Source organism: Blastococcus sp. SYSU DS0619, assembly GCF_054051035.1.
The window spans coordinates 1-229759 of sequence record NZ_JBJHAM010000003.1 but is presented as its reverse complement, the minus strand read 5'-3'; the positions used below and the strand labels follow the sequence as shown (position 1 = coordinate 229759).

General features: G+C 73.9%; 224 protein-coding genes, 3 tRNA genes and 2 pseudogenes (1 of these 229 cut by a window edge). 166 read left to right on the top strand and 63 right to left on the bottom strand.

What is annotated here, in order from left to right; genetic code table 11:
* From rho to ACI79T_RS05875, 20 genes are all read left to right on the top strand, one after another.
* On the top strand, positions 1-1015 hold the end of the coding sequence (rho, locus tag ACI79T_RS05970; RefSeq protein ID WP_456609128.1) for a transcription termination factor Rho. The gene continues 1286 nt to the left of window position 1, outside the view; only the last 1015 of its 2301 coding nucleotides appear in the window; the start codon falls outside the window, past its left edge; it ends in the stop codon at positions 1013-1015.
* A 152-nt stretch (positions 1016-1167) separates the two neighbouring features.
* Positions 1168-1401, top strand: coding sequence for a 50S ribosomal protein L31 (rpmE, locus tag ACI79T_RS05965; RefSeq protein ID WP_456609127.1), 234 nt, complete (start codon positions 1168-1170; stop codon positions 1399-1401).
* Positions 1402-1494: 93 nt separating this feature from the next.
* Positions 1495-2574 carry a peptide chain release factor 1 gene (gene prfA, locus ACI79T_RS05960; RefSeq protein ID WP_456609126.1) on the top strand — a complete coding sequence of 360 codons (1080 nt, stop codon included), beginning with the start codon at positions 1495-1497 and terminating at the stop codon, positions 2572-2574.
* Positions 2571-3425: a peptide chain release factor N(5)-glutamine methyltransferase gene (gene prmC, locus ACI79T_RS05955; protein WP_456609304.1), complete on the top strand. Its 855-nt coding sequence runs from the start codon at positions 2571-2573 to the stop codon at positions 3423-3425. Before prfA ends, prmC begins: the two co-directional genes overlap by 4 nt.
* Positions 3426-3677: 252 nt before the next feature.
* Positions 3678-5078 (top strand): hypothetical protein, encoded by a 1401-nt coding sequence (locus ACI79T_RS05950; RefSeq protein ID WP_456609125.1) that lies wholly within the window; start codon positions 3678-3680, stop codon positions 5076-5078.
* Positions 5079-5364: 286 nt separating this feature from the next.
* Positions 5365-6006 (top strand): L-threonylcarbamoyladenylate synthase, encoded by a 642-nt coding sequence (locus tag ACI79T_RS05945; protein WP_456609124.1) that lies wholly within the window; start codon positions 5365-5367, stop codon positions 6004-6006.
* A gap of 251 nt (positions 6007-6257) precedes the next feature.
* Entirely contained in the window at positions 6258-7535 is a 1278-nt protein-coding gene (locus ACI79T_RS05940; protein WP_456609123.1) for a serine hydroxymethyltransferase, read from the top strand.
* 3 nt (positions 7536-7538) lie between these two features.
* On the top strand, positions 7539-8771 hold the full coding sequence (locus ACI79T_RS05935) for a glycosyltransferase family 4 protein (RefSeq protein WP_456609122.1): 1233 nt from the start codon (positions 7539-7541) through the stop codon (positions 8769-8771).
* Between the two features lie 62 nt (positions 8772-8833).
* On the top strand, positions 8834-9280 hold the full coding sequence (locus ACI79T_RS05930; RefSeq protein ID WP_456609121.1) for a hypothetical protein: 447 nt from the start codon (positions 8834-8836) through the stop codon (positions 9278-9280).
* Positions 9277-9528, top strand: a complete 252-nt coding sequence (locus ACI79T_RS05925; RefSeq protein ID WP_456609120.1) for a hypothetical protein — start codon at positions 9277-9279, stop codon at positions 9526-9528. The genes ACI79T_RS05930 and ACI79T_RS05925 overlap by 4 nt, the downstream gene beginning before the upstream one ends.
* Positions 9529-9611: 83 nt before the next feature.
* On the top strand, positions 9612-10394 hold the full coding sequence (gene atpB, locus ACI79T_RS05920) for a F0F1 ATP synthase subunit A (protein ID WP_456609119.1): 783 nt from the start codon (positions 9612-9614) through the stop codon (positions 10392-10394).
* An 82-nt stretch (positions 10395-10476) separates the two neighbouring features.
* Positions 10477-10683 (top strand): ATP synthase F0 subunit C, encoded by a 207-nt coding sequence (locus tag ACI79T_RS05915; RefSeq protein ID WP_091928810.1) that lies wholly within the window; start codon positions 10477-10479, stop codon positions 10681-10683.
* A gap of 25 nt (positions 10684-10708) precedes the next feature.
* On the top strand, positions 10709-11323 hold the full coding sequence (locus ACI79T_RS05910) for a F0F1 ATP synthase subunit B (protein ID WP_456609118.1): 615 nt from the start codon (positions 10709-10711) through the stop codon (positions 11321-11323).
* On the top strand, positions 11323-12195 hold the full coding sequence (locus ACI79T_RS05905; RefSeq protein WP_456609117.1) for a F0F1 ATP synthase subunit delta: 873 nt from the start codon (positions 11323-11325) through the stop codon (positions 12193-12195). The genes ACI79T_RS05910 and ACI79T_RS05905 overlap by 1 nt, the downstream gene beginning before the upstream one ends.
* Before the next feature lie 50 nt (positions 12196-12245).
* Positions 12246-13883, top strand: a complete 1638-nt coding sequence (gene atpA / locus ACI79T_RS05900) for a F0F1 ATP synthase subunit alpha (RefSeq protein WP_456609116.1) — start codon at positions 12246-12248, stop codon at positions 13881-13883.
* A gap of 3 nt (positions 13884-13886) precedes the next feature.
* Positions 13887-14858: a F0F1 ATP synthase subunit gamma gene (locus ACI79T_RS05895; RefSeq protein ID WP_456609115.1), complete on the top strand. Its 972-nt coding sequence runs from the start codon at positions 13887-13889 to the stop codon at positions 14856-14858.
* 49 nt (positions 14859-14907) lie between these two features.
* Entirely contained in the window at positions 14908-16353 is a 1446-nt protein-coding gene (gene atpD, locus ACI79T_RS05890; RefSeq protein ID WP_456609114.1) for a F0F1 ATP synthase subunit beta, read from the top strand.
* A gap of 202 nt (positions 16354-16555) precedes the next feature.
* Positions 16556-16726: a hypothetical protein gene (locus ACI79T_RS05885; RefSeq protein ID WP_456609113.1), complete on the top strand. Its 171-nt coding sequence runs from the start codon at positions 16556-16558 to the stop codon at positions 16724-16726.
* 131 nt (positions 16727-16857) lie between these two features.
* Positions 16858-17247, top strand: a complete 390-nt coding sequence (locus tag ACI79T_RS05880) for a F0F1 ATP synthase subunit epsilon (protein ID WP_456609112.1) — start codon at positions 16858-16860, stop codon at positions 17245-17247.
* Positions 17248-17268: 21 nt separating this feature from the next.
* The gene (locus ACI79T_RS05875) at positions 17269-17670 is read left to right on the top strand and encodes a DUF2550 domain-containing protein (RefSeq protein WP_456609111.1); all 402 of its coding nucleotides are present in this window, start codon (positions 17269-17271) and stop codon (positions 17668-17670) included.
* A 15-nt stretch (positions 17671-17685) separates the two neighbouring features.
* On the opposite strand, the gene ACI79T_RS05870 is transcribed toward ACI79T_RS05875, so the two are convergent.
* Complete coding sequence (locus ACI79T_RS05870) at positions 17686-18303, bottom strand: cob(I)yrinic acid a,c-diamide adenosyltransferase (protein WP_456609110.1); 618 nt, start codon at positions 18301-18303, stop codon at positions 17686-17688.
* A gap of 69 nt (positions 18304-18372) precedes the next feature.
* Between ACI79T_RS05870 and murA the strand changes: the two genes are divergently transcribed.
* Positions 18373-19650 carry a UDP-N-acetylglucosamine 1-carboxyvinyltransferase gene (gene murA, locus ACI79T_RS05865; RefSeq protein WP_456609109.1) on the top strand — a complete coding sequence of 426 codons (1278 nt, stop codon included), beginning with the start codon at positions 18373-18375 and terminating at the stop codon, positions 19648-19650.
* A 16-nt stretch (positions 19651-19666) separates the two neighbouring features.
* On the opposite strand, the gene ACI79T_RS05860 is transcribed toward murA, so the two are convergent.
* Entirely contained in the window at positions 19667-19996 is a 330-nt protein-coding gene (locus tag ACI79T_RS05860) for a hypothetical protein (RefSeq protein ID WP_456609108.1), read from the bottom strand.
* A 99-nt stretch (positions 19997-20095) separates the two neighbouring features.
* Here ACI79T_RS05860 and ACI79T_RS05855 point away from each other — a divergent pair, with 99 nt between their 5' ends.
* A complete protein-coding gene (locus tag ACI79T_RS05855) occupies positions 20096-22114 on the top strand; it encodes a protein meaA (RefSeq protein WP_456609107.1) in 2019 nt (672 codons plus the stop codon).
* On the opposite strand, the gene ACI79T_RS05850 is transcribed toward ACI79T_RS05855, so the two are convergent.
* Positions 22044-22838 carry a YqjF family protein gene (locus ACI79T_RS05850; protein ID WP_456609106.1) on the bottom strand — a complete coding sequence of 265 codons (795 nt, stop codon included), beginning with the start codon at positions 22836-22838 and terminating at the stop codon, positions 22044-22046. The two genes, ACI79T_RS05855 and ACI79T_RS05850, sit on opposite strands and share 71 nt — an antisense overlap.
* A gap of 69 nt (positions 22839-22907) precedes the next feature.
* Here ACI79T_RS05850 and ACI79T_RS05845 point away from each other — a divergent pair, with 69 nt between their 5' ends.
* Positions 22908-23681, top strand: coding sequence for an enoyl-CoA hydratase-related protein (locus tag ACI79T_RS05845; protein ID WP_456609105.1), 774 nt, complete (start codon positions 22908-22910; stop codon positions 23679-23681).
* Positions 23682-23873: 192 nt separating this feature from the next.
* Positions 23874-25220: a dicarboxylate/amino acid:cation symporter gene (locus ACI79T_RS05840; RefSeq protein WP_456609104.1), complete on the top strand. Its 1347-nt coding sequence runs from the start codon at positions 23874-23876 to the stop codon at positions 25218-25220.
* A 106-nt stretch (positions 25221-25326) separates the two neighbouring features.
* Here ACI79T_RS05840 and ACI79T_RS05835 read toward each other — a convergent pair whose 3' ends face one another.
* A complete protein-coding gene (locus tag ACI79T_RS05835) occupies positions 25327-26241 on the bottom strand; it encodes a hypothetical protein (protein ID WP_456609103.1) in 915 nt (304 codons plus the stop codon).
* 54 nt (positions 26242-26295) lie between these two features.
* Complete coding sequence (locus ACI79T_RS05830) at positions 26296-27510, bottom strand: sensor domain-containing phosphodiesterase (protein ID WP_456609102.1); 1215 nt, start codon at positions 27508-27510, stop codon at positions 26296-26298.
* A 108-nt stretch (positions 27511-27618) separates the two neighbouring features.
* On the opposite strand from ACI79T_RS05830, the gene nucS reads away from it, so the two are divergent.
* From nucS to ACI79T_RS05815, 3 genes are all read left to right on the top strand, one after another.
* Entirely contained in the window at positions 27619-28290 is a 672-nt protein-coding gene (gene nucS, locus ACI79T_RS05825) for an endonuclease NucS (protein ID WP_456609101.1), read from the top strand.
* Positions 28291-28463: 173 nt separating this feature from the next.
* Complete coding sequence (locus tag ACI79T_RS05820; RefSeq protein WP_456609100.1) at positions 28464-30245, top strand: 3-hydroxyacyl-CoA dehydrogenase family protein; 1782 nt, start codon at positions 28464-28466, stop codon at positions 30243-30245.
* Between the two features lie 72 nt (positions 30246-30317).
* On the top strand, positions 30318-30554 hold the full coding sequence (locus tag ACI79T_RS05815) for a hypothetical protein (RefSeq protein ID WP_456609099.1): 237 nt from the start codon (positions 30318-30320) through the stop codon (positions 30552-30554).
* Between the two features lie 6 nt (positions 30555-30560).
* On the opposite strand, the gene ACI79T_RS05810 is transcribed toward ACI79T_RS05815, so the two are convergent.
* The 4 genes from ACI79T_RS05810 to mce form a co-directional block, all read right to left on the bottom strand.
* A complete protein-coding gene (locus ACI79T_RS05810; RefSeq protein WP_456609303.1) occupies positions 30561-31721 on the bottom strand; it encodes a class F sortase in 1161 nt (386 codons plus the stop codon).
* Between the two features lie 140 nt (positions 31722-31861).
* On the bottom strand, positions 31862-33139 hold the full coding sequence (locus ACI79T_RS05805; protein ID WP_456609098.1) for a hypothetical protein: 1278 nt from the start codon (positions 33137-33139) through the stop codon (positions 31862-31864).
* A gap of 150 nt (positions 33140-33289) precedes the next feature.
* Positions 33290-34621, bottom strand: coding sequence for a crotonyl-CoA carboxylase/reductase (gene ccrA / locus ACI79T_RS05800; protein WP_456609097.1), 1332 nt, complete (start codon positions 34619-34621; stop codon positions 33290-33292).
* A 108-nt stretch (positions 34622-34729) separates the two neighbouring features.
* Entirely contained in the window at positions 34730-35206 is a 477-nt protein-coding gene (gene mce / locus ACI79T_RS05795; RefSeq protein ID WP_456609096.1) for a methylmalonyl-CoA epimerase, read from the bottom strand.
* A 230-nt stretch (positions 35207-35436) separates the two neighbouring features.
* Here mce and ACI79T_RS05790 point away from each other — a divergent pair, with 230 nt between their 5' ends.
* The 3 genes from ACI79T_RS05790 to ACI79T_RS05780 are packed head-to-tail and all read left to right on the top strand — an operon-like array spanning position 35437 to position 39197.
* Positions 35437-36627 carry an acetyl-CoA C-acetyltransferase gene (locus ACI79T_RS05790; protein WP_456609095.1) on the top strand — a complete coding sequence of 397 codons (1191 nt, stop codon included), beginning with the start codon at positions 35437-35439 and terminating at the stop codon, positions 36625-36627.
* A complete protein-coding gene (gene meaB / locus ACI79T_RS05785; protein ID WP_456609094.1) occupies positions 36624-37667 on the top strand; it encodes a methylmalonyl Co-A mutase-associated GTPase MeaB in 1044 nt (347 codons plus the stop codon). The genes ACI79T_RS05790 and meaB overlap by 4 nt, the downstream gene beginning before the upstream one ends.
* A gap of 60 nt (positions 37668-37727) precedes the next feature.
* Positions 37728-39197, top strand: coding sequence for a phytoene desaturase family protein (locus tag ACI79T_RS05780; RefSeq protein ID WP_456609093.1), 1470 nt, complete (start codon positions 37728-37730; stop codon positions 39195-39197).
* Positions 39198-39292: 95 nt separating this feature from the next.
* Here ACI79T_RS05780 and ACI79T_RS05775 read toward each other — a convergent pair whose 3' ends face one another.
* The gene (locus ACI79T_RS05775; protein ID WP_456609092.1) at positions 39293-40180 is read right to left on the bottom strand and encodes a hypothetical protein; all 888 of its coding nucleotides are present in this window, start codon (positions 40178-40180) and stop codon (positions 39293-39295) included.
* Between the two features lie 185 nt (positions 40181-40365).
* Between ACI79T_RS05775 and ACI79T_RS05770 the strand changes: the two genes are divergently transcribed.
* Genes ACI79T_RS05770 through ACI79T_RS05755 form a run of 4 tightly spaced genes read left to right on the top strand, consistent with a single transcriptional unit; the run spans position 40366 to position 44021 of the window.
* Positions 40366-40875, top strand: coding sequence for a MarR family winged helix-turn-helix transcriptional regulator (locus tag ACI79T_RS05770; RefSeq protein ID WP_456609091.1), 510 nt, complete (start codon positions 40366-40368; stop codon positions 40873-40875).
* Positions 40876-40923: 48 nt separating this feature from the next.
* Positions 40924-42603 (top strand): acyl-CoA mutase large subunit family protein, encoded by a 1680-nt coding sequence (locus tag ACI79T_RS05765; protein WP_456609090.1) that lies wholly within the window; start codon positions 40924-40926, stop codon positions 42601-42603.
* A gap of 26 nt (positions 42604-42629) precedes the next feature.
* Positions 42630-42998, top strand: a complete 369-nt coding sequence (locus ACI79T_RS05760; protein WP_456609089.1) for a VOC family protein — start codon at positions 42630-42632, stop codon at positions 42996-42998.
* Positions 42999-43055: 57 nt separating this feature from the next.
* Positions 43056-44021, top strand: coding sequence for a tetratricopeptide repeat protein (locus tag ACI79T_RS05755; RefSeq protein WP_456609088.1), 966 nt, complete (start codon positions 43056-43058; stop codon positions 44019-44021).
* A gap of 16 nt (positions 44022-44037) precedes the next feature.
* On the opposite strand, the gene ACI79T_RS05750 is transcribed toward ACI79T_RS05755, so the two are convergent.
* From ACI79T_RS05750 to ACI79T_RS05725, 6 genes are all read right to left on the bottom strand, one after another.
* Entirely contained in the window at positions 44038-45423 is a 1386-nt protein-coding gene (locus ACI79T_RS05750) for a neutral zinc metallopeptidase (protein ID WP_456609087.1), read from the bottom strand.
* Between the two features lie 45 nt (positions 45424-45468).
* On the bottom strand, positions 45469-46860 hold the full coding sequence (locus ACI79T_RS05745; protein ID WP_456609086.1) for a neutral zinc metallopeptidase: 1392 nt from the start codon (positions 46858-46860) through the stop codon (positions 45469-45471).
* Positions 46861-46991: 131 nt separating this feature from the next.
* A complete protein-coding gene (gene glgB, locus ACI79T_RS05740; RefSeq protein WP_456609085.1) occupies positions 46992-49925 on the bottom strand; it encodes a 1,4-alpha-glucan branching protein GlgB in 2934 nt (977 codons plus the stop codon).
* Positions 49926-49976: 51 nt separating this feature from the next.
* On the bottom strand, positions 49977-51344 hold the full coding sequence (locus ACI79T_RS05735; RefSeq protein ID WP_456609084.1) for a maltokinase N-terminal cap-like domain-containing protein: 1368 nt from the start codon (positions 51342-51344) through the stop codon (positions 49977-49979).
* On the bottom strand, positions 51341-53161 hold the full coding sequence (treS, locus tag ACI79T_RS05730) for a maltose alpha-D-glucosyltransferase (RefSeq protein ID WP_456609083.1): 1821 nt from the start codon (positions 53159-53161) through the stop codon (positions 51341-51343). The genes ACI79T_RS05735 and treS overlap by 4 nt, the downstream gene beginning before the upstream one ends.
* Positions 53162-53210: 49 nt before the next feature.
* Positions 53211-55244 carry an alpha-1,4-glucan--maltose-1-phosphate maltosyltransferase gene (locus ACI79T_RS05725; protein ID WP_456609082.1) on the bottom strand — a complete coding sequence of 678 codons (2034 nt, stop codon included), beginning with the start codon at positions 55242-55244 and terminating at the stop codon, positions 53211-53213.
* Positions 55245-55401: 157 nt separating this feature from the next.
* On the opposite strand from ACI79T_RS05725, the gene glgP reads away from it, so the two are divergent.
* The 3 genes from glgP (at position 55402) to ACI79T_RS05710 (ending at position 59720) form a co-directional block, all read left to right on the top strand.
* Positions 55402-57951, top strand: coding sequence for an alpha-glucan family phosphorylase (gene glgP, locus ACI79T_RS05720; RefSeq protein WP_456609081.1), 2550 nt, complete (start codon positions 55402-55404; stop codon positions 57949-57951).
* A 125-nt stretch (positions 57952-58076) separates the two neighbouring features.
* Complete coding sequence (locus ACI79T_RS05715) at positions 58077-59045, top strand: FHA domain-containing protein (protein ID WP_456609080.1); 969 nt, start codon at positions 58077-58079, stop codon at positions 59043-59045.
* A gap of 159 nt (positions 59046-59204) precedes the next feature.
* Complete coding sequence (locus tag ACI79T_RS05710; RefSeq protein ID WP_456609079.1) at positions 59205-59720, top strand: hypothetical protein; 516 nt, start codon at positions 59205-59207, stop codon at positions 59718-59720.
* Between the two features lies 1 nt (position 59721).
* On the opposite strand, the gene glgX is transcribed toward ACI79T_RS05710, so the two are convergent.
* Entirely contained in the window at positions 59722-61872 is a 2151-nt protein-coding gene (glgX, locus tag ACI79T_RS05705; protein ID WP_456609078.1) for a glycogen debranching protein GlgX, read from the bottom strand.
* A 106-nt stretch (positions 61873-61978) separates the two neighbouring features.
* Here glgX and ACI79T_RS05700 point away from each other — a divergent pair, with 106 nt between their 5' ends.
* The 10 genes from ACI79T_RS05700 to ACI79T_RS05655 all read left to right on the top strand — a co-directional run bounded on the left by ACI79T_RS05700 (position 61979) and on the right by ACI79T_RS05655 (position 71109).
* Positions 61979-62746, top strand: coding sequence for an ABC transporter ATP-binding protein (locus ACI79T_RS05700; protein WP_456609077.1), 768 nt, complete (start codon positions 61979-61981; stop codon positions 62744-62746).
* Positions 62747-62756: 10 nt separating this feature from the next.
* Complete coding sequence (locus ACI79T_RS05695; protein WP_456609076.1) at positions 62757-63545, top strand: enoyl-CoA hydratase/isomerase family protein; 789 nt, start codon at positions 62757-62759, stop codon at positions 63543-63545.
* 144 nt (positions 63546-63689) lie between these two features.
* Entirely contained in the window at positions 63690-64838 is a 1149-nt protein-coding gene (locus ACI79T_RS05690) for an ABC transporter substrate-binding protein (protein ID WP_456609075.1), read from the top strand.
* A 74-nt stretch (positions 64839-64912) separates the two neighbouring features.
* On the top strand, positions 64913-65761 hold the full coding sequence (locus tag ACI79T_RS05685) for an ABC transporter permease (RefSeq protein ID WP_456609074.1): 849 nt from the start codon (positions 64913-64915) through the stop codon (positions 65759-65761).
* Positions 65758-66636, top strand: coding sequence for an ABC transporter permease (locus tag ACI79T_RS05680; RefSeq protein ID WP_456609073.1), 879 nt, complete (start codon positions 65758-65760; stop codon positions 66634-66636). The genes ACI79T_RS05685 and ACI79T_RS05680 overlap by 4 nt, the downstream gene beginning before the upstream one ends.
* Positions 66633-67763, top strand: a complete 1131-nt coding sequence (locus ACI79T_RS05675; protein WP_456609072.1) for an ABC transporter ATP-binding protein — start codon at positions 66633-66635, stop codon at positions 67761-67763. The genes ACI79T_RS05680 and ACI79T_RS05675 overlap by 4 nt, the downstream gene beginning before the upstream one ends.
* A 104-nt stretch (positions 67764-67867) precedes the next feature.
* Entirely contained in the window at positions 67868-68044 is a 177-nt protein-coding gene (locus ACI79T_RS05670; RefSeq protein ID WP_456609071.1) for an RGCVC family protein, read from the top strand.
* A gap of 35 nt (positions 68045-68079) precedes the next feature.
* A complete protein-coding gene (gene cds1 / locus ACI79T_RS05665) occupies positions 68080-69201 on the top strand; it encodes an L-cysteine desulfhydrase Cds1 (RefSeq protein ID WP_456609070.1) in 1122 nt (373 codons plus the stop codon).
* A gap of 117 nt (positions 69202-69318) precedes the next feature.
* The gene (locus tag ACI79T_RS05660) at positions 69319-70098 is read left to right on the top strand and encodes an electron transfer flavoprotein subunit beta/FixA family protein (protein WP_456609069.1); all 780 of its coding nucleotides are present in this window, start codon (positions 69319-69321) and stop codon (positions 70096-70098) included.
* 45 nt (positions 70099-70143) lie between these two features.
* A complete protein-coding gene (locus tag ACI79T_RS05655; protein WP_456609068.1) occupies positions 70144-71109 on the top strand; it encodes an electron transfer flavoprotein subunit alpha/FixB family protein in 966 nt (321 codons plus the stop codon).
* A gap of 99 nt (positions 71110-71208) precedes the next feature.
* Here the strand turns inward: ACI79T_RS05655 and ACI79T_RS05650 are convergent, their stop codons facing one another.
* Positions 71209-71748, bottom strand: coding sequence for a FumA C-terminus/TtdB family hydratase beta subunit (locus tag ACI79T_RS05650; RefSeq protein ID WP_456609067.1), 540 nt, complete (start codon positions 71746-71748; stop codon positions 71209-71211).
* A 29-nt stretch (positions 71749-71777) separates the two neighbouring features.
* Entirely contained in the window at positions 71778-72617 is an 840-nt protein-coding gene (locus ACI79T_RS05645; RefSeq protein ID WP_456609066.1) for a fumarate hydratase, read from the bottom strand.
* A gap of 180 nt (positions 72618-72797) precedes the next feature.
* On the opposite strand from ACI79T_RS05645, the gene ACI79T_RS05640 reads away from it, so the two are divergent.
* A complete protein-coding gene (locus tag ACI79T_RS05640) occupies positions 72798-73961 on the top strand; it encodes a CaiB/BaiF CoA transferase family protein (RefSeq protein WP_456609065.1) in 1164 nt (387 codons plus the stop codon).
* Positions 73958-74626: a GntR family transcriptional regulator gene (locus ACI79T_RS05635; RefSeq protein WP_456609064.1), complete on the top strand. Its 669-nt coding sequence runs from the start codon at positions 73958-73960 to the stop codon at positions 74624-74626. The genes ACI79T_RS05640 and ACI79T_RS05635 overlap by 4 nt, the downstream gene beginning before the upstream one ends.
* A gap of 2 nt (positions 74627-74628) precedes the next feature.
* Here the strand turns inward: ACI79T_RS05635 and ACI79T_RS05630 are convergent, their stop codons facing one another.
* A complete protein-coding gene (locus tag ACI79T_RS05630; protein WP_456609063.1) occupies positions 74629-75900 on the bottom strand; it encodes an MFS transporter in 1272 nt (423 codons plus the stop codon).
* Positions 75901-75966: 66 nt separating this feature from the next.
* On the opposite strand from ACI79T_RS05630, the gene ACI79T_RS05625 reads away from it, so the two are divergent.
* Positions 75967-76884, top strand: a complete 918-nt coding sequence (locus ACI79T_RS05625; protein ID WP_456609062.1) for a LysR family transcriptional regulator — start codon at positions 75967-75969, stop codon at positions 76882-76884.
* An 18-nt stretch (positions 76885-76902) separates the two neighbouring features.
* On the opposite strand, the gene ACI79T_RS05620 is transcribed toward ACI79T_RS05625, so the two are convergent.
* The 3 genes from ACI79T_RS05620 to ACI79T_RS05610 all read right to left on the bottom strand — a co-directional run bounded on the left by ACI79T_RS05620 (position 76903) and on the right by ACI79T_RS05610 (position 79936).
* Positions 76903-78186 (bottom strand): TRAP transporter large permease, encoded by a 1284-nt coding sequence (locus ACI79T_RS05620; protein WP_456609061.1) that lies wholly within the window; start codon positions 78184-78186, stop codon positions 76903-76905.
* Positions 78183-78818, bottom strand: a complete 636-nt coding sequence (locus ACI79T_RS05615) for a TRAP transporter small permease (protein WP_456609060.1) — start codon at positions 78816-78818, stop codon at positions 78183-78185. Before ACI79T_RS05615 ends, ACI79T_RS05620 begins: the two co-directional genes overlap by 4 nt.
* Before the next feature lie 65 nt (positions 78819-78883).
* Complete coding sequence (locus ACI79T_RS05610; RefSeq protein ID WP_456609059.1) at positions 78884-79936, bottom strand: DctP family TRAP transporter solute-binding subunit; 1053 nt, start codon at positions 79934-79936, stop codon at positions 78884-78886.
* A gap of 354 nt (positions 79937-80290) precedes the next feature.
* Between ACI79T_RS05610 and ACI79T_RS05605 the strand changes: the two genes are divergently transcribed.
* From ACI79T_RS05605 to ACI79T_RS05550, 12 genes are all read left to right on the top strand, one after another.
* The gene (locus ACI79T_RS05605; RefSeq protein WP_456609058.1) at positions 80291-81031 is read left to right on the top strand and encodes a GntR family transcriptional regulator; all 741 of its coding nucleotides are present in this window, start codon (positions 80291-80293) and stop codon (positions 81029-81031) included.
* Between the two features lie 104 nt (positions 81032-81135).
* Positions 81136-82338, top strand: coding sequence for an MmgE/PrpD family protein (locus ACI79T_RS05600; RefSeq protein ID WP_456609057.1), 1203 nt, complete (start codon positions 81136-81138; stop codon positions 82336-82338).
* Between the two features lie 40 nt (positions 82339-82378).
* Positions 82379-83536 carry an acyl-CoA dehydrogenase family protein gene (locus ACI79T_RS05595; protein WP_456609056.1) on the top strand — a complete coding sequence of 386 codons (1158 nt, stop codon included), beginning with the start codon at positions 82379-82381 and terminating at the stop codon, positions 83534-83536.
* A 1-nt stretch (position 83537) separates the two neighbouring features.
* Positions 83538-84428, top strand: coding sequence for an HpcH/HpaI aldolase/citrate lyase family protein (locus ACI79T_RS05590; RefSeq protein ID WP_456609055.1), 891 nt, complete (start codon positions 83538-83540; stop codon positions 84426-84428).
* 10 nt (positions 84429-84438) lie between these two features.
* Entirely contained in the window at positions 84439-85605 is a 1167-nt protein-coding gene (locus tag ACI79T_RS05585; RefSeq protein ID WP_456609054.1) for a CaiB/BaiF CoA transferase family protein, read from the top strand.
* Positions 85602-86474 (top strand): hypothetical protein, encoded by an 873-nt coding sequence (locus tag ACI79T_RS05580; RefSeq protein WP_456609053.1) that lies wholly within the window; start codon positions 85602-85604, stop codon positions 86472-86474. The genes ACI79T_RS05585 and ACI79T_RS05580 overlap by 4 nt, the downstream gene beginning before the upstream one ends.
* Positions 86475-86526: 52 nt before the next feature.
* Positions 86527-87465 (top strand): NAD(P)-dependent oxidoreductase, encoded by a 939-nt coding sequence (locus tag ACI79T_RS05575; protein ID WP_456609052.1) that lies wholly within the window; start codon positions 86527-86529, stop codon positions 87463-87465.
* Positions 87462-87878: a carboxymuconolactone decarboxylase family protein gene (locus ACI79T_RS05570; RefSeq protein ID WP_456609051.1), complete on the top strand. Its 417-nt coding sequence runs from the start codon at positions 87462-87464 to the stop codon at positions 87876-87878. The genes ACI79T_RS05575 and ACI79T_RS05570 overlap by 4 nt, the downstream gene beginning before the upstream one ends.
* A gap of 73 nt (positions 87879-87951) precedes the next feature.
* The gene (locus ACI79T_RS05565; RefSeq protein ID WP_456609050.1) at positions 87952-89352 is read left to right on the top strand and encodes an MFS transporter; all 1401 of its coding nucleotides are present in this window, start codon (positions 87952-87954) and stop codon (positions 89350-89352) included.
* Positions 89349-90554 carry a cysteine desulfurase family protein gene (locus tag ACI79T_RS05560; protein WP_456609049.1) on the top strand — a complete coding sequence of 402 codons (1206 nt, stop codon included), beginning with the start codon at positions 89349-89351 and terminating at the stop codon, positions 90552-90554. The genes ACI79T_RS05565 and ACI79T_RS05560 overlap by 4 nt, the downstream gene beginning before the upstream one ends.
* 10 nt (positions 90555-90564) lie before the next feature.
* The gene (mnmA, locus tag ACI79T_RS05555; protein WP_456609048.1) at positions 90565-91656 is read left to right on the top strand and encodes a tRNA 2-thiouridine(34) synthase MnmA; all 1092 of its coding nucleotides are present in this window, start codon (positions 90565-90567) and stop codon (positions 91654-91656) included.
* 47 nt (positions 91657-91703) lie between these two features.
* Positions 91704-92720: a methionine synthase gene (locus ACI79T_RS05550; protein ID WP_456609047.1), complete on the top strand. Its 1017-nt coding sequence runs from the start codon at positions 91704-91706 to the stop codon at positions 92718-92720.
* 4 nt (positions 92721-92724) lie between these two features.
* Here ACI79T_RS05550 and ACI79T_RS05545 read toward each other — a convergent pair whose 3' ends face one another.
* Positions 92725-93105, bottom strand: coding sequence for a hypothetical protein (locus tag ACI79T_RS05545; RefSeq protein ID WP_456609046.1), 381 nt, complete (start codon positions 93103-93105; stop codon positions 92725-92727).
* A 74-nt stretch (positions 93106-93179) separates the two neighbouring features.
* Here ACI79T_RS05545 and ligA point away from each other — a divergent pair, with 74 nt between their 5' ends.
* Entirely contained in the window at positions 93180-95339 is a 2160-nt protein-coding gene (gene ligA / locus ACI79T_RS05540; protein ID WP_456609045.1) for an NAD-dependent DNA ligase LigA, read from the top strand.
* Between the two features lie 193 nt (positions 95340-95532).
* Entirely contained in the window at positions 95533-96225 is a 693-nt protein-coding gene (locus ACI79T_RS05535) for a glyoxalase superfamily protein (protein ID WP_456609044.1), read from the top strand.
* On the opposite strand, the gene ACI79T_RS05530 is transcribed toward ACI79T_RS05535, so the two are convergent.
* Complete coding sequence (locus ACI79T_RS05530; RefSeq protein ID WP_456609043.1) at positions 96203-96883, bottom strand: ACT domain-containing protein; 681 nt, start codon at positions 96881-96883, stop codon at positions 96203-96205. The genes ACI79T_RS05535 and ACI79T_RS05530 overlap by 23 nt on opposite strands.
* A gap of 168 nt (positions 96884-97051) precedes the next feature.
* Between ACI79T_RS05530 and gatC the strand changes: the two genes are divergently transcribed.
* The 3 genes from gatC to gatB are packed head-to-tail and all read left to right on the top strand — an operon-like array spanning position 97052 to position 100379.
* The gene (gene gatC / locus ACI79T_RS05525; RefSeq protein WP_456609042.1) at positions 97052-97369 is read left to right on the top strand and encodes an Asp-tRNA(Asn)/Glu-tRNA(Gln) amidotransferase subunit GatC; all 318 of its coding nucleotides are present in this window, start codon (positions 97052-97054) and stop codon (positions 97367-97369) included.
* Positions 97366-98889: an Asp-tRNA(Asn)/Glu-tRNA(Gln) amidotransferase subunit GatA gene (gene gatA / locus ACI79T_RS05520; protein WP_456609041.1), complete on the top strand. Its 1524-nt coding sequence runs from the start codon at positions 97366-97368 to the stop codon at positions 98887-98889. Before gatC ends, gatA begins: the two co-directional genes overlap by 4 nt.
* Entirely contained in the window at positions 98886-100379 is a 1494-nt protein-coding gene (gene gatB / locus ACI79T_RS05515) for an Asp-tRNA(Asn)/Glu-tRNA(Gln) amidotransferase subunit GatB (RefSeq protein ID WP_456609040.1), read from the top strand. The genes gatA and gatB overlap by 4 nt, the downstream gene beginning before the upstream one ends.
* Positions 100380-100493: 114 nt before the next feature.
* Here the strand turns inward: gatB and ACI79T_RS05510 are convergent, their stop codons facing one another.
* Positions 100494-101624: a PQQ-dependent sugar dehydrogenase gene (locus ACI79T_RS05510; RefSeq protein WP_456609039.1), complete on the bottom strand. Its 1131-nt coding sequence runs from the start codon at positions 101622-101624 to the stop codon at positions 100494-100496.
* A gap of 75 nt (positions 101625-101699) precedes the next feature.
* On the opposite strand from ACI79T_RS05510, the gene ACI79T_RS05505 reads away from it, so the two are divergent.
* Positions 101700-102647: a 2-hydroxyacid dehydrogenase gene (locus tag ACI79T_RS05505; RefSeq protein ID WP_456609038.1), complete on the top strand. Its 948-nt coding sequence runs from the start codon at positions 101700-101702 to the stop codon at positions 102645-102647.
* On the opposite strand, the gene ACI79T_RS05500 is transcribed toward ACI79T_RS05505, so the two are convergent.
* The gene (locus ACI79T_RS05500; protein WP_456609037.1) at positions 102641-103018 is read right to left on the bottom strand and encodes a PH domain-containing protein; all 378 of its coding nucleotides are present in this window, start codon (positions 103016-103018) and stop codon (positions 102641-102643) included. The two genes, ACI79T_RS05505 and ACI79T_RS05500, sit on opposite strands and share 7 nt — an antisense overlap.
* Before the next feature lie 64 nt (positions 103019-103082).
* On the opposite strand from ACI79T_RS05500, the gene ilvD reads away from it, so the two are divergent.
* The 5 genes from ilvD to ilvC all read left to right on the top strand — a co-directional run bounded on the left by ilvD (position 103083) and on the right by ilvC (position 111489).
* Positions 103083-104807, top strand: coding sequence for a dihydroxy-acid dehydratase (gene ilvD, locus ACI79T_RS05495; RefSeq protein ID WP_456609036.1), 1725 nt, complete (start codon positions 103083-103085; stop codon positions 104805-104807).
* 65 nt (positions 104808-104872) lie between these two features.
* Positions 104873-107740 (top strand): EAL domain-containing protein, encoded by a 2868-nt coding sequence (locus ACI79T_RS05490; protein ID WP_456609035.1) that lies wholly within the window; start codon positions 104873-104875, stop codon positions 107738-107740.
* Positions 107741-107975: 235 nt separating this feature from the next.
* Positions 107976-109859: an acetolactate synthase large subunit gene (locus ACI79T_RS05485; protein ID WP_456609034.1), complete on the top strand. Its 1884-nt coding sequence runs from the start codon at positions 107976-107978 to the stop codon at positions 109857-109859.
* 11 nt (positions 109860-109870) lie between these two features.
* On the top strand, positions 109871-110398 hold the full coding sequence (ilvN, locus tag ACI79T_RS05480) for an acetolactate synthase small subunit (RefSeq protein WP_456609033.1): 528 nt from the start codon (positions 109871-109873) through the stop codon (positions 110396-110398).
* Positions 110399-110460: 62 nt separating this feature from the next.
* Positions 110461-111489, top strand: coding sequence for a ketol-acid reductoisomerase (ilvC, locus tag ACI79T_RS05475; RefSeq protein WP_456609032.1), 1029 nt, complete (start codon positions 110461-110463; stop codon positions 111487-111489).
* Positions 111490-111553: 64 nt separating this feature from the next.
* Here ilvC and ACI79T_RS05470 read toward each other — a convergent pair whose 3' ends face one another.
* Positions 111554-112252, bottom strand: coding sequence for a hypothetical protein (locus tag ACI79T_RS05470; protein WP_456609031.1), 699 nt, complete (start codon positions 112250-112252; stop codon positions 111554-111556).
* 122 nt (positions 112253-112374) lie between these two features.
* Positions 112375-113112 carry a hypothetical protein gene (locus ACI79T_RS05465; RefSeq protein WP_456609030.1) on the bottom strand — a complete coding sequence of 246 codons (738 nt, stop codon included), beginning with the start codon at positions 113110-113112 and terminating at the stop codon, positions 112375-112377.
* A gap of 124 nt (positions 113113-113236) precedes the next feature.
* Between ACI79T_RS05465 and serA the strand changes: the two genes are divergently transcribed.
* From serA to ACI79T_RS05450, 3 genes are read left to right on the top strand one after another with little or no spacing between them, the layout of a single operon-like run.
* Entirely contained in the window at positions 113237-114838 is a 1602-nt protein-coding gene (gene serA / locus ACI79T_RS05460; protein ID WP_456609029.1) for a phosphoglycerate dehydrogenase, read from the top strand.
* A gap of 16 nt (positions 114839-114854) precedes the next feature.
* Positions 114855-115877, top strand: coding sequence for a 3-isopropylmalate dehydrogenase (locus ACI79T_RS05455; protein ID WP_456609028.1), 1023 nt, complete (start codon positions 114855-114857; stop codon positions 115875-115877).
* Between the two features lie 27 nt (positions 115878-115904).
* Complete coding sequence (locus ACI79T_RS05450) at positions 115905-116405, top strand: hypothetical protein (protein WP_456609027.1); 501 nt, start codon at positions 115905-115907, stop codon at positions 116403-116405.
* 5 nt (positions 116406-116410) lie between these two features.
* Here the strand turns inward: ACI79T_RS05450 and ACI79T_RS05445 are convergent, their stop codons facing one another.
* A complete protein-coding gene (locus tag ACI79T_RS05445; RefSeq protein ID WP_456609026.1) occupies positions 116411-116815 on the bottom strand; it encodes a hypothetical protein in 405 nt (134 codons plus the stop codon).
* A 216-nt stretch (positions 116816-117031) separates the two neighbouring features.
* Here ACI79T_RS05445 and cimA point away from each other — a divergent pair, with 216 nt between their 5' ends.
* Positions 117032-118618: a citramalate synthase gene (cimA, locus tag ACI79T_RS05440; protein WP_456609025.1), complete on the top strand. Its 1587-nt coding sequence runs from the start codon at positions 117032-117034 to the stop codon at positions 118616-118618.
* Here cimA and ACI79T_RS05435 read toward each other — a convergent pair.
* The 3 genes from ACI79T_RS05435 to ACI79T_RS05425 form a co-directional block, all read right to left on the bottom strand.
* Positions 118609-119337: a glutamine amidotransferase gene (locus ACI79T_RS05435; RefSeq protein ID WP_456609024.1), complete on the bottom strand. Its 729-nt coding sequence runs from the start codon at positions 119335-119337 to the stop codon at positions 118609-118611. The genes cimA and ACI79T_RS05435 overlap by 10 nt on opposite strands.
* A 7-nt stretch (positions 119338-119344) precedes the next feature.
* On the bottom strand, positions 119345-119656 hold the full coding sequence (locus ACI79T_RS05430) for a putative quinol monooxygenase (RefSeq protein ID WP_456609023.1): 312 nt from the start codon (positions 119654-119656) through the stop codon (positions 119345-119347).
* A gap of 232 nt (positions 119657-119888) precedes the next feature.
* On the bottom strand, positions 119889-120269 hold the full coding sequence (locus ACI79T_RS05425; RefSeq protein ID WP_456609022.1) for a VOC family protein: 381 nt from the start codon (positions 120267-120269) through the stop codon (positions 119889-119891).
* Positions 120270-120324: 55 nt separating this feature from the next.
* Here ACI79T_RS05425 and ACI79T_RS05420 point away from each other — a divergent pair, with 55 nt between their 5' ends.
* The 8 genes from ACI79T_RS05420 to galK all read left to right on the top strand — a co-directional run bounded on the left by ACI79T_RS05420 (position 120325) and on the right by galK (position 126737).
* The gene (locus ACI79T_RS05420; protein WP_456609021.1) at positions 120325-121137 is read left to right on the top strand and encodes a fumarylacetoacetate hydrolase family protein; all 813 of its coding nucleotides are present in this window, start codon (positions 120325-120327) and stop codon (positions 121135-121137) included.
* A 5-nt stretch (positions 121138-121142) separates the two neighbouring features.
* A complete protein-coding gene (gene gltX / locus ACI79T_RS05415; protein ID WP_456609020.1) occupies positions 121143-122645 on the top strand; it encodes a glutamate--tRNA ligase in 1503 nt (500 codons plus the stop codon).
* Between the two features lie 302 nt (positions 122646-122947).
* A complete protein-coding gene (locus ACI79T_RS05410; RefSeq protein WP_456609019.1) occupies positions 122948-123916 on the top strand; it encodes a CPBP family intramembrane glutamic endopeptidase in 969 nt (322 codons plus the stop codon).
* 78 nt (positions 123917-123994) lie between these two features.
* Positions 123995-124066 (top strand) — tRNA-Gln (locus ACI79T_RS05405).
* 44 nt (positions 124067-124110) lie between these two features.
* Positions 124111-124183, top strand: a tRNA-Glu gene (locus tag ACI79T_RS05400).
* A gap of 100 nt (positions 124184-124283) precedes the next feature.
* Positions 124284-124356: transfer RNA gene (locus tag ACI79T_RS05395), tRNA-Glu, on the top strand.
* Between the two features lie 126 nt (positions 124357-124482).
* A complete protein-coding gene (gene galT / locus ACI79T_RS05390) occupies positions 124483-125571 on the top strand; it encodes a galactose-1-phosphate uridylyltransferase (RefSeq protein ID WP_456609018.1) in 1089 nt (362 codons plus the stop codon).
* Positions 125568-126737: a galactokinase gene (gene galK / locus ACI79T_RS05385; protein ID WP_456609017.1), complete on the top strand. Its 1170-nt coding sequence runs from the start codon at positions 125568-125570 to the stop codon at positions 126735-126737. The genes galT and galK overlap by 4 nt, the downstream gene beginning before the upstream one ends.
* A 12-nt stretch (positions 126738-126749) precedes the next feature.
* Here galK and ACI79T_RS05380 read toward each other — a convergent pair whose 3' ends face one another.
* Genes ACI79T_RS05380 through ACI79T_RS05365 form a run of 4 tightly spaced genes read right to left on the bottom strand, consistent with a single transcriptional unit; the run spans position 126750 to position 128989 of the window.
* Positions 126750-127556: a M23 family metallopeptidase gene (locus ACI79T_RS05380; protein WP_456609016.1), complete on the bottom strand. Its 807-nt coding sequence runs from the start codon at positions 127554-127556 to the stop codon at positions 126750-126752.
* Positions 127553-128080, bottom strand: coding sequence for an ArsR/SmtB family transcription factor (locus ACI79T_RS05375; RefSeq protein ID WP_456609015.1), 528 nt, complete (start codon positions 128078-128080; stop codon positions 127553-127555). The genes ACI79T_RS05380 and ACI79T_RS05375 overlap by 4 nt, the downstream gene beginning before the upstream one ends.
* Positions 128077-128286 (bottom strand): hypothetical protein, encoded by a 210-nt coding sequence (locus ACI79T_RS05370; RefSeq protein WP_456609014.1) that lies wholly within the window; start codon positions 128284-128286, stop codon positions 128077-128079. Before ACI79T_RS05370 ends, ACI79T_RS05375 begins: the two co-directional genes overlap by 4 nt.
* Before the next feature lie 40 nt (positions 128287-128326).
* Positions 128327-128989 (bottom strand): IclR family transcriptional regulator, encoded by a 663-nt coding sequence (locus ACI79T_RS05365; protein ID WP_456609013.1) that lies wholly within the window; start codon positions 128987-128989, stop codon positions 128327-128329.
* 111 nt (positions 128990-129100) lie between these two features.
* On the opposite strand from ACI79T_RS05365, the gene leuC reads away from it, so the two are divergent.
* Entirely contained in the window at positions 129101-130507 is a 1407-nt protein-coding gene (gene leuC, locus ACI79T_RS05360; protein ID WP_456609012.1) for a 3-isopropylmalate dehydratase large subunit, read from the top strand.
* Positions 130508-130510: 3 nt separating this feature from the next.
* On the top strand, positions 130511-131110 hold the full coding sequence (gene leuD, locus ACI79T_RS05355) for a 3-isopropylmalate dehydratase small subunit (protein WP_456609011.1): 600 nt from the start codon (positions 130511-130513) through the stop codon (positions 131108-131110).
* Here leuD and ACI79T_RS05350 read toward each other — a convergent pair.
* The 3 genes from ACI79T_RS05350 to cofC are packed head-to-tail and all read right to left on the bottom strand — an operon-like array spanning position 131059 to position 134744.
* Positions 131059-132039, bottom strand: coding sequence for an NUDIX hydrolase (locus tag ACI79T_RS05350; RefSeq protein WP_456609010.1), 981 nt, complete (start codon positions 132037-132039; stop codon positions 131059-131061). The genes leuD and ACI79T_RS05350 overlap by 52 nt on opposite strands.
* Positions 132023-134095: an RNA degradosome polyphosphate kinase gene (locus ACI79T_RS05345; RefSeq protein ID WP_456609009.1), complete on the bottom strand. Its 2073-nt coding sequence runs from the start codon at positions 134093-134095 to the stop codon at positions 132023-132025. The genes ACI79T_RS05350 and ACI79T_RS05345 overlap by 17 nt, the downstream gene beginning before the upstream one ends.
* Positions 134096-134099: 4 nt before the next feature.
* Positions 134100-134744, bottom strand: coding sequence for a 2-phospho-L-lactate guanylyltransferase (gene cofC / locus ACI79T_RS05340; protein ID WP_456609008.1), 645 nt, complete (start codon positions 134742-134744; stop codon positions 134100-134102).
* Between the two features lie 111 nt (positions 134745-134855).
* Here cofC and ACI79T_RS05335 point away from each other — a divergent pair, with 111 nt between their 5' ends.
* The 3 genes from ACI79T_RS05335 to ACI79T_RS05325 all read left to right on the top strand — a co-directional run bounded on the left by ACI79T_RS05335 (position 134856) and on the right by ACI79T_RS05325 (position 137976).
* A complete protein-coding gene (locus ACI79T_RS05335) occupies positions 134856-135692 on the top strand; it encodes a lysophospholipid acyltransferase family protein (protein WP_456609007.1) in 837 nt (278 codons plus the stop codon).
* Positions 135689-136684, top strand: coding sequence for an NAD(P)H-dependent glycerol-3-phosphate dehydrogenase (locus tag ACI79T_RS05330; RefSeq protein ID WP_456609006.1), 996 nt, complete (start codon positions 135689-135691; stop codon positions 136682-136684). The genes ACI79T_RS05335 and ACI79T_RS05330 overlap by 4 nt, the downstream gene beginning before the upstream one ends.
* A gap of 149 nt (positions 136685-136833) precedes the next feature.
* Entirely contained in the window at positions 136834-137976 is a 1143-nt protein-coding gene (locus ACI79T_RS05325) for a cystathionine gamma-lyase (RefSeq protein ID WP_456609005.1), read from the top strand.
* Here ACI79T_RS05325 and ACI79T_RS05320 read toward each other — a convergent pair.
* Positions 137947-138750, bottom strand: a complete 804-nt coding sequence (locus ACI79T_RS05320) for a CDP-alcohol phosphatidyltransferase family protein (protein WP_456609004.1) — start codon at positions 138748-138750, stop codon at positions 137947-137949. The genes ACI79T_RS05325 and ACI79T_RS05320 overlap by 30 nt on opposite strands.
* A gap of 98 nt (positions 138751-138848) precedes the next feature.
* Between ACI79T_RS05320 and ACI79T_RS05315 the strand changes: the two genes are divergently transcribed.
* A complete protein-coding gene (locus ACI79T_RS05315; protein WP_456609003.1) occupies positions 138849-139985 on the top strand; it encodes a D-alanine--D-alanine ligase family protein in 1137 nt (378 codons plus the stop codon).
* Entirely contained in the window at positions 139982-140659 is a 678-nt protein-coding gene (locus tag ACI79T_RS05310; RefSeq protein ID WP_456609002.1) for a hypothetical protein, read from the top strand. Before ACI79T_RS05315 ends, ACI79T_RS05310 begins: the two co-directional genes overlap by 4 nt.
* Before the next feature lie 14 nt (positions 140660-140673).
* Here the strand turns inward: ACI79T_RS05310 and ACI79T_RS05305 are convergent, their stop codons facing one another.
* Positions 140674-141246 (bottom strand): DUF3515 domain-containing protein, encoded by a 573-nt coding sequence (locus ACI79T_RS05305; protein ID WP_456609001.1) that lies wholly within the window; start codon positions 141244-141246, stop codon positions 140674-140676.
* 11 nt (positions 141247-141257) lie between these two features.
* On the bottom strand, positions 141258-141491 hold the full coding sequence (locus tag ACI79T_RS05300; protein WP_305999819.1) for an Lrp/AsnC ligand binding domain-containing protein: 234 nt from the start codon (positions 141489-141491) through the stop codon (positions 141258-141260).
* Between the two features lie 92 nt (positions 141492-141583).
* Here ACI79T_RS05300 and ACI79T_RS05295 point away from each other — a divergent pair, with 92 nt between their 5' ends.
* The 4 genes from ACI79T_RS05295 to ACI79T_RS05280 are packed head-to-tail and all read left to right on the top strand — an operon-like array spanning position 141584 to position 144270.
* Entirely contained in the window at positions 141584-142624 is a 1041-nt protein-coding gene (locus ACI79T_RS05295; RefSeq protein ID WP_456609000.1) for a thiamine-phosphate kinase, read from the top strand.
* Positions 142608-143138: a GNAT family N-acetyltransferase gene (locus ACI79T_RS05290; RefSeq protein WP_456608999.1), complete on the top strand. Its 531-nt coding sequence runs from the start codon at positions 142608-142610 to the stop codon at positions 143136-143138. The genes ACI79T_RS05295 and ACI79T_RS05290 overlap by 17 nt, the downstream gene beginning before the upstream one ends.
* On the top strand, positions 143126-143752 hold the full coding sequence (locus tag ACI79T_RS05285; RefSeq protein ID WP_456608998.1) for a cytidylate kinase-like family protein: 627 nt from the start codon (positions 143126-143128) through the stop codon (positions 143750-143752). The genes ACI79T_RS05290 and ACI79T_RS05285 overlap by 13 nt, the downstream gene beginning before the upstream one ends.
* Positions 143753-143757: 5 nt before the next feature.
* Positions 143758-144270: a GNAT family N-acetyltransferase gene (locus ACI79T_RS05280; protein ID WP_456608997.1), complete on the top strand. Its 513-nt coding sequence runs from the start codon at positions 143758-143760 to the stop codon at positions 144268-144270.
* A 120-nt stretch (positions 144271-144390) separates the two neighbouring features.
* On the opposite strand, the gene rpmB is transcribed toward ACI79T_RS05280, so the two are convergent.
* Positions 144391-144582 carry a 50S ribosomal protein L28 gene (gene rpmB, locus ACI79T_RS05275; RefSeq protein WP_104523111.1) on the bottom strand — a complete coding sequence of 64 codons (192 nt, stop codon included), beginning with the start codon at positions 144580-144582 and terminating at the stop codon, positions 144391-144393.
* 186 nt (positions 144583-144768) lie between these two features.
* Here rpmB and ACI79T_RS05270 point away from each other — a divergent pair, with 186 nt between their 5' ends.
* The 11 genes from ACI79T_RS05270 (at position 144769) to smc (ending at position 156955) form a co-directional block, all read left to right on the top strand.
* Positions 144769-146379 (top strand): DAK2 domain-containing protein, encoded by a 1611-nt coding sequence (locus ACI79T_RS05270; protein ID WP_456608996.1) that lies wholly within the window; start codon positions 144769-144771, stop codon positions 146377-146379.
* Between the two features lie 2 nt (positions 146380-146381).
* Positions 146382-148574, top strand: a complete 2193-nt coding sequence (gene recG / locus ACI79T_RS05265; RefSeq protein ID WP_456608995.1) for an ATP-dependent DNA helicase RecG — start codon at positions 146382-146384, stop codon at positions 148572-148574.
* Between the two features lie 19 nt (positions 148575-148593).
* Positions 148594-149148 carry a 16S rRNA (guanine(966)-N(2))-methyltransferase RsmD gene (rsmD, locus tag ACI79T_RS05260; RefSeq protein WP_456608994.1) on the top strand — a complete coding sequence of 185 codons (555 nt, stop codon included), beginning with the start codon at positions 148594-148596 and terminating at the stop codon, positions 149146-149148.
* Entirely contained in the window at positions 149145-149630 is a 486-nt protein-coding gene (gene coaD / locus ACI79T_RS05255) for a pantetheine-phosphate adenylyltransferase (RefSeq protein WP_456608993.1), read from the top strand. Before rsmD ends, coaD begins: the two co-directional genes overlap by 4 nt.
* Positions 149627-150322 carry a hypothetical protein gene (locus tag ACI79T_RS05250; RefSeq protein ID WP_456608992.1) on the top strand — a complete coding sequence of 232 codons (696 nt, stop codon included), beginning with the start codon at positions 149627-149629 and terminating at the stop codon, positions 150320-150322. Before coaD ends, ACI79T_RS05250 begins: the two co-directional genes overlap by 4 nt.
* Positions 150323-150438: 116 nt before the next feature.
* Positions 150439-151074, top strand: coding sequence for a YceD family protein (locus tag ACI79T_RS05245; RefSeq protein ID WP_456608991.1), 636 nt, complete (start codon positions 150439-150441; stop codon positions 151072-151074).
* Between the two features lie 2 nt (positions 151075-151076).
* Positions 151077-151256 (top strand): 50S ribosomal protein L32, encoded by a 180-nt coding sequence (rpmF, locus tag ACI79T_RS05240; protein ID WP_014377519.1) that lies wholly within the window; start codon positions 151077-151079, stop codon positions 151254-151256.
* Between the two features lie 10 nt (positions 151257-151266).
* Positions 151267-152052, top strand: a complete 786-nt coding sequence (gene rnc, locus ACI79T_RS05235) for a ribonuclease III (protein WP_456608990.1) — start codon at positions 151267-151269, stop codon at positions 152050-152052.
* Between the two features lie 4 nt (positions 152053-152056).
* Positions 152057-152935: a bifunctional DNA-formamidopyrimidine glycosylase/DNA-(apurinic or apyrimidinic site) lyase gene (gene mutM, locus ACI79T_RS05230; RefSeq protein WP_456608989.1), complete on the top strand. Its 879-nt coding sequence runs from the start codon at positions 152057-152059 to the stop codon at positions 152933-152935.
* 167 nt (positions 152936-153102) lie between these two features.
* A complete protein-coding gene (locus ACI79T_RS05225) occupies positions 153103-153294 on the top strand; it encodes a hypothetical protein (protein WP_456608988.1) in 192 nt (63 codons plus the stop codon).
* A gap of 94 nt (positions 153295-153388) precedes the next feature.
* The gene (smc, locus tag ACI79T_RS05220; RefSeq protein ID WP_456608987.1) at positions 153389-156955 is read left to right on the top strand and encodes a chromosome segregation protein SMC; all 3567 of its coding nucleotides are present in this window, start codon (positions 153389-153391) and stop codon (positions 156953-156955) included.
* Between the two features lie 68 nt (positions 156956-157023).
* Here smc and ACI79T_RS05215 read toward each other — a convergent pair whose 3' ends face one another.
* Together ACI79T_RS05215 and ACI79T_RS05210 are read right to left on the bottom strand one after the other, a co-directional pair.
* Positions 157024-157839, bottom strand: coding sequence for an endonuclease/exonuclease/phosphatase family protein (locus tag ACI79T_RS05215; RefSeq protein ID WP_456608986.1), 816 nt, complete (start codon positions 157837-157839; stop codon positions 157024-157026).
* Between the two features lie 13 nt (positions 157840-157852).
* The gene (locus ACI79T_RS05210) at positions 157853-159526 is read right to left on the bottom strand and encodes an alkaline phosphatase D family protein (protein ID WP_456608985.1); all 1674 of its coding nucleotides are present in this window, start codon (positions 159524-159526) and stop codon (positions 157853-157855) included.
* Positions 159527-159623: 97 nt separating this feature from the next.
* On the opposite strand from ACI79T_RS05210, the gene ftsY reads away from it, so the two are divergent.
* Positions 159624-160850 (top strand): signal recognition particle-docking protein FtsY, encoded by a 1227-nt coding sequence (gene ftsY, locus ACI79T_RS05205; protein ID WP_456608984.1) that lies wholly within the window; start codon positions 159624-159626, stop codon positions 160848-160850.
* Positions 160851-160859: 9 nt separating this feature from the next.
* Here ftsY and ACI79T_RS05200 read toward each other — a convergent pair whose 3' ends face one another.
* From ACI79T_RS05200 to ACI79T_RS05180, 5 genes are all read right to left on the bottom strand, one after another.
* Positions 160860-161663 carry a hypothetical protein gene (locus ACI79T_RS05200; RefSeq protein ID WP_456608983.1) on the bottom strand — a complete coding sequence of 268 codons (804 nt, stop codon included), beginning with the start codon at positions 161661-161663 and terminating at the stop codon, positions 160860-160862.
* 234 nt (positions 161664-161897) lie between these two features.
* On the bottom strand, positions 161898-162641 hold the full coding sequence (locus ACI79T_RS05195) for an energy-coupling factor ABC transporter ATP-binding protein (protein ID WP_456608982.1): 744 nt from the start codon (positions 162639-162641) through the stop codon (positions 161898-161900).
* The gene (cbiQ, locus tag ACI79T_RS05190; RefSeq protein ID WP_456608981.1) at positions 162638-163420 is read right to left on the bottom strand and encodes a cobalt ECF transporter T component CbiQ; all 783 of its coding nucleotides are present in this window, start codon (positions 163418-163420) and stop codon (positions 162638-162640) included. Before cbiQ ends, ACI79T_RS05195 begins: the two co-directional genes overlap by 4 nt.
* Position 163421: 1 nt before the next feature.
* Positions 163422-163733 carry a PDGLE domain-containing protein gene (locus ACI79T_RS05185; protein ID WP_456608980.1) on the bottom strand — a complete coding sequence of 104 codons (312 nt, stop codon included), beginning with the start codon at positions 163731-163733 and terminating at the stop codon, positions 163422-163424.
* The gene (locus ACI79T_RS05180; protein ID WP_456608979.1) at positions 163730-164434 is read right to left on the bottom strand and encodes an energy-coupling factor ABC transporter permease; all 705 of its coding nucleotides are present in this window, start codon (positions 164432-164434) and stop codon (positions 163730-163732) included. Before ACI79T_RS05180 ends, ACI79T_RS05185 begins: the two co-directional genes overlap by 4 nt.
* Positions 164435-164700: 266 nt before the next feature.
* Between ACI79T_RS05180 and ACI79T_RS05175 the strand changes: the two genes are divergently transcribed.
* The 6 genes from ACI79T_RS05175 (at position 164701) to ACI79T_RS05150 (ending at position 171864) form a co-directional block, all read left to right on the top strand.
* Positions 164701-166023: an ammonium transporter gene (locus ACI79T_RS05175; RefSeq protein WP_456608978.1), complete on the top strand. Its 1323-nt coding sequence runs from the start codon at positions 164701-164703 to the stop codon at positions 166021-166023.
* Entirely contained in the window at positions 166020-166358 is a 339-nt protein-coding gene (locus ACI79T_RS05170) for a P-II family nitrogen regulator (RefSeq protein ID WP_456608977.1), read from the top strand. Before ACI79T_RS05175 ends, ACI79T_RS05170 begins: the two co-directional genes overlap by 4 nt.
* 120 nt (positions 166359-166478) lie before the next feature.
* Positions 166479-168848 (top strand): [protein-PII] uridylyltransferase, encoded by a 2370-nt coding sequence (locus ACI79T_RS05165; protein ID WP_456608976.1) that lies wholly within the window; start codon positions 166479-166481, stop codon positions 168846-168848.
* Between the two features lie 83 nt (positions 168849-168931).
* A complete protein-coding gene (locus ACI79T_RS05160) occupies positions 168932-169123 on the top strand; it encodes a hypothetical protein (protein ID WP_456608975.1) in 192 nt (63 codons plus the stop codon).
* Positions 169124-169201: 78 nt separating this feature from the next.
* Entirely contained in the window at positions 169202-170779 is a 1578-nt protein-coding gene (ffh, locus tag ACI79T_RS05155; RefSeq protein WP_456608974.1) for a signal recognition particle protein, read from the top strand.
* Positions 170776-171864, top strand: coding sequence for an amidohydrolase family protein (locus ACI79T_RS05150; protein ID WP_456608973.1), 1089 nt, complete (start codon positions 170776-170778; stop codon positions 171862-171864). The genes ffh and ACI79T_RS05150 overlap by 4 nt, the downstream gene beginning before the upstream one ends.
* 25 nt (positions 171865-171889) lie before the next feature.
* Here the strand turns inward: ACI79T_RS05150 and ACI79T_RS05145 are convergent, their stop codons facing one another.
* A complete protein-coding gene (locus ACI79T_RS05145) occupies positions 171890-173281 on the bottom strand; it encodes an LCP family protein (RefSeq protein WP_456608972.1) in 1392 nt (463 codons plus the stop codon).
* 338 nt (positions 173282-173619) lie between these two features.
* Here ACI79T_RS05145 and ACI79T_RS05140 point away from each other — a divergent pair, with 338 nt between their 5' ends.
* The 19 genes from ACI79T_RS05140 to ACI79T_RS05050 all read left to right on the top strand — a co-directional run bounded on the left by ACI79T_RS05140 (position 173620) and on the right by ACI79T_RS05050 (position 188623).
* Entirely contained in the window at positions 173620-175368 is a 1749-nt protein-coding gene (locus tag ACI79T_RS05140) for a proline--tRNA ligase (protein WP_456608971.1), read from the top strand.
* Positions 175369-175372: 4 nt separating this feature from the next.
* Entirely contained in the window at positions 175373-175726 is a 354-nt protein-coding gene (locus ACI79T_RS05135) for a ribonuclease E inhibitor RraB (protein ID WP_456608970.1), read from the top strand.
* 504 nt (positions 175727-176230) lie between these two features.
* Positions 176231-176716, top strand: coding sequence for a 30S ribosomal protein S16 (gene rpsP / locus ACI79T_RS05130; RefSeq protein WP_456608969.1), 486 nt, complete (start codon positions 176231-176233; stop codon positions 176714-176716).
* Positions 176717-176719: 3 nt separating this feature from the next.
* On the top strand, positions 176720-176956 hold the full coding sequence (locus tag ACI79T_RS05125; RefSeq protein ID WP_269193227.1) for an RNA-binding protein: 237 nt from the start codon (positions 176720-176722) through the stop codon (positions 176954-176956).
* Between the two features lie 25 nt (positions 176957-176981).
* Positions 176982-177527, top strand: a complete 546-nt coding sequence (rimM, locus tag ACI79T_RS05120; RefSeq protein WP_456608968.1) for a ribosome maturation factor RimM — start codon at positions 176982-176984, stop codon at positions 177525-177527.
* Complete coding sequence (gene trmD, locus ACI79T_RS05115; RefSeq protein ID WP_456608967.1) at positions 177524-178297, top strand: tRNA (guanosine(37)-N1)-methyltransferase TrmD; 774 nt, start codon at positions 177524-177526, stop codon at positions 178295-178297. Before rimM ends, trmD begins: the two co-directional genes overlap by 4 nt.
* Positions 178290-178790, top strand: a complete 501-nt coding sequence (locus ACI79T_RS05110) for an NUDIX hydrolase (protein ID WP_456608966.1) — start codon at positions 178290-178292, stop codon at positions 178788-178790. Before trmD ends, ACI79T_RS05110 begins: the two co-directional genes overlap by 8 nt.
* A gap of 146 nt (positions 178791-178936) precedes the next feature.
* Positions 178937-179293: a 50S ribosomal protein L19 gene (rplS, locus tag ACI79T_RS05105; protein WP_456608965.1), complete on the top strand. Its 357-nt coding sequence runs from the start codon at positions 178937-178939 to the stop codon at positions 179291-179293.
* 78 nt (positions 179294-179371) lie between these two features.
* Positions 179372-180319, top strand: coding sequence for a signal peptidase I (gene lepB, locus ACI79T_RS05100; RefSeq protein WP_456608964.1), 948 nt, complete (start codon positions 179372-179374; stop codon positions 180317-180319).
* A 147-nt stretch (positions 180320-180466) separates the two neighbouring features.
* Positions 180467-181189, top strand: coding sequence for a LuxR C-terminal-related transcriptional regulator (locus tag ACI79T_RS05095; RefSeq protein WP_456608963.1), 723 nt, complete (start codon positions 180467-180469; stop codon positions 181187-181189).
* A gap of 110 nt (positions 181190-181299) precedes the next feature.
* Positions 181300-182088: a ribonuclease HII gene (locus tag ACI79T_RS05090; protein WP_456608962.1), complete on the top strand. Its 789-nt coding sequence runs from the start codon at positions 181300-181302 to the stop codon at positions 182086-182088.
* Positions 182085-182405: a DUF2469 domain-containing protein gene (locus ACI79T_RS05085; protein WP_135146486.1), complete on the top strand. Its 321-nt coding sequence runs from the start codon at positions 182085-182087 to the stop codon at positions 182403-182405. Before ACI79T_RS05090 ends, ACI79T_RS05085 begins: the two co-directional genes overlap by 4 nt.
* Before the next feature lie 86 nt (positions 182406-182491).
* On the top strand, positions 182492-182851 hold the full coding sequence (locus ACI79T_RS05080) for a YraN family protein (RefSeq protein ID WP_456608961.1): 360 nt from the start codon (positions 182492-182494) through the stop codon (positions 182849-182851).
* Positions 182848-184368: a YifB family Mg chelatase-like AAA ATPase gene (locus tag ACI79T_RS05075; RefSeq protein WP_456608960.1), complete on the top strand. Its 1521-nt coding sequence runs from the start codon at positions 182848-182850 to the stop codon at positions 184366-184368. The genes ACI79T_RS05080 and ACI79T_RS05075 overlap by 4 nt, the downstream gene beginning before the upstream one ends.
* Positions 184365-185615, top strand: coding sequence for a DNA-processing protein DprA (dprA, locus tag ACI79T_RS05070; protein ID WP_456608959.1), 1251 nt, complete (start codon positions 184365-184367; stop codon positions 185613-185615). The genes ACI79T_RS05075 and dprA overlap by 4 nt, the downstream gene beginning before the upstream one ends.
* Positions 185616-185646: 31 nt before the next feature.
* Positions 185647-186588 carry a tyrosine recombinase XerC gene (locus ACI79T_RS05065; protein ID WP_456608958.1) on the top strand — a complete coding sequence of 314 codons (942 nt, stop codon included), beginning with the start codon at positions 185647-185649 and terminating at the stop codon, positions 186586-186588.
* Positions 186589-186680: 92 nt separating this feature from the next.
* Complete coding sequence (gene whiG, locus ACI79T_RS05060) at positions 186681-187481, top strand: RNA polymerase sigma factor WhiG (protein ID WP_456608957.1); 801 nt, start codon at positions 186681-186683, stop codon at positions 187479-187481.
* 94 nt (positions 187482-187575) lie between these two features.
* Positions 187576-188004, top strand: coding sequence for a GNAT family N-acetyltransferase (locus ACI79T_RS05055; RefSeq protein WP_456608956.1), 429 nt, complete (start codon positions 187576-187578; stop codon positions 188002-188004).
* A 52-nt stretch (positions 188005-188056) separates the two neighbouring features.
* Positions 188057-188623: a DUF1643 domain-containing protein gene (locus ACI79T_RS05050; RefSeq protein WP_456608955.1), complete on the top strand. Its 567-nt coding sequence runs from the start codon at positions 188057-188059 to the stop codon at positions 188621-188623.
* A gap of 52 nt (positions 188624-188675) precedes the next feature.
* Here the strand turns inward: ACI79T_RS05050 and ACI79T_RS05045 are convergent.
* Positions 188676-189131 (bottom strand): annotated as a pseudogene (locus ACI79T_RS05045) (M23 family metallopeptidase); the annotation flags it as partial.
* A 295-nt stretch (positions 189132-189426) separates the two neighbouring features.
* Between ACI79T_RS05045 and rpsB the strand changes: the two are divergent.
* The 5 genes from rpsB to ACI79T_RS05020 all read left to right on the top strand — a co-directional run bounded on the left by rpsB (position 189427) and on the right by ACI79T_RS05020 (position 193954).
* Positions 189427-190371, top strand: a complete 945-nt coding sequence (gene rpsB, locus ACI79T_RS05040) for a 30S ribosomal protein S2 (protein WP_456608954.1) — start codon at positions 189427-189429, stop codon at positions 190369-190371.
* Between the two features lie 93 nt (positions 190372-190464).
* Positions 190465-191280: a translation elongation factor Ts gene (gene tsf, locus ACI79T_RS05035; protein ID WP_456608953.1), complete on the top strand. Its 816-nt coding sequence runs from the start codon at positions 190465-190467 to the stop codon at positions 191278-191280.
* Positions 191281-191443: 163 nt separating this feature from the next.
* The gene (gene pyrH / locus ACI79T_RS05030) at positions 191444-192214 is read left to right on the top strand and encodes a UMP kinase (RefSeq protein ID WP_456608952.1); all 771 of its coding nucleotides are present in this window, start codon (positions 191444-191446) and stop codon (positions 192212-192214) included.
* 84 nt (positions 192215-192298) lie between these two features.
* Entirely contained in the window at positions 192299-192856 is a 558-nt protein-coding gene (gene frr, locus ACI79T_RS05025; RefSeq protein WP_456608951.1) for a ribosome recycling factor, read from the top strand.
* A gap of 240 nt (positions 192857-193096) precedes the next feature.
* Entirely contained in the window at positions 193097-193954 is an 858-nt protein-coding gene (locus ACI79T_RS05020) for a phosphatidate cytidylyltransferase (protein ID WP_456608950.1), read from the top strand.
* A gap of 1 nt (position 193955) precedes the next feature.
* On the opposite strand, the gene ACI79T_RS05015 is transcribed toward ACI79T_RS05020, so the two are convergent.
* Positions 193956-194513 carry a GNAT family N-acetyltransferase gene (locus tag ACI79T_RS05015; protein WP_456608949.1) on the bottom strand — a complete coding sequence of 186 codons (558 nt, stop codon included), beginning with the start codon at positions 194511-194513 and terminating at the stop codon, positions 193956-193958.
* Positions 194501-195061 (bottom strand): DUF952 domain-containing protein, encoded by a 561-nt coding sequence (locus ACI79T_RS05010; protein ID WP_456608948.1) that lies wholly within the window; start codon positions 195059-195061, stop codon positions 194501-194503. The genes ACI79T_RS05015 and ACI79T_RS05010 overlap by 13 nt, the downstream gene beginning before the upstream one ends.
* A 17-nt stretch (positions 195062-195078) precedes the next feature.
* On the opposite strand from ACI79T_RS05010, the gene ACI79T_RS05005 reads away from it, so the two are divergent.
* Positions 195079-195729 carry a TrmH family RNA methyltransferase gene (locus tag ACI79T_RS05005; protein WP_456608947.1) on the top strand — a complete coding sequence of 217 codons (651 nt, stop codon included), beginning with the start codon at positions 195079-195081 and terminating at the stop codon, positions 195727-195729.
* On the opposite strand, the gene ACI79T_RS05000 is transcribed toward ACI79T_RS05005, so the two are convergent.
* Positions 195726-196496: a polyphosphate kinase 2 family protein gene (locus tag ACI79T_RS05000; RefSeq protein ID WP_456608946.1), complete on the bottom strand. Its 771-nt coding sequence runs from the start codon at positions 196494-196496 to the stop codon at positions 195726-195728. The genes ACI79T_RS05005 and ACI79T_RS05000 overlap by 4 nt on opposite strands.
* 92 nt (positions 196497-196588) lie before the next feature.
* Here ACI79T_RS05000 and rlmN point away from each other — a divergent pair, with 92 nt between their 5' ends.
* Entirely contained in the window at positions 196589-197764 is a 1176-nt protein-coding gene (gene rlmN / locus ACI79T_RS04995) for a 23S rRNA (adenine(2503)-C(2))-methyltransferase RlmN (protein WP_456608945.1), read from the top strand.
* A complete protein-coding gene (locus tag ACI79T_RS04990) occupies positions 197761-198477 on the top strand; it encodes a VIT1/CCC1 transporter family protein (protein ID WP_456608944.1) in 717 nt (238 codons plus the stop codon). Before rlmN ends, ACI79T_RS04990 begins: the two co-directional genes overlap by 4 nt.
* A gap of 72 nt (positions 198478-198549) precedes the next feature.
* Here the strand turns inward: ACI79T_RS04990 and ACI79T_RS04985 are convergent, their stop codons facing one another.
* From ACI79T_RS04985 to ACI79T_RS04975, 3 genes are read right to left on the bottom strand one after another with little or no spacing between them, the layout of a single operon-like run.
* Entirely contained in the window at positions 198550-198852 is a 303-nt protein-coding gene (locus ACI79T_RS04985; protein ID WP_456608943.1) for a DUF2631 domain-containing protein, read from the bottom strand.
* Between the two features lie 56 nt (positions 198853-198908).
* Entirely contained in the window at positions 198909-199898 is a 990-nt protein-coding gene (locus ACI79T_RS04980; RefSeq protein ID WP_456608942.1) for an LCP family protein, read from the bottom strand.
* A gap of 2 nt (positions 199899-199900) precedes the next feature.
* Positions 199901-200866, bottom strand: a complete 966-nt coding sequence (locus ACI79T_RS04975; protein WP_456608941.1) for a hypothetical protein — start codon at positions 200864-200866, stop codon at positions 199901-199903.
* 283 nt (positions 200867-201149) lie between these two features.
* On the opposite strand from ACI79T_RS04975, the gene dxr reads away from it, so the two are divergent.
* Positions 201150-202346 carry a 1-deoxy-D-xylulose-5-phosphate reductoisomerase gene (dxr, locus tag ACI79T_RS04970; RefSeq protein ID WP_456608940.1) on the top strand — a complete coding sequence of 399 codons (1197 nt, stop codon included), beginning with the start codon at positions 201150-201152 and terminating at the stop codon, positions 202344-202346.
* A gap of 1 nt (position 202347) precedes the next feature.
* The gene (locus ACI79T_RS04965) at positions 202348-203718 is read left to right on the top strand and encodes a M50 family metallopeptidase (protein ID WP_456609302.1); all 1371 of its coding nucleotides are present in this window, start codon (positions 202348-202350) and stop codon (positions 203716-203718) included.
* Here ACI79T_RS04965 and ACI79T_RS04960 read toward each other — a convergent pair.
* Positions 203702-204607, bottom strand: coding sequence for an EamA family transporter (locus tag ACI79T_RS04960; RefSeq protein WP_456608939.1), 906 nt, complete (start codon positions 204605-204607; stop codon positions 203702-203704). The genes ACI79T_RS04965 and ACI79T_RS04960 overlap by 17 nt on opposite strands.
* 71 nt (positions 204608-204678) lie before the next feature.
* Between ACI79T_RS04960 and ACI79T_RS04955 the strand changes: the two genes are divergently transcribed.
* From ACI79T_RS04955 to ACI79T_RS04940, 4 genes are all read left to right on the top strand, one after another.
* Positions 204679-205611, top strand: coding sequence for a LysR family transcriptional regulator (locus ACI79T_RS04955; RefSeq protein WP_456608938.1), 933 nt, complete (start codon positions 204679-204681; stop codon positions 205609-205611).
* A 76-nt stretch (positions 205612-205687) separates the two neighbouring features.
* Entirely contained in the window at positions 205688-206848 is a 1161-nt protein-coding gene (gene ispG / locus ACI79T_RS04950) for a flavodoxin-dependent (E)-4-hydroxy-3-methylbut-2-enyl-diphosphate synthase (protein WP_456608937.1), read from the top strand.
* 2 nt (positions 206849-206850) lie between these two features.
* On the top strand, positions 206851-207702 hold the full coding sequence (locus tag ACI79T_RS04945) for a GNAT family N-acetyltransferase (RefSeq protein WP_456608936.1): 852 nt from the start codon (positions 206851-206853) through the stop codon (positions 207700-207702).
* A gap of 30 nt (positions 207703-207732) precedes the next feature.
* Positions 207733-209619 (top strand): penicillin-binding transpeptidase domain-containing protein, encoded by a 1887-nt coding sequence (locus tag ACI79T_RS04940; protein ID WP_456608935.1) that lies wholly within the window; start codon positions 207733-207735, stop codon positions 209617-209619.
* A gap of 12 nt (positions 209620-209631) precedes the next feature.
* Here ACI79T_RS04940 and ACI79T_RS04935 read toward each other — a convergent pair whose 3' ends face one another.
* Together ACI79T_RS04935 and ACI79T_RS04930 are read right to left on the bottom strand one after the other, a co-directional pair.
* The gene (locus ACI79T_RS04935) at positions 209632-210096 is read right to left on the bottom strand and encodes a ferritin-like domain-containing protein (protein ID WP_456608934.1); all 465 of its coding nucleotides are present in this window, start codon (positions 210094-210096) and stop codon (positions 209632-209634) included.
* Between the two features lie 12 nt (positions 210097-210108).
* On the bottom strand, positions 210109-210597 hold the full coding sequence (locus ACI79T_RS04930; protein WP_456608933.1) for a hypothetical protein: 489 nt from the start codon (positions 210595-210597) through the stop codon (positions 210109-210111).
* A gap of 287 nt (positions 210598-210884) precedes the next feature.
* Between ACI79T_RS04930 and rimP the strand changes: the two genes are divergently transcribed.
* The 11 genes and pseudogenes from rimP to truB all read left to right on the top strand — a co-directional run bounded on the left by rimP (position 210885) and on the right by truB (position 220601).
* Positions 210885-211565: a ribosome maturation factor RimP gene (gene rimP, locus ACI79T_RS04925; RefSeq protein ID WP_456608932.1), complete on the top strand. Its 681-nt coding sequence runs from the start codon at positions 210885-210887 to the stop codon at positions 211563-211565.
* Positions 211562-212713 (top strand): transcription termination factor NusA, encoded by a 1152-nt coding sequence (nusA, locus tag ACI79T_RS04920; RefSeq protein ID WP_456608931.1) that lies wholly within the window; start codon positions 211562-211564, stop codon positions 212711-212713. The genes rimP and nusA overlap by 4 nt, the downstream gene beginning before the upstream one ends.
* An 8-nt stretch (positions 212714-212721) precedes the next feature.
* Positions 212722-212988, top strand: coding sequence for a YlxR family protein (locus ACI79T_RS04915; protein WP_456608930.1), 267 nt, complete (start codon positions 212722-212724; stop codon positions 212986-212988).
* Positions 212989-213164: 176 nt separating this feature from the next.
* A pseudogene (locus ACI79T_RS04910) lies at positions 213165-213308 on the top strand (translation initiation factor IF-2 N-terminal domain-containing protein); the annotation flags it as partial.
* A 939-nt stretch (positions 213309-214247) separates the two neighbouring features.
* A complete protein-coding gene (gene infB, locus ACI79T_RS04905) occupies positions 214248-216083 on the top strand; it encodes a translation initiation factor IF-2 (protein ID WP_456609301.1) in 1836 nt (611 codons plus the stop codon).
* 92 nt (positions 216084-216175) lie between these two features.
* The gene (locus tag ACI79T_RS04900; RefSeq protein WP_456608929.1) at positions 216176-216472 is read left to right on the top strand and encodes a DUF503 domain-containing protein; all 297 of its coding nucleotides are present in this window, start codon (positions 216176-216178) and stop codon (positions 216470-216472) included.
* A gap of 95 nt (positions 216473-216567) precedes the next feature.
* The gene (rbfA, locus tag ACI79T_RS04895) at positions 216568-217098 is read left to right on the top strand and encodes a 30S ribosome-binding factor RbfA (RefSeq protein ID WP_456608928.1); all 531 of its coding nucleotides are present in this window, start codon (positions 216568-216570) and stop codon (positions 217096-217098) included.
* Positions 217095-217337: a hypothetical protein gene (locus tag ACI79T_RS04890; RefSeq protein ID WP_456608927.1), complete on the top strand. Its 243-nt coding sequence runs from the start codon at positions 217095-217097 to the stop codon at positions 217335-217337. Before rbfA ends, ACI79T_RS04890 begins: the two co-directional genes overlap by 4 nt.
* Positions 217334-218356 (top strand): DHH family phosphoesterase, encoded by a 1023-nt coding sequence (locus ACI79T_RS04885; RefSeq protein ID WP_456608926.1) that lies wholly within the window; start codon positions 217334-217336, stop codon positions 218354-218356. Before ACI79T_RS04890 ends, ACI79T_RS04885 begins: the two co-directional genes overlap by 4 nt.
* 11 nt (positions 218357-218367) lie before the next feature.
* On the top strand, positions 218368-219687 hold the full coding sequence (locus ACI79T_RS04880) for an MATE family efflux transporter (protein WP_456608925.1): 1320 nt from the start codon (positions 218368-218370) through the stop codon (positions 219685-219687).
* Positions 219684-220601 carry a tRNA pseudouridine(55) synthase TruB gene (gene truB / locus ACI79T_RS04875; protein ID WP_456608924.1) on the top strand — a complete coding sequence of 306 codons (918 nt, stop codon included), beginning with the start codon at positions 219684-219686 and terminating at the stop codon, positions 220599-220601. The genes ACI79T_RS04880 and truB overlap by 4 nt, the downstream gene beginning before the upstream one ends.
* Before the next feature lie 29 nt (positions 220602-220630).
* On the opposite strand, the gene ACI79T_RS04870 is transcribed toward truB, so the two are convergent.
* The gene (locus tag ACI79T_RS04870; RefSeq protein ID WP_456608923.1) at positions 220631-221128 is read right to left on the bottom strand and encodes a GNAT family N-acetyltransferase; all 498 of its coding nucleotides are present in this window, start codon (positions 221126-221128) and stop codon (positions 220631-220633) included.
* Between the two features lie 57 nt (positions 221129-221185).
* On the opposite strand from ACI79T_RS04870, the gene ACI79T_RS04865 reads away from it, so the two are divergent.
* From ACI79T_RS04865 to dapB, 8 genes are all read left to right on the top strand, one after another.
* Positions 221186-221533: an antibiotic biosynthesis monooxygenase family protein gene (locus tag ACI79T_RS04865; RefSeq protein WP_456608922.1), complete on the top strand. Its 348-nt coding sequence runs from the start codon at positions 221186-221188 to the stop codon at positions 221531-221533.
* A gap of 235 nt (positions 221534-221768) precedes the next feature.
* Positions 221769-222908, top strand: a complete 1140-nt coding sequence (locus ACI79T_RS04860) for a branched-chain amino acid aminotransferase (protein ID WP_456608921.1) — start codon at positions 221769-221771, stop codon at positions 222906-222908.
* Between the two features lie 20 nt (positions 222909-222928).
* Complete coding sequence (locus ACI79T_RS04855) at positions 222929-223894, top strand: bifunctional riboflavin kinase/FAD synthetase (RefSeq protein WP_456608920.1); 966 nt, start codon at positions 222929-222931, stop codon at positions 223892-223894.
* Between the two features lie 111 nt (positions 223895-224005).
* Positions 224006-224275, top strand: a complete 270-nt coding sequence (gene rpsO, locus ACI79T_RS04850; RefSeq protein WP_456608919.1) for a 30S ribosomal protein S15 — start codon at positions 224006-224008, stop codon at positions 224273-224275.
* A 262-nt stretch (positions 224276-224537) separates the two neighbouring features.
* Positions 224538-226802 carry a polyribonucleotide nucleotidyltransferase gene (locus ACI79T_RS04845; protein WP_456608918.1) on the top strand — a complete coding sequence of 755 codons (2265 nt, stop codon included), beginning with the start codon at positions 224538-224540 and terminating at the stop codon, positions 226800-226802.
* Positions 226799-228160, top strand: coding sequence for a M16 family metallopeptidase (locus ACI79T_RS04840; protein WP_456608917.1), 1362 nt, complete (start codon positions 226799-226801; stop codon positions 228158-228160). Before ACI79T_RS04845 ends, ACI79T_RS04840 begins: the two co-directional genes overlap by 4 nt.
* 7 nt (positions 228161-228167) lie before the next feature.
* Positions 228168-228515, top strand: coding sequence for a VanZ family protein (locus ACI79T_RS04835; protein ID WP_456608916.1), 348 nt, complete (start codon positions 228168-228170; stop codon positions 228513-228515).
* Between the two features lie 48 nt (positions 228516-228563).
* Positions 228564-229361 (top strand): 4-hydroxy-tetrahydrodipicolinate reductase, encoded by a 798-nt coding sequence (gene dapB, locus ACI79T_RS04830; protein WP_456608915.1) that lies wholly within the window; start codon positions 228564-228566, stop codon positions 229359-229361.
* Positions 229362-229759: the final 398 nt, after the last annotated feature.

Here is a 229759-nt window from a genome sequence, read left to right as displayed (position 1 = left end):
CGGCCTGCGGCGCGGCGACGCCATCACCGGCGCCGTCCGGCAGCCGCGCGAGGGCGAGCGCAAGGACAAGTACAACGCGCTGGTCCGGCTGGACACGGTCAACGGGCTGGATCCCGAGCAGGCCCGCAACCGGCCGGAGTTCACCAAGCTGACCCCGCTCTACCCGCAGGACCGCCTGCGGCTGGAGACCGAGCCGCACCTGCTCACCACCCGGGTCATCGACCTCGTCATGCCGATCGGCAAGGGGCAGCGCGCGCTCATCGTGTCGCCGCCCAAGGCCGGCAAGACGATGGTCCTGCAGTCGCTGGCCAACGCCATCACGACGAACAACCCCGAGTGCCACCTGATGGTCGTCCTCGTCGACGAGCGTCCGGAAGAGGTCACCGACATGCAGCGCTCGGTGAAGGGTGAGGTCATCGCCTCGACCTTCGACCGGCCGCCGGCCGACCACACCACGGTCGCCGAGCTCTCCATCGAGCGGGCCAAGCGCCTGGTCGAGATGGGCCACGACGTCGTCGTGCTGCTGGACTCGATCACCCGCCTGGGCCGCGCCTACAACCTGGCGGCCCCCGCCAGCGGGCGCATCCTCTCCGGTGGTGTCGACTCCACGGCGCTCTACCCGCCCAAGCGCTTCCTCGGCGCGGCCCGCAACATCGAGAACGGCGGGTCGCTGACGATCATCGCCTCGGCGCTGGTCGAGACCGGCTCCACGATGGACACGGTCATCTTCGAGGAGTTCAAGGGCACCGGGAACGCGGAGATCAAGCTCGACCGCCGGCTGGCGGACAAGCGGGTCTTCCCGGCCGTGGACGTCAACGCGTCGGGCACGCGCAAGGAGGAGATCCTCATGTCGCCCGACGAGCTGGCCATCGTGATCAAGCTGCGCCGGGTGCTCGCCGCGCTCGAGCCCCAGCAGGCGCTGGAACTGCTGCTCGACAAGCTGAAGAAGACCCGCAACAACGTCGAGTTCCTCATGCAGATCCAGAAGACGACGCTGGGCCCCGGCCAGGAGTAGCAGAAGGACCCCGTTCCAGCACCTCGCTGTCGGCGGGGCTCGGGCATCAGGGATACTGGTCGACCGAGCCCCCACCGGCGGCGCGGAATACCTCCCGCCGGCCGGCGTTCCACCACGTGAACCGCACAGACTTCTCGGAAGAGGCAACAGGCATGAAGCCCGACATCCACCCCACGTACCACGAGACCACCGTGACCTGTGGTTGCGGGAACACCTTCACCACCCGCAGCACGGCGCCCAGCGGTCAGCTGACCGTCGAGGTCTGCTCGGCGTGCCACCCCTTCTACACCGGCAAGCAGAAGATCCTCGACACCGGTGGTCGCGTGGCCCGCTTCGAGAAGCGCTTCGGCAAGCGCAACGCCGGCGCCACGGCCGACGCCCAGTAGCACCCCCGACGGCGCCCGCTCCCACCTCGCGGTGGGGCGGGCGCCGTCGTCATGTCCGGCCGGATGTGCACACGACGCCCTCAGGAGAGACCGATGAGCAGCACCGAGACGTCGGCACCGGACCGACTGGCCGGGCTGCTGGCGGAGCACGCGCGGCTGGAGCAGGAGCTGGCCGACCCGGCGGTGCACGCCGACCAGTCCCGGGCCCGCCGGATGGGCCGCCGGTACGCGCAACTCGCCCCGCTGGTCGAGACGGCGCGGGCGCTGGAGGAGGTCCGCGGTGACCTCGCGACCGCGCGCGAGCTCGCCGCCGAGGACTCCTCGTTCCGCGCGGAGGCCGCCTCGCTGGAGCAGCGGATCCCCGAGCTGGAGGACCGCCTGCGGGAGCAGCTGCTGCCCAAGGACCCCGACGACGACAAGGACGTCATCCTCGAGATCAAGGCGGGGGAGGGCGGCGCGGAGTCGGCGCTGTTCGCCGGCGACCTGCTCCGCATGTACCTGCGCTACGCCGAGCGCCGCGGCTGGGCGACCGAGGTGCTCGACGCCGTCGACGCCGAGCTGGGCGGCTACAAGGACGTCGCGGTCGCGATCAAGTCGCGCACCGACGAGGGCATCTGGTCCCGGCTGAAGTTCGAGGGCGGGGTGCACCGCGTCCAGCGCGTGCCGGCCACCGAGAGCCAGGGCCGCATCCACACCTCGGCCGCCGGCGTCCTGGTGCTGCCCGAGGCCGAGGAGGTCGACGTCACCGTCGACCCGAACGACCTGCGCATCGACGTCTTCCGCTCCTCCGGCCCCGGCGGGCAGAGCGTGAACACCACCGACTCCGCCGTCCGCATCACCCACCTGCCCAGCGGCATCGTGGTCAGCTCGCAGAACGAGAAGAGCCAGCTGCAGAACCGGGAGTCGGCCCTGCGGGTGCTGCGTTCCCGGCTGCTCGCCGCCGCCCGGGAGGAGGCCGCCGCCACCGCCAGCGACCAGCGGCGCAGCCAGGTGCGCACGGTCGACCGCAGCGAACGGGTGCGCACGTACAACTTCCCGGAGAACCGGATCTCCGACCACCGCGTCGGCTACAAGTCGCACAACCTCGACCAGGTCGTCGACGGCGACCTCGACGGCGTCATCGACGCGCTGGTCAGCGCGCACACCGCCGAGCTGCTGGCGGCCGGCTCCTGAACGCCCGCACGCTGCTCACCGCGGCGGCCCGCCGCCTGACCGAGGCGGGCGTGGCCTCGCCGCGGGTGGACGCCGAGCTGCTGCTCGCCCACGTGCTCGGCGTCGCGCGCACCCGGCTGATCACCCTCGACGGCGTCGAGGACGAGGCGGCCGCCCGGTTCGAGACGCTGGTCGCCCAGCGGGCCGACCGGGTGCCGCTGCAGCACCTCACGGGACAGGCGGCCTTCCGCTACCTGGAGCTCGCGGTCGGTCCGGGCGTCTTCGTGCCGCGGCCGGAGACCGAGCAGCTCGTCGGCTGGGCGCTGGAGCAGCTGGCCGGTACCGCCGAGCCGGTCGTGGTCGACCTGGGGTCGGGCTCGGGCGCCATCGCGCTGTCGATCGCCCACGAGCACCCCGGCGCCCGGGTGACGGCGGTCGAGCGCGACCCCGGCGCGATCGAGTGGACCCGGCACAACGCCCGCGCCCGCGCCGCCGCGGGCGACACCCCCGTGGAGGTCCTCGCCGGGGACATGACCGATCCGCAGCTGCTCCGCGCGCTCGACGGCCGGGTGGACCTGGTGGTGAGCAACCCGCCTTACGTGCCCGACGGCGCGCGGGTGCCGCGCGAGGTCGCCGACCACGACCCGCCGCTCGCGCTGTGGGGAGGCCCCGACGGGCTCGACGTCGTCCGGGGGCTGCTGGGCACCGCCGCCCGCCTGCTCCGGGCCGGTGGGGGGCTGGGCATCGAGCACGCCGACCAGCAGGGCGGTGCGCTGCCGGCGCTGGTGCGCGCGCACGGCGGGTTCGCCGAGGTGGACGACCACCCGGACCTCGCGGGCCGGCCCCGGTACACCACCGCCCGTCGTGATTGACCTGGCTGCCTGTATCGGTGAGCGGACTTTAGTCTCGGTCCGAGATGGGGAAGCGGCGTCGTGGCGCCAAAGTGGCATCATCTCGCGATCGCTCTTCGACCGAGTGGACGGACGTCAGGTAGGACGATGCGACCGCATAGCGATCCACGCGCGAACCCGTGAGCCCGCCGGAAACTCGTCGTACCGACGACCTATCTTCTCTGCGTGACGGGGACCGCGGGAGGGGAAGACCCTGCTCGAGAGCAGGAGCAGATGGCGGCTCTGCTGCCGTTGCTGTGGTCAGATCCGCAACTCTGGCAGCACCGGCTCGTCTACCGGATCGAGTTGTCGACGATTACGCATGCTCGGGTCTCCGCGCATTACCACCTGGTGATCCCACCGGCTCTATTGGACCTTGCTGGCGTGGAAGCGGGCGCCTCAGCTGTGCGTGCGCTTATTCCGTTGACATGGCGACCCAAGGAGCTGTTGCTCAACCTCGCGCTCACGAGTAGTGCCGACAGCCCGGTGCACCTACTTACTCGCGTGGACGTGGCGTGGCTACAGGCTGACATGTTCATCCGCGCGTTGTCCGAGACAGACCTGATGACGGACGTCGACGTTGACGACCTGCTGTCCATGGTTGAGGCGGTGGCCAAGTTCATGCCCCGCCGCGTTCGGGCAGCGGCGGATCTAACGGAAGACAGCACTGCCGACGAGGTTGGGACGCGTCTCCAGGACGCCACTTTTCTGGCGAGGTTCCTGACCGACGCGACCGGCCTCGCGATCGGGGCGCATGAGATTGAGGGCTGGAAGCGCACGCTGCGCTTGCCGCAGGACATCTTGGCCCGCACCCTCGATGCTGCACCATCACCCGAGAGCTCCTCGGAGAACTTCCTGTTGGCCATGAGCGAGTTGGAGCCGAGAAATCTGGCGGAGCTTGACTACTTCGCCTCCGCGTTCCGATCAGTTGTTCTGGGGCTGTCGGCCCGCAGCGAGTTGTCGGTGCTAAGGCACTTGGCGCGCCTTGGTAGGGAGTGGCGGGTCATCATCGACACCGAGGTGCCGACTTACAGGCCGGTCACAATCACCATGTCGGACGACAGGCCCCTAGGGGCAGTGAACGTGCGCCACCAAGTGCTCAAGGTTCCCGTTCCGCTCGCGGACGGCAGCAGCTTGCACGTGGAGACCCAGCTTCTCGATCCGTCAGCGAGGCTGAAAGATGTGAAGGTGGTCGGCATCAGGCGGGCAGAGGTGCAGTTGCCCCTGTCAGACGACGTTCGAGAGACCGACGACCGTCATGCTGTCTACCTGTCGTCGACGGAGCGCCCTGATCATGGGATTGCACGCATCTCCGTGGGGCTGACAAGTGACGTTCGTTGGACGAACGGGGTCGTCCTCGTGCTCGCCTGGACGGCTTTGGCCTTGTCCTGCCTGGTGAGCAACAGTGCAGACATCTTCGCGCTCTTGGTCATCCCAGCGACCTTGGCGGTGTCCGTCGTGCAGGTCCGCGAGCGGACATCGATCGTCCGTGGGCTCACGGCGGGAAGCCGGCGCGTTCTCTTCGGCGTGGCGATCGCTCTCTGGCTAGTCGCCGCCTTGCGTCTTCTCATACAGTCTGAGGGAGCAGACGGCCTCTACGACCTTGTGGGAGACCTGCTTCGTGAGGAGTCTTGATGGCGACGAACTCAGGCCGCGGGAAGGCTCGCGTCGGTGCGGTCAAGGGGCGCAGTCAGATGCTCAACCCCAAGACCGGACGGTGGACGAAGCGTGACACCACCACGGGCCGGATCGTCTCAATGAAGGAGTCTCCGGGGCCGTACAAGGGTGTCCGTAAGGAACGGTGACGCCCGACCAGGTAGGCGCTGGCGTCGTCCGGTGACGACCACCCGGACCTCGCGGGTCGGCCCCGGTACACCACCGCCCGTCGCGCCGGCTGAGGTCTGCGGAAGACTGCTGCCTCGTGGCCGAGTTCTACGACTGCTCCGATCCCGAGACCCGCACGAGCGGCCTGCAGGCCGCCGCGGAGGCGATCACCCGCGGCGAGCTGGTGCTGCTGCCCACCGACACCGTCTACGGCGTCGCCGCCGACGCGTTCACCCCCGCGGCCGTCACCCGCCTGCTCGCCGCCAAGAACCGGGGCCGGGCCATGCCCGTGCCGGTGCTGATCGGCGAGGCGTCGACGCTGGCCGGGCTGGTCGTGCGCACGCCGGACGTCGCGCTCCGGCTCGCCCAGGAGTTCTGGCCGGGTGGGCTGACGCTGGTCCTGGAGCACGCGCCGTCGCTGGCCTGGGACCTCGGCGACGCCGAGGGGACGGTGGCCGTCCGGCTGCCCGGCGACGAGCTCACCCGGGACCTGCTGCGCCGCACCGGGCCGTTGGCGGTGTCCAGCGCGAACCGGTCGGGTCGGCCGGCGGCCACCTCGGCGCAGCAGGCGGACATGCAGCTCGGTGCGCACGCGGCCGTGGTCCTGGACGACGGGCCCCGGACCAGCTCGGCGGCGAGCACGATCGTCGACTGCACCGGTCCCGCCCCGCGGGTGCTGCGCGTCGGCGCGATCCCCGTCGACCGCCTCCAGCAGGTCGTCCCCGAGCTCACCGACTGACACCGGCGAGTGGGCCCCGGAAGGGTCCGCGAGAGGGGTCGACGCAGGCCCGCGGTGCAGGTCGCCGACGAGTCGGGCCCGGAGGGTCCGCCGAGGAGCGTGCGGACGCGCTCGGCGCACCACAGGCACGGCAATCGGCCGCGGTGCGACGCGGAGCGTCGCGATGTCGCAGTGTCATGATTAGGCGACCGCCGCGCCGCCCGAGCCCGGGCATCGCGGGCGCCCGCACCGACTTCTGGAGTGCGCCTGAGATGAGCACCCCCTACTGGGGCCCGGACTTCGACGCCCTGGCCGCCTTCGACCCCGACATCGCCGACGTGGTCACCGGTGAGCTGGACCGGCTGCGCGGAGGGCTGCAGCTGATCGCCAGTGAGAACTTCACCAGCCCCGCCGTCCTGGCCGCCCTGGGCAGCACCCTGTCGAACAAGTACGCCGAGGGCTACCCCGGCCGGCGCTACTACGGCGGCTGCGAGGTCGTCGACCGCGCCGAGGAGATCGGCATCGCGCGTGCCAAGGAACTGTTCGGCGCCGAGCACGCCAACCTCCAGCCGCACTCGGGGGCGAACGCCAACCTGGCCGCGTACGGCGCGTTCCTCCAGCCGGGGGACACCCTGCTGGCCATGGCGCTGCCGCACGGCGGTCACCTGACCCACGGCGCGAAGGTCTCCTTCTCCGGCAAGTGGTTCAACGCCGTGCAGTACGGCGTGAACCCGCAGACCGAGCACATCGACTACGACCAGGTGCGCGACCTGGCCCGCGAGCACCGGCCGAAGATGATCATCTGCGGCGGCTCGGCCATCCCGCGGCTGATCGACTTCCCGCTGTTCCGGGAGATCGCCGACGAGGTCGGCGCGATCCTCATGGTCGACGCGGCGCACTTCATCGGGCTGGTCGCCGGCAAGGCGATCCCGAGCCCGGTGCCCTACGCCGACGTCGTCACCTTCACCACGCACAAGGTGCTGCGCGGCCCCCGGGGCGGCGCCATCGTGTGCAAGGCGGAGCACGCCAAGGCCATCGACAAGGCCGCCTTCCCGATGATGCAGGGCGGGCCGCTGATGCACGCCGTCGCGGCCAAGGCGGTCAACTTCAAGGAGTGCCTGCAGCCCGGGTACGAGGCCTACGCCCGCCAGGTGATCGCCAACGCGCAGGCGCTGACCGAAGGCCTGGCGGCCGAGGGGCTGCGGCCGGTGGCCGGCGGCACCGACACCCACCTGGCGCTGCTGGACCTGCAGGAGACCGGCGTGACCGGTGCCGACGCCGAGGCCCGGTGCGGTGCCGCGGGCATCGTGCTGAACAAGAACGCGATCCCGTTCGACCCGCAGCCGGCCTCGGTCGCCTCCGGCATCCGGGTCGGCAGCCCCGCGGTCACCACCCAGGGCATGACGGAGCCGGAGATGAAGTCGATCGCCTCGCTGATCGGGGCCGCCATCCGCGACGCCGACGGCAGCCGGACGGCCGAGGTCGCCGCGGGTGTCCGCGACCTGGTCGGCGCCCACCCCGCGTACCCCGAGCCGGCGAAGACCGTCTGACCCGTGCGCGAGTACGTCGTCGTCCTGCTCACCGCCGCGCTGGTCACCTTCCTGGCCACGCCGGTGGTGCGGATGATGGCGGTCCGGCTGCGCATGATGGCCGCCCCGCGGGAGCGTGACGTGCACGTCATCCCCACCCCGCGGGGCGGCGGCGTGGCCATGTACCTCGGGGTGGTCGCCGCCGTCCTGGTGGCCTCCCGGCTGCCCGCGCTGCAGCGGACGTTCGACGACACCCAGGTCTACGCGGTGCTCGTCGCCGGTGGGCTCATCTGCCTGCTGGGGGTGCTCGACGACAAGTGGGGCCTGGACGCCCTGACGAAACTCACCGGGCAGATCGCCGCGGCCGGCGTCATGGTGCTGCTGGGTGTGCAGCTGGCGTTCCTGTTCCTGCCGTTCGCCGACATCGGCACGCTGATCCTCGGCCCGGACGTCGGGGTGCCGCTGACCATCCTGCTGACGGTCTTCGCGGTCAACGCGCTCAACTTCATCGACGGGCTCGACGGGCTGGCCGCCGGGGTGTCGGCGATCGCCGCACTGGCGTTCTTCGCCTACAGCTACAACCTCGGGCAGATGCGGTACGAGGAGGCGGCGAGCGCCCCGGCGCTGATCACCGCGGTGCTGGCCGGCGCCTGTCTCGGGTTCCTGCCGCACAACTTCAGCCCGGCCCGGATCTTCATGGGCGACTCGGGTTCGATGCTGGTCGGGCTCATGCTGTCGGCGGCCGCGGTGACGGCCACCGGGGGAGTGGACGCCCAGACCTTCGGCTCGGCGGCCAGCCTGCTCCCGCTGACCCTGCCCATCCTCGTGCCGATCGCGATCCTCTTCATCCCCTTCATCGACCTGCTGCTGGCGGTGGTGCGGCGCACCCGCCAGGGCCGGTCGCCGTTCGCGCCGGACAAGATGCACCTGCACCACCGGCTGCTGTCGATCGGGCACTCGCACACCCGCGCGGTGCTGGTCATGTACTTCTGGGCCGCGCTGCTGTCCTTCGGGGCGGTGGGGCTGTCGATCACCGGTGGGCGGGTGGAGCTGGTCGTGGCCATCGCCGTCCTGCTGGTCGTCGGCGTCGTGGTCGTGCTGAGTCCCCGCGCGCGCCGGGCCGCGCGCGAGGCCCGCGCCGCCGAGCTGGCGGCCCAGCGCCGCCGCAGCCGCGCCAGTCACCCGACCGCGCGCGCCACGCGTCCCGCGGCCGAGCCCGACCCGACGCCGACGGGGGCAGGCCAGCCGGCCCGGTGAGCCCGTGCCGTCGCGCCGATCGCGGCTGGTGGAGGGACGGATCGGTGCAGGTACCCTGAGGCGTGCTCGACAGAAGCGATCCGGCCGCCCGTCCCGACCCGTACGGTGCGATGCTCCGGGGCGGCGCCCTGCCCTCCCTGGGGGTCGCGGTGGTCGCGATCGCGGTCTTCACCGCCGTCCAGGGATCCCTCGGTGCGGCGGGCAGCGCTCTCGCCGCGGCGCTGGTCATCGCCAGCACCGTCTCGACGATGCTCATCCTGCGCAGGATGGCGGGCCTGGATCCGCGCGTGGTCTTCATGGGCGCGATGGTCAGCTACTTCTTCAAGGTCATGCTGCTCGGGGTCTTCCTCGTCCTGTTCCGGAACGCCGACTGGCTGTCGCCGATCGCCTTCGCGGTGACCGCGATCGTGGTCTCCCTCGCCGGCACGATCGGCGAGATCGTCGCGTTCACCCGCGTCAAGACGTACATCTACGACGAACCCGCCGCGTCGTCCGAGGCGCGGTCGTGACCCCTGGCGCGGACGGCGCCGGCGAGGGGCCGTCGTCGGTGCACGGCCAGCTGGTCGCCGGGGCGCACCTGCGCCAGGGCTGGGACGCCCTGGGCACCCTCCTGTCGGGGGTGCTGGTCTTCGGGCTGCCGGCCTGGTGGCTCAGCGAGGCCACCGGCCAGGTGTGGATCCTCCCGGTCGCCCTGGTGCTGGGGATGGCCGCCGCGATCTACGCGGTATGGGTCCGTTACAGTGACCCCGGCCCGTGAGGCGCGCCTCTCCGCTGGAGGTGGGCGACCCTCCGGGCCGTGGCACGAATCCACCCGCAGCAGTTCGTGACGGAGGCTGAGTAGTGACGACCGAGGTCTCGGCCGCCGAGGAATTCGCCCCGCCGAGCGCGCCCGACTTCTGGCAGCCGCTCGTGGGTGAGGGCGCCTTCGCCATCACGCGGAGCATGGTCGTGATGGTGCTGGTCACCATCGGTCTCGCCGTCGTCATGATGCTCGCGACGCGGCGCCTCGCCGTGGTGCCCGGGCGCGGGCAGTACCGGCTCGAGGGCATGTACGGCCTCGTCCGCAACTCGATCGGCCGGGACATCATCGGGTCGGCGCACTTCCGCCCCTACGTCCCGCTGCTGTTCACCCTTTTCACGCTCATCCTGGTGAACAACCTGATGGGCATCATCCCGTTCGTCCAGTTCCCGACGATGAGCCGGATCGGCTTCCCGCTCGCGCTCGCGCTCGGCGTCTACATCGTCTACCTCGTCGCCGGTGTCCGGCGTCGCGGGCTCGGGGGGTTCCTCAAGAACCTGGTGCCCAGCGGGCTGCCCTTCTGGGTCGTGCCGGTCGTCTTCGTCCTGGAGCTGGTGACGTTCCTCGTCACCCGTCCGGTGACCCTCACGCTGCGTCTCTTCGGCAACATGTTCGCCGGCCACATCCTGCTGCTGCTGTTCGCGCTGGGTGGGGAGTTCCTCCTTCTGGAGGGCGGAGGCCTGCTGAAGCTGGTGTCCATCCCGGCCTTCCTGATGTTCTTCCTGTTCAGCGCGTTCGAGATCCTGATCGCGTTCCTGCAGGCCTACGTCTTCATCCTCCTGGCCTCCATCTACATCGCCGAGGTCTACGCGGACGACCACTGACGTCCGCGGAGCCACCCCCGAGTTGCACCACCATGTGCGCCACCCGGCCGCACAGACCGACTGAGAGGAACGGACACACCCAATGGAAGGCAATCTCGCGATCATCGGCTACGGCCTGTCGGCCATCGGGCCGGGCGTCGGCATCGGCCTGATCTTCGCTGCCTACGTGGCCGGCGTGGCGCGTCAGCCCGAGGTCCGCGGTGTGCTGCAGACCATCGCCATCCTGGGCTTCGTGCTCTGTGAGCAGCTGGCCATCTTCGGCATCGCCCTGGCCTTCGTCTTCAGCTGACCGAGGACCGGAAGGAGTACATCTGATGGCGATCGACAACGCGGTCGGCGTCCTGGCCGCTGAGAGCGGTGAGGGCGGCTTCTGGGCGGACATCTACCCGGTCGTCCCGCACCCGGGTGAGCTGATCGTCGGCATCATCTCCTTCGCGATCCTCTACTTCCTGTACAAGAAGTACGTGGTCCCGCGCCTGGAGACCATGCTGGCCGAGCGCCGGCGGGCCATCGAGGGCGGCATCGAGCGGGCCGAGGCCATGCAGGCCGAGGCCAAGGCGTCGCTGGAGCAGTACCGGGCCCAGCTGGCCGAGGCCCGCAACGAGGCCGCGCAGATCCGGGACCAGGCACGCGCCGAGGGGCAGCAGATCCTCGAGGAGCTGCGGGCCCAGGCGCAGGAGGAGTCGGCGCGGATCGTCGCCCGGGGCGAGGAGCAGATCGCTGCTTCCCGCAGCCAGGTGGTCAACGAGCTGCGCGGCCAGATCGGGGCGCTCGCCGTCGATCTCGCCGGCCGGGTCGTCGGCGAGTCCCTCGCCGACGAGGCGCGCCGGCAGGGCACCGTGGACCGGTTCCTCGACCAGCTGGAGGGCATGTCCGCCGCCAGCCCGGACGGCCGGGGTGGCAGCACCGTCGCCGGGGGCACCCGCTGATGGATGCGTCGAGCCGCGCGGCGCTCGTGGTCGCCCGGGAGCGGCTGGAGGAGCTGACCCACGACCCCTCGGGGTTCCTGGGGAAGGCCAAGGACCGGCTCACCGGCCAGGCGCGGGCCACCGAGACCGGTGACCAGCTGACGCTGGCCGAGGAGCTGTTCGCCGTGGCGCGGCTGCTGCAGGCCCAGCCGTCGCTGCGCCGGGCGCTCTCCGACCCCTCGGGCAAGCCCGAGGAGCGGGCCGCCCTCGCGCAGCGGCTGTTCGCCAGCCGGCTCTCGCCGGTCGGTCTCGACCTCGTCGAGGTCAGCGTCCGGCAGCGCTGGTCGCGGCCCCTCGACCTGGTCGAGGCCGCGACCACGCTCGCGACCGAGGCGGCGCTCGACGCCGCTGCCGGCCGCGGTGAGCTGGACAGCGTGGAGGACGAGCTCTTCCGGTTCGGCCGGATCGTCGGTGGTGACCAGGAGCTGTCCCGCATCCTCAGCGACCGGCGGGCCCCGGCCGAGGGCAAGGCGGCCCTGCTGGACCAGCTGCTCTCCGGCCGGGTCAGCCCGGTCACCGAGCTGCTGCTCCGGAACGTGCTCACCACCTCGCACGCCGGCACGGCAGGTGTCGCGGTCGAGCGGCTCTCCGATGCCGCCAGCCGTCGTCGCGGTCAGTCCGTGGCCCGGGTGACGACGGCGGCGCCGCTGACCCCCGCACAGGAACGACGACTGATCGACGTGCTCGGTCGCATGTACGGGCGCACCATCGGGTTGCAGGTGACCGTCGACCCGACGGTGCTCGGCGGACTCCTCGTCCAGGTGGGCGACGAGGTCATCGACGGCAGCGTCGCCCACCGGCTGGAAGCTGCCCGACGGCAGCTCGCCGGCTGACCGCCCACCACTCCAGATCACGACCCCCGCAGGGAAGAGGACTCAGAGCCATGGCCGAGCTGACGATCTCCGCAGACGAGATCCGCAGTGCCATCCAGAACTACGTCACCGAGTACTCGCCTGACGTCTCCCGCGAAGAGGTCGGGATCGTCACCGAGGCCGGCGACGGCATCGCCCGGGTCGAGGGGCTGCCCTCGGTCATGACCAACGAGCTGCTCGAGTTCGAGAGCGGCGTGCGCGGCCTGGCGCTGAACCTCGACGTGCGCGAGGTCGGTGTCGTCGTCCTGGGTGACTACTCCGGCATCGAGGAGGGCCAGCAGGTCCGCCGCACCGGCGAGGTGCTCTCCGTCGCCGTCGGTGATGGCTACCTCGGCCGCGTCGTCGACCCGCTGGGCAACCCCATCGACGGTGCCGGCCCGATCGCCACCACCGGCCGCCGCGCGCTCGAGCTGCAGGCGCCCACCGTGGTCCAGCGGCAGTCGGTGCACGAGCCGATGCAGACCGGGATCAAGGCCATCGACGCCATGACCCCGATCGGCCGCGGCCAGCGCCAGCTGATCATCGGCGACCGGCAGACCGGCAAGTCGGCGATCGCGCTCGACACGATCATCAACCAGAAGCAGGCCTGGGCGACCGGCGACCCGACGCAGCAGGTGCGCTGCATCTACGTCGCCGTCGGCCAGAAGGGCTCCACGATCGCGGCGACGAAGGCCGCGCTCGAGGACGCCGGTGCGATGGAGTACACGACCATCGTCGCCGCCCCCGCGTCCGAGGCCGCCGGCTTCAAGTACATCGCCCCCTACACCGGCTCGGCCATCGGCCAGCACTGGATGTACGAGGGCAAGCACGTCCTCATCGTGTTCGACGACCTGTCCAAGCAGGCCGAGGCCTACCGCGCCGTCTCGCTGCTGCTCCGCCGCCCGCCGGGCCGCGAGGCCTACCCGGGCGACGTCTTCTACCTCCACTCCCGCCTGCTGGAGCGCTGCGCGAAGCTGAACGACGAGCTGGGCGCCGGCTCGATGACCGGCCTGCCGCTCATCGAGACCAAGGGCAACGACGTGTCGGCCTACATCCCGACCAACGTCATCTCCATCACCGACGGGCAGATCTTCCTCGAGACCGGTCTGTTCAACTCCGGTGTCCGTCCCGCGATCAACGTCGGCATCTCGGTGTCCCGCGTGGGTGGCTCGGCGCAGATCAAGGCGATGAAGTCGGTCGCCGGCCGCCTGCGCCTGGACCTCGCCCAGTACCGCGAGCTCGAGGCGTTCGCCTCGTTCTCCTCGGACCTGGACGCCTCCAGCCGGGCCACCCTGGAGCGCGGCCAGCGCCTGGTCGAGCTGCTGAAGCAGGGCCAGTACTCGCCGTACCCGGTCGAGCGCGAGGTCGTCTCGCTGTGGCTGGGGACGACCGGCAAGCTCGACCGCGTGCCGGTCGCCGACGTGCGCCGCTTCGAGTCGGAGTTCCTCGACTACGTCGCCCGCGGGGACAACGCCGTCTACGAGTCGATCCAGCAGAGCAAGAAGCTCGAGGACGACGCGGTGTCCAGCCTGGAGCGGGCGGTGGAGAACTTCTACGGCCAGTTCACCACCACCGACGGCGAGTCGCTGACGGCGAACGAGCCCGAGGCCGAGGCCATGGACGCCTCGGAGCGGGGTCAGGAGCGCGTCCAGGTCAAGCGGGGCAGCTGACCCATGGCCGGTACCCTCCGCGCGCTGCGGCGCCGCATCCGCTCCACGAAGTCGACGAAGAAGATCTTCTCGGCGCAGGAGCTGATCGCCGGTGCCCGCATCGTCCGCGCCCAGGCCCGGGTGGAGGCCTCCAAGCCCTACGCCCGGGAGATCACGCGGGTGCTGTCGGCGCTGGCCTCGTCGGCGTCGCTGGACCACCCGCTGCTCACCGAGCGGGAGAACCCGCGGCGGGCGGCGGTGCTGGTCATCACCTCCGACCGCGGCTTCGCCGGCTCGTACAACGTGAACGTGCTCCGGCGCACCGAGGAGCTGCTCTCCCTGCTGCGGCAGGAGGGCAAGGAGCCGGTGCTCTACGTCGTCGGCCGGAAGGGGGAGACCTACTACTCCTTCCGTGACCGGGCGACGGCGGCCACGTTCACCGGCTTCTCCGAGCAGCCGAACTACCCGGACGCGCAGGAAGTCGGTCGCGCGCTCATCGCCGCCTTCACCGCAGGGGCGGACGACGAGGACGGCGGCGCCGGTGCCGACGGCATCGCCGGCGTGGACGAGCTGCACATCGTCTACACCGAGTTCCGCTCCCTGCTCGCGCAGGTCCCGGTCGCCAAGCGGATGGCTCCGCTGGAGGTCGAGGAGGTCGACGAGTTCGACTACGAGCGCGAGGAGCGGGAGCAGGGGACCGCCGGCGACGACGGCGTCCCCGCCTCCTACGAGTTCGAGCCCTCCGCGGAGGGCCTGCTCGACGCGCTGCTGCCGAAGTACATCACCACGCGGATCTACGCGGCGATGCTCGAGGCGGCCGCCTCGGAGTCGGCGTCGCGCCGCCGCGCGATGAAGTCGGCGTCCGACAACGCCGAGGAGCTGGCGAAGAACCTGTCCCGGCAGGCCAACCAGGCCCGCCAGGCGGAGATCACGCAGGAGATCAGCGAGATCGTCGGCGGCGCCGACGCGCTGGTCTCGTCCGGCTCGAACGACTGACCACCACGAACAGCAGAACACCGAGCCCCAGGGCAGGAGAGCAGTACAGATGACCGTCACCGAGGACCGTCCGACCAGCTCGCAGACCACGGCCGCCGGCCGGGTCGTGCGGGTCACCGGGCCGGTCGTCGACGTCGAGTTCCCGCGCGACGCGATGCCCGACCTGTTCAACGCCCTGAAGGTCGATGTCACGCTGGCCGACCTCAGCAAGAGGCTGACCCTCGAGGTCGCCCAGCACCTCGGCGAGAACGTCGTCCGCACCATCTCGATGGCGCCGACCGACGGCCTCGTCCGGGGCGCCGAGGTCACCGACACCGGTAACCCGATCATGGTCCCGGTCGGTGACGTGGTGACCGGGCACGTGTTCAACGCCCTCGGGGAGTGCCTGGACCAGCCCGGCTACGCCGAGGACGCCCTGCACTGGTCGATCCACCGGCACGCGCCGAAGTTCGACCAGCTCGAGGGGCGCACCGAGCTGCTCGAGACCGGCATCAAGGTCATCGACCTGCTGACCCCCTACGTGGCCGGCGGGAAGATCGGGCTGTTCGGTGGCGCCGGTGTCGGCAAGACCGTGCTGATCCAGGAGATGATCCGCCGCGTCGCCCAGGAGTTCGGTGGCGTCTCGGTGTTCGCCGGGGTCGGCGAGCGCACCCGTGAGGGCAACGACCTCATCACGGAGATGACCGAGTCCGGCGTCATCAACTCGACCGCGCTGGTCTTCGGCCAGATGGACGAGCCGCCGGGCACGCGTCTGCGGGTGGCGCTGTCGGCGCTCACCATGGCGGAGTACTTCCGCGACGAGATGAACCAGGACGTGCTCCTCTTCATCGACAACATCTTCCGGTTCACCCAGGCCGGCTCGGAGGTGTCGACCCTGCTGGGCCGCATGCCCTCCGCCGTGGGTTACCAGCCGACGCTGGCCGACGAGATGGGTGAGCTCCAGGAGCGGATCACCTCGACGCGGGGTCGCTCGATCACCTCGCTGCAGGCGATCTACGTGCCCGCCGACGACATCACCGACCCGGCGCCGCACACCACGTTCGCCCACCTCGACGCGACGACCGTGCTCTCGCGGCCGATCTCGGAGAAGGGCATCTACCCGGCCGTGGACCCGCTGGACTCCACCAGCCGGATCCTCGACCCGCAGTACGTGGGCCAGGAGCACTACCAGATCGCCCAGACGGTGAAGCAGATCCTCCAGCGCTACCAGGAGCTGCAGGACATCATCGCGATCCTCGGCATCGACGAGCTCTCCGAGGAGGACAAGGTCACGGTCAACCGGGCCCGGCGCATCGAGCGCTTCCTCTCGCAGAACATGTTCGTGGCCGAGGCCTTCACCGGTCAGCCCGGCTCCTACGTGCCGCTCTCGGAGACCCTCGAGGCGTTCAAGGCGCTCACCGAGGGCACCTACGACAACGTGCCGGAGCAGGCGTTCTTCATGTGCGGTGGTCTCGAGGACCTCGAGAAGAACGCGAACAAGCTCAAGAAGGCCTGACCGCCTCCCCGGACCACGCGCAGCGGCCGGGTCGCCCTTCGGGGCGGCCCGGCCGTCGTCGTCCGTCGCCCCGGACCCTCGCCCGTCCGGGTGATCTTCGTGCCCAGGCCTACGGGCGGGGCAGCGGTGTGCCGAGCATCTGTCGCAGGCGCGCCCGTCGACGGGCGCCGACGTGGGGGGCGACGTGGACCGGGACAGCGCGGTGCGTGCGACCGGAGGCCGGGCGGCCGCTGACTGGACGTGGCCCCCGTACGCGCCGGTCGACGCCCCGATCACCGCCTTCGACACCGATCGCTGGGCCTCGTCCACCTGCGTCCGCCACCCGTGGGTCCGCGTGGGCCGCTACACGCTGCTCTACCGCCGCGCCGCCTGACGGAGGACCCGCCCCCCGGGGCGCCGCGCGACACGCCGCTAGAGTGGGCCCGTCCGTCGTCGGCTCGCCCGGGCCGGCGTACCCGAACGCACCACACCTCCCCGGCGGGGAGGTGGACCCCGAGGAGTGTCGTGGCGACCCTGCAGGTCGAATTGGTGGCCGTCGAGCGCAAGATCTGGTCCGGCGAGGCCACCAGCGTCATCGCCCGCACCACGGAGGGCGAGCTCGGTGTGCTCCCCGGCCACGCCCCGCTGCTCGGTCAGCTGGCCGACGGCGGCGTCGTGACCATCCACACCGAGTCGGGTGAGGACCTGGTCGTCGCGGCCCACGGCGGGTTCCTGTCCGTCACCGAGCGCGGGGTCTCCATCCTCGCCGAGACGGCGGAGATCTCCTCCGAGATCGATGTGGAGCGCGCTCGCGAGGCGCTGCGCCGGGCGGAGGGCGAGAAGGACAGCCCCGAGGGGCTGGCCGCGGCCCGTCGCGCCGAGTCCCGGCTGAGGGCGGCCGGCCAGAGCGCCTGATCCACCCGGCGAGCGCGCAGGATGACCACGGCCCTGCTGGTCCTGATCGGCGTCCTGCTGCTGCTCGTCGTCGTGGTCTTCCTGCTGCGCCGCCGGTTCCTGCTGTCCGGCCTCGGCGCGGTCACCATGTGGACCCGGGCGGGGAGCTCGCCCCGCTGGTCGGTGGGCGTCGCCTGGTATGGCGACGACGCGCTGCTGTGGTACCGCGCGCTGTCCCTGTCGGTCCGCCCGCAGCTCCGGCTGCACCGGGCGGGGTCTCGCGTCCTGGCCCAGCGGCCGGCCGGCCGCGACGACCTCGCCCTGCCGGGTGACGTCGTCGTCCTCTCCTGCAGCACGTCCGAGGGGCTCCGCGAGCTGGCCATGGAGCCCTCGACGCTGACCGGCTTCCTGTCCTGGATGGAGGCCGCGCCACCCGGGAGCTGAGTGCCGGCCGCGCCCTCAGTCGGATGCCGGCCCGGCCGCCGCCTCGCGCTGGGCGTGCACGCCGCTGTGCGCGCCGGGCTCCCAGAGGATGTCGCCGTCGGGGTTGGCCACCCGGCCCAGGATGAACACCAGGTCCGACAGCCGGTTGAGGTAGCGCGCCGTCTCCGGGTTGGTGCGCTCCGGCTCGGCCTCCAGGAGGGCCCACACGCTGCGCTCGGCGCGCCGCACCACCACCCGCACCTGGTGCAGCAGGGCGGCCAGCGGGGTGCCGCCGGGCAGGATGAAGCTGCTGAGCTTCGGCAGCGTCTCGTTGTGGGCGTCGCAGGCCGACTCGAGCCGCTCGGTGTAGGCGGCGGTCACCCGCAGCGGCGGGTACTGCGGGGCCTCGACGATCGGCGTGCACAGGTCCGCACCGACGTCGAACAGGTCGTTCTGGATGCTGCGCAGCAGGTCGGCCACCGCCGGTGCGGCCGAGCCGAGCGCGAGCGCCACACCGATCGCGCTGTTGGCCTCGTCGACGTCGGCGTAGGCGACCAGGCGCGCGTCGGTCTTCGACACCCGGCTCATGTCGCCCAGGTGCGTCTGACCGGCGTCGCCGGTCTTCGTGTAGATGCGGGTGAGCCGGACCGTCATGCCCGCAGCCTAGGCGGCGCAGGCCCGCGGTGACGCCGGTGCGCGGACCCGGCGCCGTAGGGTGGGCCGGTGGAGTGCTTCGAGGTGGCCGGGGGAGCGAGGCTCGCGGGCCGGGTACGGGTCACCGGTGCCAAGAACAGTGCCCTGAAGCTCATGGCGGCGGCGCTGCTGGCCACGGGGCGTTCGACGATCGACGAGGTCCCGGACATCCTCGACGTGGCGATCATGAGCGAGGTGCTGCGCCGGCTCGGCTGCGACGTCTCCTACGAGCGCGCGCCCGGGACCGGTGGCGGCCGGCTGACCATCGACGTCCCCGAGAAGCCGTCGACGGAGACCGACTACGACCTGGTGCGCCGGATGCGCGCCTCGATCAGCGTGCTGGGCCCGCTCGTGGCCCGCTGCGGGAGCGCCCGGGTGGCCCTCCCCGGCGGGGACGCCATCGGCTCCCGCGGCCTCGACATGCACATCTCGGGCCTCGAGCGGCTCGGCGCGACCATCGTGAGCGAGCACGGGTTCCTGGTGGCCACCGCGCCCCGGCTCGTCGGCACCTCGATCTGGCTGGACTTCCCGTCGGTCGGGGCCACCGAGAACCTGGTCATGGCCGCGGTGCTGGCCGAGGGGACCACGGTCGTGGACAACGCCGCGCGGGAGCCCGAGATCGTCGACCTGTGCCGGATGCTCGGCGAGATGGGCGCGCGGATCGACGGCGCCGGCACCTCCACGATCACCGTCGAGGGCGTCGACGCGCTGCAGCCGGTGGCGTACTCGACGGTGCCCGACCGGATCGTCGCCGGCACCTGGGCCATCGGTGCCGTCATGACCCGTGGCGACGTGGTCGTCGAGCGCGCCGTCGCCGAGCACCTCACCGTGGCGCTGGACAAGCTCGTCGACGCCGGGGCCACCGTGGAGGCGCTGCCCGACGGCATCCGGGTGGCGATGGACGGCCGGCCCCGCTGCGTCGACGTCGTCACGCTGCCGTTCCCCGGCTTCCCGACCGACCTGCAGCCGATGGCCGTGGCCCTCGCCGCGGTGTCCACCGGGACGGCGCTGATCACCGAGAACGTGTTCGAGGGCCGGTTCATGTTCGTCAACGAGCTCGTGCGGCTCGGCGCGGACGTCCGCATCGACGGCCACCACGCCGTCGTCCGCGGCCGGGAGCGCTTCTCCAGCGCACCGGTGCTGGCCACCGACATCCGGGCCGGTGCCGGGCTGGTGCTGGCCGGGTTGTGCTCGGACGGGATCACCGAGGTGCAGGACGTGCACCACGTCGACCGCGGCTACCCCGACTTCGTCGACCAGCTGCGCGGACTGGGCGCCGACGTGACCCGCACCCAGCGGCCCGACTGAGCCGCCGCGGTCCGGGTCAGCCGCCGCCGAAGGAGACGGCCAGCGCGCGGGCCCGGTCGGCGTCCTCCGGGAAGACCAGGATCTCGGCGCGGTGCGCACCGGGGAAGCGGACGGTGGAGCGGATGCCGGCGTCGGACAGCACCGCCCGCAACGCCAGGGCCGACTCCCGGCGGCTCAGCGTGGCGATCCGGGTGAGCAGCCCGTCGTCCCCGGCCGTGCCGCCCCCGCGGGCCAGGCCGCCGGTGTCGCCGCCGCCGAACGCCCAGCGCGCGAACAGCATCAGCAGCACGAGCACGACGACGGTGACCAGCGGCCCCACCAGGTAGCTGAGGCGTCCGACGTCCACCCGTCTGCCCCCTTCCGTCCGACCCGATCGAGTGTGCCACCGCGCGCCCTCCGTGGGCGGGGCTGCTACCGGCCGGTAACCGCCCTACACTCCGCCGGTATGCCGTTCCCGAAGACGCCGAACGAGCGCGACCGCCCCTGGGTCATGCGCACCTACGCCGGGCACTCCTCGCCGGCTGAGTCCAACGCCCTGTACCGCCGCAACCTGGCGAAGGGGCAGACCGGCCTCTCGGTCGCCTTCGACCTGCCCACGCAGACCGGATACGACCCCGACGACGAGCTCGCCGTCGGCGAGGTCGGCAAGGTGGGCGTCCCGGTCACGCACATCGGCGACATGCGCGCCCTGTTCGACGGCATCCCGCTCGACGAGATGAACACGTCGATGACCATCAACGCCACGGCCATGTGGCTGCTCGCGCTCTACCAGGCGGTCGCCGAGGAGCACGGGCACGACGTCGCGAAGCTGGCGGGGACGACGCAGAACGACATCATCAAGGAGTACCTGTCGCGGGGGACCTACGTCTTCCCGCCGGCTCCGTCGATGCGGCTGATCACCGACATGGTCGCCTACACGGTGACGACGATGCCGAAGTGGAACCCGATCAACATCTGCAGCTACCACCTGCAGGAGGCCGGGGCCACGCCGGTGCAGGAGATCGCCTACGCGATGAGCACCGCGATCGCCGTCCTGGACTCGGTCCGCGACTCGGGCCAGGTGCCGGCCGAGCGCTTCGGCGAGGTCGTCGCCCGCATCTCCTTCTTCGTCAACGCGGGGGTCCGCTTCGTCGAGGAGATGTGCAAGATGCGGGCCTTCACCCAGCTCTGGGACGAGCTGACGAAGGAGCGCTACGGCGTCCAGGACGCCAGGCACCGCCGCTTCCGCTACGGCGTGCAGGTCAACTCCCTCGGCCTCACCGAGGCGCAGCCGGAGAACAACGTCCAGCGGATCGTGCTGGAGATGCTCGCGGTCACCCTGTCCAAGGACGCCCGCGCCCGTGCCGTGCAGCTGCCGGCGTGGAACGAGGCCCTCGGCCTGCCCCGGCCCTGGGACCAGCAGTGGTCGCTGCGGCTGCAGCAGGTGCTCGCCTACGAGACCGACCTGCTCGAGTACGAGGACCTGTTCACCGGCTCGGTCGTGGTGGAGAAGAAGGTCGCCGAGCTGGTCGAGGGCGCCCGGGCGGAGATCGCCCGCGTGCAGGAGATGGGCGGGGCCGTCGTGGCCGTCGAGTCCGGCTACATGAAGGGCGAGCTGGTCGGCTCGCTGGCCGAGCGCCGGCGGCGGATGGAGAGCGGCGAGGACGTCGTCGTCGGGGTCAACAAGTTCGACACCACCGAGCCCAACCCGCTGACCGCCGACCTGGACGCGGCGATCATGGTCGTGGACCCGGCCGTCGAGGCCGCCGCCCAGGAGGCGGTGCAGAAGTGGCGCGCCGAGCGCGACCCCGAGGCGGTCGAGCGGGCGCTGCAGCGGCTGCGGGAGGTGGCCGGCACGACCGAGAACCTCATGCTCCCGACCCTCGACTGCGCCCGTGCCGGCGTGACGACGGGGGAGTGGGCCGGGGTGCTGCGCGAGGTGTTCGGCGAGTACCGGGCGCCCACCGGCGTGGCCGCGGCCGCCGGCGGTGGCGAGGCCGACGAGAACCTGACCGCCGTCCGCGAGCGGGTGCGGGCCACCGGTGAGGAGATCGGTGGACGGCTGCGGTTCCTGGTGGGCAAGCCCGGCCTGGACGGGCACTCCAACGGCGCCGAGCAGATCGCCGTGCGGGCCCGCGACGCCGGCTTCGAGGTGATCTACCAGGGCATCCGGCTCACCCCCGAGCAGATCGTCTCGGCGGCGGTCGAGGAGGACGTGCACGTGGTCGGCCTGTCGGTGCTCTCCGGCTCGCACCTGCAGGTGGTGCCCGCCGTGCTGCGGGGGCTGAAGGCGGCCGGGATGGACGACGTCCCGGTCGTGGTCGGCGGGATCATCCCCGACAGCGACGCGCGGCGGCTGCGCGAGCAGGGCGTCGCCCGCGTCTTCACCCCGAAGGACTTCGGGCTGAACGACATCATGGGCCAGGTCGTCGACGTGGTGCGCGAGGCGAACGGTCTCGGGGAGAGGGTGCCCGCCCCGGCCTGAGCACCGGGCCGAAGCGGACGTCGACGCCCGGGGAGAACAGCACGCTGTCGGGCGGGCCGGAGAGGTCGCCGAGGCCGGCCGCGGACAGCAGCGAGTCGTCCAGGTCGACCAGCTCCGCCCGGTGCAGCGGCCACTCCGGGTGCTCGTTGGGCCAGTACGCCGGGCCGGATCGGCCGGGCCGGTGCAGGCCCCACCGGGCGGTCAGGAACTGGTCCAGCGGCTCCGGCCGGGGCAGCCGGCCGCGCACCCGGACCGTGACCCTGCTGTGCGCGCCGGCGGGGCCGGGCCAGCGCCGGCGGCAGCTGTAGGTCCAGTGGTCGCCGGTGTGCTCGATCCGCATGCGCGACCACGCGTACGGCAACCGGGCGGCCCACCGGGCGGTGACCACGGGGACCAGGCGCTCGGCGTCCAGCGACCGGAAGACGACGCCCCGGCGTCCCCGGTCGTCGACCGAGTAGAGCCGGACGTTGGTCTCGGCGAACGAGCCGAGGTAAGGGATGCCCGGTGTCCCGAGCACCCCGATCCGCTGCATGCGGAACGGGATGAGCCCGACGTAGGTGGCACCGTCGAGCACGTCGGGGCGGGTCCCGGCCGGCAGCAGGGGAGCGACGCGTGCCGGGTCGACCGCCCAGTGGAGGAACGCGACGTCGCGCCAGCCCTGGGTGAACACCGTGCGGCCCGCCGGTCCCGGGGCGGTCCGGCTGAGCGGTTCGGGATCGGCCACCGGTCCAGCGTCCCCGCTGCGGGCGCGATCGTCATTGCCGACCGGGGCCCGGCATGGTGTGGTCGGGGCATGACCGACCACGGCGCGCCACGGGTCGAACGCGACGGCGACGTCGTCCGCATCACGATGACCCGCGCGGCGAAGCGCAACGCGCTCTCCCGCGAGCACCTCACCCAGCTGCTGGAGGCCGTGACCGAGGCCGGGCGGAGCGATGCCGCGGGTATCGTGCTCGCCGCCGAGGGGCCGGTGTTCAGCGCCGGCCACGACTTCGCCGACGTGGCGGGCGCCCCGCTGCCCGAGGTGCGCAGCCTGCTGCGGCTCTGCACCGAGCTGATGCAGACGGTGCAGGACGTGCCGCAGGTCGTCCTGGCCCGCGTGCACGCCCTGGCCACGGCCGCCGGCTGCCAGCTGGTGGCCTCGTGCGACCTCGCCGTCGCCGCGGAGTCCGCGGGGTTCGCCGCCCCCGGGGGCAAGGGTGGCTGGTTCTGCCACACGCCGATGGTGGCGATCGCGCGCAACGTGGGCCGCAAGCGGGCGATGGAGCTGGCGCTGACCGGCGACGTCATCGACGCGGCGACGGCCCTGGACTGGGGCCTGGTCAACCGGGTGGTGCCCGACGCCGACCTGGACACCGCCGTCGACGACCTGATGGACCGGGCCACCCGGGGCTCGCGGGCGAGCAAGGGGTGGGGCAAGCAGACGATGTACGCGCAGCTGGACCGGCCGGAGCGGGACGCGTACGCGACCGCGATCGAGGTCATGGCCGCGGCCAGCCAGCTGCCCGGTGCCCGCGAGGGCATGGCCTCCTTCCTGGAGAAGCGCCGTCCGGTCTGGCCGGACTGAGGATGCACTCCACCGGGTGAACCGCGGCACAACCGGAATGCCGCAGGGCTCGGGCGGACTGACCTACCCGTGCAGAACATCTGGGGGCTGACGCGGCGGCGCACCGTCGACTTCGGCCGCGTGACGGTGGACCGCTGTCCGGGCTGACGCCGCCCCGACCGGTCAACCCTCACCCAGAACGGAACCACCCCCGTGCTCGCTCGTCTCCGCCGCGTGCCCTTCGCGGCGCAGGTACTCCTCGCCCTCGTCGTGGGCGTGGCCCTCGGCTTCGTCGCCCGTGAGATGGGCACCGTCGCCGACGGCTCGCCCAACTGGCTCACCAGCACCCTGCAGACCATCGGCAGCACGTTCGTCACGCTGCTGAAGACCCTCGTCCCGCCGCTGATCGTCACCGCGGTGATCGTCAGCATCGCCAACCTCAAGCAGGTCTCGAACGCCGCACGGCTGGCCGCCCAGACCCTGCTGTGGTTCGCCATCACCGCGCTGATCGCCGTCGGCATCGGGATCACCCTCGGCCTGCTCACCCAGCCGGGCCGCAACAGCTCGGTCGACGCCGCGGCGCAGGCGGACCCCACCCGGACCGGCTCCTGGTTCGACTTCCTGAACGGCATCGTGCCCGGCAACATCCTCGGTCTGCAGTCGTCGGCCGAGGGTGACCTGTCGTTCAACGTCCTCCAGCTGATCGTCATCGCCGCGGCGATCGGCATCGCGGTGCTGAAGGTCGGCGAGGCGGCCGAGCCGTTCCTCGGCTTCGTCCGCTCCGCGCTGGCCGTCGTGCAGAAGATGCTGTGGTGGGTCATCCTGCTCGCGCCGCTGGGCACCGTCGGCCTGATCGGCAACGCCGTCGCCAGCTACGGCTGGGAGTCCCTCGGCTCGCTCGGCGTCTTCGCCGGCTCCGTCTACGCAGGGCTCGCGCTGGTGCTGTTCGTCGTCTACCCGGTGCTGCTGCGCCTGCACGGCCTCTCGCCGCTGCGGTGGTTCGCCGGGGCCTGGCCGGCGATCCAGTTGGCCTTCGTCTCGCGCTCGTCGATCGGCACGCTGCCGGTGACCGAGCGGGTGACCGAGCAGAACCTGGGCGTCCCGCGGTCCTACGCCTCGTTCGCCGTCCCGCTGGGTGCGACGACGAAGATGGACGGCTGCGCGGCGATCTACCCCGCGCTGGCGGCGATCTTCGTCGCCCAGTTCTTCGGGGTGGACCTCGGCCTCACCGACTACCTGCTCATCGTCCTGGTGTCGGTCATCGGCTCGGCGGCCACCGCCGGCGTCACCGGCGCGGTGGTCATGCTGACCCTCACGCTGTCCACCCTCGGCCTGCCGCTGGCCGGCGTGGGTCTGCTGCTGGCCGTCGACCCGATCCTCGACATGGGGCGCACCGCGGTGAACGTCGCCGGGCAGGCGCTGGTCCCCACGATCGTGGCCAAGCGCGAGGGCATCCTCGACCTCGAGCGCTACCGCTCGACGAGGACGATCGACCCGCTGGCCCCGGTCGAGGAGCGCGGCGGCGTCGACACCGACCTCCGGGAGCCGGCGACCGCGTAGGGCTTCCGGGAGCCGGCGACCGCGTAGGGCAGGACGCACGGCGCCACGGGCCCGGACCTCTCCGCGAGGTCCGGGCCCGTGGTCGTCGGGGCAGTCGGCGGAGGGGTCACTCCGTCGGCAGGTCGGCGCAGCCGGACTCGTGCGGCAGCAGCGGGCGGAGCACCACCGACCAGCGGGACCCGTCGGGAGTCGTCCACGGGGTGGCCGAGGTGGCCGACGCCGCGGCGTCCAGGACGGCCTGCGCCGCCTCGCCGTCGGCGGTCACGCAGGTGACCCCGGGGCCGACGGGCTCGCCGGGCAGCTCCGGCCCGGGCCACGACTGCTCCGGCTGGGCGGGGTCCACCTCGGTGTACGGCGTGACCAGCGCGGCCACCGCCTCCGCCCGGTACGGCTCCGGCCCGGTCACCCGGTCGGCGCCCAGGACCGCCGCCGGGTCGCGCAGCTCGTCCACGAGGGTCGCGAGCCGTTCGCGGGCGGCGAGCTGCTCCTCGGTGAGGCCGTGCTGCGGGTCCTCGCCGGGCAGCCCGTCCTCGCCGGGCACCTCGCGGGGCGTCGACCCGATCCCGAGGGCGTAGACCTCCCGGCTGATCGTCTCCCCGTCGGTGCGGACGACGAACCGGGTGCTGGTCACGTCGGCGACCGGGGGCTGGCCGAGGTCGCCGGTCTCCGCGACGCCCGCGGCGAGGGCCCGGTCGACCAGCTCCCGTGCCCCGCCGTCGTCGAGCAGGTACTGCTGCAGGTTGGGCAGCGCGGGGCCCGGCCAGATGGCCGGCACCGGGCCGTCGGTGATCACCCGTCCGTCGGAGTAGACCGTGACGGTCGGGACCCGGCCGGCGAGGAGCGCGGGGGTCGTGAAGCCGCCGGTCTCCAGGACCTGCAGGACGACCGTCGTATCGTCCGCCGGCGGCGCGGCGGGGGAGTCCTCCGCACCGGCGCCCTCCCCGCCGGCGCGCTCCGCGCAGGCACCCAGCAGGAGGAGCAGGACCACGGCGACGACGGCGCGGGCGGGAAAAGTCGGCATACGGGTACGACGGCGCATCCGCCGCCGAGGTTCCGTCCCGCAGGGGCGGAGCGGTCAGCCGGCCCCGAGGACGTCGCGGGCGGGGCGCGGCCGGCCGAACAGGTAGCCCTGCCCGTAGTGGACACCGCGGTCGAGGAGGGCGCCCCGCTCCGCCGCCTGCTCCACCCCTTCGGCCACCAGCCGGGCGCCGGTGTCGCCGGCGAACGCCACCATCGCCGACGTCATGGCCTGCCGGGCCGGGTCGGTGTGCAGTCCCATGACCAGCCCGATGTCGAGCTTGATGACGTCGGGGCTCAGCCGCAGGATGTGCCGCAGGCTCGCATACCCGGCGCCGGCGTCGTCGACGCAGACGGTGACGCCGGCGGCGCGCAGCCGGCGGGTCACCGCGGCGACGGACTCGTAGTCGTCGACGCGGCTGTGCTCGGTGATCTCGACCGCCAGCGGGCACCCCGCGTGGTCCAGCAGCAGGTCGACGACGGTGGGGCAGAGCAGTGCGTCGGCGGAGAGGTTCACCGCGAGGGTCAGCCGACCGGGCAGCCGGCCGGCGGCCGCCAGCGCGGCGCGGGCCGCGACCTCCTCGAGCTCGACCCCGATCCCGAGCGCGGCGGCCTCGCTGAACAGCTCCGCCGGCCCGTCCCCGCCCCAGCCGGGGAAGCGGCTGAGGGCCTCGTGCCCGACGACCTGGCCGGTCCGCATGTCGACCACCGGCTGCAGGAGCACCTCCACCGCCCCCTGCTGCAGGAAGGCCCGCAGCCTCGTGCGGCGCTCCGCGAGGTCCTGCCTGGACGCCGGCCGCGGGTGCATGAGGTGGTCGCTGATCAGGTCGGCCAGCAGCTCCACCGTGCGCACCGCATCGCCGTCCAGGTGCGTGCCCGGGTCACGGCTCAGGCAGCACAGCATCCCCACCGGGCGCTGGTCGGCGCCCCGGAGCGGCGCACCGACGTAGGAGCCGATGCCCAGATCGCCGGTCACCGGCAGGTCCCGGGTCCGCGGGTCACGGGCGGCGCCGGTCACCACGGGCGGCAGCTGCCCGCTGAGGACCCGGACGCAGTAGGAGCCCTCCAGCGGGGTGCTCATCCCCTCCTGCACGTTCATGGCGTCCAGCGCGCCGGTGATCGAGGTGATCAGCTGGTTGCCCTCCCGGAACAGGGACACCCAGGCGATCTCCATGCCGAGCCGCGTGCGGGCCGCGTCGAGCAGCCAGTGCACCCAGTCGCCGGCGAGCCCGTCGGTGCTCGCGGGCGTGGTGGTCTCTCGCAAGGCGGGCACGGGGCCATTCTGTCCGCTGCTGTGATGACCGTCACCAGGTTCCGGTCCTTCTGTTTCCGTAAGTCCCGTCGGTGTACCTCCGGCGACCGGCCGGTACCGTCGGCGCCCGTGCGTCTGGTCATCGCCCGTTGCTCCGTCGACTACATCGGTCGGCTCACCGCCCATCTGCCGTCGGCGACCCGTCTGCTGCTGGTCAAGGCCGACGGGTCGGTGTCGGTGCACGCCGACGACCGCGCCTACAAGCCGCTGAACTGGATGAGCCCGCCCTGCCGCCTCGAGGAGGAGCTCGCCGACGGCGCGGGCACGTGGACGGTGACGAACAAGGCCGGCGAGCAGCTGATCATCAGCATCGAGGAGGTCCTGCACGACCACGCGCAGGAGCTCGGCGTGGACCCGGGCCTGCAGAAGGACGGCGTCGAGGCGGAGCTGCAGCGGCTGCTGGCCCTGCACGTGGAGACCTTCGGGCCGGGCTGGTCGCTGGTGCGCCGGGAGTACCCGACGGCGATCGGGCCGGTCGACCTGCTCTGCCGCGACGCCGCCGGCGCGGTGGTGGCGGTGGAGATCAAGCGCCGTGGCGAGATCGACGGCGTGGAGCAGCTGACCCGTTACCTGGAGCTGCTCAACCGCGACCCGCTGCTGGCGCCGGTGCGCGGCGTGTTCGCCGCCCAGGAGATCAAGCCGCAGGCCCGGGTGCTCGCCACCGACCGCGGGATCGACTGCGTCACCGTCGACTACGCCGTCCTCAAGGGCACCGACGACCCGACCCAGCGGCTCTTCTAGCCCGCCTGCCGGAGCGATGTGCGCCGGCGGCGCGCTGCCAGGACGAGAGGGGCGCCGCGGGCGCACATCGCTGCCGGTGAGGCCCCGCCCGGCTACTTGCCGGTAGGCCTCGCGCGTCCGGGATCGGCGGGTGAGAGACTTCCCCGCGATCACCGGCGATGGGAGATGGCAACGTGGCCAGGGAACTGAACGAGGTCGGCGTCGTGGGGCTGGGCACCATGGGTGCCGGCATCGCGGAGGTGCTCGCGCGGGCGGGGCTGTCCGTGACCGCCGTCGAGGTGGGGGACGAGGCGCTGGCCCGGGGCCGCGGCCACGTGGAGCAGTCGACCGACCGGGCGGTGGCCCGCGGGAAGCTCGACCCCGCCGACCGCGACGCGATCTTCGAGCGGATCCGGTTCAGCACCTCGCTGGAGGACCTGGGCACCGCGGAGCTGGTCATCGAGGCCGTGCCGGAGCGGATGGAGCTCAAGGCGGACCTGTTCGCCAAGCTCGACAAGATCTGCCCGCCGGACACCATCCTGGCGACGAACACATCCAGCCTGTCGGTCACCGAGCTCTCGGTCGTCACCGGCCGGCCCAGCAAGGTCATCGGGATGCACTTCTTCAACCCGGCGCCGGTCATGAAGCTGGTCGAGGTGGTCCGCACCGTCGTCACCGAGCCCTCCGTGGTCGAGGACGTCGAGGCGCTGGCCGACCGGCTGGGCAAGGTCGACGTGACGATCGGCGACAAGGCGGGCTTCATCGCCAACGCCCTGCTGTTCGGCTACCTCAACCACGCCGTCTCGATGTTCGAGAACCGGTACGCCAGCCGCGAGGACATCGACGCGGCCATGCGCCTGGGCTGCGGCCTGCCCATGGGCCCGCTGGCGCTCATGGACCTCATCGGCATCGACACCGCCTACGAGATCCTCGACACGATGTACAAGCAGTCGCGCAACCGGCTGCACGCGCCGAGCCCGATCATCAAGCAGATGATGACCGCCGGCCTGCTCGGCCGGAAGGTCGGCCGCGGCTTCTACACCTACGCCGAGGCGGGTTCCGCCGAGGTCGTCGGTGACGACGCCACCCCCACCCCCGGCGGTGCCGCCGAGGGCGCGCGCCCCGTGCGGACCGTGGGCGTCGTGGGCTCCGGGACCATGGCCACCGGGATCATCGAGGTCGTCGCCAAGGGCGGCTTCGACGTCGTCTTCGTGGCCCGGTCCCCCGAGAAGGTCGAGGCCGTCACCAAGGCGCTCGCCAAGTCGCTGGACAAGCAGGTCGTCCGCGGCCGGCTCGACGAGGCCACCAAGGACGAGATCCTCGCCCGGGTCACCGGCACCACGTCGCTGGACGACCTCGCCGACCGCGACCTCGTCATCGAGGCCGTCGTCGAGTCGCTGCCGGTCAAGGAGGCGCTGTTCGCCAACCTTGGCGAGATCACCAGGCCCGGGGCCGTGCTGGCGACCACCACCTCGAGCCTGCCGGTCATCGAGTGCGCCAAGGCCAGCGGCCGCCCGTCCGACGTCGTGGGCATGCACTTCTTCAACCCCGCGCAGGTCATGAAGCTGGTCGAGGTCGTCTCGACGATCTCCACCGCCCCGGACGTCGCGGCGACCATCCACGCGGTGTCGGCCCAGCTGGGCAAGCACGCGGTCTCCTGCACCGACCGGGCCGGCTTCATCGTCAACGCCCTGCTCTTCCCGTACCTGAACGACGCGGTGAAGATGCTGGAGGCCCACTACGCCACCGCCGACGACATCGACGCCGCCATGAAGGTCGGCTGCGGGTACCCGATGGGGCCGTTCGAGCTCCTCGACGTCGTCGGCCTGGACGTCTCCCTGGCGATCGAGCGGGAGCTGTACACCGAGTTCCGCGAGCCTGGCTTCGCCCCGGCTCCGCTGCTCGAGCACCTGGTGACCGCCGGCTACCTCGGCCGGAAGACCGGTCGCGGCTTCCGGGACTACGCCGGCCGCTGACGGGTGCCCCGTCGCCGACCACGAGCCGGCTCGAGGCCTTCGGGTCGCGAGCCGGCTCGTCGCGTCGACCCGGTGGAGGAGGCCGCCGACGGCGACTGGGTCGTCCGGTCGCTCACCGGCGCGGCCACGGGCAAGACCTACCGCTGCCCCGGCTGCGACCAGGAGATCCGCCCCGGGACGCCGCACGTGGTCACCTGGCCGGCCTACGTCCGGGACTCCGACCTCGACCCCTGGGACGTCGACTCGGCCGCCGACCGGCGGCGGCACTGGCACACCGTCTGCTGGCGCTCCCGCGACCGGCGTCGCTGAGCGGGCTCAGTCGATCAGCTCGGCCGACACGACCACGTTGTCGCGGTAGGTGCGCTGGTCGGCGTCGAACGGCCCACCGCAGGTGATCAACCGGAGTTCGGCCGCCGGCGTGGGGGCGTAGACCGCCGACCCCGGGAAACCCGCCTTGGCGTACCGGTCGACGTCGGTCACCCGGAAGCGGGCCGTCGTCCCGTCGGCCCGGTCCACCCGCACCTCGTCCCCGGGGGCGACCTCCGCGAGCCCGCCGAGGGCGCCCGGGCGGCCGGCCCAGTCGACGTGGCCGGTGAGCACCGCCGGGCCGGGCGCGCCGGGCAGCGGGCCGCCGGTGAACCAGCCGGTCAGCGCCGGGTCCGCCGGCGGGAGCAGGGCGCCGTCGCCGTCGAGGCCCGTGCCGACGACGGCGGTGTCGATACCGGCGGCCGGCACCCGCAGCCGGACGGGGTGCGCGATCCCGGCGGGCACGGCGGCCCGTGCCGCCGCGGCGGTCAGCGCGGCGCGGACGTGCGCCAGCCAGCTCCCGGTCGCCCCCGGTCCGCCGCCGGCCTCGACCCCGCCCACGGGCTGCACTCCCGGCCCCGTCGCGTCCACCACCGGGCGCAGCTCGACGCCGCCGCCGGGCCGGTCGAGCAGCAGCACGGTGCGGACGGAGCCGGCCGGCAGGTCCAGCGCGACGGCGACGTCCGCACCGGGCACCCGGACGACGTGTCGCCCGCCGGGCACGACGACGGACGGGCCGGCGCCCGGGAAGCGCAGATCGGTCGCGAGCGGCGGGCCGTCGCCCGGCAGCACGTCGGCCGAGGGGAGCGTGGCCGCCGCCGCGACCACCCGGACCCGCGCGGCGCCCGGGGGCGGAGCGCTCAGGTCGTCGGGGAGCGGCTCCAGGGACAACCGGGCGAACGAGCCGGTGAGCGCCACGGTCCAGGCCTGGCCGGCGGCGACCTCGACGCGGGTGGCGAGCACCGGCGGCGCGGTGGCCGGGGCGCCGGCCGCGCGCACGCTGATCGCGTACGCGCCGGGGGCGAGCTCCGCGTAGCCGCCCACCTCGCCGTAACCCAGCGCGTCGGCCACGAGGGGCCCCGGGTCGGTGAGCACCTGACCGGCGGCTGCGGCCGGCGTCAGGGAGATGTCGACCACCGGGGTGTCGGGGGAGAGGTGCGCGACCCGCAGCAGCCCCGTGCCCGCCTCCTCCGCCAGCGCCCGGACCGGCGCGACCAGAACGCTGCCCAGGGCGACGAGCAGGAGGGCCAGGACGGCCGACAGCCCGCGTCCGAGGCGGACGCGGGCTGTCGGGGCGCAGCGCTGGGGGATCAGGAGCGTCCCTGGCCCACCGGCTGGTCGATCGACTGGGCGGGAGCCGCCTGCGGAGCCGTGGCGGCGCCGGTGGGCGTGGGCCGCGGCGGCATGGGCAGCTGCCGGGTGGTCGGCTCGGCGGAGCGCTGGGCCGCGGGGAACGTGGCGGTCACCGGGTCGGTGCGGGTGGGCTGCCGGGCCGCGGCCGCCTCGCTCTCGCCCCGGCCGGCCTGGATGGCCGGCTGCTGCCCCGTCTGCGGCCCGCCCACCGGGGCCGGGGACTGGGACGGCGCCGTGGCCGGGGCCTCGGCGGCGGGTGCGGCCGCGGGGGCGGTCCGCTCCGCGGGCGCGGGCTGGGCACTCGGGGACGGGGCACCCGGGGAGGGGGCCGCGGCCTGCGGGGTGGCGGCCGGCTGCTCGGGCGAGGTGTCCGCGGCGGCGTGCGCGGCCGGGCGGGAGCGCCGCTCGGTGCCGGCGTCATCGCGGGACTGCTGGGGGCGGTCACCGAGGTCGGGCAGGGTGTCCAGCAGCTTGCGGGCCTGGACGAGCCGGCTGGTCAGCTCGTCGCGGACCTCCCGGATCGCCTCGGCGCGGGCCTCGGCGTCGGCGACCAGCTGGGCCGCGTGCTGCTCGGCGGCGGAGATGCGCTGGCGCGCGGCCTGGACGGAGACGCGCTCGCGGTCCTCCTCGGCCCGGGCGGCCTCGGCGCGGCGGGCGCGCTGGGCGATGTCGAAGTCCTCTTCGACCTTGGCGCGGCGGGCCTGGGACTCGGCGTCGAGCCGGGCCACCCGCTCCTGGGCCTTCGCGACCAGCTCGTCGGCCCGGATCTGGGCCTTCTGCGCGATCTGCTCGGCGCTGTGCCGCGCCTCGGCGATCATGCGCTCGACCTCGGCCTGCCCGGCGGCGTGGCGCTCGAGCAGCGCCCGCTCCTCGGCGGCGGTCTGCTCGCGGACGGCCATGGCGTCGTTCTCGGCGGCGTGCCGGATCTCCGCGGCCTCCTCCTCGGCGAGCTGCAGCATGTGCTGGATGCGCTCGCTGATGTTCTCGAAGGTGGGCGCCGAGGCGGTCGCGGCCTTGCGGCGCAGCGCCTCGACCTCGCCGTGGAGGGCCGACAGCTGGCCGGCCAGGTCGGCCGTGCGGGCGGCGGCGGCGTCCCGGTCGGCCAGCGCGATGCGGAAGTCTTCCTCGAGCCGCTCGATCGTCTCGGCGACCTGGCTGCGGTCGTACCCCCGCAGGACCACGTCGAACGAGTGCTGGGCCTCGTGCATCGGCAGATCGCGCCGGGGGTCGCTCATGCGTCCATCCTCGCAGAAGGGGAGGGGCTCGTCACCGGTCCCTCGGGGGTCGAATCCCAGGCGTCCCGGACGTCCCTGGTGACACGCGGAACGAGGTCCGGTGGGGCCGGCACGCGGCCGGTCCCACCGGACCTCGGGCAGGTGCGGAGCTCAGACGCCGCGGAAGCGGTTGATCGCGTCGAGGTGCTTCGCGCGCTTCTCGGGGTCCTTGACGCCGAGCCCCTCCTCGGGGGCGAGGGTCAGGACGCCGACCTTGCCCTGGTGCGCGTTGCGGTGGACGTCGAGGGCGGCCTGCCCGACCTCGTCCATCGGGTACACCTTCGACAGCGTCGGGTGGATCAGCCCCTTGTCGATGAGCCGGTTGGCCTCCCACGCCTCCTTGTAGTTGGCGAAGTGCGAGCTGAGGATGTTCTTCAGGTTCATCCACAGGTAGCGGTTGTCGTACTGGTGCATGTAGCCGCTGGTGGAGGCGCAGGTGACGATCGTGCCGCCCTTCTTGGCGACGTAGACGCTGGCACCGAAGGTCTCGCGACCGGGGTGCTCGAAGACGATGTCGACGTCCTCGCCGCCGGTGAGCTCACGGATCTTCTTGCCCAGGCGCTGCCACTCCTTGGGGTCCTGGTTGTGCTCGTCCTTCCAGAACCGGTAACCCTCGGCGGAGCGGTCGATGATCAGCTCGGCGCCCATCCGGCGCACGATCTCCGCCTTCTCCGGGCTGCTGACGACGCACACCGGGATGGCGCCGCCGTTGAGCGCCATCTGGGTGGCGTACGAGCCCAGCCCGCCCGAGGCGCCCCAGATCAGGACGGTGTCGCCCTGCTTCATGTTGGCGCCGTTGCGGCTGACCAGCTGCCGGTAGGCGGTGGAGTTGACCAGCCCGGGGGCGGCGGCCTCCTCCCAGCTGAGGTGGGCCGGCTTGGGCATGAGCTGGTTGCTCTTGACCAGCGCCAGGTCGGCCAGGCCACCGAAGTTGGTCTCGAAGCCCCAGATGCGCTGCTGCGGGTCCATCATCGTGTCGTCGTGGCCGGCCGGGTCCTCGAGCTCGACCGAGAGGCAGTGCGCGACGACCTCGTCCCCGGCCTTCCACTTGTTCACGCCGGGGCCCACCCGCAGGACGACGCCGGCGAGGTCGGACCCCACCACGTGGTACGGCAGGTCGTGCTTCTTGGTGAGCTCCGAGACGCGGCCGTAGCGCTCGAGGAACCCGAAGGTCGAGACCGGCTCGAAGATCGACGTCCACACGGTGTTGTAGTTCACCGACGACGCCATGACGGCGACGATCGCCTCGCCCGGCCCGAGCTCGGGGGTCGGGACCTCGTCGACGTGCAGCGACTTGCGGGGGTCCTTGTCCTTGGTGGCGAGCCCCTCGAACATGTCCTGCTCGTCCTTGCGGACCAGCACGGCACGGTAGGACTCCGGCACGGGCAGGCTCCCCAGCGCGTCCAGCTGGTCGGCGAGGATGGCGTCCCTGATCTCGTTCACGCGTACTCCCGGGTCATCGGTGGCCGTCGTTGGCCAGGCTCGGAGGGCGGTGCGGGGCGGTGCGGGTGGCGCGATGTTACCCGTGGGTAACCGGCCGGTCGTCGTCGGTCAGTGGGCGGGGTCGGCAGCGGGCTCGACGAGCTCCACGAGGACGCCCCCGGCGTCCTTCGGGTGGATGAAGTTGACCCGGCTGTCCGACGTCCCGCGCTTGGGGACGTCGTAGAGCAGCCGCAGGCCGCGCTCGCGCAGCGTGGCGCTGACGGCCTCGACGTCGTCGACCCGGAAGGCGAGCTGCTGCAGGCCCGGCCCGGAGCGGCCGATGAACTTGGCGATCGTCGACTCGGGCGTGAGCGGCGCCAGCAGCTGGATGCGGGTGTCGCCGCTGCCCACGGAGAGCATCGCCTCGCGGACGCCCTGCTCCTCGTTGGTCTCCTCGTGCACCGACTGCACCCCGAAGGCCTGGGCGTAGAAGGCGATCGCCTCGTCCAGGTCGGGGACGGCGATGCCCACGTGGTCGATGGTCGTGAACAGGCCGGCGGGCAGCCCGGCGGAGGCGCTGGTGCGCTCGGCGTCGTTGGTGGTCACGCGGGCATGATGCCCACAAGACGTCTGAGACGACAGGTGGGAGTGGTACGCCTCACCCCGACGGCGTGACCGCGACCACAGAAGTGGGCCTGCCGCACCTCCGGGCGCCGTCCTATCCTTCCGGGAAGGCCCGACGCCGCGCCTGGTCGTGACCGTCCCCGGTCGCGGCCGATCGCGGTGCGTCCCGACAACGAGGCCGCCAACGGCGGCGGCCCGCCCCTGGAGGCAGCATGTCCCGCTCGGTCATCGTCAGCGGCGCCCGTACCCCGATGGGGCGGCTCCTCGGCTCGCTCAAGGACTTCTCCGCGGCAGACCTCGGCGGCGTCGCCATCAAGGCCGCTCTCGAGCGCGCCGGCATCTCCGGCGACCAGGTCGACTACGTGATCATGGGCCAGGTCATCCAGGCCGGCGCCGGTCAGAACCCGGCCCGTCCGGCCGCGGTCGCCGGCGGCATCCCGATGTCGGTGCCCTCGCTGACGATCAACAAGGTCTGCCTCTCCGGCCTCAGCGCGATCGCGATGGCCGACCAGCTGATCCGAGCCGGTGAGTACGACATCGTCGTCGCCGGTGGCATGGAGTCGATGACCCAGGCGCCGCACCTCCTGGCGAACTCCCGCACCGGCACCAAGTACGGCGACACGAAGCTCGTCGACTCGATGGCCCACGACGGGCTCTCCGACACCTTCGACCAGGTGGCGATGGGCGAGCTGACCGAGAAGGCCAACTCCCGCTACGACCTCACCCGCGAGGAGCAGGACGAGTTCGCCGCCGCGAGCCACCAGAAGGCCGCGCGCGCCGCCAAGGACGGCATCTTCGCCGAGGCGGTCACCCCGGTGCTGATCCCGCAGCGCAAGGGCGACCCGATCGAGTTCACCGAGGACGAGGGCATCCGGCCCGACACCACCGCGGCGAGCCTCGCCAAGCTCAAGCCGGCGTTCGCCAAGGACGGCACGATCACCGCGGGCACCGCCTCGCAGATCTCCGACGGCGCCTGCGCGGTCGTCGTCATGAGCGCAGAGAAGGCGGCCGAGCTCGGCATCACGCCGATCGCCGAGATCGGCGCGCACGGCGTCGTCGCGGGCCCGGACGCCACCCTGCAGAGCCAGCCGTCCCGGGCGATCCAGAAGGCCTGCGAGCGCGAGGGCATCCAGCCTGCGGACCTCGACGTCGTCGAGCTCAACGAGGCCTTCGCCGCCGTCGGCATCGTCTCCACCCGCGAGCTGGGCATCGACCCCGAGAAGGTCAACCCCAACGGTGGCGCCATCGCGCTGGGCCACCCGGTGGGCATGAGCGGTGCCCGCGTGGTGCTCGACGTCGCGCTGGAGCTGCGCCGCCGGGGCGGCGGCGTCGGTGCCGCCGGGCTCTGCGGCGGCGGTGGCCAGGGCGACGCGCTGATCCTGCACGTCCCCGCGAAGGCGTGACGGGGGCGGGCGGGGAGGACGTCACCGCGACCGCGGTCCAGACGTCCGCCCCCGCCGCCCCGAGCGGGCGGCGGTCCCGCCGCGCCGCCGACGTCCCGGCCCTCGTCGAGCGCGCCCGCGAGGGCGACGCCCGGTCGGTGGCCCGGCTGATCTCCCTGGTGGAGGACGCCAGCCCCGCGCTGCGCGAGGTGGCGGCCGCGCTGGCCCCGCACACCGGGCAGGCCCAGGTGATCGGGCTGACCGGTTCGCCCGGGGTGGGCAAGTCGACGTCGACGACGGCGCTGGTCCGGGCGCTGCGGCAGGCCGGCAAGCGGGTCGGGGTGCTCGCGGTGGACCCGTCGTCCCCGTTCTCCGGCGGTGCGCTGCTCGGCGACCGGGTCCGGATGCAGGACCACGCCGGGGACGGCGGCGTCTTCATCCGCTCCATGGCCTCCCGTGGCCACCTCGGCGGGCTCTCGTGGGCCACCCCGCAGGCGCTGCGGGTGCTGGACGCGGCCGGCTGCGACGTCGTGCTGATCGAGACCGTCGGCGTCGGGCAGTCGGAGCTGGAGATCGCCTCGCTGGCCGACACCACGCTGGTCCTGGTCGCGCCCGGGATGGGCGACGGCATCCAGGCGGCGAAGGCCGGGATCCTCGAGGTCGCCGACGTCTTCGTCGTCAACAAGGCCGACCGGGACGGCGCGGACCAGACCGTGCGCGACCTCCGCTACATGCTCTCCCTCGGCGGGCGGCACTCCGAGGCCGGCCACTGGCGCCCGCCCATCTGCCGCACCGTCGCCGCCCGGGACGTCGACAACGGCGTCGACGAGGTGCTGGTGCGCATCGAGGAGCACCGGCAGTGGCTGGAGTCCTCGGGCGAAGGGCACCGGCGGCGCAGCGAGCGGGCCGCCCGCGAGATCGAGGCGATCGCGCTGGCGACGCTGCGGGAGCGGATGGGCGACGTGCGCGGATCGGCCGCGCTGGGTGCGCTCGCCGACGCGGTGGTCGGCGGCGGGACCGATCCCTACCGCGCGGCCGACGAGCTGCTCGGCCAGTTGTAGCGCTGACCGGGCAGGTCGCGCGCGGTACGGCCAGGATGGACGGGTGAACGGACCACGGCAGTGAACGGCAAGCCGGACGCCGTCGTCGTCGGAGCGGGGCCCAACGGGCTGGCGGCGGCGCTGCGGCTGTCCGCCGCCGGCCTCCGCGTGCAGGTGGTGGAGGCGGCGGAGCGGCCCGGGGGCGGGATGCGCACCGAGGAGCTCATGCGCCCCGGTTACCACCACGACGTCTGCTCGATCGTGCAGCCGATGGCCGCCGCGGCGCCGTTCTTCCGCGAGTTCGACCCGGCGAGCCGCGGGGTGCGCCTCGTGCAGCCGGAGGTCAACTTCGCGCACCCGCTCGACGGCGGGCGCGCGGCGCTCTCGGTCCGGTCGCTGGAGGAGACCGCGGCGGGGCTGGGTAAGGACGCCGACGCCTACCGCCGGCTGTTCGGGCCGCTGGTGGAGCACGGCACCGACGTCGTCGACTTCTTCCTGACCAGCCGGCTGCGGCGGCTGCCCACGCGCAGCGTGCCGCAGATCGCCCAGTTCGGGCTGGCCGGCCTGCCCAACGTGCGGTGGCTGGCGCAGCGGTACTTCGACACCCAGGAGGCCCGCGCGCTGCTCGGGGGCGCGGCCGCGCACGGCATGCTGGACCTCAGCCAGCCGCTCACCTCCGCGCTGGGCATGCTGCTGTCGATGCTGTCCCACCACGCCGGGTGGCCGCTGATCGAGGGCGGGTCGCAGCGGCTGGCCGACGCGATGGTCACCGCGCTGGAGGAGCAGGGCGGCGAGGTGGTCACCGGGCACCGCGTCACCGACCTGCGCGAGTTCGACGGCGTCCCCGCCGTGCTGCTCGACACCACCCCGCGCGACTTCGTCGCCATGGCCGGTGACCGGGTGCACGAGGGCTACCGCCGCTGGGTCTCCAGGTACCGCCACGGCGCGGGCGTGTTCAAGATCGACTGGATCCTGTCGGAGCCGGTGCCGTGGACCAACCCCGACGTCCGGCGGGCGGGCACCATCCACGTCGCCGGCGACCTCGACGAGACGATCGCGGGCGAGCGCGCCCCGAACCGCGGTGAGATCACCGACCGCCCGTACGTGCTCGCGGTGCAGCCGACGGTGCCCGATCCCACCCGCGCGCCGGAGGGCGGCCACATCTTCTGGGCGTACGTGCACGTGCCGCACGGGTCCGAGGTCGACATGACCGACGCGATCGAGCGGCAGATCGAGCGGTTCGCGCCGGGCTTCCGCGACACCGTGCTCGAGCGGTACACGAAGAACGCGGTGGCGATGGAGGCGTGGAACCCCAGCTACCTCGGCGGGGACATCTCCAACGGCCAGGCGACGCTGCGGCAGATGCTGGCCCGCCCGGTGCCGCGGTGGAACACCTACAAGACCCCGGTGACGGGCGTCTACCTCGCCTCGGCCGCGACCCCGCCCGGGCCGGCGGTGCACGGCGCGTGCGGCGACAACGCCGCGCAGGTGGCGCTGCGCGAGGTGTTCGGCGTCCGGCACCTCCCGCCCCTGCGCCCCGCCGTCGCCTGAGCCCCGGGTCGACATGTCGAGGGGGTGACACGTCGCTCTGTCGCTCTGTCGCCGGCATGCGCACGGATGCGGTTCTGGGGCACCTGGAACCGCATTCATGCGTATCGCGGCGCGCGGAGCGCCGTCGCGATACGGGCGACGAGTGCGATCGGGTCGTGGAGGTCCGCTGCGGTCACGAAGATCACCGTCCACCCGGCTGCGGTCAGCCGGTTGAGCCGCCTCCTGTCCTTGCCCACCTGCTGAGGTGCGCCGTGCCAGACGCCGTCGTACTCGAGAGCCACCTTGTGCTCGGGCCAGCCGAAGTCGACCGTCGCGACGAAGCCGCCGGCGTCGCGCACCACGTACTGGGCGACGGGCCGCGGCAGCCGGGACCGGTCCAGCAGGAGTCGCAACCGCGTCTCCTGCGGTGACTGGGCGAGCCCGTCGGCCCGCTGCGCGGCCAGGCGGATCCCGCGACATCCCGGGCCGGTGGTCGCGGCCGCTGCGGCGCGCAGTTCGGTGAGCGCGACCAGGCCCGACTGCAGGAACCGGTCCACGCAGACCACGGCCTCGTCCGGGGGTTCGATGCGTGCGAGGTCCAGCGCCGTCCGCAGCGGGGTGGTGACGAGGACGCCGTCCCGGCGGACGACGTCCTCTGGTGGTAGCCCCCGCCGCGTCACGTGCACCCCGCGCACGGCGCCCGCCCGTCGGCCGGCGTCCAGGGTGCACTCGACCGACTGGTCGGCGTCGGCGAGATCCACGCCCCAGACCACCGCTGCGCTCCGCCCGCTGAGCACGGCGCGCGGGAGCAGCAATCCGGCGACAGCGACGGCCCGGAGCCGATGGGTCACGGGCAAGGACGCGCAGGCGTACACGTCGGGGAAGAGTCGACGCCAGGCCGAGCTGCGCAGCTGCGCCCGGGTCAGCCGACCCCGGGCCACCTGCTCGGAGCCGCGGAAGATCCGGCCACGAAGCTGCGCGGGCCGGGCGGGTGTTCGGGTCACCCCGGCACTGTGTCGCGTCCGGTGGGGGTGCCGGGCGGTCGTCCACAGTCTCGACCGGCCCGGTCGGAGCGGCGCTGTCAGCGCCGGTGTGCGCCTGGCCGTGGCCATCGCTCCCTTACAACCGCGGATACGCGGATACCGGCGAGGAGGCGGGTGTCGGCAGGGGTCCCGGTAGCGTGCCGCGCATGGTCCGACCGCTGGGGCTGCCCTTCGACCCGATCGAGCGGGCGGGGGAGACGTGGGAGCAGCGCTTCGGCCCGGCGTCGGCCATGCGCGCGGCGACGTCGGTCTTCCGGGTGCAGCAGATCCTGCTCGCTCGCTTCGACGACGTGCTCCGACCCCACGGCCTGACCTTCGCCCGGTACGAGGTGCTCGTGCTGCTCACCTTCAGCCGCAGGGGCGAGCTGCCGCTGAAGGTCATCGGCAGCCGGCTGATGGTGCACCCGACCAGCGTGACCAACGCGATCGACCGGCTGGTGGCCGCGGGGTACGTGGACCGGCGGCCCAACCCGGCCGACGGCCGAGGCGTGCTGGCCGCGATCACCGACCGCGGGCGCGCGGTGGTGGAGGCGGCGACGACGGCGCTCACCGCGCTGGACTTCGGGCTGGCCGACCTCTCCGAGCCGGAGCGCGAGCAGCTGTTCACGACGCTGCGCGCGGTGCGCCTGGGAGCCGGTGACGTCGCCGGACGGTGAGCGGCGCGACGGTCGACACAGGATAGTTGGACGTCCTACTATCCGGACATGACCCAGGACGCACGGCAGCGGTGGCAGCAGCGGTACGACGCGGCGCTGGCGGGCGGCAAGGTGCGGGACGCCGACTTCACCACCCTCTCGGGCGTCGAGGTCGACCCGGTCTACGGCCCGGCCGACGAGTCCGCGGTCGAGGGCTTCGAGCGGATCGGCTACCCGGGGGAGTTCCCCTTCACCCGGGGCCTGCACGCCACCGGCTACCGCGGGCGGGCCTGGACGATCCGCCAGTTCGCCGGCTTCGGCAACGCCAAGCAGACCAACGAGCGCTACAAGATGATCCTGGCCGAGGGCGGCGGCGGGCTGTCGGTCGCGTTCGACATGCCCACCCTCATGGGCCGTGACTCCGACGACCCCCGCGCGCTCGGCGAGGTCGGTCACTGCGGCGTCGCCGTCGACACCGCCGTGGACATGGACGAGCTCTTCGACGGCATCGACCTGGCGGCGACGACGACGTCGATGACGATCAGCGGCCCCGCCGTCCCGGTGTTCTGCATGTACCTGGTGGCCGCCGAGCGCCAGGGGGCCGACATCGGGGCGCTCAACGGCACCCTGCAGACCGACATCTTCAAGGAGTACATCGCGCAGAAGGAGTGGCTGTTCCCGCCGGAGCCGCACCTGCGCCTGATCGGCGACCTGATGGAGTACTGCGCCGAGAAGATCCCCGCGTACAAGCCGATCAGCGTGTCGGGCTACCACATCCGCGAGGCCGGCTCGACCGCCGCGCAGGAGCTGGCCTACACGCTGGCCGACGGCTTCGCCTACGTGGAGCTCGGGCTCTCCCGCGGCCTGGACATCGAGCAGTTCGCGCCCGGCCTCTCGTTCTTCTTCGACGCGCACATCGACTTCTTCGAGGAGATCGCCAAGTTCCGCGCCGCCCGCCGCATCTGGGCCCGCTGGCTGCGCGACGTCTACGGGGCGACGACGGAGAAGGCGCAGCAGCTGCGGTTCCACACCCAGACCGCCGGGGTCAGCCTCACCGCGCAGCAGCCGGACAACAACATCACCCGGACGGCGATCGAGGCGCTGGCCGCAGTCCTCGGCGGCACCCAGAGCCTGCACACCAACGCCCTCGACGAGGTGCTCGCGCTGCCCAGCGCGAAGGCGGCGCAGATCGCGCTGCGCACCCAGCAGGTCATCGCCGAGGAGACCGGCGTGGCCAACGTGGCCGACCCGCTCGGCGGCTCCTGGTACGTGGAGGCGCTGACCGACGACATCGAGCGGCAGGCCGAGGAGATCTTCGCCCGCATCAAGGACATGAGCGCCGACGGCACGATGACGTCCGGGATCCTGCGCGGCATCGAGGACGGCTGGTTCACCGGCGAGATCGCCGAGGCGGCGTTCGTCTACCAGCGGGCCCTGGAGAAGGGCGACAAGAAGGTCGTCGGGGTCAACACGCTGGCCGGCTCGGTGGACGCCCACGACAAGCTGGAGATCCTGCGGGTCAGCCACCAGGTCGAGACCGACCAGAACGCCGAGCTCGCGCAGCGCCGGCAGCAGCGCGACGACGGCGCCGCCCGGGCCGCCGTGGCCCGCATGGTCGAGGTCGCCCGGACCGAGGAGAACATGGTCCCCGCGATGCTCGACGCGGTCCGCGCCGAGGCCACGCTCGGCGAGATCTGCGACGCCCTCCGCGCCGAGTGGGGCCAGTACACCGAACCCGCGCGTTTCTGACAGACCCTCAGGTCACGATCGCCGGCATGACCGACACCCCGGAGCACCGGCACCACGCCATCGACTACGTCGAATTCACGGTCCCCGACCTCGCCGAGGCGAAGCGGTTCTACGCCGAGGCCTTCGGCTGGGAGTTCACCGACTACGGGCCGCAGTACGCGGGGATCCGGGGGCCCGAGGGGGCACCGGAGCAGGGTGGGCTCGCCGTGGGTGGGGCGGGCGGCCCCGGCGGGCCCCTCGCGCTGCTCTTCTCCGCCGACCTCGACGGGAGCGTGGCGGCGGTGGAGGCCGCCGGTGGGCGGGTGACCGACGGTCCCTACGCGTTCCCCGGTGGCCGCCGGTTCCACTTCCGGGACCCCGGCGGCAACGAGCTCGGGGTGTGGGCCGAGGCCTGAGGCGGCCGTACCGAGGGGCGGCGCACGTCGTCGTGCCGCAGTGGGATCATGGCACCCATGCAGCCCACCCGTCCCGGACGACCCGACCCGCGCACCCAGGCCCAGCAGGCCCAGATGGCGGCCACGATGGCCGGTGCGGTCGACCTCGCCGCGGTGAAGGCCCGCTCCGAGGCCGCCGCCCGGGCGCAGGCGGCCCCGCCGCCGAGCGCCGCCGCTCCGGCCGGTGCCCCAGGAGGCGCCGTCGTCGACGTCACCGAGGCGACCTTCCAGGCCGAGGTGCTCGACCGGTCGTTCCAGGTGCCAGTGGTGCTCGACCTGTGGGCCGAGTGGTGCGGACCGTGCAAGCAGCTCTCCCCGGTGCTCGAGGCGCTGGCCGTCGAGGGCGGCGGCTCCTGGGTGCTGGCCAAGGTCGACGTGGAGGCCAACCCGGCGCTGGCCCAGGGGCTGCGGGTCCAGGGGATCCCGGCCGTCAAGGCCGTCTGGCAGGGGCAGCTCGTCGCCGAGTTCACCGGCGCGATCCCCGAGGAGCAGGCGCGCCAGTTCGTCACCGAGCTCGTGCAGGCGACCACCGGCGGGGCGGTTCCCGGCGGCGCCGCGCCGGAGGAGGCGGCGGAGGACCCGCGCCTGGACGCCGCGGAGGCCGCGCTCGAGCGCGGGGACCTCGCCGCTGCCGAGGCCGCCTACCAGGCGATCCTCGCCGAGGAGCCCGGGCACCCCGACGCGGCCCTGGCCCTCCGTCAGGTGCAGCTCTTCCGGCGCGCCGAGGAGGCCGGCCCGGACGCGCTGGCCGCCGCCGATGCCGCCCCCGACGACGTGACCGCGCAGACTCGCGCCGCGGACTTCCTGCTCGGCACCGGGAACATCGAGGCGGCCTTCGACCGGCTGCTCGACGTCGTCCGTCGCACCGCGGGAGAGGACCGGGACGCGGCACGCGTGCACCTCGTCGAGCTCTTCGCCGTGGTGGGGGACCAGGACCCGCGGGTGAACCAGGCCCGCCGCCAGCTGACCGCCGCCCTGTTCTGACCGGAGCGGCGCCGGGCTAGACGCCGACGTCGCAGGCGGTGGCCCCTTCCACGAAGCCGCCGCGGAAGACATCGACGAGCTGGAAGCCCGACAGTGCGGCGGCGCCCAGGACCTCCTCCTGGACGCCGTACTCGAGCAGGAAGAGCACGCTCTCGTCCAGATCGCCCGGGGACACGTCGACGCCGGCGACCTGGCCGGCGTACACCGCAGCGCTGAACCAGCCGGCCAGGCAGACCGCCGACCGGATGGCGCCGGGGTCGGCCGGATCCAGGCCGAGCTGGTCCCGCGCGCCCAGCGCGTAGGGGACGGCGATCGCCGTCGCCACCGCGTAGTCGCCCAGGGCGTAGGCCTCGCTGGTGAGGCCCTCGTCGTAGCCGACGACGTTGCCGTCGGCGCAGTACACGAGGTCGCGGTCGGCCGGTGCGCAGCCGGGAGCCCGGCCGGCGAAGCGCTCGATCGGCGGCGGGTCGAAGTCCGCGGCGAAGACGTCGGTGAAGGCCCGGTCCCAGAAGTCGGGCAGGGCCTGGTCGACGAGGGCGACCAGGGAGTCGTAGGGCAGGTTGCCCTGCCGCCGGAAGTCGTCGTCGGACGTGAACCGACCCTGGGTGAAGACCCGCCCCGGCCCGAACCCGTCCCGGCACGCCGTCGGCCCGTCGTCGAAGCCCTCCTGGAAGGCCGACACGCGGTCGAAGTAGGACCCGTGCGCGGAGTCCTGCGCGGTGCTCGTGCCCACCGGGTCGCGGAGCAGGAAGTAGCCGCGCAGCAGGTCGTCGAGCTCGGACTCGCGCAGCTGGGAGTACCGGGCCTCGCCGTCGGCGACCCAGGCGGCCCACGAGCCGGCCAGGCAGTCGGCCTGCGTCTCCGTGGCGATGGACGCCGGGGGTGCCCCCACCCGTCCCTGCACCGCGTGGCCGAACTCGTGGGCCATGACCAGGGCCGGCAGGAAGCGGCCGTAGCCGTCGGCGAGCTCGGCGAGGAAGGCGCGGTCGTAGGTGATGGAGTCCGAGTGCGGCCGCTGGGCCGCCTGGCAGTAGAAGGCGTTGCTCGCCGCCTCGCGGGGGTCGGCGCCGCAGCCGACGCCGTCGGGGTACCGCGCCGGGTCGAGGTCGCCGGGATCGACGCTGAAGAAGCCGCCCTGCAGGGGGGCGAACTCCCGGCCGTACAGCTCGGGGAACTGCCGGGACCAGTAGTCGCCCAGGTCGACCAGAGCGTTGCGCGCCAGCACGTCGACCGGCTCGTCGGTCCCGCCCACGACGGTCACGTCGCCGGGCGGGGCACCCGACGGGGCGGTCGGCGGCGGATCGGACTCGCCGAGCACCACGACGGCGCAGCCGGACAGGACGCCGGTGAGCAGCAGGGCCACCCAGGCCGCGAGCGCGCGCGTCCCGCGCCGGTGTTCCACGCCCTCTGCATCGGCGTCGGCGGACCGGCGCAAACACCCAGCGGGTCAGCCGCCGAGGCCGCAGGCCTCGCCGCCCTCGAGGAAACCGGTCCGGAACGCGCCCACCAGCTCGAAGCCGGAGGTGTCGACGTCGGGGAACACCCGGTCGTCGACGCCGTACTGCAGGAGGAACTGCACGGCCTCGTCGAGGTCGCCGGGGCTGATCTCCGCCGGGAGCAGGTCGCCGAAGGCGTCGTCGTACCACTGGGCCTCGTACCAGCCGGTGAGGCAGACGGCCGATCGCGTCGCGGCGCCGTCGTCGACGGACAACCCGGCCTGGTCCCGCACCGCCAGCGCGTAGGGCAGGGCCAGGGCGGTGGCCAGGGCGAAGTCACCGATCTCGTCGTAGGCCGGCCCGGCCAGATCGGTCTCGTCGATGTAGACGGTCCGGTCGTCCTGGCAGTAGCCGAGGTCCCGGCCGTCGAGGCCCGCGCAGTCCGGGGCGTCGCCCGAGAACCCGGCGATCTCCGGAGGCGTGAACTGGCGCCCGGTCGCGGTGGGGAACACCTCGCCCCAGAAGGCGGGCAGCGTCGTCCCGACCCAGGAGACGATGTCGTCGAACCGGGCGTTGCCCTGGTTGACGTCGGTCGGCAGGAACTCCGCGGCGGTGAACAGCCGGTCCACCCCGAAGTCGTCGCGGCAGGTGCCCACCCCGGCGTCGAAGCCGTCGTAGAACGCCGACACCCGGTCGAAGTAGGAGCCGTGCGCCTCGACGTCGTCGGGATCGCTGCCGACGTCGTCCCGCAGGAGCAGGAAGCCGCGGACGACGTCGTCGAGCTCGGGTTCGCGCAGGGAGAGGTGGCGGGACCGGCCGTCGGCGACCCAGCGCGTCCACGCCCCGGCCAGGCAGTCCGCCTGGGTCTCGTCCTGGATGCTGCGGCCGGATTCGGCGAACCCGAAGCGGCCCTGCATGGCGTGGCCGAACTCGTGCGCCATCACCACGGGCACGAGGAAGCGGCCGTAGTCGTCGGCGAGCTCCTGCAGCAGCGAGCGGTCGTAGGCGATCACGTCGCAGGCGGGGTCGTAGAAGGCGTTGCCCGCCACGTCCTCCGGTGCGGTGAACGAGTCCTCGCAGCCGAGGCCGGTCTCCGGGTAGGCGCCCGCGTCGATGTCCGAGGAGTCGACCGAGAAGTAGCCGCCGGCGAGGGGGGTGTACTCCTCGCCGAAGTACTCCGGGTAGGCCTGGGTCCAGAAGGCCTCCAGGTCGGCCAGCGCGTTGCGGGCGAACTGGTCGATGGGTTCGTCGCTGACCCCGGTGATGGGGAAGTCCTCGGCGGGGACGTCGACCGGCTCACCGGGCCCGGGGGAGGCCTGCCCGCGGACGGTGTCGGTCGCGCAGCCGGAGAGCACCAGCCCGGCGAGCACCACGGGGGCCAACCGGTGCAGCAGCCGTCTCATCCGGCGGTCCTCCACGTGCCCGGTGGGTGCCCGCCCGGGCGGACGTGCGAGCCACAGCATGCCTGCTGGCCGGGGGAGCGCCCACCACCCGGCCGCGCCGGAGCGGCGCGGCCGGGTGCCGGGACGGGCGGTCAGCCCTCGTGCAGGAACCAGACGGTGCCGAGGGGCGGGGCGGAGATGGTCGCCGAGTAGGGCTGGCCGTGCCACGGCTCGGCCACGGCCTCCACGCCGCCGTAGTTGCCGACGCCGGAACCGCCGTAGCCCTCGGCGTCGGAGTTGAGCACCTCCCGCCACAGCCCGGGCCGGGGAAGGCCGATCCGGTACTCGTGGTGGGGCGAGCCGGCGAAGTTGACCACGCAGGCCAGCGCCGAGCCCTCCGCCGCGACCGGCGCCGGGGCGTCGTCCGCACCGGTCACCTCGGTGCCGGCCTCCGAGACGGTCTCGGTGTCGGTCGCCGTCTCGCCGGCGCCGAGCGCGGCCTTCGGCGCCGCGCCGTAGCGGACGAACGAGAGCACGTTCCCCGATGCGTCGTTGGCGTCGATCCACTGGAAGCCCGCCGGGTCGACGTCGAGGGACCAGAGGGCGTCGATCTCCTTGTAGCGGCCGTTGAGGTCGGTGACCAGCTGCAGGATGCCGCGGTGCGCGGGGTCGTCGAGGTGCCACCAGTCCAGCGAGCGGCTCTCCGCCCACTCGGAGTCCTGGGCGAACTCCGAGCCCATGAACAGCAGCTGCTTGCCGGGGTGAGCCCACATGTAGGCCAGATAGGCGCGCAGGTTGGCCAGCTGCTGCCACCGGTCGCCGGGCATCTTCCGCAGCATCGAGCCCTTGCCGTACACGACCTCGTCGTGGCTGATCGGCAGGACGTAGTTCTCGCTGTAGGCGTAGTGCATCGAGAACGTGAGCTGGCCGTGGTGGTAGCTGCGGTAGACCGGCTCCCGCTCGACGTAGGCCAGCGAGTCGTGCATCCAGCCCATGTTCCACTTGAAGCCGAAGCCCAGGCCGCCCAGGTGCGTCGGCCGGGTGACCCCCGGCCAGGCGGTGGACTCCTCCGCGATGGTCATCACGCCGGGGACCTCGCGGTAGACGGTGGCGTTGAACTCCTGCAGGAAGGCCACCGCCTCCAGGTTCTCCCGGCCGCCGAACTTGTTGGGCAGCCACTCGTCGCGGGAGTAGTCCAGGTAGAGCATCGAGGCCACCGCGTCGACGCGGATGCCGTCGATGTGGAACTCCTTGGCCCAGAACAGCGCGTTGGCGACCAGGAAGTTGCGGACCTCGGAGCGGCCGAAGTCGAAGACGTAGGTGCCCCAGTCCAGCTGCTCGCCGCGGCGCGGGTCGCCGTGCTCGTACAGCGGCGTCCCGTCGAAGCGGGCCAGCGCCCACTCGTCCTTGGGGAAGTGGGCGGGCACCCAGTCGACGATGACGCCGATCCCGGCCTGGTGGGCGCGGTCGATCAGGTATCGCAGGTCGTCCGGGCTGCCGAAGCGCGAGGTGGGCGCGTAGTAGGAGGTGACCTGGTAACCCCAGGAGCCGCCGAAGGGGTGCTCGGCCAGCGGCATGAACTCGATGTGGGTGAAGCCGGCGGAGACGACGTAGTCGACCAGCTCGTCGGCCAGCTCCCGGTAGGACAGCCCCTGGCGCCAGGAGCCCGCGTGCACCTCGTAGACGCTCATCGGCCGCTGGTGCCAGCCGGCCTCGGCGCGGGTGGCGAGCCAGGCGTCGTCCTGCCACTCGTAGGTGGACTCGGTGACGACGGAGGCGTTCAGCGGCGGCACCTCGGTGGCGAACGCCAGCGGGTCGGACTTCTCGCGCCAGGTGCCGTCGGCACCGAGCACGTGGAACCGGTAGCGGGTGCCGACCTGCGCGCCGGGGATGAAGATCTCCCAGACGCCGGAGGAGCCGAGCAGCCGCATCGGGTAGGCGCGCGCCTCCCAGTAGTCGAAGTCGCCGGTCACCTTGACGCCGCGGGCGCTCGGCGCCCAGACGGCGAAGGAGACGCCCTCGACGGTGCCGCGGACCGTCTCGTAGCGGCGGACGTGCGCGCCGAGCACCTCCCACAGCCGCTCGTGGCGCCCCTCGCGGATGAGGTGCTCGTCGATCGGGCCGAGCGTCGGCAGCCAGCGGAACGGGTCGTCGACGGTGTGCGTGGTGGTGCCGCCCTGGCCGTCGCCGAACACGACCTCGACGCGGTAGTCGCCGGGCTGCCGGGGGAGGCTCGCCTCGTAGATCCCGCCGTCGTGCAGCTGGGTGGCCTCGTAGCGGCTGCCGTCCTCGTCCAGGACGGCGACCGCGACGGCGTCCGGGCGCAGGGTGCGCACCGCCCAGCCCTCGGCCGTGCGGTGGGCGCCGAGGACGCGGTGCGGGTCGCGGGACCAGCCCTCGACGATCGCCCGGAGGTCATCGTCGGTGTAGGTCTGGATCTTGGCGTCCTCGGCCGCGCCGGCGGTGGTGCCGCCGGACAGGCCCGAGGCCGCGGCGGACGCGGTCTCCGGAGCGTCGCCGGCCGGGAGCACCGGGGCCGCCGGCTCCGCCGAACCGTCGGAGGTCCGGTCCTCGGGGGCCTGCGGGGTGGGGGGCGTGGCCGGGTCGTGGTCCGGCGCGTCCGGCTGCCCGGCCGGCTCACCCGACGGGGAGCCGGGCTGGGCGATCGGCGCGGGGGCCACCGCCGGGTTGGCGGTGGTCTCGGTGTCGTCGCCGCCGGGCTCGGGCGTGGCCTCGGTGGCCGTGGGGGCGGCCGCGACCTTCTTCGCCGTGGACCGCGTCGCGGCGGTCGTCCCGGTGTCCGTGGCCGCCTTCTTCGCCGCAGCCTTCTTGGCCGGGGCCTTCTTGGCCGGGGCCGCCTTCTTCGCGGCCGCCGCCCTCTTGGCCGGCGGCGTGTCCGCGGCGTCGGTGCCGGCGCCGGCGGTCGTCTTCTTCGCGGTGGTGCGCCGGGTCGCCTTCTTCACCGGCTCGGCGTTGACCACCGGGCCTGCGCCGTTGGCCTCGGCCTCGGCCACCTTCTCCTCCACGGCGCGCTGCAGATCGTCCTTGCCGGCCACGGGGCTCTCCCCTCGGTCGTCGGTCGTCATCGTCTCGCCGTCCTCGTCCTTCTCGGTGCTCTGGTCCGTCGGTTCGTGGGCTCAGTCGCGGCCGGCGAGCCGGGCGATCGACTGGAGCGGGATCATCAGCCAGTGCGGACGGTTCCTCGCCTCGTAGACGCATTCGTAAACCGCTTTGTCGGCCTCGAACGCCCGAAGGAGTGGTGACTCCCCGCACGCGTCCAGCCCGCCGGCCTCGGAGTAGCCGGCGCAGAAGGCGGCGCGGTTGCGGGCCGCCCACTCCTGGGCGCGGTACTCCCGCTGCGAGTCCTCCGGCTGCTCGACGAGCAGGTGCCGGGCGGCGTAGTCGAAGCTGCGCAGCATGCCGGCGACGTCGCGCAGCGGGGTGTCGAGCTCCCGGCGGGCGGCCAGCGGACGGGCCGGCTCGCCCTCGAAGTCGAGGATGATCCAGCCCGTGGCGGTGCGCAGCACCTGCCCCAGGTGCAGGTCACCGTGCACCCGCTGGCGCAGCACCGGCTCGTCGCTGTGCGCGACGGCGGCGTAGATCTCGCGGAGCGCGTCGGCGTGCTCGGCAAGCTGCGGGACGATCTCGATGGCCGCGTCCAGCCGCTCGGACATCTGCCGGGCCACGGTCGTGAACCACTCCGCGGCGGCCTCCTCCGTGGGGAGCACCTTCGCCATGTCCGCGTGCACCGACGCCGTCGCCGCCCCCAGCCGCTCGCTGTCGGCGGCGAAGTCGCCGCCCACCTCGTCGGCGTGCAGGTCACCCTCGGCGTAGAGGTCCCGGACGCTGGCCGTGGCCAGCCGCCAGCCGTCGCTGGCGTTGGGCACGAAGGTCTGCAGCATCGCCACCGTGGCCGGCTCGTCGTCCGCCGGGTCGTCGATCTCGACGTACCCCAGCAGCGGGGCGATGTGCTCGTTCTCCGTCCGGCGCAGCGCCCCGTGGATCTCGACGTCGGGGTTGAGGCCGGGCTCCAGCCGCCGGAAGAGCTTGAAGATCGCCTCCTGGCCGTAGACCAGGGAGGTGTTGCTCTGCTCGGTGGAGACGATGTCGCCGGGCAGACCCTCGGGGATGTCCCCCTCACCGGCGGGGGAGAAGTGCATCGGTCCCACGGAGGAGCCGTTGGCCAGGTGGATCAGCCACGGCGCGGTCGACTCGCGGTCGCGCATCGCGTCGTAGGCGTAGGTCTCCTGCCCCTCGTTGGCGACCGCCCCGATGTACGCCGACTCCAGCTCCTCGGACTGCTGGTCGCGCCAGGAGAGCGGCACGAGGTAGGTGTCGCGCCCGCCGTCGGTGTACTCGATCCGCACCCGGTGCACGGAGAGGACCGGGTTGCCGCGGTCGAGGAAGAACCCGTCCTCGGTGACGGCGGCCCACTCGCGGCCCTTGCCGCCGAACCACCGCTGCTGGGGGATCCATTCGCGGAACAGGTCGGTCAGTGCGTTCATCGGGGGTCTCCGGAGTCGTCGGACGGCTCGTCGGCGGCGCTGACCACACCCGCGGCCAGCAGGGAGTCGGCCACCGCGCTGGACGTGGCGCTGGCCCAGTCCTCGTGCTCGTCGGGGACCGGCTCGGTCGGCTTGGAGAGCTCGAACCAGTAGAAGCCGTGCCCGGCGAGGGTGAGCATGTACGGCAGGACGCCGATCTGCGGGAACTCCACCCGGCCGGTGAGCTCGACCGGCGTGTAGCCCTCGAACCGGCGCAGGTCCAGCTCGACCGGCTGCGGGAACCGCGACAGGTTGTTCACGCACAGCACGACGTCGTCGCCGAACTCGCGGACGAACGACAGCACCGTGGGGTTGCGGGATCCGATCTCGGCGTAGCTGCCCAGCCCGAAGGTGGGGTGCTGGCCCCGGACCTGGATCATCCGGCGGACCCACTGCAGCAGCGAGTTGGTGTTGCGGAACTGCGACTCGACGTTGGTGACCTGGTAGCCGTAGACCGGGTCGGCGTTCAGCGGCAGGTACATCCGCTGCGGGTCGGCGGTGGAGAACCCGCCGTTGCGGTCGGGGGTCCACTGCATCGGGGTGCGCACGCCGTCGCGGTCACCGAGCCAGATGTTGTCGCCCATGCCGATCTCGTCGCCGTAGTACAGGACCGGCGAGCCGGGCAGCGACAGCAGCAGGGCGTTGAACAGCTCGAGGGTGTTGACGTCGTTGTCCAGCAGCGGGGCCAGCCGGCGGCGGATGCCGATGTTGGCCTTCATGCGGGGGTCCTTGGCGTACTCGCCCCACATGTAGTCGCGTTCCTCGTCGGTGACCATCTCGAGCGTCAGCTCGTCGTGGTTGCGGAGGAAGACGCCCCACTGGCAGTTGTCGGGGATGTCCGGCGTCTGCGCCATGATCTCCGAGATCGGGAAGCGCTGCTCTCGGCGCACGGCCATGAACAGGCGCGGCATCACCGGGAAGTGGAACGCCATCTGGCACTCGTCGCCGTTCTCGCCGAAGTACTCGACGACGTCGGCCGGCCACTGGTTCGCCTCGCAGAGCAGCACCGTGTCGGGGTAGTCGGCGTCGACCACCTTGCGCACGTGCTTCAGGAACTCGTGGGTGCGCGGCAGGTTCTCGCAGTTGGTGCCCTCCTCCTCGAAGAGGTAGGGCACGGCGTCGAGCCGGAAGCCGTCGATGCCGAGGTCGAGCCAGAAGCGCAGGGCGTCGATGATCGCCTCCTGCACCTTCGGGTTCTCGAAGTTCAGGTCGGGCTGGTGGGAGAAGAACCGGTGCCAGAAGTACTGCTTGCGCACCGGGTCGAAGGTCCAGTTGGAGCTCTCCGTGTCCACGAAGATGATCCGCGCGTCGGCGTAGCCGGTGTCGTCGTCGGCCCACACGTAGAAGTCGCCGTAGGGCCCGTCGGGGTCGCTGCGGCTGGCCTGGAACCAGGGGTGCTGGTCCGAGGTGTGGTTCATGACGAAGTCGATGATCACGCGCATGCCGCGGGCGTGGGCGGCGTCGAGGAACTCGTGGAAGTCCTGGATGTCACCGAACTCGGGCAGGACCGCGGTGTAGTCGCTGACGTCGTAGCCGCCGTCGCGCAGCGGCGAGGCGAAGAACGGCGGCAGCCACAGGCAGTCGACGCCGAGCCACTGCAGGTAGTCGAGTTTGTCGATCATGCCGCGCAGGTCGCCGACGCCGTCGGCGTTGCTGTCGGCGAAACCGCGGACGAGGACCTCGTAGAAGACCGCGCGCTTGTACCACTCGGGGTCGGTGCCCGGCGGCGGGAGAGGGGAGTGGTTGCTGCTTCGGGAGTCGGGGACGGGAACGCTCATCGACGCCAATGCCTCGTTCGGGGGTCGGAGGTGCGGTCGGGAAGGCCGGTCAGCTGACCGGCGGGGGGAACTGCACGGGGCGGGGGAAGGTGACCGCGAAGACGTGCGCCGGCTCCCGGTAGGGGTCGAGCTCCACGTAGTTGAACTGGCCCCAGTCGTAGTGGGCGCCGGTGAGCTCGTCGGTGACCGCGAAGCGCTCGTGCCAGTCCAGGCCGAGGGACGGCAGGTCCAGTGCCGTCGTCCCGATCTGGGTGTCCCGGCTGGACAGGTTGACGACGACGAGGACGGCGTCGTCCGAACCGGGGTCGGTCTTGGTGAAGCAGAGCAGGTTCGGGTTGTCGACCTGGTGGAAGCGCAGCGTGCGCAGCTGCTGCAGCGCGGGGTGCGCCCGCCGCACCTCGTTGAGCCGGCGCAGGTACGGCGCCAGGCTGCGGCCCGAGGCCTCGGCGCCCGCCCAGTCGCGCGGGCGCAGGGAGTACTTCTCGCTGTCGAGGTACTCCTCGCTGCCGGGCTTCACCGCCACGTGCTCGAAGAGCTCGAAGCCGGAGTAGACGCCCCAGGTGGGGCTCAGCATCGAGGCGAGCACGGCACGGATCTTGAACATCGGCGGGCCGCCGAACTGCAGCGACTCGTGGAGGATGTCCGGGGTGTTCACGAAGAAGTTGGGTCGCATGTAGTGGCTGTTGGCGGCCAGCTCCTGCCCGTACTCCTCCAGCTCCTGCCGCTGGGTGCGCCAGGTGAAGTAGGTATAGGACTGCGTGAACCCGATCCGGGCCAGCTGGTGCATCATCGCCGGCCGGGTGAACGCCTCGGCGAGGAAGAGCACGTCGGGGTCGGTCTTCTTGACCTCCCAGATGAGCCAGTGCCAGAAGTTCAGCGGCTTGGTGTGCGGGTTGTCGACGCGGAAGATCCGGACGCCGGCGTCCATCCACACCCGCACGACCCGCAGCACCTCGGCGTAGATGCCCTCGGGGTCGTTGTCGAAGTTGACCGGGTAGATGTCCTGGTACTTCTTCGGGGGGTTCTCCGCGTAGGCGATGGTCCCGTCGGGCTTGGTGGTGAACCACTCCGGGTGCTCCGCGACCCAGGGGTGGTCGGGCGCGGCCTGCAGCGCGAGGTCCAGCGCCACCTCCATGCCGAGCTCGCGGGTGCGGGCGACGAAGGCGCGGAAGTCGTCCATCGTGCCGAGTTCCGGGTGCACGGCGTCGTGGCCGCCCTCGGCGCTGCCGATGGCCCAGGGGGAACCGACCTCGTCCGGGCCGATGTCGTGCGGGTTGCCACCGGGGAACTGGCTGGAGTTCGGGCCCTTGCGGTTGACCCGGCCGATCGGGTGGATCGGCGGCAGGTAGACGACGTCGAAGCCCATCTCGGCGATGGCCGGCAGCCGGTCCCCGGCGGTGGTGAACGTGCCGTGCGTCGGCTGCCCGCCGACGACCGGCCCCTCCGACCGCGGGAAGAACTCGTACCAGGACCCGTAGAGCGCCTCCTTGCGGTCCACCCACACCTCGTGCCGGGGGGACCGGGTGACCAGCTCGCGCACCGGGTGCTCGTGCAGGTACTTCTGCAGCCCCGCAGCCAGTGCCGGGGCGATCCGGACGGTCAGCTCCTGGGAGGAGTCGCGCAGGGCCGCGGCCGCCGCGACGACGCGGTCCCGCCACTCGCCGTCGGCCTCGGCGGCGACGCGGTCGAGCAGCCGCGCGCCCTCCTCGAGGTCGTTGGCCAGCTCGTCGGGCCCCTGGCCCGCCTCGACCTTGACCTCGACGGCGTGCTTCCAGGTCGCCAGCGGGTCGCTCCACGCCTCGACGCAGAAGGTCCACCGGCCCTCCTGGTCCGGCACGACCCCGGCGATCCAGCGGTCGGGCTCCGGGGGGAGCTTCGCCATGCGGAGGAAGGGGGCGGTCGAGTCGTCGGCGCCGGGGGCGGTCCAGACGACGTTGGCCGCGACGGCGTCGTGGCCCTCGCGGAAGACGGTGGCGGTGATCGGCAGGTGCTCGCCGACCACGGCACGGGCCGAGAAGGACCCGCAGGACACGACAGGGGCGACATCGGTGATGCCGAGGCGGAGGTCAGCGCGGCCATTCATCCCGGCCACGCTATCGAGCCACCGCCCCACCAGCATCTCGGCCACCGATCCGCCCCTCGCGCATCACCCGTTGGGGCTGCGCGGGGATGTGGCGCCGGGCGCGGGAAGGCCTTCGCGAAGGCCTGACGGCGGGCCCCGACCTGGTTAGTCTCGACCGGTGCGTGCTCTCCGTAGGTTCACCGTCCGTGCGGCTCTCCCGGAGCCGCTCCTGCCGCTGTCCCAGTTGGTGATGAACCTCCGCTGGTCCTGGCACGCGGAGACCAGGGACCTGTTCGAGACCCTCGACCCCGAGCTGTGGCAGCGCTGTGGCGGTGACCCGGTGCGCGCCCTGGGCGAGGTGTCGGCCGAGCGGCTGGCGGCGCTGGCGAAGGACCGTCGCTTCGTGCGCCGGCTCACCGACGCCGTCGACGACCTCGAGGAGTACCTCGCCTCCCCGCACTGGTACCAGTCGCTGGGGGACGAGGCGCCCGCGACGATCGCCTACTTCTCGGCCGAGTTCGGCATCAGCGAGGTGCTGCCGCAGTACTCGGGTGGCCTGGGCATCCTGGCCGGCGACCACCTGAAGGCCGCCTCCGACCTCGGGGTCCCGCTGATCGGCGTGGGCCTGCTCTACCGGGCCGGCTACTTCAGCCAGGGGCTCTCGGCCGACGGCTGGCAGCTGGAGCACTACCCCTCGCTGGACCCGCACGGCCTGCCGATCAAGCTGCTGCGCCAGGCCGACGGCTCCGCCGTCGTCATCAACGTGCCGCTGCCCGAGGGCCGCACCCTGTACGCGCACGTCTGGCGCGCCCAGGTGGGCCGCGTCTCGCTGCTGCTGCTCGACAGCGACATCGAGGAGAACGCCCCTGCCGAGCGCCTGGTCACCGACCGTCTCTACGGCGGGGACGAGGACCACCGCCTCCGCCAGGAGATGCTGCTGGGCATCGGCGGGGTGCGCGCGCTGCGCGCGTACTGCTCGCTGACCGGCACCGCGCAGCCGGAGGTGTTCCACGCCAACGAGGGCCACGCCGGCTTCCAGGGCGTCGAGCGCATCCGCGAGCTCTCCGAGGCGCACGGCCTCACCTTCGCCGAGGCGCTGCAGGCCGTCCGCGCGGGCACCGTCTTCACCACGCACACGCCGGTGCCGGCGGGCATCGACCGCTTCCCGAAGGCCCTCATCGAGCGCTACTTCGCCGGCTTCGGCGTGCCCATGGACCAGCTGCTCCCGCTGGGGGCCGAGAACGACCCGGCCAAGTTCAACATGGCCCACATGGGGCTGCGGCTCGGCCAGCGCGCCAACGGCGTCAGCCAGCTGCACGGGCACGTCAGCCGCGGGATGTTCAACGACCTGTGGCCGGGCTTCGACGAGCGCGACGTGCCGATCGGCTCGATCACCAACGGCGTGCACGCCCCCACCTGGACGGCGCGCGAGCTGGTCGAGATGGGCACCCAGACCTCGAGCCAGGGCGACACGGCCGACGTCGAGGGGGACGTCCACTTCGACGGCGTCGACCGCATCCCCGCCGCCGAGCTGTGGAGCACCCGGCGCCTGCTCCGCGGTCGCCTGGTCGACGAGGTGCGCCGCCGGATCCGGGAGACGGCGCTCTCCCGCGGGGCCACCGAGACGGAGGTCGGCTGGACCGACAGCGCCTTCGACCCCGACGTGCTGACCATCGGTTTCGCCCGGCGGGTGCCCTCGTACAAGCGCCTCACCCTCATGCTGCGCGACCCCGAGCGGCTGAAGGCGCTGCTGCTGGACCCCGACCGGCCGCTCCAGCTGGTGATCGCCGGCAAGAGCCACCCGGCCGACGACGGCGGCAAGGGGCTCATCCAGCAGATGGTCGCCTTCGCCGACGACCCGGAGATCCGGCACCGCATCGCGTTCCTGCCGGGCTACGACATCGGCATGGCCCGCTACCTGTACTGGGGCTGCGACGTCTGGCTGAACAACCCGCTGCGCCCGCTGGAGGCCTGCGGCACCTCGGGCATGAAGGCGGCGCTGAACGGCGGGCTCAACCTCTCGATCCGCGACGGCTGGTGGGACGAGTGGTTCGACGGCCAGAACGGCTGGGCCATCCCCACGGCCGACGGCGTGGCCGACGCCGACCGCCGCGACGAGGTCGAGGCGCGGGCGATCTACGACCTGCTCGAGACCCAGGTGCTGCCGAGGTTCTACGAGACCGACCACGAGGGGATCCCGGGGCGCTGGGTCGAGATGGTGCGGCACACGCTGCGCGAGACCGGCCCCAAGGTGCTGGCCACCCGGATGGTCCAGGACTACGTCCGCGCCCTGTACGTCCCGGCCGCCGGCTCCGCCCGGACCATGGCCACGGACGGCTACGCGCCGGCGCGCACCGAGGCCTCCTGGCGGTCGCACCTGCTGTCCCACTGGCACGACGTGCGGGTCGCGCACGTGGAGACGACCGGCGTGGGGGACACCCCCGAGATCGGGTCGAGCCTCGCGCTCCGGGCGGAGGTCGAGCTGCCGGGGCTGACGCCCTCCGACGTCGAGGTCCAGGCCGCCTACGGCCGGGTGGACGACGCCGACGGGCTGCACGAGGTGACGACGGTGCCGATGAGCCACGAGCACACCGACGGCTCCCGGCACTGGTTCACCGCCACCGTGCCCCTGGAGCGGACGGGTGCCTTCGGTTACACGGTCCGGGTGCTGCCGCACTCGGAGTACCTGGCCGACCCGGCGGAGCTCGGTGTGGTCAGCACCGCCTAGGGGGAGGACCCACGAGGCATCGGGCACCCCGCTGGTCACAGTGACCACGTGTGACCTCGTGACACCCCGGCGTGGCGGGAACCCGCGACCAGCCAGACCGGCTGTGCATCACTAGGCTGGACGCTATGCCCGACCGCTGTGAAGTCCTCCCAGGAGATGCCGTCGTCGCCCGCCGCGGCGGCGGCCTGCTGTGGGTCGACGCTCCCGGCTCGCCCGCCCTGGTGTCGGCCCTGCACGCCTGCCTGGGCGTCTCGGGCGCCGGCGCCGACCGCGTGCTGGCCGCCGTCGCCGGCCAGGTGAGCTCGCTCGCCTCCGGGAGCGCCTCGTTCGCGCTCGTCCTCACCTCCGACACCGGCACCGGTGTCGCGCTGTGGGCGGGCAAGGGCCAGCCGGCCGTCGACGGCGTCCCCGTCTCCGGCTCGTCGGTCGAGGGCGGCACGCTCGCGTCCGGCTTCGCGCTCGGGCAGGCGCTGTACGTGGGGCCGGGTCAGTCCGCCCCCGGCACCCCTCCCGGCGTGAGCTTCGACCTCGTCGAGGGCACCGTGCCCGGTGGTGGCGCAACGCTGCAGCTGGCCGGCGCCGCGCCGTCCTCCGCCGCGCCGGCGACCGCCGCCGCGCCGGCGTCGTCCTTCTCGCCGGGCCCCGACTCCGGCGGCTTCGGCGCCGGTCGCGGCTCCTCGGCCGCCGCCGCCGCCGCGCGACCGGACTCCGGCGAGCAGACCGCCTTCTGGCGGCCCGACCCGTCCGACGCCGCACCGATCCTGCGGTTCGACGACGGCATGGTCGTCACCATCGACGAGGACCTCGTGCTGGGCCGGCGTCCCGACAACCACGAGATGGTGGCCAGCGGCTCGGCGCGGGCGGTGCCGATCGCCGACACCCAGAACGTGCTCTCCTCGGCGCACGCCGCGCTGACCCGCTCGGGCCGCGAGGTCTCGCTGGTCGACCTGGGGTCGCTCAACGGCACCCACGTCGCCGGCCCCGAGGCCACCGAGTGGACCCAGCTCGAGCCGGGCGTCGCCCACCCGCTCTCCGACGGCGACCGCCTCCTGCTCGGCTGGACCGTCATCACCTTCGAGCAGCCGCAGGAGTAGCCGAGCACCTCGCGACGCCTGAGAGCCCCGGTCCGACATCGGACCGGGGCTCTCTGCATCGAGTGGGCAGCCGGAGCCGCCGCAGCCGGCGCGTCGCCGGGTGTCGCCGACCGCAACTGCGCACTCGACAGCCTCGCGGGCGCGGTGTCGAATCCGCGCATGCACCTGGAAGAGGACTCCGCCCACGAACTGGCGCTGAGTTCAGCCGGCTACCTGCCCGTGTCCGCGCGTCGGCTGGCGCAGAAGGTGCTGCTGGTCCTGCTGTCGGGCCGCATGTGGGTGCGCGAGGCCGACGGCGGGCGCCGCGACGTCACCGGGCCCACGTGGGTCGTCTGGTACCCGGGCGAGGCGATCGAGTACGGCGCCGTCGGGACGACGGTGCACTGGGTCCTCGCGGCCCCGCTCGGGCCGGTGCCGCCGGGGTCGCCTCGACCGGGCTCGCTGGTGCGCATGCGGGACGGCTCGGGCACGGCGGAGGCCCGGTTGGTGCACTACCTGGACGACTCCCCGGACCGGTCCGGGCCGCTGTCGGTGGTCGCGGACGTCGTCGGCAGCGGCATCGGGGTCCACCCACTGGCCGAGCTCGTCGACGTCGTGGAGGAGGCCGACGAAGACCTGCACCATTGGGACTTCGGGCCGGGCCTGGACCGACCGTGGCGCCGGACCGGGCGATGAGTCAGGGCCGGCGCTCGACCCGCAGCAGCCAGACGCAGCGCCCCGGCATCTCCAGCGGGCCGGGTGCCACGAAGGCCGGCTCCGGCGGGGTGCCCCGGGCGTACTCGGTGGAGAGCACCAGTTCGTAGCCGTCGGCCCACGGCGGGCCGGGCAGCTCGACGGTCACCGGGTCGGGGCCGGCGTGCAGCTGCACCAGGTAGGAGTCGTCGACCATCGGGTGGCCGTGCTCGTCGCGGTGCCGGATGCCCCGGCCGTCCAGGTACATGCCGACGGTCTGCAGCCCGGTGTCGAACCAGTCGGCGGTGGTGAGCTGGCCACCGCCCGGGGCGAACCAGGCGAGGTCGCGGGTGCCGCCGGTGCCGGGCAGCTCGTGGCCCTCGAAGAACGCCTCCTGGCGCAGCACGGGGGCACCCCGCCGCAGCCGCACCAGCCGGGTGACGAAGGACAGCAGGTCCTCGTCGACCGCGCCCCAGTCCAGCCAGGAGAGCTCGTTGTCCTGGCAGTAGGCGTTGTTGTTGCCCTGCTGCGTGCGGCCCAGCTCGTCGCCGGCGGTGAGCATCGGTACCCCGGTGGACAGCAGCAGCGTCGTCAGCAGGTTGCGGACCTGGCGCCCCCGCAGCTCCAGGACCTCCGGGTCGTCACTGGGCCCCTCGACGCCGCAGTTCCAGTTCCGGTTGTGGCTCTCGCCGTCCCGGTTGTCCTCCCCGTTGGCCTCGTTGCGCTTGTGCTCGTAGGTGACCAGGTCGCGCATCGGGAAGCCGTCGTGGGCGGTGACGAAGTTGATGGAGGCGAACGGTCGCCGGCCGTCGGAGCGGTACAGGTCCGAGGAGCCGGTCAGCCGGTAGGCGAGGTCGCGGACCCCGACGTGGGCACCGGCCCACACGTCCCGCACGGTGTCGCGGTACTTGCCGTTCCACTCCGTCCACGGCGGCGGGAAGTTGCCCACCTGGTACCCGCCGGGGCCGATGTCCCACGGCTCGGCGATCAGCTTCACCTGGCTGACCACCGGGTCCTGGTGCACGACGTCGAAGAACGCCGACAACCGGTCGACGTCGTGCATCGAGCGGGCCAGGGCCGAGGCGAGGTCGAAGCGGAAGCCGTCGACGTGCATCTCGGTGACCCAGTAGCGCAGCGAGTCCATGAGCAGGCCCAGGACCGCCGGTCGGCGCACGTCCAGGGTGTTCCCGCAGCCGGTGTAGTCGGTGTAGCGGCCGGGGTTCTCCCCGTCGAGGCGGTAGTAGCCGGGGTTGTCGATGCCCTTGAAGGACAGCGTCGGACCGGTGTGATCGCCCTCGGCGGTGTGGTTGTAGACGACGTCGAGGATGACCTCGATGCCGGCCGCGTGCAGCTCCCGGACCATCGTCTTGAACTCGGTGACCTGGCCGCCGCTGCTGCCCGACGCGCTGTAGCCGGCGTGCGGGGCGAAGTACCCGAGGGTGTTGTAGCCCCAGTAGTTCGTCAGCCCGCGGCGCAGCAGGTGCGGCTCGCTGACGAAGTGCTGCACCGGCAGCAGCTCCACCGCGGTCACCCCGAGGGCGAGCAGGTGCTCGACGAACGCCGGGTGCGCCAGGCCGGCGTAGGTGCCGCGCAGGTGCGCCGGGACGCCGGGGTGCCGGGCGGTGGCGCCCTTCACGTGCACCTCGTAGACGACGGTGTCCGACCACGAGCGCCGCAGCGGCCGGTCCCCGTCCCACGGGAACGGGTCGTGGACGACGACGGCGCGCGGCACGAAGGGCGCCGAGTCCCGGTCGTCCGGGACGGCGGAGTCCGGGGCGTCGACCGGGTGGCCGAAGAGCGCGGCGTCCAGCCGCAGCTCGCCGTCGACGGCGCGGGCGTAGGGGTCCAGCAGCAGCTTGGCCGGATTGCAGCGGTGCCCCGAGAACGGGTCGTAGCCGCCGTGCACCCGGTAGCCGTAGCGCTGCCCGGGGCCGATCCCGGGCAGCCGGCCGTGCCACACCTGGTGGGTGGTCTCCTCGAGCCGGTGCCGCTGCTCGGCGCCGTCCGGGTCGAACAGGCACAGGTCGACGGCGGAGGCCCCGGCCGACCACAGCGCGAAGTTCGTCCCCCGGCCGTCCCAGGCCGCCCCGAGGGGGGCAGGCATGCCGGGCAGCACGCCCGGGACCGGGGAGCCGGGGGCGGGGGAGTCGGTCACCGGGTGATCGTGCCAACTCGGTGCCCGGCGCGGGCGCACCGACGGCCGGGAGAGTTGGATGGGGGACGTGTCGAACCCTGATGCCCCCGAGGGGGCGGTCGTGCGGATGACCGGAGTCGACGTCGTCCGCGGCCAGAACCACCTGCTCCGCGCCGTCGACTGGGCGATCGAGGCCGACCACCGGTGGGTGGTGCTCGGCCCGAACGGGGCGGGCAAGACGACGCTGATGCAGCTGGCCGCGGCGCAGATGCACCCCACCCGCGGGGAGGTGCGGCTGCTGGGGGAGACCCTCGGCGCGGTCGACGTCTTCGAGCTGCGGCCCCGGATCGGCCTGACCAGCGCCTCGCTCGCCCAGCGGATCACCCCGGCGGAGCGGACCGGCGACATCGTGATCTCCGCCGGCTACGCGGTCGTGGGCCGCTGGCGGGAGCGCTACGACGTCCACGACCTGACCCGCGCCGCGGTGCTCATGCAGCAGTGGGGCGTCTCCGGGCTGGCGCACCGGCCGTTCGGGACGCTGAGCGAGGGCGAGCGCAAGCGGACGATGATCGCCCGCGCCCTCATGCCCGACCCGGAGCTGCTGCTGCTCGACGAGCCCGGTGCGGGCCTGGACCTGGGCGGCCGGGAGGACCTCGTCGCCCGGCTGTCGGATCTCGCGAGGTACCACTACGCGCCGGCCCAGGTGCTCGTCACGCACCACGTCGAGGAGATCCCGCCCGGCTACACCCACGCGCTGCTGCTGCGGGACGGCGAGGTGGTGGCCGCCGGGGCCGCCGACGACGTGCTGACCGCCGGGCACCTGTCCGACACCTTCGGGCTCTCCCTGGAGCTCAACCGCACCGACGGCCGGTTCACCGCCCGCCGCGCTCGCTAGGGTGCCGTCCATGGCGCAGACCCCCGAGTTCGTGACCCTGCAGGTGGAGGACGGAGTCGGCACGATCCGGCTCGACCGGCCGAAGATGAACGCGATCGACGAGCAGCTGCACATGGAGGTGCGCGCCGCGGCGACGGAGGCGGGCAGCCGCGCCGACGTGCGCGCCGTGGTCATCTACGGCGGTGAGCGGGTGTTCGCCGCCGGGGCCGACATCAAGGCGATGTCGCAGCTCGACGCGGCCGGCATGACCGCGTGGGGCAAGGAGCTGCAGGACTCGTTCCGGGCCGTCGCCGGCATCCCGAAGCCGGTCATCGCCGCCGTCACCGGCTACGCCCTAGGGGGCGGGTACGAGCTCGCGCTGTGCGCCGACTTCCGGGTGCTCGGCGCGTCGGCGAAGGTCGGTCAGCCGGAGATCCTGCTCGGGGTGATCCCGGGCGCGGGCGGCAGCCAGCGGCTGGCCCGCCTGGTGGGCCCGGCCAAGGCCAAGGACCTGGTCTTCACCGGCCGGCACGTCGCCGCCGAGGAGGCCCTGGAGATGGGCCTGGCCGATGCCGTCGTCCCCGACGCCGAGGTGTACGCGACGGCGCTGGCGATGGCCCGCAAGCTCGCCGCCGGCCCGCCGCTGGCGCTGGCCGCGGCCAAGCGGGCGATCGACGAGGGCCTCGACCTGCCCCTCGACGACGGGCTGGACCTGGAGAGCCGGCTGTTCGCCGGGCTGTTCGACACCGAGGACCAGGACGCCGGCATGCGCTCGTTCCTGGAGAGCGGCCCCGGCAAGGCCACCTTCACCGGCCGCTGAATCCCACGGTCCGTGGCCGGATGGTCATCGGACCTTCACGTGCCGGTACCGCGCAGCGGGGGATCGGGTCGGCCACAATGCCCGAGGTCGTCCGACCGGGGTCAACGGGGCCCGCGCGCGGACGGCACCACACCAGGAGGACACGTGCGACGAAGCACCCTGCGGACCGCGGTCGCGGTCGTGACGGCGGGACTCACGCTGACCGCCTGCGGCTCGGACGACGGCGACTCCGGCGGGACCGGCGGGAGCGGCTCGGACTGGGCCACCGCCACCTCGGTGGAGGACGGCGGCGGCATGGACGCCCTCGTCGAGGCCGCGCGGGCCGAGGGTGAGCTCAACGTCATCGCCCTGCCGCCGGACTGGGCCAACTACGGCGAGATGCTCGAGACCTTCAGCGAGAAGTACGACATCGAGATCAACAGCGCCAGCCCCGACGGCTCCAGCCAGGACGAGCTCAACGCCGTCGAGAGCCAGCGGGGCCAGGACCGCGCGCCCGACGTCCTCGACCTCGGCACCGCCTTCGCCCGCCAGGCGCAGGCGCAGGACCTCGTCGCGCCCTACCAGGTGCAGACCTGGGACGAGATCCCCGAGGACCAGAAGGACCCCGAGGGCCACTGGGTGAACGACTACGGCGGCTACATCTCCATCGGCTGCAACGCCTCGGTCGTCACCGAATGCCCGACCACCTTCGCCGACCTGCTCGAGCCGCAGTACGCCGGCCAGGTGGCGCTCAACGGCAACCCGACCCAGGCCGCGGCGGCCTTCAGCGGCGTGTGGGCGGCGTCCCTGGCCAACGGGGGCAGCCTCGACGACATCGGCCCGGGGATCGACTTCTTCGGCCAGGTCAAGGACGCCGGGAACTTCAACCCGGTCGAGATCACCCCGGCCACCATCCAGAGCGGCGAGACGCCGATCTCGATCGACTGGGACTACCTCAACGCCTCCTTCACCGAGACGTTCGCGGAGGACGGCGTCGAGTGGGAGGTGCACGTCCCCACCGACGGGCTCTTCGGCAGCTACTACAGCCAGGCGATCAGCGCGTACGCCCCGCACCCGGCCGCGGCCCGGCTGTGGCAGGAGTTCCTCTACAGCGACGAGGGTCAGAACATCTGGCTGAACGGCGGCGCCCGGCCGGTCCGGCTGCCGGCGATGGAGGAGGCCGGTACCGCCGACACCGAGGCGCTGGCGGCGCTGCCCGAGGTCCAGGGGACGGCGAAGTTCCCGACCCAGGAGCAGGAGACCGCCGCCCAGGCGGTCGTCGCGGAGCGCTGGAACGCGGAGATGTCCGGCTGAGTACCGCAGCTCCGCACGCCCCCACCGGGTCGCAGGTCGCGCCGGTCCCTCGCAGGAGGGGCCGGCGCGGCCGTGTGCTCGTCGCGCTCGGCGTGCTCCCGTTCTTCCTCTACGTCGCCGTGTTCCTGGTGCTGCCGATCGGCGTGCTCGCGGTCGAGGCCTTCCGCGCCACCGACCCGGTCACCTTCCAGGAGAGCTGGTCGACCGCCTCCATCCGGGCGGTCATGGAGGGGCCCTACGCGCGGTCCTACGTCGGCAGCCTGCAGCTGTCGGCCATCACCGCCGTCCTCGGCGCGGTGCTGGGCCTGGCCCTGGCCGTGGCGGTGCTGCGCGCCCGTCGCGGCCGGCTGCTCCGGCGGCTGGTGCTCACCGCCTCCGGCGTGCTGGCGAACTTCGGCGGCATCCCGCTGGCGTTCGCGTTCATCGCCACGATCGGCACCAGCGGCGTGGTCACCGCGCTGCTGACCGACACCCTCGGACTGGGGCTCGGCGGATTCTCCCTGTACTCGATGACCGGGCTGGCGCTGGTCTACCTGTACTTCCTGATCCCGCTGATGGTGCTCACGATCATCCCGGCGCTCGAGGCGCTGCGGCCGCAGTGGCGGGAGGCGGCCGACAACCTCGGTGCCACCGGCTGGCAGTACTGGCGGTACGTCGGTGGCCCGGTGCTCGCCCCACCGGTGATCGGCGCGACGATGCTGCTGTTCGCCTCCGCGTTCGCCGCCTACGCCACCGCCCGGGCGCTGGTCGGCAGCAGCATCCCGCTGGTCACGCTGCAGATCGCCGACGCGCTGTCCAGCAACGTCGTCGTCGGGGCGGAGAACCTCGGCAAGGCACTGGCGCTGGGCATGGTGCTGCTCGTCGGCCTGGTGATGGTCTTCTACGCCTGGGTGCAGCGGCGCACCCAGCGGTGGCTGTCATGACCGCGCTCGCGGAGAACGTCGCCGGCGCGGGCGGAGTCGAGCCGGAGGCGCCCCGGCGCCGCGGCCGTCGCGGGGCGGGGGCCTGGCGGCCCGCTGTCTTCGCCGTCCTGGGCCTGTACTTCCTGATCCCCATCGCCGCCTCGGTCTGGTACACCGTCCGCGAGCCGGACGGCGTCTCCCTGGAGACCTATGGCCGGATCCCCGGCGCGGAGGGCTTCGCGGACTCGTTCACCCGCTCGCTCGCCCTGGCCGGCCTGACCGTCGTCCTGGCGCTGCTGCTCATGGTGCCGACCGTGGTGCTGGTGGACCTCCGGCTCCCCCGGCTCCGGACGGCGGTCGAGCTGCTGACCCTCATGCCGCTCGTGCTGCCGCCGATCGCGCTGGTCGTGGGCGTGCGCAGCGTGCTGGCCTGGGCGCCGGACTACTTCCTGGACACCTGGCTGGCCGACGTGTTCTTCGCCCTCCAGGAGCCGGCGCTGCCGTGGATCCTCGTCCTCGTCTACGTCGTCCTGGCGCTGCCGTTCGTGTACCGCGCGCTCGACGCCGGCGTTCGCGGGGCGGACCTGCGGACGCTGACCGAGGCCGCGCGCAACCTCGGCGCCTCCTGGCCGCGCGTCCTGCTCTCGGTGGTGCTCCCGGTCCTGCGCACGTCGGTGCTGAACGCCTCGTTCATCACCGTCGCCCTCGTGCTGGGCGAGTTCACCGTCGCCAACATCCTGGGGTTCGAGACGTTCCCGACCTGGATCCTCCGGATCTCGGGATCCCAGCCGCAGCTCTCGGTCGCCGTCTCGGTGCTGTCGCTGGTCGTGACCTGGCTGCTGCTGCTGATGATCTCCGCGCTGGACCGCCGGCGCGGCACGAAGGAGTCCGCATGACCACGCTGCCCGGCACCACGACGGACCGCTCTCCCGGCGCCCCGGCCGACCTGGCCGGCCGCGCCGGGACGCCGGTGCGCCTGGAGGGGCTGACCCGCCGCTACGGCCCGGTCGTCGCCCTCGACGGGCTCGACCTGGACATCGCCGGTGGCGAGCTGCTGGCCCTGCTCGGCCCCTCGGGCTGCGGCAAGACGACGGCGCTGCGGGCGATCGCCGGCTTCGACCGCCCCGACGGCGGCCGGGTGCTGGTGGGGGAGCGGGACGTCACCGGAATCCCGCCGAGCAAGCGCGACATGGGCATGGTGTTCCAGGCCTACAGCCTGTTCCCCAACCTGACCGTGGCCGAGAACGTCGCGTTCGGGCTCCGGGTGCGCCGCCGGGCGAGGTCCGAGCGGGCCGGCCGGGCGGCCGAGCTGTTGGACCTGGTCGGGCTGGCCGACCGCGGCGACCGGTACCCGCACCAGCTCTCCGGTGGCCAGCAGCAGCGGGTGGCGCTGGCCCGGGCGCTGGCGGTGGCCCCGCAGGTGCTGCTGCTCGACGAGCCGCTCTCCGCGCTGGACGCGCAGGTGCGCGTGCAGCTGCGCGAGGAGATCCGCCGCATCCAGCTGGAGCTGGGCATCACCACCGTGTTCGTCACCCACGACCAGGCCGAGGCGCTCTCGGTCGCCGACCGGGTGGGCGTGATGCGCGCCGGCCGGCTGGAGCAGGTCGCCTCGCCCGACGAGCTCTACGAGCGCCCGGCGACGGCGTTCGTCGCGGAGTTCGTGGGCACGATGAACCGGCTGCCGGCGACGCTCACCGCCGGGGAGGCGCAGCTGCTCGGCGTCCGGCGCCCCGTCACCGGGGCCGTCCCCTCCGGCGGGCCGGTGGTCGCGCTGGTGCGGCCCGAGTCGCTGCTCGTCACCGCCGACCCGGCCGGGTCCGGGCGGGTGGTCACCCGCACCTTCTCCGGTGCCTCCACCCGCGTGCTCGTCGTGCTGCCCGACGGCGTGGAGGTGCGGGTCGACGTCGCCAGCGCCGACAGCCAACTGCTGCGGCCCGGCGCCGCCGTCACGGTGACCCCCGCCGACCGGCCCGTGCTGGTCGCGCCGGCGGAGCCCGGAGCCGCCGGCGTCGGCGGGGCGTAGCGTCGGCAGCGTCCCGCCCACGTCGCGCACCGGCCGTCCGAGCCGGTGCCGGGGCGGGAGCACCCCACTGCGCGCCGGCGACCCCGGCCGAGTCAGGTTCCGCCATGACCACCGCACTGACCACCGCCCTGCCCGCCCCGGCCGGCACCCAGCTGCCCGCCGGAGCGGTCTCCTGCACCGCCTGCCCGCACCCGCTCGAAGCCCACGACCGGATCTCGCTGCGCTTCTGCGAGGCGACCCGGGTCTCGTCCAGCTCGCGGGGGTGCGCCTGCTCGACCTGACACGCGCCGGCCGGCGGGTGCGCGATCATGCTGCGGTGACCGGACCACGCACGGACGTCGACCGCTCCGATCCCGGGAGCCGGGCGTGGGTGGACCGCGCGGTCGCCGCCGTGGAGGCCGACGCGCGGCGCAGCGCGGACACCCACCTGCTGGTGTACCCGCTGCCCCCGGAGTGGGGCGTCGACCTCTACCTCAAGGACGAGTCGACCCACCCGACCGGCAGCCTCAAGCACCGGCTGGCCCGGTCGCTGTTCCTCTACGGGCTCTGCTCGGGGCAGATCACCGAGGGCAGCACGGTCGTGGAGGCCTCCAGCGGGTCGACGGCGGTGAGCGAGGCGTACTTCGCCCGGATGCTGGGCCTGCCGTTCGTCGCGGTCATGCCGCGGTCGACCAGCCCGGAGAAGATCGCGCTGATCGAGTTCCACGGGGGCCGCTGCCACTTCGTGGACCGCGCGCCGGACATGTACGGGGAGGCGCGCCGGCTGGCCACCGAGTGCGACGGCCACTACCTCGACCAGTTCACCTACGCCGAGCGGGCCACCGACTGGCGCGGCAACAACAACATCGCCGAGTCGATCTTCGACCAGCTCGCCGCCGAGCGGCACCCGGTGCCCGAGTGGGTCGTCGTCGGGGCCGGCACGGGCGGCACGAGCGCGACCATCGGCCGGTACCTGCGCTACCGGCGGCACCCGACGCGGCTGGCCGTCGTCGACCCGGAGAACTCGGCGTTCCTGCCCGGGTACGCGGCCGGCGACCCGGACTGGACCACCGGGACGCCGTCGCGGATCGAGGGCATCGGCCGGCCGCGGGTGGAGCCCTCGTTCGTGCCGACGATCGTCGACCGGATGATCGGCGTGCCCGACGCCGCCTCCCTGGCCGCGATGCGGCACCTGGAGCAGGCGACCGGCCGCCGGGCGGGCGGCTCCACGGGCACCAACCTGTGGGGTGCCTTCGGCCTGGTCGCGGAGATGGTCGCCGCCGGACGGCGGGGGAGCGTGGTCACGCTGCTCTGCGACGGCGGCGAGCGCTACGCCCGCACCTACTACTCCGACGACTGGGTGGCGGCGCAGGGGCTGGACCTCGCCCCCCACGCGTCGACCCTCCGGCGCTTCGCCGCGACGGGTGCGTGGGCGGTCCCACCGGCCCCATCGGGGTGACGTGCCTCACCCGCCCCTCGTCCCGCAGCGGCGTTACCGCGCAGTAACCTCCATCCTTGGAGCCAGGCGGGCCTCCGTGCCCGCGTCCTGAACGCGTCCTGAGGAAGGTTCAGCGCGATGAACATCGTCGTTCTTGTCAAGCAGGTCCCGGACTCGGGAAGTGAGCGCAAGCTGGACCCGGCCGACAACACCGTCGCCCGTGCGTCCGCAGACAACGTCATCAACGAGATGGACGAGTACGCCATCGAGGAGGCGCTCACCATCAAGGAGGCGCAGGGCGGCGAGGTCACCATCCTGACCGTCGGCCCCGACTCCGCCACCGACGCCATCCGCAAGGCGCTGTCCATGGGCGCCGACAAGGCCGTGCACGTCGTCGACGACGCCATCCACGGCTCGTGCGCGGTGCAGACCTCGGCGGTCATCGCCGCGGCGCTGGGCCAGATGGAGTACGACCTGGTCCTCTGCGGCGCGGAGGCCACCGACGCGCAGCTGAGCGTCATGCCGGCGCTGCTCGCCGAGCGCCTCGGCCTCCCGCAGCTGTCCGGTGCCCGCAAGGTCACCATCGAGGGCGGCACCGCGAAGGTGGAGCGGCAGACCGACGGCGGCTTCTGGGCCCTCGAGGCGCCCCTCCCGGCGATCATCTCGACCTGGGACACCATCAACGAGCCGCGCTACCCCTCCTTCAAGGGGATCATGGCCGCCAAGAAGAAGCCGGTGGAGACCAAGTCCCTGGCCGACCTCGGCGTCGACGCCGGCAGCGTGGGTCTGGCCACCGCCACCAGCAAGGTGCTCGACTTCTCCGGGCGCCCCCCGAAGGGCGAGGGCGTCAAGGTGACCGACGAGGGCGACGGCGGGCAGAAGTTCGTCGACTACCTCGCCAGCCAGAAGATCGTCTGACGGCCACACCAGACATAGCCCGGATCGAAGGAAGAGGAGATACCCATGGCAGAGGTCCTGGTCCTGGCCGAGCTCAACCCGGCCGGCGGCGGAGTCCGCAAGACCACCCTGGAAGCCCTGACCGCGGCGCGTGCGCTCGGTGAGCCGTCGGCCGTCGTGATCGGCGCGCCCGGTGCCGCCGCCGGCGTCAAGGACGTCCTCGCGGAGTACGGCGCGGCGACGGTCTACGTCGCCGAGTCCGAGGACGTCGACGCCTACCTGGTGGCCCCCAAGGCCGAGGTGCTGGCGCAGCTGGTGAGCGAGAAGTCGCCCGCCGCCGTCGTCATCCCCTCCTCCCCGGAGGGCAAGGAGATCGCCGCCCGCCTGGCGATCAAGACCGGCAGCGGCTTCCTGACCGACGTCACCGAGATCGCCGCCGACGGCACCGCCACCCAGGCGGCGTTCGCCGGGGCGACGATCGTGCACTCGCAGGTGACGGTCGGCACCCCGATCTACACGCTGCGGGGCAACTCGGTCACCGCCGAGCCGGCCCCCGCGGCGGGCGCCGAGCAGGCCGTCGCGGTGTCGGTCAGCGACCAGGCCAAGCAGGTCCGGGTCGTCGAGCGCGTCGTGGAGCAGAAGAGCAGCCGGCCCGAGCTCACCGAGGCGTCGATCGTCGTCTCCGGTGGCCGTGGTGTGGCCAGCGCCGAGAACTTCTCGGTCATCGAGGGCCTGGCCGACTCGCTCGGTGCCGCCGTGGGCGCCTCGCGCGCCGCGGTCGACTCCGGCTTCTACCCGCACAGCTTCCAGGTCGGGCAGACCGGCAAGACCGTCTCGCCGAACCTCTACGTCGCCGTCGGCATCTCCGGTGCCATCCAGCACCGCGCCGGCATGCAGACGTCGAAGACCATCGTCGCCATCAACAAGGACCCCGAGGCGCCGATCTTCGAGCTGGCCGACTTCGGTGTCATCGGCGACCTGAACACGGTCGTGCCCGCTGCCACCGAGCAGATCAACGCCCGCAAGGGCTGAGCGACCGGCCCCGGCAGGGGCCGACAGCAACCGTCGAGCGCCGGTCCCCGCGGGGGTCGGCGCTCGACGCGCGTCCGGGGCCGGCCACCGGTGCGCCGCTCAGGTGCGGCGCCAGCGCCGACGGCCCTCCAGGTACAGGTCCCCACCGTGCACGTCGTTGACCACGACGGCGGGGAACTCCTCGACGACCAGACGGTGCACGGCCTCCGAGGCCAGGTCCTCGTAGGCCACCACCTGGGACTCGCGGACGCACTGGGCCAGCAGCGCCGCGGTGCCCTCGACGGCGCCGAAGTAGACGCACCCGTGCTGCCGCATGGCGGCCTTGACCTCGTCCGACCGCAGCCCCTTGCCGATCATGCCCCGCAGCCCGCGCTCGATGAGCAGCGGCGACCAGGCGTCCATCCGCGACGCGGTGGTGGGGCCTGCGCTGCCGATGACCGCACCGGGTCGCGCGGGGGCGGGGCCGGTGAAGTAGAGGACCTGGCCCGCCACGTCGAAGGGCAGCGGTTCGCCGGCGGCGACGGCGGCGGCCATCCGCGCGTGCGCGGCGTCCCGGGCGGTGTGGATCGTGCCGCTGATCGACACGACGTCCCCGGTGCGCAGCCGGGGGACGTCGGCGGCATCGAGGGGGGTGGTCACCCGCACCGGCTGCGGGCCGTGTCCGGCCGTCACAGCTCGACGGCCCGGGTGCGGTGCGAGTGGCAGTCGAGGTTGACCGCCACCGGGAAGGAGGCGATGTGCGTCGGGTAGCTCTCCACGTGCACCGCCAGCGCGGTCTGCGTCCCGCCGTACCCGGCGGGCCCGATCCCGGTCGCGTTGATCTCCTCGAGCAGTCGGCGTTCCAGTGCGGCCAGCTCCGGATCGGGGTTCGGCTCGCCCGACTCCCGGGTCAGTGCCTTCTTGGCCATGACGGCGGCGCGCTCGAACGGGCCGCCGATCCCCACGCCGACGGTGACCGGCGGGCTGGCGTTGGGCCCGGCCTTCTCGATCGTCTCCACGACGAACCGGACCATGCCCTCCACGCCCTCCGCGGGGGTGAGCATCCGCAGTGCGCTCATGTTGTCGCAGCCGGCACCCTTCACCAGCAGGCGGATCCGCAGGCGGTCGCCGGGGACCATGTCGGTGTAGATCACCGCGGGGGTGTTGTCGCCGGTGTTGACCCGGTCCACCGGTCCACGCACCAGCGACTTCCGCAGGTACCCGCGGTCGTAGCCGCGCCGGACGCCCTCGTTCAGCGCCGCCTCCAGTCCGCCCTCGACGCGGACCTCCTCGCCGTGGTCGACGAAGAGCACGGCGTAGCCGGTGTCCTGGCAGAACGGGACACCGTCGCGGCAGGCGACGGCCGCGTTGTCCAGGAGCCGGTCGAGCACCTCCCGGCCGTGGTCGGACCGCTCGTCCGCCCGGGCGCGCCGCAGGGCACGCAGCTGGTCGTCGGCCAGGCAGGTGTTCGCGGTGATGCACAGCTGCGCCACCGTCTCGGTCAGTTCCTCGGCCGTCAGGGTGCGCATCGGCGTCGTCCCCGTCCCCTCGGGACCACCCGTGCCGGATGGTCCGGACCAGCCCGCAGGGAGCCGGGCGTTCGGAGTCCCGTCGTGCGACGGGCGTCACAGTCAGGATATAAAATCGAACATGATGCGCAACGGGAACGAGGGGACGGTCATGGCGGCACCGGTTCGGCGGGATCGCTGATGCGGCCGCTGGAGGGGATGACCGTCGTCGCCCTGGAGCAGGCGGTCGCCGCACCGTTCGCCACCCGCCAGCTGGCGGATCTGGGCGCGCGCGTGATCAAGGTCGAGCGGACCGGTCCCGGTGACTTCGCGCGGACCTACGACGAGACGGTGCGCGGCATGTCCAGCCACTTCGTCTGGCTCAACCGCGCCAAGGAGTCCATCGCCCTCGACCTCAAGTCCGACGAGGGCCGGGAGGCGCTGGAGCGGCTCGTCGCGCGTGCCGACGTCTTCGTGCAGAACCTCGCACCCGGCGCCGTGGAGCGCCTCGGCTTCGGAGCCGACGAGCTGCGCGGCCGGCACCCCGGGTTGGTGCACTGCTCGATCTCCGGGTACGGCGGTGGGGGCCCGTACACGGACAAGAAGGCCTACGACCTGCTGGTGCAGTGCGAGTCGGGGCTGATCTCGGTCACCGGGACCGACGAGTCGCCGGTGAAGGTGGGGATCGCCGTGGCCGACATCGCCGCCGGGATGTACGCCTACAGCGGCGTCCTCAGCGCGCTCCTGCGCCGTGGCCGCTCGGGTGAGGGGGCCACGATCGAGGTCTCGATGCTCGAGGCCCTCGCGGAGTGGATGGGCTTCCCCCTCTACTACACGCTCTACGGCGGCACCCAGCCGGTCCGGTCCGGGGCCTCGCACGCCGCGATCACCCCCTACGGCCCCTTCCAGGCCGCCGACGGAGCGGTCTTCCTCGCCGTCCAGAACGAGCGGGAGTGGTCGGCCTTCTGCCTCGAGGTGCTGGCGCGGCCGGAGCTGCTGACCGACGACCGGTTCACCACGGGCCCCTCTCGGCACGCCCACGGGCCCGACCTGCGGGCGCTGATCGAGGAGGTGTTCGCGACGATGCCGAGCGAGCACGTGCTCGAGCGGCTGGAGGCGGCCGGCATCGCCAACGCGCGGCTGCGGGACGTGCACGGCCTGATCGACCACCCGCAGCTGGCTGCCCGAGACCGCTGGCGCGAGGTCGACTCGCCGGTCGGCCCGCTGCGCACCCTGCTGCCGCCGGCGGGCCTCGACGGCACCGACCCGGTGCTGGGTCGCATCCCGACGGCGGGGGAGCACACGGCCGCGATCCTCGCCGAGCTGGGCCTGGTGGCCGACGACGGATCCGGGCCGCCCCCGTGACGACGCTGCTCCCGCCCACCGTGCCGGCGGTGACCAAGGTGGAGGCGGCCGCGGCCACGCTGCGCGAGGCGATCCGCAGCGGGCGGCTGCTGCCGGGCGCGCGGCTGATCACCCGGGACCTCGCCGACGAGCTGGGGATGAGCCTCACCCCGGTGCGGGAGGCGCTGCAGCTGCTCCGGGCCGAGGGGCTGGTCGAGCACCGCCCGCACCGCGGCACGGTGGTCAGCGACCACAGCCGCGAACGCGCCGAGGAGGTCTACCGGCTGCGTTCCGTGCTCGAGCCGATGGCGGCGGGGCTGGCCGCCCGGCGGGCCGACGCGGAGGACCTCGCCGCGGTCGAGGGGCTGCTCGGCGACCTCACCGCGGCGATCGAGCAGGGGCGAGCCGGTGACGTGCCGGTGCTCAACGCGGCCCTGCACCGCCGCATCTACGCCGCCTCGCGCTCGCCGCTGCTGCTGGAGTTCATCGACCGGCTCTGGAACGGCGTGCCCTACCAGACGATCAGCCTCGTCGACCGGGTCGCGGAGTCCGCCGCCGAGCACGAGCGGATCGTCGCCGCGCTGCGCCGTCGGGACGCGGGCGCGGTCGAGGCGGAGCTCCGTGCGCACATCGCCGCCGGCGCGGCCGCCGCCCTCGCCTCGCTGCCCCCGAGGTCACCGGGCTGACGTCACCGGGCCGACGGCACCGCCGGGGGGAGGTGGCGCAGGCTCGCGGCGATGCCCGTGGCGAGCAGGGCCAGCCCGCTCACCACCGCGACGACGCCGGGCCAGCCGGCGGCGTCGAACGCGAAACCGCTCGCCCAGCCGCCCACGCTGCTGCCCGCGTAGTAGGCCAGCAGGTACAGCGACGAGGCCTGTGCGCGGCCCTGGCTGGCCCGCCGGCTCACCCAGCCGCTGGCCGCCGTGTGCGCGGTGAAAAACCCGACCGTGAAGAGGACGAGCCCGGCGCCCACGGCGAGCAGCGAGTCCGGGAGGGTCAGCAGGACCGCGGCCAGGGACAGGGAGGTCCCGGCGAGGAGGACGTGCCGCCGCCCGAACCGGTCGCCCAGGCGCCCGCTCACCGTGGAGGCCACGGTTCCGGCGAGGTAAACCAGGAACAGCAGGCCGACGACGGTGTGGGACAGGGAGAACGGCGGGTCCAGCAGCCGGAACGCCAGGTAGTTGTAGACGGTGATGAACGCCGACATGATCAGGAAGCTGATGGCGAACAGCCGCAGCATCCCGGTGTCGCGCAGGTGGGCCCGCACGTGGAAGACCGTCGACCGGGTCTCGGCCGTGGGCGTCCGGTCGCCGGTCCGCGCCTCCGGCGGCAGCAGCACCCAGAACGCGGCCAGGCAGGCGAGTGACACCACGCCGACGGCGGCCATCGCGGGTCGCCAGTCGCCCGCCACGTCCGCGACCGTGCTGGTGAGGACCCGCCCGGTCAGGCCCCCCAGGGTGTTGCCGGCCACGAGCAGGCCCATCGCCGACCCAAGCGACCCGGCGTGCACCTCGCGCCCGAGGTAGGCCATCCCCAGCGCCGGGACGCCGGCCATGAGCAGACCCTGCAGCGTGCGGACGGCGATCAGCGTGGCGAAGTTGGGTGCCAGCGGCGCCAGGAGGCCGAGCACCACGGTGGCCAGCAGGGACAGCCGGATGACCCTGCCCAGCCCCCAGCGCGCGGCCACCGCGCTCGCCGGCAGCAGGCCCAGCGCGAGCGCGCCGGTCGCGGCGGACAGCGACAGGCTCGCCGTGCTGGCGGGGACGTCGAACTCGGCAGCCACCAGGGGCAGCAGCGCCTGGACGGAGTACAGCGACGCGAAGGTTCCGGCGCCGGCCACCGCCTGGGCCGCGCTCGCGCGGCGGAAACCGGAGCTGCCGCTGACGAGGCCGGTGGTCGTGGCCGGGGGAGGGGGCGCCGTCGCCGGACCGATCGCCGCTGTGCCGGCCCGCCGCTTCACGAAACGACGGTAGAGAGCTGATCGGCTCCGCGTCCAATGCATCGATCAGCGACTTACCATGCATGGATGCATGACTCCGTCGACGGTCCGGTCGCGGCCATCGCGCCCGGGCTGGTCGAGTTCACCGTCCTCGCCCGGGAACTGCACATGACCGCGGCCGCCGAACGCCTGGAGATGCCGCAGCCGACGCTCAGCCGGCACCTCGCCCGGCTCGAACGCGAGCTGGGCGTCGCCCTGCTGATCCGGTCGGGGCGGCGGATGCGGCTCACCCCGGAGGGCCAGGTCCTGCGAGACTCCGTCGAGCAGGCGCTGGGGGAGCTGGGCCGCGGGGTGCAGCGGGTGCTGCTCGACGTCGATCCCGGCCGGGGTCGCGTCGACCTCGGCTTCATGCACACACTGGGTCCGGTGGTGGTGCCGCGGCTGATCCAGGAGTTCCGGGAGCTCCGCCCCGGCATCCGGTTCGAGCTGCACCAGGAGGGTCACGAGACCCTGCTGGCGCGGCTGCGGGCCGGGATCATCGACGTCTGCCTCACCTCGCCGATGCCCGAGGACCCCGAGCTGGCCACCCGGCCGCTGTGCGAGCAGGAGCTGGTCTGCCTGCTGCCGAGGGGGCACGCGCTGGCGGGGCGGCGGGCACTCCGGCTCGCCGAGCTGGCAGGGGAGCCGTTCGTCGGGCTGAAACCGGGCTACGGGATCCGCCGGATCACCGACGAGTGGTGCGGGCGCGCCGGGTTCGCCCCCCGGCTGATGTTCCAGGGCGACGACATCGACACCGTCCGTGGTCTCGTCGCCGCCGGCCTGGGCGTGGCGCTGCTGCCCCGTGAGCCCGGCCGGCTCCCGTCGGGGACGGTCGAGGTGGCGGTCACCCCTCGGGCGTCCCGCACCATCGGCGTGGTCTGGGCGCGCACCGTCCCGGAGACGCCGCCGGTCGCACTGTTCCGGACCTTTCTCCTCGAACGCGGGAGCGCCCTGCTCCGCGACTGACGGCATCGCGGCCGCGTCCTACTCCACGAGGAAGAGGCTGATCTGCGGCACGTAGGTGACGATGAGCAGCGCCGCCAGGAGCACCGCCGCGCTCGGCAGCGCGACCTTGGCCACCCGCAGCACGCTCATCCCGGAGAGCCCGCTGGCGACGAAGAGGTTCAGCCCGAGCGGTGGCGTGATCATCCCGATCTCGAGGTTCATCACCATGATGATCCCGAGGTGGACCGGGTTGACCCCGAGCTCCATCGCGATGGGCAGCAGGATCGGCGCGATGATCAGGATCGCGCTGGAGGTCTCCATGAAGCAGCCGGCGATCAGCAGGATCACGGTCACCAGTGCCAGGAACGACCACTTGTCGAGGTTCAGCGAGAGCATCGCCTCGGTGATCTCGTTCGGGATGCGCTCGGAGGTCAGGACGAAGGAGAACAGGATGCCGTTGGCGATGATGAACATGACCATCGCCGACGTCTTGGCCGACGTCAGCAGGATGCCGCCGAGGTCCTTGACGGTGATCTCGCGGTAGACCAGCAGCGAGACCAGCAGCGCGTAGAACACCGCCATGGCGGCGGCCTCGGTGGGCGTGAAGATGCCGCCGTAGATGCCGCCGAGCACGAAGGCCGGCAGGATCAGGCTGAGTGCGGCGTCGCGGAACGCCCTGAGCTTCTCCGAGTGGGTCATCCGAACCAGGTGCTCACCGCTGCCGTAGTTCCGCCGCCGGGAGATGACCACGACCATCAGCAGCAGCATCGCCCCGGCCATGATCCCGGGCAGGATCCCGGCGATGAACAGGTCGCCGATCGAGATCTCGGTCGCGATGCCGTAGACGATCAGCGGGATCGACGGCGGGATGAGGATGCCCAGGGAGCCGGATGTGGCGATGAGCCCGGTGGAGAACCCCGGGGAGTAGCCCCCGCGGATCATGGCCGGGATCAGCAGGGTGCCGACCGCCACCACCGTCGCCGGGCTCGATCCCGAGATGGCGGCGAAGAAGATGCAGGACAGGACCGCCGTCATGGCGAGCCCGCCGCGGAAACCGCCGACCAGGGCGGTGCCGGCCGTGGTGAGGCGCTGGCTGATCCCGCCGCGGCTCATGAGCGTCGCCGCCAGGACGAAGAAGGGGATCGCCATGAGCGGGAAGGTGTTGAGCGCGTTGAACAGCGTCTCGGGGATCTGGGTGAGCGGGATCGTCGTGAAGTAGTAGAAGTAGATGAAGGTCGTCAGCCCGAGCGCCACCGCGATGGGGGCGGAGGAGAAGAGCAGCAGGAACAGGATGACGATCAGCGCGATCGCTGCCTCGCTCATCGGCCGTCCTCCGTCCGGGGCCGCGGCTCCGGGCGGTGCTGGTCAGGGGGTTCTTGGTCCCGGGTTTGCCGATCAGGGTGCTGCTCCGTGCGGATGCCCTCGAGGTCGAGCTCGGCGCCGCCCTCGGCGGCCAGCAGGTCGTTGGCGGCCTGCGGGTAGGGGTCCTGGCCCCGCACGGTGCGATAGAAGATCTCGATGCCGCGCAGGAACATGAGCGTCAAGCCGATCGGCAGGGGCAGCGTCACGACCCACAGCGGCAGGCCGAGCGCCGGGGTGACGGTGTTGCTCGACACCGGCTCGAAGATCAGCATCCAGGCGAACCAGCCGACCACGGCCAGGTAGACGAGGAAGACCGTCAGGCCGATCAGGGCCATCACCTGCTTGCCGCGCTTCTTGAGGAACACGGCGATGATGTCGACGTTGACGTGCTCGTTGTGCCGCATCGTGATGACGGAGCCCAGGAAGGTCGAGAAGATGATCAGGTAGATGATCGCCTCCTCGGACCAGAAGATGATCTCGTTGAAGAACGTCCGGAGGATGACGGCCACGATGGCGATCAGCGCCGCGACGGCGAGCGAACCCGCAGCCAGGACGTTCTCTACCTTGGTCAGTACGGAGTCGAACCGGGACACACGACCTCCTGGGTCGGCGAGGGGGCGGCCGCCCGGCCGCCCCCTCGTCCTCGATGCTGCGGGTGCTACTGGTCGGCGAGCAGGTCGTCGATCAGGTCCTGGCCGATCACGTCGGCGTACTGCTGCCAGACGGCGGGCACCACGGCGTCCTTGAACGCCTGGCGCTGCTCGTCGGTGAGCTGCGTGATCGTGGTGGTCCCGGCCTCCTCGATCGTCGCCTTGGCCTCCTCGTTGAGCTGGGCGGCGACCTCGCGGTTGTAGTCGGTGGCCTCCTGGGAGGCCGTGTCGACGCACTCCTGCTGCTCGGCCGACAGCGACTCGTAGAAGTCGTTGTTGATGGCCTGCACGTACCCGATGTAGCCGTGGTTGGACTCGGTGATGAAGTCCTGCACCGTGTGCATGTTCTGCGACTCGATGTTGGAGTACGGGTTCTCCTGGCCGTCCACGACGCCCTGCTGCAGGGCGTTGTAGAGCTCACCGAACGCCAGCGGCGTGGGCTCGGCGCCCCAGGTCTCGAACTGGGTGCGGAGGACGTCGGAGGGCTGGATCCGGAAGCGGAGCCCGTTCAGGTTCTCCGGAGCGGTCATCTCGGTGTTCGACGACAGCTGCTTCAGGCCGTTGTCCCACAGGCCGAGGACCTTGATGTTGCGCTCCGCCAGCGCCTCGTTCTCGTAGATCGCCTGACCCACGGCGGAGTCGGCGGAGACGACCTCGGGGATGTCCTCCACCGAGTCGAACAGGAAGGGGAGGTCGAGCACCTGCAGCTGCGGGGCGATGGTGGTGAACTTGGCGCTGGCCGGCGCCAGCATCTGCACCGCACCCGACTGCAGGGCCTGCAGCTCGTCCTCGTCCCCGTACAGCTCCGAGTTCGGGTAGATCTCCACGGTGACGGAGTCCCCGCACGTCTCCTCGACCACCTCCGCGAACCGCTCCGCGGCCTGTCCCTTGGGCGTGCTCGGGGTGACGACGTGGGAGAACCGGATCGTCACCGGGTCACTGCCGTCGTCCCCCCCGGAGGAGCCGCCCTCCGTCCGCGCGCCACCGCATGCCGTGAGTGCCAGCGTCAGTGCCACCGTCGAACCCAGCAGTGCCCGGTTGCCGATCCTGCTCCGCGTCATGCCCGTCCCCTTCGTCGAACGTCATCGGTCCGCCGTGGCCTGCCCACATCGCGACCGAACCGGTCTCGGTGCTGCACACGCCCGGACCCGGCACGCGAGAGCAGGCGGCGGTCGACCGGGCCGGCCAGGATCGACGGTGGATCGAGGTCGAAACCCCGATGCGCACCCTCGATTTGGCAGGCCATTCATACCGACGGGTGTGATGTAGGTCAAGTTTTCGACCATCATGGTGCCCGAACCGTGACGAGCACCAGCCCCGGCGGCCCGCTCGGGGCCCGGGGAAGCGGTGGTGCCCGGTTAGACTCCGCAACCGCGGTGGCAACCCCAGCCGGCGCATGCGGAGCGGAGGGGGCCGTGGAGACGAAGCCTCAGCCGGCCTTCCGGCGGCTGGAGAACGACCTCCGGTCCCAGATCCGTGCGCGCGAGTTCGGCGTCGACACGCCGCTGCCCACCGAGGCCGAGCTGGCCAGCCGTTACGGCGTGAGCCGGCAGACCGTGCGCCGGGCCTTCCACGACCTGGTAGCCGAGAACCTGGTGTTCCGGGTGCCCGGCCGGGGCACCTTCGTCACCCCGCCCTCCGGGCGCTACCTGCGCCAGTTCGGTTCGGTCGACGACCTCATGGCGCTCTCGGCCGACAGCGTGATGCGCATCGTGGAACCCCTGTCGGCCGCCGTCGACCCCATGGCCGCCGGGCGCCTGCGACTGCCCGACGACCGGGTCGCGACCACCACGTTCCTGCGCCTGCACCACGGCGACGCCTTCTCGCACACGGCGGTGTACCTCCCGCCGCAGGTGCGCCTCAGGCTGGGGGAGGTCCCGGAGCTGAGCACCCCCGGCACGGTGAGCAAGGTGACCGTCATCGGGCTGCTGGACCATGCGCTCGAGTGGCCCATCCAGGACGCCGAGCAGAGCATCACGGTGGCGGCCGCGCCGCCGGAGGTGGCCGAGGCCCTGGAGATCCCGGGCGGGAGTGCGCTGCTGCGCATCGACCGGATGTACTTCGACATGGAGGGCGAGCCCGTGGAGCTGGCCGTCAGCCACTTCCACCCGGACCGCTACTCCTACCGGGTCCGGCTGCGCCGGGGGCCCGCCTGAGGCGGGAGGCCCCGAGGGGTTGACGGGTCGATCGGCGGCTGACTAAATGGCCGTACATTCGGTCCGCCGGACACACCCGGGACCTGTCACCGAGGAGCCGCCTCGTGCCCTCTGCCGCCGCCGAGCCCTCCGTCGCCACCGAACTCGCCGCCTGGGCGGCCGGGTTCGAGCCCAGCGCCGCCGACCTGGCGCTCGCCGACCGCTCGCTGCTGGACACCGTGGCCGTCGGCGTCGCCGCCCGCGCGGAACCCGTCGTCGCGACGGCTCTGGGGATGTCGGACGCCGCACGCTGGGCCACGGCCGCACACGTCCTGGACTTCGACGACCTGCACATGGAGTCCACGACCCACATCAGCACGGTGTGCGTGCCGGCCGTGCTCGGCGTCGGCGGCGGGGCGTCCGCCTATCTCGCCGCGGCCGGGGTCATGGCGCGGCTCGGCCGGGCACTGGGCTGGCCCCACTACAGCTCCGGTTGGCACGCCACCACGACGGCCGGTGCGCCGGCCGCGGCGGTCGGCGCCGGGCTGGCGCTCGGCCTCGACGCCCGGCAGCTGGCCGCGGCCATGGCGCTCGCCGTCCCCGCGGCGGGAGGTGTGCAGCGGGCGTTCGGCACGGACGCCAAGTCGTTGCAGGTCGGGTTCGCGGTCGACGCGGGGATCCGTGCCGCCCGGCTGGTCGCTGCCGGGGCCACCGCCGACGTGCGGGCCCTGGACGCCTGGCTCGCCCTGGTGGGCGGGGACCCGTCCCGGCTGGACCTCGGTGGCCCGGCGATCCCGGGCGGCCTGGCCATCAAGCTCCACCCCTGCTGCTATGCGCTGCAGCGGCCGATCAGCGCGGTCTCCGCGCTGCGCCCGGAGGTCGACCCGGCGGCGGTCGACCGGATCGTCGTCCGCACCCCCGAGGGCACCGTCACCCCGCTGAGCCACCACCGGCCGGACACCGGGCTGGAGGGCAAGTTCAGCATGGAGTACGCCGTCGCGGCCGCGCTGATCGACGACTACGCGGGGTTCGACAGCTTCACCGACGCGGCCGTCCGGCGGCCCGAGGCCCGACGGCTCGTGGGCCTGGTCGACGAGGAGCTGAGCGACGGCGGGGACTGGCTGCTCGCCGGCGAGTTCGAGGCCGAGGTGCACGTCGGCGGGCGCGTGCTCACCGCCCGCCAGGAGTTCCCACCCGGGTCGCCGCAGCGGCCCCCTTCCGACGAGGAGCTGGCCCGGAAGGTCCAGGACTGCCTCGCCGGCACCGGACTCGGGGTCGCCGACCTCGACTGGTCGACGGCGAGCCGGGTGCTGCACGAGTACCTGTGACCGCCGTCCGACGCCCGACAGCGAACCGAGGAGGCGCCCCGTGGAAGGGCTGACCGAAGAAGAGCAGGCGATCGTCGAGACGGTGCGGGACTTCGTCGACCGGGGGGTGCGGCCCGTGGTCCGGGAGCTGGAGCACGCCAACACCTATCCCGAGGCGCTCATCGAGCAGATGAAGCAGCTGGGCATCTTCGGGCTGGCGATCCCCGAGCCGTGGGGAGAGGCCCGGGTGAGCACCCCCTGCTACGCCCTGGTCACCGAGGAGCTCGCCCGCGGCTGGATGAGCCTGGCCGGCGCCATGGGCGGGCACACCGTGGTGGCCAAGCTGATCCTCGACCACGGCACGCAGGAGCAGAAGGACGCCTACCTGCCCCGCATGGCGACCGGCGAGCTGCGCGCCACGATGGCGCTCACCGAGCCCGGCGGCGGGTCGGACCTCCAGGCGATGCGCACGACCGCCCGGCGCACCGGCGACGAGTACGTCGTGAACGGCGGGAAGACCTGGATCACCAACGCCCGCACCGCCGGGCTGGTGGCGCTGCTGTGCAAGACCGACCCCGACGCCGAGCCCGCGCACTCCGGGATCAGCGTGCTGCTGGTGGAGAAGGGGCCGGGCTTCACCGTGTCCCGGGACCTCCCCAAGCTCGGCTACAAGGGGGTGGAGAGCTGCGAGCTGTCCTTCGACGACTTCCGGACCCCAGCGAGCTCGCTGCTCGGCGGGACCGAGGGCCGGGGCTTCGCCCAGATGATGCGCGGGCTGGAGATCGGCCGGATCCAGGTCGCCGCGCGCGCACTCGGCGTCGGCCGCGCGGCGCTGGAGGACGCGCTGCGGTACAGCCAGGAGCGGGAGAGCTTCGGCCGGCCGATCTGGAAGCACCAGTCGATCGGCAACTACCTCGCCGACATGGCCACCAAGCTGGTGGCCGCCCGCCAGCTGGTGCTGTTCGCGGCCCGGCGGTTCGAGGCCGGGGAGCGGGCGGACATGGAGGCTGGGATGGCGAAGCTGTTCGCCTCCGAGACCGCCATGCAGATCGCCCTGGACGCCATCCGCATCCACGGCGGCTACGGCTACTCCACCGAGTTCGACGTCGAGCGGTACTTCCGGGACGCGCCGCTGATGATCGTCGGCGAGGGGACGAACGAAATCCAGCGCAACGTCATCGCCCGCCAGCTGGTCAACCGCAACACCGTGGCCCCCTGACGTGGGGCAGGCAGCCGCCCCGCCGCCGGGGCGCCCGGACGTCGCGACCGCCCGCTCCTGGCTGTTCGTGCCGGGGGACCGGGCCGACCGCTTCGCGAGAGCGGTGACGAGCGGGGCCGACGTCGTGGTGTGCGACCTCGAGGACGCCGTGGCCCCGGAGGCCAAGGCAGGGGCGCGCGAGGAGGTCGCCCGCTGGCTGCGCGCGGACGGCGCGGCCTGCGTGCGGATCAACGCGCACGGGACCGCCTGGCACGACGACGACGTCGCCGCGCTGGCGGGGGCCCGCGGCCTGGCCGCCGTGCTGGTGCCCAAGGCGGAGGACCCCGAGCGCCTGACCGCGACGAGCGAGCGCCTGGGCCCGGGGACCGCCGTGGTGGCGCTGGTGGAGAGCGCGCTCGGCGTGCACCGTGCCCACGAGCTGGCTGCCGCGCCCGGGGTCGCGCGCCTGGCCTTCGGCTCCATCGACCTGGCGCTGGACCTCGGGACCGAGGACGCCGCGCTCCCGCTCCTGCTCGCCCGGTCCACCCTGGTCCTCGCCTCGCGGGTCGCCGGCCGGCCGGCGCCGGTGGACGGCGTCACCGCACGGGTGGACGACCTGGGAGCCGTCCAGGAGGACACCTCGGCCGCCGTGGCGATGGGGTTCGGCGGCAAGCTCTGCGTGCACCCGCGGCAGGTCGCCGTCGTCAACGCGGGTTTCCGGCCCGGCGAGGACGAGGTGCGGTCGGCCGAGCAGGTGGTGGCCGCGGCCGCGAGCGGCTCCGTCGTCCGGCTCGACGGCCGGATGATCGACCGGCCGGTGGTCGAGCGCGCCCGGCAGGTGCTGCGCCGCGCCGGCATCGACCCGGACGCGCCGGCTCCCGGTCCTCCCGCCGGCACCACGGGGACGACGTGAGGAGCGCATCGTGCTGCCACTGACCGGGATCACCGTCGTCGCCCTGGAGCAGGCGGTGGCGGCGCCCTTCGCCACCCGGCAGCTCGCCGATCTCGGCGCCCGCGTGCTGAAGGTCGAGCGGCCCGGGGTCGGCGACTTCGCCCGCGGCTACGACGAGACCGTCGACGGGATGTCCAGCTACTTCGTGTGGCTCAACCGCGGCAAGGAGAGCGTGGCCCTCGACATCAAGGCCCCCGAGGACCGTGCCGTGCTCGACGGGATGCTCGCCGGGGCCGACGTGTTCGTGCAGAACCTGCTGCCGGGAGCGGTGGCGCGGCTGGGCCTGGACGACGCGACGCTGCGGGAGCGGCACCCCCGACTCATCACCTGCTCCATCTCCGGCTACGGGGCCGAGGGCCCGTACCGGACCAAGAAGGCATACGACCTGCTCGTCCAGTGCGAGAGCGGGTTCCTCTCGGTCACCGGGACGCCGGAGGCGCCGGCCAAGGCGGGGGTGTCGGTGGCCGACGTCGCCGCTGGGATGTACGCCTACACCGGGGTGCTGACCGCGCTGTACGAACGCGAGCGCACCGGCGTCGGCACCGGCTTCGAGGTCGCGATGCTGGACGCGCTGGGTGAGTGGGTGGCGCAGCCCTACCTCTACGCCCGCTACGGCGGCACCCCGCCGCCGCGCACGGGCGCCCGGCACGCGTCCATCGCGCCCTACGGCCCCTACGTCGCGGGGGACGGCGGCCAGGTCTTCATCGGGGTGCAGAACGAGCGGGAGTGGGCGGCCCTCTGCGTCGACGTCCTCGGCCGGCCCGATCTCGTCGATGACCCGAGGTTCAACCGCAACTCCCGCCGGGTGCAGAACGACGCGGAGCTCGGCGTCCTGCTCACCGCCGCGCTGGCCGGGCTCACCGCCGACCAGGTCACCGCCCGCCTGGACGAGGTGGGCATCGCGAACGCGCGGCTGCGGACCATGTCGGAGTTCGCGGAGCACCCGCAGCTGCGGGCGCGGGACCGCTGGCGGGACGTCGACTCGCCCGTCGGCCCGGTGCGCTCGCTCGTCCCGCCGGTCACGGTGCCCGGGCGGGAGCCGGCGATGGGCGCCGTCCCGGCGCTCGGGGAGCACACCGACGCCGTCCGCGCGGAATTCGGCCCCGGCGCAGCCGGCGGCGGACAGGAGCAGCCATGACCACCACCGGCACGGCCGGTCCGGCTCCCTCGACGAGCGCCCGGAGCGAGTACGTCGCTCCCGAACCGGCCGAGGCGCTGGCCGGGCTGCTCGACATCCCCGGCCCCGCGGCCGCCGACGGGCTGCCGCCGCTGTGGCACTGGATCTACCTGGTCGAGCGCCGCTGTCAGGCGGACCTCGGGCCGGACGGGCACCCCACGCACGGCATCCCGGCCCCACCCGGGCCCGGCCGGCTGCGGATGTTCGGCGGGGGCAGGGTGACCACGTACGCGCCACTGCGCTTCGGCGAACCGGCGACCAGGACGACGCAGCTGGTCCGGGAGGTGGAGAAGAGCGGGGCGTCGGGCCCGATGACGTTGGCGACCGTGCGGATCGGGATCGAGCAGGGCGGTCGGCTCGCCGTGGCGGAGGAGCAGGACATCGTCTACCGCCAGGCCGGCGCCGGAGCCCCACGCCGCCCGGCCCCCACGCCCCGGCCGGAGGAGCCGGCGCCGGAGCCGGTGGCACGGCTGGAGATGCACGTCGACCCCGTCGTCCTGTTCCGCTTCTCCGCCCTGACCTACAACGCCCACCGGATCCACTACGACGCCGCGTACGCCGCCGCGGAGGGGTATCCGGGGCTGGTGGTCCACGGCCCGCTGCAGGCGCTGCTCATGGGTGAGTGCCTGCGCCGGGCCGGGGGGCCGGTGATCGGGTCCACGTTCGCCTACCGGCTGGTCGCCCCGACCTTCGGGGAGCAGCAGCTGTCGGTCACCGCCGCCGCCGGGGACGGCGGGTGGTCCGCGCGGGTGCAGGACGGCTCGGGCCGGACGACGGCGACCGCGACCCTCCGACCGGAGCCGGTCGTCGTCCCGGAGCCGAGCAGGTGAGAGCACCCGCGCTGCGGATCGCCCGCCGCCCCACATCCAGGAGGTCCCGCTGATGTCCACCCTGTTCGTCGGGCTGGGGCGCATGGGCGCCCCCATGGTGCGCCGCTACGCGGCGGTGCACGACGCCGTCCTCCACGACGCGGACCCCGCGGTGGCCACCGGCCTCGCCGACGAGCTGGGTCTGCCCGCGGTGCAGTCGCTGGCGGACCTGCCCGTCGCCGTCGACACGGTGATCCTGATGCTGCCCAGCACGGCGGTCGTGGAGGCGGTGCTCCTGACCGACGGGCTGCTCGGCCGGCTGCCGGCCGGGGCGCTGGTCATCGACATGGGCTCCTCCGAGCCGGCGAGCACCCGGCGGCTGGCCGGGATGGCCGCCGCTCGCGGAGTGGGCTACGTGGACGCGCCGGTCTCGGGTGGGGTGGCCAAGGCCGTCACCGGGGAGCTGTCGATCATGGTCGGCGGGGAAGGGGAGGACGTCGGGCGCGCCCGGCCGCACCTGGCGCCGCTGGGCGGATCGGTGCTCGTGGTGGGCCCACCGGGGGCCGGTCACGCGGCCAAGGCGCTGAACAACCTGCTGTCGGCGAGCAACCTGGCCGCCGCCGCGGAGGTGCTCACGGTCGCCGCTGGCTTCGGCATCGCGCCGGAGGCCATGGTCGAGGTGCTCAACGCCTCCACCGGGCGGTCCCAGGCGACCGAGGTCAAGTACCCCAGGCACGTGCTGACCGGCAGCTACGACTCCGGCTTCGCCATGGACCTGATGATCAAGGACCTCGGCATCGCCCGGTCCCTGGCGGCGGCGCAGGAGGCGAGCACGCCGGTCACCGACGCGGCGTACGCCGCGGCGGTCGCGGCCCGTGAGGCGCTGGGCGGCGCGGGGCTCGACCACACCGAGGTCGCCCGCCACTACGAGTCGGTCAACCGGGTGTCGCTGCGCAGCGGCACCGGTGACCGGCAGGCACCACCCCGGACCGACGACGAGGAGACCCCGTGACCGAGGACCCGCAGGCGTACATCGACGACATGGCCCGATCGCGGGGCTACGTCCTCGACTACCACAAGGTGATGGCCAAGCACGACTTCCCGGTGCTCCAGGCGGCCAACGGGCTGGTCGGCGCGGCCTACCTGGACCAGCGGACGCTCGACCGGAAGACCAAGGAGCTGATCTTCATCGTGAGCCTCACGGTGATGCGGGCGTCCAAGGGGCACATCCAGAGCCACATCCGCGTCGCGCTGGACCTGGGGGTCAGCCCGCAGGAGATCCTCGAAGCGATCGAGATCTCCCTGCCCGAGGCGGGGATCGTGGCCTTCCAGGCGGGCTTCGACGCGTGGCGGGAGGTCGTCGGCGCCGACGGCCTCGAGCCGACCGTGGCGGTGCACGAGGGCGGCAGCGGCGCCGGCGGCTGACCACCCCGGCCACGACCGCGGCCGGGAAGTTCCGACGGGGACGCGGAGTTGGCCAGGGCGTGAGGGCGGCGGCGTGACGGACGGCGGGTCGGCATCGGTCTTCGACCGGGCGCACCGGCTGACCACCGCGGGGCTGCTCATGCTGGTCACGTTCGTCGCCTTCGAGGCGATGGCCGTGGCGACGGCGATGCCCACCGCCGTCGCCGAGCTCGACGGCCTCGCCTGGTACGCCTGGCCCTTCAGCGCCTACCTGGTCGCCTCGGTCGTCGGGATGGTGCTCGGCGGCGACGTCGGTGACCGCCGCGGGCCGCGGGCCGCGCTGCTCACCGGCGTGGCTGTCTTCGCCGCCGGGCTGCTGGCCGCCGGGCTGGCCGGCTCGATGGCCCTGTTCGTCGCGGCTCGCGCGGTGCAGGGCCTGGGCGGCGGCGTCATCGTGGTCTCGCTGTACGTGGTCGCCGGGCAGGCCTACGCCACGACCCTGCGGCCCCGTCTGTTCGGCGCGTTCGCAGCGGCGTGGGTGCTGCCGGCGCTGATCGGCCCGGTCGTCTCCGGCCTGCTCACCACCCACCTGACCTGGCGGCTGGTCTTCCTCGGCCTGCTGCCGCTCATCCTGCTCGGGCTGGCGCTGGTGCTGCCCGCCGTCCGCGGGCTGGCCGTGCCCGAGGAGGGCGCCCCGTCCGCTCCCGCCCGGCGCTGGTGGGCGCTGCTGGCGGGGGTCGGCATCGCGGTCCTGCAGTACGCCGGGCAGCGGATGGACCTGCTCGCGGTGGGCCTGGCCGTGGCCGGTCTGGCGGCGCTGGTCGCCGCGCTGCGCGCGCTGCTCCCCGCCGGCACCGCCGTCGTCCGGCCCGGGCTGCCCGCCGTCGTCGCCTCCCGCGGCCTGCTGGCCGGCGCCTTCTTCGGCATGGACGTGCTGCTGCCGCTGGCCCTCACCGAGCTGCACGGCTACCCGGCGGCCGCCGCAGGCGTGCCGCTCACCACCGGGGCGCTGGGCTGGGCGGTGGCCTCGCAGCTGCAGGGGCGACGGCCGGGCTGGAACCGGGTCGTGGTGCTGCGTGCGGGCTTCCTGCTGCTGGCCGCGGGGCTGGCGGGGACGGCGCTGATCGCCCTCCCCGGCATCGGCGGCTGGCCGGCGTACCTCACCTGGGGAGTCGCCGGTCTGGGCATGGGGCTCGGGATGCCGAGCCTGAGCGTGCTGCTGCTCGACTCCTCGCCCGAGCACCGCCGCGGCGCGGACTCGGCGGCCTTCCAGATCGCCGACGTGACCGGGTCGGCGCTGCTGGTCGGGGTCGTCGGGGTGCTCGTGGCCACCGCGGTGGCCGGCGCGCTCCCGCTCTCGGGTGCCGTGCTGGCCGGGGTGGCCGTGCTCACCGCCGTGGCGCTGGCCGGGGCCGCGGCCGCCCCCCGTGCGGGTGCAGGTGCGCCGGGGACGGCGGCCCCCGACGCGCGCGCGACTACCCTGAGCCCGTCATGACCTACTCGGACCCGGTCTACCTCGATCACGCGGCGACCACGCCGATGCTGCCCGAGGTGCTCGCCGCGATGACCGGGCAGCTCGGCCGGGTCGGCAACGCCTCGTCGCTGCACGCCAGCGGCCGCGCCGCCCGCCGCGCCGCCGAGCAGGCCCGCGAGCGGCTCGCCGAGGCGCTCGGCGCGCGGCCGTCGGAGGTGCTGTTCACCGGCGGCGGGACCGAGAGCGACAACCTCGCCGTCAAGGGTCTGTTCTGGGCCCGGCGTGAGGCCGACTCCCGGCGCCGCCGGATCGTGGTGAGCCCGGCCGAGCACCACGCCGTCCTCGACAGCGTGGAGTGGCTGGCCAAGCACGAGGGCGCCGAGGTCACCTGGCTGCCCGTCACGCCCTCCGGCCGCGTGACGCCCGAGGCACTGGCCGAGGCGCTCGGCGACGGCACCGACGTCGCCGTCGCGAGCGTCATGTGGGCCAACAACGAGATCGGCACGGTCAGCGACATCGCGGCCCTCGCCGCCACCGCCCACGACGTGGGCGTGCCGCTGCACACCGACGCCGTCCAGGCGGTGGGCCACGTGCTCGTCGACTTCGGCGCCACCGGCGCCGACGCGCTGACCATGACCGGGCACAAGCTGGGCGGACCGATGGGTGCGGGCGTGCTGCTGCTGCGCCGGGAGGCCGAGTGCACCCCGCTGCTGCACGGCGGCGGTCAGGAGCGCGACGTCCGGTCCGGCACCCTCGACGTCGCCGCGATCGTCGGGCTGGCCGTGGCGGCGGCGACCGCGGTCGACGGCCGGGTGGAGCGGGCCGCCGAGCTGACCCGGCTGCGCGACCGGCTCGTCGCCGGCGTCGTCGGGCAGGTACCCGACGCGCAGCTCAACGGCGCGCCGCTGGACGACGTGGTGCGCTCCGGGCCGGGCCGGCTGCCCGGCAACGCGCACCTGTCCTTCCCCGGCGCGGAGGGCGACGCGCTGCTGATGCTGCTCGACGCCCGCGGCATCGAGTGCTCGACCGGCTCGGCGTGCAGCGCCGGGGTGGCCCGCCCCAGCCACGTGCTCCTGGCGGTCGGCGCCGACCCCGACCGGGCGCGCAGCTCGCTGCGGTTCAGCCTCGGCCACACCAGCACCGATGCCGACGTCGACGCCCTGCTCGAGGTGATCGCCCCCGTGGTGGAGCGCGCCCGCCGCGCCGGGATGGGCCGGCGATGAGGAGCCCGGTATGAAGGTGCTCGCCGCCATGAGCGGGGGAGTGGACTCCGCCGTCGCCGCCGCGCTGGCCGTCGACGCCGGCCACGACGTCACCGGCGTGCACCTGGCGCTGTCGCAGAACCGGCAGACGCTGCGCAGCGGCTCCCGCGGGTGCTGCAGCGTCGAGGACTCCCACGACGCCCGGCGGGTGGCCGACGAGCTGGGCATCCCGTTCTACGTCTGGGACCTCGCCGAGCGGTTCACCGAGGACGTCGTCGACGACTTCGTGGCCGAGTACGCCGCGGGGCGCACCCCGAACCCGTGCCTGCGCTGCAACGAGAAGATCAAGTTCTCCGCGGTCCTGGACCGGGCGCAGGCGCTCGGGTTCGACGCCGTGGTCACCGGGCACCACGCGCGGCTGGCCGACGGCGCGCTGCGGCGGTCGGTGGACGCCGCCAAGGACCAGTCCTACGTGCTCGGCGTCCTGACCCAGGAGCAGCTGGCCGCGGCGTGGTTCCCGCTCGGGGGCATGACCAAGGACCGGGTGCGCGAGATCGCCGCCGAGCGCGGCTTCGCCGTGGCGACCAAGCCCGACTCCCACGACATCTGCTTCATCCCCGACGGCGACACCCGCGGCTTCCTCGCCCGCCGGCTCGGCAGCCGCCCCGGTCCGGTGGTCGACGCCGCCACCGGGCGGGCCGTCGGCGAGCACGACGGCACCTACGGCTTCACCGTCGGCCAGCGCCGCGGGCTCGGGGTCGACGCCGGCGACTCGCGGCCGCGGTACGTCCTGGGCATCGAACCGGTCACCCGCACGGTCACCATCGGCACGGCCGACCTCGCCGGGGTCGATGTCGTCGGGACGGCGGCGCCGACCTGGACCGGGGCCGTCCCGGCCCTGCCGTTCCGCGCCGAGGTGCAGCTGCGCGCCCACGGCACGCCGGTGCCCTGCGAGGTGGCCGCGGGCGACGGGGGCGGGCTGCGCATCGCGCTCGGCGAGCAGCAGCGCGGCGTGGCCGCCGGGCAGTCGGCGGTGCTCTACGAGCCCGACGCCGAGCGCGGTGACCGGGTGCTCGGGCAGGCCGTGATCCGGAACGCGACGTCCGGGACCGCGGGGGACTGACCGAGCGGCTGTCCGGGGCCCCGGGAGGGCGGGCTAGCGTCGCGGTCATGGCTGCATCGAGCGAGAGCGCGGACCGGGCACCGGTACCGGTGTCCTGGGGGCCGGCCACCGGCGTCGGCTCGCTGCCCGGCGCCGACCCGGCCGAGGCGGTGCGGCTGGTGGCGGGGGAGCTGCCGGAGTTCGCCCACCTGCCCGAGCTGCCCGGCCGCGGTGCCGGTGCGGACATGCTGGGCCGGTCCGCAGCCCTGCTGGTGGACCTCGCGGTGGACCTCACCCCGGCCGGCTGGCGGCTGGTGGCGCGGCCGGGTGCCGACCAGCGCCGGGCGGACGAGTTCCTGGCCCGTGACCTGGACGCGCTGCACGACGTCGCCGCGACGTGGACCGGGCCGTTCAAGGTGCAGGCCGTCGGGCCGTGGACGCTGGCCGCCGGGCTCGAGCGCACCCGGGGCGACCGCGCGGTGGTCGACGCCGGGGCCCGCCGCGACCTGGGCCAGTCGCTCGCGGAGGGGCTCGCCGCGCACGTGGCCGAGGTGCAGGCCCGGATGCCGGGCGCCCAGCTGGTGGTGCAGCTCGACGAGCCGTCGGTGCCCGCCGTACTGCAGGGCGGGCTGCCGACGGTCAGCGGGTTCGGCAAGTTGTCCGCCGTGTCCGCCGACGTGGTGGAGGCCGAGCTGGCCGCCGTGGTCCGGGCGCTGCCGGGCCCGGTGGTCGTGCACTGCTGCGCGCCGCGGATGCCGCTGGACCTCTTCCGCGCCGCCGGCGCCGCCGGGCTCTCCTTCGACCTCGGCCTGGTGCAGGACCTCGACGCCGTGGGCACCGCGATCGAGGCCGGGGTCCACCTGCTGCCCGGTGTCGTCCCCGGCACGGACGCCACCCTGCCGAGGGCGTTGGCGACGGCGTCCCGGGTGCAGGCGTGGTGGCGCGAGCTCGGCTTCCCCGCCGACGACCTGGCCGCCGCGGTGACGCTGACGCCGTCCTGCGGGCTGGCCGGTGCGACCCCGTCCTACGCCCGCGCCGCGATGACGCAGGTGCGCGAGGCCGCGAAGTACCTCCTGCCGGAGTAGCCGCTCAGCGCAGCTCCCCGACGCGGCACACGCCGCGGCCGGTGCGCGGGCAGCTCCACCGGACCTCCGAGCCGGACCGCTCGACCCGGAGCGGGTGCGTCCCGGGGTGGTCCGGGCACGGCGGCCAGTCGGTCCGCTCGGTGCCCCACAGCCCGTCGATCGCCCAGTCGTGGACCATGTCGGCCACGTGGGCCACCTGCTCGGCGATGGGGCGGTCCAGGACGACGGAGACGCCCGCGCCGGTGCCGTCGGCCCGCCACAGCATCGCGCCCGCGACGCCGTCGTCGCCCGGCCAGTCGCTCGCCGCGATCCGGTCGACCGGCAGGCCGCCGGCCCGCAGGTCGCGGAGGACGGGGTCCAGGGCGCGGACGAGCTGCGGGTGCACGCGCCGGATCGTGGCACGGCGCCCGACCGGGTGAGCGCCGGTTGGCCGTCGTACCCGCCGGATACCGTGCTGCCGTGACCAGCGAGGCCGGAGTCGGGGAAGCCAGCGTCGAGCAGCTGCCGGTCGGGGCGCCGACCGACCGCGCGGACCTCACCGAGGTCCCCGACGAGGCGCGCACGCGCCACCGCGACCTCGCCGAGGAGCTGGACCGGTACGCGTTCGCCTACTACGTCCGCGACGAGCCGCTGATCAGCGACGGGCAGTACGACGAGCTGATGGGCGAGCTGAAGGCGCTCGAGGCCGCGCACCCCGCGCTGCTCACGCCGGACTCCCCGAGCCAGAAGGTCAACGGCGGGTTCACCGCCACCTTCGCCCCGGTGCAGCACCTGGAGCGGATGCAGAGCCTGGACAACGCGTTCAGCAGCGACGAGCTGTCGGCCTGGGCGGCGCGCACCGAGCGCGAGGGCGCCGCCGGGGCGAGCTACCTGTGCGAGCTGAAGGTCGACGGCGTCGCCGTCGACCTGGTCTACGAGAAGGGCCGGCTGGTGCGCGCGGCGACCCGCGGCGACGGCACCACCGGGGAGGACGTCACCGCCAACGTCCGCACGATGGACGACGTCCCGCAGCAGCTCACCGGCGCCGACGTCCCCGAGCTGCTCGAGGTGCGCGGGGAGATCTACTTCCCCGTGGCCGCCTTCGCCGAGGTCAACGCGACGATGGTGGAGCAGGGCCGGCCACCGTTCGCCAACCCGCGCAACGCCGCCGCCGGGTCGCTCCGGCAGAAGGACCCGAAGGTCACCGCGTCCCGGCCGCTGCGCCTGGTGGTGCACGGCCTGGGTGCGCGGACGGGCTTCGAGCCCGAGCGGCAGTCGGCGGCCTACGACGGGCTGCGCGCGCTCGGCCTCCCGGTGAGCGACCGGTACGAGGTGGTCGACGACCTCGAGGGCGTGTGGGCCTTCATCGAGCGCTACCGAGAGCAGCGGCACGCGGTGGCGCACGAGATCGACGGCGTCGTCGTGAAGGTCGACGAGGTGTCGCTGCAGCGGCGGCTGGGCTCGACCTCGCGGGCGCCGCGCTGGGCGATCGCCTTCAAGTACCCGCCGGAGGAGGCGACGACGACCCTGCACGACATCCGGGTGAACGTCGGCCGCACCGGCCGGGTCACCCCGTTCGCGTACATGGAGCCGGTCAAGGTCGCCGGCTCCACCGTGCAGCTGGCCACGCTGCACAACGCCAGCGAGGTCAAGCGCAAGGGCGTGCTGATCGGCGACACGGTGGTCATCCGCAAGGCCGGCGACGTCATCCCCGAGGTGCTCGGCCCGGTGGTCGCCGCGCGGACGGGCGACGAGCGCGAGTTCGTGATGCCCACGCACTGCCCGGAGTGCGGCACCGAGCTGCGGCCGGAGAAGGAGGGCGACGCCGACATCCGGTGCCCGAACGCCCGGTCCTGCCCGGCGCAGCTGCGGGAGCGGGTCTTCCACGTGGCCGGCCGCGGTGCCTTCGACATCGAGAACCTCGGTTACGAGGCGGCGGTCGCCCTGCTGCAGAGCCACCTGCTCCAGGACGAGGGCGACATCTTCTTCCTCGACGAGGAGCAGCTGCAGCGCTCCGCGTTCTTCACGAAGAAGAACGGGGCGCTGTCGGCCAACGGCGCGAAGTTGCTGACCAACCTGCAGACGCGCAAGGACGTCCCGCTGTGGCGGGTGCTCGTGGCCCTCTCCATCCGGCACGTGGGCCCGACCGCCGCCCAGGCGCTGGCCCGCGACTTCCGCTCGATGGACCGGATCATGGCCGCGAGCGAGGAGGAGCTGGCGGCCGCGGACGGCGTCGGGCCCACCATCGCCCGCTCCGTGCGCGACTGGTTCGCCGTCGACTGGCACCGCGACGTCGTCGAGAAGTGGCGGCAGGCCGGGGTGCGCATGGCCGACGCCGCCGACGACGCCCCGCCCGGGCCGCTCACCGGCGTCACCGTCGTGGTCACCGGCTCGCTGCGCGACCACAGCCGCGACCAGGCGATCGCGGCGATCCAGGAGCGCGGGGGCAAGGTCACCGGCTCGGTGTCCAAGAAGACCGGCTTCGTCGTCGTCGGCGCCGACCCCGGCAGCAAGTACGACAAGGCGGTGCAGGTCAAGGCGCCGGTCCTCGACGACGACGGCTTCCGCGTGCTGCTCGAGGACGGCCCGGACGCCGCTCGCGAGGTGGCGACGATCGGCGACGGCAGCGAGTCGGCCTGACGGGACGGCGTTGACCCACCCGGCGACGGGTCCTAGGTTGCTGGTCGGCTGATGCGGCCGGCCGCTCGCGCCCCGCGGGGTGTGGTGAACGCATCGCACCGGACGGGCCTGCCACGCCACCGACCTCAGAACGGCGAACCGGTCAGCAACGCGAGCACTGATGGAATCGGGTGGTTCGCCGATCGGAGGATCCGTGTCGAACACCGAGCCGCGCGACGCGTCGGGCGCCGCGCAGCACACCGCGACCGACCCCTCGACCGCCAAGGCGATGGCCAAGGTGCTGCGCAGGGAGCTGTACGACCGCCACGGGCTGGACCTCACCCACAGCCAGTGCCTGGAGCTGGTGGCGCGCCAGCACGGAGCCGCCGACTGGAACACCTTCGCCGCCCGCCGGACGGTCCCGGGCGCGCCCCTGCCGTGGGGTGCGGCCGCGCCCACCGTCCCGGTCCTGCGCATCTTCTCGGTGGAGGCGGCGCTGCGCTTCTACGTCGAGTTCCTCGGCTTCACCCTCGACTTCGGCGGCCCCGCGGGCGGGGAGGGGACCCCGTACTACGGGCAGCTCACCCGGGCGGGCACCACCCTGCACGTGACCGAGGTCGCCTACGACCCCGGCCCGGGCGCGACGGTGCTGATCTGGCTCCGGGGGCTCGGCCCACTGCGCGAGGAGCTCGACGCCCGTCGCGAGCACGTGCGGGTCTGGGGCCCGGCGGTGTGGGTCCCCGAGATCGAGGAGGCGCCCTGGGGGGCCCGGGTCCTCACGGTCGCCGACCCGTTCGGCAACCACCTGCACTTCAACGAGCCGGACGACCCGGCGGCCCGCCGCTCGATCCCGTCGTGGGACGCCGGTGCGGCGGGCGAGGGGCTCAGGCCGGCGGCAGGTGCGTGACGGTGGCCGCGATACCGGTCAGGTGCGCCAGCCGGAGCAGCTCCGAGCGCCGGAACGCCGGACCGCCCGAGCGGCCGATCACCACGGCCCGGGTTCCCGCGCCGTAGGGGGCGGCCATCATCTCGATGGCCATCTCCTGCCAGCGCTCGGGCAGCCACGAGTCGTCGCTGGGCAGCAGCACCGGCCCGGACAGCGGCAGCCAGGGCAGCGTGAGTCCGGCGAAGGACGGCGCGGCCTCCGACGTCGCCACCAGCGCGGACTCGAGCAGGGGAGCGGGCTGGCCGGCGCCGTCGAGGACCACCGCCCATCCGCTGTGGAACACCCGGGGCAGCTCGGCGGCCAGCAGCGCGGCGGCCGCGCCGTCCCCGTTCCGGGCCAGCGCGTCGAGCAGGTCCAGCTCGCGATGGGTGTCCAGCGGCCCGGCGAAGGGCCGCAGCGACTCCACCTGCACGTCCGGCACGGCCTGGACGACGGTGATCAGGTTGTCGGGCAGCCGGTCCTCCGGCAGGTCGACCACGACGTCGTCCACCGCGATGCCGTGCCCCCGTTCCAGCACGTCCAGGGAGACGATGTCGATGCCAGCGGCACCGAGCGCGGTGGCCACCGCGCCGAGGATGCCGGGGCGGTCCGGCAGCACCAGACGCAGGAGATAGGACACGGTTCCTCCGGGGCAGTACTCGCCGGTTCGGCCGATCTCCGTCGATCGCGATCGGGAGCAGCCTCTCACGCTGACCAGCGCCCGAAGGCCCCCACGTACAGTGTCCCGGTCACGTCCCGGGCCGAGAGCGGGCCGACGGGCACTGCCGAAGTGGAGTTCCACCGCCCCATGAGCACCCCCTCCCCGAAGGGCCAGCTGACCCGCGACGAGGTGGCGCACCTGGCGCACCTGTCCCGGCTCGCGGTGAGCGACGAGGAGCTGGACCTCTTCGCCGGTCAGCTCGCCGCCGTGCTGGACGCCGTCGCCCAGGTCGGGAAGGCCGACGTCGCCGACGTCGCGCCCACCACGCACGCGGTGCCGATGACCAACGTCATGCGGCCCGACGTCGCCCGGCCCAGCCTGCCCCGCGACGTCGTCCTCGCCGGCGCCCCCGCCGCGGAGGACGACCGCTTCCGCGTGCCGCGCATCCTCGGGGAGGAGTCGTGACCGACACGACCGACATCACGACGACCAGCGCCGCCGACCTCAGCCGCGCGCTGCAGTCGGGTGACCTCAGCTCCGCCGAGGTCACCCGCGCCTACCTCGACCGCATCGCGGCCGAGGACGGCGAGCTCGGTGCTTACCTGCACGTCGACGCCGAGGCCGCGGTGAAGTCCGCGGAGGCCGTCGACGCCGCCCGCGCCGCCGGCGAGGAGCTGGGCCCGCTGGCCGGTGTCCCGCTGGCCCTCAAGGACGTCGTCGTGACCGAGGGCGTCCCCACCACGAGCGGCTCGAAGATCCTCGCCGGCTGGCGGCCGCCCTACGACGCCACGCTGGCCGCCAAGCTCAAGGCCGCGGGCACCGTGCTGCTGGGTAAGACCAACATGGACGAGTTCGCGATGGGCTCCTCCACCGAGAACTCCGCCTACCAGGTCACCCGCAACCCGTGGGACCGCGACCGCATCCCCGGTGGCTCCTCGGGCGGGTCCTCGGCCGCCGTCGCCGGCGGGCTCGCCCCCTGGTCGATCGGCACCGACACCGGTGGCTCGATCCGCCAGCCGGCCGCGCTCACCGGGCTGGTCGGGCACAAGCCCACCTACGGCTCGGTCTCCCGCTACGGGCTCGTCGCCTTCTCCTCGAGCCTCGACCAGGCCGGGCCGATGACCCGGACGGTCCTCGACGCGGCGCTGCTGCACGAGGCGATCGCCGGCCACGACACCTACGACTCGACGAGCATCGACGTCCCCGTCCCCGTGCTGGCCGAGGCCGCCCGCCGCGGCGCCGACGGCGAGCTGGCCGGGCTGCGGGTCGGCGTCGTCCGCGAGCTGGGCGGCGAGGGCCACACCGAGGGCTACGAGAACGGCGTGCTGGACCGCTTCCGCGCGGCGGTGGCCCTGCTCGAGAGCATGGGCGCCGAGGTGCGCGAGGTCTCCTGCCCGGCGTTCGACCTCGCCCTGCCGGCCTACTACCTGATCGCCCCGAGCGAGGCCTCGTCCAACCTGGCCCGCTTCGACGGCGTGCGCTACGGCCTGCGGGTGGGCGACGACGGCAGCCGCGACCTCGACGAGGTCATGGCGCTCACCCGGGAGCAGGGCTTCGGGCCGGAGGTGAAGCGCCGCATCATCCTCGGCACCTACGCGCTGTCGGCCGGCTACTACGACGCCTACTACGGCCAGGCGCAGAAGGTCCGCACGCTGATCACCCGCGACTTCACCAGCTCCTGGGACGACGTCGACGTGCTGGTCAGCCCGACGAGCCCGACGGTGGCCTGGTCGATCGGCGCCCGCGTCGACGACCCGATCGCCATGTACGCCGCCGACCTGTGCACGCTGCCGGCGAGCCTGGCCGGCGTGCCCGCCATCTCGGTGCCCTGCGGGCTCTCCGAGGGCCTGCCGGTCGGCTTCCAGATCATGGCCCCGGCGCTGGCCGACGACCGCTGCTACCGGGTGGCCGCCGCGCTGGAGGCGGCGCAGGACGCCGCCCGCGGGCACACGTTCCTCGCCGGGATGGAGAACACCCCCTCATGAGCGACATCCTGGTTGAGTTCGAAGAACTCCTCACCCGCTACGAGCCGGTGATCGGGCTGGAGACCCACGTCGAGCTGGGCACCGCGTCCAAGATGTTCTGCGGCTGCTCGACCACCTTCGGCGCGGAGCCCAACACGCAGACCTGCCCGGTCTGCCTGGGCCTGCCCGGGTCGCTGCCCGCCGCGAACGCCGCCGCCATCGAGGCGACCATCCGCATCGGGCTGGCGCTGGGCTGCCGGATCGCCAGCTGGTCGCGGTTCGCGCGGAAGAACTACTTCTACCCGGACATCCCCAAGGGCTTCCAGACCAGCCAGTACGACGAGCCGCTCTGCACCGCCGGGCACCTCGACGTCGAGGTCGACGGCGAGACCTACCGGGTCGAGATCGAGCGGGTGCACCTGGAGGAGGACACCGGCAAGAACCTGCACGTCGGTGGCTCCACCGGGCGCATCCACGGCGCGGACCACTCGCTGGTCGACTACAACCGCGCCGGCATCCCGCTGGTCGAGATCGTCACCCGCCCCATCCCGGGCGCCGGGGCCAAGGCCCCCGAGGTGGCCAAGGCCTACGTCACCGAGCTGCGCGAGATCCTGCTCGCCCTCGGCGTCTCCGAGGTGCGCATGGAGCAGGGCAACCTGCGCTGCGACGTCAACACCTCGCTCGCGCCGATCGGCAGCCTCGAGTGGGGCACCCGTACCGAGACCAAGAACGTGAACTCGCTGCGGTCGGTGGAGCGCTCGGTGCGCTTCGAGATGCGCCGCCAGGCCGCCGTCCTGGACGCCGCCGAGCGCGTCGTGCAGGAGACCCGCCACTTCCACGAGGACAGCGGCAGCACCTCCTCGGGCCGGAGCAAGGAGGAGGCCACCGACTACCGGTACTTCCCCGAGCCCGACCTGGTGCCCATCGCCCCCGACGAGGAGTGGGTGGAGAAGCTGCGCGCCGGGCTGCCGGAGCTCCCCGCCGCCCGCCGGGCCCGCCTCTCCGACGAGTGGGGGATCTCGCCGACGGAGATGGCCTGGCTGGTCAACGCCGGCGCCGTCGAGCTGGTCAGCGAGACGGTGGCCGCGGGCGCCTCGCCCGGCGACGCCCGCAAGTGGTGGCTCGGCGAGCTGGCCCGCCGGGCCAACGACGCCGGGACCGACCTGGGCGAGCTGGCCGTCACCCCGGCGCAGGTCGCCGAGCTGATCGGGCTCATCTCGGCCGGCACGATCAACGACCAGCTGGCGCGGCAGGCGCTCGACGGGGTCCTCGCCGGCGAGGGCGGTCCGGCGGCCGTCGTCGAGGCCCGCGGCCTGGCGGTCATGGGGGAGTCCGACGAGCTGGTGGCCGCCGTGGACGCGGCGATCGAGGGCAACCCCGACGTCGCCGACAAGGTGCGCGGCGGCAAGGTGCAGGCGATCGGGGCGCTGGTCGGCGCGGTCATGAAGACCACCCGCGGCAAGGCCGACGCCGCCACCGTGAAGCGGATGCTCGAGGAACGCCTGCTGTAACACTGCGGTCCTCCGGACCGCACCGCGGCCAGGTGCCGTCGTCCGGTGCACTGAGCCGGATCCGTCGTCCCCGCCGGGAACCCTCCGGGCCCCGCGCCGGGAACGACCCGGCTACTAGAGCGGCGAGTTCGGCTGGCCGCCGGGCGGGCGGATGCGCAGCACCTTGTCGTCGTCCTCGGCCGGCATGCCGAGGCCGTCGCGGTTGGACGTCGTGACCCAGAGCGCGCCCTGGGGGTCGAGGACGACGGTGCGCAGCCGCCCGTACCGGTCGGTGAGCACCTGGTCGGCGGCGCCCTCGACCGGGGCGCCGTCGGCGTCCAGGGTGATCACGTGCACCCGCCGGCCGTCGAGCGCGCCGAGGAACACGGTGCCGTTGGCCACGGCGCAGCCACCCAGGCCACCCTCCTCCGGCCGGATCTCCAGCAGCGGTGCGCCGTCGCCGCCCTCGCGGACGACGTCGAGCTCGTCGGGGCCCTCGCGCGACTCGTCGGTGGCGTAGATCTGCTCGGCGTCCTGGCACAGCGCCGTGACGTCGCGGTGGCCGCGGCTGAACACCGGGCCGCCGGCGCCGACGGGCCGGCCGAAGACGTCGATCCGCAGCACCTTGCCGGCGAGCGACGTCGGGTCGGCGGCCAGCGCCGGGTTCCCCGCGTCCCCGGTGCCCACGTAGAGGTATCCGTCGAGGCCGGCGAGCAGGCCGCCGCCGTTGCCTACCTCGCCACGGGGGATGCCGGTGAACACCGGGTTGGGGGTGCCGCCGATCGGGAAGCGGACGACCCGGTTGTCGGTGGCGGTGGAGACGTAGGCGTACAGCAGCCCGTCCTCGCCGAAGGTGGGGGAGAGGGCCAGCCCCAGCAACCCGCCGTCGCCGGAGGTGTCCAGCCCGGGCACGGTCATGAGCTCCTTGGCCGGGGACCGGTCGGGGAACACCTGCAGCAGGCGCCCGGTGTCCCGCTCCCCGACGATCGCCGAGCCGTCGGGGAGCAGCACCAGGCCGGTGGGCACGCTGAGCCCCGAGGCGACCACGTTCGGATCGCCGGCCTCCTCCTCGCCGCCGGGCTGGGCGGGGTCGCCCGGCGCGGGCAGCGTGGCCGAGGGCGGCCCGACCTGCGGGGGCGGGCCCTCGGGCAGCGGGCGGAAGGGGCCGGCGGGCTCGTAGCCGCCGTCGCCGCAGCCGGTCAGCAGCACCCCGGTGAGCAGGGCGGCGACCACCCGCGACGCGCGCAGCGCCCTCGTCGGCCTCACCGGGCCCAGAGTACGTGCGCCCGGGTGGCCCGACGCCGGTCGTCCACGGCACGCCGGCTGGCTAGCGTGGGGCCCGTGACGACCCTGGACCTGGCGGCGGACGCGACGCTGCACGTGCTCGTGCCCTCCCGAGCCATCGGAGCCGCCGTCGAGGCGCTCTCACCCCGCGTGCGCGCGCACCGCGTCGACCCCGCCGACGGCCCGCCCGGGGGCGACGCCGCCCTCGCGCAGGTCTGGGTGCCGCGCTCGGTGGGCGCCGCGGTGCCGGACGACGGGTTCTTCGCCGCGCTGCCCTCCCTGCGGCTGGTGCAGCTGCTCACCGCCGGGGCGGAGCGGTTCACCGGGCGGCTCCCCGAGGGCGTGGTGCTGTGCAACGCCCGGGGTGCGCACACCCCCTCGACCGCGGAGTGGGCGGTCGCCGCGACGCTGGCGGCCCAGCGGGGGATCCCCGCGTTCGTCCGCGAGCAGGACGCCGGCCGCTGGTCGCCCGCGACGTACCGGTCGCTGGTCGGGGCCCGCGTCCTCGTGGTCGGCGCGGGCGACATCGGCCGGGCCATCGGCCGGATGCTCGCCGGCTTCGACGTCGAGCTGACCTACGTCGCGCGCACCGCCCGCGAGGGCGTCCGCGCCATGGGAGACCTCCCCGACCTGCTCCCGCATGCCGACGTCGTCGTCCTCATCGTCCCCGTGACCCCGGAGACCCGGGGCATGGTCGACGCCGGGTTTCTCGCCGCGATGCAGGACGGGGCGCTGCTGGTCAACGCCGCGCGGGGCGTCGTGGTCGACACCGACGCCCTCCTCGCCGAGCTGACGAGCGGCCGGCTGCGCGCGGCGGTGGACGTCACCGACCCCGAACCGCTGCCCGCGGGGCACCCGCTGTGGTCGGCGCCCGGGCTGCTGATCACCCCGCATGTCGGCGGCGCGGTGCCCGAGACGAACGCGCGGGCGGCCGCCGCCGTCACCGACCAGCTGCGCCGGGTCCTGGCGGGGGAGCCGCTGGTCAACGTCGTCGGCGACTATTGACCCGGAGCGGGCACCTCCACCCGCCCGCCGGAGGCCGCGGCCAGCCGGGGCAGGTCGCCGATCCGCAGCACCGGCAGCTGCACCTCGGTGGCGGAGGTGGTGACCAGCCAGAGGTCGCCGCGGGGGCCGACGCGGATGCCGGCCAGCTCCGGCCAGCGCACCGTCCGGGAGCCGAGGACGGCGCGCGCGGTGATGCCGTCGTCGGTGACGTCGACGCCCCGCCGCAGCACTGCGACGGCCATCGCCGCGGGCACCAGCAGCAGGACCGGCGTCCACCAGGCGACCGCCGCCGTCGGGACGATGCAGACGGCCAGCACGACCAGGGGCAGGAGGGCGCTGCGGTCCATCCGGAAGCGGGCGGGAGGGGTCACGGACGGCCATGATCCCACCCCGGGCCGGTCAGGCGGTGCGGGCACAGGCCTACCATCGCCGCTCGTGACGATCGGCGAGGACCTCATCCCCGGCAACGAGCCCGCGAGCCAGACCCACAGCCCGCTCAAGCCGCGCAGCTACGAGGTGACCGACGGGGACGCCAAGGCGCCCGCCCGGGCCATGCTGCGCGCGGTCGGCATGGGCGACGAGGACTTCGCCAAGCCGCAGATCGGGGTGGCCTCGTCCTGGAACGAGATCACCCCCTGCAACCTGTCGCTGGACCGGCTGGCCAAGCGGGCCAAGGAGGGCGTGCACGCGGCCGGCGGCTACCCGCTGGAGTTCGGCACGATCTCGGTGTCCGACGGCATCTCCATGGGCCACGAGGGCATGCGCGCCTCGCTGGTCTCCCGCGAGGTCATCGCCGACTCGGTCGAGACCGTCATGTTCGCCGAGCGGCTGGACGGCTCGGTGCTGCTCGCCGGCTGCGACAAGTCGCTGCCCGGGATGCTCATGGCCGCCGCCCGCCTCGACCTGGCCAGCGTGTTCCTGTACTCGGGCTCGACGATGCCGGGCAAGCTCGGCGACCGGGACCTCACGATCATCGACGTCTTCGAGGGCGTCGGCGCCTGCGCCCGCGGGCTGATCACCCGCGAGGAGCTGGTCGAGATCGAGAAGGCCGCCTGCCCCGGCCAGGGCTCCTGCGGCGGCATGTACACCGCCAACACCATGGCCAGCGTCGCGGAGGCCCTCGGCATGGCGCTGCCGGGCAGCGCCGCCCCGCCCGCGCCCGACAGCCGGCGCGACGCCTACGCCGTCGCCTCCGGCGAGGCCGTGGTCGGCCTGCTGCGCAAGGGCATCACCGCGCGCCAGATCATGACGAAGAAGGCGTTCGAGAACGCGATCACCGTCGTCATGGCGCTCGGTGGTTCCACGAACGCGGTCCTGCACCTGCTGGCGATCGCGCACGAGGCGCAGGTCGAGCTGACCCTCGACGACTTCAACCGGATCGGCGACCGGACCCCGCACCTGGCCGACGTCAAGCCGTTCGGCCGGTTCGTCATGACCGACATCGACCGCGTCGGCGGCGTCCCGGTCGTCCTCCGGGCGCTGCTGGACGCCGGCCTCCTGCACGGCGACACCCTCACCGTCACCGGGAAGACGATGGCGGAGAACCTCGCCGACATCGCGCCGCCGGACCTCGACGGCACGATCGTCCACGCGATGAACGACCCGATCCACAAGACCGGCGGCCTGACGATCCTCCGCGGCTCGCTGTCCCCGGAAGGGGCGGTGGTGAAGTCGGCCGGCTTCGACGCGGACGTCTTCGAGGGCACCGCACGCGTCTTCGACGGCGAGCAGGGCGCGATGGACGCGGTCACCGAGGGCACGCTCGAGCCCGGCGACGTCGTGGTCATCCGCTACGAGGGCCCGCGGGGCGGGCCGGGCATGCGGGAGATGCTCGCCGTCACCGGCGCGATCAAGGGCGCCGGGCTCGGCAAGGACGTCCTCCTGCTCACCGACGGGCGGTTCTCGGGCGGCACCACGGGCCTGTGCATCGGTCACGTCGCGCCCGAGGCGGCGGACGGCGGCCCGATCGCCTTCGTGCGTGACGGCGACCGGATCCGGCTGGACCTGGTGGAGCGCACGCTGGACCTGCTGGTGGACGCCGACGAGCTGGCCCGGCGAGCGGACGGCTGGGCGCCGCTCCCGCCGCGCTACACCACCGGCGTGCTCGGCAAGTACGCCAAGCTCGTCGGCTCGGCCGCCCAGGGCGCCATCTGCGGCTGACCCCGAGGGGTGAGCCCCGGGCGGGAGGGGTCCACCGTCCCGGGGCAGGTGCCGACCAGAAGGCCGTGGACCTGGGAGCGCAACGACGGGACGGCGGTGCGCCGACCGAGCCTCTCGTCGCGCCGCCCTTCGTCGCGCCGCCCTTCGTCGCGCCGCCCTTCGTCGCGCCGCCCTTCGTCGCGCCGTCGCGCACCGGTTGCCCGGTCGCCGCCACCCCGACGGCCGCGTCCGCGGCGGAGCGGCGGGAGTCGCGGGTCCTCTACGTCCTGCTCGCCGTGCTCGCCGTGACCGGCGGGCTCGCCCGGCCGGACCTCGGTGCGCTGGCCGAGCGTCTGCTCATCGTGCTGCTCGCGATCGCCGCCCTGGGCACCGCTGTCGTCGTCCACACGCACGCGGCCCGGCTGGACCGCGTCGAACGCCGGCCGTGGCGGGCCGTCTCGGCGGTCGCCGTCCTCCTGGCGGTCGGCCGCCTCCTGACCGCGGTGGACGGCGCGGTGCCCAGTGCCGTGGCGCACGTCGCCCAGGTGCTCGCGCTGCCGCTCGGGCTCGCGGCCTGCTTCCTCCTCCTGCCGCCCCGCGGTGGCCGGGCGGGTGTGCGGGAACTGCTCGACGGCGCCATCGTGGTCGTCGCGGTGGTGCTGCTGGCCGGGCTGGTGCTGTCCCGGGCGGGCGCCCGCAGCGACAGCGGGGTCGTCGGCGTCCTGCACAACATGGGCTACCCCGCCGGCGGGGCACTGCTCTGCGCGGTGGCGCTCATGGCCGTCTCCCGCGCCCCGGCGTCCCGCCGCCGGCCGGCGGTGTGGTTGCTGCTGTCGATGGCGGCGACGGCGGTCGTCGCGATCACGGCCGCCATGGCCCGCGTGCTGGGGGAGGCGCCGTCGGACCTGCTGATCGGCATCTCCTGGTCGGCGATGCTGGCGGCCGCCGTCCGGGCGGTCGACACCGACTCCGGGCACCGGTCGCAGGGGAGCCGGCGAGCCGACGCCCTGCCGCTGTTCGGCCTGGCCGTGAGCCACGCGACGGCCTACGGGGTCGCCGGTGTGGTCATCGCGGTGCTGAACGCCGGGCACACGTTCACCCGGCTCGAGCAGGTGGCGCTCGGGGTGCTCATCCTCTGCACCTCGTTGCGCAGCCTGCTGTGGGTCGTCGACGGGGGCCGGCTCACCCGCCGGCTCCAGCAGACCGAGGCCTACTTCCGCGCACTGGCCGCCAGCGCCGAGGACGTCACCGTCGTCCTGGACGACGGCGGCCGGGTGCGCTGGGTCTCCGGCGCCGCCGACGGTCAGCTCGGGTGGTCCGAGCGGGAGCTGACCGGCCGCCGGCTGGCCGACCTGCTCGACCCCGACGACCGCGGCGTCCTCGACCGGTTGGTGGGCTCGCCCGGGGCCGGCGTGCTCCCCGGGCTGCCCCCCACCGTGCGGCTGCGCACCAGGGACGGGCGCTGGCGCGATGTGGAGCTGTCGGGTGCGGCCCGCGCCGGCGTCCCCGGGGCTGCCTTCCGGGAGGGCCTGGTGCTCCACCTCCGCGACGTGACCGCGCGCCGGTCGGACCAGCGGGAGCTGGAGCGGCTGGCCTACACCGACTACCTGACCGGCCTGCCGAACCGGGCACGGTTCCTCGCTGCCCTGGAGGCGGCGCGGAGCCACGCCGCCGGAGGGCGGCCGAGCTGCGTCCTGCTCGTCGACCTCGACGGGTTCAAGGCCGTCAACGACGTCGCCGGGCACGAGGCCGGCGACCAGCTGCTGATCCAGGTGGCCGACCAGCTACGCGGCGGGGCCCGGGAGCAGGACCTCGTCGCCCGCCTCGGCGGGGACGAGTTCGCGGTCCTCGTGCCGGGCGGCATGGACGAGGCGGCGGGGCTGGCCGAGCGGCTGGTCGTGGCGCTGGACCGGTCGTTCCAGGCGCCGTCGTCCGACGGACGGGACGGTCCGTGGTTCCCCGTCTCCGGCAGCATCGGCCTGGCCGAGCTCGACCCCGCCGACGACGCGTCGGCCACCGTCCGGCAGGCCGACCTCGCCCTGCGCGCGGCCAAGGCGGCGGGCAAGCGCTGCGTGCGTTCCTCGGGCCAGGCCATCGACGCCGCCGTGGGCCGGCGAACCCGGCTGGCCCGCGACCTGCCGTCCGCGCTCGCGGAGGGCCAGCTGCGGGTCCTGTACCAGCCGGTCGTCGGCGTGCACGACCGCCGGGTCCTCGGTCTCGAGGCGCTCCTGCGCTGGGAGCACCCGCTGCTGGGCGCCGTGCCGCCGGACGAGTTCATCCCGCTCGCGGAGGAGGACGGCCTGATCGTCCCGCTCCAGCGCTGGGTGCTCGGGGTGGCGACGGAGCACGCGGCCGTGCTGCTCGCCGACGGCTGGGACGTGCAGATGGGCGTCAACGTGTCGGTGCGCCACCTGCAGGCCGGGTGCCTGGCGCCCGACGTGGCCGCCGCGCTGACCGCCGCGCAGCTGCCCGCGGGCAAGCTGGTCCTGGAGATCACCGAGTCGGTGCTGCTGGACGTGCACGACGGGGTGCTCAGCGACCTGGCGACGCTGCGGGGCATGGGCGTGGTGCTCTCGCTCGACGACTTCGGGCAGGGCTGGTCCTCGCTGGCCTACCTGGCCCGGTTGCCGGTGCAGATCCTCAAGATGGACCGCGCCTTCGTGGCCGGGATCGAGACCGATCCGCGCGGTCGGGCGCTCGTGGCCAGCGTCGTGGAGCTCGGCCGCACGCTGGGCATGGACGTTGTCGCCGAGGGCGTGGAGACCGAGGGGCAGATGGCCGAGCTGCGCGCCATGGACTGCCGCTACCTGCAGGGCTACCTCTTCGGCCGGCCCATGCCGTTCGCGGAGCTGCGTGCGCTGCTGGCCTCGTTCGACGACTCCATCCTCGACGTCAGCGAGCCGACGTCGTCGAATCTGGACCTCGGTGTCCACCTGGTGGGACGGGACGGTTGACGGCGGGGCGACGCGGGGCGCACAGTGTCCACGTGCCTCGCACCAGCATGCTCGCCGACGCCCGCACCCCCGGCGTCCTCGTAATCGCGTAGCGCGTCCGGTCACCGACCGACGCGCTGACCCTTCGTGCCCGTGGCACGAGGGGTTTTTTGTTGGCCGTGACCTGCCGCACGGCGAGCACGCCGCCCGTCGCACCAGCCCGTACCACCGCCGCAAGGCACAGGAGATCCGCGCGATGACCACCACCCCGCACCAGGCCCCCGACACCGAGGCAGCCACCCGCGAGGCCGCCGCGGCGCTGACCGGCGTCGAGACCACGGCCCGTTCCGTCGCCGAGGCCGCCGCCGAGCCGGCCAGCGGTATCACCGGGGCGCAGAGCCTCGTCCGCTCCCTCGAGGCGGTCGGCGTCGACGTGGTCTTCGGCATCCCGGGCGGTGCGATCCTCCCGGCCTACGACCCGCTGTTCGACTCCCGCGTGCACCACGTCCTCGTCCGGCACGAGCAGGGCGCCGGGCACGCGGCGACCGGGTACGCCCAGGCCACCGGGCGGGTCGGGGTCTGCATGGCCACCTCGGGTCCGGGCGCCACGAACCTGGTCACCCCCCTGGCCGACGCCTACATGGACTCGGTGCCGATCGTGGCGATCACCGGCCAGGTCCCCAGCGCGGCCATCGGCACCGACGCCTTCCAGGAGGCGGACATCCGCGGCATCACCATGCCGGTCACCAAGCACAACTTCCTGGTGACGACGGCGGAGGAGATCCCGCAGCGGATCGCCGAGGCCTTCCACCTCGCCGCCACCGGCCGGCCCGGCCCCGTCCTGGTCGACATCCCGAAGGACGTCCTGCAGGCCACGACCGACTTCTCCTGGCCGCCCCGGCTCGACCTGCCCGGCTACAAGCCGACGACCCGGCCGCACGGCAAGCAGGTCCGCGAGGCGGCCACCCTGATCGCCGGCGCCCGCCGCCCGGTCCTCTACGTCGGCGGCGGCGTGCTCAAGGCGCAGGCGACCGAGGAGCTCGCCGAGCTCGCCGAGCTGACCGGCGCCCCCGTCGTCACCACGCTGATGGCCCGCGGCGCGTTCCCCGACAGCAGCGCCCAGCACCTGGGCATGCCCGGCATGCACGGCACGGTCGCAGCGGTGACCGCACTGCAGAAGTCCGACGTGATCGTGGCGCTCGGCGCCCGGTTCGACGACCGGGTGACCGGTGAGCTGTCCAGCTTCGCGCCCGACGCCCTGGTCGTGCACGCCGACATCGACCCCGCCGAGATCGGCAAGAACCGCAAGGCCGACGTGCCGATCGTGGGCGACGCCAGGGAGACGATCGCCCAGCTGGTCGAGGCGCTGCGCGCCGAGCACGCCGCCGGGCGCACCCCCGACCTCGCCGCCTGGTGGGCCCAGCTGGACGACTGGCGGGAGCGCTACCCGCTCGGCTACGACTGGCCCGAGGACGGCGCGCTGTCGCCGCAGTACGTGATCGAGCGGCTCGGTGCCATCGCCGGCCCCGACGCCATCTACACCTCCGGCGTCGGCCAGCACCAGATGTGGGCCGCGCAGTTCATCACGTACGAGAAGCCGGGCACCTGGCTCAACAGCGGCGGTCTCGGGACGATGGGCTACGCCGTCCCGGCCGCGATGGGCGCCAAGTACGGCTGCCCCGAGACCACGGTCTGGGCCATCGACGGCGACGGCTGCTTCCAGATGACCAACCAGGAGCTGGCGACCTGCGCCATCGAGGGCATCCCGGTCAAGGTCGCCGTCATCAACAACGGCAACCTCGGCATGGTCCGCCAGTGGCAGACCCTCTTCTACGAGGGCCGCTACTCCAACACCAAGCTGCACGCACGCAACCCGGACGGCTCGCCGAAGCCGGTGCGCATCCCGGACTTCGTCGCCCTGGCCGAGGCGCTGGGCTGCGTCGGGCTGCGGTGCGAGAGCAAGGACGACGTCGACGCCGTCATCGAGAAGGCCATGGCCATCACCGACGCGCCGGTCGTCATCGACTTCGTCGTCGGCTCGGACGCCCAGGTGTGGCCGATGGTCGCCGCGGGTGCCAGCAACGACGCGATCCTGGCCGCGCGCGACGTGCGCCCGGTCTTCGGCGACGGACAGGTCTGAGGAGCACGCACATGACCCGCCACACCCTGTCGGTCCTCGTCGAGAACAAGTCCGGTGTCCTGGCCCGCGTGTCGGCGCTGTTCAGCCGCCGCGGGTTCAACATCGAGTCCCTCGCCGTCGGGCCCACCGAGAACCCCGACCTCTCCCGCATGACGATCGTCGTCGATGCGGAGAGCCAGCCGCTGGAGCAGATCACCAAGCAGCTGAACAAGCTCATCGAGATCATCAAGATCGTCGAGCTGGACGGCGGGGCCGCCGTCCAGCGGGAGCTGCTGCTGGTGAAGGTGCGCGCACCCCTCGCCGAGCGCACCCAGGTGCTGCAGACCGCCGAGCTGTTCCGGGCCCGCGTCATTGACGTCAACCCCGACACGGTGACCCTCGAGGCCACCGGCACCCCCGACAAGCTCCAGGCGCTGCTGGCGGTGCTCGCGCCGCAGGGCATCAAGGAGATGGCGCAGTCCGGCACCGTCGCGCTGGGCCGTGGCCCGCGGGCGATGTCGGGCGCCGGTACCTTGCGCCCCGTCGAGCGCAGCGCCTGAGAACTCCCCGTCCCTACCGAGCTTTATCGCGATAAAGCACCAACCGAAGGAGCACCGACCGCATGGCCGCCGAGATCTTCTACGACGACGACGCCGACCTCTCGATCATCCAGGGGCGCACCGTCGCCGTCCTGGGCTACGGCAGCCAGGGCCACGCCCACGCGCTGTCGCTGCGCGACTCCGGCGTCGACGTCCGCGTCGGCCTGCCGGAGGGCAGCAAGAGCCGGGCCAAGGCCGAGGCCGAGGGCCTGCGGGTCGTCACGCCGGCCGAGGCGTCCGCCGAGGCGGACCTGATCATGATCCTGGCGCCGGACCACGTGCAGCGGACCCTGTACGCCGAGTCCGTCGAGCCCAACCTGCAGGACGGCGACGCGCTGTTCTTCGGCCACGGCTTCAACATCCGCTTCGGCTACATCAAGCCCCCGGCCGGTGTCGACGTGGCCATGGTGGCCCCGAAGGGTCCCGGTCACCTGGTGCGCCGCGAGTTCGAGAACGGCAAGGGCGTGCCGTGCCTGGTCGCCGTCGAGCAGGACGCGAGCGGCTCCGCGCTGCAGCTGGCGCTGTCCTACGCCAAGGCCATCGGTGGCTCCCGGGCCGGCGTCATCAAGACCACCTTCGCCGAGGAGACCGAGACCGACCTCTTCGGCGAGCAGGCCGTGCTGTGCGGTGGCGCCAGCGCGCTGATCACCGCCGGGTTCGAGACCCTCACCGAGGCCGGCTACCAGCCCGAGGTCGCCTACTTCGAGTGCCTGCACGAGCTGAAGCTGATCGTCGACCTCATGTACGAGGGCGGCATCGCCAAGCAGCGCTGGTCGGTGTCCGACACCGCCGAGTACGGCGACTACACCTCCGGCCCCAAGGTCATCGACGCCCGCGTCAAGGAGTCGATGGGCGAGGTGCTGGCCGCGATCAAGGACGGCTCGTGGGCCGCGGCCTTCATCGCCGACCAGGACGCCGGCGCCCCCGACTTCAAGGCCAAGCGCGCCGCCGCCGAGACGCACCCGATCGAGGAGACCGGGCGCAAGCTGCGCGGGCTGATGAGCTGGGTCTCGGCGTCCGACGACTACACCGGGACCGCTGCCCGCAGCTGAGGCCGGACCGACGACGGCCCCCGCTGCCTGAGGCAGCGGGGGCCGTCGTGCGTCGTGCCGGAGATCAGACCGCGTGGCCGTGCGCGGCGAAGTACTCCCGGGACGCCGGCTGCCGGAGCAGGAACACGATGAGGACGGCGACGACCAGGCTGAGGATGCCCGCGAAGCTGAACTCGTAGCCCTGCACGAGCAGGGAGATGACCCCGAGCAGCCACAGGGCCGCCTGGGCGTAGGCGGCGTAGAGCAGCAGCTTGGGGGCCTTCCCCTGGAGGACCTGCACACCGCCGACGGCCATCGCGATGGCGACGGCGACCCCCAGGATGCCCAGCAGGATGTCGAGGCCGGAGATCTCCACCCCGAGGTCGTCGATGACCGATGCCCCCAGCAGGCCGAGGAGGCCGAGCAGGGCGCCGAGGCCGCCCCACACGAGGCCGACGACCCCCGCAGCGGTCACCTGCCCCGGACGCTGACCCTGCGGGTTCTGGCCGTAGCCGGGAGGGGCGGCGGGGTAGCCGCCCGGGCCCTGGCCGTAGCCCTGCGGGGCCTGGCCGTAGCCGGGAGGGTTCTGGCCGTAGCCCTGGGGGGCCTGGCCGTAGCCGGGAGGGTTCTGGCCGTAGCCGGGAGGGTTCTGGCCGTAGCCCTGGGGGTTCTGGCCGTAGCCCGGCGCAGGCTGCTGGCCGGGTGGCGGACCCCAGCCCGGCTGGCCCTGCGGCGCGCCGCCCTGGGGCTGGTCGGGGTCGGAACCGGGGGTGGGGCTGGACATCGCAGCGTCCTCCTGGTCAGGGGAGCCGGTATGGCTCCCTGGTGACCGATGGTAGGGATCACCACACCGGCGCGGGGATCCGGCGGAGTGTTCCCGCCGGATCCCCGCAGCCGTCACCCGGTTCAGTGACCGGTGCGCCGGAACCGGTGCGCGGCGAAGAACTGCGCGGCCGGCTTCATCGACAGCAGCACGACGATCGCCAGGGCGGCCAGGAAGAACAGCAGGTTCACCACCAGGTCGGCGGTGCCGCCCTCGGCCAGGCTGCCCAGGAAGCCGAAAGCGGTGAAGGCGAGCGCGATGGAGCCGCCGACCAGCAGGAGGACGCGGCTGCGTCCGGTGAGGGCCCAGACCGAGCCCCAGATCATGACGACGGTCCAGATCAGCGCCAGCAGGCCGATGACCAGGAACACGCCGCCGACGGCCCCGGCGACGGAACCGAGACCCGGGATCTCCTCGTCCAGCCCGGAGTCCGCACCGCTGGCGGCCGCCCCGATGAGGAACGAGAAGAAGGTCAGCAGCAGGCCGAAGGCGCCGTAGACGAAGCCGAGCACGGCTGCGGTGACGACGCCGGCCGGCTTGGCCGGGACGCCGGTCGTGCCGTACTGGCCGTACTGCTGGGGGTACTGCTGGCCGTAGGGCGACGGCGTCCCGTACTGCTGGCCGTAGGCGGGGTCGCCGTACTGCTGCCCGTAGGCCGGCTGCCCGTACTGATCCTGTCCGTACTGCTGGGCGGGGTCAGGCTGGCCGTACTGGGGCTGGCCGTGCTGCTCCTGCCGGTACGAGGGCTGGCCGTGCTCCTGGCCGCTCCCTGGGCCGTACGGGCTGGAATCGGAACGACCCTGGTCGTCGGACTGGCTCACTGTTCTCCTCCGTGGGCGCCGGGTCGTCCCGGCTGTCGACGGCCAGGATGTCGTCGGCTCCACACCGGGGCAAGCACCCGCTCGGTGGGTCCGGCGCGCGGGAGCCTCCCTAGGCTGGCGCACCGTGACCCCGACCGCCCCCGTCGTCCTGATCGCCGAGGAGCTCGCGCCCAGCGTGCTGGAGGTGCTCGGCACCGACGTCGAGATCCGGCACGTCGACGGCGCCGACCGGGCCGCGCTGCTGCCCGCCCTGGCCGACGCCGCCGCGGTCATGATCCGGAGCGCCACGCAGATCGACGCCGAGGCGCTGGCCGCCGCGCCGAAGCTCGAGGTGGTCGCCCGCGCGGGCATCGGGCTGGACAACGTCGACGTCGCCGCCGCGACCGAGCGCGGCGTCATGGTGGTGAACGCGCCCACCTCGAACATCGTCAGCGCCGCCGAGCACGCCGTCGCCCTGCTGCTGGCCGCCGCCCGGCGCATCCCGGCCGCCGACGCCTCGCTGCGCGAGGGCACCTGGCAGCGGTCGGCGTTCACCGGCGTCGAGGTCAGCGAGAAGACCGTCGGCGTCATCGGCCTGGGCCGCATCGGCGTGCTGGTCGCCCAGCGCCTGGCCGCCTTCGGCGTCGAGCTGATCGCCTACGACCCGTACATCCAGCCGGGGCGCGCCGCGCAGCTGGGCGTCCGGCTGGTCTCCCTCGAGGAGCTCCTCGAGGAGTCGGACTTCATCACCATCCACCTGCCCAGGACCCCGGAGACCCTCGGTCTGATCGGCGCCGACGAGCTGGCCACCACCAAGCGGGGCGTGATCGTCGTCAACGCCGCCCGTGGCGGTCTGGTCGACGAGGTGGCGCTGGCCGACGCGCTGAGGACCGGCCAGGTGGGCGCCGCGGGCATCGACGTCTACGCCACGGAGCCGTGCACCGACAGCCCGCTGTTCAGCCTGCCGAACACCGTCGTCACCCCGCACCTGGGTGCATCGACGACGGAGGCGCAGGACAAGGCCGGCGCCGCGGTCGCCCGGTCGGTGCGCCTGGCGCTGCAGGGCGAGTTCGTCCCGGACGCGGTGAACGTGCAGGCCGGCGGGGTGGTCGCCGAAGACGTCCGCCCGGGGCTGCCCCTGGCGGAGAAGCTGGGCCGGGTCTTCACCTCCGTCGCCGGGGGACTGGCCCAGTCGGTCACCGTCGACGTGCGGGGCAAGCTCGCCGAGTTCGACGTCTCGGTGCTCTCGCTGGCGGTGCTCAAGGGCGTATTCTCCGACGTCGTCGAGGAGCAGGTCACCTACGTCAACGCGCCGCTGCTGGCCGGGCAGCGGGGTCTGGAGATCACCCTGACCAGCGACCCGGAGAGCCCGACCTACCGCAACTACGTCCGGGTGTGCGGCGCCATGGCCGACGGCACGCAGGTCACCGTCGCCGGCACGCTGTTCGGCAAGAACCAGGTGCCGCGGCTGACGGAGGTCGACGGCTTCGAGATCGACCTGGCCGCCTCGGGCCACCTGCTCTTCTTCGTCTACGCCGACCGCCCCGGCGTCGTCGGCGCGGTCGGGGCGGCGTTGGGCGTGGCCGGGGTGAACATCGCCGGCGCCCAGGTCAGCCGGGCCGGCGAGGGCGGCGAGGCGCTCATGGCGGTCACCGTCGACAGCCCGGTCGGGCCGGAGCTGCTCCAGGAGATCGCCGGTCGCATCGGGGCCCGGGCAGCCCGGGCCGCGGACCTCACCACGCTCTGACCTAGGGTCGCTTCCCATGCGCCTGGCAGTGATCCCTGGAGACGGCATCGGTCCCGAGGTCGTGGCGGAGGGGCTCAAGGTCCTCCGCGCGGTCGCGCCCGACCTGGAGACGACCCCGTACGACCTCGGTGCCACCCGGTGGCAGCGCACCGGCGAGCTGCTGCCGGACACCGTGCTCGACGAGCTCCGCCAGCACGACGCGATCCTGCTCGGCGCGATCGGCGACCCCAGCGTGCCGCCCGGCATCCTGGAGCGCGGCCTGCTCCTCCGGCTGCGCTTCGAGCTCGACCACCACGTCAACCTGCGCCCGGCGAAGCTCTTCGACGGCGTCCGTAGCCCGCTGGCGGCGCCCGGCCCGATCGACATGCTCTGCGTCCGCGAGGGGACCGAGGGTCCCTACGTCGGCAACGGCGGCGTGCTGCGCAAGGACACCCCGCAGGAGGTCGCGACCGAGGTCAGCCTGAACACCGCCTTCGGCGTCGAGCGCGTCGTCCGCTACGCCTTCGAGCGGGCCGTGGCACGGCCGCGCAAGCACCTGACGCTGATCCACAAGACGAACGTGCTTACCCACGCCGGCGGCCTCTGGTCGCGGGTCGTGGAGGAGGTGTCGGTCGAGTTCCCCGAGGTCACCGTCGCCTACCAGCACGTCGACGCCGCCTCGATGTTCTTCATCACCGACCCGGGCCGCTACGACGTCATCGTCACCGACAACCTGTTCGGCGACATCGTCACCGACGTGGCCGCCGCCGTGACCGGGGGCATCGGCCTGGCCGCCAGCGGGAACCTCGACGCCTCCGGCACGAACCCGAGCATGTTCGAGCCCGTGCACGGATCGGCGCCCGACATCGCCGGGCAGGGGGTCGCCGACCCGACCGCGACCGTGCTGTCGGTCGGGCTGCTCCTGGAGCACCTGGGCCGCACCGAGCAGGCGCGCAAGGTGGACGCCGCCGTCTCCTTCGACCTGTCCACGCGGGACCCGCAGGCGACGATCCGGACCACCGACGTCGGCGACCGGCTCGCGGCGCTCGCCGGCGGCTGACCTCCCGGCCGGCGGTACCGTCCGGCCATGGGGACACCGCTGGCCGGGCTGGGTGCGTGGTGCGATCTGGTGACCGAGGAGGAGGCCCGCCGACGGCTGCTCGCCGGCGCCGCGGACGGCGACGACGTGCGGGCGGGCGGGCGCGCCACTCCGGGGTGGGGGTACGCGCCGTACGTGCCGGCCCCGGACGAGCCGGTCCTCGATCCGGGCGGCATCTCGTTCCGCGTCGAGGAGTTCGCCGTCCTGGCGGACGGGCGTCGCATCCGGCTGCACGACGAGCGGGGGTTCACGCTCGGCGGCGGTGCGGACCCGTGGCGGGGTCTGACGCTCGCGCACCTGGCCGACGACGTGCGCGCGACCGTGCTCCCGGACGACGCGGAGGACACCGGCGAGGACCACCCCTGGGAATGGCTCGCCGAGCTGCTGCGCGCCGCGGGTGTCGACGTCGTCGCGGAGGACCTCCGGGGGCTGCCCTACGCCGTCGAGTTCAGCGACCGGCTGCGCGCCCGGGTCCCCGACCGGGGGTGACGGGCTCAGCCCTCCGGAGGCTGCTCGCGCAGCAGGTCGCCGACCGGCACCGGGAGGAGAGCGCGCCCGGTCTCGCCCGGGGCGGGCCACTCCGGCCGCACCGTGCAGCCGGTGGGGGAGGACTCCACCAGCACGACCGGCTGCCAGGTCCAGTCCCCGCCCGGTTCCCCGGCCGCGAAACTGCCGGCGGGGAGGGGCTCGGGCAGCCGGGCCCACCACCGCCGGTCCAGGGCGGCCAGGCCGCGGGACCGCAACAGCTCGGCGGCGTCGTCGGCCGACCCGGGGCCGGCCAGGCGCGCGCCGGTCAGCAGCACCGGGCACACCAGCCCGTCGGTGCCGCCGGGGGCCAGCCAGCCCACCAGCTCCCCGTCGGCGGGGCGGTGCACAGGGGTCCAGTCGGTCGGGATCATCGGGAGTGGGTACCAGGCCGGGCGCCGGTCCGTCGCCCGGGTTCCGGCCCAGGGGTGCCGTGCACCACGTCGCCCGTGCTTTCATGGTCGGCGATGCACACCAGCGGCACGATCATCATCGCCTAGCGCGCAGTCACCTCCCCGACTGCGCGCAGACCTCCCGTACCCGGGGGGTCTTTTTCGTGTTCGGCCCTCTTGCCATCCCCGGGAGACACCGTGAGCACCACCGGAACCGACTTCCACGTCTTCGACACCACGCTGCGCGACGGCGCCCAGCGGGAGGGGGTCAGCTACTCGGTCACCGACAAGCTGGCGGTCGCCCGGCTGCTCGACGAGATCGGGGTCGGGTACATCGAGGGTGGCTGGCCCGGGGCGCTGCCCAAGGACACGGAGTTCTTCTCCCGGGCACGCACCGAGCTGCAGCTCAAGCACGCCCAGCTGGTGGCGTTCGGGTCCACCCGCAAGGCCGGGGTCGCGGTGGAGGACGACCTGCAGGTGCGCGCCCTGCTGGACGCGCAGACGCCGGTGGTCTGCCTGGTCGCGAAGTCCGACGTGCGGCACGTGCGCGAGGCGCTCCGCACCACCCTGGAGGAGAACCTGGCGATGGTGGCCGACACCGTCGCCCACCTCGTCGCCGCCGGCCGGCGGGTGTTCCTCGACTGCGAGCACTTCTTCGACGGCTACGCCGCCGACCGGGACTACGGGGTGCGGGTGCTGCAGGCGGCGTTCGACGCCGGTGCCGAGGTCGGCGTCCTGTGCGACACCAACGGCGGCATGCTCCCCATGGGCGTGGGCCGCGTCGTGGCCGACGTGCGGGCGCGGGTGAGCGGCCGGCTGGGCATCCACTGCCAGGACGACACCGGCTGCGCGGTGGCCAACACCCTCGCGGCGGTCGAGGCCGGCGTCACCCACGTGCAGGGGACGGCGAACGGCTACGGCGAGCGGGCGGGCAACGCCGACACCTTCTCGCTCATCGGGAACCTGGTCACCAAGATGGGCATCCCCGCGGTGCCGGCCGAGTGCCTGCCCGAGCTGCAGCGGGTGAGCCACGCGATCGCCGAGCTGGCCAACATCGCCCCAGACGACCACCAGCCGTTCGTCGGTGCCTCGGCGTTCGCCCACAAGGCCGGGCTGCACGCCAGCGCCATCAAGGTGAGCCCCGAGCTCTACAACCACCTCGACCCGGCGGTCGTGGGCAACGACATGCGGATCCTGGTCACCGAGATGGCCGGCCGGGCGTCGGTCGAGCTCAAGGGCCGCGAGCTGGGCGTGGACCTCACCGGCCAGAGCGACGCCATCGGCCGGGTGGTCGACCAGGTGAAGGTGCTCGAGGCCGACGGCTGGTCCTTCGAGGCCGCCGACGCCTCGTTCGAGCTGATGCTCCGGTCGCAGCTGCCCGGGGCCCCGCCCCCGCTGTTCGAGCTGGAGAGCTACAAGTCCTCGGTGGAGCACTGGGGCAACGGCGTGGTCGTCAGCGAGGCGACCGTCAAGGTGCACGTCGACGGGCAGCGGATCATCAGCACCGGCGAGGGGAACGGCCCGGTCAACGCCCTGGACAACGCGCTGCGGCAGGCGCTGGTGCACCGCTACCCGCAGCTGGCCGACGTCGCCCTGGCCGACTACAAGGTCCGCATCCTCGGCTGGAAGGGCGGCACCAGCGCCACCACCCGCGTGCTCATCGACACCACCGACGGGCAGGGGGAGTGGACCACCGTCGGGGTGCACGCCAACATCGTCGAGGCGTCGTGGCACGCGCTGGTCGATGCGCTCACCTACGCCGTCCTGCGCCGTCCTCAGCCGTAGCGGGCGACGAAGTTCGCCAGCAGGCGTCCGGGGGCGGTCACGGTCGCGGGGGTCAGCCGCCCGATCACCGCGTCCAGCTCGGCGGGCGCGAAGTAGCCGGCGTGCTGGTAGATGCGCACCCGCTGGACGATCCCGGCGACGTCCAGCTCCGGGTGGAACTGGGTGGCGTAGACGTTCTCCCCGACCTTGAACATCTGCACCGGGCAGCTCGGCGACGAGGCCAGCAGCACCGCGTCCGGCGGGAGCGCCCGGCACGCCTCCTTGTGACCGACGAACGCCTGGAAGCGGTCGGGCACGCCGGCCAGCAGAGGGTCGTCGCGGCCCTCCCGCGTCAGCGTGACCTCGACGGCCGACACCGGTTCGCCGTACGTCCGGTCCACGACGCCGCCCCGGTGGGTGCCGAGCGTGCCGATGCCGTAGCAGGCGCCGAAGAAGGGCAGGTCCCGCGCCACGACGTCGTCGAGCAGCGCGGCCACCTCCCGCTCGACCCGCAGCTGGACCGCCGACTTGTCCTCCGCCGGGTCGCTGGAGTTGAACGGGCCGCCACCGAGGAACACCCCGGCGTAGTCGTCGAGGTCCAGGGCCGGCAGCGGAGCGGCCTCCAGCCGGATCCGGTGCAGCCGTGCGGCGGGGAGGGCGGTGCACCGCAGGAACGCGCTGTGCTCCTGGTCGGCCGCCTCGTCCTCCGGTCGGGAGGACAGCAGCAGGAAGGGCTTCACCCGCGGTTCAGCGCGGCTGGATCTCGCCCATCGGGCCCCAGCCCGCGACGTCGGGCGCGTCGACGTAGATGATCTGCGGCTGCGCCGACACGAGGTCCGGCGCCTGCTCGACGAAGCGCTTGAAGGCGTCCGTGGCGACGTGGGCGGCGCCCGCGTCTGCGTCCCGGAAGCCCTCGACGCAGACGTAGGTGTTCGGCTCCTCGAGGCTCCGGGACCACTCGAAGAACAGCGAGCCCTCCTCCGCGTTCACCGCACGGGCGTAGTCGGCGGCCAGCCCGGTCCACTCGTCGGCGCGCTCGGGACGGACGGGGAACTTCACGACGATGAGGATCACTGCGTCATTGTCGGCCTCCGGCCGACACCGCGGCCAGTTGCCGTCCCCCAGCCGCGCGGAGCCGCTTCGTCACGGCTGCCCGGGACCCTCCGGGCCCCACTCGCCGCGACACCGCGGCCCGTTGCCGTCCCCCTGACGTGCGGAGCCGCTTCGTCACGGCTGCCCGGGACCCTCCGGGCCCCACTCGCCGCGACACCGCGGCCAGTTGCCGTCCCGGCTACACCGGGTCCAGCCGGGTGCGCAGCAGGCAGAACTCGTTGCCCTCCGGGTCGGCCAGGACGTGGAAGCTCTCGTCGCCGGACTGGCCGACGTCGGCGGGCGTCGCACCCAGGTCGAGCAGCCGCCGCAGCTCGGCGTCCTGGTCGCGGTCGGTGGGGTTCAGGTCGATGTGCAGCCGCACCTTGCCCGGGGTGGGCTCCGCGACCGGCTGGAAGATGAGCGTGGGCGCCGGCCCGCCGAACCCCGCCTCGGGCCCGATCTCGACCTCCCCGTTCTCCTCGCGGCCCAGCACCCGGTAGTCCAGGACCGCGGCCCAGAACCCGGCCAGCGATTCGGCGTCGCGGCAGTCGATCACGAGCTCGGAGAAGCGGCAGGCCATGGGGGCAGACGGTAGGCCGGGAGGCGACCGCCCGCTCGCCGACTAACCTCGCGATGTGCGCATCGTCCGTTTCGCCTCCCCCCAGGGCATGTCCTTCGGCGTCCTCGACGGAGACGGCCAGGTCGCCCAGATCGAGGGCCACCCCTTCGGCCAGATCTCCTTCACCGGCACGCGCTACGCGCAGGCCGACATCCGGCTGCTCTCGCCGATCCTGCCGAGCAAGGTGGTATGCGTCGGCAAGAACTACGCCGAACACGTGAAGGAGATGAACACCGGCGACGCTCCGACCGAGCCGCTGCTGTTCCTCAAGCCGTCGACGTCGGTCATCGGTCCCGGCGACGCCATCCGGATCCCGCCGGGCAGCGCCAACGTCCACCACGAGGCCGAGCTCGGCGTCGTCATCGGCGCCCGGGGCGCCCGCAACGTGACGCCGGAGCAGGCGACGGCCAGCATCTTCGGCTACACGATCGGCAACGACGTGACGGAGCGGGACATGCAGAAGAGCGACGGGCAGTGGACCCGCGCGAAGGGCTTCGACTCCTTCTGCCCCCTGGGCCCGTGGATCGAGACAGACCTGACCGGCATCGGCCTGGACGTCGCCGACCTGGAGGTCACCTGCGACGTCGACGGCGAGCGCCGCCAGACCGGGCGGACCAGCCAGCTGCTCTTCGGCATCCCCCTGCTCATCTCCTACATCTCGCAGGTGATGACCCTGCTGCCCGGCGACGTCGTGCTCACCGGCACCCCGTCCGGCGTGGGCCCGATCCGTCCCGGCCAGACGGTCGCCTGCACGATCCAGGGTCTCGGCACGCTGACGAACACGGTCTCCGCGGCCGACGCCGTCTCCACCGCGGGCGGCGCCCGATGACGGCCATGGCTGTCCCACCCACCGGACCGACCGCATCCGTCCGCACCCGTTTCTGCCCGTCGCCGACCGGGCTCGTCCACGTCGGGCTCATCCGCACCGCCCTGTTCAACTGGGCGCACGCGCGGCACCACGGCGGCACGTTCGTCTTCCGCATCGAGGACACCGACGCCGCCCGTGACTCGGAGGAGTCCTACCGGCACCTGGTCGACAGCCTGCGCTGGCTGGGCCTGGACTGGGACGAGGGGCCGGAGGCCGGTGGACCGAACGGGCCGTACCGCCAGTCGGAGCGGCACGAGATCTACCGCGAGGTGGCCGCCAAGCTGCTGGCGTCCGGGCACGCGTACGAGTCCTTCTCCACGAACGAGGAGGTCGACGCCCGTCGGCGGGCCTCGGGGGAGGACCCGAAGCTCGGCTACGACAACCACGACCGGTTCCTCACCGAGGCGCAGAAGGCGGCCTTCCGGGACGAGGGCCGGACGCCGGTCCTGCGGCTGAAGATGCCCGACGAGGACCTCGTCTGGACCGACCTCGTCCGCGGCGAGGTCCGCTTCGCCGCCGGAGCCGTGCCCGACTTCGTGCTGGTGCGCGGCAACGGCGCGCCGCTGTACCCGTTCGTGAACCCGGTGGACGACGCCCTGATGGGCATCACCGACGTCCTCCGCGGCGAGGACCTGCTGCCCTCGACCCCGCGGCAGCTGGCGCTGTACGCCGCCCTGACCGACATCGGCGTGGCCACCGGCACCCCGCGTTTCGGGCACCTGCCCCTGGTGACCGGTGAGGGGACCAAGAAGCTCTCGAAGCGTGACCCCACGTCCAACCTCGACGTGTACCGGGAGCGCGGCTTCCTGCCCGAGGGCCTGGTGAACTACCTGGCGCTGCTGGGCTGGTCGATCGCCGACGACCGGGACATCTTCTCCACGGCGGAGCTGGTCGAGGCCTTCGACGTCACCCGGGTGAGCGCGAACCCCGCGCGCTTCGACCTGAAGAAGGCCGAGGCGATCAACGCCACCCACCTGCGCGCGCTGCCGGTGGAGGAGTTCACCGCCCGGGTGGTCCCGTACCTCGCCGCCGCGGGCCTGGTCGGCGAGCCGCCCACCGCCGAGCAGGACGCCGTGCTGCGGGCCATCGCGCCGTTGGCGCAGGAACGCATGATCGTGCTCTCCGAGGCGGTCGGGCTGCTCGGCTTCCTCTTCGTCGACGAGGTGGAGATCGACCCCGCGGCGGCCGAGAAGCAGCTGGCCGGGGAGGCCGCCGTCGAGGTGCTGGACGCCGCGACGGCGGCGCTGCGCGAGCTGCCGGAGTGGACCACGCCGGCCATCGAGCAGGCGCTGAAGGAGGCGCTGGTCGAGGGGCTGGGCCGCAAGCCGCGCCAGGCGTTCGGGCCGGTCCGGGTGGCGGTCAGCGGCCGCACCGTGTCCCCGCCGCTGTACGAGTCCATGGAGCTGCTCGGCCGCGAGCGGACGCTCGACCGGCTCGCCGCGGCGCGCACGCTCGCCACCGCGGGATGACGTCGCCGGTGGCCGGCGGCGGCCCGGCCGACGAGCCGTACGCCGGTCCGCCGCCGACCCTGCGCCCCGGACCGGGACAGGTCCCCGTGGGCCCCTGGGCGTCTCCCTGGGCCCATCCGCCTGCGCCGGCCTGGGGTCCGCCACCGCCGGGCTGGGGGTCGGCGCCGGCCTGGGGGCCGCCGCCACCCGGCTGGGGGCCGCCGCCACCCGGCTGGGGGCCGCCACCACCCGGCTGGGGGCCGCCACCGCCGCCCTGGGGACCGCCACCGCCGCCGTGGGGGCCGCACCCGGCGGCGTACCCGGTGCCCCCGGTCGGCTGGGGAGTTCCCCCGGACGCACCGCCGCACGACGAGCCGCAGCCCTACCTGCACGTGATGCGCACCCGCGACTGGGCCTGGTGGCGGCCGCTGCTGGGCCTGCTCCTCCTCGGTGTGGTCTTCGTGGTGGGCAGCGCCGTGCTCGCGGTGATCGGCATCGTCACCGGGGTCAGCCCCGACCTCGCCCTGCTGGAGCTGACCGACCCCGGCACGCTCCTGGTCACCAACCTGACGCTGATCGTCGCGATCCCGGTGGTCTGGCTGGCGTGGGCCGTGGCCCACGGCATGCGCACGGGCTGGTCGTCCTCGGTGCTCGCCCGCTTCCGCTGGCGGCTGCTGCCCCGGCTGACGCTGTTCGCCCTCGCCACCCTCGGCGTGGCCATCGGCCTGTCGGTGCTGCTGGCCTTCACCGTGGGCGACGCCGACGTCGAGGGGCCGGTCCGCTCGTGGGGGTGGCTGCTCGTGGTGGTCCTGCTCACCACGCCGCTGCAGTCCGCGGCCGAGGAGTACCTCTTCCGCGGCTACCTCAGCCAGGCGATCGCCGGCTGGATCCGCAACCCGCAGGCCGGTGCCGTGGTGGCCGCGCTGGTCACCGCGACGCTGTTCTCGCTCGCGCACCTCCCGCCGGACCTGCTGACCTTCCTCGACCGCTTCCTGTTCGCTCTGGCGGCCTCGGCCGTGGTGTGGCTGACCGGTGGCCTGGAGGCGGCGGTCGTGCTGCACGCGGCCAACAACGTGGTGCTGTTCGTGCTCGCCGCGCTGCTGGGGGAGGGCGTGGCCACCGGGGTCCTGCCGACCGGGCTGGCGGCCGCCTCGGGGGCGCTCGGCCTGGTCGCGTTCGGCGCCTACGTCGGCCTCGTCGCCCGGTGGCGGCGGCGGGCCGACCTGGCGACGCGCACCCCGGCGCTGGACCTCCGGATCCCGCCCGTGGCGGGGCCCGCTCCGGTGCGCTGACCCGCCGGCCGGGGGGTGGTGCGACCCGCCCTCCGGACGTCAGGTAGAGTCTTTTCCGGCGCCGCGAGGTGCCACCCATGGGGTATGGGGTAATTGGCAGCCCGACGGTTTCTGGTTCCGTTAGTCTAGGTTCGAGTCCTGGTACCCCAGCGAGGAATCCTGGTTTCCTCTCGCAGTACAGCAGCACCCAGCACGGCCCCGTCGTCTAGCGGCCCAGGACGCCGCCCTCTCACGGCGGTAGCGAGGGTTCGAATCCCTTCGGGGCTACGCGACCGAGAGCCCCCGACCACCAGGTCGGGGGCTCTCGCCGTCTCCGGGGGTCCCTGCGACCCGCCGGCAGGGGCATGGCAAAATGGCTCCCGCACACGGCCCCGTCGTCTAGCGGCCCAGGACGCCGCCCTCTCACGGCGGTAGCGAGGGTTCGAATCCCTTCGGGGCTACGTGAGCGAGAGCCCCCGACCACCAGGTCGGGGGCTCTCGTCGTTCCCGGTGGCTGTGGAATCACCGCCCGGCATACGGTCGGACCGCCGCTCCCGCACCGGAACGGCGGGAAGGTGGTCCGCGCGGTGATCCGCACCAGCCGTCAGCTGGCCGACGGCCGGGAGATCCTCTATTTCGACGACGACCGGCACCCCGTACCGCGGGACGCCGTCGACACCCGTGACCTGCCGGCCGTGGTCGCCCGCTCGCAGCTGCGGTTCGATCCGCTGCTCTCCGAGTGGGTCGTCGTCGCCGCCCACCGGCAGACCCGCACCCTCCTGCCCCCGGCCGACCAGTGTCCGCTGTGCCCCTCCCGGCCGGGCAGGTCGACCGAGATCCCGGAGAGCGACTACCAGGTGGTCGTCGTCGAGAACCGGTTCCCGTCCCTCGCGACCGAGGTGGCGCGGGACCTGGCCCCCGCGGTGGAGGGCAACCCGCTCGCGGAGCTGCGGCCGGGGTACGGCCGTTGCGAGGTCGTCTGCTTCACCAGCGAGCACGACCGTGACTTCGCCGGGCTGGGCGCCGACCGCGCCCGGCTGGTGGTCGACGTCTGGGCCGAGCGCACCGCGGAGCTCTCCGCGCTGCCGGGCGTGGCGCAGGTGTTCTGCTTCGAGAACCACGGCGAGGAGATCGGGGTCACGCTCGCCCACCCGCACGGCCAGATCTACGCGTACCCCTTCGTGCCCCCGCGGGTGGCGAGGATCCTGGGGTCCGTGCGCCGGCACCGGGAGGTCACCGGTGCGGACCTCTTCGGCGAGGTGGTCAGCGCCGAGCGGACCGGACCGCGGGTGGTCGGGGGCAACGAGCACTGGACGGCGTTCGTCCCGGCGGCCGCGCGGTGGCCCTACGAGGTGCAGCTGTTCCCCACCCGCAAGGTGCCCGACCTGCCCGCCCTCACCGGCGCCGAGCGGGACGCCCTCGTCGAGGTCTACCTGGACGTCCTGGGCCGGTTCGCGCACCTGTTCGACACCCCGATGCCCTACATCGCCTCCTGGAACCAGGCGCCCGTGGGGGAGGGGCGCGACGACTGGTGGCTGCACCTGCAGCTGTTCTCGCTGCGCCGCGCCCGCGGCACGCTGAAGTACCTGGCCGGCTCCGAATCGGGGATGGGCGCCTTCCTCACCGACACGAACCCGGAGGACGTCGCCGGCCAGCTGCGGAACGTCACGTGGTGACGGACGACCGGGCCGTCGCGGAGCGGACCGCCACCGCCTTCGCCGGTCGTTTCGGACGGGCGCCCGAGGGGGTCTGGGCGGCGCCGGGACGGGTGACCGTGATCGGCGAGCACACCGACTACAACGGCGGCTTCGTGCTCCCCGTGGCGCTGCCGCAGACCACCCGCGCGGCGCTGGCCCGGCGGGACGACGGGCTGCTGGTGCTCGCCTCCGTGCAGCATCCGGACCAGGACGCCGAGGTCGCCGTCGCCGGGCTCCGGCCCGGCCGTCCGGGCGGCTGGGCGGCCTACCCGGCCGGCGTCGTGCACGCGCTGGCGGAGCGGGTGCCGGGTGGGCTGAGCATCCTGGTCGACGGCGACGTGCCGGTCGGCGCCGGGCTGTCCTCGTCGGCGGCGCTCTGCTGTTCGGTGGCGCTGGCCGTCCGCGACCTGCTGGGCCTCGACCTGGACACCGACGCGCTGGTCGACGTCGCCCGCCGGGCCGAGAACGACTTCGCCGGCGCGCCGACCGGGATCCTCGACCAGTCGGCGTCGGTGCTCTGCGTGGCCGGGCACGCGCTCTTCCTCGACACCCGTGACGGCACGCGGGAGCAGGTGCCGCTCGACCTCGCCGCGGCCGGTCTCGTGCTGCTGGTGGTCGACACCGGCACCACGCACGAGCATGCCGGGAGCGGCTACGCCGACCGGCGCCGGGAGTGCGAGGAGGCCGCCCGGCGGCTCGGGGTCGGGCTGCTGCGCGAGGTCGACGACGTCGCCGCGCTCGCGCCGCTGGCCGACGGGAGCGCCGAGGGCGACCGGCTGCTCCGGCGCGCCCGGCACGTGGTCACCGAGGACGCCCGCGTGCTCGAGGTCGTGGCCGCGCTGCGCGGCGCCGCCGACCCACGGACGATCGGTCCGCTGCTGACCGCGGGCCACGAGTCGCTGCGCGACGACTTCGCGGTCTCCGTGCCGCTGGTCGACGCCTGCGTCGACGCCGCGCTGATTGGCGGCGCGCACGGCGCCCGCATGGTCGGCGGTGGCTTCGGCGGCAGCGTCGTCGCCCTGGTCGACAGCGGCGGCGTCGACGCGGTCACCACCGCCGTGACCGACCGCTTCGCGCATGCGCGGCACCCCGCGCCGCGCACCTTCGTCGTCGTCCCGTCCGCCGGCGCCCGCCGGCTGACCTGACGGCCCCGGGCGCTAGCGCGCCACCGGGGCGAGCACGGCGAGCTCGTCGTTCGCCGGCAGCCCGTCGACGTCACCGGCGCCGCCGGCGCGGAACGCCATGGGCCGGCCGCAGGCCCCGGCCACCCAGGGGGAGTCGGTGAGCTGCACGTGCAGGTGCGGTTCGCTGCTGTTGCCCGAGTTGCCGCACTCGGCGACCTGCTCGGTGGCGGCGACCCGGTCACCGACGGCGACGCGCACCGAGCCGCGGCGCAGGTGGGCGAGGACGGCGAACGTGCCGTTCCCGGCGTCGACGACGACGTGGTTGCCGAGCAGCCACCGGGTGCCGGCCACCTGGCGCACGAACCCCTCCACGACCAGCAGGAAGACGATCGACAGCCAGCCGCTGCGGGCCCGGTGGTCGCGGCGCCGGTCGTGCACCCGGACGACGGTGCCGGTGACGGGGGAGCGCACCGGCAGCCCGAACGCCGGGTAGTCGGTGACCGGCCGCCACTGGCTTCCCGAGCCGAACACCGGCCGGACGGCGCCGGGCGGCTCGGCCACCAGGTCGATCGCCCAGGTCTGGCCGAGGCCGTGGGTGCCGTGCGAGGGAACCTTGGTCGCGGGGGAGTTCAGCGCCCGCCAGGCGCCGTCGACGGGTGGTTCCACGACGCGGACCGGCGCGGCCGGTGGCGCGACCCGGTCCAGGGCGATGAACGTGACGAGCAGGAGGAAGCCGATCAGCGGCCCCAGGGCGACGCCCACCTCGCCCGACAGGACGAGGAGCACGCCGGGGACGAGCAGCAGCGGGCGGACCCGGGCGGCGGCGCGGCGCGGGCTCATGCCGACACCGCCGCCAGGACGACGTGCAGCGGGACCACCCGCTCGGCGGGCACGGCGTAGGCGCCGCGGGCCGTCGTCCGCAGCCAGCCGGCGCCGGTGAGCTGGCGCAGGTGGTGGTGCAGCTGGCCGGTGGTGCCCAGCCCGGGCAGGGCGGCGAGCGCAGCCGTCGTGGTGCAGCCGGCGAGGACCTCGCGGAGCAGCCGGAGCCGGACGGGGTGGGCCAGCGCCGCCAGCACCGGCGCGGTGGCGGTGTCGACGTCCTCGTCGCCGCGCGACTGCTCCGCCCCGTGGGTGCGCTGCCAGGAGTACTCCTCGCCCGTGGGCAGCGTGACCCGGCCGGCGTAGACGACCGCTCCGCCCGCGAGCGCCGCGGCGTCGTCGGCCAGCCCGTCGAGGACCCAGAACCGGGCGCCGGCCGCCGCCTGGTCCTGCGCCGTCGCCCTTCCGGGTGCGGTGGTGTCCTGGGCGGCCTCCAGGGCGGCGAGGCGCTCCTCGATCCGGGTCAGCCGCGCCTCGTCGCTCATGGGGAGGTCCCGGACCGGTCGTCGTTCCCCCGGGGCCGGTCGCCGGCGATCCCGGCGCCCACCGCGATGCCGATCGCGCCGAAGAAGAAGGGGTTGACCTCGCCGTCGAAGACGACGGCGACGAGGAGCCCCACGGCGAAGCCGAGGAGGAAGCCGGTGAGCGCGCCGGTCGCGATCCGTCCGAGCGGGCTCCTGATCGACGCCATGCGACCATCCTACGTTAGAACGTAGGAACGATGGAAGGTCTCAGCGGGCGGCGCGGGCGATCGCCGCCGCGGCGTCGAGCACGGCGCCGATGACCTCCGCGCCGGGGCGGCGCCCCAGGCGTTCCACCGGGCCGGAGATCGAGACGGCGCCCAGGACGCTGCCGTTGCCGTCGCGGACCGGGGCCGACAGCGAGGCGACCCCGGGCTCCCGTTCGGCGACGCTGTGCGCCCAGCCCCGGCGGCGGACGTCGAGCAGCGTCCGGGCGGTGAAGCTGGCCTGCGGGAGCAGCCGGGTGACCTCCTCGGCGGGCGTGAACGCGAGCAGGGCGTGCGCGGCGGACCCGGCGGTCATGGGCAGCCGGGCGCCGACCGGCACCGTGTCGCGCAGGCCGCTGGCGCGCTCGGCGGCGGCGACGCAGACCCGCGTGGCGCCGTCGCGCACGTAGAACTGCGCGCTCTCGCCGGTCGCGTCACGCAGCGTCGCCAGGTGGCGGGACGCGATCTCGCCGATGTCGGCGGTGCTGCGGCCGAGCTCCGCCAGCGCCGGCCCCGGCGCCCAGCTGCCCGCGTCGGTGCGGCGCACCAGGCGGTGCCCCTCGAGTGCGACGGCGAGCCGGTGGGCCGTGGCCCGGGGCAGGCCGGTGCGCGCCACCAGCTCGGCGAGGGTCGCCGGCTCCTGTGCGACGGCGTGCAGGATCGACACCGCTTTGTCCAAGACCGCGACCGGGTTAGGCTGTCCCACACAGCAATACTTGCATCCCGAAGAGTGAGACAGCCACTCCGGGATCGACCAGTCACCCGAAGGGGACGGACCGTGCCGAAGACCCTGGCCGAGAAGGTCTACGACGCCCACGTCGTGCGCAGCACCGCGGGCGAGCCCGATCTGCTCTACATCGACCTGCACCTCGTCCACGAGGTGACCAGCCCGCAGGCCTTCGACGGCCTCCGGGCCGCGGGGCGCACGGTCCGCCGTCCGGACCTCACCATGGCGACCGAGGACCACAACGTCCCGACGCTGGACATCCTCAGCCCCATCGCCGACCCGGTCAGCCGGGCGCAGGTCGACGCGCTGCGGCGGAACGCCGTCGAGTTCGGCATCCGGCTGGCACCCATGGGCGACCGCGACCAGGGCATCGTGCACGTGATCGGCCCGCAGCTGGGGCTGACGCAGCCGGGCATGACGATCGTCTGCGGCGACAGCCACACCTCCACCCACGGCGCCTTCGGGGCGCTGGCCTTCGGCATCGGCACCAGCGAGGTCGAGCACGTGCTCGCCACCCAGACCCTGCCGCAGTACCGCCCGAAGCAGATGTCGGTCACCGTCGAGGGCGAGCTCGCCCCCGGGGTCTCGGCCAAGGACATCATCCTGGCCGTCATCGCCCAGATCGGCACCAACGGTGCGGCCGGGCACGTCATCGAGTACCGCGGCAGCGCCATCGAGTCGCTGTCGATGGAGGCCCGGATGACCATCTGCAACATGTCGATCGAGGCCGGCGCGAAGGCGGGCCTCATCGCCCCCGACCAGACCACCTTCGACTTCCTGCAGGGCCGCCCGCACGCCCCGCAGGGCGCCGACTGGGACGCCGCCGTCGAGCACTGGCGCACCCTCCGCACCGACGACGGGGCGGTGTTCGACCGCGAGGTGACGCTGGACGCCTCGGCGCTCACCCCGTTCGTCACCTGGGGCACCAACCCAGGGCAGGGCCTGCCGATCGACGGCGAGGTGCCCGACCCGGCCCAGTTCGCCGACGAGGGCGAGCGGCGGGCCGCCGAGCAGGCGCTGGCCTACATGGGGCTGACCCCCGGGACCCCGCTGCGGGAGATCGAGGTGGACACCGTCTTCCTCGGCTCCTGCACCAACGGCCGGATCGAGGACCTGCGCACCGCGGCGGCGTTCCTCCAGGGCAAGCGGATCGACCCGGACACCCGCATGCTCGTCGTCCCTGGCTCGGTCGGCGTGAAGCTGCAGGCCGAGGAGGAGGGCTTGGACAAGGTCTTCATCGAGGCCGGCGCCGAGTGGCGGGGCGCCGGGTGCTCGATGTGCCTGGGCATGAACCCGGACCAGCTCAAGCCCGGCGAGCGGTCGGCGTCGACCAGCAACCGCAACTTCCAGGGCCGCCAGGGCAAGGGCGGGCGCACCCACCTGGTCTCGCCGTCGGTGGCCGCGGCCACCGCGCTGACCGGCCGTCTCACCGCCCCCGCCGACCTGATCGGAGCCTGAGCCATGGACGCCTTCACCACCCACACCGGCACCGCCGCGCCCCTGCGCCGCAGCGCCGTCGACACCGACCAGATCATCCCGGCCGAGTACCTCAAGCGGATCACCCGGACCGGGTTCGAGGACGGCCTGTTCATCGCCTGGCGGACTAACGAGCCGGACTTCGTGCTCAACAAGCCCGAGTACGCCGACGCGTCGATCCTGGTGGCCGGCCCCGACTTCGGCACCGGCTCCTCCCGCGAGCACGCCAACTGGGCGCTGCTCGACGGCGGCTTCCGGGTCGTCATCAGCTCCCGGTTCGCTGACATCTTCCGCAACAACTCGACCAAGTCGGGCCTGCTGACGGTCGTGCTGCCGCAGGCCGACGTCGAGGCGCTGTGGACCGCGATCGAGGCCGACCCCGCGACGCAGGTGACGGTGGACCTGCAGGCCAAGCAGGTGACGTACGGCGACGTGGCGGTGCCGTTCGACGTCGACGACTACACCCGCTGGCGGCTGCTGGAGGGGCTCGACGACGTCGGCCTCACCGAGCGGCACCTCGGCGACGTCGAGGCCTACGAGGCGGCGCGCCCGTCCTGGCTGCCGGCGGCGCTGCCCGCGCGCTGACGCACCGGGGCGTCCGGGTCGGGCTCGAAGTTGCGGTAGTAGTCCGCCACCAGCGCTCCCGTCCGGCCGCCGAGGGCCCACACGCTGCCCTTGGCGGCCGGCGGCAGCAGGCCCCGGACGCCGTGGCCGTGCACCCCGAGCGCCTGGAGCACGGCGGGGATCACCCCGCCCTGGCTGCACAGCACGGTGACGCCGGTGTGGTCCCGCGGCGCCAGCAGCTCCGCCACGAGCGCCAGCCCCGCCTGCGGGTCGTCGGCGAAAGCCTCCTCGGCCATCGCGGGTGACGGGCGCACCTCCAGGCCCGTCCGCCCGGCCAGCGGCTCCACGGTCTGCGTGCAGCGCAGCTTCGGGGCGCTGAGCACGTCGTCGGGGGAGAACCACGCGAGCGCCTCGGCCAGCTGCTGGGCCTGCCGCCGCCCCCGGTCGTCCAGCGGGCGCAGGTCGTCCGGGCCGTCGAACTCCTGCTTGCTCCCGGCTCGGCCGTGGCGGACCAGCAGCAGGCCCACCTCGCGCGGCACGTCGGTGCGGGCGGCGTCGGCGATCACCAGCCGGTCGTGGTCGTGGGTGACCAGCGCGGTCGCGTCGTCGGGGGCGAGCCAGCGCAGCTCGTCCACCTCGTCGTTGGCGACGAAGGCGCCCCCGGCCCAGCGCATGAGCCAGTAGTCGACGTGCTTGGGGACGCCGTCGACCGCGTACTGCGTCGTCGGCCCGCGGCGTCCGGCGACCACGCGGAACCCGGTCTCCTCGACGACCTCGCGGCACGCGGCCGCCAGCGCGTGCTCGCCGGCGTCGAGCTTCCCCTTCGGCAGCGACCAGTCGTCGTAGCGGGGCCGGTGGGCGACGGCGATCTCGATGCCGTCGTCCCCGGCCGGCCGCCAGACGACCCCGCCGGCGGCGGCGATCGGCCGCGGCTCAGCCGGCGAGCTCATGGATCCGGTGCATCAGCTCGGCCTGGTAGTCCCGTCCCTCCAGCCGGTCCCACTGCCCGTCGCTGCGCAGCTCCCAGGACCGCACGCCCGGGGCCATGGCGGGGCTCAGGGACTCCTCCAGCTGCGTACGGGCGGCCTCGTCGCAGACCCGCAGCAGCACCTCGACCCGGCGGTCGAGGTTGCGGTGCATGAGGTCGGCGCTGCCGATCCACCACTCCGGCTCCCCGCCGTTGAGGAAGGAGATCACCCGGGAGTGCTCGAGGAACCGGCCGACGATCGAGCGCACCCGGATCGTCTCCGACAGACCGGGGACGCCCGGCCGCAGGGCGCAGATGCCGCGCACGAACAGCTCCACCGGCACCCCGGCCTGCGACGCCTCGTACAGCGCGTCGATGATGCGCTCGTCGACGATCGAGTTCGCCTTGATCCGGATGCCCGAGGGGCGTCCCTCGCCCGCGTGCCGGGCCTCGCGGCGGATCTTCTCGACCAGGCCGTTGCGGATGCTGTGCGGGGCCACCATGAGCGTGCGGTAGTTGGTCTGCCGCGAGTAGCCGGTGAGCACGTTGAACAGGTCGGTGAGGTCGGCGCCGACGCGGGGATCGGCGGTGAGGATGCCGAGGTCCTCGTAGATGCGGGCGGTCTTCGGGTTGTAGTTGCCCGTGCCGATGTGGCAGTACCGCCGGATCACGCCCTGCTCGCGGCGCACCACGAGGGCGGTCTTGCAGTGGGTCTTCAGCCCCACCAGCCCGTAGACGACGTGGCAGCCGGCCCGCTCCAGCGAACGGGCCCAGCTGATGTTGGCCTCCTCGTCGAACCGGGCCTTGATCTCGACCAGGACGACGACCTGCTTGCCGGCCTGGGCGGCCTCGATCAGCGCCGAGACGATCGGGGAGTCGCCGGAGGTGCGGTACAGCGTCTGCTTGATGGCCAGCACGTCCGGGTCGGCGGCGGCCTGCTCGATGAACCGCTGCACGCTCGTGGCGAACGAGTGGTACGGGTGGTGGACCAGCACGTCGCCCTCGCGGAGGGTGGCGAAGACGCTCTTGGGCGTCTCGCCCTCGGACAGCCGCGGGTGCGTGGCCGGCACGAAGGGCTCGTCCTTGAGCTCGGGCCGGTCGAGGTCGTAGAGCGCCATCAGCGAGGCCAGGTCGAGCAGCCCGGGCACGTGGACGACGTCGGCGGGGGAGACCTCGAGCTCGGAGATGAGCACGTCGAGGATCCGCGGGTCCATCGGCTCGGCGACCTCCAGGCGCACCGCGGGCCCGAACCGGCGCCGGGCGAGCTCGCGCTCCAGCGCCTGCAGCAGGTCCTCGTCGCGGTCCTCCTCGACCTCGACGTCGGCGTTGCGGGTGACGCGGAAGAAGTGGTGGTCGAGCACGTCGAGCCCCGGGAAGAGCTGGGGCAGGTGCGCGGCGATGAGGTCCTCGAGCGGGAGGAAGACGACCGTGTCGTCCTGCGTGGCGACCGGCACGAACCGCGGCACGTTGTTCGGCACCTTGAGCCGCGCGAAGCGGGGCGCGTTGGTGTCCGGGTCGTGCACCGACACGGCGAGGTTCAGCGACAGGCCGCTGATGTAGGGGAACGGGTGCGCCGGGTCGACGGCGAGCGGCGTGAGCACCGGGAAGACCTGGTCGCGGAAGTAGTCCCGGAGCCGGCGCATCGCGTCGTCCTCCAGGTCGTCCCAGTGGACGATCCGGATACCGGTCTCCTCCAGCCGGGGCAGCACGTCCTTGTTGAAGACGTCGGAGTGCCGCTGCACCAGCTCGCGCGTGCGGGCGGTCACCCGCTCCAGCTGCTCGCGGATGGTCAGCCCGTCGGGGGAGCGGACGGTGAGCCCGGTGCTCTGCCGGCGCTTCAGCCCGGCGATGCGCACCATGTAGAACTCGTCGAGGTTGCTGGCGAAGATGGCGAGGAACTTGACGCGTTCGAGCAGGGGGAGCGAGGCGTCCTCCGCGAGCTCCAGCACGCGGGAGTTGAAGTCCAGCCAGGACAGCTCCCGGTTCAGGTACCGGTCGGCGGGCAGGGCACTGGTCCGGGAAGCATTCTCGGAAGGCACGGCCTCATCGTGCCGTAAGCCGGTCGGCGAGACCGGGTGACCCCCGGACCAGCTCCGCCGTGCGCGGACCGGACCCGAGCGCCAGGGCCGCGCGCAGGTCATCGGGTGTGTCGACGTCGCGCAGCAGGCCGGGCCAGGCGCCGCTCAGGGGCACCGCGCCGTCCGCCCGGTGGGCGGCCGCCGAGCCGCGCCCGAACCGGGGGCGCAGGGGCACCCCGACGGCGGTCAGCAGGGTGGTGCCGGTGCCCTGGGCGTCGGCGACGAAGCAGCGGGGCGCTGCCTCCGCCGCGGTCAGCGCGGCGGCCAGCTCCGCGGCGCGCAGCGCGGGCAGGTCGGAGGAGAGCGTGGCCACGTGGCTGCCGCCGGCCCGGCGCGCGCCGTGCTCGAGCGCCGGGTTCAGGCCCCGGTCCGGCTCGTCGGGGACGGTGCGCGCCCCGAGGCCGCGCACCAGGTCGGCGGCATCGGGGTCGTCGGTGACGACGACGACCGACGCCACCCGTGAGCAGGCCAGGGCCGCGGCCACCGTGTCGGCGAGGAGCGCCAGGACCAGCGCCTCGTGGTCGCCGCCGGGCGCGCCGGTGAGCGGCCGCAGCCGGGTCTTGGCCACGGCGAGCCGCTTCGCCGGGACCACGACCGACCAGCTGGACACGGCCACAATGTGAGCACACGGCCCTTCTGCGGGCCCCCGGCCGGGACCCGGTGCCCCGCGGGCGGGAGCACGGGTCGATCATGGGCTGGCTCACAGGAGGGAGGTGCGGCGGTGACGGTAGAGACGTCCTCGGGCGGAGCGGAGACGGGCGGGCCGACCCCGGTCCCGGCCCGGCGGGCCCGCCGGCCGGGCAGGTGGCGCACCCGGGGCCGCATCTCGTTCGCCCTGTGGTTGTGCATCGTGGTGATCTACCCGGTGTCGTGCCTGATGTTCCGGCTGCGCTACCGGCACGCCGACCGCATCCCCGTGCGCGGGCCGGTGCTGCTGGTCGTCAACCACGTGTCGGTGCTCGACCCGCTGGCCTGTGCCCGCCTGGTGTTCGACCAGGGCCGGATCCCGCACTTCCTGGCCAAGGAGGCGGTCTTCGCGGGGCTCGCCGGCACCATCCTCCGGGCGGCCGGCCAGATCCCGGTGACCCGGTACTCCAGCGCCGCGCGGGGGTCGCTGGACGCGGCCCGGGCCGACCTGCGCGCGGGCGGCATCGTGGTCATCTACCCCGAGGGGTCGGTCACCCGCGACCCGGACTGGTGGCCCATGCAGGCCCGCACGGGCGCGGCCCACCTGGCGCTGACCAGCGACGCCGTCGTCGTCCCGGTGGCGCAGTGGGGGCCGCAGAAGGTGCACGACTACCACACCAAGAAGCTGCACCTGCGGCTCCGCGCGCCCGCCGACTACCTCGTCGGCGAGCCGATCGACCTCGCCGCCCTGCGGGCCGAGGTGCGGGCGGGCCGTCCGCTGAACGCCGACCTGCCGCGGGAGACGACCGGTCTGATGATGTCGAGGGTGCGCGACCAGCTGGGCGAGCTGCGGGACGAGCGCCCCCCGCTCACCTTCTTCCCGGGCCCGGCGCGCCGGCGCCCCGACGGTCTCGCGGGGACCGCGGCGTGACCCGCGCCGCGGTGCTCGGTGCCGGCTCCTGGGGGACGACGTTCGCCAAGGTGCTCGCCGACGCCGGGTGCGACGTCGTGCTGCACGCCCGGCGTCCCGAGCTGGCCAAGGCCATCACCGACGACCGCGAGAACGCCGACTACCTGCCGGGGGTGCGGCTGCCGGAGCGGCTGCGGGCGACGGCCGACCCGGCCGAGGCCCTGCTCGACGCCGACGTCGTGGTGCTCGCCGTGCCCTCGCAGTCGCTGCGCGGCAACCTCGGTGCCTGGCGAGAGCTCCTGCCGCCGGACGCGACCCTGCTGTCCCTGATGAAGGGCATCGAGCTCGGCAGCACCAAGCGCATGAGCGAGGTGATCTGCGAGGTCACCGGTGCCGGCCCGGAGCGGGTGGCCGCCCTGTCCGGCCCGAACCTGGCGCGCGAGATCGCCGAGGAGCAGCCCGCCGCCACGGTGATCGCGTGCTCCGACGCCGAGCGGGGGGCGGTGCTCCAGGCGGCCTGCCACACCCCCTACTTCCGGCCGTACACCAACCCCGACCTCGTCGGCTGCGAGCTCGGCGGTGCGGTGAAGAACGTGATCGCCCTGGCCTGCGGCATCGCCGAGGGGCTCGGTTTCGGGGACAACACCCGCGCCTCGCTGATCACCCGCGGGCTGGCCGAGACGGCTCGCCTGGGGCTGGCCCTGGGCGCCGAGCTGACCACGTTCGCCGGGCTGGCGGGGCTGGGTGACCTGGTGGCCACCTGCAGCTCTCCCCTGTCACGCAACCGCACCTTCGGCGAGAAGCTCGGCCGGGGGATGACGGTCGAGGAGGTGCAGCAGAGCACCCGGCAGACCGCCGAGGGCGTGAAGAGCTGCCGCTCGGTGCTCGACCTCGCCCGCGCGCACGGGATCGACGTGCCGATCACCGAGGCGGTCGTGCGGGTCTGCCATGAGGGGGAGGCGCCCGGCCGGATGGTGCGGGAGATCATGTCGCGGGAGGCGAAGCCGGAGTGAGCGGACAGGGGCGTGAGCATCGCAGCGAGGCGGCCGGTGACAGGGCGGGAGCATCGCAGCGAGGGACGAGCGAGGAGCGGACCGACCGCGGAACCGGCCTGGATCCCCGAGCGAGGAGCGGAGCGCCCCGCGGGAGCGAACAGGGTGCAGTGAGCGGACAGCTAGGTGGTTACGGGGACGGCACGCGGTCGGTGCGCGCGGGGGAGGACCCGGCCGTGCCGGGTGCGCCGCTGCGCCCCTCGCCGGTCTTCGCGGCGCCCTTCCACCTCGCCGACCAGCCGCCGCGGGCGGGTGGCGTCGACGCCTACGCCCGCACCGAGCACCCCACGTTCCGGCACTTCGAGGACGCCGTCGGCGAGCTGGACGGCGGCCGCTGCCTGTCCTTCGCCACCGGGATGGCGGCGCTGACCGCGGCCGTCCTGGCGTGCGCCCGCAGCGGCGACCGGATCGTGCTGCCCTCGGACGGCTACTACACGACCCGGCTGCTCGCGGCCGAGGAGCTGGCCCGCTTCGGCATCGACGTCCAGTACGTGCCGACGCCGGAGATCGGCCGGGTCGCCGGCGACGGCGGGCTCGCCGGCGCCCGCATGGTGCTGCTGGAGACCCCGAGCAACCCGCAGCTCGACGTCTGCGACATCGCCGCCGTCGCCGGGGCCGCCCACGCGGCCGGCGCGCTCGTGGCGGTCGACAACACCACCGCCACGCCGCTGGGCCAGCGCCCCCTGGCGCTCGGGGCCGACCTGACCGTCGGCAGCGACACCAAGGCGCTCACCGGGCACAGCGACGTGCTCCTGGGGCACGTGACCGTCACCGACGACGACCTGTACGCAGCGGTCAAGGGCTTCCGGGACCGGACGGGCAGCACCCCGGGGCCGTTCGAGGCGTGGCTCGGTCACCGCTCGATGAGCACCCTGGACCTGCGGCTGGCCCGCCAGGCGGCGAACGCGGCGGCCGTCGTGGAGCTGCTCGCCAGGCATCCCGCCGTCACGGGCCTGCGCTGGCCCTGGCGCGCGTCCGACCCGTCGTTCGCGCTGGCCACGCAGCAGATGCTGCGGCCCAACGGCGTGGTGTCCGCGGAGCTGCCCGACGAGGCGGCGGTCACCGGGCTGCTCGGGGCCAGCCGGCTGTGGGCGGCGGCGACCAGCTTCGGCGGCGTGCACAGCACGATCGACCGGCGGGCGCAGTGGGGCGGGGACGCCGTCCCCGCGGGCTTCGTCCGGCTGTCCTGCGGCATCGAGGACACCGCCGACCTGGTCGCCGACCTATCCCGCGCGCTCGACGCCCTCGGCTGACCCGGCCCGGCGGTTGCCGGCCACGGTGAGCCAGATGCTCACGCCGAAGTAGTAGACGAGGTAGAGCATGCTCAGCGCGACCACCAGCGGGTTCGGGTCGGGGTACTGGACGACCAGCACCGCGGAGGCGACCAGCCAGACCGCCGCCAGCCCCAGGTTCACGCCGCGCAGCAGCTTGGTGCGCGACGGGTAGACGTACTTGACCGGCACGAAGATCAGCACGGTCAGGACGGCCAGCGCGATGCCGACCCCGGTGGTGCCGATGTCGAGGACGATCGCGTAGAAGGCCACCACGTTCCAGTAGCTCGGGAAGCCGAGGAAGTAGTGGTCCTCGGTCTTCGCGTCCACCCGGCAGAACTGGTAGCAGGAGGCGACCAGCGGCAGCGCGGCCAGGACCCAGCCCAGGGCGCCTCCCGGCAGCCGGTCGGTCGTCCAGAGCAGCACGACCGGGGCGAAGACGTAGGTCAGGTAGTCGACGATGTCGTCCATCCGGGCACCGTCGAACCAGGGGATCGTCTGCTTGACCCGTGTGCGCCGGGCCAGCATCCCGTCCGTGCCGTCGATGAACAGCGTCGCGAGGATCAGCCACAGGGCGGTCTCCACCGCGCCCTCGAAGGCCGCCAGGACGATGAGCAGGCCGAGCACGGAGCCGCTGGCGGTGTACAGGTGCACCGCCGCGCCGGCCAGGCGCAACCGGCCGGAGTACCCGGGGGCGGCCGGCTCCGGGGCCGCCGCCGACCCGGTCGCCGGGGGGATGGGCGAGTTCTCCTGCACGCGACGAGGCTGCCACACCACGGTGCGACCGGCGGCACGGCGCGTGCACCGGACGTCGCGGCGGGGGCCGGGAACCGGCCTCGGTTAGGGTTCCCGCGATGAGCGGACAGGCGGGCAGGGTGCGTGTGGCGGTCCTCTTCGGGGGGCGCAGCGAGGAGCACGCGATCTCCTGCGTCTCGGCGGGCAGCGTGATGGCCGCGCTCGACCCCGAGCGGTACGAGGTCGTGCCCGTCGGCATCGCGCGGGACGGCCGCTGGGTGCTGCCCGACGCCGACCAGCAGCTCACGATCACCGACGGCGCGCTGCCCGAGGTCACCGGCGGCACGGCGGTCTCGCTGGTCGGCGACCCGGCGGCGCGGGGGCTGGCCGTCCTCGACCCCGGCGAGGGCATCGGGCGGGCGCTCACCGAGGTCGACGTCGTCTTCCCCGTGCTGCACGGCACCTTCGGCGAGGACGGCACGGTGCAGGGCCTGCTGGAGATGACCGGGCTGCCCTACGTGGGCTCCGGGGTGTTCGCCAGCGCGGCGTCCATGGACAAGGAGTTCACCAAGAAGCTCCTCGCGGCGGCCGGCCTGCCGCAGGGCGACCACGTCGTCCTGCGCGACGAGCACGGCGCCGTGTGCGCCGACCCGGCCGTCCTGGACGACGCGGCACGCGAGCGCCTCGGTCTGCCGGTCTTCGTGAAGCCGGCCCGCGCCGGGTCGAGCATCGGCATCACCAAGGTGACCGACTGGGCGCAGTTCCCGGCCGCCGTCGCCGCGGCCGCCGCGGTCGACCGCAAGGTGATCGTGGAGGCCGCCGTCCCCGGCCGGGAGATCGAGTGCGGCGTGCTCGCCGCCCGCGGCTCCGGGCTGCCCGAGGCCAGCCTGCCGGCCGAGATCCGGCTGCGCCCCGGCGTCGACTGGTACGACTTCGCCGCGAAGTACCTCGACGACGCCGCCGAGTTCGACATCCCCGCCGACCTCGCCCCCGAGCGGGTCGCCGCCGTGCAGGATGCCGCCCGCCGCGCCTACCTGGCGCTGGACTGCCGGGGGCTGGCGCGCGTGGACTTCTTCCTCGGCACCGGGCCCGACGGCGCCGACCGGCTGGTGATCAACGAGGTGAACACGATGCCCGGGTTCACGCCGATCTCGATGTTCGCCCGCATGTGGGCGGCCACCGGCGTCGACTTCGCCGAGCTGGTGGACCGCCTCGTCAGCGGGGCGCTGGCCGACGGCGCACGGCCGGGCCGGTGATCCCGGGGCGGCCGGCCCGCGGTGGCGCGGCCGCCGCCCGCTGCCGGCTCGTCCTTCTCCTCGTCGTCGCCGCGTCGCTGCCGGCCGGGTGCGGGCGGGCGGTCGACGGCGTCGCGACGGCGGTGCCGCCGTCGGACCGGCCGACCTCGTCGGCCCAGCTCGAGCGACTGGTCGTCGAGGAGGTCCCGTCCGGGCTGCCCCGGTTGCCCGACGACGAGGTGCGGCCACCGGCCGGGGCCAAGCGGCTGGAGGACGTCGCCGCGTACGCGCCCGATCCCGAGCGCGAGCTCGCGGTGCTGGAGAGCTACGGCTACCGGTTCGGCTGGGAGCGCTTCTGGGGGCGGGAGTCCGGCCCGATCACCGGGGTGTTCGTCGACCAGTTCGAGCAGCGCGCCGGCGCCGGCTCCTACGCCGAGGACCTGGCCCGCAACGACGCGGAGCTCTACGGGGGGATGCTGAGCGTCGACCCGCCCGAGCTGCCCGCGAACTGCCGGCTGCTCACCGTGGACACCCCCGTGCCGGAGGCGGGGCTGACCGACCCGGCCGCCTTCGCGTGGTGCTGGCACGGCGTCTTCAGCGTGTCGGTGACGGCCGTGGCCGCGACGCGCGACGACGCGGTCCGGGAGGTGGGTGCCGTGCTCGAGGAGCAGCTGGCGCTCCTGCCCCCCGCGTGAGCGCTCGTGCGGGCTCAGGGGCCGGGGGTGGGCTCCTGGTAGGGGAGCGCCTCGGCCAGGGGCACGGTGAGGGCGGTGACCGGCGCGCTGTCGACGCCGGCGGGCAGCCGGACCTCGACGTAGACCGGCCGGTCCACCGCCGTCCACACGGTGGCGTCGGGGTCGCTGGTGTCGACGTGCCACTGCACGCCGTTGATCTGGATGGCGGAGGCGCCGACGGTCCAGCCGGGGGGCCGCTCGACCCCGCAGGTCAGCACGACCGGCGGCTCGCCCCAGGCGTAGACGAACGGCGTCTCCGACTGCACGCGGCGCGACGGCTGCCCGGCCAGCTCCAGGGGCAGGTTGCCCATCAGGTCGGTGCAGGACGCCTCGGCCTCCGGGGTGACCGGCGGGGTGTCCAGCTCGAGGACGGGGAGGTCCTCGGGGCGGACGGGGGCCGCGCCCTCGACGTCGGCCGGGACGTCCGGGTCGGCCGACGGGTCGTCGGCGCCGGGGTCGCCGAGGACGTTGACCAGGACGATCAGCGCGATCACCACCGGCAGGGTGATCGCCGTGATCAGGATCGCGGCCCGGCGCAGCGGGTCCACGGGGCGACCGCTCAGATGTTGACGACCGGGCAGGTCAGCGTCCGGGTGATCCCGTCGACCGACTGCACGCGGGCGACGACCAGCCGGCCGAGGTCGTCGACGGTGTCGGCCTCGGCGCGGACGATGACGTCGTACGGGCCGGTCACGTCCTCGGCCTTGGTGACGCCGCTGATCTCGCTGATGGTCGAGGCGACCTGGGCGGCCTTGCCGACTTCGGTCTGGATGAGGATGTAGGCGTGGACCACGGGAGATCCTTCCTCCGGCAACAGTGCCGAGACGTCGTCCCCGCCGGCTGGCGGACTCGTCGGCAACCTACCGCAGCGACTGGAGAGCACCGATGAGCCGACCCCGCCCGCTGGTCCCGCGCGGCGATCCGGCCGACACCGTGCGGGTGGTCGGCGAGTTCGGCGTGATCGCCCGCGTGCTGGCCCGCTCCGGGACGGCGGAGGCCGCCGACGTCGGGCCCGGCGACGACGCGGCCGTGGTGCGCACCCCTGATCAGCGGGTCGTCGTCACCACCGACGTCCTCGTGGAGGGCCGGCACTTCCGGCGGGACTGGTCGTCGGCCGAGGACGTCGGGCACAAGGCGGCCGCCGCCAACCTGGCCGACGTCGCGGCCATGGGCGGCCGGACGACCGCGCTCGTCGTCGGGCTCGCCTGCCCGGCCGACACACCCACCAGCTGGCTGGAGGGTGTCGCGACCGGGCTCGCCGACGAGTGCGCGCCGCTGGGGGCCGCCGTCGTCGGCGGGGACACCGTCGCCGCCGCGCCGGACAGCGCCGGCATCGTGCTGTCCGTCACCGCCCTCGGCGACCTGGGCGGCCGGGCGCCGGTGCTGCGCTCCGGCGCCCGGCCCGGTCACGTGATCGCGCTCGCCGGCCGTCTCGGGTGGTCGGCGGCCGGCCTGGCGGTGCTGCGCCGCGGCTTCACCAGCCCGCTGGCGGTCGTGGCGGCGCACCGGCGGCCCACGCCGCCGTACGCGGCCGGGCCGGCCGCGGCGGAGGCCGGCGCCACCGCGATGTGCGACGTGAGCGACGGCCTGGTGGCCGACGCCGCGCACCTCGCCGACGCGAGCGGTGTGGTGTTCGACCTCGATCGCGCCGCTCTCGTGCAGGCGTGCCTGGAGCCGGTCGGCCCCCTGCAGCAGGTGGGCTCGGCGCTGGGCGTGGACCCGATGGCGTGGGTGCTCACCGGCGGCGAGGACCACGCCCTGCTGGCGACGTTCCCGAAGAAGGTGTCGCTGCCGGAGGGGTGGACGGCGATCGGGGTGGTCCGGCAGGGCAAGCCCGGTCCGGGGGTACGGGTGGACGGCGTGGCGGCGGCGGACGCGCTGATGTCGGTGGGAGCGGAGAAGGCGGGGCATGTCCACTTCGGCTGAGCGGGTGCTGCGGGACGGGTCGGTGGCCCGGCTGCGTCCGGTGCCCTACGACGACCCGCTGGCGCAGGAGATGGTCGAGGCGGTGCAGCAGGAGTACGTGGCCCGGTACGGCGGCCGTGACGCGGCCGTCGTCGACCCGGCGGAGTTCCTGCCGCCGGCCGGGCTCTTCCTGGTCGCGGAGGTGGCCGGCGAGGCCGCGGGCTGCGGCGCGTGGCGCATCTACCCGCCCGGCGGCGTCGAGATCAAGCGGCTGTACGTGGGACCCGCGTTCCGGCGGCGTGGACTGGCGCAGGTGCTCATGGCGGAGCTGGAGGCCACCGCCGCGCTGGCCGGTCACCGGTCGGCGGTGCTCAACACCGGGCAGAAGCAGCCGGAGGCGGTCGCGCTGTACCGGGAGATCGGCTACGTCACCGTTCCGGGTTACGGGGTGTACGCCTGCGCCCCGGACGCGGTCTTCCTCGGCAAGGATCTGGCCCCGGTGGGCACCGACGAGGAGGCGACGTGGGCATCGTGACGATCTCGGCGCCCTACGGTGCCGCGGGCGCGGAGGTGGGGCCGGCGGTCGCCGGGCGGCTGGGGCTCCCGTTCCACGACCGGGCGATCCCGGCGCAGGTGGCCGGGCGGCTCGGCGTCCCGGTGGAGGAGGCCGAGGCCAACGACGAGACCGTCGTCCGTGGGCTGTGGCGCCTGGTGGAGTCGCTGGGGACCATGCCCGACCCGGTGGGCGCCGTCGTCCCGGGGGCGACGCTGCCCGACGCCCGGGCCTACCGGGACCAGACCGAGCGCGTCCTGGGCGAGATCGCGGCGGGGGGCGGCGGAGTGGTGCTCGGCCGTGCCGGTGCGATGGTGCTGCGGGACCGGACCGATGCGCTGCACGTGCGGCTCGACGGTCCGCGGGACCGGCGGCTGGCTGCCGCGGTGGCGCGGTCGGGGCGGCCCCGCGACGAGGTGGCGCGCGAGATGGCGGCGAACGACCGGGCCCGGGAGGCGTACGTGCGGCACTTCTACCGCTGCGACCCCGCCGCGGCCGGCCACTACCACGTGGTCGTCGACACCACGGCGCTGCCGCTGGACACGGTCGTGGACATCGTGGTCGCCGCGGCGAGGGGGCGCGGGCTCGGCCGGTGAGCCGCATGCCGCGGCCCGCAGCCGGGGCCGACGTCGCGGCGCTGCACGCACTGCGCGAGGAGCGCGCGCGGTGGATGGTCGACACCGGGATCCGGCAGTGGCGTCCGGGTGAGGTCGGCCGTGGCGAGATCGCCGGGCAGGTGGCGGCGGGGGAGTGGCACGTGCTGATCGCCGGCGGGGAGCTGGTCGGCGCACTGCGACTGCTCTGGGCCGACCCGGACGTCTGGGGGATGCGGCCGGACGACGCGGGCTACGTGCACGGTCTCGCGGTCGTCCGGGCGCACGCCGGCCGGCGGATCGGTGCGGGTCTGCTCTCGTGGGCGGAGGAGCAGGTCGCGGGCGCCGGTCGGGCGCACCTCCGGCTCGACTGCGTCGAGGCCAACGCCCGGCTGCGGGACTACTACCGCGACCAGGGCTTCCGGGAGGTCGGCCGACGGGGCTTCCACAGCGACTGGGACCCCGTGGTCCTGCTCGAGAAGGACCTCGCAACGGGACGAAGCCCGTCGTCCACAGCGTGACGTTGCCGCTGGTGGGGAGCTCGTCGGTCCACGTGCCGGGCGGCGTCCGGACACGCGGAGAACCCCGGAGGTCGGAGACCTCCGGGGTTCTGTCGTCCAGTGGGGGCGGCGCCCCTCAGCTCAGGCGCGAACGACCTTGCCGGCGCGGATGCACGAGGTGCACGCGTTGATCCGGCGACGGTTACCGGGGGCGATCAGCGCCCGCACGGACTGGATGTTCGGGTTCCAACGGCGCGGCGTGCGCCGGTGCGAGTGCGACACCGACATACCGAAACCGGGGCCCTTGCCACACACATCGCAGTTGGCAGCCACGGTTGATCACTCCCAGAAAGAATCGTTCACAGACGGCGGGGCAAGGCAGCACCCGCATCAAAACCGTCATGGAGTCTAACCGCTCCTCGGGCCGGACGTCGCGGTGCCCTCCGGACGACCCCTCGTCGACCGGCTGGGGGTGCGCGACGGGCGGTCGTGTCGGTGCGGGTGGGTAGCCTGCCACCCGTGCTGCTGGCGCTGGATGACGCCGCGGTCGGTCAGTGGTGCCGGGCCGCGGTCGAGGCGCTGTCCGACTCCCGGGGCCGGCTCGACGACCTGAACGTCTTCCCGGTGCCCGACGGGGACACCGGCACCAACCTCCTGCACACCGCGGAGGGCGCCCGCGCCGCGCTCGACGCGGCCCGTGACGGCGAGTCCGCCTGGGCCGTCGTCGCCCGGGGCGCGGTCCTCGCCGCGCGCGGCAACTCCGGCACCATCCTGGCCCAGCTGCTGCGCGGCCTCGCCGACCAGCTGGCCGAGCAGCCCCCGGCCGACGGCCCCGCCTTCGCCGGCGCCCTGCGCAAGGCGGCGGAGAGCGCCTACACCGCCGTCGCCGACCCGGAGGAGGGCACCTTCCTCACCGTCGCCCGGTCGAGCGGGGAGGCGGCCGTCGCGGCGGTCGACGAGGGGCGGACCGGCCTCGCCGACGTGGTGCTCGCCGCGGCCGACGGCGCGCGCACCGCCCTGGAGCGCACCCCTGGCCAGCTCGCCGTCCTGCGCGAGGCCGGTGTGGTCGACGCCGGTGGCGCCGGGCTGTCCCTGGTCCTGGACGCCCTCGTCCGCACCGTCACCGGTGTCCAGCCGGTCCGGCCGGCCCTGGACGGTCCCGACCGGCACCACCACCGGTGGCAGGACTCCGAGCACGCACCGCACCAGCCGCCGCCCGGCCCCGGCAGCGAGGTCCAGTACCTGCTCGCCGACGCCGACGAGTCCTCCGTCGCCCGGTTGCACGAGCGCCTGGCCGCGCTGGGGGACAGCCTCGTCGTCGTCGGCGTCGACACCCCGACCGGCCGCGAGTGGAACGTGCACGTCCACGTGTCCGACGTCGGCGCCGCCATCGAGGCCGGCATCGAGGCCGGGCGCCCGCACCGCATCTCGGTCACCCCGCTCGCGCCGGTCCGCCCGGCCGCTCCGGTGCCCGGCCGGCGCTCGGTGGTCGCCGCCGTGCACAGCGACGGCCTCGCCGAGCTGTTCCGGGCGGAGGGCGTCGGCGTGGTCGTCTGCGACGCCGACGGCGTGACCGAGGACGACCTGTTCGACGAGATCGTCGCCTCCGGCGGGCAGGAGGTCGTCGTCCTGCCCAACGACGCAGGTCTGCTGCCGGTCGCCTCCCGGGCGGCCACCCGGGCGCGCGAGGCCGGTGGCCGCGAGATCAGCGTGGTGCCCACCCGCTCCCCGGTGCAGGGGCTGGCCGCCGTGGCCGTCGCCGACGGCGAGCGGCGCTTCGGCGACGACGTCATCGCCATGGCCGAGGCCGCCGCCGCCACCCGATGGGCCGAGCTGACCGTCGCCGACCAGGAGGCGCTCACCTCCGCCGGCCGCTGCCGGCCGGGTGACGTCCTCGGCTCCGCGGAGGGCGACGTCGTCGTCATCGGTGTGGAGCCGGCCGCCGTCGCCTGCGACCTGCTGGACCGGCTGCTGTCGGCCGGCGGGGAGATGGCCACTCTGGTCGTCGGCCCCGACGCGGCGCTCGGCGAGGCGGTGTGCCGCCACCTCTCGACGGCCCACCCCACCATCGAGGTGGTCCGGTACGGCGGCGGCCCGAGCTCGCTCCCCCTGCAGATCGGGGTGGAGTGACCGTGGCGGTGACGCTGGAGACGCCGCTGGCCAAGGTGCTCGGCCCGAAGACCGCCACGAGCATGGCCGAGCAGCTCGGGCTCCACACGGTCCGCCACCTGCTCCGGCACTACCCGCGCCGCTACGCGCGGCGCGGGGAGCTGGCCCGCCTGGACGACCTGCAGCCCGGGGACCGGGTGACGGTGCTCGCCCAGGTGAAGACCGTGAGCACCCGGCCCATGCGGCAGCGCCGCGGCATGATCACCGAGGTCACGGTCGGCGACGGCGCCAGCACGATGAAGCTGGTCTTCTTCAGCCACAAGCACGCCCGGCTGGCCCCGGGGGTCTGGGGCATGTTCGCCGGCACCGTCGGCACCTACCAGGGCAAGCTGCAGTTCACCCACCCCGACATGCAGCTGCTCAGCGGCGACGATGACGACGACGACTGGGCGCGCGAGCTGGTGCCCATCTACCCGGCCAGCAAGGACGTCTCGAGCTGGGTCATCCAGAAGTCGGTGAAGCTGCTGCTGGGCGGCGCCGGCAACCTGGCCGATCTCGTCACCGATCCGCTGCCGGAGGAGATCCGCACCCGCCACGGCCTGCTCTCCCTGCCGGCGGCGCTGCTCGACATCCACCGGCCCACCAGCAGCCAGGACGTCGAGCGGGCCGAGCGCCGGCTGAAGTGGGACGAGGCGCTCACGCTCCAGCTCACGCTGGCCGCCCGCCGCCGGGCCGCCGCGCTGGAACCCGGCACCGCCCGCCCCCGGAAGCCCGGTGGCCTGCTCGACGCCGTCGACGCCGCCCTGCCCTTCGCCCTCACCGACGGCCAGCGGGCCGTGGGGGAGGAGCTGGCCGCCGAGCTCGACCGCGACCAGCCGATGCACCGGCTGCTCCAGGGCGAGGTGGGCTCGGGCAAGACCGTCGTCGCGCTGCGGGCGATGGCCCAGGTCGTCGACGCCGGCGGGCAGGCCGCGCTGCTCGCGCCCACCGAGGTGCTCGCCGCCCAGCACGCCCGCGGCATCCGCGCGCTGCTCGGGCCGCTGGGCCGCGCCGGCGAGCTCGACGGCGACCCCACCGGCACCCGCGTCACCCTCCTGACCGGCTCGCTCAAGGCCGCCCCGCGCCGCCATGCCCGCGCCGAGGTGGCCGAGGGCCGGGCGGGCATCGTCATCGGGACGCACGCCCTGCTGCAGGAGGGCGTGGACTTCGCCGACCTGGGCCTGGTCGTCGTCGACGAGCAGCACCGCTTCGGCGTGGAGCAGCGCGACGCCCTGCGGGCCAAGGGCAGCCGCCCGCCGCACGTGCTGGTCATGACCGCCACCCCGATCCCGCGCACCGTGGCGATGACCGTCTACGGCGACCTGGAGATCTCCACCCTCCGGCAGCTGCCCAGCGGCCGCGGGGGCGTCTCCAGCTCCGTGGTCCCGGTCGTGGAGAAGCCCGGCTGGCTCGACCGGGCCTGGGAGCGGCTGCGCGAGGAGATCGCGGGCGGCCGGCAGGCCTACGTCGTCTGCCCGCGCATCGGCGACGTCACCGGCCCCGACGACGAGCCCGAGGACGCCGACGGCGCACCCCCCGAGGAGGAGGGTCGCAGCGACCGACGGCCCCCGCTGGCCGTCCTGGACGTCGCCGAGGCGCTGCGCAGCGGCCCGCTCGCCGGGCTGCGGCTCGACGTCCTGCACGGGCGGATGACACCCGAGGAGAAGGACGCCGTCATGCGCGCCTTCGCCGCGGGCGAGACCGACGTGCTGGTCGCCACCACCGTCGTCGAGGTGGGCGTCGACGTCCCCAACGCCACGGTCATGGTGGTCATGGACGCCGACCGGTTCGGCGTCAGCCAGCTGCACCAGCTGCGCGGCCGCGTGGCGCGGGGCAGGCACGCGGGCCTCTGCCTGCTGGTCACCGACGCTCCCTCGTCGTCCCCGACCGGCCAGCGGCTGGCCGCCGTCGCATCCACGTCCGACGGCTTCGAGCTGGCCCGGCTGGACCTGGAGACCAGGCGCGAGGGCGACGTCCTCGGCGCGGCGCAGTCCGGCCGGCGGTCCGGCATCAAGCTGCTGTCCCTCCTGGAGGACGAGGAGCTCATCGCCGAGGCGCGGACCGAGGCCACCGCGCTGCTGTCCACCGAGCGCGGGCTCGGCGACCACCCCGGGCTCGCGGCCGAGGTGGCCGCCCTCGCCAGCGACGAGCGCGCCGAGTGGCTGGAGAAGGCGTGACCGGCTGGGCGGTGCGGGGGTGACCCGGCTGATCGCCGGGGTCGCCGGGGGGCGGCGGCTCCAGGTGCCCCCGGCCGGGGTGCGGCCGACCGGCGACAAGGCCCGCGGCGCGCTGTTCAACTCGCTGGGCTCGCTGGTCGAGCTGGACGGCGCCGCCGTGCTCGACCTCTACGCCGGCTCCGGCGCGCTGGGCCTGGAGGCGCTCTCCCGCGGGGCGGGCAGCGTGGTGTTCGTGGAGTCCGGACCCAGGGTGCTGCCCGTGCTGCGGGCCAACCTCGCCACCGTCGGCCTCCCGGGCGGCCGCGTCGTCGCCGGTTCGGTGCCCGTCGTGGTGGCGGGCCCGGCTCCGCAGGCCTTCGACGTCGTGCTCGCCGACCCGCCCTACGCCGTGCCCGCCGACGAGGTGCAGGACGTGCTGCGGGCCCTGGTCGCGGGGGAGTGGCTGGCCCCCGGAGGCGTCGTCGTGGTCGAGCGGTCCAGCCGCGAACAGGGGTGGGCGTGGCCGACACCCCTGGAAGGTCTGCGCGAGCGGCGCTACGGCGAGGCCGTGCTCCGGTACGGTCGGCGTCCGTGAGACGTGCCGTCTGCCCAGGTTCCTTCGACCCGGTCACCAACGGGCACGTCGACGTCATCAACCGGGCCGCCGGGCTGTACGACGAACTGGTCGTCGCCGTCCTGGTGAACCCGGGCAAGGCCGGGCTCTTCTCGGTCGAGGAACGCATGGAGCTCCTGCGGGAGGCCGTGGCCGACCTCCCCAACGTCACCGTCGACAGCTTCCAGGGGCTGCTGGTCGACTACTGCCGCGCCCACGACATCCCGGTGATCGTCAAGGGCCTCCGCGCGGTCAGCGACTTCGAGTACGAGCTCCAGATGGCGCAGATGAACCGCGAGCTGGCCGCCATCGAGACCCTGTTCGTGCCGACGGCGCCGCAGGTCGGTCACCTGTCGTCCAGCCTGGTGAAGCAGATCGCCACCTTCGGCGGGGACGTCTCCCGGCTGGTGCCCAAGGGCGTCCACGACCGGCTGGCCGAGCACGCCCGGCGGGAGGACGCGTGACGCGGCCGCCCCGTGGTGGTCCGCCCCGCGGCGCCTCGACCGAGGTCGTGTACCGGCTGTACGAGACCGTCGACGAGCTGACCACGGTCATCGAGAACGCCCGCAGCGTGCCCATGTCGAGTTCCTGCATGGTGCCGCGGGACCACGTGCTGGACCTGCTCGACGACCTGCGCGAGTCGCTGCCCGAGGACGTGCAGGCCGCCGGCGCGATCGTCGAGCAGCGCACCGAGATCCTGCAGCAGGCCCAGGCCGAGGCCGAGCGCCTCACCGGCCGGACCCGCGCCGACAGCGAGCAGCTGCTCACCCAGGCCCGCCGCCAGCGCGACGAGATCGTCGGGACCGCACGGCGGCAGCGCGACGAGCTGCTCGCCGCCGCCCAGGCCGACGCCGAGCAGATCCTGCTGGAGGCGGAGGCCGAGGCCGAGGCGCTGATCGACGAGGGTCGTCAGCACCGCGCCGCGTTGATCGCCGAGGCCCAGGCCGAGCACGAGCGGCTGATCACCGAGACCGAGGTCTACCGCACCGCCGTCGCCCGCGCCGACGAGCTCGGGGAGCAGTCGCACGCCGAGGCCGCGCAGATGCGGGCGGAGGTCGACGAGTACGTCGACACCCGGCTGGCCGAGTTCGGCGGGACGCTGGAGCGGATGCTGCGCTCGGTGGACAAGGCCCGTAGCACCCTGCGGGAGCCCTGAGACCTTCCGCACGGTCGATGCCCCCGGGGGATCGGGTAGTCTCGATCCCTGGTCCGACTCCCGTGGCTCCCGCCCGGGCCGGCCACCCCCTCCCGCTCCCGACCGCGAGTACTGACATGCCTGCTGCTTCGCCGAACCGCTCCGGCGCCGCTCCTCACGAGGACCGGCGTCCGTCCGCCAACCCCTGGAAGGTCGACCTCCGGGAGCTCGGCCGGCGGGCGGGGTCGATGCAGGAGCTGGACCGCACCGCGCCGGCGCCCGGCGACTGGCGGGTGGAGCTGCTCGGCGTGCCCGAGGCCGCCGACGTCCACCTGCACCTGCGGCTGGAGTCGGTCATGGAGGGCGTGCTGGTCACCGGCGAGTTCTCGGTCCCGGTCGCCGGCTCCTGCGCGCGCTGCCTGGAGCCGATCGAGGACGTCCTCCGCCTCGACGTCCAGGAGCTGTACGCCTACTCGGGCAGCACCACCGAGGCGACGAGCGAGGAGGACGAGGTCCGCCGGATCGAGGGCGACTTCCTCGACCTGGAGCCGCTCGCCCGCGACGTCGTCGTCCTGAGCCTCCCGCTGGCCCCGGTCTGCACCGAGGACTGCTCCGGCCTCTGCGTCGACTGCGGGCAGCGGCTGGACGACCTCCCCGCCGATCACGCGCACGAGGTCGTCGACGCCCGCTGGGCCGGCCTCGCGGCGAAGTTTGGCACCACTGCTTCCTCGTCGGGCACCCCCGGCGAATCCACCACCCCAGAGGAGAACTGATCGTGGCCGTTCCGAAGCGGAAGATGTCGCGCGCCAACACCCGCATGCGCCGGTCGCAGTGGAAGGCCACCGCGCCGACCCTGTCGCCGTGCCCGAACCGCGCCTGCGGCGAGCTCAAGCCCCCGCACCAGGCGTGCCCGACCTGCGGCCAGTACGACGGTCGCCAGGTCCTCTCGGTCTGAACCGCCCGACGTGACCGCCGGAGGGACGACGGCCGCCGAGCACCCTTCCGAGGGTGCCGCCGACGGCCGTCCCCCGGCGGCCGCCCCCGGTGGGGAGGGGCACGCGGAGCGGGCCGCCGCCTGGCTGGCCGACGCCCTGGGCGTCAAACTGCCCGACGGCCTGCTGTCCCTGGTGCTCACCCACCGGTCGTTCGCGTACGAGAACGGCGGCCTGCCGACCAACGAGCGCCTGGAGTTCCTGGGCGACTCGGTGCTCGGCCTCGTCGTCACCGACGAGCTCTACCGCAGCCAGCCGGACCTGCCCGAGGGACAGCTGGCCAAGCTGCGCGCCTCTGTGGTCAACATGACCTCGCTGGCCAAGGTCGCCCGCCGGCTCGGCGACGGCGGGCTCGGCCCGCACCTGCTGCTCGGCCGCGGTGAGGAGACGACCGGCGGCCGGGAGAAGGACTCGATCCTCGCCGACGCCCTCGAGGCGCTGATCGGCGCGATCCACGTCGGCTGCGGGCTGGACAGCGCCTCGGCGGTCGTGCACCGGCTGTTCGACCCGCTGCTGGTCGAGTCGGCTACCCGCGGCGCCGGCCTGGACTGGAAGACCAGCCTCCAGGAGCTCGGCGCCGCCCAGGGCCTCGGCGCGCCCGTCTACCAGGTGGACGACGAGGGGCCCGACCACGCCAAGACGTTCAGCGCCGCCGTGCTGCTCGCCGGCCTCGTCCGGGGCACCGGCACCGGCCGGACCAAGAAGGCCGCCGAGCAGGAGGCCGCCGAGACGGCCTGGCGCGCCCTGTCGGAGGAGTAGACCCGTGCCGGAGCTGCCCGAGGTCGAGGTGGTGCGCCGGGGCCTGGAGCAGTGGGTCGCCGGCCGGACCGTGGCGACCGTCGAGGTGCACCACCCCCGGGCCGTCCGGCGGCACCTCGAGGGCGCCGACCACTTCGTCCAGGCGCTCACCGGGCGCACCGTCACCGCGGCGCACCGGCGCGGCAAGTACCTGTGGCTGCCGCTCGCCGAGCCGGAGGGGACGCCGTCCGGCCGGGCGCTCGTGGGCCACCTGGGCATGAGCGGTCAGCTGCTGGTCGAGAAGCGCTCGGCGCCCGACGAGACCCACCTGCGGGCCCGGTTCACCTTCACCGACGGCGGCCGCGAGCTGCGCTTCGTCGACCAGCGGACGTTCGGCGGGCTGGCGGTCGAGGAGTCGGACGGCGAGGGGATCCCGGCCCGGCTCGCGCACATCGCCATCGATCCGCTCGACCCGGCCTTCGACGTCGACGGGTTCACCGCCGCGCTGCGCCGGCGCCGGACCGAGGTCAAGCGGGCGCTGCTGGACCAGACCCTGATCGGCGGGGTCGGCAACATCTACGCCGACGAGTCGCTGTGGCGCGCCCGGCTGCACGGCGCGCGGCCCACCGACAAGCTCACCCGCGCGCAGGTCGCCGACCTGCTGGAGGGTGTTCGCGACGTGCTCGGCGAGTCGCTGGCCCAGGGCGGGACGTCGTTCGACTCCCTCTACGTCGACGTGAACGGGCAGAGCGGCTACTTCTCGCGCCACCTGGCCGTCTACGGGCAGGAGGACCGGCCCTGCCCGCGGTGCGGCACGGCCGTCGTCCGGGAGCAGTTCATGAACCGCTCCAGCTACAGCTGCCCGGTCTGCCAGCCGCGCCCGCGGGCCCGCCGGAAGGGCTGAGCTCGTCACCTCGACGTGACGAAGACGACATCACCCGTACACGGGAGCCCCGCGCGGCCGCCGTTGACCTGCGGATCGGCTGGTGTCACCCTGAGGTGACCCAGCCCGCGCCGACCGTTTCCCGGGGCGCCGGTCACTCCCTCTCGCTCTGAAAGGCCGTCACAGCCATGGCCAAGGCCCTGTTCGGTTCGGTCGTCACCCCTGCGGAACTCCGCGTAGCCGAGGAGAACGCCGTCCTGCGCGCCAAGGTCCGCCGGCTCGAGCTGGAGCTGGCCGAGCTGCGCGCCCAGCGGGACGCCGCCATCGCCCACGAGCTGCTCTCCCTGGCCGGCGACAGCGCCGAGCCCGCGCTCGCCTGACGCCACCGCACGGGCCGGACGACCGCGTACCACCCGCACCACCGGCCCCGCAGCTCCCCTGACCACGCCGTTCCGGGGCTAGAGTCCTCTTCCCGTGCACCTGTCGAGCCTCACGCTGAAGGGCTTCAAGTCCTTCGCGTCCGCCACCACGCTGCGGCTCGAGCCCGGGATCACCGCCGTCGTCGGCCCCAACGGGTCGGGCAAGTCCAACGTCGTCGACGCCATCTCGTGGGTCCTCGGCGAGCAGGGCGCGAAGAGCCTGCGCGGCGGCAAGATGGAGGACGTCATCTTCGCCGGCACCGCCGGCCGCCCCGCCCTCGGCCGCGCCGAGGTCACCCTCACCATCGACAACTCCGACGGCGCGCTGCCGATCGAGTACACCGAGGTGTCGATCACCCGCCGCATGTACCGCTCCGGTGAGAGCGAGTACGAGATCAACGGCGACAAGGTGCGGCTGCTCGACGTCCAGGAGCTGCTGAGCGACTCCGGCATCGGCCGGGAGATGCACGTCATCGTCGGGCAGGGCCAGCTCGACGCCGTCCTCTCCGGCCGCCCGGAGGACCGGCGCGCCTTCGTGGAGGAGGCCGCCGGCGTCCTCAAGCACCGCAAGCGCAAGGAGAAGGCGCTCCGCAAGCTCGACGGGATGCAGGCCAACCTCGACCGGCTGGCCGACCTCACCGCGGAGCTGCGCCGCCAGCTCAAGCCGCTGGGCCGGCAGGCCGAGGTGGCCCGCCGCGCGGCCGGGGTCCAGGCCGATCTGCGCGATGCCCGCCTCCGGCTGCTCGCCGACGACCTCGTGCAGCTGCGCGACGCCCTGGACCGGGACGTCGCCGACGAGACGGCGGCCCGTGAGCGCCGCGCCGTGGTGGAGCGCGACCTCGCCGTCGTCGCCCGGCGGGAGTCCCAGCTGGAGAGCGAGCTCGCCGCCGGCGCGCCCCGGCTGCAGGCGGCGTCGGACACCTGGTACCGGCTCTCCGCCCTCGGGGAGCGCTTCCGCAGCGTCTCCCAGCTGGCCGCCGAGCGGCACCGTCACCTCTCTGCGGCGGCCCCCGCGACGGCGACCGGCCGCGATCCCGAGCAGCTCGACGCCGAGGCCGACAAGGTCGCCGCCACCGAGGCCGAGCTCGCCGCGGGGCTCGCCGCCGAGCGGGACCGGCTGGCCCGGGTCGTGGCCGGCCGGACCGAGCTGGAGCGCTCGCTGGCCGAGGCGGAGAAGGCCTGGGTCGCGGCGGCCCGGGCGCTGGCCGACCGCCGGGAGAGCCTGGCCCGGCTGTCCGGCGAGGTCGCCGCGGCGCGCTCGCGGGTGGGTGCCGGCCAGGCCGAGATCGACCGGCTGACCCTGGCCGCCGCGGAGGCCGCCGACCGCGCGGAGGTGGCCGCCGAGCAGCTGGCCGAGCGCCGGGGCCGGGTCGCCGACCAGGAGGACGGCGACGTCGTGCTCGTCGCCGCGCACGAGGACGCCCTCGCCGCCCACGCCGCGGCCGCCCGCCGGGTGACCGAGCTCGCCGAGGCCGAGCGGGCCGCCGAGCGCGACCGCGCCTCCTGGATGGCCCGGCGGGACGCCCTGGCCCTCGGGCTGACGCCGGCCGACGGCGCGGCGGCGGTGCTCGGCGCCGGGCTGGCCGGCGTGATCGGGCCGCTGCCCGAGCAGCTGACCGTCTCACCCGGGGACGAGGTCGCCGTCGCCGCCGCGCTCGGGGGCATGGCCGACGCCGTCGTCGTCTCCGGGGTGGCCGAGGCCGCCGCCGCGCTCGCCCACCTGACCGGTACCGGCGGCGGCCGCGCCGGCCTGCTCGTCACCGGCGGGCTGCCGCCGGTCCCGCGCGACGGCTGGCCGGAGCTCCCCGACGGCGCCCGCTGGGCGCTGGACGCGGTGCAGGCCGCCGAGCCGCTGCGGCCCGCGCTGGCCCGGGCCCTGGAGCGGGTCGCCCTGGTGCCCGACCTGGACGCCGCCGTCCGGCTGGTCCGCACCCACCCCCGGGTCCGCGCCGTCACCGCGACCGGGGACCTCCTCGGCGCAGACTGGGCCCTGGGCGGGCAGACCGACGCGCCGTCGAACCTGGAGCTGCGCGCGCGGGTCGACGAGGCGGGCGCCGAGCTGGCCGCCGCCACCGCGCACGCCGCGCGGCTCGCCGACGACCTGGCCGAGGCCCGCCGCGCGGCCCGGGACCGGTCCGCCGACGTCGAGGCCGCACTCGCCGCCCGGCAGGCCGCCGACCGCAGCCGCTCCGCGGAGGCCGCGGCGCTGGCCGAGCTCGGTGCGGCCGCCCGGTCCGCCGCCGCCGAGGCCGACCGGCACGCCGCCGCCCGGGTGCGCGCGGAGGAGTCGCTGGAGCGGGCCACGACCGCGCTGTCCACCCTGGAGGGCCGGCTCGCCGACGCGCAGGCCGCGCCGGTCGAGGACGAGCCGCCCACCGAGGACCGCGACCGGCTGCGCGCCGAGGTCGCCGCGGCCCGGCAGGCGGAGACGGAGGCGCGGCTGGCCGTGCGCACCGCCGAGGAGCGGGCGCGGGCGCTGCAGGGCCGGGCCGAGTCGCTGCGCCGCCAGGCCCGGCAGGAGCGGGCGGCCCGGGAGCGGGCCGCCGCGGCGCGGGTCGCGCGGGAACGCGGCGCGGCCGTGGCCGCGCGGGTGCGGCAGGACGCCGACGCCGCCCTGGTGGCGTTGGGCTCCTCCCTGGCCAGGGCCGCCGCCGAGCGGGACGCGCTCGCGTCCTCCCGGAGCTCCGCCGAGGCCGAGCTGCTGGAGGTGCGCGGCCGGGTGCGCACGGCCACCGCGGAGCTGGACCGGCTCACCGACGAGGTGCACCGCGACGAGGTGGCCCGCACCGAGCAGCGGTACCGCATCGAGGCGCTGGAGGGCCGCGCCGCCGAGGAGTTCGGCGTCGACCTGCCGACCCTGGTGGGGGAGTACGGCCCCGCGACGCCGGTGCCCCCGGCGCCCCAGCTGGTGGCCGAGGCCGAGGCGGCGGGGCAGCCGGTGCCCGAGCCGCAGCCCTACGATCGGGCGGTGCAGGAGCGGCGGGTCGCCCGCGCCGAGCGCGACCTCGCCACCCTCGGCAAGGTGAACCCGCTGGCGCTGGAGGAGTTCGCCGCCCTGGAGGAGCGGCACACCTTCCTCGCCACCCAGCTGGAGGACCTGAAGAACACCAGGCGGGACCTGCTGACCGTCGTCCGGGAGGTCGACGGCCGCATCCACGACGTCTTCGCCGCGGCCTTCGCCGACGTCGCCCGCGAGTTCGAGCAGGTGTTCGCCACCCTGTTCCCCGGGGGCTCGGGCCGCCTGGTGCTCACCGACCCGGAGAACATGCTGACCACCGGTGTCGAGGTAGAGGCGCGCCCGCCCGGCAAGAAGGTCAAGCGGCTGTCGCTGCTCTCCGGTGGGGAGCGCTCGCTGACCGCGGTCGCCCTGCTGGTGGCGATCTTCCGGGCCCGCCCGTCGCCGTTCTACGTGCTCGACGAGGTGGAGGCGGCGCTCGACGACGTCAACCTGGGCCGGCTGCTGGTGCTCGTGGAGCAGCTGCGGTCCACCTCGCAGCTGATCGTCATCACCCACCAGAAGCGGACGATGGAGATCGCCGACGCCCTCTACGGCGTCAGCATGCGCGGTGACGGCATCACCGGCGTCATCAGCCAGCGGCTGCGGGAGGCCGAACCCGCCTGACCGACCTCCGGCATAGGAAGCTCTGCCTGCGGATCGGGACCCGCATCCACAGGCAAAGCTTCCTATGCCTAGACGCCGCTGCGGACCTCCAGGTCGACCACGACCGGCAGGTGGTCGGAGGCGCCCTCGGCGTCGAGCACGGAGGCCGCGGCCACCGCGACGCCGGAGGACACCCACACCTGGTCGATGCGCCGGTGCGGGGACCGGGCCGGGTGCGTCTTCCCGGCATCGGACTGCCAGAACCTCCAGCCCGCCTGGTCGTCACGGGCCCGGGCCAGCCGCCAGGCGTCGGTGAACCGCTGCCGCAGCACGTCGAGCTCGGGGGCGTCGGGCTCGGCGTTGAAGTCGCCGACCAGGACGCCGGTCTCCATCGACTCGGTGTGCAGCCCGGCGAGGGTGGCGACCTGGGCGGCCCGCTCCTCGGCCGACCGCGTGGTCAGGTGCGTCGCGGTGATCCACAGCGCGCCGCCGTCGAGCTCCACCATCGTCCGCAGCGCGCTGCGCGGCTCCCCGCGGCCGGGCAGCGGGTGGACGTCGCTGATCAGGATCGGCAGCCGCGACAGCAACGCGTTGCCGTACTGCCGGGGCGGCTGGTCACCGGGGCGCTGCTCGTCGATCGCCGGCCCCCACGCCAGCTGCATGTCCAGGGCCCGGGAGAGCAGCAGCGCCTGGTCGACGTCCTCGCTGCGTCCGCCGAAGTGGCGGTCCACCTCCTGCAGGCAGATCACGTCGGCGTCCACCGCGGCCAGCAGCTTGGCCAGCCTCGGCAGGTCGTGCCGCGCGTCGTCGCCCACCCCGTGGTGGGTGTTGAAGGTGACCAGCCGCACCGGGATCGGCGGCTGGTCGGGACCGGGGGCGGGCTTTCCCCCGTGCGCACCAGTCATGCGTGCCAGCCTGTCACCTGCCGGAGAGCGGCTCGTCGAGCACCTGCCGCAGGTGCTCGTCGCCCTTCTCCGACACCGACAGCAGGAACCGGGCCTCCCGGCCGCTCAGCACGAGCTCGCCGATCTGGTTGCCGAAGTAGGGCCCGGCCTTCTTGTCCCACTCCAGGCGGGTGGGCTCGGCCTTGACCCAGCGCGCCAGGCGCTCGGTCCAGCGGCGCGCCGTCCGGCTCCAGCCGATCTTGAAGCCGACGCGGATCGGGTGCGGCGCCTGGTTGTGCAGCGGGGAGACGGTGAGCTGGTGCACCCGGGCCTGGAGGCCGCCGGGGCGCACCAGCTCGGCGGCGTAGGCGTGGTGGACGTCGCCGGAGAGGATCAGCGCCGTGGCGGGCGCCCGGCCGTGCTCGCCCCGGGCGACCGCGGTCAGCGCCGCACCCAGCCGCTCGAAGGAGTGGCCGAAGGCCGACCAGTGCTCGAGGTCGGCGGCCTGCCGGATCGCCTCGGCGATCCGGCCGCGCCAGCGGCCGTGGTGCCGCACGTTGAGCGTCTCGTTCCAGCGCTCCAGGTTGTGCACCGCGTGCGGCAGCAGCCAGGGCAGCGAGGTGCCGACGATCAGGTGCTCCACGCCCTCGTCCACGGCGCGGCGCATCGCGGACTCGACCCAGGCGAACTCGTCCTCGTCGAGCATCCGGCGGTGCTGCTCCTCCAGCACCCGGCCGGCCCGGCTGTCGACCATGATCAGCCGCGCGTCGCCCCAGTGCCGCACGAAGCTCCACCGGATCGTCGCCGGCTCGGCGTCGGCGAGGTCGGCCATCTCGCGCAGCAGCGGCTCGGCGTCCGCCGTGGGGTCGTCGGCGCTCAGGTCCTGGATCGCCTGCCAGGTCTTGTTCTCCGCCAGTTCGTGCGGGCTGAGGTTGCCCAGGTGCTGGTACACCCAGTAGCTGACCAGGCCGCCGGTGATCCGCCCGCGCCACCAGGGCTGCTGCGAGGCCGTGGCCCGCCAGGCCGCCGAGGTGTTCCAGTCGTCGATCATCTCGTGGTCGTCGAAGATCATCGACGACGGGAGGGTCGACAGCAGCCACCGCACCTGGGGGTCCTGCCAGGACTCGTAGTACAGCCGGGTGTACTCCTCGAAGTCCGCGACCTGGTCGTCGAGGGCCCGGTGCTCGGTGCTCCGGTCGCGCCGGCGGTGCAGCAGCGACGTCGTGTGCTCGGTGAGCTCGTCGGCGTACACCTGGTCGCCGAGGAGGACCAGCGCGTCGGGCCACCGGTCCTCCGGCAGCTCCGCCATCTGCTTGGCGTAGAGGTCCAGCGCGTCCGGGGGGATGCCCTCGGACGCCTCGACGGTGCGCGGGCTGGCGTAGCGGCAGGAGCCGAACGCCAGCCGGAACGGACCCGGACCACCCGGCGTCCGGATCCGGCTGGCCGGGAACGCCGAGTCCTCGGGCGGCCACACCCGGACGTCGTCGAGCCGGACCTCGTAGGGCGTGGTGCTGCCCGGCTCGAGGTCCTCCACGACGACCAGCGCGTAGTGGTGACCGCCGACTCGGAAGGTGCGGGCGCGCCGGCCGAGGACGTCGACGGTGCACGGCCGGTCGGTCTCGACCCAGACCGTGGCGGAGACCGGGTCGACGTGCCGCAGCAGCGGGCCCAGCAGGAGCTCCGGGGACGACCGGTGGGGGACGGGCATGCCCACAGCCTGGCCCATGCAGCTGTGAACCGCCGCAGTGTCCGCTGGAGGCGGTGTCCGCTGGAAGGCCGTCCCCGGGGACTGGGAGACTCGGCCCATGGAATTCGTGCTGATCGCGATCGCGATCCTGGTCGTCGCACTGGTCCTCGGCGTCAGCCTCCTCGTCGGCCGCGGCCGACGGACCACGCGCCTCGACGACGACGCCGTCAGCGGCACGGCCCTCACCCGGCCGCGCCCGCCCGCGCCACCGGCCGACCAGCGGCGGCCGACCGGGTCCACCGCCTCCGGGCTGGGGCTCCCGACCGCCGACCAGCCCGACGCGGTCGTGCCCGAGGCGCCGCCCGCCGTCGACCTGCCCCCGGCCGAGCCCGAGCCGGGCCTGGTCTTCGACACCCCGCTGCCCTCGGCCGGCCGGCTGGTGCGGCTGCGCTCGCGGCTGGCGCGCTCGCAGTCCTCGCTCGGCCGCGGCCTGCTGACCGTCCTGGCCCGCGAGCAGCTGACCGAGGACGACTGGGAGGAGATCGAGGACACCCTGCTCGCCGCCGACGTCGGCGTCGCCGCCACCACCCAGATCGTGCAGCGGCTGCGCACCCAGTCGATGGTGCTGGCGACCGCGTCCGGCGCGGACCTGCGCGAGCTGCTGGTGCGCGAGCTGACCGCGGTGCTCGGCCCGGACATGGACCGCTCGCTGGGCACCGCCCGCTCCGAGGGGCGGCCCGGCGTGGTGCTGGTCGTCGGGGTGAACGGCGCCGGCAAGACCACCACCGTCGGCAAGCTCGCCCGTGTGCTCGTCGGTGACGGCAAGAGCGTGATCCTCGGCGCCGCCGACACCTTCCGGGCCGCGGCCGCCGACCAGCTGGAGACCTGGGGCGAGCGGGTGGGTGTGCTCACCGTCCGCGGCCGGGAGGGCGGCGACCCCGCCGCCGTCGCCTTCGAGGCGGTGCGCACCGGCGTGGAGGCGGAGGTCGACACCGTCGTCGTCGACACCGCCGGGCGGCTGCACACCAAGTCCGGGCTGATGGACGAGCTCGGCAAGGTCAAGCGCGTCGTGGAGAAGCAGTCGCCGGTCACCGAGGTGCTGCTGGTGCTCGACGCCACCACCGGTCAGAACGGGGTCGTGCAGGCGCGGGTGTTCACCGAGGCGGTCACGGTCACCGGCGTCGTCCTCACCAAGCTGGACGGCACCGCCAAGGGCGGCATCGTCGTCTCCGTGCAGCGCGAGCTCGGCATCCCGGTCAAGCTCATCGGCCTCGGCGAGGGCCCCGACGACCTGGCGCCCTTCGAGCCGCGGGCGTTCGCCGAGGGGCTCGTCGGCGAGGTCTGAGCCGGCCGCTCAGCGGCAGACCGGCACGTCCAGATCGGTGTTGTGCAGCGTCGGCTCGCCGGGCACGTCGCCGTTCATGAACGAGTTGGCCGGTGACCAGCGCCCGGCCCACTCGCCGGAGTCGATCAGGTACCAGAACCCGTCGGGCAGCACGCTGGGGATGCTCGGGGCGTAGTACCGGCAGCGCACCTGCACGGTGGTGTCCGGCGGGATCGGCTGGGCCTGGCCCTGGAGGGTGCGCGGATCGGTGAAGGTGTTCGCCCCGAGGCTGCCCGTGGTCTCGGGCCGGAGCCGGCCGTCACCGGTGCTGGGCAGGGTGGGCAGGGCCTCGGGCTCGTCCTCGTCGAGGACCACCGCCGCGGCCCCGGCCCCGGCGGCGACCAGCACCACCGCCGCCGCGGCCACCAGCCAGCCCCGCCCGGCCCGGCGGGCCACCGCAGGGACGGGGCCGGCGACCGCCGGGGCGGCCCCGGGGGTCGCCGCGGGCTCCGGGTCCGGTCCGCCGGGGGGCGCCGCGGCCGGGGTCTCCACCGGGCCGCAGGTCTCCACCAGCCGGGGCGCGTGCGCGGCGTGCGGATAGCCGGGGAGGTGCTCGAGCGCCCAGGCGTCCAGGTCCCGCACCGCGCCGGTCACCGCGTTGCGCGGGTACCGGCCACGGCACCAGTTGTCGAGCGTCCGGGGGCTGACGCGGTTGCCCGACGCCCGGGCCAGCTGCTCCCGGCCGCCCAGCTCGTTCACCAGCCAGGTGACCTGGCGGACGAACGCGTCCCCGCCCGGCGTCGTCGTGCCGTCGTCCCTGGCCGTCCCCGCCATGCGTCTCCCCGTGCCGCCCCGCGAATGCGGCGCAAGGTACCGCAAACGGCGGGTTGCGCCCGGGCGAACGCGCGCGCGGGCAGGTACCTCTGAGCAGTCGCCATTCCCCTGACCCCGGGTACGCGGCCCGGTGCCCGGCGGCGCTCGGAGCACGGGGGCGGCAGCGTCACGGGGGCGCTGCCGCCGCCCGGGCCCGGTCGACCGGGCCCAGACGCCGGGTCCGGTCGCCCGGGCTCAGCCGGCCGGCGAGAAGCCGTACGGCAGCTCCAGCCGGTGGGCGGCCAGCAGCGGGGCGTCGGCGAGCAGCTCGGGCGTCGGCCCGTCGGCCACCACGACGCCGCCGTCGAGGATCACCGAGCGGGGGCACAGCTGGGCGGCGTAGGGGAGGTCGTGGGTGACCATCAGCAGGGTGACCGGGAGGTCGGCGAGCACCTCCGCGAGCTCCCGGCGGCCGGCCGGGTCCAGGTTGGACGACGGCTCGTCGAGGACGACGATCTCCGGCTGCATGGCCAGCACCGTGGCGACGGCGACCCGGCGGCGCTGCCCGAACGAGAGGTGGTGCGGCGGGCGGTCGGCGGCGTCGGACATGTGCACCTGCTCGAGTGCCGCGGCCACGCGGGCGGTGACCTCCGGCTCGGCCAGGCCGAGGTTCCGCGGACCGAACGCGACGTCCTCGCCGACGGTGGGCATGAACAGCTGGTCGTCGGGGTCCTGGAACACCACGCCGACGCGGCGGCGGATCTCCTGCAGCGACCGCTTCTCGACCGGCAGGCCGGCGACCGCCACCCGCCCGCGGCCCGCCCGCAGGATGCCGTTGAGGTGCAGCACCAGCGTCGTCTTGCCCGCGCCGTTGGGGCCCAGCAGCGCGACCCGCTCGCCGCGCTCCACGCGCAGGTCCACGCCGAACAGCGCCTGGTGCCCGTCGGGGTAGGCGTAGGCGAGGTCCTCGACCAGGAGGGACGGCGGGGGTGCGGTCACCCCAGCAGCATCCCCGCCAGCAGCACCGTGGCCGCCGCCAGGGGCAGGCTGAGCGCGACCGCCCAGGACCGCGCCCCCACCGGGACCGACGGCCCGGCAGGCAGACTGCCGCGGTAGCCGCGGCTGAGCATCGCCAGGTGCACCCGCTCGCCGCGCTCGTAGGACCGGACGAACAGGGCGCCGGCGCTGGCGCCGACCACCCGCAGCCCGCGCAGCCCGCCGCCGGTGAAGCCGCGGGACTCCCGGGCGATCCGCATCCGGTGCAGCTCGCCGCCCACCACGTCGGCGTAGCGGATCATGAACATCAGGATCTGGACCAGCACCTGCGGCAGCCGCAGCCGCTCCAGCCCGCGCAGCAGCGCCCGGGGCTCCGTCGTCGCCGCGAGGACGGTGGCGGCCAGGATCGACAGCGTCGCCTTGGCCAGCAGGCCGCCCCCGGCGGCCAGGCCGGTCCGGGACACGGACACCCCCAGGACCTCGACCTGGGGACCGCCGGCCACGAAGGGCAGCAGGACGGCGAACGCGACGAACGGCACCTCCACGATCAGGCCCCGCACCAGCCGGCCCGGTCCGACCCCGGCGACGGCGGCGGCGGTCAGGACCGCCAGCAGGTACCCGGCGTACGCGGCCGGTGCCCAGGGGGCGTGCACGGGGGTGGCGACGACGACCACCGCGAAGGCCAGCACCGACACCAGCTTCGCGTGCGGCTCCAGGCGGTGGACCGCCGTGCTGCCCGGCAGGTAGCGGGCGGCCAGCGTGCCCCCGTGCGCCGCGCCCACGTCAGGTGCGGTCGGCGGGAGTGCCGCGGCGGCGCAGGACGAGGGTCAGCCCGCCGGCCAGGGCGAGGGTGACCAGCACGCCGACGACGCCTGCAGCGCCCGCGGAGAGGCGGTTCTCCTCGCCGTCGACCAGGTAGTCGGCGAACGGGGAGCCGGCGGTCGCGCTGTCGGACGCGCTGTGCGCGAACCCGGCCTGCTCGGCGGCGTGCTCCAGGCCGTCGGGGGAGGAGCTGGCGTACCAGCTGAGCACGCCGGCGACGACCAGGGCCGCGACGACGCCGGCGATCCAGAGGGTGCGTCCGCGGCGGGTCACCGGGCCACCTCCGTCGCCGTGGTGGGCCGGCCGGCCAGCGGGGTGGCCGACCGCAGCCGGGCCGCGCCGTGGACCAGGTCGGGGCGCACGGCCAGGACCGCGCCGACGACGGCGACGGTGATCGCCGCCTCACCCAGGCCGATGAGCAGGTGCACGCCCGTGAGGGCCGCGGCGACCGTGCCCATCGGGATGTCGACGGTGCCGCCGAGTGCGAACAGGCCGACGAAGGTCAGCGCCGCGGCGGGCACGGAGAGGTACGCGGCGATCCCGGTGGCGGTCAGGATCCCGGCCCGGGTGCGAGGCAGGACCGCGGCCAGGGCCCGGAAGACGCCGTAGCCGAGGACCACCGCCAGCAGCGCCATGAGCGTGACGTTGGTGCCCAGCGCGGTGATCCCGCCGTCGGCGAACAGGACGGCCTGGACCAGCAGGACGACGGTCATGCACAGCACCGCCGTCCACGGGCCGACGAGGACGGCGGTGAGCACCGCCCCGATCAGGTGCCCGCTGACCGGCAGCCCGGGCAGCGGGAAGTTCATCATCTGCCCGGCGAAGACGAAGGCGGCGGCGAGCCCGGCCAGGGGCGCGGTGCGGTCGTCGAGCTCGGCGCGCGACCGGCGCAGGGCCAGGGCGACCGTGCCGGCGGCGAGGGCGCCGGTGGCCACGGAAGTGGGGACGTCGAGGAAGCCATCGGGGACGTGCACGCGACCGACCCTATTGCACATCGTTTGCAACTAGCGAGTCGCGGGCGCCGGGACCGGTGCGACCGGAGTCACCTCCCGGGGCGCCGCAACACGACCGCAACGCAGGGACCGGACACGCGCTGCGGAGTTCACGACCCGGAAACGTGATGCCGACGTCGCCGGAAACAACGGCCCGGCACGGTGAACGCCGCATCGCCCCTCCCGCACCGGCGGCGGGGTTCCACCGATACGGCCGCCCGGCCGACGACCCGACACAGGAGGTTGCCGTGCTCGACACCGGCAATACCGCCTGGATCCTCACCAGTGCGTCGCTCGTGCTGCTGATGACCCCAGGCCTCGCGCTGTTCTACGGCGGCATGGTCCGCGCCAAGAGCGTCCTCAACATGATGATGATGAGCTTCGGGGCGCTGGCGCTGATCAGCGTGCTGTGGGTGCTCTGGGGCTACTCGATCGCCTTCGGGGACGACATCGGTGGCGGCCTCCTCGGCAGCCCCTTCGAGTTCTTCGGGCTGAACGGCCTGATGGAGGACACCGACGCCGCGCTGCCGACCATGGCCTTCGTCGGCTTCCAGTCCGTCTTCGCCATCATCACCGTGGCGCTGATCTCCGGTGCCATCGCCGACCGCGCGAAGTTCGGTGCGTGGATGGTCTTCGCCGGCATCTGGGCGACCGTCGTCTACTTCCCGGTGGCGCACTGGGTCTTCGCCTTCGACGGCGACGACGTGGTCGGCGGCTGGATCGCCAACGACCTGGCGGCGATCGACTTCGCCGGCGGCACCGCGGTGCACATCAACGCCGGTGCGGCGGGCCTGGCCCTCGCGCTGGTGCTGGGCAAGCGGCGCGGCTTCGGCCGCGAGGCGATGCGCCCGCACAACCTGCCGCTGGTCATGATCGGCGCCGGGCTGCTGTGGTTCGGCTGGTTCGGCTTCAACGCCGGCTCCGCGCTGGCCGCCGACAACACCGCCTCGGTGGTCTGGGTGAACACGTTGGTGGCCACCGCCGCGGCGACGCTCGGCTGGCTCGTGGTGGAGAAGCTCCGCGACGGTCACTCGACCTCGCTGGGCGCCGCCTCCGGTGTCGTCGCCGGTCTGGTCGCCATCACCCCGGCCTGCTCCGCGGTCTCGCCGATCGGCGCGATCATCATCGGCGCCGTCGCCGGTGCGCTGTGCGCCCTGGCCGTGGGCCTGAAGTACAAGCTGGGCTACGACGACTCGCTCGACGTCGTCGGCGTGCACCTGGTCGGTGGCCTCTGGGGCACCATCGCCATCGGCTTCTTCGCCGACCCCGACGCCCCCGCCGGCGTCGAGAGCCTCTTCTTCGGCGGCAGCGTCGACCAGCTCTGGCGGCAGGTCGTGGGGGCGGTGGCCGTCCTCGTCTTCTCCTTCGTCCTTACGCTGGTCATCGGGTTCGTCATCCAGAAGACGATGGGCTTCCGCCTCACCGAGGACGACGAGGTCACCGGCATCGACAACGTCGTGCACGCCGAGTCGGGCTACGACTTCGCGTCCCTGGGCAGCAGCGGCTCCACCGCCCCCCTGGCCGGCCAGGCGCGTGCCGAGGCCCGCAACAACGAGAGGACGCTGGCATGAAGCTGGTCACCGCGATCGTCAAGCCGTTCAAGCTCGACGACGTCAAGAACGCACTCGAGCTGATCGGCATCGCCGGGCTCACCGTCAGCGAGGTCCAGGGCTTCGGCCGCCAGCGGGGTCACACCGAGGTCTACCGCGGGGCGGAGTACCAGGTGGACTTCGTGCCGAAGGTCCGCATCGAGGTGGTCGTCAGCGAGCTCGACGCCGCCCGGGTCGTGGACGCCGTCGTCGAGTCGGCCTCCACCGGCCAGATCGGTGACGGGAAGGTCTGGGTGACCACGGTCGACGAGATCGTCCGGGTCCGCACCGGCGAGCGCGGCGACGACGCGCTCTGACCGGAGCTGAGGAAGCAGTACGCGCATAGCGCACCCGTCGGCCGGGGTGGTGGGGTGGGTGGGAGCCCAGTGCACCGCCCCGGCCGACGCCGTTCATCCGGGCCGTACCGAGGGGGAGTCGTGCTGGACACCGAGGCGTTGCCGGGGCTCGGCCGTGCAGAGCGGGTCGAAGCCCTGGACGGGTGGCTCGGGAGGCTGCTGGACGACGCCGTCGCCGGCACCCCGCCGCCCCGCTCGCGCCGCGGCGGCCCGCCACCCCGCACGGGCACCGACGGGCTGGCCCTGGTCGCCGTGGGCAGCCTCGGCCGCCGGGAGCTCCCGCCGCACGGCGACCTCGACCTCGTGCTCGTCCACGAGGACCGGCCGGAGATCGCCGCCGTCGCCGACGCCCTCTGGTACCCGGTCTGGGACGCCGGCCTGCGCCTGGACCACTCGGTCCGGTCGGTGTCGGATGCGGTCGCCGTCGCCTCCACCGACGTGAAGGCCGGGCTGGGCCTGCTCGACGTCCGGCTGGTGGCCGGGGACGCGGAGCTGGCCGCCCGGCTGCGGACGGCGACCCTGGCCAGCTGGCGGCAGCACGCCTCCCGGCTGATGCCCCAGCTGCGCGACCTGCGCCGCGAGCGGGCCCGCCGGCTGGGTGAGCTCGCCTTCCTGCTCGAGCCCGACCTCAAGGAGGCCTACGGCGGGCTGCGCGAGGGCCAGGTGCTGCGGGCCGCGGCCGCGGCCCAGCTCGTCGACGAGCCCACCGCGGAGGTGGAGCAGGCCTACGCCTTCCTGCTCGACGTGCGCGACGAGCTGCGCCGCCGGTCCGGGCGCGCGTCGGACGTCCTGGTGCGCCAGGAGCAGCGCGCGATCGCGGTGACCCTGGGCCTGGCCGACGAGGACGTCCTGCTGCGGGAGGTGAGCCTGGCCGGTCGCCGGCTGGCCTTCGTCGCCGACGACACCTGGCGCCGGGTGGAGGCCGCGCTGGTCCGCCGGCCACGCGGGCGGTACCGCCGGGTGCGCCGCGAGCCGCTGGCCGAGGGCGTCGTCCGGCACGGGGACGAGGTCGTGCTCGCCCGCGACGCGCACCCCGCCACCGACCCCGGGCTGGTGCTGCGGGCCGCCGCGGCGGCGGCCCGGGCGGACCTGCTGCTCTCGCCGTACACCCTCAAGGTGCTCGCGGTGCACAGCCCGCCGTTGCCCGAGCCGTGGCCGCCGGAGGCCCGCTGGTCGTTCCTCCGGATCCTGGCCAGCGGCCGCTCGGCGGTCCCGGTGCTGGAGCAGCTGGACCAGGAGGGCCTGCTGTCGCGGCTGCTGCCCGAGTGGGACCGGATCCGGTCGCTGCCGCAGCGCCACCCCTGGCACCGGTACACCGTCGACCGCCACCTGATCGAGGCCGCGGCCGCGGCGAGCGAGCTGACCCGCGACGTCGACCGGCCCGACCTGCTGCTGGTCGCGGCCCTGCTGCACGACATCGGGAAGGGCTGGCCGGGCGACCACAGCGTGGTCGGGGAGCCGATCGCCGCGGAGATGGGCGCCCGCATGGGCTTCTCCGAGGCCGACGTCGCCGTGCTCGGCACGCTGGTGCGCCACCACCTGCTGCTGCCGGCGACGGCGACCCGGCGCGACATCGACGACCCCGCGACCATCGAGCGGGTCGCGGCCACGATCGGGCGCGACGCCACGGTGCTGCAGCTGCTGCACGCCCTGGCGCAGGCCGACGGCGCCGCCACCAGCGCCTCGGCGTGGTCGCCCTGGAAGGCGCACCTGGTCGCCGCGCTGGTCGCCCGGGTGCAGGCCGCGCTGGGCGGCCCGCAGCTGACCGAGCCGGACCCGGTGCTGCACCCCACCGCGGCGCAGGTGACCGCGCCGGCGCCGGACATCCCGGGGGACACCCGGGCGGTCACCGTCGGCATCGAGGAAGTGGCCGACGGTCAGCAGGTGACGATCGGCGCGCCCGACCGGCCGGGCCTGCTCAGCACCTGCGCCGGGGTGCTCGCGCTCAACCAGCTCGACGTCCGCGCGGCGAAGATGACGGTGGCCGAGGGCTACGGCACCGGGGTGTTCGCCGTGCGGCCCCGGTTCGGCCGGGCGCCGGTGCCGGAGATCCTGGCCGACGGCGTGCGTGCGGCGCTGGAGGGGACGCTCTCGCTGCCCGAGCGGCTGCGCCAGCGGGAGGCCGACTACCGCGAGGAGACCCGGTCCGCTCCGCCCCGCATCTCCTGGCACAACCACGAGGTGAGCGGCCCGGCCACCGGGATCGTGGAGGTGCGGGCCGGGGACCGGGCCGGGCTGCTGTACCGGCTGACCGCGGCGATCGCGGGCGAGGGGCTGGACGTCACCTCGGCCCGCATCGAGACGCTGGGCGGCGACGCCGTCGACTGCTTCTACGTGTGCAACCCCTCCGGCTCGCCCGTGGACCCGCAGCAGAAGGAGCGCGTCGACGCGGCCCTGGTGGCCGCCACCCGCGGCCCTGCGGTGGCGGTGGGTCCCGACACGCCGTCCTGACGTCCGTGGTTCTGTCGGTGGTGCGTGCGACCGTCGACGGGCGGATCGGGACGGACCGGTCCCACCTGCCGAGAGGAGTCGTCGTGGACAGCCGCCAGTGGCCCTGCCCCGCCTGCGGGGACGACCGGGACTTCGTGCAGCCGCCGTGCGTCGACGGCCACACCGAGGACGGCGGCGAGTGCCCGGAGTGGGCCTGTGCCGACTGCGGCGCCGCGCTGGTCAGCGGAGACGCGGCCGTGGCGCCCGTCGCCGCGCGGGTCGCCCGCGCGGCCTGACCGCCTCCGGCCGTCCCTCGATACGCTGGGTCCCAGGTGGCGCGGCGAGCCCGCGCCCGTGACTGCTGAGGACGTGCTGTGTTCGAGACCCTTTCCGACCGCCTCGACAAGGTCTTCACCGGCCTGCGGGGCAAGGGTCGGCTCACCGACGCCGACATCGACGCGACCGCACGCGAGATCCGGATCGCGCTGCTGGAGGCCGACGTCGCGCTGCCGGCGGTGCGGGCCTTCATCGCCGCGGTCAAGGAGCGCGCCCGCGGCGCCGAGGTCTCCCAGGCGCTGAACCCGGCGCAGCAGGTCATCAAGATCGTCAACGAGGAGCTCATCCAGATCCTCGGTGGCGAGACCCGCCGCATCCGGCTGGCCAAGCAGTCGCCGACGGTGATCATGCTGGCCGGTCTGCAGGGTGCCGGTAAGACCACCCTGGCGGGCAAGCTCGGCCGCTGGCTGAAGTCGCAGGGGCACACCCCGCTGCTGGTGGCGGCCGACCTGCAGCGCCCCAACGCGGTGAACCAGCTGTCGATCGTGGCCGGGCAGGCCGGGGTCGACGTCTACGCCCCCGAGCCGGGCAACGGCGTGGGCAACCCGGTGCAGGTGGCCCGCGACTCGATCGACCACGCCCGCCGCACGATGCACGACGTCGTCCTCGTCGACACCGCCGGCCGGCTGGGCATCGACGCCGAGCTGATGCAGCAGGCCGCGGACATCCGCGACGCCGTCACGCCCGACGAGACGCTGTTCGTCGTCGACGCGATGATCGGCCAGGACGCCGTCACCACGGCCCAGGCCTTCCAGGAGGGCGTCGGCTTCACCGGCGTCGTCCTCACCAAGCTCGACGGTGACGCCCGCGGTGGTGCGGCGCTCTCGGTCCGCTACGTGACCGGCCAGCCGATCATGTTCGCCTCCACCGGCGAGAAGCTCACCGACTTCGACGTCTTCCACCCCGAGCGGATGGCCTCGCGCATCCTCGGGATGGGCGACGTCCTGACCCTCATCGAGCAGGCCGAGCAGGCCTTCGACGCCGACCAGGCCGAGAAGATGGCCGGCAAGCTCGCCTCCCGCGAGGGCTTCAGCCTCGAGGACTTCCTCGAGCAGATGATGGCCATCCGCAAGATGGGGCCGATCGCGAACCTGCTCGGCATGCTCCCCGGTGCGAACCAGATGAAGGAGCAGCTCGCGCAGGTCGACGACCGCGACCTCGACCGCACCGCGGCGATCATCCGGTCGATGACCCCGCAGGAGCGCGTGGAGCCGAAGATCATCAACGCCTCGCGGCGGGTGCGCATCGCCAACGGTTCCGGGGTGACCGTCACCGAGGTGAACGGGCTGCTGGAGCGGTTCGCCCAGGCACAGAAGATGATGGGGCAGATGGCCGGCAGCATGGGTCTGCCCGGCATGGGCCCCATGTCGAAGAAGGCCCGCGGCCGGCAGATGCAGGCGCAGTCGAAGAAGGGCAAGGGGAAGAAGGGGAAGGGCAAGGGCGGCCCGGCCCGGCGGTCGGTGGGCGCACCCGGCCTGCCGCCCGGCGCCGGCTTCCCGGGCGGCGCGAACCCCTTCGGCGGGGGCGGCATGCCGGGGCTGCCCCCGGGCCAGGGGCTGCCCGACCTCACCAAGCTCAACTTCGACCAGTTCAAGGACGAGCGGCCCGGGCGGTGAGCGTGCTGCCGTCGCTCCACCTGTCCGGGGTGGTGCTGCCCGAGGGGGAGCACCACGACGTCTGGGTGCGCGACGGCCGGTTCACCTTCGAGCCGGTGCCGGGCGCGGAGACGGTCAGCCGGGGCGGCTGGCTGCTGCCCGGGCTGGTCGACGCGCACTGCCACGTGGGCATCGCGCGGGGCGGCGGCCACGTCGAGGACCTCGCCGCCGCGCGCGCCCAGGCGCTCGTCGAGCGGGAGGCCGGGGTGCTGGCGCTGCGCGACTGCGGCTCCCCGGTGGACACCCGGGAACTGGACGACGATCCCGAGCTGCCGACGATCATCCGGGCCGGCCGGCACATCGCCCGCACCCGCCGGTACATCCCCGGGCTGGGCGTCGAGATCGAGCCCGAGGACCTCGTCGAGCAGACCCGCGTCCAGGCCCGCCGCGGCGACGGCTGGGTGAAACTGGTCGGCGACTGGATCGACCGGTCGGTCGGCGACCTCGCGCCCGAGTGGCCGGCCGACGTGCTCGCCGCCGCCATCGCGGCCGCGCACGAGCAGGGGGCGCGGGTCACCGCGCACACCTTCGGCACCGACGCGCTGCCGGGGCTGATCGAGGCCGGCATCGACTGCATCGAGCACGGCACCGGGCTGACCGAGGACCTCATCGGCGAGATGGCCCGCCGGGGCACCGCCGTCGTCCCGACGCTGGTGAACGTGGCGAACTTCCCGGGCTTCGCGGCGGCGGGGGAGAAGAAGTTCCCGAACTACGCCAGCACGATGCGGCGGCTGTACGCGAACGCGGGGGCCGTGGTGCGCGCCGCCCACGAGGCGGGTGTGCCGGTGTTCGCCGGCACCGACGCCGGCGGCGGCATCGACCACGGGGTGATCGCCGACGAGATCCGGGCGCTGTGCGAGGCCGGGATCCCCGCCGAGGCGGCGCTGGCCGCGGGCTCGTGGCGGGCGCGCGAGTGGCTGGGGCTGCGCGGGATCGAGGAGGGGGCGCCGGCCGACGTCGTCGTCTACGAGACCGATCCGCGCGCCGATCTCGACTCGTTACAGCGACCGCAGCGAATGATCCTCCGCGGCCGCGTCGCCGGCTGAGCCCGCCGCGGCCCGGAGCGGCAGGTCAGTAGATGCAGCCGGTATCGGCGGCGGTGCGGGCGTCCTCACCCTCCACCGGCTCCGCCGGTGGAGGGGCGTCCACGGCCTGACCGATGCCGTTGAAGTCCGCACCGAGGACGAGCTGCACGGCGCCCGGAGTGGCGTCGTCGGCGACCTCGATGACGGCGCCGGGGACGGCGGCGGCGAGCGTCGCGGCGAGGGCCTCGTCGCCCGCGGCGTGCCGGACCACGGTCTGCGCGTAGTCGGAGGAGTCCGCATTGCCGGTGGACACCACCTGGAAGCCGTCGGCCTCGAGGTCCGTCTGCGCCTGGCCGGCCAGCCCGCTCGTCCCGGAGCCGTTGAAGACGGCCACGGAGACCTCCGAGGGGTCGACCGTCTCCGGCGCCACGGCCGGCTCGGGTGCGGCCTCCCCGGGGTCGGACGACAGCTCCGCGAAGAACTGGCGCAGGGTGGCCTGGTCCTCGAGCCGGACGATCGAGGCGCTGCCCTCCCGGTCGATCCCGAGGTTCGGCACGGTCTGGAACTCGATGCTGCCCGTCGTGACCGACTGCATCTGCTCGGCGAGCTGGAGCAGGTTCAGGTCCTCGTCCACGGTGAGCGACTCCGCGGCGGCCTGCACCAGCTCGCGCTGCTTGCCCAGATCGAGCAGCACGTCCTCGGAGAGCATCTTGCGCAGCACCCCGGCGATGAACACCTGCTGGCGGACGATGCGGTCGAAGTCGCCCCCGGGCAGCCCGTGCCGCTGGCGGACGAACTTCAGCGCTTCCGCACCGCTGATCGTCTGCACGCCGGCGGGGAAGACCGCGCCGGAGTAGAACGAGTCGTCCACGGCCTCGCACAGGTTCACCTCGACGCCGCCGACGACCGTGCTGAGCTCGAAGAAGCCGAGCAGGTCCACCTCGGCGTAGTGGTCGATCTGCAGCCCGGTGAGCCGGCTGATGGTCCGGACCAGCAACTGGGCGCCGGCGGCCTGGCGGGCGGCCTCGTCCGCGGCGTCGTCGGCGTTGGCGTAGCCGTAGGCGTAGGCGGCGTTGAGCTTGTCCTCGCCGTAGCCGGGGATCTCGACCCAGGAGTCGCGGGGGAAGGAGACGAACGAGGCGCGCGACCCGTCGGCGGGCACGTGCACCAGGATCATCGTGTCGGTGTTGACCCCGGAGTCGGTGCCGGCGTTGAACTCGGCCAGCTGCTCGTCGGTCAGGTTGCTGCGGCTGTCGTTGCCGACCAGCAGCAGGTTCATCGCCTCGCCGACGTCCCCGCTGTCCTCGTTGCCGTCGGCGGGGATGGCGTCGGTGCGGTTCACCGTCGCGTCGGCGACCTGGCCGAGGTACCAGCCCCAGCCCGAGCCGGCCAGCAGCAGCACCGAGAGGAGCCCGGCGACGAGCCGGCTCCCGAGCACGAGGCGACGGCGGCGGTCGTGCGGTCGCGGCCCGGCGGCGCTCGCACCGGCACGGGCACGCGGCTGCGCACCGGCCCGCGGGTCGAGGCGCGGGGGGAGTGGTCGACTGCCGCCCTGCTGGTCGCGGTCTCGGCCCACGGATCCCTCGCTTCCGGGGTCGGGCCCCGCGGCGGGGGCGTGGAGACGCCTCTGACCTCAGCGATGGTAGTGACTTGGTGCCCCTCGACGAGGTTCGTGCCCCCGATGGCGGTGCCCGACCTGCGCGGTCGGGCGCGGTCGGGGACCTCGCCGGTGGACGGGCCGGGGAACGACTTCCGCGGGCCTGGGAGACTGCTTCCGTGCTGTTGCGGATGTCGACCCTGTTCCTGCGGACCCTTCGGGACGACCCGGCCGACGCCGAGGTCCCGAGCCACCGCCTGCTCGTGCGCGCCGGCTACATCCGGCGGGCCGCTCCCGGCGGGTTCAGCTGGCTGCCGCTGGGCTTCCGCGTCTTCCGCAACGTCGAGCGCATCGTCCGCGAGGAGATGGACGCGATGGGCGCGCAGGAGGTGCACTTCCCGTCGCTGCTGCCCAAGGAGCCCTACGAGGCCACCGGCCGCTGGACCGAGTACGGCGACAACCTGTTCCGGCTCAAGGACCGCCGCGGCGTCGACCACCTGCTCGGCCCCACGCACGAGGAGATGTTCACGCTCCTGGTGAAGGACCTGTACTCGTCGTACAAGGACCTGCCGCTGTCGCTGTACCAGATCCAGACCAAGTTCCGGGACGAGGCGCGTCCCCGCGCCGGGCTGCTGCGCGGCCGCGAGTTCACCATGAAGGACAGCTACTCCTTCGACGTCGACGACGCCGGACTGGACAAGTCCTACGCCGCGCACCGGGACGCCTACATCCGGATCTTCGACCGCCTGGGCCTGGAGTACGCCATCGTCTCGGCGATGTCCGGCGCCATGGGCGGCTCCAAGAGCGAGGAGTTCCTGCACCCGACGGCGATCGGCGAGGACACCTTCGTCCGCTCGCCCGGCGGCTACGCGGCCAACGTCGAGGCGGTGACCACCGTCGTCCCCGACGAGATCCCGCTGGACGGCCTGCCCGAGGCGCACGTCGAGGACACCCCCGACACCCCGACCATCGAGACCCTCGTCGCGGTGGCGCAGCAGCTGTTCCCCGACGCCGGCTACACCGCCGAGTCGACGCTGAAGAACGTCGTCGTCACGCTGGTGCACCCCGACGGCACCCGCGAGCCGCTGGTCATCGGCCTCCCCGGCAACCGCGACGTCGACGCCAAGCGCCTGGAGGCCCAGGTCGCGCCGGCCGAGGTCGAGCCGTTCACCGAGTTCGACAAGCACCCGGCGCTGGTCAAGGGCTACATCGGCCCGCAGGTGCTCGGCACCGAGAGCGAGTCGAAGATCCGCTACCTGGTCGACCCCCGTGTGGTCACCGGCACCCGCTGGGTCACCGGCGCCAACGCACCCGGCAAGCACGTCTTCGACCTGGTGGCCGGCCGCGACTTCACCTGGGACGGCGTCATCGAGGCCGCCGAGGTGCTCGCCGGCGACCCCGCGCCCGACGGCTCCGGCCCCCTGGAGCTGGCGCGCGGCGTGGAGATGGGCCACATCTTCCAGCTCGGCCGCAAGTACGCCGAGGCGCTGGACCTCAAGGTGCTCGACGAGAACGGCAAGCTCGTCACCGTCACCATGGGCTCCTACGGCGTCGGCGTCTCGCGCGCGGTGGCCGCGATCGCTGAGTCCACGCACGACGAGCTCGGCCTGGTCTGGCCCCGCGAGGTCGCCCCGGCCGACGTGCACGTCGTCGCCACCGGCAAGGACCCGGCGATCTTCGAGGCCGCCGAGGCGCTGGCCGCCGAGCTGGTCGGCGCCGGGCTGACGGTGCTCTACGACGACCGTCCGAAGGTGTCGCCGGGCGTGAAGTTCAAGGACGCCGAGCTGCTCGGCATGCCGACGATCGTCACCGTGGGCCGCGGCCTCGCCGAGGGCGTGCTGGAGCTGCGCGACCGGAAGACCGGCGAGCGCGAGGAGATCCCGGTCGGCGACGCGGCCGCCCGCGTGGTGGCCGCCGTCCGGAGCTGAGGGCGTGCCGCGGGACGTCGAGGGACAGCTGGCGCTCGGCGCCCAGCTGGTCGAGGAGCGCCTGAGCCTGGGAGATCAGGTGCACGAGCCGCGCCCGATCGACCACCTCGCCGGGTTCCGCACGCGCAAGGCTGCCGAGGCGGCGGCCGACGAGCTGGTCGCCGCGGGCTACCGGATCGACGGGCTGCGCCGCCGGTTCCTCACCGTGTGGCTGGAGTTCAGCGCCATGACCGCCGTCGATCACGACACCGCTGCGACCTTCACGCGCGAGGTGGTGGGGATCGTGGACCGGCACGGCGGCACCTACGACGGCTGGGGTGGCTTCCTCGTGGCCCCGGAAGTCGACGCGGACGCGTGAGCCGACGTCCTCTGACGGCCGTCGAGCGGGAACTGCTCGAGGCGTTGCTGGACCACGAGTTCCCCGGCGTGGCGGCGCTGCGGGCGCAGGCGGCGTCGGTGACGGCCGCACCGGGCTGCACGTGCGGTTGCGGCACGATCGCCCTGCACGTGGCCGCCGGGCTCCCGCCCTCTGCGGCCGAGAGCCCGGTTCCCGTCGAGGGAACCGTCCTCGACGACGGGGGTGATCCGGCCGGTGGTCTGCTGCTCTTCGTCGAGGAGGGCCGGCTGGCGGGGTTGGAGGTCTACCCCTCGACGACCACCCGCTGCCGCTGCCGGCACCGGACCAGGTCCGCTGGTCCAGGGCCTGATCCGGCGGGACCCCGCGTCTGGCACAATGGCTGGTCGAACACGTCGGGTGCGGCCCTCTCACCATGCCCGCGCGTGTCCATCGCTCCGCCCCGGCGTAACCCCACACGCCGCCCGGCGAGCAACCACACGGCTTTCGAGGAGAACACCACACACCGTGGCCACCAAGATCAAGCTCATGCGCCTGGGCAAGATGCGCGCGCCGTACTACCGCATCGTCGTCGCCGACGCCCGCACCAAGCGGGACGGGCGCTCGATCGAGACGATCGGCAAGTACCACCCGAAGGAGGACCCCTCCTTCATCGAGGTCGACTCCGAGCGGGCGCAGTACTGGCTGGGTGTCGGCGCGCAGCCGACCGAGGCCGTCGCCGCCATCTTCCGGGTCACCGGTGACTGGCAGAAGTTCAAGGGCGAGCCGGCCCCGGCCCCGATGAAGGTCGCCGAGCCCAAGCCGGACAAGAAGGCCCTCTACGAGGCCGCCGTCCGCTCGGGCATGGACGAGCCGACCACGGACGCGACCACGGCCAAGAAGAAGGCGGCGCCGAAGAAGGCCGCCGACGCTCCCGCCGCCGAGGCCCCCAAGGCCGACGCCGCCGAGGCCCCCGCGGCCGAGGCTGCTCCGGCCGAGACGCCGGCCGAGTAAGACGTGCTCGAAGACGCGCTCGAGCACCTGGTCAAGGGCATCGTCGACAACCCCGACGACGTCACCGTCGACCTGCTCACCAACCGTCGCGGCAAGACCCTCGAGATCCGGGTGCACCCGGACGACCTCGGCAAGGTCATCGGCCGCGGCGGGCGCACCGCCAAGGCGCTGCGCCAGGTCATGACCGGGGTCGGCGGACGGGGCCTGCGGGTCGACGTCGTCGACACCGACGGGCGCTGAGCACGAACTCTTCGGGCGCCGGCACGTGACAGCACCGAACGAATCCACCGACACCGTGGTGGTCGGCCGCATCGGCCGACCCCACGGTGTCCGTGGTCTGGCCACCGTCGAGGTCCGCACCGACGACCCCGACCTCCGCTTCGCCCCGGGGGCGGTGCTGGAGACCGACCCGCCGGAGCGCGGCCCGCTGACGGTCGTCGACAAGCGGTGGCACAGCGGCACCCTGCTGCTGCAGCTCGCCGACGCCTCGGGCGCGGTGTACGACGTCCGCGAGGCCGTCGACGAGCTGCGCAACACCCTCCTGGTGGTCCCGATCGCGGACCTGCCGGAGATCGAGGAGCCCGACTCCTACTACGACCACCAGCTGGTCGGCCTGGTCGCCCGGCTGCCCGACGACTCCGTCCTCGGCGAGGTGACGGCGGTCCGCCACGAGGCGCAGGACCTGCTCGTCGTCCGTCGCGCGAAGAGTGGCGAGACGCTGATCCCGTTCGTGTCGGCGATCGTGCCCACCGTCGACGTCGCCGGCGGCTTCCTGGTGGTGGACCCGCCCGAGGGGCTGCTCGACCTGTGACGGGCGCGGTTCCGGTCGATCCGTTCCGCATCGACGTCGTCACGATCTTCCCCGAGTACCTCGCGCCGCTGCGCCAGTCACTGCTCGGCAAGGCCATCGAGCGCGGCCTGGTCAGCGTCGGCGTGCACGACCTGCGCGAGTGGACCGACGACGTCCATCGCACCGTCGACGACGCCCCCTACGGCGGCGGCCCCGGCATGGTGATGAAGCCCGAGCCCTGGGGCCGCGCGCTCGAGGCCGTCCGCCCGCCAGGCACGCGGCTGGTCGTGCCCACGCCGGCCGGCCGCCCGTTCACCCACGCCATGGCGGTGCAGTGGGCGTCCGAGCCCGGCCTGGTCTTCGCCTGCGGCCGCTACGAGGGCATCGACCAGCGGGTCGCCGACTGGGCGGCCGACGCGGGGCCGGTCTCCGAGGTCTCGATCGGCGACTACGTCCTCGCCGGCGGGGAGTCCGCGGTGCTGGTGATGACCGAGGCCGTCACCCGGCTCATCCCCGGCGTGCTGGGCAACCGGGAGTCCGCGGAGTTCGACTCGCACGCCGACGGCCTGCTCGAGGGCCCCTCCTACACCCGGCCGGCCACCTGGCGGGGCCACGAGGTCCCCGGCGTGCTGCTCTCCGGCGACCACGCCGGCATCGCCCGCTGGCGGCGCGGGGAGTCGCTGCGCCGCACCGCGGCCCGCCGTCCCGACCTGCTCGCGGCGCTGCCCGTCGACGCGCTCACCGACACCGAGCGGGCGGCCCTGGCCGCTGAGCGCGCGGCCGGTGACTGACCGGGCGATCGTCCGGACGACGGCGCGCGTCGTCGTCCTGGACCCCGCCGGCCGCGTGCTGCTGTTCGGTGCCCGGCTGCCGGACCCGGCGCTGCCGCCCGGCGAGGTGCTGTTCTGGTACACGCCCGGCGGGGGAGTGGAGGACGGCGAGACGCTGCGCGCGGCCGCCGTCCGGGAGCTGGCCGAGGAGATCGGGCTGCACATCGACCTCCGGGCGCTCGAGGGGCCGGTCTGGCTGCGGCGGCACGTCGGGCCGTTCGGGAGCCAGCTCTACGACACCCGGGAGACCTACTTCGTGCTCCGGGACGTCGTCCACGACGTGGTGCCCGGGGCGCTCACCGAGCTGGAGCTGCTCGCCGACGAGCCGCACCGCTGGTGGACGCCGGAGGAGCTCGTCGCCGGCGGCGTGGACCTCGTGCCGGGCGATCTGCCCGCCCTGCTCGCCGAGCTGGCCGGCGGCCGGTGGTCAGGGCCCCCGCGCGTCGTCGGCTGAGGATGTGGCACAGTAGAGAGTCGCTGCTGACCGACGGCCGGGCTGTCGGGAGCTCCGCACCGGAGCCGCAGCACCCCGGAACGGACAGCCGGGGAGTTCCGCTGTCCGAACCGAGAACGAGCCATCTGAGACTGAGGACTGCCGCGATGAACACCCTGGACGCACTCGACGCCGACTCGCTGCGCGACGACATCCCCACGTTCCGCCCGGGGGACACCGTCAAGGTGCACGTCCGCGTCATCGAGGGCAACCGCTCCCGCATCCAGGTCTTCCAGGGCGTCGTCATCCGTCGCCAGGGTGGCGGCATCCGCGAGACCTTCACCGTCCGCAAGGTGAGCTTCGGCGTGGGCGTGGAGCGCACCTTCCCGGTGCACACCCCGGTCGTCGAGAAGATCGAGGTCATCACCCGCGGTGACGTGCGTCGCGCCAAGCTGTACTACCTCCGCGAGCTGCGCGGCAAGGCCGCCAAGATCAAGGAGAAGCGCGAGACCGTCGCGCGCTGACCTCCTGCGAGGACACGCCTGACAGCCGGCTCGACCGGCTGGATCTCGGCGGGTCCCCCGCGTCGTACGCTGCTCCTGATGAGCAGCGACCGGCCCGGGGGGCCCGCCGATGTGGTTCCGGGGGAACCGGACCCCGACGAGACGCCTCCGGGTGACGGCGGGGCGACGCCGTCCTCCCGCCGCGACCGCCGCGGGGAGGCGAAGAAGGGCTCGCTGCTGCGCGAGCTGCCCGTCCTGCTGCTGATCGCCTTCGTGCTGGCGCTGGTCGTGAAGACCTTCTTCGTGCAGGCGTTCTTCATCCCGTCCGGCTCCATGGAGCAGACGCTGCACGGCTGCACCGGGTGCACCGGCGACCGGGTGCTGGTCAACAAGGTGCCCTACTGGTTCGGCGAGCCCGAGCCCGGTGACATCGTGGTCTTCCGGGGCCCGGACACCTGGACGCCGGAGATCTCGGTCGACGAGCCGGACAACTGGTTCACCGGGGCGCTGCTGTGGCTCGGGCGCGCGATCGGCGTCGCCCCTCCCAGCGAGGACGACTTCGTCAAGCGGGTGGTCGCCACCGAGGGCCAGACGGTGCAGTGCTGTGACACCGAGGGTCGGGTCACCGTGGACGGCGAGCCGCTCGAGGAGCCCTACATCTTCGAGGACTCCCCGATCGAGAACCGCGCGTTCGGCCCGGTCACCGTGCCCGACGGGCGGCTGTGGGTCATGGGCGACCACCGCTCGGCGTCGGCGGACTCGCGAGAGCACGTGGGCGACAAGTACGCCGGCACCATCGCCGTCGACGACGTCATCGGGAAGGCGGCGGTCATCGTCTGGCCGCTGAGCCGGTTCGGCCTGCTCGATTCGCCCGACATCCAGAACACCGAGGCCGCCGCGGCGGTCCCCGTGCTGCCGGCCGGGGGCGGGGCGAGCCCGGTGGGGGCCGTCGCCGTCCTGCCGTACGCGGTCGGCCTGGCGGGGGCCGTGCCGGTGACGGCGTGGCGGCGGCGACGCCGGACGGGCTCCGGGCGTACCGACTCCTGAATGGTCGAGCCGTTTCCGGTGTGATCCGGGGATGGCGGGCGAATGGTCCGCATAATTGTTCGAGAAGAACTGGAAAAGCATTCAAGCAACCGTTTCACCCTTCCGATGGGGACAGAGCACGTTCCCGGAAGTGAAACGGAGTCTGTTGTGTCTGCACCTGTGGCGAGCACCGCCCGCGGGATCACCCGCGTGCTCCTCCTCGCCGACGCGCCCGTCCTGCGTCGGGGACTGGTGAGCATGATCAACGAGACCGCCGGGATGCAGTCGGTGGGCACCCCCGGCGAGCTGCGTCGCGCCCTCACGCTGGTCGAGACCGCCCGCCCCGACGCCGTCGTGGTGGAGCTGGGGGCCGGTCGGGCCGCGACCCTCAACGCCTGCCGCGACCTCCGCCGCCGTTTCCCGCGGGTCACGATCGTCGCCCTGGCCACCTCGGAGGACCCGGCGGTGGTCAACGAGGCCATCGCCGCCGGCATCCGCGGTTACCTGATGATGAACACCTCCTCGACGCTGCTCGGCTGGGCGATCCTCGCTGCCCGCGCCGGTCGCGTCGTCGTCGACCCGCAGATCCGCCGGGTCGAGCAGTCGGCCACGGCCCCGGCCAAGCCGTTCGCCCCCGAGGTGCCGCTGACCCGGCGTGAGCAGGACGTGCTCGACGAGCTCCTGCAGGGGCAGTCGAACCGGCAGATCGGCCGCAACCTGTTCATCAGCGAGGACACCGTCAAGTCCCACGTCAAGGCCATCCTGCGCAAGCTCGGTGCCCGCGACCGGTCGCATGCCGTCTCCCTGGTGCTCTCCAACCGGACCCCGGGCTGCACCTGCGGCGCGCACGCGCTGAGCGCCGCCGAGCCCGACCTGGCCGCGGACATCTGACGGACTTCTCCGCCCGGCTCCCGTGGGCCGGCCCCTCGCGCAGGGGCCGGCCCGCGGCGCGTCCGGGGGTCGGCTGCGGTGTCGCCCCGCCGTCGTACTGTCGTGCCGCGATGGCTGCCCGTCCCACCCACACCTGCTCCGCTCCGGCGGCCCGTGCCCGGCGCACGGTCGCCGACGACCGGCCCGACGCGCTCTGGGACATGGAGCGGGCGCTGCGCCGGCGGGGCTTCGAGGCCATCGCCGGCGCGGACGAGGCGGGCCGGGGAGCCTGCGCCGGGCCGCTGGTCGCCGCCGCCTGCGTCCTGCCGTCCGGACGGCGCGGGCGGGTGCCGGGGCTGGCCGATTCCAAGCTGCTCACCGCCGCGACCCGGGAGCGGGTCTACGGCGAGATCGTCGACCGCGCGGTGGCGTGGTCGGTCGTCGTCCTCCCGGTCGAGGACCTCGACGCCCGCGGGATGCACGTCACCAACATCGAGGCGCTGCGCCGCGCCGTCTCGATGCTCGATCCGGGACCGGACTACGTGCTGACCGACGGCTTCCCGGTGCCCGGGCTCGCCCGGCCGGGGCTGGCGGTGTGGAAGGGCGACCGGGTGGCCGCGTGCGTCGCGGCCGCCTCGGTGCTGGCCAAGGTGACCCGGGACCGGATCATGCTGGACCTGCACCAGCGCTGGCCCGAGTACGACTTCGCCGGCCACAAGGGCTACATCACCGACGTGCACACCGCCGCGCTGGAGCGGCACGGGCCCTGTCCGCAGCACCGGATGCGGTACGTCAACGTGGCCCGCGCACGCGACGCACACGCCGCGCGGACGGCCCACCTGACCGGTTCCGGTGCCATGGTCGATGATGGGCCCATGCGCCCTGTGTCCCGAGCCCTGACGAGCACCGAGGACCGATGAGCACCGAAGACCTCGAGAAGTACGAGACCGAGATGGAGCTGCAGCTCTATCGCGAGTACCGGGACATCGTCCGGCAGTTCACCTACGTGGTGGAGACCGAGCGGCGGTTCTACCTGGCCAACTCGGTCGACCTGCAGGTCCGCGAGGCCGGCGGTGAGGTCTACTTCGAGCTGAAGCTCTCCGACGCCTGGGTGTGGGACATGTACCGCCCCGCCCGCTTCGTGCGGAACGTGCGGGTGCTGACGTTCAAGGACGTCAACGTCGAGGAGCTCGACAAACCCGATCTCGAGCTGCCGGACGGCCCCCGCCTGCCGTAGCCGGCGCACCGTCCACAGGCCCCGGTGCCGTCCACAGATGACCGCCGGGCCTGGGACCCGCCGTTCCCGGGCGGCACGGTCGGGGAGTGCCTCCCACGACCGATCTCGGCGCCCGCGGTGAGCGGATCGCCGTCGCCTACCTGACCGACTCCGGGCTGCGCGTCCTCGACCGCAACTGGCGCTGCCGGGAGGGCGAGCTCGACGTCGTCGCCCGCGACCGGGACGCCCTCGTCTTCTGCGAGGTGAAGACCCGGCGGGGCACCGGCTACGGCCATCCCGTCGAGGCGGTGACGCCGGCCAAGCAGCGCCGGCTCCGGGTGCTGGCGCAGCGCTGGCTGGCCGCGCACGACGAGCACGCGCCCGAGGTCCGGTTCGACGTCGTCGGCGTCCTCGTCCGGCCCGAGCGGCCCGCCCTGGTGACGCACCTGCGGGCGGCGTTCTCGTGACGCTCGCCCGCACCTGGTCGGTCGGCCTCACCGGGGTCCAGGGGGCGATGGTCGAGGTGGAGGTGGACATCGCGGCCGGGCTGCCCGGTGTGGTGCTGGTCGGCCTGCCCGACGCGGTGGTGCGGCAGTCGGTGGACCGGGTGCGGGCGGCGGTGGTGAACGCCGGTGGTGAGTTCCCGGCCAGGCGGATCACCATCGGGCTCTCCCCGGCGTCGATGCCGAAGCAGGGCAGCGGCTTCGACCTCGCCCTGGCCGCAGCGGTGCTCGCGGCGGGGGGCGCGGTGCGCCGCCGCGCGGTCGACCGGCTCGTGCTGCTCGGCGAACTCGGGCTGGACGGTTCGGTGCGGGCGATCCGCGGCGTGCTGCCCGCCGTGCTCGCCGCCGCCCGGGCCGGCCACCGCCAGGTGGTCGTGCCGGCGGCCAACGCCGCCGAGGCGGCGCTGGTCGAGCGGATCGAGGTGCTCGCGGTGGAGAGCCTGACCCAGCTGGTCGGGCACCTGCGCGGGGAGGCCGTGCTGCGGCCGCACGAGCCGGGGCCGCTGCCCGCGCAGCCGCCCGTGGCCGACCTCGGCGACGTCGTCGGCCAGGCCGCGGGACGGCGCGCGGTCGAGGTCGCCGCCGCCGGCGGTCACCACCTCTTCCTGAGCGGCCCACCCGGCGCCGGCAAGACGATGCTCGCCGAGCGGCTGCCCGGTCTGCTGCCCGAGCTCGACGAGCAGGCGGCGCTGGAGGTCACCGCGATCCACTCGATCGCCGGAACCCTGCCGCCGGAGGCCCCGCTGATCACCCGGCCCACCTTCGAGGCGCCGCACCACTCGGCCACCATGGCGGCGCTGATCGGCGGCGGCTCGGGCCAGATCCGCCCCGGTGCGCTGTGCCGGGCCCACCGCGGGGTGCTGTTCGTGGACGAGGCCCCGGAGTTCCCGCGGGCGGTCCTGGACACCCTCCGCCAGCCGCTGGAGCGCGGTCAGGTCACCATCCACCGGGCGGCCGGCTCCGCGACCTTCCCCTGCCGCGCGCAGCTGGTCCTGGCGGCCAACCCGTGCCCGTGCGCGAGCGCCGCCGGGGACACCGCCTGCACCTGCAGCCCGCTGGAGCGGCGGCGCTACCAGTCGCGCCTCTCGGGCCCGCTGCTCGACCGGGTGGACCTCCGGGTGGAGCTGCCGCCGGTCACCCGCGCGGCCTGGCTCGACGGGCTGGGTGCGCCGGAGTCGACCGCCGTGGTCGCCGAGCGGGTGCGCCGGGCCCGCGCGGCGGCGGGGGAGCGGCTGGCCGGCAGCGGCCTCGGGCTCAACAGCGAGCTGCCCGGACGGATGCTGCGGGAGCGGTTCGCCGTGCCCCGTCCGGCGCTGCGGCTGGCCGAGCGCGCCCTGGAGCGGGGATCGCTCTCGGTGCGCGGCTTCGACCGGGTGGTCCGCGTCGCCTGGACGTTGAGCGACCTGGCCGGGCGCACCGTGCCCGGCCCCGACGAGGTGGCCGAGGCCCTCGGCATGCGCCTGCAGCGGAGCGCGGCGTGAACCTGGACGAGGATCTCGAGGAGGCGGCGGCCGGCGGCGCCGCCGTGCCGGGGACGGCGGTCCCGGGGGTGCGCCGCGCGCGGGCGTGGCTGAGCCGGGCGGTCGAGCCGGGCACGATCGACCTCTGGCGCTACGTCGAGGACGTGGGGCCCGTCGACGCCGTACGGCGGCTGCGGGCCGGCACCGCCCCGGATCGGATCCGGTCAGTCGTGGGCGCACGGGTGCACGAGGACACGACGCTGGCCGACCTGACGCGCGCCGAGCGCTGCGAGGCCCGGCTCGTGGTCCCGGAGGACGACGAATGGCCGGCGTTCGCGCTGCACGCGCTGACCCGGGCGACCGCCGAGGAACCGCACGACCCGGCGCGCCAGGCCAAGCGCACGCAGGCGCTCGTCCCGCCCCTCGCCCTGTGGGTGCGCGGCCGGGCCCGGCTGACAGACCTGACCGACCGCTCGGTGGCGATCGTCGGCTCGCGGGCCTCCACGGCCTACGGCGAGCACGTGGCGGGAGAACTCGGCCACCAGCTCGCCGGGCGCGGGTGGACCGTCGTCTCCGGCGGCGCGTTCGGGATCGACGCCGCGGCCCACCGCGGTGCCCTCGCTGCCGACGGACCGACGATCGCGGTCCTCGCCTGCGGCGTCGACCGCCCGTACCCGGCGGGGAACGGGGCGCTGCTGAACCGCATCGCCGACGAGGGCCTGCTGCTCAGCGAGTGGCCGCCGGGCGCCGCTCCCCATCAGCACCGGTTCCTGGTGCGCAACCGGCTCATCGCCGCGCTGACCCGCGGCACCGTCGTGGTGGAGGCGGCGGCGCGGTCGGGGGCGCAGGCGACGGCGAACCGCGCCAGGGACCTCGGCCGGCAGGTGCTGGTGGTGCCCGGTCCGGTGACGTCGGCCATGAGCGTGGGCTGCCACGAGCTGCTGCGGGACCAGGAGGGCGGGGCCCGGCTCGTGACCAACGCGGCGCAGGTCATCGAGGAGATCGGCGGCATCGGCACCGACCTGGCGCCTCCCGTCGAGCGGCCGGCGTCCCCGCGGGACGGGCTCTCCGACCTCGCGGCCCGGGTGCTGGACGCCTGCCCGGTGCGCATCGGGGTGAGCCCCGAGCGGCTGGCGAGCATCGCCGGCTGCGACGTCCTGGAGGTGCTGAAGGTGCTGCCGTCGCTGGAGCTCGCCGACCTCGTCCAGTGGACCGGCACCGGCTGGCGGCTGGCCCCGCCGCCCAAGCGTCCCGGCGCGGCGGCTTGACCGGCGCCGGGCGCCAACGGACCGTCCCCCCGTGGCCACTCCCAGCACCGCAGCGGTCCGCGCCGCGCTGCCCCCGGCGCTGGCCGAGGCGCTGGCCGGCTACGAGGAGCACCTGAGCGGGCAGCGCGACCTGTCGGAGAGCACGGTGCGCAGTTACGTCGGCGACGTCGCCCGGCTGCTCGACCACCTCGCCCGGCGCAGCGGGACGCAGCCGCACGACCTCGACCTCGCCACCCTCCGCAGCTGGCTCGCCCAGGGCCGCACCCGCGGACACGGCCGGTCGACCACGGCCCGGCACGCCTCGGCCGCCAGGTCGTTCACCGCCTGGCTGCGCCGCTCGGGACTGTTGCCCGAGGACGTCGGCCAGCGGCTGGTCAGCCCCAAGGCCCACCGAACCCTGCCCGACGTGCTGGCGCCCGAGCAGGCCCGCGCTCTGGTCGAGACCGCCGCCGCGGGCGAGGAGGAGCCGGTCCGGCTGCGCGACGCCGTCGTCCTGGAGCTGCTCTACGCCAGCGGGATCCGGGTGAGCGAGCTCGTCGGGCTGGACGTCGACGACGTCGACCGCGGCCGCCGGCTGCTCCGCGTGTTCGGCAAGGGGCGCAAGGAGCGCAGCGTCCCCTACGGGGTGCCGGCCGAGCGCGCGCTGGAGGCCTGGCTCACCCGGGGGCGGCCCGCACTGGCCACGCCCGACTCCGGGCCGGCGCTGCTGCTGGGGCTGCGCGGCCGCCGCCTGGACGCCCGGGAGGCCCGCCGCACGGTGCACGCCGCGACCGCCGGCGTCCCGGGCGCGCCGGACATCGGGCCGCACGGGCTGCGGCACTCCGCCGCCACGCACGTCCTCGAGGGCGGCGCGGACCTTCGGTCCGTCCAGGAGCTGCTCGGCCACGCTAGCCTCGCCACGACGCAGATCTACACGCACGTGACGGTCGAACGGCTCCGTGCTGTCCATGCCCAGGCGCATCCCCGTGCCTGAGCACGGCGGCCGGATCGCGGAGCGGACGGCGGCAGTCATGACCACGCGGGACCATGGACGGTGCCCGCGCAGCACGACCGAGGAGCGCGACCGTGTCTGAGGCCACCATCCGCCGCATCGACGAGTCCGGAGAGGACCCTGATGCGCTGCTGCACGACCTGTGGGCGCGGTACGTCGACGGCCGGGACCCCGCGCTGCGGGACCGCCTGATCCTCCACTACGCGCCGCTGGTCAAGTACGTCGCCGGCCGGGTCGGCAGCGGCCTGCCCGCCCACGTGGAGCAGGCCGACCTGATCTCCTACGGCACCTTCGGGCTCATCGACGCGATCACCCGCTTCGAGCCCACCCGCGAGGTGAAGTTCGAGAGCTACGCGATGTCGCGGATCCGCGGCGCCATCATCGACGAGCTGCGCAACACCGACTGGATCCCGCGGTCGGTGCGCGTCAAGGCCCGCCTGTTCGAGCGCACCGTCGCCGAGCTCGAGAGCAAGCTCCACCGGACGCCGTCGGACGAGGAGGTCGCCGACGCCATGGACATGGACGTCGAGGACATCCGGAAGTTCCTCGGCCAGCTCTCCCTCGTCAACGTCGTCGCCCTGGACGAACTGCTCACCGACGACGACGGCGGCTCGCCCCGCCTCGGCGACACCCTCCGGGACCCCAGCGCACTGGACCCGCAGGCGATGGCCGAGCACGGCGAGGCCCGGCAGCTGCTGGCCCGCGCCGTCGAGCAGCTGCCGGAGCGGGAGAAGGTCGTCGTCTCCCTCTACTACTTCGAGGGGCTCACGCTCGCCGACATCGGCCGGGTCCTCGGCGTCACCGAGAGCCGGATCTGCCAGCTGCACACGAAGGCCGTCCTGCACCTGCGCACCAAGCTCGCCGACATCGCGTGAGGACGGCCACGGGAGCATCGCAGCGAGGGACGAGCGAGGAGCGGACCGGGGCGCCGAGTCGCGCCACGGGCATCGTGAGGACGGCCACGGGAGCATGACCGGCCCGGCCCGGGTGGAGATCGGGGAGGGGGACGCCGACCTCGACGCCCGGCTGAGCCGGGAGCTGGAGGCGCACAACAGCGCGGCCTCCGGCGTCGCCGACCAGTTCGAGCTCACCGTGCAGGCGATCGACGTGGACGGCGAGCTTGTGGGCGGGCTCAGCGGCTGGACCTGGGGCACCTGCGCGGGAGTCGCCATGCTCTGGATCCGCGAGGACGCCCGCCGGGACGGTCTCGGCAGCCGACTGCTGCGCACCGCCGAGGAGGCTGCCGCCCAGCGGGGTTGCCGGCAGATGGTGCTGTCGTCGTTCACCTTCCAAGCGCCCGGCTTCTACCTGCGGCAGGGCTACGTGGAGACCGGCCGCACCGAGGGCCTGCCCGTCGCCGGCCAGGCCGACGTGCACTTCGTGAAGCAGCTGACCTGACCGCAGCGGTGCCAGCGCCCACCGGCCTCCGTCGGTGGATACCGTCCTGCGGGTGGACGACGTGTTCGCCGTGCTCGCGGACCGGCATGGCCTCGAGGACCGGGCGGGCACGTCCCCCGACGGGCTGCCGGAGCGGTACCTCTACTCGGCCGACATGGGCTACCGGTATGGATTCGGACGCTGGTGGGGACGCCCGGACGTCGCGACCACGGACGTGTGGGTCCTCCTCAACCCCGCGACGGGTGACACCGAGCGGCGCCGCCGCCCGACGCTGGACCGGTGCCTCGCCCGCAGCCGCGCCGTCGGACGGAGCGGGCTCGTCGTCGTGAACCTCTTCGCCCTGCGCCACACGGATCCGAAGGTCCTGCGGCGGGCAGCGGACCCGGTCGGCTCGGCGAACGACGACGCCCTGCGGCTCTTCACGGCCGCCGCGCCGAGGTCCATCGCCGCCTGGGGTGCGGGAGGAGCTCTCCACGCCAGGTCGCGCATCGTCGCGCCTCTCCTGGACCAGCCGCTCTGCCTGGGCATGACTCGCGGGGGCGAGCCGAGGCACCCGTTGTACGTGCCCTCCGACGCCGAGCTCCGTCCCTGGGTCCCACCCGGCGGTTCCGGGAGCTGAAGGGCAGCAGGCGGATCCGCGGGGGAGCCAGCAGCGCCAGCGGGTCGAGGTAGTCCTCGCCCCGGCGCAGCCCCCAGTGCAGGCACGCGGCGGCCGGGCAGCCGTCGTGCCCGGGCACCAGCACGCCGATCGGCGAACCGCGGGTCACCTGCGCCCCCGCGCCGACCGAGCGCTCCACCGGTTCGTACGTCGTCCGCAGGCCGTCCGCGTGGTCGATGCTCACCACCGGCCGCCCGGCGACCATCCCGGCGAAGACGACGACGCCGTCACCGGCCGCCAGCACGGGCCGGCCGGGCGCCCCGACCAGGTCCACGCCCCGGTGCCCCGGTCCGTAGGGGTGCGGAGGTGCCTCGAACGGCCGGCCCACCACCGGCGCGCCGGGCAGCGGCGCAACCCAGTCGGTGATGCTCCCGGAGGCGGCCCGCGGCGCCGGCCCGGCCGTCGCCCCCGCCGGGGCGAGCACGGCGACGGCGCCCAGTGCGAGCACGAGCGCGACCCCGGACCTCATGCGGCGACCCTGCGCCGGGGGACCGGTGGCGACCAGGCCGGTGCCGCAGCTGTGGACGGGCCCGGGAACTGGGGAAAAGCCCCGGCAGGCGTCGCGTATGCTGTCCGGTGCGGCCCGTCCGACGGGTCGACTTCGCGCGTCCTTCTCCCGCCGATCGGCGGGGCAGTCGCCACCTCGGTCCCGGCCCAGCCGGGGGAGTGGTGCCGCAGGACGCCAGGGCGGGCGCCAACCGGGGCCCGCGACAACCGGAACCAGCGCGGCCCACGGCCGCGCGCAGACGCAGAGAGGCTGCGATATGGCAGTCGTCAGCATGAAGCAGCTGCTCGACAGCGGCGTCCACTTCGGGCACCAGACCCGTCGCTGGAACCCGAAGATGAAGCGCTTCATCTTCACCGAGCGCAACGGCATCTACATCATCGACCTGCAGCAGACGCTCGGGTACATCGACAACGCCTACGAGTTCGTCAAGCAGACGGTCGCGCACGGCGGCTCGATCCTGTTCGTCGGCACCAAGCGCCAGGCGCAGGAGGTCGTCGCCGAGCAGGCCACGCGCGTGGGCATGCCCTACGTCAACCAGCGCTGGCTCGGCGGCATGCTCACCAACTTCCAGACCGTCTTCAAGCGGCTCGAGCGGCTCAAGGAGCTCGAGGACCAGGAGCAGACCGGTGTGCTGGTCAGCCTCTCCAAGAAGGAGCAGCTGGTCCTGAGCCGCGAGAAGGCCAAGCTCGAGCGCAGCCTCGGCGGTATCCGCGACATGAAGAAGGTGCCCAGCGCCATCTGGATCGTGGACACCAAGAAGGAGCACATCGCCGTCGGCGAGGCGCGCAAGCTCAAGATCCCGGTCGTCGCGATCCTCGACACCAACTGCGACCCCGACGAGGTCGACTACAAGATCCCGGGCAACGACGACGCGATCCGCAGCATCGCCGTGCTGACCCGGGTCATCGCCGACGCCGTCGCCGAGGGGCTCATGGCCCGTTCGGCCGCGCAGGCCAACGCCGGTCGCGAGGACGGCGGCGAGCCGGCCGTGGCCGCCGGCGAGCCGCTGGCCGACTGGGAGCGCGAGCTGCTGACCGGCGGCACCGCCGACGAGCAGGCCGCCGCCACCCCGGCCCAGCCGGCCGAGGCCGCCGCGCTGCCCGAGACCCCGGCCCAGCCGGCCGACGTCACCGTCGGCGAGGTCGCCCCGGTCGAGGGCGTCCCCGCCACCACCGGTGGCAAGGAGAACAACGCCGTCTGACGGTCCGGCGCCGTCCTCCCGCTGACCGGCGGGGGGACGGCGCCACCGCACGGCCGTTCCACAGCACGCACCACCCGACCAGAGGGAAGAGACATGCCTGCCTTCACCGCAGCCGACGTCAAGCGTCTCCGCGACGCCACCGGCGCCGGCATGATGGACGCCAAGAAGGCCCTGACCGAGGCCGACGGCGAGTACGACAAGGCCGTCGAGCTGCTCCGCGTCAAGGGCGCCAAGGACGTCGGCAAGCGCCTCGAGCGCTCGACGACCAACGGCATCGTCGTCAGCAGGGACGGCGCACTGCTCGAGCTCGACTGCGAGACCGACTTCGTCGCCAAGAACGCCGACTTCGTCGCCCTCGCCGAGCGGCTGCTCCAGATCGGCCTGCAGTCCAAGCCGGCCGACGCCGCGGCGCTGCTGGGCACCGAGGTCGACGGCCAGACCGTCGAGAAGCTCGTCGAGGGCGAGTCCGCCCGCATCGGCGAGAAGCTCGTCCTCTCGCGCTTCGTCGCCTTCGACGGCACCACCGCCGTCTACCTGCACAAGCGCGCCACCGACCTGCCCCCGGCCATCGGTGTCGCGGTGCAGTACTCCGGTGGCTCCGAGGAGGCGGCCCGCAGCCTGGCGATGCACATCGCCGCCGCGCGGCCGCGCTACCTCACGCGCGACGAGGTCCCGGCCGAGGCGGTCGAGACCGAGCGCCGCGTGGCCGAGCAGACCGCCAAGGAGGAGGGCAAGCCCGAGCAGGCGATCACCAAGATCGTCGAGGGTCGGGTCAACGCCTACTACAAGGACTTCGTCCTGCTCGAGCAGCCGTCGATCACCGAGCCGAAGCGCACGGTCAAGCAGATCGTCGACGAGGCGGGTCTGACCGTCGAGCGCTTCGCGCGCTTCGAGGTCGGCCAGGCCTGAGCCGCATCCGGTACCGATGACCGGCCCCGTTCCCCCCGTGGGACGGGGCCGGTCGTCTGTCCGGTGTCCGCCCGCGGCCCGCGCCCGGCAGGAGCCGGGTACCGACATGCGGCAGGATCACTCCACCGACAGCCCCCACCGACACCACTCCAGGGATGAATCGTTGATCGACACCACCGCGCCGCTGTCCGCCCCCACCGCGTTCCAGCCGGCCGACGGCAGCGGCTACCAGCGCGTGCTGCTCAAGCTCTCCGGTGAGTCCTTCGGCGGCGGCAAGGTCGGTGTCGACGCCGACGTCGTCAGGGGCATCGCGGAGCAGCTCGCCGAGGTCGTCTCGCGGGGCACGCAGATCGCCGTCGTCATGGGTGGCGGCAACTTCTTCCGCGGCGCGGAGCTCTCCCAGGCCGGCATGGACCGCACCAAGGCCGACTACATGGGCATGCTCGGCACCGTCATGAACTGCCTGGCCCTGCAGGACTTCTGCGAGAAGGCGGGGCTGGAGACCCGGGTCCAGTCGGCCATCACCATGGGCCAGGTCGCCGAGCCCTACATCCCGCGCAAGGCCATCCGCCACCTGGAGAAGGGCCGGCTGGTCATCTTCGGCGCCGGCGCCGGGATGCCGTACTTCTCCACCGACACCGTCGCCGCCCAGCGCGCCCTGGAGATCGAGTGCCAGGTGTTGCTCATGGGCAAGAACGGCGTCGACGGCGTCTACGACGACGACCCGCGCACCAATCCCGACGCCGTCATGTACGACGACCTGGACTACGCCACCGTGCTGGCCAAGCAGCTCAAGGTGGCCGACGCGACGGCGATCAGCCTCTGCATGGACAACCAGATGCCGATCGTCGTGTTCGACCTGCTGCGCGACGGGAACATCGCCCGCGCTACCGCAGGTGAGAGGATCGGCACGCTGATCAGTCAGCCGGCCTGACCGGCCGGCCGGCCGGCGTAACCACGAGGACGACGGCCCGACGAGCTCCCCACCCCGGGGAGCAGGCCGCAGGAGGGACTACCCGTGATCGACGACACCCTGCTCGACGCCGAGGAGCGGATGGACAAGGCCCTCTCGGTGGCGCGCGAGGACCTGGGCTCGGTCCGCACCGGACGGGCCGCCCCCTCGATGTTCAACAAGATCGTCGTGGACTACTACGGCGCCCCCACGCCCGTGCCGCAGATGGCCTCCATCACCGTGCCCGAGGCCCGCATGGCGGTCATCAAGCCCTACGACATGGGCCAGCTGGGCGCCATCGAGAAGGCCGTCCGGGACAGCGACCTCGGCGTCAACCCGACCAACGACGGCCAGCTGCTGCGCGTGGTGTTCCCGCAGCTGACCGAGGAGCGCCGTCGCGACCTGGTGAAGATGGCCCGTGCCAAGGGCGAGGACGCCAAGGTCGCCATCCGCAACATCCGCCGGCGCGCCAAGGAGGAGCTCGACCGCATCGCCAAGGACGGCGAGGCGGGCGAGGACGACGTGCGCCGCGCGGAGAAGGAGCTCGACGACCTCACCGCCCAGCACACCCAGGGCATCGACGACGCGGTGAAGACCAAGGAGGGCGAGCTGCTCGAGGTCTGACCTCGTCGCGGCCACACGCCCATGACGCCTCCTCCCGCCGACCGCCCGCGTTCGCTGCACCCGGGCACCGAGCCGTCCCCGCGGCCCGGTGCCCGGACGCAGGGCGCGGGCCGGCGGGACGACGACACCGGTCCGGTGCCGCGTGCAGCATCCAGGCCGCTCCCGCCGCTGCCCGCGCGCGCACCGGTCCCGGTTCCCGACGACCCGCCTCCGGCCGATGACGTCCCGACGGCGACGGCCATGCCGCTCCCCGAGGAGCTGGCGCAGCTGCCCACCACGGAGCAGCCGGTGAGCCGCGCCGGGCGGAACCTGCGGGCCGCCATCGGCGTCGGCGTCGGGCTGGTCGGTGTCATCGTCGCCTCGCTGTTCGTGTGGCGGCCGGCGTTCCTGGCGGTGCTGGTCGCCGCGATCCTCGTCGCCGTCGTGGAGCTGACCCGGGCGCTGGGGAAGGGCGGGTACTCCGCTCCGCTCGTGCCGCTGCTCGTCGGTGCCTTCGCGATGGAGGCGTTGGCCTGGACGCGCGGCCCCACGGGGCTGCTCACCGGGTTCCTGCTCACCGCGGTGGCCGTGCTGCTCTGGCGGCTGGCCGGAGGGCCGGTCGGGTACCGCAGGGACGCCGCCGCCGGGGTCCTGGTCGCGCTCTACGTCCCGCTGCTGGCCGGTTTCGCCGTCCTGCTGCTCGTGCCGGACGACGGCGCGCTGCGGGTGCTGGCGTTCATCGCGACGGTGGTGGCCAGCGACGTCGGGGGATACGCCGCCGGCGTCATGTTCGGCAGGCACCAGATGGCGCCCTCGATCAGCCCGAAGAAGTCCTGGGAGGGCATGGCCGGCTCCGTGCTCACCTGCATGCTGATGGCCACGCCGATCCTGGTCCTCGGCCTCGGCGCGCCGTGGTGGGGCGGCCTGGTCTTCGGCGCCGCGCTCGCGGTCTCCGCGACGGTGGGAGACCTCGCCGAGTCGCTGATCAAGCGCGACCTCGGCATCAAGGACATGGGCGATCTGCTGCCCGGGCACGGCGGCATCATGGACCGGCTGGACTCGCTCCTCCCGTCGGCGGCCGCGGCCTACCTGCTGCTGACGGTGCTGGCGCCGGTCTGACTCAGGCGGTCCGGCTGACGAACCAGCTGGTGCCGACGGTGACGAAGCCCCGCCGGGCGTACCACTCGTGCGGCCAGTCGTCGGCGGCGGCCTCGAGCACGACGAGGTCGCAGCCGGCCTCCGTCGCGAGGTCCAGGCACCGGGCGAGGACGGCGTCGCCGTAGCCGCGACCCCGGGCGACCGGGTCGGTCATGACCGACTCCACGGCAGCGGTGGCGCCGTCGATGCGCAGCTGCCCGCCGGCCATCACCCGGCCGGCGTCCCGGACCACCACGTCCCGCACCGCGACCACCCGGTCGTTGAGCTGCTCCCGGCCGATGAGCTGGGCGACGACCCGGTCGAGCAGCGGGCCGGCCTCGGGGAGGTCCGTGCGCCACGACCGGTCCCAGAGGTCGTGCACCTCCTGCTGGTCCACGACCTCGGCGCGCTCCCCGCCCGGCAGCCGGCCGGGCGCACGCGCCATGAGCAGCAGCTCCTCGGCCTCCCACCCCCGTCGTGCCAGCTCGGCCGCGACGTCTGCTGCGCCGGGCCACAGCAGCGCCGCGGTCAGGCCGGCCACCCGGCGTTGCCGCCCACGTCGGCGGCGGTGGCCTCCACCGTGGCGGCGTCGACCGGTCCGGTCAGGACCAGCCGGTTGTTGTCCCGGGAATGCGGGAAGTCGGGGTCGAGCACCACCACGCCGCCGGGCACGTCACCCACACCCACGGCCCGCCGGACCGGGAGCGAGGCGTAGAGCGCCAGCGCCCGGCCGAGCGCGTCCCCGGGGGCGGGCAGCCGCGGCGACGCCGGGAGGCGGTAGGGGACGACGGCGACGACCGCGCTGGTCGGCAGCGGACCGTACAGGTGGGGGAACAGCTCGCCGTCCGGGTCCTCGGGGTGCCCGGGCTCGTACCGCACCGGGTCGGTCAGCCGCGACGGGTCGACGACGAGCAGCACGAGGTCACGGCGGCCGGGGAAGAGCCGGTCGGCGGGCAGGTGCACCTGCTCCGGCCTCGACAGGTGCACGAAGCCGGCCGACTCCAGCGACGGCGGCCGCACGGCACCGTGGCCCAGCGCCGCCCGCCACGCGGCAGGTTCGATCAGGTGGACGTAGACGTCTTCAGCCACCCTGCGATCCTGCCCGGGTGACCGACGATCAGCTTCCGGGCCCCACCGACTGGGGGACGACGGTCGGCGTCGGGCCGTGGGAGGGGCCCTGGCCGGAGGACCCGCGCTTCGACCCGCAGCTGCTGGCCGAGGGCGACCGGCGCAACGTCGTCGACCGGTACCGCTACTGGACCGTCGAGGCGATCGTGGCCGACCTCGACCGGCGCCGGCACGCGTTCCACGTCGCCATCGAGAACTTCGGGCACGACCTGAACATCGGCACCGTGGTCCGCACCGCCAACGCCTTCCTCGCCGCCGAGGTGCACGTCGTCGGCCGGCGGAGGTGGAACCGGCGGGGGGCGATGGTCACCGACCGGTACCAGCACCTGCGCCACCACGCCGACGTCGGCGGCCTGCTGGCGCACGCGACGGCGCAGGGGCTCGCCGTCGTGGCCGTCGACAACGGGCCCGGCGCCGTTCCGATCGAGACCGCCGTCCTGCCGGAGCGGTGCGTGCTGCTGTTCGGCCAGGAGGGGCCCGGGCTGACCCCGGAGGCCCGCGCGGGCGCGGAGCTGACCGTGTCGATCGCCCAGTTCGGCTCCACCCGGTCGATCAACGCCGGCGTGGCGGCCGGGATCGCCATGCACGCCTGGATCCGGCAGCACGCCGGCCCGGCCGCGAGCAGCTAGTCGCGCTCCAGCGGCGGGTCGGGGTCGATCCCGCGTGCGCGCAGCGCCGCCTCGATCGCCTCGCACACCGTCCGGACGACGGCCACCCGCGCCCACCGCTTGTCGTCGGCGGGGATGACGTGCCACGGCGCCACGGGGGTGTCGGTGCGCTCGAGCATCTCCTCCACCGCCGCCTCGTACTCGCCGCGCTTCTCCCGGTTGCGCCAGTCCTCCTCGGTGAGCTTCCACGCCTTGTACGGGTCCGTGCGACGGGACTCGAAGCGGTGCAGCTGCTCCTCGGGGGAGACGTGCATCCAGAACTTGACGAGCACCGTGCCCTCGGCCGCCAGCGTCGTCTCCAGGTCGACGATCTCCTGGTACGCCCGCTGCCAGGCCTCCTCCGAGGCGAAGCCCTCCACCCGCTCGACGAGCACCCGGCCGTACCAGGAGCGGTCGAGCACGGCCATGCCGCCCCAGCCCGGCAGCACCGGCCAGAAGCGCCACAGGAAGTGGTGCCGCTTCTCGTCGCTGGTGGGTGCGGCGAACTGCGCCACCCGCACGTGCCGGGAGTCGAGTTCGGCGACCAGCCGCTGGATCGCCCCGCCCTTGCCGGAGGCGTCCCAGCCCTCGAACAGCGCCAGGAGCGGTGGGCCGAGCTCGCCCGGCCCGATCTGACCGCCGAGCAGCAGCCGGAGGTGGACCAGCCGCTCCTGCGCGGCGGCCAGCTGCTTCTTGCCCTCCTTCTTGTCCAGACGGAGGCTCAGGTCGACGTCGTCCAACCGGCTCATGGCCCAGACCCTGCCAGGGATCGACCCCGTCCGCGTGAGTTCGGTCTCCGCTCCGCGCCGGGGCCGGGGGAGGTGGGAGCATGGAGGACGCCATGACTGCCCTGCCCCTGGTCTTCGACGCCCCCCGCCGCGGCAAGCCGCCCCGCCACCTCGCCGACCTCACCCGCGAGGAGGCCCGCGCGGCGGTCGCCGAGCTGGGCCAGCCGGCGTTCCGCGCCGACCAGCTGGCCCGCCACTACTACCGCGGGGTCACCAATCCCGCCGAGATGACCGACATCCCGGCCGCCGCCCGCGAGCCGCTCCGCGAGGCGCTGCTGCCCGGGCTCATGACCGTCGTCCGGCACCAGACCGCCGACAACGGCCGCACCCGCAAGACGCTGTGGCGGCTGCACGACGGCGCCCTCGTGGAGAGCGTGCTCATGCGTTATCCCGACCGGGCCACCGTCTGCATCTCCAGCCAGGCCGGCTGCGGCATGGCCTGTCCCTTCTGCGCCACCGGCCAGGCCGGGCTGACCCGCAACCTCTCCGCCGCCGAGATCATCGGCCAGGCCGTGGACGCCGCCGCGGCGATGGCGAACGGTGACATCGCCGGCGGGCCGGGGCGGTTGTCCAACGTCGTCTTCATGGGCATGGGCGAGCCGCTGGCCAACTACGCCCGCGTGCGCAAGACCCTCGACGCCCTGCTCGGCACCGCCCCCTACGGGCTGGGTCTCTCGCAGCGCTCGGTGACGGTCTCCACGGTCGGCCTGGTGCCGGCCATCCGCCGGCTCACCGAGGAGGGGCGCAACGTCACCCTCGCCGTCAGCCTGCACGCTCCCGACGACGAGCTGCGCGACACCCTGGTGCCGATCAACACCCGCTGGAAGGTCGGCGAGGTCGTCGACGCCGCCGACGCCTACGCCCAGCGCACCGGACGCCGGTACTCGGTGGAGTACGCGCTGATCCGCGACGTCAACGACCAGCCGTTCCGGGCCGACCTGCTCGGGAAGCTGCTGGCCGGGAAGCTCGCGCACGTGAACCTGATCCCGCTGAACCCGACCCCGGGCAGCCCGTGGGACGCCAGCCCGCTGCCCGCGCAGCGCGAGTTCGTAGCCCGCCTGCGGGCCGCCGGCGTGGCGACGACGGTGCGCGACACCCGGGGGCAGGACATCGACGGCGCGTGCGGGCAGCTCGCCGCGGCCGACCAGGTCGAGGGCGTGCCCGCGGTGGCCCTGCCCACCCCCAGCGTCGAGGCGCCCGTCCCGCTGGGGGCGGAGGCGGACGAGTGAGCTCGCCCGCCGAGGCGGCGGAGGCGCACGAGCACAGCCACGCCGACGTCTCCGGGGGGTGGCTGCGGGCCGCGGTCTTCGGCGCGATGGACGGCCTGGTCACCAACACCGCGCTCGTCGCCGGTGTCGGGGGTGGCGGGGCGGCGCCGAGGGCCATCGTGCTCGCCGGGACGGCGAGCTTGGTGGCCGGCGCGATCTCCATGGCGCTCGGCGAGTACACCTCGGTGAAGACGGCGAACGAGCAGCTGGACCTCGAGGTCGAGAAGGAACGCCGGGAGCTCGAGCGGAACCCGGAGGGTGAGCTGGCCGAGCTCACCGAGATGCTGCGGGTCCGCGGCGTGGACGACCGGCTGGCCCGCCAGGTCGCCGTGCAGCTGTCCCGTGACCCGCAGACGGCGCTGCGGCTGCACGTCGTCGCGGAACTCGGCGTGAGCCCGGAGGACAAGCCCTCGCCGAGGACCGCGGCCGTCTCGTCCTTCCTCACCTTCGGGACCGGCGCGCTGCTGCCCCTGCTGCCCTACCTGCTCGGGGTCCCGCTGCTGTGGGTCGCCCTGCTCTGCGGTGGGCTCGGGCTGCTGATCGCCGGGGCGCTGTCTTCCCGCTTCACCCCTCTGTCCTGGTGGTTCGCGGGCCTGCGCCAGCTGCTCTTCGGCGCGGCGGCGGCCGGCATCACCTACCTGATCGGCGCGGCGATCGGCGTCTCGATCACCTGATCCCGCCGGCCGAGGAACGACGAGGCCCCGCTGCCCCGGTACGGGGGAGCGGGGCCTCGGTGCATCCGGCGCTCAGCGGCGCCAGGCGGTCTTCTTCCGGCGGAGGTCCCACAGCAGGATGAGGGCCATGGTCCCGGCGATGCCGAGGATCCACAGGTCCTCGACCCGGCCCTCGTGGTTGCCGACCATGAAGAGCAGAACGATCGCCACGGTGATCCAGCCACCGATCTGGCCCCACGAGCCGGTCTCGCCGTGCCAGCCCCAGTCCTCGGGCTGCTCGTGCTCGACGGGGTGCGCGCCCACGCGGGCGACGCCTTCCTCACGTCCGGGCTGGTTGACCCGCTGGGTCGACGGGGAGTGGAATGCCTCGGTCACCCGCCCATTCTGGCAGGGCCCGGTGCCGGGCACCGGGTGAGGTGGTCGGCGGGTCGTCAGTCGTCGCACGCGAGACCGGCCGCCGCGAGGGCCGCGGCGGTGTCCGCGGTGGGCAGCCGGGCGAGCGTCGAGCCCACCGGGTCGGAGACGGGGAGCACCCGGACGTCGTCAAGGTCCGCGCGGATGAGGGAGGTCAGCTCGGCGAAGGACGTGGCCGGGTCGCTGGCGAGGGCTCCCGAGGTCGCCCAGGCGACGCCCTGCAACCGCCAGGGGCGCAGCACCGCACGCTGTGCCTCGTCGACCAGGGCGGACAGCACGGCGCCGGCTGCGGTGGCGCGCCCGTCCGGATCGATCGGGGCCGGGCGCCAGGTGCCGTCGACGAGATGCTCGGGGTGGCGGGAGCGAACCAGTGCCAGCGCGGTTGCGCCGTCGACGCGCTGTCGCCCGGCGGAGTCGATCTGCAGCCCGGCCTGGACGTCGCGCACAGGCTGGGGGATATCGAGGTGCAGCCCGTGAGCGGCATCGACGATGCCGGCGAAACCGGCGAGGTCGACGGTCAGCAGGTGGTCGGTCGGGATGCCCAGCTGGCACAGCCCGGCGATCATGGTGGCAGGGCTCTGCCGCCAGGTGAGCGCCAACCGGCTCGGCCGCCGGTCGGTCCGGACCACGACGTCGCGCGGCACCGAGAGCACGGTGGTGCCCGCGTCGGTCTGGTGCACGACGACGACGACGTCGGCCCGGGCGCCGGGCACGGCCTCCGGCGTCCCGAAGTCGCGGACGTCCGCCCCCTCGGGGAGCGCGGCGCGCGAGTCGAGGCCGACGAGCACCCAGGTGCGCCCGTCGGAGTCCCCGGGGCCGCCCGTGAGCTCGACGTCCACCCGGTCGACCCGTGCGGCGACGACCGCGGCGTCCACGACCACCGCGACCAGCAGCGCGGCCAGCAGGACCAGCGCCGTCCGCAACCGGCGCCGGCGGCGGGGCCCGGAACGCGCCGGACGCCGGCCAGGGATGTCCTGGCCGGCGTCCGGTGCGTGCGGGGAGGTCATGCTCAGGCCTGCGAGGCCCCCGAGCGGCGACGGGTGGCGACGAGCGCGCCACCGCCGACGACCAGCAGACCGGCGCCCAGGGCGAGCGGCAGGCCGACGCTGGCGCCGGTGTAGGCCAGGCTGCCGGACGAGGCGGCGGCCACCTCGAAGCTCTCCTGGAAGTAGGTGTTCGGGCCCTCGAGGACCAGCGTGTGCGTACCGGCCTCGGTGCCCTCGGCGAGGGTGAACTCCGCGGTCAGCACGCCGTCGGCGTCGGCCTGGAAGGTGCCGAGCACCTGCGGGGTCGAGTGCATGGTGAGCGTGACCCACTCGTAGGCCTGGAAGCCCTTGTAGACCTTGACGACCTTCTCGCCGGCCACGGCGGTCTTCGTCGTCGCGGTGGTGGTCTGAGCGGCGACGCCCGGGGTGTTGGCCGACACGCCGCGGATGGCGCTCGGGGCCGGGTTGACGGGCGCCGGGGTCTCCGGGCCCCAGGCCTGGGGCGCCGGGGTCTCGGGCGCCGGGGTCGGGGTCGGGGTGCTCGTGACGGGCGCCGCCTTGAGTGCCAACGAGAACTCCGGGTACAGGAGCCAGTCCGTACCGTCCTCGGACTCTCCGCCGTCGTACGGCTCGCAGATGGCGAAGGCGACGTACTCGCCGGGGGCCGCGGTGGACGGGAACTCGAGGACGGTGCTCCAACTGCCACCGTCCGCCTCTCCCGCCACGCTGATCACCGGCTCAGCCGTGAGGTCGTCGACGTCGGCGGCGGCCACCACGTCCACGTAGACGATGGCCGGCTTGGTCGTCTTGGTCGCTGCGCAGTCGACGCCGGAGACGGTGAACTTCTCGCCGACGACAACGGTCGACGGTGCGGTCGGCGCGGCAGGCGCGGCGAGTGCGGCCGGGGCGAAGGCCAGGCCGAGGGACACGCTGGCGAGGGCGGTGAGACCGGTCGTCGCAGCGACGCGGTTGCGGGTGAGGCGGGTCATGGCGAGCTCCGAGGTGTCGGGGGCTCGGACATCCGAGCCGTCTGCGCGAGTATCGAGTCTGGAGCGTTCGCACTGTGGTTTGTTGCCTTCGACACGCCGCTTTCGGCGCCTTCGTTGGTCAGGTGCATCTGAGATTCGGCGACGACGAGCCAGTCGCAATGTGAATAACTGACGACCCTGGACCTGCTCGTCTGGTGTTCCTCTTCCACGGGCGGCTGAGTTCACCCGGGCGGATCGCCGGCGGCCGGGCTCAGGGCCCTCGGGCGATTGGCAGGATGGCCGCATGAGCCAGCCCCGCGAGGTCACCGTCCTCGGCTCCACCGGTTCCATCGGCCGGCAGGCGCTGGCGGTCGCCGCGCAGAACCCCGAACGGCTGCGCATCACCGGGCTGGCCGCCGGCGGAGGTGATGTGGCGCTGCTCGCCGAGCAGGCGCTGGCGCTGCGCGTGCGCACCGTCGCCGTGGCCCGGGCCACCGCCGCCCAGGACCTGCAGCTGGCCTTCTACGCCGCGGCGTCCCAGCGCGGCTGGGCGAAGGGGGAGTTCGCGCTGCCGGAGATCCTCGCCGGCCCGCGCGCCGCCGAGGAGCTGGCCGCCCGGCCGGCCGACGTCGTCCTGAACGGGATCACCGGCTCGATCGGGCTGGGCCCCACCCTGTCGGCGCTGCGGGCCGGCCGGACGGTGGCGCTGGCGAACAAGGAGTCGCTGGTCGCCGGCGGGGAACTGGTGCTCGCCGCCGCGCGGCCGGGCCAGTTGGTGCCCGTGGACTCCGAGCACTCGGCCCTGGCCCAGTGCCTGCGCGGCGGGTCGCGCGACGAGGTCGCCCGGCTGGTGCTCACCGCGAGCGGTGGGCCGTTCCGGGGCAGGACGGCCGCGGAGCTGGCCGAGGTCACCGTCGAGCAGGCGCTGGCGCACCCGACCTGGGCCATGGGTCCGGTCGTGACGATCAACTCGGCGACCCTGGTGAACAAGGGGCTCGAGCTGATCGAGGCGCACCTGCTCTTCGGCGTCCCCTACGCCGACATCGACGTCGTGGTGCACCCGCAGTCGATCGTGCACTCCATGGTCACCTTCGCCGACGGCGCCACGATCGCGCAGGCCAGCCCGCCGGACATGCGGCTGCCGATCGCCCTCGGGCTGGCCTGGCCCGACCGGCTGCCGGACGTGCAGCCGGCGCTGGACTGGTCGACGGCCGGCACCTGGGAGTTCTTCCCCCTGGACTCCGAGGCCTTCCCCGCCGTGCGCCTGGCCCGCGCCGCCGGCGAGGCGGGTGGCGTGGTGCCGGCCATGTACAACGCCGCCAACGAGGAGGCGGTCGCCGCCTTCACGGCGGGTCGCCTGTCGTTCCCAGGGATCGTCCAGCTGGTCGCGCGTACCCTCGACGCCGCGCCGGACCTCGGCGCCCCCACCTCCGTCGACGACGTGCTGGCGGCGGAGAAGTGGGCCCGGGAGCACGCCCGGGGCGTCATCGCCGGAGGCTGAGCTGAGCGGGATCCTGCTGACGGTCCTGGGCATCGTCCTGTTCGCCCTGGGCCTGATGTTCTCCATCGCCTTCCACGAGGCGGGCCACTTCTGGTGGGCGCGGAAGTTCGGCATGCGCGTGCCGCAGTTCATGGTCGGCTTCGGCCCCACCGTGTTCTCCCGGCGTCGCGGCGAGACCGAGTACGGCGTCAAGGCCATCCCGCTGGGCGGCTACATCCGCATCGTCGGCATGATCCCGCCGGCCGAGGAGGGCGAGAGCAAGCGCGCCACCCGGATGCGCAGCTTCATCGCCGAGGTGCGTGGGCAGGCGCTCAACGACGTCCGGCCGAGCGACGGTGACCGGGTCTTCTACAAGAAGCCCTGGTGGCAGCGGGTCATCGTCATGTTCGCCGGGCCCTTCCACAACCTGGTGCTGGCGGTCGTCTTCTTCACCGTCTTCCTGGTCGGCTTCGGCATCCCGGAGATCACCACCCGCATCGCCGACGTCCCCGAGTGCGTGCTGCCCGCCGGCGCGGCCACCGCGACGGCGGAGAACCCGTGCTCCGTCCCCATCACCCCCGAGGGCGAGCTCTGCGAGGCGGGCGCCGCCGACTGCGCCCTCCCGGTGCGCAGCCCCGCCAGCGACGCGGGCCTGGCGCCGGGCGACACCATCGTCGCGCTGGACGGCGAGCCGGTCTCGCAGGAGACCGACGTCGGCTGGACGCAGGTCCAGGAGGCCATCCGGATCAGCGCCGACGAGCCCGTCGTCTTCACCGTCGAGCGGGACGGCGAGCGGCTGGACCTCACCGTCACGCCGATCGAGAACCAGGTCTACGCCGACGAGGAAGGCGAGGCGACGCAGACCGTCGGCTTCGTCGGCATCCAGCCCGCCGTCGAGGAAGTGCGGCAGTCGCTGACGGAGGTGCCCGGCCACTTCGGCGACATCGTCGTCCGCTCGGTGGACCGGCTGATCGAGATCCCGGAGCGGGTCCCGCAGCTGTTCCGCGCCGCCTTCCTCGGCGAGGAGCGCGATCCGCTCGGCCCGATCGGCGTGGTCGGCGTCAGCCGGATCTCGGGGGAGGTCTTCGCCTTCGAGGGGTTCTCGGGGGCGCAGAAGATCGGCTACTTCATCCAGCTGCTGGCCGGGATGAACCTCGTCCTCTTCCTGTTCAACCTGCTGCCGATCTACCCGCTCGACGGCGGGCACGTCGCCGGGGCGCTGTACGAGAAGGCGCGGTCCGTCGTCGCGCGGCTGCGGGGCAAGCCCGATCCCGGCCCGTTCGACATCGCCCGGCTCATGCCGGTCGCCTACGCCGTCGCCGGTCTGTTCATCGGGTTGTCGCTGCTGCTGCTGGTCGCCGACATCGTGAACCCGGTCAGGCTGGCTGGGTGATCGGCGCGGCCGGCGTGGCTCCGCGGCGCGCCGGCCGGGAGGCCACCAGGACGCCGGCCACGACGAGCGCGCCGGCGGCGAGCTCCACCGGGTCGAGCACCTCCCCGAAGGCCAGCCACGAGGCGAGGACGCCGACCACCGGCACGAGCATGGAGAACGGCGCCACCATGTTCGACGGGTGCCGGGACAACAGCGTGTTCCAGATCCCGTAGCCGACCAGCGTCGCCACGACGACGACGTACAGCAGGCCGAGCACCGCCGGGAGCGCCGCCGCCGTGAACGCGGTCGCGAGGGAGTGCCCGATGCGGTCGGGGCCCTCGACGACGAGCGCCAGCGCCAGCATCGGCAGCGGGGGGATCGTGGCGGACCACAGCGTGAGGTGCAGCGCGTTGGGCGCCTGCGCCCGCCGGCTGCAGACGTTCCCGATCGCCCAGCCCAGGGCACCGCAGAGGGTGAGGACCACGGGCGCCCACGCGGCGGTCTGCGCCCGGTGCACGGCGATCACGGCCAGCCCGAGGACAGCGAGGAGCACGCCGACGAGCTGCCGCGCGGACAGCCGCTCGTGCAGCCACACCCCGGCGAGGAGCACGGTGAACGGCGCCGACGCCTGGAGGACGAGCGAGGCCAGACCGCTGGGCATCCCCGCCGCCATGCCCAGGTACAGGAAGGCGAACTGCAGGATGCCGATGCCCACGCCGACGCCGACCAGCCAGCGCAGCGGCACCCGTGGGCGGGGCACCAGCAGCAGGGCCGGCAGTGCCACCAGTGCGAACCGCAGGGCGACCATGAACAGCGGCGGGAAGTGCTCCAGTGCCAGGGCGGTCGCGGGGAAGTTGATCCCCCAGCACACCGCGACGAGGCAGGCGAGGAGACGGTCGCGGATCGGCACCGGCCCAGCCTGCGGCCATCATCCGTGAAGGACAATCACGACGTAGTGAAGCGTCGATGTAGCTTTCCTTCATGATCACGCCGGGGCTCTGGGACCGGGTGGAGCCCGCGCAGCTGCTGCTGCTGCGGGAGCTCGCCGAGCACGGCTCGGTGACCGCGGTGGCGCGGGCCACCGGCCGGACGCCGTCGGCGGTGTCCCAGCAGCTGAAGGTGCTGCAGCGACGGGTGGGGATGCCGCTCGTGGAGCGGGTGGGTCGCGGGGTGCGGCTGACCGACGCCGGCCGGGCGCTGGCCGGGATCGCCGCCGGCGTCGCCACCGCGCTGGCCGTCGCCGAGGCGGACTGGGCCGGTTACCGGGGCGGCGCCGGCGGCACGGTGCGCCTCGCGGTGTTCCACTCGGCCGGCGAGCTGCTGGTACCCGGCCTGCTCGACCGGCTGGCCGCCCTGCAGACGATCGCCCTCGAGACCTTCGACGAGGACGTGTCCCAGGACGACTTCGCGGCCCTCACCGCCGACTACGACATCGTGGTCGCGCACCGGTCCGACGACGTGGTGCCGCCCGACCGTCTCCGGATCGACGTCCGGCTGCTCCTGCGGGAGCCGCTGGACGTGGCCCTGCCCCTGGACCACCCGCTGGCCCGGCGGGACCGGGTGAGCCCGCGGGACGTGATCGGCGAGGCGTGGATCGCCCCACCGGCCGAGTTCCCGATCGACCGGGTGCTCACGGCGATCGCGGCGCGAGCCGGCTCGCCGGTGCGCGTCGTACGCCGCACGACGCACCTGCCGCTGATGGAGAAGCTGGTCAGCCGGGGGCACGGCATCGCGCTGCTGCCGCGGCACACCACCCGGGAGCGCGCCGAGGGGCGGCTGGCGCTGGTGCCCCTGGCCGATCTCCGCGCCGGGCGGCTGATCGAGGCGCTGACGCGCCCCGACAAGGCCGCCCGGCGCGCGGTGCGGACGGTGCTCGACGAACTCGTGGCGGAGGCCGCCGCGTACCCGGCCTGAGGCCGTGGCCTCCCCGGACGCGTACGTCACAGCCGCGCCACCAGCGCCGATCGCACGGCGGGGGATACTGGGCGGCATGGCGATCCCCGTCGGCCTCGGCATGCCCGCTGCGCCCCCGCCCGTCCTCGCGCCCCGGCGCAAGACCCGCCAGCTGGACGTCGGTGGCGTCGGCGTCGGCAGCGACTCCCCGGTCAGCGTGCAGTCGATGTGCACCACCAAGACCGCCGACATCAACGCGACGCTGCAGCAGATCGCCGAGCTGACCGCGTCGGGCTGCCAGATCGTGCGCGTGGCCGTGCCGGACACCGACGACGCCGAGGCGCTGCCGATCATCGCGAAGAAGTCGCAGATCCCGGTCATCGCCGACATCCACTTCCAGCCGCGGTACGTCTTCGCGGCGATCGACGCCGGGTGCGCCGCGGTGCGGGTGAACCCCGGCAACATCAAAAAGTTCGACGACAAGGTCGGCGAGATCGCGAAGGCGGCCAAGGACGCCGGCACCCCGATCCGGATCGGCGTCAACGCCGGCTCCCTGGACAGGCGGTTGCTCGCCAAGTACGGAAAGGCCACCCCCGAGGCGCTGGTCGAGTCGGCGCTGTGGGAGTGCTCGCTGTTCGAGGAGCACGACTTCCGCGACATCAAGATCTCGGTCAAGCACAACGACCCGGTGATCATGGTCCGCGCCTACGAGCTGCTCGCCGCGCAGTGCGACTACCCGCTGCACCTCGGTGTGACCGAGGCCGGTCCGGCGTTCCAGGGCACGATCAAGTCCGCCGTCGCCTTCGGGGCGCTGCTGAGCCAGGGCATCGGCGACACCATCCGCGTCTCCCTCTCGGCCCCGCCGGCCGAGGAGGTCAAGGTCGGCAACCAGATCCTCGAGTCGCTGAACCTGCGCCAGCGGGGCCTGGAGATCGTCAGCTGCCCGTCCTGCGGGCGCGCCCAGGTCGACGTCTACAAGCTGGCCAACGAGGTCACCGCCGGTCTGGAGGGCATGGAGGTGCCGCTGCGGGTCGCCGTCATGGGCTGCGTCGTCAACGGCCCGGGCGAGGCCCGCGAGGCCGACCTGGGCGTGGCCTCCGGCAACGGCAAGGGGCAGATCTTCGTCAAGGGCGAGGTCATCAAGACCGTGCCCGAGTCGCAGATCGTCGAGACCCTGATCGAGGAGGCCATGCGGATCGCCGGCGAGCACGTCGACGCCGGGGAGCCCTCGGGGCCCCCGGTCGTCACCGTCACCTGACCGTGCTGCGCGCCCCCGGCGCCCGCGTCCTGGACGAGGCGGACGAGCCGGCCGTGCGGCGGTTGCTGGCGACCGACCCGGTCGCCGCCTGCGTCATCGCCGGGCGGGTCGAGGCCGCGGGTACCGCGCCGCTGGCCCTGGGCGCACCGCTCTGGGGCATCGGTACCGGCCGGGAGCTCGACGCCGTCTGCCTGGCCGGCGCCAACCTCATCCCGTTCGCGCGGCCGGGCGTCGAACGCGCCGCCGCCGTCGCCTTCGCCGACCGGGCCCGCCGGGCCGGCCGCCGATGCTCGACGATCGTGGGCCCGTCGGCCGCGGTCGGGCCGATGTGGGAGCTGCTCGCCCCGGTGTGGGGCCCGGCTCGCGACCACCGGCCCCGGCAGCCGCTGATGGCGATCGACGGCCCGCCGGCGATCGCCCCGGAGCCGCGGGTGCGGCCGGTCCGCCCCGACCAGCTCGACGTCCTGCTGCCGGCCGCGGTCGCGATGTTCACCGAGGAGGTCGGGGTCAGCCCCCTGCGGACCGACGGGGGTGCCGGCTACCGCGCCCGGGTGGACGAGCTCGTGCGGGCCGGTCAGTCGCTGGCGTGGATCGAGGACGGCGCGGTCCTGTTCAAGGCCGAGATCGGTGCCGTGTGCCGTGGGGCGTGCCAGGTGCAGGGCGTGTGGGTCGCCCCGACGCTGCGCGGGAAGGGCATCGGCACCGCCTGCACCGCCGCGGTCGTCGAGTACGCCCGCGCGGTCATCGCGCCCGTGGTCAGCCTGTACGTCAACGACTACAACACCCGCGCCCGGGCCGCGTACCGGCGGGTGGGGTTCCGCGAGGTGGGCGAGTACGCGAGCGTCCTGTTCTGAGCTGTCGGTTCCGTCTGACAATCTGTCACCGTGTCGACACGACGACGTCTCGCTCTCTCCGCCGCCCTGATCGTGCTGACCGGTCCGGTGCTGGCCGGTTGTTCGGGCAGCAGCGAGGACGACGTGCGCCTGGCCGCGGAGTCCTTCCTCGACGACTGGGCCGCCGGGGACACCGCGGCCGCGGCCGCCGGGACCACCGATCCCGCCGCCGCCACCGCGCTGCTCGAGCAGACGGCCGCTGACCTGCCGGGCGCCGACCTGACCGCGGAGGTCGGTGCGGTGACCGTCGACGACGGCGCCGCCACCGTCGCCTGGACCGCCACCTGGGACCTCGAGGCCGCTCCGGAGTGGAGCTACGACGGCACGTTGCGGGTGCGGGAGGGCGACGACGTGTGGGAGGTCGTCGCGGAGCCGGCGATGGTCCACCCCGAACTGGGGGAGGGGGAGCACCTCGAGCTCGACCGCAGCCTCCCCGAGCGTGCGCCGATCACCGACGCCGCGGGCGCTCCGCTGTTCACCCCGACCGAGGTGGTGAACGTGGGGGTCGACCCCGCGCAGGTCACCGACCTGCCGGCGCTGGCGTCGGCGCTCGGGGCCGCCACCGGCATCGCCCCGGAGGAGATCACCGCCGACGTGCAGGCCGCGCCCGACGGGCAGTTCGTCCCGGTGATCACCCTGCGCCGTCCCGACTTCGAGGCGATCCGGGGCCAGGTCTTCGACCTGCCCGGCGCGGTGTTCCCCACCGAGACCCGGATGCTCGCGCCGAGCGCCCGCTTCGCCGCGGCGCTGCTGGGGCGGGTCGGGGCGGCGACCGCCGAAATCATCGAGGAGACCTCCGAGGAGGGGGAGCCCCGGTACGCCGCGGGGGATCAGCTCGGCCTGTCCGGTCTGCAGCGCGCCTACCAGGACCAGCTCACCGGGACGCCGGGGTTCACCGTCTCGGTGGCCGGGGCCGACGGTGCCACGGGCCGTGAGATCGCCTCGGTCCCCCCGGTCGCGGGGCAGCCGGTGCAGACGCCCCTGGTGCCCGCCGTCCAGACTGCCGCGGACGCCGCCGTCGCGGGGGAGTCCCGGCCCACCCACCTGGTGGCCGTCCGCCCCGGCACCGGCGAGATCCTCGCCGTCTCCTCCAACGAGGTGGCCGACGCCGGCAACGCCCTCCGGGGGCAGTTCCCGCCCGGCTCGAGCATGAAGGCGATCACGGCCACGGCGTTGCTGGCCGCCGGGACGCTCACGCCGTCGACCGCGGTGCCCTGCCCCGCCACGACGACCGTCGAGGGCCGTGAGTTCGAGAACCAGGACCAGTTCGACCTCGGCACCGTCCCGTTCACCGAGGCCTTCGCGCAGTCGTGCAACACCACCTTCATCCAGCAGGGGCTGGCCCTGCCCGACGCCGCGCTGGCCGACGCGGCGGCCGGCTACGGCGTCGGCACGGAGTGGGACCTGCCGGTCGGCATCTTCGGCGGCAGCGTCCCGCGCGACAGCACCGGGACGACGAAGGCGGCCAACGCCATCGGGCAGGGGCAGGTGCTCATGAGCCCGGCGCAGCTGGCGCTCGTCGCCGCAGGCATCGCCGGCGGGACGCCGGTGGCCCCGGTGGAGGTCGTGGGCGCCGAGGCGGCGGGACCGGTGCCGGCCGGACCGGCGGCCGGGGTGCTCGAGGGGCTGCGGCCGATGATGCGGCAGGTCGTGCTGTCGGGGACCGCCACGGCGCTCGCCGACCGCGGCGAGGTGTACGGCAAGACGGGGACCGCCGAGTACGGCACGAACACCCCGCCGGACTCGCACGGTTGGTTCACGGGCTACCAGCTCGGTGGGCCGGCCGGGGACATCGCCTTCGCCGTGCTGGTCGAGGGCGGGCAGTCCAGCAGTGCGGCGGTGGCGGTGACCGATGCGTTCCTGGGCGCGCTGGGCTGAGCCGCCGGCCCGCTAGCCCTGCGGGAGGCCGGGGAACGCGCGGGTGACCTGCGGCTGCCCCGCCGCACCCCGCCAGCCGACGGCCCGCACCTCCGCGGCGCCGAGCACCTCCATCGCCAGCGCGCGGGCAGGACGCTCCGCAGCGCGGTCGAGGACCCGCACCCACGCCGCCGCGACGCCTTCCTCGAGGACGGCGGCGAGCGCCGCCGCGTCGACGGCCGACAGCACCGGGAAGGGCAGCGCGTATCCCGCTTCCGGCAGCGCCGGCTCGGCACCGCGCTCACCGAGGAGCAGGACGAGCTGGTCGCGGACGGCGCGGTGGGCGTTCTCTCCGTCGACCGCGGCAGCCCGCTCGGCGGGGGGCAGCGCTGCCCCGACCACGCCGTACCCCCAGACCGCCGCGTGCTCGGCGGCGAGCGCGGCGTCCAGTGCCGTCGTCTCGGCCTCGGTGGCGGTCGTCGCGTCGTCGTCAGCCATGGCCGGGCTCCCTCATGCCAGTCGTGCCTCGTGGCCGCGCAGGCCCGCGGCGATGGAGCCGAGCAGGGCCGCCCGCCCGCCGGACTGGCCGAGTGCGGCGGCGGCGTGGGAGGAGGCGGCGGCGCCGATCTGCGCCCGCAGCCACGCCTGCCCCTCGCCCGGTGGCGGCGTCCCGGGCGGCGCGGTGGACGAGGGGCTGCTGCCGGGGGCGGCGTCGCGCAGCCGGAGGAGCTGGTCCTGGGCCTGGGTCGCCAGGTCGGGAACGGCCGCGGCCAGCGCGGGATCGGCGGCGAACGCCAGCTCGTAGGCCCGGACGAGCGTCGCCTGCGCCGCGACCTGGGCGGCGAGCTCGTCGGCCTGCTCGCTGGTCACGGTGTCCCGTTCGTCGACCGGGGGCGACGAGGTGCACCCGGCCACCGCGACGGCGAGGCCTGCGGCGGAGGCCGCCAGCAGCGTCCGGCGGGGGAACGCCCGCGGCGCGAGGGGAGGGGTGGGAGACATCGCCCGCCATCCTCTCAGCCGGCACCGTCGGCAGCCGTTCGTGCCGCCGGTCGGGCGTGCCGAGTCGCCCGGTGGTCACCGCACCCCCGCCCGTCCCAACCGCCCCAGCGGGTGCGGGGCCGCGGTGGGCCCCTCCGGTGGCCCCGCGCCGGGCCGGAGCCGCCCGGTGGGCGGTAGCCTGGGCACTTCCCCTCGACACCGGCCCGGCCAGCGACGCAGGTCCACGGCGCCGGGCCGCAGGGGTGCGCGCACGGCATCGTGCGGCCGACCGAGCCTGAGGAGGCACCGTGTCCGCCTCTCGCGGAACCCAACGGAGCGACCCCGCCACCGAACGGCTGGCCGGGTGGATCCAGCCCGTCGTCACGACGGCCGGTTACGACCTCGAGGAACTGGTGGTCACCCCCGCGGGCCGGCGCAGCGTCGTCCGCGTCGTCGTCGACCGTGACGAGGGCGTCACCCTCGACGACATCGCCGAGGTCAGCCGTGCCGTCTCCGAGGTGCTCGACAGCAACGACGACGGGATGGGCCGCACGCCCTACGTGCTCGAGGTGACCAGCCCGGGGGTCGACCGTCCGCTGACCGAGCACCGCCACTGGCGGCGGAACACCGGGCGGCTGGTGGCCGTCGCGGTCGGCCCGGCCGCGGCCACCGAGCAGCTCACCGGCCGGATCACCGCGGTCGACGACGCCGGCGTGACGCTGGCCGTGGAGGCGAAGGGGAAGCCCGGCGCGAAGAAGCGCCCGCCGCAGCCCCGCCAGGTGCCGTGGGCGGAGCTCGGCGCCGGGCGCGTGCAGGTGGAGTTCGGCCGTGCGGAGCCCGCCGGCGACGGCGGGGACGACGACATCGACGACGACATCGACGACGACCTCGCGGACGACACCGCGCAGGACGTCGCGGAGAACGACGCCGCCGAGCTCGAGAGCCTGGACCAGGTCGAGCGCGCGGACGACGACGGAGGAGACAAGTGAACATCGACGTCACCGCGCTCAAGGCGGTGGAGCGGGAGAAGGGCATCCCGGTCGACACGGTGATCGAGGCCCTCGAGACCGCTCTGGTGACCGCGTACCGGCACGCCGAGGGCGCGGCCAAGCACGTGCGCGTGCACGTGGACCGCAAGAGCGGCGAGGTCGCCGTCCTGGCGCAGGAGCTCGGCCCGGACGGCGAGGTCGTCCGCGAGTGGGACGACACCCCCTCGGACTTCGGCCGGATCGCGGCCAGCACCGCCAAGCAGGTCATCGTGCAGCGGCTGCGCGACGCCGAGAACGAGCAGACCTTCGGCGAGTACGTCGGCAAGGAAGGCGACATCGTCAGCGGCATCGTGCAGGCCGACCAGCGCCGCAACGCCAGCGGCGTCGTCATGATCGACATCGGCAAGGTCGAGGCCGTGCTCCCGTCGGCGGAGCAGGTGCCCGGGGAGACCTACAAGCACGGCAGCCGGATCAAGGCATACGTGGTGGCGGTCTCCCGCAGCTTCCGCGGCCCGCAGGTGACGGTGTCTCGGACCCACCCGAACCTGGTCCGCAAGCTCTTCGCGCTCGAGGTGCCCGAGATCGCCGACGGCAGCGTCGAGATCGTCGCCGTCGCCCGCGAGGCGGGGCACCGCTCGAAGATCGCCGTCCGCACCTCGGTGCCCGGGCTGAACGCCAAGGGTTCCTGCATCGGCCCGATGGGGCAGCGGGTGCGCAACGTGATGAGCGAGCTGGACGGCGAGAAGATCGACATCGTCGACTGGTCGGAGGACCCGGCGGACTTCGTCGCCTCGGCGCTGAGCCCGGCCCGGGTGAGCAGCGCCCGGCTCGTCGACCCCCAGGCGAAGGCGGTGCGCGTCGTCGTCCCCGACTACCAGCTGTCGCTCGCCATCGGCAAGGAGGGCCAGAACGCACGCCTGGCCGCCCGGCTGACCGGGTGCCGGATCGACATCCGCAGCGACGCCCAGACCGACGACGCCGACGCGACCCCCTCCCCGGGGGTGGGTCGCCCGCCCCTGCGCTCCGGGCTGCCGCCTCAGCCGGGCGGGGGGCGCGGTGCGCCGCCAGGGGCCCGATCGCAGGCGCCCGCGGGCGGTTCCCGCTCGGCCCCGCGCCGGGCGGAACAACGCGGACCGGCCACGCGCTAGAGTTGCAGATGGCCGAAACCTCGAATCCGGTCCGCACCTGCGTGGGGTGCCGGAAGCGGGCGTCGGTCAACGACCTGCTGCGCGTCGTCGCCGTGGCCGGGGACCTGGTCCCCGATCCGCGGCGGCGGCTCCCCGGTCGCGGTGCCTCGCTGCACCCGACCGCGGAGTGCCTGCGCGCAGCGGAGCGACGCCGGGCCTTCCCGCGGGCGCTGCGCACCAGCGCTCCCGTGGAGGTCGGTCCGCTCCGGGCCCACCTGCTCGACACCTCGTCCTGAGGTGCCGGGGTGGAACCGGACGGGCGACAGCAGTTCTCAGTCGGACCGGCACCAGGCCGGTCCGCACGTCGACAGGACACCGTCGGATGACTCAGCCGTGAAGTTCTCACGATGACCATGCGCCACTAACGACGAGGTCGAGCGGGCAAGCCGCCGGCCTCACCAAGAGGAGACCCGTGCCAGGCAAAGCCCGCGTACACGAACTCGCCAAGGAGTTCGGTGTCGACAGCAAGACCGTGCTCGCCACGCTCAAGGAGCAGGGCGAGTTCGTGAAGTCCGCGTCCTCGACCGTCGAGGCCCCCGTGGCCCGGCGGCTGCGCGAGGCGCTCGGCGCCGCCACCGGTGGCGGCAACGGCGGGGCCGCCCCGCGCCCGAGCGCACCCGCTTCCCGGCCGGCCGCGCCCGCTGCGCCGGCCGCTCCCTCCGCGGCGCCCGCGCCGCAGGCCCCGGCCGCTCCCCAGGCTCCGGCCGCGTCCGCACCGGCTCGTCCGGCCGCTCCGGGCCCGCGCCCGGGTCCGCGTCCCGCGGCACCCGCGCCGCAGCCCCCGGTCCAGGCCCCGGCGCCCCAGGCTCCGGCCGCGCAGGCCCCGGCTCCGGCGGCTCCGCCGCAGCAGCCGTCGGCTCCGCGTCCCGGCGCGCCTCGTCCGGCTCCGGCCGGCGGTGCCACGCCCGGTGGTCCGCGTCCCGGCCCCCGGCCGGCTCCGCGTCCGGGCAACAACCCCTTCAGCAGTGCACCCCGTCCGGCCCCCGCGGCCGGCGGTCCGCGCCCCGGCCCCGCGGCCGGCGGTCCCCGTCCCACCCCCGGTGCCGGCGGTCCCCGTCCGGCGCCCGGTGCCGGCGGTCCCCGTCCGGCCGGGCCCGGTGGCCCGCGTCCCGGCGCCGGTCCGGGCGGTCCCCGTCCCGCGGCCGGTCCCGGCGGTCCGCGTCCCAACCCGGGCATGATGCCGCAGCGCCCGTCGCCCGGCATGATGCCGCCGCGGCCGGCCGGTGGTGGCCGTCCCGGTGGTGGCCCCGGCGGTGCCGGTCGTGGTCGTCCCGGTGGTCCCGGCGGCGGCGGTGGCTTCCGTCCCGGCGGTGGCGGCGGCGCCCCGGGTGCCGGCGCGCCTGCCGGCGGTGGCTTCCGTGGTGGCGGCGGCGGTCGTGGCCGCGGTCGCGGTGGCTCGGGTGCCGGCACGGCCGGTGCTTTCGGGCGTCCCGGTGGCCGGGGTCCGGTCCGCGGGCGCAAGAGCAAGAAGCAGCGGCGTCAGGAGTTCGACTCCATGGCGGCGCCCAGCATGGGCGGCGTCAGCCTGCCGCGCGGCAACGGGCAGACCGTCCGGCTGCCCCGCGGCGCCTCGCTGACCGACCTTGCCGAGCGCATCAACGCCCAGCCCGCCGCGCTGGTCACCGCCCTGTTCCACCTGGGCGAGATGGTCACCGCCACCCAGTCGGTGAACGACGACACGCTGCAGCTGCTCGGTGCCGAGATCGGCTGGGTCATTCAGGTCGTCAGCCCCGAGGACGAGGACCGCGAGCTGCTCGAGACCTTCGACCTCACCTTCGGTGACGAGGAGGGCGACGAGGAGGACTGGTCCGCCCGTCCGCCGGTCGTGACCGTCATGGGTCACGTCGACCACGGGAAGACCAAGCTGCTGGACGCGATCCGGGACGCCAACGTGGTGGCCCGCGAGGCCGGCGGCATCACCCAGCACATCGGCGCCTACCAGGTCGTCACCGAGCTGGAGGGCAACGAGCGCCCGGTCACCTTCATCGACACCCCGGGTCACGAGTCGTTCACCGCGATGCGTGCCCGCGGTGCGAAGGTCACCGACATCGTCATCCTGGTCGTCGCCGCCGACGACGGCGTCATGCCGCAGACGGTGGAGGCGCTCAACCACGCCCAGGCCGCCGAGGTCCCGATCGTGGTCGCGGTGAACAAGGTGGACAAGGAGGGGGCCAACCCCGCCAAGATCCGCCAGCAGCTCACCGAGTACGGCCTGGTCGCCGAGGAGTACGGCGGCGAGACGATGTTCGTGGACGTCTCCGCGATCACCCGTCAGGGCATCGACGAGCTGCTCACGGCGGTCCTGCTGACCGCCGACGCCGAGCTGGACCTGCGCGCCAACACCGAGCAGGACCCGCAGGGTGTGGTCATCGAGGGCAAGCTGGACAAGGGCCGCGGCCCCGTCGCCACGGTGCTCGTCCAGCGCGGCACGCTGCGCCAGGGCGACTCGATCGTGGCCGGCGACGCCTACGGTCGCGTCCGGTCGCTGCTCGACGAGCACGGCAACAAGCTCAAGGAGGCCCTGCCGGCCCGCCCCGTGCAGGTCGTGGGCCTCACCTCGGTGCCCCGCGCCGGCGACACCTTCCTCGTCGTCGACGAGGACCGCGTGGCTCGGCAGATCGCCGACCGCCGCCAGGCCCGCATCCGCAACGCGCAGAACGCCTCCATGCGCAAGCGGATCAGCCTGGAGGACCTCGACGCCGCGCTCAAGGAGACCCGCCAGCTCAACCTGATCATCAAGGGCGACAACTCGGGCACCGTCGAGGCGCTCGAAGAGGCCCTGATGAAGATCGAGATCGACGACGAGATCTCGCTGCGGGTCATCCACCGCGGCGTCGGCGGGATCACCAAGAGCGACATCGACCTGGCGCTGGCCGACGACGTCATCGTCCTGGGCTTCAACGTCCGGGCCGAGGGCCAGGCCACCGAGCTCGCCAACCGCGAGGGGGTGGACGTCCGGTACTACACGGTCATCTACCAGGCGATCGACGAGATCGAGGCCGCGCTCAAGGGCATGCTCAAGCCCGTCTACGAGGAGGTCCAGCTCGGTACGGCGGAGGTCCGCGAGGTCTTCCGGGTGCCGAAGATCGGCAACGTCGCCGGTTCGCTGGTCCGCAGCGGCACGATCGTTCGGAACGCCAAGGCGCGCCTCATGCGTGACGGTGCCGTGGTCGCCGACAACCTGACGGTGGAGTCCCTCCGCCGGTTCAAGGACGACGCGACCGAGGTCCGCGAGGGCTACGAGTGCGGTATCGGCCTGGGGTCGTTCAACGACATCAAGGTCGACGACGTGATCGAGACCTTCGAGATGCGTGAGAAGCCGCGCGACTGAGTGGTCAGCACCTGAGCGGACACCCCACGGCCGGGGAACGACTTCCCGGCCGTGGGGTGTCCGCCGCAGGGCAGGGGGGAAGTGAGATCCGGGTGTTCACCGGCTCGCTGACCGCCGACCTGCTGCTCGGAGACGTCCACTCGCTCAAGGGCAAGCGGGCCGTGGTCCGGCCGATCGTGGCCGAGCTGCGGCGCCGCTTCGCCGTCGCCGCCGCGGAGGTGGGCGACCAGGACCTGCACCGCCGCGTGCAGGTCGGCGTCGCCACCGTCGCGGGGGAGGCCGCCCAGGTCACCGACGTCCTGGACGCCTGCGAGCGGTTGCTGGCCGAGCGGCCGGAGGTGACGCTGCTGTCGACCCACCGGCAGCTGTTCAGCGATACCGATCAATGACCTCGTTCCCCGGCCCGGCTCAGCGCGGGGTCCGGGACGGGGCCGCCCTGTACGTCCGGTGCCCCGCAGGGGGCACTCCTCGAGGAGGTCCTCCGATGGCCGACCCGGCCCGCGCACGCAAGCTCGCCGTGCGCATCCGACAGATCGTGTCCGCCGCGATCGAGTCCCAGATCAAGGACCCCCGCCTGGGCATGGTGACCGTCACCGATGCCCGGGTGACCAGCGACCTCCGCGAAGCCACGGTGTTCTACACCGTCTACGGCGACGACACCCAGATCGCCGACTCGGCCAAGGCGCTCACCAGTGCGACGGGGGTGCTGCGGTCCACCGTCGGCCGGCAGACCGGCATCAAGTTCGTACCGACGCTGGCCTTCGTCGCCGACATCGTCCCGGACACCGCGCGGGAGCTCGAGGAAGCCCTCGAGCGCGCCCGGTACGCCGACGCGGAGCTGGCTCGCGCCCGGGAGGGCGCCACCTACGCCGGCGAGGCCGACCCCTACCGGAAGCCCGCCGAGGACGACGAGGACGACGACCTCGACGGTGCCGCCGCCGGCGAGCCGGACGGCGCCGGAACCGCCGATGACGACGGCGAGGACGCCGCCACCGAGACCAGGAGCGCACTGTGACCGAGAACGACCCTGATCCGTACGAGCCCGACGAGGGCCAGGGCACGTCCGTCCTCGGCGGCAAGCCCGTCCCCGGTGGCGGTGACCCCACCGACGGCGGCAAGCGCGGCCAGATCGGCGAGGTGCCGAGCATCGCCGAGGACGAGCCCGACGACGGCGGTCCCGGCTACCCGGTGGGCGGCGGGGACATCCGCGAGAAGCAGGGCGGTCGGGTGGCCGATCCCGACGCCGGCGCGTGACATCCGCACTCCCGACGGGCAGCTCGGCCGAGGTGCTCGGGCACGCGGCCCGGGCCGCCGCCGCGGTGCTGGCCGAGGCCGCGCGGGCGCGGGCCACCGTGGTCCTCTCCGGCCACGTCCAGCCCGACGCCGACGCCCTCGGCAGCACGCTCGCGCTCGCCGAGGGCCTGCGGCGGCGCGGGGCCCGGGTGCTGGCCACCTTCCCCGGGCCGTTCACCCTCCCGGCCTCGCTCGGCTGGATCCCCGGGGCGGAGGGCCTGGTGCCCTCGGACGCCGTGCCGTCGTCGCCGGACGTCTTCGTCAGCCTCGACGCGGCCTCACCGGGGCGGCTCGGTGAGCTCGCGCCGCTCCTGGACCGCGCCGGGACGTCGGTGGTCGTCGACCACCACGCCACCAACCCCGGCTTCGGCCGCTTACGGCTGGTCGACCCCACGGCACCGGCGACGGTCACGCTGGTGGCCGGCCTCCTCGACGGCCTCGGGGTCGCCCTGGACGCGCAGCTGGCGACCTGCCTCTACGCCGGCCTGGCCGCCGACACCGGCTCCTTCCGGTTCGGCAGCACCCGGCCGGAGACCCACGAGCTGGCCGCCCGGCTGCTGAGCACCGGCATCGACCACGCCGCGATCAGCCGCCGCCTCTTCGACACCGCGCCCTTCGGCTGGCTGGGCCTGCTCTCGGTCGTCGCCGGACGGGCGGTCCTGGAGGCCGGGGTCGGCGCCGGCCTGGTCTGGACCTGGTCGAGCACCGCCGAGGCGGCCGAGCACGGCCTGCCCGGCGAGCAGCTCGAGGCCCTCGTCGACGTGGTCCGGTCGGCGCAGGAGGCCGACGTGGCGTGCGTGCTCAAGGGTCAGGACGACGGGTCGTGGTCGGTCTCCCTGCGCTCGCGCGGGGCCACCGACGTGGCCCGGGTGGCCGTGGCGCTCGGCGGGGGTGGGCACCGCGCCGCTGCCGGCTACACCTCGACGCTCGACCGCGAGCGGACGGTCGCGGCGCTCCGGGACCACCTCACCGCACGCTGACCGGGGCGGACATGGCCATCTCCGCCCCGTCCGGGCGCCGCCCGTCGGTCCTCTCGCTCGCGCTGCCGGCGCTCGTCGTCCTCGCCGCCGAGCCGCTGTACCTGCTGGTCGACACCGCCGTCGTCGGCAATCTCGGCACCGTCGCGCTCGGCGGGCTCGCCGTCGGTGGTGGGCTGCTGGCCTGGGCGGCGGCGCTGCTGAACTTCCTCGCCTACGGCACCACTGCGCGGGCCGCGCGCCGGGCCGGCGCCGGCGACCGTGCCGGGGCGGTGGAGGAGGGCGTGCAGGCCACCTGGCTCGCGCTCGCGCTCGGGGTGCTGGTGCTCCTGCTGTTCCAGCTGCTCGCCGGTCCGCTCACCCGCGCGCTGGCCGGGGGAGCGGGGCCGGTGGCGGAGGCGGGCGAGAGCTGGCTGCGGATCGCGTCGCTGGGCGCGCCCCTGCTGCTGGTGTCGCTGGCCGGCAACGGGTGGCTGCGCGGGGTGCAGGAGCTCCGCCGGCCGGTGCGCTACGTCGTCGCCGGCAGCCTGCTGAGCCTGGTGCTCTGCCCCCTGCTCGTGCACCCGGCCGGCCTCGGCCTGGACGGCTCCGCCGTCGCCAACGTGGCGGGGCAGGCGCTGACCGCCGCGTTGTTCGTCCGGGCGCTGCTCCGGGAGGGCGCCGCCTGGCAGGCCCGGCCCCACGCCATCGCGCGGCAGCTGGTGATCGGCCGCGACCTGCTGCTGAGGGCGGCGGTGCTCCAGCTGTCCTTCCTCGTCGCGGCGGGCGTCGCCGCCCGGGCCGGGACGGCCGCGCTCGGAGCGCACCAGATCGCGCTGCAGCTGTTCTTCTTCCTCGCCCTGGTGCTCGACGCGTACGCGATCGCCGCCCAGACACTGGTCGGCCACGCGCTCGGCGCCGGGCGTCCCGACGACGCCCGCGCGACCGCCCGCCGGGTCGCGGTCTGGGGGCTGGCCACCGGCTGCCTGGTGGCCGCCGTCCTGCTCACGCTGCGCGACGTGCTGCCACCGCTGTTCACCGACGACCCCGCCGTGCTGGCCCAGGCCGCCGTCGTCTGGTGGTTCCTCGCCGGCTTCCAGCCGCTGGCCGGGGTCGTCTTCGCCCTGGACGGCGTGCTGATGGGCGCCGGCGACGTCGGCTACCTGCGGACGGTCACCATCGCGGCCGCGCTCGCCGGGTTCCTGCCGCTGTCCCTGCTCGCGGGCCCACTCGACCTGGGGCTGGCGGGGGTGTGGACGGGGCTCACCCTGTTCATCGGGCTGCGGCTGCTCGCCGTCCTCGTCCGGGTGGCGGGTGATCGCTGGCTCGGGGCGCCTGCGACGGTAGGCACGTGAGCCCCAAGCGCCCTGACGCCGACGTCCCGCCCGGTCTGCTTCTCGTCGACAAGCCGGGCGGCATGACCTCGCACGACGTCGTCGCCCGCGCCCGCCGGGCGCTGTCGGTGCGCAAGGTCGGGCACGCCGGCACCCTCGACCCGATGGCGACCGGTCTGCTGCTCCTCGGGGTCGGCGCGGCGACCCGCCTGCTCGGCCACGTCGGCGGCCACGACAAGACCTACGAGGCCACGATCCGCCTCGGCCAGTCCACGGTCACCGACGACCGCGAGGGGGAGGTGCTGAGCACAGCCTCCACCGCGCACGTCGACGACGACGCCGTCCGCGCGGCGCTGGCCGCCCAGACCGGCCCGCTGCGGCAGGTGCCCTCGTCGGTCAGCGCGGTGAAGGTCGACGGCCGCCGGTCCTACGACCGGGTTCGGGCGGGAGAGACGGTGGAGCTCGAGCCGCGCTCGGTGACCGTGCACCGGCTGGAGGTGCACCGCATCAGCCGGCCGGCTCCGGAGCTGGTCGACGTCGACGTCACCGTCGACTGCACCGCCGGCACCTACATCCGCGCCATCGCCCGCGACGCCGGGGCCGCCCTGGGGGTCGGCGGGCACCTCACCGCGCTGCGCCGCACGGCCTCGGGCCCGTTCACGGTGGCCGAGGCCGGTGTCGTGGAGGACGCCGCGGCCTCGCTCGTCGCCGGCGGTGGACCGGGCTTCCTCGGGCTCACCGCGGCCGCGCTGCTCGTCTTCCCCCCGCGCGCGCTCTCCGCCGAGGAGGCCCGGGCGCTCGGGTACGGGCAGCGCATCCCGGCGACCGGGGCCCCGGGGCTGCACGCCGCCGTCGACCCCGACGGCCGTCTCGCCGCGCTCGTCGAGGACGCCGGACGTACGGCGCGGGTCGCGGTGGGCTTCCCGCCGAGCTGATCGGGGGAGCGGGGCCGGACGCCTGTCCGCTACCGCGGGCCGGAGAGCGCCTTGGCCAGGTGGACGAGCTCGAGCCCGGGGCGGACGGTCTCCCGGTGCGTCTCCGCATAGCCCACCGCCCGGTACAGGCGGAGGTTGGCCTCGCTCAGGTGACCGGTGAAGAGCGTGGCCTGCCGGAGGGTCGTGGCCGCCTCGGCCGCACGCAGCAGCCGGCTCCCGATGCCCTGGCCCTGCAGGTCCGGTGCGACGACCAGACGCCCGATGAGCAACCGCCCTCCCCTCTCGCGGGTCCGCACCGCGCCGACCAGCCGCGGACCGGCCCAGGCGCCGGTGCACCGGCTCGCGGTCAGCTCACCGGCCAGCTCGTCGAGGGTCTGGGTGAGGGCGGGCAGGAACGGGTCGCCGTACAGCTGTGCCTCGGTGACGTAGGCGGCGCGCTGCAGCGTCAGCAGCTCACCGGCCGACTCCGCCGCGACCGGGCGCAGCTCGACGGGCAGGGGGGCGGAGGCGGTGCGGTCGGACGTCACACGGCCAGCGTGCCGCACGGGCGGTTGACCGCCGGGCGGCACGGGAAGGTGAGGGCCATGAGCGTCGTGAAGATCAACGCGATCACCGTGCCGAAGGACAAGCAGGACCGCTTCGAGGAGCGGTTCCGCGGGCGCGCCGGGGCTGTCGAGAGCACCCCCGGCTTCGAGTGGTTCGAGCTGCTGCGCCCGGTGGAGGGCACCGACCAGTACCTGGTCTACACCCGGTGGAGCAGCGTGGAGGCCTACGAGGCCTGGCAGTCGAGCCAGGACTTCGACCGGGCCCACGACGGCGGCGGTGACACCCTCGCCTCGGCCGCCCCGCACTCGGCGCACGTGTGGACCTACGAGGTGCTCGAGTACGCCGGCCCCAAGGCCAACCAGGACCACCAGCAGAACCAGGCGTGACCGTGGCCGGCCGGCCGGCCCGCACCGCGGCCGGCCGGCCCCGGAGCAGCAGGACGCCGAAGCCAACGTCGGCCGGCGGGTCGAGCGCGAGGGTGGTCAGGACGACCGCCGGCCCGGCCGCCCGGGACCGTCGGTGCTCCACCGGCGGCTCCCGCCCGGGGGCGCGGGCTAGGGTGAGCGGGCGGATCCGGCGACCGCCGGCCCCGCCCGAACACGCGCCCGCCAGGTAGGAGCCATGACCGACACGCTCTCCGACAGCCGAACCACGTCCCGGACGTTCGTCGAGGGCGTGCCGGTGGTCGTGGAGGACGTGCAGCGTCGTTCCACCACCGAGCGCGAGGAGCTGCTGGCCGACCCGGGCTTCGGCCGCTACTTCACCGACTCGATGTTCGTGGCCCGGTACCAGGTCGGCCGCGGCTGGTACGACGCCCGGCTCACGCAGTACGGGCCGCTGCCGATGGACCCCGGCACCGCGGCCCTGCACTACGCCCAGTCGATCTTCGAGGGGCTCAAGGCCTACGCCCAGCCGGACGGCAGCGTGGCCACCTTCCGACCCGAGGCCAACGCCGCCCGCTTCGTCCGCAGCGCCGAGCGGCTGGCGATGCCGCCGGTGCCGGAGGAGGGGTTCCTCGCCGCCGTCGACGCGCTCGTCGACGCCGACCGCGCGTGGGTCCCGACCGGGCCGGACCAGACGCTGTACCTGCGCCCGTACCAGTTGGCCAGCGAGTCCTTCCTCGGCGTCCGGCCGGCGCACGAGTACCTCTTCCTCGTCATCGCCAGCCCGGCCGGCGCCTACTTCCCGCGCGGCGTGCACCCGGTGTCGGTCTTCGTCTCCGAGGACTACGTGCGGGCCGCCCCCGGCGGGACCGGCGACGTGAAGTGCGCCGGCAACTACGCCGCCAGCCTCCGACCCCAGCAGCAGGCCGGCGAGCTCGGCTGCGACCAGGTCGTCTACCTCGACGCCGTGGAGCGGCGCTACATCGAGGAGCTGGGCGGGATGAACCTGTTCTTCGTCCTGGGCTCCGGCGAGGACGCCGAGCTGGTCACCCCCGAGCTCTCCGGCACGCTGCTGCCGGGCATCACCCGCGACTCGCTGATCACCGTCGCCCGGGAGCGCGGGCACCGGGTGACCGAGCGGAAGGTGACCCTCGACGAGTGGCGCAGCGGCGCGCTCGACGGCTCGATCACCGAGACCTTCGCCTGCGGCACGGCCGCCGTGATCACCCCGGTCGGCCAGATCCGCGCCGGCACGGGTGACTTCACCGTGGGCAACGGCGAGCCCGGTCCGGTCACCATGCGGCTGCGCGAGGCGCTGCTCGACATCCAGCACGGGCGGGTGGCCGACACCCACGGCTGGCTGCACCGGGTCTCCTGACCGGGCGGGGAGCGGGTCGCGTGCTGCGCTGGCGGGGGCTCGAGGCCACCCCGGGGGACCTCGGCCGGACCGTGGTCACCGTCGGGATGTACGACGGCGTGCACAGCGGGCACCAGAAGCTGATCGGGGCCGCCGTGGCGCGGGCCCGGGCCATGCGTCGTCCGTGCCTGCTGCTGACCTTCGACCCGCACCCGGCCGAGGTGGTCCGCCCCGGCTCGCACCCGGCCATCCTCACCTCGCTCGACCGGAAGGCCGAGCTGGTCGCGGAGCTGGGTGTCGACGCCATGTGCGTGCTGCCGTTCACCGCCGAGTTCATGAAGCTGCCGCCGGAGACCTTCACCCACACGGTGCTGGTCGAGCGGCTGCACGCGGCGCAGGTGGTCGTGGGGGAGAACTTCACCTACGGCCACCGCGCCTCGGGCACGGTGGCGACCCTCACCGCGGAGGGGCGCCGCTTCGGTTTCGCCGTGGAGGGCGTGCCCCTGGCGCAGGACTCGTCGGAGGACGGCGAGGTGACCATCTCCTCCACCTACATCCGCGCCTGCGTCGCGGCGGGCGACATGGTGCCCGCGGCGCGCGCGCTCGGCCGGCCGCACCGGGTCGACGGCGTCGTCGTCCGCGGGGACCGCCGGGGTCGGGACCTCGGCTACCCGACGGCCAACGTGGAGACCCCGGCCTACACGGCCATCCCGGCCGACGGCGTCTACGCCGGGCACCTGGTCACCCGCGATCCGCGCAGCGGCGCCAGCCGGGAGCGGTTCCCGGCCGCCATCTCGGTGGGGACCAACCCGACCTTCCAGGGCAGCCGGCGCACGGTGGAGGCCTTCGTCCTGGACTACGACGGCGACCTCTACGGCGAGCACGTGGGCGTGGAGTTCGCCCGGCGGCTGCGGCCGATGGCCGCGTTCGCCGACGTCGACGGACTGCTGGCCGCCATGGCCCAGGACGTCGCGGACACCCGCCAGGTCCTGGGCCTGCCGACCTGACCGGCCGGGGGACGGCGTAGAGTGATCCCCGGCCGTGCCAGCACGGCTGTGTGAAGCCTGCCCTCGTGAGTCAGACCGGGGGCCACACGACATCCGCCCAGGAGGCGAACCATGGCGCTCGACAGCGCGATCAAGCAGCAGATCATGACCGACTACGCGACGGTCGAGAAGGACACCGGTTCGCCCGAGGTGCAGGTCGCCATGCTGACCCGCCGGATCAGCGACCTGACCGAGCACCTGAAGATGCACAAGCACGACCACCACAGCCGGCGGGGACTGCTCCTGCTGGTCGGCCGGCGTCGCCGGCTGCTGAACTACCTGGCGAAGACCGACATCAACCGGTACCGCTCGCTGATCGAGCGGCTCGGCCTGCGCCGCTAGCACGTCGAGGGGACCGCTCCGGATCGCTCCGGGACGGTCCCCTCTCTCGTACGGCACCCGCCGTCCGAGTCAGAGGCCCCCGGCCGACCGCCCCCGCGAAGGGCCGGTCCTCGGTAGTGGCCCCCGGGACGCATCGCTTCCTCCTCGCAGGGGAACAGCACGCCCGAGGGCTTCGATCGAAGACCGGTCGCCCCCGGAACGCAGGTCGGCGCGAGGCGCCGCAAGAGGAACGTCGCGGTATGCGACGAAGAGAGAAGGACAGATGTCCGCACCCACCACGCAGGGCAGCATCGCTGCCGAGTTCGACCCCGAGGACGGGGTCACCACCGCCACCGCGGTGATCGACAACGGGAGCTTCGGCAGCCGCTCGGTCACCTTCGAGACCGGTCGGCTCGCCCGCCAGGCCGCCGGCTCCGTCGTCGTCACGATGGGCGACACCATGCTGCTGTCGGCCACCACGGCCGGCCGCCAGCCCAAGGAGCAGTTCGACTTCTTCCCGCTGACGGTCGACGTCGAGGAGCGGATGTACGCCGCCGGGCGCATCCCGGGCTCGTTCTTCCGCCGCGAGGGCCGGCCGTCGGAGGACGCGATCCTCACCTGCCGCCTCATCGACCGGCCGCTGCGCCCGACCTTCGCCAAGGGCCTGCGCAACGAGGTCCAGGTCGTCATCACCGTCATGTCGCTGGACCCCGAGCACCTCTACGACGTGCTCGCGATCAACGGTGCCTCGGCGTCCACCCAGCTGTCCGGCCTGCCGTTCTCCGGCCCCGTCGGCGGCACCCGGGTCGCGCTGATCAACGGCCAGTGGGTCGGCTTCCCGACGCAGACCGAGCTCGAGGACGCCGTCTTCGACATGGTCGTGGCCGGGCGGGTCCTGCCCGACGGCGACGTCGCGATCATGATGGTCGAGGCCGAGGCCACCGAGAAGACCATCGCGCTGGTCGCCGGCGGCGCCCCCGCCCCGACCGAGGAGATCGTGGCCCAGGGCCTCGAGGCGGCCAAGCCGTTCATCAAGGCGCTGTGCGAGGCGCAGGCCGCCGTCGCCGAGAAGGCCGCCAAGCCGGTCGCCGACTTCCCGCGCTTCCTGGACTACCAGGACGACGTCTACGCCGCCGTCGAGGCGCAGGTCGGCGACAAGCTCGCCCAGGCCCAGCAGATCGCCGGCAAGCAGGAGCGCGAGGACGCCACCGACGTGCTCAAGGACGAGGTCAAGGCAGCGCTCGCCGGTCAGTTCGAGGGCCGGGAGAAGGAGATCTCCGGTGCCTTCCGCGCGCTGACCAAGAAGGTCGTCCGGCAGCGCATCCTGCGCGACAAGGTCCGCATCGACGGCCGGGGCCTCACCGACATCCGGCCGCTCTCGGCCGAGGTCGAGGTCATCCCGCGGGTGCACGGCTCGGCGCTGTTCGAGCGCGGCGAGACCCAGATCCTGGGTGTCACCACGCTGAACATGCTCCGCATGGAGCAGCAGCTCGACACGCTCTCGCCGGTCAGCCGCAAGCGCTACATGCACAACTACAACTTCCCGCCGTACTCCACCGGTGAGACCGGTCGCGTGGGTTCGCCCAAGCGCCGCGAGATCGGCCACGGCGCGCTCGCCGAGCGGGCGCTGCTGCCGGTGCTGCCCGACCGCGAGGAGTTCCCCTACGCGATCCGGCAGGTGTCGGAGGCGCTGGGCTCCAACGGCTCGACCTCCATGGGCTCGGTCTGCGCCTCGACGCTGGCCCTGCTCAACGCCGGTGTGCCGCTGCGCGCCCCGGTCGCCGGCATCGCCATGGGCCTGGTGTCCGACGAGGTGGACGGCAAGACCGAGTACGTCGCGCTGACCGACATCCTCGGCGCCGAGGACGCCTTCGGTGACATGGACTTCAAGGTCGCCGGCACCAAGGACTTCGTCACGGCCCTCCAGCTGGACACGAAGCTCGACGGCATCCCCTCCGACGTCCTCGCCGGTGCGCTGACCCAGGCCCGCGCGGCCCGGCTGCACATCCTCGACGTCATGGGCGAGGCCATCGACGGCCCCGACGAGATGAGCCCGTTCGCCCCGCGGGTGACCACGGTGCGCATCCCGGTCGACAAGATCGGTGCGGTCATCGGCCCCAAGGGCCAGATGATCAACGCGATCCAGGACGAGACCGGCGCCGACATCACCATCGAGGACGACGGCACGATCTACGTCGGCGCGTCCGACGGCCCCTCGGCGCAGGCCGCGGTGGACCGGATCAACGCCATCGCCAACCCGCAGATGCCGAAGGTCGGCGAGCGGTTCCTCGGCACGGTCGTCAAGACCACGCCGTTCGGCGCCTTCGTCTCCCTGCTCCCGGGCAAGGACGGCCTCGTGCACATCAGCAAGCTCGGTGGCGGCAAGCGCATCGGCAAGGTCGAGGACGTCGCGAACGTCGGCGACAAGATGCAGGTCGAGATCACCGACATCGACGCCCGCGGGAAGATCAGCCTCGCGCCGGTCTCCGCCGAGGGTGCCGACACGTCCGCCGAGGCTCCGGCCGAGGCCGCCCCTGCGGGTGAGTGACCACGACTGATCTGATCCGGGCCGGGGCGGGTGCTGATGCACCCACCCCGGTTCCCGTAGGGACGACCGCCCTGCTCGACCTCGACGAGGTCGGGGGGCGGGTGGAACGCACCGAGCTGCCCGGGGGCCTGCGGGTGCTCACCGAGACGATGCCGGGTGTGCTGTCGGCGACGCTCGGCATCTGGGTGGGCGTGGGCTCGCGGGACGAGACGCCGGCGGTCGCCGGCTCGTCGCACTTCCTCGAGCACCTGCTGTTCAAGGGGACGACGTCACGCGGTGCGCTCGAGATCGCGACGGCCATGGACGCGGTCGGCGGTGAGATGAACGCCTTCACCGCCAAGGAGCACACCTGCTACTACGCGAACGTGCTCGCCAGCGACCTGCCGCTCGCGGTGACGCTGCTGGCCGACCTGGTCACCGACGCGACCAACACCGCGGCCGACCTGGAGTCGGAGCGGACGGTGGTGCTCGAGGAGATCGCCATGCGCGACGACGAGCCCGGCGACGCCGTGCACGACCTGTTCGCCGAGACCCTGTACGGCGACACCTCGCTCGGCCGCTCGGTGCTGGGCACGATCGAGTCCATCGAGGGGCTCACGCGGGACGACGTCGACGGTTGGTACCGCTCCCGGTACGCGATGCCCTCGATCGTGGTGACCGCGGCCGGGCGGGTGGACCACCAGCAGGTGCTCGAGCTGGTGAACGCCGCCTTCGGGGACCGGCTCTCCGGCAGCCGCCGTCCTGCGCCGCTGCGCACCGGGGACGTGGAACTGGTGCGGCCGGCGCGGTCCACGGGCCTGATCTCCCGGCGGACCGAGCAGACGCACCTGCTGCTCGGGACGCCGGCCATGGGCCGGCAGGACGAGCGCCGCTACGTGGCCGCGGTCCTGGACGCCGCCGTCGGTGGCGGGATGAGCTCCCGGCTGTTCCAGGAGATCCGCGAGAAGCGGGGCCTGGTGTACAGCGTGGGCTCGGCGCTCACCCACTACGCCGGCGCCGGGGCGTTCTCCGTCTACGCCGGCTGCTCGAAGAAGCGGGTGCCCGAGGTGCTGCGGCTGGTCCGGGCGGAGCTCGGGCGGGTGGCCGCCGACGGGCTCACGACCGAGGAGGTCGCCCGGGCGCGTGGCCAGCTGAAGGGTGGCCTGGTCCTGGGGCTCGAGGACACCGGGTCCCGGATGAGCCGCCTGGGCAAGAGCGAGCTGTCCTACGGTGAGTACGTGCCGGTACGGGACGTCCTCGCCCGCATCGAGGAGGTCGACGAGGGCCAGGTGCGGTCGGTGGCCGCCGAGCTGTTCGGCCAGGAGACCTGCCTGGCCGTCGTGGGGCCCTACCGCGAGTCCGACCTCGACCGGCTCTGAGGACCGGGTGACCGCCGTCGGGGGTGCGCTCGCCCGCGCCGTCTTCGCCCTCGCCGTCGCGGTGTCGCTGGTGGTCCTCTTCGCCCCGGGGTCGGACGTGCCCTCGGCTCCGCCCGGGGTGGACAAGGTCGTCCACCTGCTCGTGTTCGCCGGCCTGGCGGTCACGGGGAGGTGGGCGGGCGTCCCCCTGGCCCCGCTCGCGGTGGCGCTCGTGCTCTACGCGGCGGGCAGCGAGCTGGTCCAGGGGCTGACCCCGCTCGCCCGCTCGGCGTCGGTGGTCGACGCCGCCGCGGACCTGGTCGGCGTCGCGGTGGGCCTCGCGCTCTGGAGCTGGCGGGCCCGCCGGGCACGCTGATCCACGGGCTGCCTTGCGTCGTGGCCGTCGGCCGGGAAACCTGACCGGGTGACCACGAGTGCGTCCGACCTCCAGCCCGGCTCTCCCGACCGCGACGCGTCGCTGATCCCGGTGGGGGTGCTCGGCGCCCGCGGCCGGATGGGCACCGAGGTGGTCAAGGCGGTGAACAGCGCCGAGGACCTGGAGCTCGTGGCCATGGTCGACGACGGCGAGTGGCTGTTCAACGTGGCGGATGCCGGCGCCCAGGTGGTCGTCGACTTCACCCGGCCCGACGTGGTCATGGACAACATCCGGTTCTGCATCGACAACAACATCCACTGCGTGGTGGGCACCACCGGCTTCGACGACGCCCGGCTGGCGACGGTGGCGGAGTGGCTGGAGCCCAAGCCGGAGCTCGGCGTCGTCATCGCCCCGAACTTCGGCATCGGCGCCATCCTGCTGATGCGCTTCGCCCAGGAGGCGGCCCGCTTCTTCCCCTCCGTCGAGGTGGTGGAGCTGCACCACCCGAACAAGGTGGACGCACCGTCGGGGACGGCGGTGCGCACGGCCCGCCTCGTGGCGGCCGCCCGCCGCGCAGCCGGATTGCCCCCTGCTCCGGACGCCACCTCCGACGAGCTGCCCGGCGCCCGGGGTGCGGACGTCGAGGGCGTGCCGGTGCACGCCGTCCGGCTCGCCGGCCTGGTGGCGCACCAGGAGGTGCTGCTCGGCGCAGCGGGGGAGACGCTGACCCTGCGGCACGACTCCTACGACCGGGCCTCGTTCATGCCCGGTGTCCTGCTGGCGGTCCGGGAGATCAGCCGGCGTCCGGGCCTCACCGTCGGCATCGACAGCCTCCTGGGGCTCTGACCCGCTCCCCAGCCGCGGTCCGGCTCCCGGGGACCGTGGGCACGCGGCCCGCCCTGCGCCCGGCGTGAACGGTGGGTGTCGGGGGTGTGGCGGTCGCGTGGCGGGGGTCACGGAGGGGCGGGTTGCACGGGGCCGCGGGGGGCGTGTAACTTTCTCTTTGCGCCGCGCGGCCCGGAAGGGCCGCCGGACCAGCCCCCGCTAGACGGGCTGCTGGAAACCGGCGTAGAGTTGGACATCCAGCCAGGGACGAAGCCCGGAAGGGCCGGTTCTCTGCGCGTCCGCTCCTTGAGAACTCAACAGCGTGCCGAAAGTCAGTGCCAAGTAATACCCCGTGCCCTGGCCACTGTGTGGTTGGGGCTGGGATTCCTTTGGTTGATTGATATCGCGAGTGTCAGCTC

Coding starts and splice junctions, on each gene's coding strand:
- ACI79T_RS05870 (WP_456609110.1), bottom strand. CDS start 18,303: ATGACGGTCCGGCTCACCCGCATCTACACGAAGACCGGCGACGCCGGT.
- ACI79T_RS05905 (WP_456609117.1), top strand. CDS start 11,323: ATGGATGCGTCGAGCCGCGCGGCGCTCGTGGTCGCCCGGGAGCGGCTG.
- ACI79T_RS05675 (WP_456609072.1), top strand. CDS start 66,633: ATGACCACGCTGCCCGGCACCACGACGGACCGCTCTCCCGGCGCCCCG.
- ACI79T_RS05645 (WP_456609066.1), bottom strand. CDS start 72,617: ATGCGCACCCTGACGGCCGAGGAACTGACCGAGACGGTGGCGCAGCTG.
- ACI79T_RS05290 (WP_456608999.1), top strand. CDS start 142,608: ATGTCCACTTCGGCTGAGCGGGTGCTGCGGGACGGGTCGGTGGCCCGG.
- tsf (WP_456608953.1), top strand. CDS start 190,465: ATGCCTGCCTTCACCGCAGCCGACGTCAAGCGTCTCCGCGACGCCACC.
- ACI79T_RS05835 (WP_456609103.1), bottom strand. CDS start 26,241: ATGCCGACTTTTCCCGCCCGCGCCGTCGTCGCCGTGGTCCTGCTCCTC.
- treS (WP_456609083.1), bottom strand. CDS start 53,161: ATGAGCGTTCCCGTCCCCGACTCCCGAAGCAGCAACCACTCCCCTCTC.
- gatB (WP_456609040.1), top strand. CDS start 98,886: ATGAGCGACATCCTGGTTGAGTTCGAAGAACTCCTCACCCGCTACGAG.
- rlmN (WP_456608945.1), top strand. CDS start 196,589: ATGACTGCCCTGCCCCTGGTCTTCGACGCCCCCCGCCGCGGCAAGCCG.
- ACI79T_RS04980 (WP_456608942.1), bottom strand. CDS start 199,898: ATGACCTCCCCGCACGCACCGGACGCCGGCCAGGACATCCCTGGCCGG.
- dxr (WP_456608940.1), top strand. CDS start 201,150: ATGAGCCAGCCCCGCGAGGTCACCGTCCTCGGCTCCACCGGTTCCATC.
- ACI79T_RS05445 (WP_456609026.1), bottom strand. CDS start 116,815: ATGATCCCGACCGACTGGACCCCTGTGCACCGCCCCGCCGACGGGGAG.
- ACI79T_RS05375 (WP_456609015.1), bottom strand. CDS start 128,080: ATGAGCGACGAGGCGCGGCTGACCCGGATCGAGGAGCGCCTCGCCGCC.
- ACI79T_RS05350 (WP_456609010.1), bottom strand. CDS start 132,039: ATGAGCTCGCCGGCTGAGCCGCGGCCGATCGCCGCCGCCGGCGGGGTC.
- mnmA (WP_456609048.1), top strand. CDS start 90,565: ATGAAGGTGCTCGCCGCCATGAGCGGGGGAGTGGACTCCGCCGTCGCC.
- ACI79T_RS05755 (WP_456609088.1), top strand. CDS start 43,056: ATGCAGCCCACCCGTCCCGGACGACCCGACCCGCGCACCCAGGCCCAG.
- ACI79T_RS05000 (WP_456608946.1), bottom strand. CDS start 196,496: ATGAGCCGGTTGGACGACGTCGACCTGAGCCTCCGTCTGGACAAGAAG.
- ACI79T_RS05425 (WP_456609022.1), bottom strand. CDS start 120,269: ATGGCCTGCCGCTTCTCCGAGCTCGTGATCGACTGCCGCGACGCCGAA.
- ACI79T_RS05805 (WP_456609098.1), bottom strand. CDS start 33,139: ATGAGCGACCCCCGGCGCGATCTGCCGATGCACGAGGCCCAGCACTCG.
- ilvN (WP_456609033.1), top strand. CDS start 109,871: ATGACCCGCCACACCCTGTCGGTCCTCGTCGAGAACAAGTCCGGTGTC.
- gltX (WP_456609020.1), top strand. CDS start 121,143: ATGGCTGTCCCACCCACCGGACCGACCGCATCCGTCCGCACCCGTTTC.
- ACI79T_RS05765 (WP_456609090.1), top strand. CDS start 40,924: ATGACCCAGGACGCACGGCAGCGGTGGCAGCAGCGGTACGACGCGGCG.
- ACI79T_RS05370 (WP_456609014.1), bottom strand. CDS start 128,286: ATGGCGTCGATCAGGAGCCCGCTCGGACGGATCGCGACCGGCGCGCTC.
- ACI79T_RS05940 (WP_456609123.1), top strand. CDS start 6,258: ATGAGCACCCCCTACTGGGGCCCGGACTTCGACGCCCTGGCCGCCTTC.
- ACI79T_RS04955 (WP_456608938.1), top strand. CDS start 204,679: ATGATCACGCCGGGGCTCTGGGACCGGGTGGAGCCCGCGCAGCTGCTG.
- ACI79T_RS05770 (WP_456609091.1), top strand. CDS start 40,366: ATGGTCCGACCGCTGGGGCTGCCCTTCGACCCGATCGAGCGGGCGGGG.
- ACI79T_RS04930 (WP_456608933.1), bottom strand. CDS start 210,597: ATGTCTCCCACCCCTCCCCTCGCGCCGCGGGCGTTCCCCCGCCGGACG.
- ACI79T_RS05575 (WP_456609052.1), top strand. CDS start 86,527: ATGTCCACCCTGTTCGTCGGGCTGGGGCGCATGGGCGCCCCCATGGTG.
- rbfA (WP_456608928.1), top strand. CDS start 216,568: ATGGCCGACCCGGCCCGCGCACGCAAGCTCGCCGTGCGCATCCGACAG.
- ACI79T_RS05380 (WP_456609016.1), bottom strand. CDS start 127,556: ATGAGCCCGCGCCGCGCCGCCGCCCGGGTCCGCCCGCTGCTGCTCGTC.
- ACI79T_RS04865 (WP_456608922.1), top strand. CDS start 221,186: ATGAGCGTCGTGAAGATCAACGCGATCACCGTGCCGAAGGACAAGCAG.
- atpA (WP_456609116.1), top strand. CDS start 12,246: ATGGCCGAGCTGACGATCTCCGCAGACGAGATCCGCAGTGCCATCCAG.
- ACI79T_RS05875 (WP_456609111.1), top strand. CDS start 17,269: ATGACCACGGCCCTGCTGGTCCTGATCGGCGTCCTGCTGCTGCTCGTC.
- ACI79T_RS05580 (WP_456609053.1), top strand. CDS start 85,602: ATGACCACCACCGGCACGGCCGGTCCGGCTCCCTCGACGAGCGCCCGG.
- ACI79T_RS05280 (WP_456608997.1), top strand. CDS start 143,758: ATGCCGCGGCCCGCAGCCGGGGCCGACGTCGCGGCGCTGCACGCACTG.
- ACI79T_RS05745 (WP_456609086.1), bottom strand. CDS start 46,860: ATGAGACGGCTGCTGCACCGGTTGGCCCCCGTGGTGCTCGCCGGGCTG.
- ACI79T_RS05660 (WP_456609069.1), top strand. CDS start 69,319: ATGAACATCGTCGTTCTTGTCAAGCAGGTCCCGGACTCGGGAAGTGAG.
- ACI79T_RS05550 (WP_456609047.1), top strand. CDS start 91,704: ATGGCTGCATCGAGCGAGAGCGCGGACCGGGCACCGGTACCGGTGTCC.
- ilvC (WP_456609032.1), top strand. CDS start 110,461: ATGGCCGCCGAGATCTTCTACGACGACGACGCCGACCTCTCGATCATC.
- ACI79T_RS05855 (WP_456609107.1), top strand. CDS start 20,096: ATGCCGTTCCCGAAGACGCCGAACGAGCGCGACCGCCCCTGGGTCATG.
- ACI79T_RS05610 (WP_456609059.1), bottom strand. CDS start 79,936: ATGACGCGGAGCAGGATCGGCAACCGGGCACTGCTGGGTTCGACGGTG.
- ACI79T_RS05710 (WP_456609079.1), top strand. CDS start 59,205: ATGCACCTGGAAGAGGACTCCGCCCACGAACTGGCGCTGAGTTCAGCC.
- ACI79T_RS05450 (WP_456609027.1), top strand. CDS start 115,905: ATGGGGACACCGCTGGCCGGGCTGGGTGCGTGGTGCGATCTGGTGACC.
- ACI79T_RS04935 (WP_456608934.1), bottom strand. CDS start 210,096: ATGGCTGACGACGACGCGACGACCGCCACCGAGGCCGAGACGACGGCA.
- ACI79T_RS05715 (WP_456609080.1), top strand. CDS start 58,077: ATGCCCGACCGCTGTGAAGTCCTCCCAGGAGATGCCGTCGTCGCCCGC.
- ACI79T_RS04880 (WP_456608925.1), top strand. CDS start 218,368: ATGGCCATCTCCGCCCCGTCCGGGCGCCGCCCGTCGGTCCTCTCGCTC.
- ACI79T_RS05560 (WP_456609049.1), top strand. CDS start 89,349: ATGACCTACTCGGACCCGGTCTACCTCGATCACGCGGCGACCACGCCG.
- ACI79T_RS04845 (WP_456608918.1), top strand. CDS start 224,538: ATGTCCGCACCCACCACGCAGGGCAGCATCGCTGCCGAGTTCGACCCC.
- rpsO (WP_456608919.1), top strand. CDS start 224,006: ATGGCGCTCGACAGCGCGATCAAGCAGCAGATCATGACCGACTACGCG.
- ACI79T_RS05200 (WP_456608983.1), bottom strand. CDS start 161,663: ATGGCGGGGACGGCCAGGGACGACGGCACGACGACGCCGGGCGGGGAC.
- gatC (WP_456609042.1), top strand. CDS start 97,052: ATGAGCACCCCCTCCCCGAAGGGCCAGCTGACCCGCGACGAGGTGGCG.
- ACI79T_RS04975 (WP_456608941.1), bottom strand. CDS start 200,866: ATGACCCGCCTCACCCGCAACCGCGTCGCTGCGACGACCGGTCTCACC.
- ACI79T_RS05470 (WP_456609031.1), bottom strand. CDS start 112,252: ATGTCCAGCCCCACCCCCGGTTCCGACCCCGACCAGCCCCAGGGCGGC.
- ACI79T_RS05700 (WP_456609077.1), top strand. CDS start 61,979: ATGACCGGAGTCGACGTCGTCCGCGGCCAGAACCACCTGCTCCGCGCC.
- ACI79T_RS05760 (WP_456609089.1), top strand. CDS start 42,630: ATGACCGACACCCCGGAGCACCGGCACCACGCCATCGACTACGTCGAA.
- ACI79T_RS05090 (WP_456608962.1), top strand. CDS start 181,300: ATGGCTGCCCGTCCCACCCACACCTGCTCCGCTCCGGCGGCCCGTGCC.
- ACI79T_RS05680 (WP_456609073.1), top strand. CDS start 65,758: ATGACCGCGCTCGCGGAGAACGTCGCCGGCGCGGGCGGAGTCGAGCCG.
- ACI79T_RS05245 (WP_456608991.1), top strand. CDS start 150,439: ATGCCTGCTGCTTCGCCGAACCGCTCCGGCGCCGCTCCTCACGAGGAC.
- ACI79T_RS05485 (WP_456609034.1), top strand. CDS start 107,976: ATGACCACCACCCCGCACCAGGCCCCCGACACCGAGGCAGCCACCCGC.
- lepB (WP_456608964.1), top strand. CDS start 179,372: ATGAGCAGCGACCGGCCCGGGGGGCCCGCCGATGTGGTTCCGGGGGAA.
- ACI79T_RS05055 (WP_456608956.1), top strand. CDS start 187,576: ATGACCGGCCCGGCCCGGGTGGAGATCGGGGAGGGGGACGCCGACCTC.
- ACI79T_RS05915 (WP_091928810.1), top strand. CDS start 10,477: ATGGAAGGCAATCTCGCGATCATCGGCTACGGCCTGTCGGCCATCGGG.
- infB (WP_456609301.1), top strand. CDS start 214,248: ATGGCGGCGCCCAGCATGGGCGGCGTCAGCCTGCCGCGCGGCAACGGG.
- ACI79T_RS05225 (WP_456608988.1), top strand. CDS start 153,103: ATGGCCAAGGCCCTGTTCGGTTCGGTCGTCACCCCTGCGGAACTCCGC.
- ACI79T_RS05085 (WP_135146486.1), top strand. CDS start 182,085: ATGAGCACCGAAGACCTCGAGAAGTACGAGACCGAGATGGAGCTGCAG.
- ACI79T_RS05625 (WP_456609062.1), top strand. CDS start 75,967: ATGCATGACTCCGTCGACGGTCCGGTCGCGGCCATCGCGCCCGGGCTG.
- ftsY (WP_456608984.1), top strand. CDS start 159,624: ATGGAATTCGTGCTGATCGCGATCGCGATCCTGGTCGTCGCACTGGTC.
- ACI79T_RS05620 (WP_456609061.1), bottom strand. CDS start 78,186: ATGAGCGAGGCAGCGATCGCGCTGATCGTCATCCTGTTCCTGCTGCTC.
- ACI79T_RS05210 (WP_456608985.1), bottom strand. CDS start 159,526: ATGCCCGTCCCCCACCGGTCGTCCCCGGAGCTCCTGCTGGGCCCGCTG.
- ACI79T_RS05735 (WP_456609084.1), bottom strand. CDS start 51,344: ATGAACGCACTGACCGACCTGTTCCGCGAATGGATCCCCCAGCAGCGG.
- ACI79T_RS05315 (WP_456609003.1), top strand. CDS start 138,849: ATGAGCGGACAGGCGGGCAGGGTGCGTGTGGCGGTCCTCTTCGGGGGG.
- ACI79T_RS05655 (WP_456609068.1), top strand. CDS start 70,144: ATGGCAGAGGTCCTGGTCCTGGCCGAGCTCAACCCGGCCGGCGGCGGA.
- ACI79T_RS05215 (WP_456608986.1), bottom strand. CDS start 157,839: ATGACTGGTGCGCACGGGGGAAAGCCCGCCCCCGGTCCCGACCAGCCG.
- ACI79T_RS05695 (WP_456609076.1), top strand. CDS start 62,757: ATGGCGCAGACCCCCGAGTTCGTGACCCTGCAGGTGGAGGACGGAGTC.
- rpsB (WP_456608954.1), top strand. CDS start 189,427: ATGGCAGTCGTCAGCATGAAGCAGCTGCTCGACAGCGGCGTCCACTTC.
- ACI79T_RS05895 (WP_456609115.1), top strand. CDS start 13,887: ATGGCCGGTACCCTCCGCGCGCTGCGGCGCCGCATCCGCTCCACGAAG.
- ACI79T_RS05910 (WP_456609118.1), top strand. CDS start 10,709: ATGGCGATCGACAACGCGGTCGGCGTCCTGGCCGCTGAGAGCGGTGAG.
- leuD (WP_456609011.1), top strand. CDS start 130,511: ATGGACGCCTTCACCACCCACACCGGCACCGCCGCGCCCCTGCGCCGC.
- atpD (WP_456609114.1), top strand. CDS start 14,908: ATGACCGTCACCGAGGACCGTCCGACCAGCTCGCAGACCACGGCCGCC.
- ACI79T_RS05020 (WP_456608950.1), top strand. CDS start 193,097: ATGCCGCTCCCCGAGGAGCTGGCGCAGCTGCCCACCACGGAGCAGCCG.
- rpmE (WP_456609127.1), top strand. CDS start 1,168: ATGAAGCCCGACATCCACCCCACGTACCACGAGACCACCGTGACCTGT.
- prfA (WP_456609126.1), top strand. CDS start 1,495: ATGAGCAGCACCGAGACGTCGGCACCGGACCGACTGGCCGGGCTGCTG.
- ACI79T_RS05640 (WP_456609065.1), top strand. CDS start 72,798: ATGCGGCCGCTGGAGGGGATGACCGTCGTCGCCCTGGAGCAGGCGGTC.
- ACI79T_RS05670 (WP_456609071.1), top strand. CDS start 67,868: ATGACCACCGCACTGACCACCGCCCTGCCCGCCCCGGCCGGCACCCAG.
- rplS (WP_456608965.1), top strand. CDS start 178,937: ATGAACACCCTGGACGCACTCGACGCCGACTCGCTGCGCGACGACATC.
- ispG (WP_456608937.1), top strand. CDS start 205,688: ATGGCGATCCCCGTCGGCCTCGGCATGCCCGCTGCGCCCCCGCCCGTC.
- ACI79T_RS05845 (WP_456609105.1), top strand. CDS start 22,908: ATGACCGACCACGGCGCGCCACGGGTCGAACGCGACGGCGACGTCGTC.
- ACI79T_RS05295 (WP_456609000.1), top strand. CDS start 141,584: ATGAGCCGACCCCGCCCGCTGGTCCCGCGCGGCGATCCGGCCGACACC.
- ACI79T_RS04860 (WP_456608921.1), top strand. CDS start 221,769: ATGACCGACACGCTCTCCGACAGCCGAACCACGTCCCGGACGTTCGTC.
- ACI79T_RS05790 (WP_456609095.1), top strand. CDS start 35,437: ATGTCCCGCTCGGTCATCGTCAGCGGCGCCCGTACCCCGATGGGGCGG.
- glgB (WP_456609085.1), bottom strand. CDS start 49,925: ATGACGACCGACGACCGAGGGGAGAGCCCCGTGGCCGGCAAGGACGAT.
- ACI79T_RS05455 (WP_456609028.1), top strand. CDS start 114,855: ATGCGCCTGGCAGTGATCCCTGGAGACGGCATCGGTCCCGAGGTCGTG.
- ACI79T_RS05950 (WP_456609125.1), top strand. CDS start 3,678: ATGGCGGCTCTGCTGCCGTTGCTGTGGTCAGATCCGCAACTCTGGCAG.
- ACI79T_RS04915 (WP_456608930.1), top strand. CDS start 212,722: ATGGCCGAAACCTCGAATCCGGTCCGCACCTGCGTGGGGTGCCGGAAG.
- ACI79T_RS05725 (WP_456609082.1), bottom strand. CDS start 55,244: ATGAATGGCCGCGCTGACCTCCGCCTCGGCATCACCGATGTCGCCCCT.
- ACI79T_RS05170 (WP_456608977.1), top strand. CDS start 166,020: ATGAAGCTGGTCACCGCGATCGTCAAGCCGTTCAAGCTCGACGACGTC.